Source organism: Microvirga puerhi, assembly GCF_020089865.1.
GTDB lineage: Bacteria > Pseudomonadota > Alphaproteobacteria > Rhizobiales > Beijerinckiaceae > Microvirga > Microvirga puerhi.
The window spans coordinates 56987-281808 of sequence record NZ_JAIRBM010000004.1 but is presented as its reverse complement, the minus strand read 5'-3'; the positions used below and the strand labels follow the sequence as shown (position 1 = coordinate 281808).

At 62.2% G+C, this 224822-nt stretch carries 217 protein-coding genes and 1 riboswitch (2 of these 218 running past the window's edge); of the genes, 111 read left to right on the top strand and 106 right to left on the bottom strand.

What is annotated here, in order from left to right:
- The 7 genes from K9B37_RS07570 to K9B37_RS07540 form a co-directional block, all read left to right on the top strand.
- Positions 1-767: the 3' portion of a hypothetical protein gene (locus tag K9B37_RS07570; RefSeq protein WP_224312457.1), read on the top strand. 742 nt of this gene lie to the left of the window's left edge; the window shows 767 of its 1509 coding nt (coding positions 743-1509); its start codon lies off the left edge, out of view; its stop codon occupies positions 765-767.
- Positions 768-1137: 370 nt separating this feature from the next.
- Entirely contained in the window at positions 1138-1581 is a 444-nt protein-coding gene (locus tag K9B37_RS07565) for a CBS domain-containing protein (protein ID WP_224312456.1), read from the top strand.
- Between the two features lie 447 nt (positions 1582-2028).
- Positions 2029-2760, top strand: a complete 732-nt coding sequence (aqpZ, locus tag K9B37_RS07560; RefSeq protein ID WP_224312455.1) for an aquaporin Z — start codon at positions 2029-2031, stop codon at positions 2758-2760.
- Positions 2761-2956: 196 nt separating this feature from the next.
- Positions 2957-3535 carry an NUDIX hydrolase gene (locus K9B37_RS07555; protein WP_224312454.1) on the top strand — a complete coding sequence of 193 codons (579 nt, stop codon included), beginning with the start codon at positions 2957-2959 and terminating at the stop codon, positions 3533-3535.
- A 173-nt stretch (positions 3536-3708) separates the two neighbouring features.
- Entirely contained in the window at positions 3709-5703 is a 1995-nt protein-coding gene (locus K9B37_RS07550; protein ID WP_224312453.1) for a methyl-accepting chemotaxis protein, read from the top strand.
- Between the two features lie 141 nt (positions 5704-5844).
- Complete coding sequence (locus K9B37_RS07545; RefSeq protein WP_224312452.1) at positions 5845-6585, top strand: DUF2076 domain-containing protein; 741 nt, start codon at positions 5845-5847, stop codon at positions 6583-6585.
- 123 nt (positions 6586-6708) lie between these two features.
- Positions 6709-7299: a YdeI/OmpD-associated family protein gene (locus K9B37_RS07540; protein WP_224312451.1), complete on the top strand. Its 591-nt coding sequence runs from the start codon at positions 6709-6711 to the stop codon at positions 7297-7299.
- Between the two features lie 23 nt (positions 7300-7322).
- On the opposite strand, the gene K9B37_RS07535 is transcribed toward K9B37_RS07540, so the two are convergent.
- Both K9B37_RS07535 and K9B37_RS07530 read right to left on the bottom strand, forming a co-directional pair.
- Entirely contained in the window at positions 7323-7652 is a 330-nt protein-coding gene (locus tag K9B37_RS07535) for a DMT family transporter (protein ID WP_224312450.1), read from the bottom strand.
- A 493-nt stretch (positions 7653-8145) separates the two neighbouring features.
- Entirely contained in the window at positions 8146-8922 is a 777-nt protein-coding gene (locus K9B37_RS07530; protein ID WP_224312449.1) for a L,D-transpeptidase, read from the bottom strand.
- Positions 8923-9136: 214 nt separating this feature from the next.
- Here K9B37_RS07530 and K9B37_RS07525 point away from each other — a divergent pair, with 214 nt between their 5' ends.
- The 5 genes from K9B37_RS07525 (at position 9137) to K9B37_RS24770 (ending at position 13126) form a co-directional block, all read left to right on the top strand.
- Positions 9137-9982 carry a DMT family transporter gene (locus K9B37_RS07525; RefSeq protein ID WP_224312448.1) on the top strand — a complete coding sequence of 282 codons (846 nt, stop codon included), beginning with the start codon at positions 9137-9139 and terminating at the stop codon, positions 9980-9982.
- A 177-nt stretch (positions 9983-10159) separates the two neighbouring features.
- Positions 10160-10450: a co-chaperone GroES gene (gene groES, locus K9B37_RS07520; RefSeq protein WP_224312447.1), complete on the top strand. Its 291-nt coding sequence runs from the start codon at positions 10160-10162 to the stop codon at positions 10448-10450.
- 50 nt (positions 10451-10500) lie between these two features.
- Positions 10501-12135, top strand: coding sequence for a chaperonin GroEL (gene groL / locus K9B37_RS07515; protein WP_224312446.1), 1635 nt, complete (start codon positions 10501-10503; stop codon positions 12133-12135).
- 212 nt (positions 12136-12347) lie between these two features.
- Positions 12348-12557 (top strand): hypothetical protein, encoded by a 210-nt coding sequence (locus K9B37_RS07510; protein WP_224312445.1) that lies wholly within the window; start codon positions 12348-12350, stop codon positions 12555-12557.
- Between the two features lie 110 nt (positions 12558-12667).
- Positions 12668-13126, top strand: a complete 459-nt coding sequence (locus K9B37_RS24770) for a calcium-binding protein (protein ID WP_305072138.1) — start codon at positions 12668-12670, stop codon at positions 13124-13126.
- A 180-nt stretch (positions 13127-13306) separates the two neighbouring features.
- On the opposite strand, the gene cls is transcribed toward K9B37_RS24770, so the two are convergent.
- Both cls and otsA read right to left on the bottom strand, forming a co-directional pair.
- Complete coding sequence (gene cls, locus K9B37_RS07500) at positions 13307-14737, bottom strand: cardiolipin synthase (protein ID WP_224312444.1); 1431 nt, start codon at positions 14735-14737, stop codon at positions 13307-13309.
- Between the two features lie 200 nt (positions 14738-14937).
- Entirely contained in the window at positions 14938-16353 is a 1416-nt protein-coding gene (gene otsA / locus K9B37_RS07495; RefSeq protein ID WP_224312443.1) for an alpha,alpha-trehalose-phosphate synthase (UDP-forming), read from the bottom strand.
- Positions 16354-16555: 202 nt separating this feature from the next.
- Between otsA and K9B37_RS07490 the strand changes: the two genes are divergently transcribed.
- On the top strand, positions 16556-18256 hold the full coding sequence (locus K9B37_RS07490) for an adenylate/guanylate cyclase domain-containing protein (RefSeq protein ID WP_224312442.1): 1701 nt from the start codon (positions 16556-16558) through the stop codon (positions 18254-18256).
- Between the two features lie 59 nt (positions 18257-18315).
- Complete coding sequence (locus tag K9B37_RS07485; protein WP_439651696.1) at positions 18316-19407, top strand: flavodoxin family protein; 1092 nt, start codon at positions 18316-18318, stop codon at positions 19405-19407.
- A 48-nt stretch (positions 19408-19455) separates the two neighbouring features.
- Here the strand turns inward: K9B37_RS07485 and K9B37_RS07480 are convergent, their stop codons facing one another.
- From K9B37_RS07480 to K9B37_RS07465, 4 genes are all read right to left on the bottom strand, one after another.
- Positions 19456-20484: an ABC transporter substrate-binding protein gene (locus K9B37_RS07480; protein WP_224312440.1), complete on the bottom strand. Its 1029-nt coding sequence runs from the start codon at positions 20482-20484 to the stop codon at positions 19456-19458.
- Between the two features lie 232 nt (positions 20485-20716).
- The gene (locus K9B37_RS07475; RefSeq protein WP_224312439.1) at positions 20717-21505 is read right to left on the bottom strand and encodes a MetQ/NlpA family ABC transporter substrate-binding protein; all 789 of its coding nucleotides are present in this window, start codon (positions 21503-21505) and stop codon (positions 20717-20719) included.
- A gap of 28 nt (positions 21506-21533) precedes the next feature.
- Positions 21534-22199 (bottom strand): methionine ABC transporter permease, encoded by a 666-nt coding sequence (locus K9B37_RS07470; RefSeq protein WP_224312438.1) that lies wholly within the window; start codon positions 22197-22199, stop codon positions 21534-21536.
- Entirely contained in the window at positions 22189-23283 is a 1095-nt protein-coding gene (locus tag K9B37_RS07465) for a methionine ABC transporter ATP-binding protein (protein ID WP_224312437.1), read from the bottom strand. The genes K9B37_RS07470 and K9B37_RS07465 overlap by 11 nt, the downstream gene beginning before the upstream one ends.
- Positions 23284-23556: 273 nt before the next feature.
- Between K9B37_RS07465 and K9B37_RS07460 the strand changes: the two genes are divergently transcribed.
- A complete protein-coding gene (locus K9B37_RS07460; protein WP_224312436.1) occupies positions 23557-25650 on the top strand; it encodes an ABC transporter ATP-binding protein/permease in 2094 nt (697 codons plus the stop codon).
- A gap of 249 nt (positions 25651-25899) precedes the next feature.
- On the opposite strand, the gene K9B37_RS07455 is transcribed toward K9B37_RS07460, so the two are convergent.
- The 6 genes from K9B37_RS07455 to hisS form a co-directional block, all read right to left on the bottom strand.
- Positions 25900-26604 (bottom strand): hypothetical protein, encoded by a 705-nt coding sequence (locus K9B37_RS07455; RefSeq protein WP_224312435.1) that lies wholly within the window; start codon positions 26602-26604, stop codon positions 25900-25902.
- Positions 26605-26826: 222 nt separating this feature from the next.
- On the bottom strand, positions 26827-27318 hold the full coding sequence (locus K9B37_RS07450) for an META domain-containing protein (RefSeq protein WP_224312529.1): 492 nt from the start codon (positions 27316-27318) through the stop codon (positions 26827-26829).
- Positions 27319-27419: 101 nt separating this feature from the next.
- The gene (gene hisG, locus K9B37_RS07445; protein WP_224312434.1) at positions 27420-28394 is read right to left on the bottom strand and encodes an ATP phosphoribosyltransferase; all 975 of its coding nucleotides are present in this window, start codon (positions 28392-28394) and stop codon (positions 27420-27422) included.
- Positions 28394-29488, bottom strand: a complete 1095-nt coding sequence (locus K9B37_RS07440; protein ID WP_224312433.1) for an ATP phosphoribosyltransferase regulatory subunit — start codon at positions 29486-29488, stop codon at positions 28394-28396. The genes hisG and K9B37_RS07440 overlap by 1 nt, the downstream gene beginning before the upstream one ends.
- Before the next feature lie 162 nt (positions 29489-29650).
- Positions 29651-30166 (bottom strand): hypothetical protein, encoded by a 516-nt coding sequence (locus K9B37_RS07435; RefSeq protein ID WP_224312432.1) that lies wholly within the window; start codon positions 30164-30166, stop codon positions 29651-29653.
- 66 nt (positions 30167-30232) lie between these two features.
- On the bottom strand, positions 30233-31717 hold the full coding sequence (gene hisS, locus K9B37_RS07430) for a histidine--tRNA ligase (RefSeq protein ID WP_224312431.1): 1485 nt from the start codon (positions 31715-31717) through the stop codon (positions 30233-30235).
- Between the two features lie 413 nt (positions 31718-32130).
- On the opposite strand from hisS, the gene K9B37_RS07425 reads away from it, so the two are divergent.
- The 6 genes from K9B37_RS07425 (at position 32131) to K9B37_RS07400 (ending at position 37184) form a co-directional block, all read left to right on the top strand.
- Positions 32131-32487, top strand: a complete 357-nt coding sequence (locus tag K9B37_RS07425; protein WP_224312430.1) for an ArsR/SmtB family transcription factor — start codon at positions 32131-32133, stop codon at positions 32485-32487.
- Positions 32480-33313, top strand: a complete 834-nt coding sequence (gene arsC, locus K9B37_RS07420; protein WP_224312429.1) for an arsenate reductase (glutaredoxin) — start codon at positions 32480-32482, stop codon at positions 33311-33313. Before K9B37_RS07425 ends, arsC begins: the two co-directional genes overlap by 8 nt.
- 11 nt (positions 33314-33324) lie before the next feature.
- The gene (gene arsB, locus K9B37_RS07415; RefSeq protein WP_224312428.1) at positions 33325-34392 is read left to right on the top strand and encodes an ACR3 family arsenite efflux transporter; all 1068 of its coding nucleotides are present in this window, start codon (positions 33325-33327) and stop codon (positions 34390-34392) included.
- Positions 34393-34664: 272 nt separating this feature from the next.
- A complete protein-coding gene (locus tag K9B37_RS07410) occupies positions 34665-34967 on the top strand; it encodes a hypothetical protein (protein ID WP_224312427.1) in 303 nt (100 codons plus the stop codon).
- A 242-nt stretch (positions 34968-35209) separates the two neighbouring features.
- Complete coding sequence (locus tag K9B37_RS07405; protein WP_224312426.1) at positions 35210-35497, top strand: GIY-YIG nuclease family protein; 288 nt, start codon at positions 35210-35212, stop codon at positions 35495-35497.
- A gap of 307 nt (positions 35498-35804) precedes the next feature.
- Positions 35805-37184 carry an adenylate/guanylate cyclase domain-containing protein gene (locus tag K9B37_RS07400; RefSeq protein ID WP_224312425.1) on the top strand — a complete coding sequence of 460 codons (1380 nt, stop codon included), beginning with the start codon at positions 35805-35807 and terminating at the stop codon, positions 37182-37184.
- Between the two features lie 2 nt (positions 37185-37186).
- On the opposite strand, the gene K9B37_RS07395 is transcribed toward K9B37_RS07400, so the two are convergent.
- The 3 genes from K9B37_RS07395 to K9B37_RS07385 all read right to left on the bottom strand — a co-directional run bounded on the left by K9B37_RS07395 (position 37187) and on the right by K9B37_RS07385 (position 41192).
- Complete coding sequence (locus tag K9B37_RS07395; protein ID WP_224312424.1) at positions 37187-38218, bottom strand: DUF1254 domain-containing protein; 1032 nt, start codon at positions 38216-38218, stop codon at positions 37187-37189.
- A 15-nt stretch (positions 38219-38233) separates the two neighbouring features.
- Positions 38234-39649, bottom strand: a complete 1416-nt coding sequence (locus K9B37_RS07390; RefSeq protein WP_224312423.1) for a DUF1254 domain-containing protein — start codon at positions 39647-39649, stop codon at positions 38234-38236.
- Between the two features lie 109 nt (positions 39650-39758).
- Positions 39759-41192, bottom strand: a complete 1434-nt coding sequence (locus tag K9B37_RS07385; RefSeq protein WP_224312422.1) for an aminotransferase-like domain-containing protein — start codon at positions 41190-41192, stop codon at positions 39759-39761.
- Between the two features lie 122 nt (positions 41193-41314).
- Between K9B37_RS07385 and K9B37_RS07380 the strand changes: the two genes are divergently transcribed.
- Positions 41315-42175 carry a DMT family transporter gene (locus K9B37_RS07380; RefSeq protein ID WP_224312421.1) on the top strand — a complete coding sequence of 287 codons (861 nt, stop codon included), beginning with the start codon at positions 41315-41317 and terminating at the stop codon, positions 42173-42175.
- Positions 42176-42337: 162 nt separating this feature from the next.
- Positions 42338-42748 (top strand): hypothetical protein, encoded by a 411-nt coding sequence (locus K9B37_RS07375; protein WP_224312420.1) that lies wholly within the window; start codon positions 42338-42340, stop codon positions 42746-42748.
- 286 nt (positions 42749-43034) lie between these two features.
- On the opposite strand, the gene aptA is transcribed toward K9B37_RS07375, so the two are convergent.
- Positions 43035-44384 carry an omega-aminotransferase AptA gene (gene aptA, locus K9B37_RS07370; RefSeq protein ID WP_224312419.1) on the bottom strand — a complete coding sequence of 450 codons (1350 nt, stop codon included), beginning with the start codon at positions 44382-44384 and terminating at the stop codon, positions 43035-43037.
- Between the two features lie 97 nt (positions 44385-44481).
- Positions 44482-44703, bottom strand: a complete 222-nt coding sequence (locus K9B37_RS07365; protein ID WP_224312418.1) for a heavy-metal-associated domain-containing protein — start codon at positions 44701-44703, stop codon at positions 44482-44484.
- A 164-nt stretch (positions 44704-44867) separates the two neighbouring features.
- Here K9B37_RS07365 and K9B37_RS07360 point away from each other — a divergent pair, with 164 nt between their 5' ends.
- The 3 genes from K9B37_RS07360 to K9B37_RS07350 all read left to right on the top strand — a co-directional run bounded on the left by K9B37_RS07360 (position 44868) and on the right by K9B37_RS07350 (position 48458).
- The gene (locus K9B37_RS07360; RefSeq protein WP_224312417.1) at positions 44868-46232 is read left to right on the top strand and encodes an EAL domain-containing protein; all 1365 of its coding nucleotides are present in this window, start codon (positions 44868-44870) and stop codon (positions 46230-46232) included.
- 133 nt (positions 46233-46365) lie between these two features.
- Positions 46366-47247 (top strand): TIGR01459 family HAD-type hydrolase, encoded by an 882-nt coding sequence (locus tag K9B37_RS07355; protein ID WP_224312416.1) that lies wholly within the window; start codon positions 46366-46368, stop codon positions 47245-47247.
- 248 nt (positions 47248-47495) lie between these two features.
- Positions 47496-48458, top strand: a complete 963-nt coding sequence (locus tag K9B37_RS07350) for a bifunctional riboflavin kinase/FAD synthetase (RefSeq protein ID WP_224312415.1) — start codon at positions 47496-47498, stop codon at positions 48456-48458.
- Positions 48459-48645: 187 nt separating this feature from the next.
- Here K9B37_RS07350 and K9B37_RS07345 read toward each other — a convergent pair whose 3' ends face one another.
- Positions 48646-49818, bottom strand: a complete 1173-nt coding sequence (locus tag K9B37_RS07345; RefSeq protein ID WP_224312414.1) for a DUF3095 domain-containing protein — start codon at positions 49816-49818, stop codon at positions 48646-48648.
- 72 nt (positions 49819-49890) lie between these two features.
- Positions 49891-50397 (bottom strand): peptide-methionine (R)-S-oxide reductase MsrB, encoded by a 507-nt coding sequence (gene msrB / locus K9B37_RS07340; protein ID WP_224312413.1) that lies wholly within the window; start codon positions 50395-50397, stop codon positions 49891-49893.
- 301 nt (positions 50398-50698) lie between these two features.
- On the opposite strand from msrB, the gene ileS reads away from it, so the two are divergent.
- From ileS to K9B37_RS07300, 8 genes are all read left to right on the top strand, one after another.
- Positions 50699-53656 carry an isoleucine--tRNA ligase gene (gene ileS, locus K9B37_RS07335; RefSeq protein WP_224312412.1) on the top strand — a complete coding sequence of 986 codons (2958 nt, stop codon included), beginning with the start codon at positions 50699-50701 and terminating at the stop codon, positions 53654-53656.
- Positions 53657-53796: 140 nt separating this feature from the next.
- Positions 53797-54279 (top strand): signal peptidase II, encoded by a 483-nt coding sequence (gene lspA / locus K9B37_RS07330; protein WP_255616489.1) that lies wholly within the window; start codon positions 53797-53799, stop codon positions 54277-54279.
- Positions 54280-54372: 93 nt separating this feature from the next.
- Entirely contained in the window at positions 54373-55017 is a 645-nt protein-coding gene (locus K9B37_RS07325; RefSeq protein ID WP_224312411.1) for a hypothetical protein, read from the top strand.
- A gap of 199 nt (positions 55018-55216) precedes the next feature.
- On the top strand, positions 55217-56548 hold the full coding sequence (locus K9B37_RS07320) for a M16 family metallopeptidase (RefSeq protein WP_224312410.1): 1332 nt from the start codon (positions 55217-55219) through the stop codon (positions 56546-56548).
- A 57-nt stretch (positions 56549-56605) separates the two neighbouring features.
- A complete protein-coding gene (locus tag K9B37_RS07315; protein ID WP_224312409.1) occupies positions 56606-57886 on the top strand; it encodes a M16 family metallopeptidase in 1281 nt (426 codons plus the stop codon).
- A gap of 188 nt (positions 57887-58074) precedes the next feature.
- A complete protein-coding gene (locus tag K9B37_RS07310) occupies positions 58075-59394 on the top strand; it encodes a phosphoglucose isomerase-related protein (protein ID WP_224312408.1) in 1320 nt (439 codons plus the stop codon).
- Positions 59395-59537: 143 nt separating this feature from the next.
- Positions 59538-61376 (top strand): DNA mismatch repair endonuclease MutL, encoded by a 1839-nt coding sequence (gene mutL, locus K9B37_RS07305; protein ID WP_224312407.1) that lies wholly within the window; start codon positions 59538-59540, stop codon positions 61374-61376.
- Positions 61377-61431: 55 nt separating this feature from the next.
- Positions 61432-61890: an OsmC family protein gene (locus tag K9B37_RS07300; RefSeq protein ID WP_224312406.1), complete on the top strand. Its 459-nt coding sequence runs from the start codon at positions 61432-61434 to the stop codon at positions 61888-61890.
- A gap of 90 nt (positions 61891-61980) precedes the next feature.
- On the opposite strand, the gene K9B37_RS07295 is transcribed toward K9B37_RS07300, so the two are convergent.
- The 5 genes from K9B37_RS07295 to K9B37_RS07275 all read right to left on the bottom strand — a co-directional run bounded on the left by K9B37_RS07295 (position 61981) and on the right by K9B37_RS07275 (position 67974).
- A complete protein-coding gene (locus tag K9B37_RS07295; RefSeq protein ID WP_224312405.1) occupies positions 61981-62730 on the bottom strand; it encodes a hypothetical protein in 750 nt (249 codons plus the stop codon).
- 200 nt (positions 62731-62930) lie between these two features.
- A complete protein-coding gene (gene mgrA, locus K9B37_RS07290) occupies positions 62931-63974 on the bottom strand; it encodes an L-glyceraldehyde 3-phosphate reductase (RefSeq protein WP_224312527.1) in 1044 nt (347 codons plus the stop codon).
- Between the two features lie 134 nt (positions 63975-64108).
- Positions 64109-65149 carry a zinc-dependent alcohol dehydrogenase family protein gene (locus tag K9B37_RS07285; protein ID WP_224312404.1) on the bottom strand — a complete coding sequence of 347 codons (1041 nt, stop codon included), beginning with the start codon at positions 65147-65149 and terminating at the stop codon, positions 64109-64111.
- Between the two features lie 259 nt (positions 65150-65408).
- Positions 65409-65966 carry a 16S rRNA (guanine(966)-N(2))-methyltransferase RsmD gene (gene rsmD / locus K9B37_RS07280; protein ID WP_224312403.1) on the bottom strand — a complete coding sequence of 186 codons (558 nt, stop codon included), beginning with the start codon at positions 65964-65966 and terminating at the stop codon, positions 65409-65411.
- 10 nt (positions 65967-65976) lie between these two features.
- On the bottom strand, positions 65977-67974 hold the full coding sequence (locus tag K9B37_RS07275; RefSeq protein WP_224312402.1) for a pseudouridine synthase: 1998 nt from the start codon (positions 67972-67974) through the stop codon (positions 65977-65979).
- Positions 67975-68014: 40 nt separating this feature from the next.
- Here K9B37_RS07275 and K9B37_RS07270 point away from each other — a divergent pair, with 40 nt between their 5' ends.
- Positions 68015-68497, top strand: coding sequence for a nucleoside deaminase (locus K9B37_RS07270; RefSeq protein ID WP_439651694.1), 483 nt, complete (start codon positions 68015-68017; stop codon positions 68495-68497).
- 30 nt (positions 68498-68527) lie between these two features.
- On the opposite strand, the gene K9B37_RS07265 is transcribed toward K9B37_RS07270, so the two are convergent.
- The 3 genes from K9B37_RS07265 to K9B37_RS07255 all read right to left on the bottom strand — a co-directional run bounded on the left by K9B37_RS07265 (position 68528) and on the right by K9B37_RS07255 (position 73143).
- A complete protein-coding gene (locus K9B37_RS07265) occupies positions 68528-69439 on the bottom strand; it encodes an alpha/beta fold hydrolase (protein ID WP_224312401.1) in 912 nt (303 codons plus the stop codon).
- A 158-nt stretch (positions 69440-69597) separates the two neighbouring features.
- On the bottom strand, positions 69598-70875 hold the full coding sequence (gene purD, locus K9B37_RS07260; protein ID WP_224312400.1) for a phosphoribosylamine--glycine ligase: 1278 nt from the start codon (positions 70873-70875) through the stop codon (positions 69598-69600).
- Between the two features lie 84 nt (positions 70876-70959).
- Positions 70960-73143 (bottom strand): calcium-binding protein, encoded by a 2184-nt coding sequence (locus tag K9B37_RS07255; protein ID WP_224312399.1) that lies wholly within the window; start codon positions 73141-73143, stop codon positions 70960-70962.
- Positions 73144-73336: 193 nt separating this feature from the next.
- On the opposite strand from K9B37_RS07255, the gene xseA reads away from it, so the two are divergent.
- On the top strand, positions 73337-74911 hold the full coding sequence (gene xseA, locus K9B37_RS07250) for an exodeoxyribonuclease VII large subunit (RefSeq protein ID WP_224312398.1): 1575 nt from the start codon (positions 73337-73339) through the stop codon (positions 74909-74911).
- 73 nt (positions 74912-74984) lie between these two features.
- Positions 74985-75200: a DUF2093 domain-containing protein gene (locus tag K9B37_RS07245; RefSeq protein WP_224312397.1), complete on the top strand. Its 216-nt coding sequence runs from the start codon at positions 74985-74987 to the stop codon at positions 75198-75200.
- Here the strand turns inward: K9B37_RS07245 and lpxK are convergent.
- The 8 genes from lpxK to K9B37_RS07205 all read right to left on the bottom strand — a co-directional run bounded on the left by lpxK (position 75192) and on the right by K9B37_RS07205 (position 82069).
- Entirely contained in the window at positions 75192-76199 is a 1008-nt protein-coding gene (gene lpxK, locus K9B37_RS07240; RefSeq protein ID WP_224312396.1) for a tetraacyldisaccharide 4'-kinase, read from the bottom strand. The two genes, K9B37_RS07245 and lpxK, sit on opposite strands and share 9 nt — an antisense overlap.
- A complete protein-coding gene (locus K9B37_RS07235) occupies positions 76199-77488 on the bottom strand; it encodes a 3-deoxy-D-manno-octulosonic acid transferase (RefSeq protein ID WP_224312395.1) in 1290 nt (429 codons plus the stop codon). Before K9B37_RS07235 ends, lpxK begins: the two co-directional genes overlap by 1 nt.
- Positions 77485-78234 (bottom strand): lysophospholipid acyltransferase family protein, encoded by a 750-nt coding sequence (locus K9B37_RS07230; RefSeq protein WP_224312394.1) that lies wholly within the window; start codon positions 78232-78234, stop codon positions 77485-77487. Before K9B37_RS07230 ends, K9B37_RS07235 begins: the two co-directional genes overlap by 4 nt.
- Before the next feature lie 9 nt (positions 78235-78243).
- The gene (locus K9B37_RS07225) at positions 78244-78477 is read right to left on the bottom strand and encodes a DUF4170 domain-containing protein (RefSeq protein WP_224312393.1); all 234 of its coding nucleotides are present in this window, start codon (positions 78475-78477) and stop codon (positions 78244-78246) included.
- A 60-nt stretch (positions 78478-78537) separates the two neighbouring features.
- Complete coding sequence (locus K9B37_RS07220; RefSeq protein ID WP_224312392.1) at positions 78538-79338, bottom strand: inositol monophosphatase family protein; 801 nt, start codon at positions 79336-79338, stop codon at positions 78538-78540.
- Positions 79339-79426: 88 nt separating this feature from the next.
- Entirely contained in the window at positions 79427-79882 is a 456-nt protein-coding gene (locus K9B37_RS07215; RefSeq protein ID WP_224312525.1) for an NUDIX hydrolase, read from the bottom strand.
- Between the two features lie 123 nt (positions 79883-80005).
- Positions 80006-81400 (bottom strand): hypothetical protein, encoded by a 1395-nt coding sequence (locus tag K9B37_RS07210; protein ID WP_224312391.1) that lies wholly within the window; start codon positions 81398-81400, stop codon positions 80006-80008.
- A 222-nt stretch (positions 81401-81622) separates the two neighbouring features.
- Entirely contained in the window at positions 81623-82069 is a 447-nt protein-coding gene (locus K9B37_RS07205) for a YybH family protein (RefSeq protein ID WP_224312390.1), read from the bottom strand.
- 356 nt (positions 82070-82425) lie between these two features.
- On the opposite strand from K9B37_RS07205, the gene K9B37_RS07200 reads away from it, so the two are divergent.
- Together K9B37_RS07200 and K9B37_RS07195 are read left to right on the top strand one after the other, a co-directional pair.
- Complete coding sequence (locus K9B37_RS07200; protein ID WP_224312389.1) at positions 82426-82950, top strand: SRPBCC family protein; 525 nt, start codon at positions 82426-82428, stop codon at positions 82948-82950.
- A gap of 50 nt (positions 82951-83000) precedes the next feature.
- Positions 83001-84212: a multidrug effflux MFS transporter gene (locus K9B37_RS07195; RefSeq protein WP_224312388.1), complete on the top strand. Its 1212-nt coding sequence runs from the start codon at positions 83001-83003 to the stop codon at positions 84210-84212.
- Here the strand turns inward: K9B37_RS07195 and ubiA are convergent.
- Together ubiA and K9B37_RS07185 are read right to left on the bottom strand one after the other, a co-directional pair.
- The gene (gene ubiA / locus K9B37_RS07190; protein ID WP_224312387.1) at positions 84209-85150 is read right to left on the bottom strand and encodes a 4-hydroxybenzoate octaprenyltransferase; all 942 of its coding nucleotides are present in this window, start codon (positions 85148-85150) and stop codon (positions 84209-84211) included. The genes K9B37_RS07195 and ubiA overlap by 4 nt on opposite strands.
- 10 nt (positions 85151-85160) lie before the next feature.
- A complete protein-coding gene (locus K9B37_RS07185) occupies positions 85161-85625 on the bottom strand; it encodes a hypothetical protein (RefSeq protein WP_224312386.1) in 465 nt (154 codons plus the stop codon).
- Between the two features lie 206 nt (positions 85626-85831).
- On the opposite strand from K9B37_RS07185, the gene K9B37_RS07180 reads away from it, so the two are divergent.
- The 4 genes from K9B37_RS07180 (at position 85832) to K9B37_RS07165 (ending at position 90318) form a co-directional block, all read left to right on the top strand.
- The gene (locus K9B37_RS07180; RefSeq protein ID WP_224312385.1) at positions 85832-86590 is read left to right on the top strand and encodes a 16S rRNA (uracil(1498)-N(3))-methyltransferase; all 759 of its coding nucleotides are present in this window, start codon (positions 85832-85834) and stop codon (positions 86588-86590) included.
- Between the two features lie 169 nt (positions 86591-86759).
- Entirely contained in the window at positions 86760-87899 is a 1140-nt protein-coding gene (locus tag K9B37_RS07175) for a carboxylate-amine ligase (protein ID WP_224312384.1), read from the top strand.
- 108 nt (positions 87900-88007) lie between these two features.
- Complete coding sequence (locus K9B37_RS07170) at positions 88008-88709, top strand: hypothetical protein (protein WP_224312383.1); 702 nt, start codon at positions 88008-88010, stop codon at positions 88707-88709.
- A gap of 238 nt (positions 88710-88947) precedes the next feature.
- Positions 88948-90318, top strand: a complete 1371-nt coding sequence (locus K9B37_RS07165) for a glutamate--cysteine ligase (protein ID WP_224312382.1) — start codon at positions 88948-88950, stop codon at positions 90316-90318.
- A 26-nt stretch (positions 90319-90344) separates the two neighbouring features.
- Here the strand turns inward: K9B37_RS07165 and K9B37_RS07160 are convergent, their stop codons facing one another.
- From K9B37_RS07160 to K9B37_RS07150, 3 genes are all read right to left on the bottom strand, one after another.
- Positions 90345-91508, bottom strand: a complete 1164-nt coding sequence (locus K9B37_RS07160) for a YihY/virulence factor BrkB family protein (RefSeq protein ID WP_224312381.1) — start codon at positions 91506-91508, stop codon at positions 90345-90347.
- Between the two features lie 72 nt (positions 91509-91580).
- A complete protein-coding gene (sugE, locus tag K9B37_RS07155) occupies positions 91581-91895 on the bottom strand; it encodes a quaternary ammonium compound efflux SMR transporter SugE (protein ID WP_224312380.1) in 315 nt (104 codons plus the stop codon).
- 120 nt (positions 91896-92015) lie between these two features.
- Positions 92016-92357, bottom strand: a complete 342-nt coding sequence (locus K9B37_RS07150) for a hypothetical protein (protein WP_224312379.1) — start codon at positions 92355-92357, stop codon at positions 92016-92018.
- Between the two features lie 276 nt (positions 92358-92633).
- Here K9B37_RS07150 and K9B37_RS07145 point away from each other — a divergent pair, with 276 nt between their 5' ends.
- A complete protein-coding gene (locus K9B37_RS07145; protein ID WP_224312378.1) occupies positions 92634-94034 on the top strand; it encodes an NfeD family protein in 1401 nt (466 codons plus the stop codon).
- 10 nt (positions 94035-94044) lie between these two features.
- Positions 94045-94857, top strand: a complete 813-nt coding sequence (locus K9B37_RS07140; protein ID WP_224312377.1) for a slipin family protein — start codon at positions 94045-94047, stop codon at positions 94855-94857.
- Positions 94858-94976: 119 nt separating this feature from the next.
- Here K9B37_RS07140 and K9B37_RS07135 read toward each other — a convergent pair whose 3' ends face one another.
- On the bottom strand, positions 94977-96995 hold the full coding sequence (locus K9B37_RS07135) for a glycoside hydrolase family 113 (protein ID WP_224312376.1): 2019 nt from the start codon (positions 96993-96995) through the stop codon (positions 94977-94979).
- Between the two features lie 232 nt (positions 96996-97227).
- Here K9B37_RS07135 and K9B37_RS07130 point away from each other — a divergent pair, with 232 nt between their 5' ends.
- From K9B37_RS07130 to K9B37_RS07110, 5 genes are all read left to right on the top strand, one after another.
- Positions 97228-97557 (top strand): hypothetical protein, encoded by a 330-nt coding sequence (locus K9B37_RS07130; RefSeq protein WP_224312375.1) that lies wholly within the window; start codon positions 97228-97230, stop codon positions 97555-97557.
- A 73-nt stretch (positions 97558-97630) separates the two neighbouring features.
- Positions 97631-99439 (top strand): DEAD/DEAH box helicase, encoded by a 1809-nt coding sequence (locus K9B37_RS07125; RefSeq protein WP_224312524.1) that lies wholly within the window; start codon positions 97631-97633, stop codon positions 99437-99439.
- Between the two features lie 66 nt (positions 99440-99505).
- Entirely contained in the window at positions 99506-99751 is a 246-nt protein-coding gene (locus K9B37_RS07120) for a hypothetical protein (RefSeq protein ID WP_224312374.1), read from the top strand.
- Between the two features lie 116 nt (positions 99752-99867).
- A complete protein-coding gene (locus tag K9B37_RS07115) occupies positions 99868-100935 on the top strand; it encodes an alpha/beta fold hydrolase (protein WP_224312373.1) in 1068 nt (355 codons plus the stop codon).
- 128 nt (positions 100936-101063) lie between these two features.
- Complete coding sequence (locus K9B37_RS07110; protein WP_224312372.1) at positions 101064-102242, top strand: BaiN/RdsA family NAD(P)/FAD-dependent oxidoreductase; 1179 nt, start codon at positions 101064-101066, stop codon at positions 102240-102242.
- A gap of 18 nt (positions 102243-102260) precedes the next feature.
- Here K9B37_RS07110 and K9B37_RS07105 read toward each other — a convergent pair whose 3' ends face one another.
- The 3 genes from K9B37_RS07105 to K9B37_RS07095 form a co-directional block, all read right to left on the bottom strand.
- Entirely contained in the window at positions 102261-102701 is a 441-nt protein-coding gene (locus K9B37_RS07105; protein WP_224312371.1) for a group III truncated hemoglobin, read from the bottom strand.
- A gap of 109 nt (positions 102702-102810) precedes the next feature.
- Positions 102811-103149 carry a hypothetical protein gene (locus K9B37_RS07100; RefSeq protein ID WP_224312370.1) on the bottom strand — a complete coding sequence of 113 codons (339 nt, stop codon included), beginning with the start codon at positions 103147-103149 and terminating at the stop codon, positions 102811-102813.
- Between the two features lie 203 nt (positions 103150-103352).
- A complete protein-coding gene (locus tag K9B37_RS07095) occupies positions 103353-104177 on the bottom strand; it encodes an alpha/beta fold hydrolase (protein ID WP_224312369.1) in 825 nt (274 codons plus the stop codon).
- Positions 104178-104674: 497 nt separating this feature from the next.
- On the opposite strand from K9B37_RS07095, the gene K9B37_RS07090 reads away from it, so the two are divergent.
- The 3 genes from K9B37_RS07090 to K9B37_RS07080 all read left to right on the top strand — a co-directional run bounded on the left by K9B37_RS07090 (position 104675) and on the right by K9B37_RS07080 (position 106750).
- Complete coding sequence (locus K9B37_RS07090) at positions 104675-105010, top strand: hypothetical protein (RefSeq protein WP_224312368.1); 336 nt, start codon at positions 104675-104677, stop codon at positions 105008-105010.
- An 85-nt stretch (positions 105011-105095) separates the two neighbouring features.
- The gene (locus K9B37_RS07085) at positions 105096-106013 is read left to right on the top strand and encodes a class I SAM-dependent methyltransferase (RefSeq protein ID WP_224312367.1); all 918 of its coding nucleotides are present in this window, start codon (positions 105096-105098) and stop codon (positions 106011-106013) included.
- On the top strand, positions 106010-106750 hold the full coding sequence (locus tag K9B37_RS07080; protein ID WP_224312366.1) for a pseudouridine synthase: 741 nt from the start codon (positions 106010-106012) through the stop codon (positions 106748-106750). The genes K9B37_RS07085 and K9B37_RS07080 overlap by 4 nt, the downstream gene beginning before the upstream one ends.
- Positions 106751-106758: 8 nt before the next feature.
- Here K9B37_RS07080 and K9B37_RS07075 read toward each other — a convergent pair whose 3' ends face one another.
- Positions 106759-107460 carry an HAD family hydrolase gene (locus K9B37_RS07075; RefSeq protein WP_224312365.1) on the bottom strand — a complete coding sequence of 234 codons (702 nt, stop codon included), beginning with the start codon at positions 107458-107460 and terminating at the stop codon, positions 106759-106761.
- A 145-nt stretch (positions 107461-107605) separates the two neighbouring features.
- On the opposite strand from K9B37_RS07075, the gene K9B37_RS07070 reads away from it, so the two are divergent.
- The gene (locus K9B37_RS07070) at positions 107606-108019 is read left to right on the top strand and encodes a VOC family protein (protein ID WP_224312364.1); all 414 of its coding nucleotides are present in this window, start codon (positions 107606-107608) and stop codon (positions 108017-108019) included.
- Between the two features lie 12 nt (positions 108020-108031).
- Here K9B37_RS07070 and K9B37_RS07065 read toward each other — a convergent pair whose 3' ends face one another.
- The 3 genes from K9B37_RS07065 to K9B37_RS07055 form a co-directional block, all read right to left on the bottom strand.
- Positions 108032-109096, bottom strand: coding sequence for an HlyD family secretion protein (locus K9B37_RS07065; protein WP_224312363.1), 1065 nt, complete (start codon positions 109094-109096; stop codon positions 108032-108034).
- A 17-nt stretch (positions 109097-109113) separates the two neighbouring features.
- Positions 109114-110652: an MFS transporter gene (locus K9B37_RS07060; RefSeq protein ID WP_224312523.1), complete on the bottom strand. Its 1539-nt coding sequence runs from the start codon at positions 110650-110652 to the stop codon at positions 109114-109116.
- A 170-nt stretch (positions 110653-110822) separates the two neighbouring features.
- Entirely contained in the window at positions 110823-111266 is a 444-nt protein-coding gene (locus K9B37_RS07055; RefSeq protein ID WP_224312362.1) for a MarR family winged helix-turn-helix transcriptional regulator, read from the bottom strand.
- A 156-nt stretch (positions 111267-111422) separates the two neighbouring features.
- On the opposite strand from K9B37_RS07055, the gene K9B37_RS07050 reads away from it, so the two are divergent.
- The 3 genes from K9B37_RS07050 to K9B37_RS07040 all read left to right on the top strand — a co-directional run bounded on the left by K9B37_RS07050 (position 111423) and on the right by K9B37_RS07040 (position 113653).
- Positions 111423-111662 carry a DUF3297 family protein gene (locus tag K9B37_RS07050; RefSeq protein ID WP_224312361.1) on the top strand — a complete coding sequence of 80 codons (240 nt, stop codon included), beginning with the start codon at positions 111423-111425 and terminating at the stop codon, positions 111660-111662.
- A 95-nt stretch (positions 111663-111757) separates the two neighbouring features.
- Entirely contained in the window at positions 111758-113059 is a 1302-nt protein-coding gene (locus K9B37_RS07045) for a flavin monoamine oxidase family protein (RefSeq protein ID WP_224312360.1), read from the top strand.
- 90 nt (positions 113060-113149) lie between these two features.
- The gene (locus K9B37_RS07040) at positions 113150-113653 is read left to right on the top strand and encodes a peptide deformylase (protein ID WP_224312359.1); all 504 of its coding nucleotides are present in this window, start codon (positions 113150-113152) and stop codon (positions 113651-113653) included.
- Between the two features lie 13 nt (positions 113654-113666).
- On the opposite strand, the gene K9B37_RS07035 is transcribed toward K9B37_RS07040, so the two are convergent.
- From K9B37_RS07035 to K9B37_RS24880, 3 genes are all read right to left on the bottom strand, one after another.
- A complete protein-coding gene (locus K9B37_RS07035; RefSeq protein ID WP_224312358.1) occupies positions 113667-113978 on the bottom strand; it encodes a hypothetical protein in 312 nt (103 codons plus the stop codon).
- 164 nt (positions 113979-114142) lie between these two features.
- Positions 114143-114958 carry an isocitrate lyase/PEP mutase family protein gene (locus K9B37_RS07030; protein ID WP_224312357.1) on the bottom strand — a complete coding sequence of 272 codons (816 nt, stop codon included), beginning with the start codon at positions 114956-114958 and terminating at the stop codon, positions 114143-114145.
- Positions 114959-115051: 93 nt separating this feature from the next.
- Positions 115052-116533, bottom strand: coding sequence for a DNA-3-methyladenine glycosylase 2 family protein (locus K9B37_RS24880; RefSeq protein WP_369414243.1), 1482 nt, complete (start codon positions 116531-116533; stop codon positions 115052-115054).
- Positions 116534-116832: 299 nt separating this feature from the next.
- Between K9B37_RS24880 and K9B37_RS24765 the strand changes: the two genes are divergently transcribed.
- The 8 genes from K9B37_RS24765 to K9B37_RS06980 all read left to right on the top strand — a co-directional run bounded on the left by K9B37_RS24765 (position 116833) and on the right by K9B37_RS06980 (position 125235).
- Positions 116833-118242: a M10 family metallopeptidase gene (locus K9B37_RS24765; protein ID WP_305072137.1), complete on the top strand. Its 1410-nt coding sequence runs from the start codon at positions 116833-116835 to the stop codon at positions 118240-118242.
- 142 nt (positions 118243-118384) lie between these two features.
- Positions 118385-118804, top strand: coding sequence for a DUF2267 domain-containing protein (locus tag K9B37_RS07010; RefSeq protein ID WP_224312356.1), 420 nt, complete (start codon positions 118385-118387; stop codon positions 118802-118804).
- Between the two features lie 79 nt (positions 118805-118883).
- Entirely contained in the window at positions 118884-119198 is a 315-nt protein-coding gene (locus K9B37_RS07005; protein ID WP_224312355.1) for an ArsR/SmtB family transcription factor, read from the top strand.
- On the top strand, positions 119195-119680 hold the full coding sequence (locus K9B37_RS07000; protein WP_224312354.1) for an SRPBCC family protein: 486 nt from the start codon (positions 119195-119197) through the stop codon (positions 119678-119680). Before K9B37_RS07005 ends, K9B37_RS07000 begins: the two co-directional genes overlap by 4 nt.
- Before the next feature lie 83 nt (positions 119681-119763).
- Positions 119764-120399: an ATP-dependent Clp protease proteolytic subunit gene (locus K9B37_RS06995; protein WP_224312353.1), complete on the top strand. Its 636-nt coding sequence runs from the start codon at positions 119764-119766 to the stop codon at positions 120397-120399.
- A gap of 647 nt (positions 120400-121046) precedes the next feature.
- Positions 121047-122108, top strand: coding sequence for an HlyD family secretion protein (locus tag K9B37_RS24875; RefSeq protein WP_224312352.1), 1062 nt, complete (start codon positions 121047-121049; stop codon positions 122106-122108).
- A 1-nt stretch (position 122109) separates the two neighbouring features.
- Complete coding sequence (locus K9B37_RS06985; protein WP_224312351.1) at positions 122110-124080, top strand: glycosyltransferase family 2 protein; 1971 nt, start codon at positions 122110-122112, stop codon at positions 124078-124080.
- An 18-nt stretch (positions 124081-124098) separates the two neighbouring features.
- The gene (locus K9B37_RS06980) at positions 124099-125235 is read left to right on the top strand and encodes a cache domain-containing protein (protein WP_224312350.1); all 1137 of its coding nucleotides are present in this window, start codon (positions 124099-124101) and stop codon (positions 125233-125235) included.
- On the opposite strand, the gene K9B37_RS06975 is transcribed toward K9B37_RS06980, so the two are convergent.
- The 3 genes from K9B37_RS06975 to rocF form a co-directional block, all read right to left on the bottom strand.
- Positions 125203-125664 carry a GNAT family N-acetyltransferase gene (locus K9B37_RS06975; protein ID WP_224312349.1) on the bottom strand — a complete coding sequence of 154 codons (462 nt, stop codon included), beginning with the start codon at positions 125662-125664 and terminating at the stop codon, positions 125203-125205. The two genes, K9B37_RS06980 and K9B37_RS06975, sit on opposite strands and share 33 nt — an antisense overlap.
- Before the next feature lie 84 nt (positions 125665-125748).
- Positions 125749-126807 carry an ornithine cyclodeaminase gene (ocd, locus tag K9B37_RS06970; RefSeq protein ID WP_224312348.1) on the bottom strand — a complete coding sequence of 353 codons (1059 nt, stop codon included), beginning with the start codon at positions 126805-126807 and terminating at the stop codon, positions 125749-125751.
- A 3-nt stretch (positions 126808-126810) separates the two neighbouring features.
- Positions 126811-127740: an arginase gene (rocF, locus tag K9B37_RS06965; RefSeq protein ID WP_224312347.1), complete on the bottom strand. Its 930-nt coding sequence runs from the start codon at positions 127738-127740 to the stop codon at positions 126811-126813.
- Positions 127741-127864: 124 nt separating this feature from the next.
- Between rocF and K9B37_RS06960 the strand changes: the two genes are divergently transcribed.
- From K9B37_RS06960 to K9B37_RS06940, 5 genes are all read left to right on the top strand, one after another.
- Complete coding sequence (locus tag K9B37_RS06960) at positions 127865-128302, top strand: Lrp/AsnC family transcriptional regulator (RefSeq protein WP_224312346.1); 438 nt, start codon at positions 127865-127867, stop codon at positions 128300-128302.
- A 176-nt stretch (positions 128303-128478) separates the two neighbouring features.
- Positions 128479-129594, top strand: coding sequence for a succinylglutamate desuccinylase/aspartoacylase family protein (locus K9B37_RS06955; RefSeq protein WP_224312345.1), 1116 nt, complete (start codon positions 128479-128481; stop codon positions 129592-129594).
- Positions 129595-129700: 106 nt separating this feature from the next.
- A complete protein-coding gene (locus K9B37_RS06950; protein WP_224312344.1) occupies positions 129701-129913 on the top strand; it encodes a hypothetical protein in 213 nt (70 codons plus the stop codon).
- A gap of 117 nt (positions 129914-130030) precedes the next feature.
- Positions 130031-131011 carry an ABC transporter substrate-binding protein gene (locus tag K9B37_RS06945; protein WP_224312343.1) on the top strand — a complete coding sequence of 327 codons (981 nt, stop codon included), beginning with the start codon at positions 130031-130033 and terminating at the stop codon, positions 131009-131011.
- Positions 131008-132723, top strand: coding sequence for an ABC transporter permease (locus tag K9B37_RS06940; protein WP_224312342.1), 1716 nt, complete (start codon positions 131008-131010; stop codon positions 132721-132723). The genes K9B37_RS06945 and K9B37_RS06940 overlap by 4 nt, the downstream gene beginning before the upstream one ends.
- A 4-nt stretch (positions 132724-132727) precedes the next feature.
- On the opposite strand, the gene K9B37_RS06935 is transcribed toward K9B37_RS06940, so the two are convergent.
- The gene (locus K9B37_RS06935; protein WP_224312341.1) at positions 132728-133258 is read right to left on the bottom strand and encodes a hypothetical protein; all 531 of its coding nucleotides are present in this window, start codon (positions 133256-133258) and stop codon (positions 132728-132730) included.
- A 457-nt stretch (positions 133259-133715) separates the two neighbouring features.
- Between K9B37_RS06935 and K9B37_RS06930 the strand changes: the two genes are divergently transcribed.
- Complete coding sequence (locus tag K9B37_RS06930; protein ID WP_224312340.1) at positions 133716-134624, top strand: DMT family transporter; 909 nt, start codon at positions 133716-133718, stop codon at positions 134622-134624.
- A gap of 21 nt (positions 134625-134645) precedes the next feature.
- Here the strand turns inward: K9B37_RS06930 and K9B37_RS06925 are convergent, their stop codons facing one another.
- On the bottom strand, positions 134646-135536 hold the full coding sequence (locus K9B37_RS06925; protein ID WP_224312521.1) for a LysR substrate-binding domain-containing protein: 891 nt from the start codon (positions 135534-135536) through the stop codon (positions 134646-134648).
- A gap of 242 nt (positions 135537-135778) precedes the next feature.
- On the opposite strand from K9B37_RS06925, the gene K9B37_RS06920 reads away from it, so the two are divergent.
- Positions 135779-136099 (top strand): DUF1127 domain-containing protein, encoded by a 321-nt coding sequence (locus tag K9B37_RS06920; protein ID WP_224312339.1) that lies wholly within the window; start codon positions 135779-135781, stop codon positions 136097-136099.
- Between the two features lie 142 nt (positions 136100-136241).
- Here K9B37_RS06920 and K9B37_RS06915 read toward each other — a convergent pair whose 3' ends face one another.
- The 3 genes from K9B37_RS06915 to K9B37_RS06905 are packed head-to-tail and all read right to left on the bottom strand — an operon-like array spanning position 136242 to position 140228.
- Positions 136242-136955 carry a DUF937 domain-containing protein gene (locus K9B37_RS06915; protein WP_224312338.1) on the bottom strand — a complete coding sequence of 238 codons (714 nt, stop codon included), beginning with the start codon at positions 136953-136955 and terminating at the stop codon, positions 136242-136244.
- Positions 136956-136995: 40 nt separating this feature from the next.
- Positions 136996-138375, bottom strand: a complete 1380-nt coding sequence (locus K9B37_RS06910; RefSeq protein WP_224312337.1) for an MATE family efflux transporter — start codon at positions 138373-138375, stop codon at positions 136996-136998.
- The gene (locus K9B37_RS06905; RefSeq protein WP_224312336.1) at positions 138375-140228 is read right to left on the bottom strand and encodes a monovalent cation:proton antiporter-2 (CPA2) family protein; all 1854 of its coding nucleotides are present in this window, start codon (positions 140226-140228) and stop codon (positions 138375-138377) included. Before K9B37_RS06905 ends, K9B37_RS06910 begins: the two co-directional genes overlap by 1 nt.
- 143 nt (positions 140229-140371) lie before the next feature.
- Between K9B37_RS06905 and ispH the strand changes: the two genes are divergently transcribed.
- The 3 genes from ispH to rnhA are packed head-to-tail and all read left to right on the top strand — an operon-like array spanning position 140372 to position 142776.
- Complete coding sequence (gene ispH, locus K9B37_RS06900) at positions 140372-141331, top strand: 4-hydroxy-3-methylbut-2-enyl diphosphate reductase (protein WP_224312335.1); 960 nt, start codon at positions 140372-140374, stop codon at positions 141329-141331.
- 3 nt (positions 141332-141334) lie between these two features.
- Positions 141335-142300, top strand: coding sequence for a homoserine kinase (locus tag K9B37_RS06895; protein ID WP_224312334.1), 966 nt, complete (start codon positions 141335-141337; stop codon positions 142298-142300).
- Positions 142297-142776: a ribonuclease HI gene (gene rnhA, locus K9B37_RS06890; RefSeq protein WP_224312333.1), complete on the top strand. Its 480-nt coding sequence runs from the start codon at positions 142297-142299 to the stop codon at positions 142774-142776. Before K9B37_RS06895 ends, rnhA begins: the two co-directional genes overlap by 4 nt.
- Positions 142777-142796: 20 nt before the next feature.
- Here rnhA and K9B37_RS06885 read toward each other — a convergent pair whose 3' ends face one another.
- Together K9B37_RS06885 and K9B37_RS06880 are read right to left on the bottom strand one after the other, a co-directional pair.
- The gene (locus tag K9B37_RS06885; RefSeq protein WP_224312332.1) at positions 142797-143279 is read right to left on the bottom strand and encodes a peroxiredoxin; all 483 of its coding nucleotides are present in this window, start codon (positions 143277-143279) and stop codon (positions 142797-142799) included.
- A gap of 41 nt (positions 143280-143320) precedes the next feature.
- Positions 143321-144025 (bottom strand): protein-disulfide reductase DsbD domain-containing protein, encoded by a 705-nt coding sequence (locus K9B37_RS06880; RefSeq protein WP_224312331.1) that lies wholly within the window; start codon positions 144023-144025, stop codon positions 143321-143323.
- A gap of 226 nt (positions 144026-144251) precedes the next feature.
- Here K9B37_RS06880 and K9B37_RS06875 point away from each other — a divergent pair, with 226 nt between their 5' ends.
- Positions 144252-144863, top strand: a complete 612-nt coding sequence (locus K9B37_RS06875) for a YqgE/AlgH family protein (RefSeq protein ID WP_224312330.1) — start codon at positions 144252-144254, stop codon at positions 144861-144863.
- Between the two features lie 3 nt (positions 144864-144866).
- Here the strand turns inward: K9B37_RS06875 and K9B37_RS06870 are convergent, their stop codons facing one another.
- From K9B37_RS06870 to K9B37_RS06855, 4 genes are all read right to left on the bottom strand, one after another.
- Positions 144867-147617 (bottom strand): EAL domain-containing protein, encoded by a 2751-nt coding sequence (locus K9B37_RS06870; protein WP_224312520.1) that lies wholly within the window; start codon positions 147615-147617, stop codon positions 144867-144869.
- Between the two features lie 331 nt (positions 147618-147948).
- Positions 147949-149232 (bottom strand): M16 family metallopeptidase, encoded by a 1284-nt coding sequence (locus K9B37_RS06865; protein ID WP_224312329.1) that lies wholly within the window; start codon positions 149230-149232, stop codon positions 147949-147951.
- Positions 149229-150644 carry a threonine synthase gene (gene thrC, locus K9B37_RS06860; protein ID WP_224312328.1) on the bottom strand — a complete coding sequence of 472 codons (1416 nt, stop codon included), beginning with the start codon at positions 150642-150644 and terminating at the stop codon, positions 149229-149231. Before thrC ends, K9B37_RS06865 begins: the two co-directional genes overlap by 4 nt.
- 153 nt (positions 150645-150797) lie before the next feature.
- Positions 150798-151343: a GNAT family N-acetyltransferase gene (locus K9B37_RS06855; RefSeq protein WP_224312327.1), complete on the bottom strand. Its 546-nt coding sequence runs from the start codon at positions 151341-151343 to the stop codon at positions 150798-150800.
- A gap of 214 nt (positions 151344-151557) precedes the next feature.
- Between K9B37_RS06855 and K9B37_RS06850 the strand changes: the two genes are divergently transcribed.
- The gene (locus K9B37_RS06850) at positions 151558-151914 is read left to right on the top strand and encodes a hypothetical protein (protein WP_224312326.1); all 357 of its coding nucleotides are present in this window, start codon (positions 151558-151560) and stop codon (positions 151912-151914) included.
- On the opposite strand, the gene K9B37_RS06845 is transcribed toward K9B37_RS06850, so the two are convergent.
- The 8 genes from K9B37_RS06845 to coxB form a co-directional block, all read right to left on the bottom strand.
- Positions 151876-152664 carry an SURF1 family protein gene (locus K9B37_RS06845; RefSeq protein WP_224312325.1) on the bottom strand — a complete coding sequence of 263 codons (789 nt, stop codon included), beginning with the start codon at positions 152662-152664 and terminating at the stop codon, positions 151876-151878. The genes K9B37_RS06850 and K9B37_RS06845 overlap by 39 nt on opposite strands.
- Complete coding sequence (locus tag K9B37_RS06840; RefSeq protein WP_224312519.1) at positions 152661-152999, bottom strand: DUF983 domain-containing protein; 339 nt, start codon at positions 152997-152999, stop codon at positions 152661-152663. Before K9B37_RS06840 ends, K9B37_RS06845 begins: the two co-directional genes overlap by 4 nt.
- Before the next feature lie 152 nt (positions 153000-153151).
- Positions 153152-154012: a cytochrome c oxidase subunit 3 gene (locus tag K9B37_RS06835; protein ID WP_224312324.1), complete on the bottom strand. Its 861-nt coding sequence runs from the start codon at positions 154010-154012 to the stop codon at positions 153152-153154.
- Between the two features lie 66 nt (positions 154013-154078).
- Complete coding sequence (locus tag K9B37_RS06830) at positions 154079-154672, bottom strand: cytochrome c oxidase assembly protein (RefSeq protein WP_224312323.1); 594 nt, start codon at positions 154670-154672, stop codon at positions 154079-154081.
- Between the two features lie 15 nt (positions 154673-154687).
- On the bottom strand, positions 154688-154843 hold the full coding sequence (locus K9B37_RS06825) for a cytochrome c oxidase system small membrane protein (protein WP_224312322.1): 156 nt from the start codon (positions 154841-154843) through the stop codon (positions 154688-154690).
- A gap of 4 nt (positions 154844-154847) precedes the next feature.
- The gene (locus tag K9B37_RS06820) at positions 154848-155804 is read right to left on the bottom strand and encodes a heme o synthase (RefSeq protein ID WP_224312321.1); all 957 of its coding nucleotides are present in this window, start codon (positions 155802-155804) and stop codon (positions 154848-154850) included.
- A gap of 127 nt (positions 155805-155931) precedes the next feature.
- A complete protein-coding gene (gene ctaD / locus K9B37_RS06815; RefSeq protein ID WP_224312320.1) occupies positions 155932-157548 on the bottom strand; it encodes a cytochrome c oxidase subunit I in 1617 nt (538 codons plus the stop codon).
- 31 nt (positions 157549-157579) lie between these two features.
- Positions 157580-158437, bottom strand: coding sequence for a cytochrome c oxidase subunit II (coxB, locus tag K9B37_RS06810; protein WP_255616475.1), 858 nt, complete (start codon positions 158435-158437; stop codon positions 157580-157582).
- A gap of 326 nt (positions 158438-158763) precedes the next feature.
- On the opposite strand from coxB, the gene K9B37_RS06805 reads away from it, so the two are divergent.
- From K9B37_RS06805 to K9B37_RS06790, 4 genes are all read left to right on the top strand, one after another.
- Positions 158764-159270 carry an invasion associated locus B family protein gene (locus tag K9B37_RS06805; RefSeq protein ID WP_224312517.1) on the top strand — a complete coding sequence of 169 codons (507 nt, stop codon included), beginning with the start codon at positions 158764-158766 and terminating at the stop codon, positions 159268-159270.
- 35 nt (positions 159271-159305) lie between these two features.
- Entirely contained in the window at positions 159306-159896 is a 591-nt protein-coding gene (locus K9B37_RS06800; protein ID WP_224312319.1) for a hypothetical protein, read from the top strand.
- A gap of 105 nt (positions 159897-160001) precedes the next feature.
- Positions 160002-160184, top strand: a complete 183-nt coding sequence (locus tag K9B37_RS06795; protein ID WP_224312318.1) for a hypothetical protein — start codon at positions 160002-160004, stop codon at positions 160182-160184.
- Positions 160185-160365: 181 nt separating this feature from the next.
- Positions 160366-160803, top strand: coding sequence for a helix-turn-helix domain-containing protein (locus K9B37_RS06790; RefSeq protein ID WP_224312317.1), 438 nt, complete (start codon positions 160366-160368; stop codon positions 160801-160803).
- 186 nt (positions 160804-160989) lie between these two features.
- On the opposite strand, the gene K9B37_RS06785 is transcribed toward K9B37_RS06790, so the two are convergent.
- Both K9B37_RS06785 and K9B37_RS06780 read right to left on the bottom strand, forming a co-directional pair.
- Positions 160990-161622: an acyl-homoserine-lactone synthase gene (locus K9B37_RS06785; protein ID WP_224312316.1), complete on the bottom strand. Its 633-nt coding sequence runs from the start codon at positions 161620-161622 to the stop codon at positions 160990-160992.
- A 75-nt stretch (positions 161623-161697) separates the two neighbouring features.
- The gene (locus K9B37_RS06780; RefSeq protein WP_224312315.1) at positions 161698-162429 is read right to left on the bottom strand and encodes a helix-turn-helix transcriptional regulator; all 732 of its coding nucleotides are present in this window, start codon (positions 162427-162429) and stop codon (positions 161698-161700) included.
- 152 nt (positions 162430-162581) lie between these two features.
- Here K9B37_RS06780 and K9B37_RS06775 point away from each other — a divergent pair, with 152 nt between their 5' ends.
- Positions 162582-163031, top strand: a complete 450-nt coding sequence (locus K9B37_RS06775; RefSeq protein WP_224312314.1) for a GNAT family N-acetyltransferase — start codon at positions 162582-162584, stop codon at positions 163029-163031.
- Between the two features lie 63 nt (positions 163032-163094).
- Here K9B37_RS06775 and K9B37_RS06770 read toward each other — a convergent pair whose 3' ends face one another.
- Positions 163095-164402 carry a hemolysin family protein gene (locus K9B37_RS06770; protein WP_224312313.1) on the bottom strand — a complete coding sequence of 436 codons (1308 nt, stop codon included), beginning with the start codon at positions 164400-164402 and terminating at the stop codon, positions 163095-163097.
- A 169-nt stretch (positions 164403-164571) separates the two neighbouring features.
- A riboswitch (glycine riboswitch) is annotated at positions 164572-164662 on the top strand.
- A gap of 156 nt (positions 164663-164818) precedes the next feature.
- Here K9B37_RS06770 and gcvT point away from each other — a divergent pair.
- The 6 genes from gcvT (at position 164819) to K9B37_RS06740 (ending at position 170751) form a co-directional block, all read left to right on the top strand.
- Positions 164819-165961: a glycine cleavage system aminomethyltransferase GcvT gene (gcvT, locus tag K9B37_RS06765; RefSeq protein WP_224312312.1), complete on the top strand. Its 1143-nt coding sequence runs from the start codon at positions 164819-164821 to the stop codon at positions 165959-165961.
- 19 nt (positions 165962-165980) lie between these two features.
- Positions 165981-166355 (top strand): glycine cleavage system protein GcvH, encoded by a 375-nt coding sequence (gene gcvH, locus K9B37_RS06760; RefSeq protein WP_224312311.1) that lies wholly within the window; start codon positions 165981-165983, stop codon positions 166353-166355.
- 17 nt (positions 166356-166372) lie between these two features.
- A complete protein-coding gene (locus tag K9B37_RS06755; protein WP_224312310.1) occupies positions 166373-166846 on the top strand; it encodes an OsmC family protein in 474 nt (157 codons plus the stop codon).
- 17 nt (positions 166847-166863) lie between these two features.
- The gene (gcvPA, locus tag K9B37_RS06750; protein WP_224312309.1) at positions 166864-168204 is read left to right on the top strand and encodes an aminomethyl-transferring glycine dehydrogenase subunit GcvPA; all 1341 of its coding nucleotides are present in this window, start codon (positions 166864-166866) and stop codon (positions 168202-168204) included.
- Positions 168204-169772: an aminomethyl-transferring glycine dehydrogenase subunit GcvPB gene (gcvPB, locus tag K9B37_RS06745; protein ID WP_224312308.1), complete on the top strand. Its 1569-nt coding sequence runs from the start codon at positions 168204-168206 to the stop codon at positions 169770-169772. Before gcvPA ends, gcvPB begins: the two co-directional genes overlap by 1 nt.
- Before the next feature lie 82 nt (positions 169773-169854).
- Positions 169855-170751: a HEPN domain-containing protein gene (locus K9B37_RS06740; protein WP_224312307.1), complete on the top strand. Its 897-nt coding sequence runs from the start codon at positions 169855-169857 to the stop codon at positions 170749-170751.
- Between the two features lie 213 nt (positions 170752-170964).
- On the opposite strand, the gene K9B37_RS06735 is transcribed toward K9B37_RS06740, so the two are convergent.
- The 9 genes from K9B37_RS06735 to K9B37_RS06695 all read right to left on the bottom strand — a co-directional run bounded on the left by K9B37_RS06735 (position 170965) and on the right by K9B37_RS06695 (position 179248).
- Positions 170965-171627, bottom strand: a complete 663-nt coding sequence (locus K9B37_RS06735) for an HAD family hydrolase (RefSeq protein ID WP_224312306.1) — start codon at positions 171625-171627, stop codon at positions 170965-170967.
- Positions 171628-171693: 66 nt separating this feature from the next.
- On the bottom strand, positions 171694-172176 hold the full coding sequence (locus tag K9B37_RS06730) for a F0F1 ATP synthase subunit B family protein (protein ID WP_224312516.1): 483 nt from the start codon (positions 172174-172176) through the stop codon (positions 171694-171696).
- 16 nt (positions 172177-172192) lie between these two features.
- Positions 172193-172741, bottom strand: a complete 549-nt coding sequence (locus K9B37_RS06725; protein ID WP_224312305.1) for a F0F1 ATP synthase subunit B family protein — start codon at positions 172739-172741, stop codon at positions 172193-172195.
- A 121-nt stretch (positions 172742-172862) separates the two neighbouring features.
- Entirely contained in the window at positions 172863-173087 is a 225-nt protein-coding gene (locus K9B37_RS06720; protein WP_009764739.1) for a F0F1 ATP synthase subunit C, read from the bottom strand.
- A gap of 60 nt (positions 173088-173147) precedes the next feature.
- Positions 173148-173876 (bottom strand): F0F1 ATP synthase subunit A, encoded by a 729-nt coding sequence (locus K9B37_RS06715; RefSeq protein ID WP_224312304.1) that lies wholly within the window; start codon positions 173874-173876, stop codon positions 173148-173150.
- Between the two features lie 57 nt (positions 173877-173933).
- Positions 173934-174308: an AtpZ/AtpI family protein gene (locus K9B37_RS06710; RefSeq protein WP_224312303.1), complete on the bottom strand. Its 375-nt coding sequence runs from the start codon at positions 174306-174308 to the stop codon at positions 173934-173936.
- Positions 174309-174517: 209 nt separating this feature from the next.
- Positions 174518-177976, bottom strand: coding sequence for a chromosome segregation SMC family protein (locus tag K9B37_RS06705; protein ID WP_224312302.1), 3459 nt, complete (start codon positions 177974-177976; stop codon positions 174518-174520).
- Between the two features lie 45 nt (positions 177977-178021).
- Positions 178022-178660: a DsbA family protein gene (locus tag K9B37_RS06700; protein WP_224312301.1), complete on the bottom strand. Its 639-nt coding sequence runs from the start codon at positions 178658-178660 to the stop codon at positions 178022-178024.
- Between the two features lie 72 nt (positions 178661-178732).
- Positions 178733-179248: a DUF721 domain-containing protein gene (locus K9B37_RS06695; protein WP_224312300.1), complete on the bottom strand. Its 516-nt coding sequence runs from the start codon at positions 179246-179248 to the stop codon at positions 178733-178735.
- Positions 179249-179308: 60 nt separating this feature from the next.
- Between K9B37_RS06695 and mutY the strand changes: the two genes are divergently transcribed.
- Entirely contained in the window at positions 179309-180445 is a 1137-nt protein-coding gene (gene mutY, locus K9B37_RS06690; RefSeq protein WP_224312299.1) for an A/G-specific adenine glycosylase, read from the top strand.
- Positions 180446-180499: 54 nt separating this feature from the next.
- Positions 180500-181144 carry a short chain dehydrogenase gene (locus K9B37_RS06685; RefSeq protein ID WP_369414238.1) on the top strand — a complete coding sequence of 215 codons (645 nt, stop codon included), beginning with the start codon at positions 180500-180502 and terminating at the stop codon, positions 181142-181144.
- Positions 181145-181155: 11 nt separating this feature from the next.
- On the opposite strand, the gene K9B37_RS06680 is transcribed toward K9B37_RS06685, so the two are convergent.
- The 5 genes from K9B37_RS06680 to K9B37_RS06660 all read right to left on the bottom strand — a co-directional run bounded on the left by K9B37_RS06680 (position 181156) and on the right by K9B37_RS06660 (position 186295).
- On the bottom strand, positions 181156-182064 hold the full coding sequence (locus K9B37_RS06680; protein ID WP_224312297.1) for a LysR family transcriptional regulator: 909 nt from the start codon (positions 182062-182064) through the stop codon (positions 181156-181158).
- Positions 182065-182220: 156 nt separating this feature from the next.
- Entirely contained in the window at positions 182221-182970 is a 750-nt protein-coding gene (locus K9B37_RS06675) for a metallophosphoesterase family protein (RefSeq protein ID WP_224312296.1), read from the bottom strand.
- 78 nt (positions 182971-183048) lie between these two features.
- Entirely contained in the window at positions 183049-184242 is a 1194-nt protein-coding gene (locus tag K9B37_RS06670; RefSeq protein WP_305072134.1) for a site-specific DNA-methyltransferase, read from the bottom strand.
- Positions 184243-184401: 159 nt separating this feature from the next.
- Positions 184402-185043 carry a ribonuclease HII gene (rnhB, locus tag K9B37_RS06665; protein ID WP_224312295.1) on the bottom strand — a complete coding sequence of 214 codons (642 nt, stop codon included), beginning with the start codon at positions 185041-185043 and terminating at the stop codon, positions 184402-184404.
- Positions 185044-185113: 70 nt separating this feature from the next.
- Positions 185114-186295, bottom strand: a complete 1182-nt coding sequence (locus K9B37_RS06660) for a PA0069 family radical SAM protein (RefSeq protein WP_439651693.1) — start codon at positions 186293-186295, stop codon at positions 185114-185116.
- A gap of 127 nt (positions 186296-186422) precedes the next feature.
- Here K9B37_RS06660 and K9B37_RS06655 point away from each other — a divergent pair, with 127 nt between their 5' ends.
- Complete coding sequence (locus K9B37_RS06655) at positions 186423-186977, top strand: glycosyltransferase family 2 protein (protein WP_369414237.1); 555 nt, start codon at positions 186423-186425, stop codon at positions 186975-186977.
- Positions 186978-186984: 7 nt separating this feature from the next.
- Here the strand turns inward: K9B37_RS06655 and moaB are convergent, their stop codons facing one another.
- Positions 186985-187539: a molybdenum cofactor biosynthesis protein B gene (moaB, locus tag K9B37_RS06650; RefSeq protein WP_224312294.1), complete on the bottom strand. Its 555-nt coding sequence runs from the start codon at positions 187537-187539 to the stop codon at positions 186985-186987.
- 69 nt (positions 187540-187608) lie between these two features.
- Here moaB and K9B37_RS06645 point away from each other — a divergent pair, with 69 nt between their 5' ends.
- Positions 187609-188001, top strand: a complete 393-nt coding sequence (locus K9B37_RS06645) for a hypothetical protein (RefSeq protein ID WP_224312293.1) — start codon at positions 187609-187611, stop codon at positions 187999-188001.
- 4 nt (positions 188002-188005) lie between these two features.
- Here K9B37_RS06645 and ypfJ read toward each other — a convergent pair whose 3' ends face one another.
- From ypfJ to K9B37_RS06620, 5 genes are all read right to left on the bottom strand, one after another.
- Positions 188006-188866 (bottom strand): KPN_02809 family neutral zinc metallopeptidase, encoded by an 861-nt coding sequence (gene ypfJ / locus K9B37_RS06640; protein ID WP_224312292.1) that lies wholly within the window; start codon positions 188864-188866, stop codon positions 188006-188008.
- An 88-nt stretch (positions 188867-188954) separates the two neighbouring features.
- Positions 188955-189794, bottom strand: a complete 840-nt coding sequence (locus tag K9B37_RS06635) for a uracil-DNA glycosylase (protein WP_224312291.1) — start codon at positions 189792-189794, stop codon at positions 188955-188957.
- A 49-nt stretch (positions 189795-189843) separates the two neighbouring features.
- Complete coding sequence (locus tag K9B37_RS06630; RefSeq protein WP_224312290.1) at positions 189844-190392, bottom strand: methylated-DNA--[protein]-cysteine S-methyltransferase; 549 nt, start codon at positions 190390-190392, stop codon at positions 189844-189846.
- 76 nt (positions 190393-190468) lie between these two features.
- Positions 190469-191602 (bottom strand): transglycosylase domain-containing protein, encoded by a 1134-nt coding sequence (locus K9B37_RS06625; RefSeq protein WP_224312289.1) that lies wholly within the window; start codon positions 191600-191602, stop codon positions 190469-190471.
- Positions 191544-191882: a hypothetical protein gene (locus K9B37_RS06620; protein WP_224312288.1), complete on the bottom strand. Its 339-nt coding sequence runs from the start codon at positions 191880-191882 to the stop codon at positions 191544-191546. The genes K9B37_RS06625 and K9B37_RS06620 overlap by 59 nt, the downstream gene beginning before the upstream one ends.
- Before the next feature lie 186 nt (positions 191883-192068).
- Between K9B37_RS06620 and K9B37_RS06615 the strand changes: the two genes are divergently transcribed.
- From K9B37_RS06615 to K9B37_RS06605, 3 genes are all read left to right on the top strand, one after another.
- Positions 192069-193733 (top strand): electron transfer flavoprotein-ubiquinone oxidoreductase, encoded by a 1665-nt coding sequence (locus K9B37_RS06615; protein ID WP_224312287.1) that lies wholly within the window; start codon positions 192069-192071, stop codon positions 193731-193733.
- 195 nt (positions 193734-193928) lie between these two features.
- Entirely contained in the window at positions 193929-195737 is a 1809-nt protein-coding gene (locus K9B37_RS06610) for a tetratricopeptide repeat protein (RefSeq protein ID WP_439651692.1), read from the top strand.
- Between the two features lie 121 nt (positions 195738-195858).
- A complete protein-coding gene (locus K9B37_RS06605) occupies positions 195859-196731 on the top strand; it encodes a 4-(cytidine 5'-diphospho)-2-C-methyl-D-erythritol kinase (protein WP_224312286.1) in 873 nt (290 codons plus the stop codon).
- 90 nt (positions 196732-196821) lie between these two features.
- Here K9B37_RS06605 and K9B37_RS06600 read toward each other — a convergent pair whose 3' ends face one another.
- Together K9B37_RS06600 and K9B37_RS06595 are read right to left on the bottom strand one after the other, a co-directional pair.
- The gene (locus K9B37_RS06600; protein WP_224312284.1) at positions 196822-197631 is read right to left on the bottom strand and encodes a MetQ/NlpA family ABC transporter substrate-binding protein; all 810 of its coding nucleotides are present in this window, start codon (positions 197629-197631) and stop codon (positions 196822-196824) included.
- 340 nt (positions 197632-197971) lie between these two features.
- Positions 197972-198985, bottom strand: coding sequence for a polyprenyl synthetase family protein (locus tag K9B37_RS06595; protein WP_224312282.1), 1014 nt, complete (start codon positions 198983-198985; stop codon positions 197972-197974).
- A gap of 110 nt (positions 198986-199095) precedes the next feature.
- Between K9B37_RS06595 and K9B37_RS06590 the strand changes: the two genes are divergently transcribed.
- Both K9B37_RS06590 and K9B37_RS06585 read left to right on the top strand, forming a co-directional pair.
- The gene (locus K9B37_RS06590) at positions 199096-199320 is read left to right on the top strand and encodes a putative signal transducing protein (RefSeq protein WP_224312280.1); all 225 of its coding nucleotides are present in this window, start codon (positions 199096-199098) and stop codon (positions 199318-199320) included.
- Entirely contained in the window at positions 199313-200053 is a 741-nt protein-coding gene (locus K9B37_RS06585) for a tRNA1(Val) (adenine(37)-N6)-methyltransferase (RefSeq protein ID WP_224312277.1), read from the top strand. Before K9B37_RS06590 ends, K9B37_RS06585 begins: the two co-directional genes overlap by 8 nt.
- Positions 200054-200115: 62 nt before the next feature.
- Here the strand turns inward: K9B37_RS06585 and K9B37_RS06580 are convergent, their stop codons facing one another.
- Positions 200116-200409, bottom strand: coding sequence for a hypothetical protein (locus K9B37_RS06580; protein WP_224312275.1), 294 nt, complete (start codon positions 200407-200409; stop codon positions 200116-200118).
- A 196-nt stretch (positions 200410-200605) separates the two neighbouring features.
- On the opposite strand from K9B37_RS06580, the gene K9B37_RS06575 reads away from it, so the two are divergent.
- From K9B37_RS06575 to K9B37_RS06560, 4 genes are all read left to right on the top strand, one after another.
- On the top strand, positions 200606-201487 hold the full coding sequence (locus K9B37_RS06575) for a S49 family peptidase (protein WP_224312511.1): 882 nt from the start codon (positions 200606-200608) through the stop codon (positions 201485-201487).
- 169 nt (positions 201488-201656) lie between these two features.
- Complete coding sequence (locus K9B37_RS06570) at positions 201657-202598, top strand: glycine--tRNA ligase subunit alpha (RefSeq protein WP_224312273.1); 942 nt, start codon at positions 201657-201659, stop codon at positions 202596-202598.
- A gap of 44 nt (positions 202599-202642) precedes the next feature.
- Entirely contained in the window at positions 202643-204757 is a 2115-nt protein-coding gene (glyS, locus tag K9B37_RS06565; RefSeq protein WP_224312271.1) for a glycine--tRNA ligase subunit beta, read from the top strand.
- Positions 204758-204856: 99 nt separating this feature from the next.
- On the top strand, positions 204857-205507 hold the full coding sequence (locus K9B37_RS06560) for a L,D-transpeptidase (protein WP_224312270.1): 651 nt from the start codon (positions 204857-204859) through the stop codon (positions 205505-205507).
- Positions 205508-205636: 129 nt separating this feature from the next.
- Here K9B37_RS06560 and K9B37_RS06555 read toward each other — a convergent pair whose 3' ends face one another.
- On the bottom strand, positions 205637-206977 hold the full coding sequence (locus K9B37_RS06555) for a calcium-binding protein (RefSeq protein ID WP_224312268.1): 1341 nt from the start codon (positions 206975-206977) through the stop codon (positions 205637-205639).
- A gap of 11 nt (positions 206978-206988) precedes the next feature.
- Positions 206989-207648 carry a hypothetical protein gene (locus K9B37_RS06550; protein ID WP_224312266.1) on the bottom strand — a complete coding sequence of 220 codons (660 nt, stop codon included), beginning with the start codon at positions 207646-207648 and terminating at the stop codon, positions 206989-206991.
- Between the two features lie 206 nt (positions 207649-207854).
- Here K9B37_RS06550 and ppdK point away from each other — a divergent pair, with 206 nt between their 5' ends.
- The 3 genes from ppdK to K9B37_RS06535 all read left to right on the top strand — a co-directional run bounded on the left by ppdK (position 207855) and on the right by K9B37_RS06535 (position 213815).
- Positions 207855-210533 (top strand): pyruvate, phosphate dikinase, encoded by a 2679-nt coding sequence (ppdK, locus tag K9B37_RS06545; protein ID WP_224312510.1) that lies wholly within the window; start codon positions 207855-207857, stop codon positions 210531-210533.
- An 8-nt stretch (positions 210534-210541) separates the two neighbouring features.
- The gene (locus tag K9B37_RS06540; protein ID WP_224312264.1) at positions 210542-210892 is read left to right on the top strand and encodes a GFA family protein; all 351 of its coding nucleotides are present in this window, start codon (positions 210542-210544) and stop codon (positions 210890-210892) included.
- A 160-nt stretch (positions 210893-211052) separates the two neighbouring features.
- Positions 211053-213815, top strand: a complete 2763-nt coding sequence (locus K9B37_RS06535) for a hybrid sensor histidine kinase/response regulator (RefSeq protein ID WP_224312262.1) — start codon at positions 211053-211055, stop codon at positions 213813-213815.
- Between the two features lie 34 nt (positions 213816-213849).
- Here the strand turns inward: K9B37_RS06535 and K9B37_RS06530 are convergent, their stop codons facing one another.
- The gene (locus K9B37_RS06530) at positions 213850-214254 is read right to left on the bottom strand and encodes a hypothetical protein (RefSeq protein WP_224312260.1); all 405 of its coding nucleotides are present in this window, start codon (positions 214252-214254) and stop codon (positions 213850-213852) included.
- A 154-nt stretch (positions 214255-214408) separates the two neighbouring features.
- On the opposite strand from K9B37_RS06530, the gene K9B37_RS06525 reads away from it, so the two are divergent.
- From K9B37_RS06525 to acuI, 6 genes are all read left to right on the top strand, one after another.
- A complete protein-coding gene (locus K9B37_RS06525; RefSeq protein WP_224312259.1) occupies positions 214409-215215 on the top strand; it encodes a helix-turn-helix domain-containing protein in 807 nt (268 codons plus the stop codon).
- Positions 215216-215334: 119 nt separating this feature from the next.
- Entirely contained in the window at positions 215335-216525 is a 1191-nt protein-coding gene (locus K9B37_RS06520; RefSeq protein WP_224312257.1) for a cell wall hydrolase, read from the top strand.
- 84 nt (positions 216526-216609) lie between these two features.
- Positions 216610-218010 (top strand): M10 family metallopeptidase, encoded by a 1401-nt coding sequence (locus tag K9B37_RS24870; protein WP_369414235.1) that lies wholly within the window; start codon positions 216610-216612, stop codon positions 218008-218010.
- A 117-nt stretch (positions 218011-218127) separates the two neighbouring features.
- Positions 218128-219369: an MFS transporter gene (locus K9B37_RS06510; protein WP_224312255.1), complete on the top strand. Its 1242-nt coding sequence runs from the start codon at positions 218128-218130 to the stop codon at positions 219367-219369.
- A 128-nt stretch (positions 219370-219497) separates the two neighbouring features.
- A complete protein-coding gene (locus tag K9B37_RS24585) occupies positions 219498-221732 on the top strand; it encodes a hypothetical protein (RefSeq protein WP_305072132.1) in 2235 nt (744 codons plus the stop codon).
- A 216-nt stretch (positions 221733-221948) separates the two neighbouring features.
- Positions 221949-222935, top strand: a complete 987-nt coding sequence (acuI, locus tag K9B37_RS06500; protein WP_224312253.1) for an acrylyl-CoA reductase (NADPH) — start codon at positions 221949-221951, stop codon at positions 222933-222935.
- Positions 222936-222946: 11 nt separating this feature from the next.
- Here the strand turns inward: acuI and K9B37_RS06495 are convergent, their stop codons facing one another.
- Entirely contained in the window at positions 222947-223867 is a 921-nt protein-coding gene (locus tag K9B37_RS06495) for a LysR family transcriptional regulator (RefSeq protein WP_224312250.1), read from the bottom strand.
- A gap of 172 nt (positions 223868-224039) precedes the next feature.
- On the opposite strand from K9B37_RS06495, the gene wrbA reads away from it, so the two are divergent.
- Positions 224040-224639 (top strand): NAD(P)H:quinone oxidoreductase, encoded by a 600-nt coding sequence (wrbA, locus tag K9B37_RS06490; protein ID WP_224312248.1) that lies wholly within the window; start codon positions 224040-224042, stop codon positions 224637-224639.
- A gap of 21 nt (positions 224640-224660) precedes the next feature.
- Here wrbA and K9B37_RS06485 read toward each other — a convergent pair whose 3' ends face one another.
- Positions 224661-224822, bottom strand: the 3' portion of a protein-coding gene (locus K9B37_RS06485; RefSeq protein WP_224312508.1) for an L-threonylcarbamoyladenylate synthase. It continues 807 nt past the right edge of the window; only the last 162 of its 969 coding nucleotides appear in the window; its start codon lies off the right edge, out of view; the stop codon is at positions 224661-224663.

Sequence of the window (224822 nt, the reverse complement as noted above, 5' to 3'; positions counted from 1 at the left end):
TGACCAATCGTTACGGCGAGCTGGAAACGCAGCTGGAGGCGACGCGTCAGCGGGCTTCCGAGCTTGAGACCAAGCTCATGAGCGAGCAAGTCCTGCGCCAGCGGCTGGAGACTCAGCTCGATTCCGAGCGCTCTGCTCACCAGACCGATCTCTCCGCCCTGGACATGAAGATCGAGGGCCTCAATTCGCGCCTTGCCGCCACGGACAAGATCCTGGCGCATACCCGCGACCAGCTGCGCGACAAGAACGAGGCCCTGCGCGGCGTCGAGCGCAACCTGAAAGAAACCACCATCGAGAAGAACACGGTGGAACGGCGCCTGGAGGCCACGCAACAAGAGGTCGAGCGGCAGGTCGCCATGGTCAACGAGCTCCAGCGGTCTCGTATCGAGCTGCAGGAGCGCGTTGAAATGCTCAATAAGGCGATTGCCGCCAAGGACTTCCAGATCGAGAGCGCCGACAACAAGGTCGCAAGTCTGAGCGAACGCATCGATCAGCTCACTAAGCGCTTCGAGCAGGACCGCAGCACACTCGAATCTGCCAATCGTCGCCTGATGGAGGAGCTGCAGAACGAGAAAGCCGAGCGCTCCCTCATTCAAGGCGCCCTGGAGATCGCCCGCGAGAGCCGGATCAAGATCCAGAAGAAGTACGTTTCGCTGCGCAAGAAGACCCGCCTCGACACGCAGGAAGAAGACCCGATGCTCTTCGACGAGGACGAGTTGGAAGTGGAAACCAACGTCCGTCCACTCAAGTCATCGGACGCGGAATAGATCTGCGGGGCGGCATGCTGTTGGCCAACACAGATTAACCCCATTCGCGGCGGACAATTTCAGTCGTTCGCAATGAGTTTTGTGTTGTTCTGGCCTGAGGTGTCGTCCTGTCATCCCGGCCGGTGTTCCTTGCGATGGCGATGCAGAATGACCCGTTTCGCCGGTGCTTCCCGCAGCGCCCGTATTTGCCTAGGCATCGAACGCAAACGTGGGAACCAGTTTGCGTAAAAAGATGCTAAAAATCAAAAGCTTAAAGCATCGGATCGGACGACAGGTCGGCACGGTCCACGACGTGTGATAGCGCGTCAGGCAAAGCCCGGAAAACCACAAAGGGGCGGATATGACGGGGGCGCAGCATGAGGAGGAGCTCATGAAAGTCAGCCAAGTCATGAAGCACGATGTGCGTCTGATCGAACCTACGCAGACCATTCGGGACGCGGCCCGCATGATGGCTGAACTCGATGCGGGCATTATCCCAGTGCGCGAGGGCGATCGCCTGGTCGGTATGATCACGGATCGCGACATCGCTGTGCGCGCCGTCGCCCAGGGCAGGGGAGCGGATACCTCCGTCCGGGACGTCATGACGGACGAGGTGAAGTACTGCTACGAGGACGACGATACGCGCGAGGTCGCGCGTAATATGGCGGAGATCCGCGTGCGGCGTCTGCCTGTGTTGAACCGCGACAAGCGCCTCGTCGGCATCGTCTCGCTCGGTGACATGGCAAAGTCCAATGGGGGCCGCGAGGTCGGCGCCGCTGTTGCCGGCATTTCACAGCCGGGTGGCCAGCACTGCCAGACAGGTCAGCACGCCTGAGCAGCTGCGCCTCAATAGAGGGGCCACCGACGGTGGCCCCAAACCACCGCCGTGAAGGGAGAGGCATTCCAACGCGACCTGAGAAGTTGGATACTATCCTTGCATCGAGGTTCGCTCGTCGGTTGAAAGGGCAGCAAGAAGTCCTCCACTGAGGTGTTTAGACTTGCGTGAAATAGCACCACGGCCACGCTCTACATTGCAGGGCTTGTCAAAATTCAGTTTTCTTCCTTACTATGCTCGGGAGCTTATGAATTCGCGTTGTCGTTTGTGAATTTTCCCGCGCGACAGGCAGCGTTCGGGAAAGTGTTCCCGAGAGCTCGGAGAGAGCTTTACTGCCGAAATGCTGAGTGCCGTGTGACTGTCGCGCCGTGAAACGGGAGCGGTCAGAGGCCTTCCCGCTCATTGGGCGCTGTGCTGTCCATGGATGCATCGTGGAGGGAGGATCGCATGGACTTTCGTAAGTATTGTGCCGAGGCCGTTGGTACATTTTGGCTGACCTTTGCCGGATGTGGTAGCGCCGTCATCGCGGCAGCATTTCCGCAGGTCGGCATCGGGCTATTGGGCGTGGCGCTCGCTTTCGGCCTGACCGTTCTAACCATGGCCTATTCCATAGGGCACATCTCGGGCTGCCACCTGAACCCCGCCGTTACACTCGGGCTTGCCGCCGGCGGGCGCTTCCCGGCGAAAGATATTCTCCCTTACATCGTCGCCCAGGTGATCGGAGCGATCGTCGCGTCGGCAGTCCTCTACCTGATCGCCAGTGGGTCTGCGGAGTTCAGCCTGGCAAAGGGCTTCGCCGCCAATGGATACGGTGAGCACTCCCCTGGAGGATACTCCTTGATGTCCTGCCTATTGGCGGAAGTGGTGCTGACGATGATGTTCCTGTTCATCATCATGGGTGCCACGCACGGCAAGGCGCCGGTTGGATTTGCACCGATTGCCATCGGGCTCGGGCTGACGCTGATCCATCTCGTCGGAATTCCGATCACCAACACCTCGGTCAACCCGGCACGCAGCACGGGTCCCGCGCTCTTCGTCGGCGGCTGGGCGCTGGGGCAGCTTTGGCTGTTCTGGGTCGCACCGTTGCTCGGTGGCGTGCTGGGCGGGCTCTTCTACCGCTGGATCAGCGAGGAGCCCGCCGCCATGGTGACAGGCATGCCCAAGGCGCCCGCACACTGAAACGCGCTGCCGCAGAGGCTAGGCTCTTTCAGATCGCTCGGTCAGGTTCGCCCTGACCGACGAGGCACGCGCCGACCTGTGAATATCTACAGGTCCGGATGGGTGATGCCGGTTGCCATGTCGCGAGCCCACTGTAAAAACGGCCGAACGGGAAAAGGCGACATCCATCGCCTCCGAAGGGCGAGGGGTATCCGCGATGTTCGATCCTGCGGCGTTCCGGCGGATGGTCCTCAGCCTCCTTGATGCACACGCCGTTCGTTTCGGCCGGCCCACATCGGATCATGCGCTGTTGCGGAAGCAGATCGTGGCGGGGGACGACATCCATTCCCGCCATACCTTTCCAGGGCATATCACGACCTCGGCCCTGATCATCGACAGCGATGGGAAAAGCACGCTTCTGATCCACCATCGCTCTCTCGGTCGCTGGCTGCAGCCCGGCGGCCATTATGAAGCCCCCGATAACCTTGAGGACTCGGCGCTTCGAGAAGCTGCGGAGGAGACGGGCCTAGCGGACCTGGCCCTCGATCCATGGCACCGGGAGACTGGCAGTCCCATCGATATCGACAGCCATCCGATTCCGGCGCGCCCCTCGCGCAATGAGCCCGAGCACTGGCACCACGATATCCGCTATGTGGTACGGGCCCGTCGGAATTCAGTACTTTGTCCGGACCTCGCCGAGGTCGATCAGGCAGCTTGGCATCCCTTGTCGGCTCTGCGGGACATCACGCCCACGGCCCTAGCGAACATGATGGCGACGGGGCTGTTGAAGCCGTGACAGCAAGACCGGGATGCCGTCGGATAATCGTTCTTGAAGTCCTTTGCGGTAAATGACCTGTCTTCGCCGGTATTACTTCGTGGATCGCAAATATAACCTTCGTATTACGCTAAGTCATCGTTAACGAATTTGGCGACATTGTGTCCGCCGTAATCCCAGGCGGAGGTTCGGCAATGGCATTTCTGGCTCGGTTGCGATGGCCATCGGTGCGGGTGCGCGTGGCGGTTTTGAGCGTCGTGATGATCTTAGGGTTCGGCACGGTCGCAGTGATGTTCCAAGGCGGGCGCGCCGGTGTTGATCGTGCACTCGAAGCCCAGCAGACCTATTCGGCGCTGGCCGACAAGGCCTATCAATTCCGGGTCCGAGCCGATGCCCTCAAGGTCACCGCGCGGGAATGGACGGCATCTCGCCTGGGCCATCTGAGCCAAGCCTTCAGCGACCAGCATAGCGCTTTGGTCGAGCAGCTCGTTGCCATGAACGCTGCGCGCGGCGCTGTCCTCGTCGGACCGGAAGTGGCTGAACTCGTCCAGAGAGCCACGGGGCTCATCCAGCAGGCCAAGATCCTCGACAGCCTCTATCTGCAGATCGGCTATCAGGCCGACCAGGGCGCCCGAGGCGACCTTCTCAAGGCGCAGGCCGATCTCGAGAAACTTGTGCGACCGCTTGCCAGCAGCGGCGAGATGGACGGACAACGCCTGTGGGCTGCAGCCCTCGGCATGTTCCTGCAAGAGGCCCGTGCGCGCGACTCTCTGGAGGATACGACGATTCTCGGCAACTTCGATGTCGAGCAGGGCCGCTTCTCACGGGCGCTCGGGCGCTTGAACGGCGAGGCAGCCGAGGCCAAGCCAGAGCTCGAGGAAGCCGGCGAGACCTACCAGAAGGCTTTCGCAGCCTGGGCGGACCTGGAGCAGAAGGTCTCTGGAGAGAGCGAACATCTGATGGGTCAGTTCGAGCTCCTCGTACCGACTCTCGAGCAGCTTCTTGCAAAGGTTCGGGCGGAATCCGGCAAGGCCGATGCTGAGCTCATCGCGTCGCAGCAGCAAACCTTCGCTCAGATTCTCTGGGTCATGGGTGGCGCCCTCGCGCTGGGCCTTGTGCTGACGATCCTTGTAGGCCGGTCGATTTCGCTGCCGCTAACACGCCTTCAGCAAGCCATGCAGCGGCTCGCGGACGGCGACGCCATGGCCGAGATCCCCTCGACGAAGGCCTCCGACGAGATCGGCGCGATGGCCCGTACGGTGCTGGTCTTCCGCGACAATGCCCGTGAACGCGAGCGCCTGACAGGCGAGCGCGAGCGGATGGCATCCTTTGAGTCCGAACGAGCGGGCGCGATTGCTCATGCGATCAGCGCCTTCGATGCATCCGTCGACCAGATCCTGGCCGAGGTGCGTCAAGCCTCCAGCGAATTGGCCGGTGCCGCGGGCGAACTTCAGGGGTCGGCACATCGCGTCACGGAGCAGGCTCAAATGGCGGGTGATGCCACGGGCCGCGCTTCCATGAACGTGTCTGCCGTGGCGAGCGCCGCTGAAGAGCTCGATGCGTCGCTCGCGGAGGTGGCGGCCCAGACGAACGCATCGACGCGGGCGTCGGAGAAGGCTGTTGTGGAGGCGCGCGGTGCGTCGAGCAGCATGGCGGCTCTGTCCACGGCGACGTCGCAGATCGACGAGGTTGCCGGCCTCATTCGCTCCATCGCGGCACAGACCAATCTGCTCGCCCTCAATGCCACCATCGAGGCTGCCCGTGCAGGCGAGGCGGGCAGGGGCTTTGCGGTCGTAGCTCAGGAAGTGAAAACCCTCGCCGCGCAAACGACGCGGGCGACTGAGGATATCGCCCGTCAGATCGAGGCAGTGCAGGAGGCTTCGCGCAATACGCTGGTGGCTCTTGGCAGCGTTCAGGGCAGCGTCGAGGATCTGGCTTCGGTGGTCTCGACTGTGGCTGTTTCTGTCGGCCAGCAGACGGCTGCCGTGTCGGAGATCGCGCGTTCCGTCTCTCAGGCATCGAGCGAGGCGCAGGCGGGGGCCATCGCAATCCAGGCCACCGAGGCGGTGGCGGTACGGTCTCTCGAGGCAGCGCAGTCCGTCGCAGATCTGTCTGTTGCCCTGGAGCAGCAGGCGCAGCGGCTTGGTACGGAGATCGGGCAGTTCCTCGACAACGTTAGGGCTGCCTAACGTCGTGCACCGACTCTCTTTGGAGCGCCCGGATTCGTTCCGGGCGTTTGCCGCTCAAGTTGACGAGAGCACCCCTCTAAAAAACTCTGGCGTCGTGCATACATCTCGTCCAACGCGCGAGGCGTGTGAAGGAGACGTGTCATGAACGACCAGGAACGCCAGGTCATTGCCGATATTTTCCGTCGTCTGGAGCAGGTGGCCAACCAGCCGCGCGATCCAGAGGCGGAGGCCTTCATCGCTGAGAATATCCGCCGGCAACCCTACGCACCCTACGCGATGGCGCAGGCAATCTTCGTTCAAGAGCAGGCGCTTGCAAAGCTTCATGCCGAAAACGAGGCTCTACGATTCGAACTCGAAAACGAGCGGCGCCAGCCACCGCAGGGCGGTTTCCTATCTGGGATCTTCGGGGGCGGGCCGTCTGCACCCGAGCCGGCCTATCGCGAGCCGCCGCGGCAGGCTTCGCCCTGGGGGCAGCCTCAGCCTCAGCCTCAACCGCAACCTCAACCGCAACCTTATCCTCAGCAGCCCTTCGGTGGACCGCAGGGTGGCATGATGGGAGGGACTGGGCCCTGGGGCGGGGCGCAGCGTGGCGGCGGCTTCCTGTCCGGCGCGCTCACAACAGCGGCTGGCGTGGCCGGCGGCATGGTGATCGCCAATGCTCTCTCCCATGCCTTCGGAGGTGCGGGAGCAGGGGCCCAAAGCGCCTTCGGCGACAGATCAGCTCTCGCTGGGCTCGACAATGCGCCGGGGAGCGACAGCAGCGGCAATGCAGGCAATGCCGGAATTACGGACGCGCTCTACCCCAATCAGCAGGATGACGAGCCTCCTCCGGATGATTGGGATGCGGACGGCGATGGCGGCGACGAGGGCGATTGGGTCTAGTCGGCCACCAAGGCGAGAAACGAAACGGGTCAGGTCGAAATGTTCGGACTCTGACACTGCCGTATTTGGTCTACTCTCCGGTGGGCGGTTTCGCTCGACCGAGCCGTCCAATCGGAGCGCACCATGAGTATACATAAGGGGCTGCCCGTCCTCTCCTTCGCGTCACAGACGGAATGGGACGATTGGCTCGTCGCACATGGTGTCGGTTCCTCCGGAATCTGGATTAAGTTCGCGAAGAAATCCTCCGGTGTTGCCAGCGTGGGCAAACCAGAGGCCATTGCGACAGCGATTGCCCATGGTTGGATCGACGGGCAACTCGACCGGTTCGACGAGCGGTTCTGGCTCATCCGCTTCACGCCGCGCGGGCCGAAGAGCAAGTGGTCGCAGAACAACGTCGACACGGCCGAGAAACTGATCGCTGCAGGACGCATGAAGCCGGCAGGCCTCGCACGGATCGAAGCCGCTAAAGCAGATGGCCGTTGGAATGCTGCCTACGCATCCCAGAGCCGGATCGAAGTGCCGGCTGATCTCGCAGCGGCGCTCGATGCGCAGCCCGCCGCAAAGGCCTTCTTCGCGACACTCAAGGGCGCAAACCGATATGCCGTCCTCTACCGCATCCACGATGCGAAGACGGAAAAGACACGGACTGCGCGCATCGAGAAGTTCGTGTCGATGCTCGCGGAGGGCAGGACAGTTTATCCACCCAAGAACTGAGCTCGCCTTCCGGTCCTATCGTCTTAATGCCCTGCGGTTCGGGAGAAGAGATTGATGACGAGAACCCCGGCCAGGATAAGGCAGATGCCGAGGATTGCCGGCAGGTCCAGTACCTGTCGATAGAGGACCCAGCCGGCAAGCGCGATGAGTACGATCCCGATGCCGGACCAGAGCGCATAGGCGATGCCGACGGGAATCGTCCGCAAGGTTAGGGATAGACAGAAGAACGCCATCGCGTAGCCGATGACGACAATGATCGAGGGCCAGAGGCGCGTGAAGCTCTCGGATGCCTTCAGGGCGGATGTTGCGACGACCTCGCTGAGGATCGCAATCAGCAGATAAGCGTAGGTCATGAAGCCTCGGGGGAGGAAAAGAGATATCCCCTGATAACGCAGGTCCGACCTTTGTCGGAAGACCTTGGATGGCCATCATGATCGTGACGCGGTGGCCTCAACTTTAAGTCGATCATCGAGAGCAGATTGATATTCTCTGAAATTCTACCCCTTTCGGGATGTCTCTTACGTTATCCGAAATTGCCAATTGGCAATGTTTGCTGGTCTTGCTCTATAAATAGAGAGGGTAATTTATGAAGAAGGTCGGGAAATTTTACGTAAATTGCCCTATCTATTTATATAGTATATTTGCTCTTACAGTATAATTCATCGTTTTTGTTGTCATGATATTTATCTTTTGTTCCAGATTTGATCCAATTAAACATGTAACATTATTCAGAAGAGGTAGATTCTCGGGTCGAATTTGGAACAAAATAGCAACATGACAGATGGCGCAGACAGAAGAAAGGCCGGACTGCTTGTCCGGCCTCACGTCGCCAGATTAGGGCAAGGATCAGATGACGACGACCGGCGCGCCGACTGGCACCCGATTGTAGAGATCGATCACGTCCTGGTTGAGCATGCGAATGCAGCCGGACGAGACCGCGTGGCCGATCGTATGAGGCTCGTTGGTGCCATGGATGCGGTAAAGGGATGAGCCGAGATAGAGCGCGCGGGCGCCGAGTGGATTGTCGAGGCCGCCCTCCATATGTCTCGGGAGATCTGGCCGGCGTCTCAGCATGTCGCTCGGCGGGCGCCAGTCGGGCCATTCCCGCTTCATGCTGACCGTCTTGCGGCCGGCCCATTCGAATCCGGGGCGCCCGACGCCGATGCCGTAGCGGATCGCGCGTCCGCCGGCCTGGATGAGGTAGAGGTAGCGATTCGGCGTGTCGATGATGATCGTCCCGGGCCTCTCGCCTCCTTGATAGGCGACGATCTGGCGCTGAAACTGTGGCTTGATGGCGTAGTCGAAGCCGCCCTCGGTGCCGAAATCGGCCTCCGGGAGCGAGGCGGAGGCGCGGCCATAGGCAGCCCCCGTCATCGGATCAACTTGTCGATAGACCTCGACGCGTGTGGCTGGCCGGGTCACGCTCGGATAGGTTTCCCGATACCCGTCCTGCGGATAGCCCGGCGGATAACTGTAGCCTGGAACATAGCCGGGATTAGACGGCACTACGAGCAGATTGCCGTAGGCGTCGCGCGGAACGCCATAATAGCCGGCCGGCTGCGCTGAGGCCGCGGCGGGCAGGAGGAAGAGAAGGGCGGCGGTGCAAGGAAGCAGAGAGCGCATCGGAGCATCCTGTCGTCTAAGCTTTGGCATTTCCTGACATAACGGAAAGCACGCCGATTGTTTCCGCGAAAATCGGCGGAATGGGAAGAGAAATCGGCTTTCATTCCTGTCAACAGGCGAAAACCGCTGGTGATTACACCGTGCGATTGCGCTATGAGCCGCTGTAACTCATGAAGGCGTGCTTCCGACGCCTTTCCTTTATCGTCGAGATATCATGCAATTCGGTCCCGCCTTGCGCGCGACCGCGGGAATCGCGGTCCTGTCCGTCATGGATGCGGTCATCAAGGGGATGGCCGCCCATTATCCGATCTTCCAGGTCGCCTTTCTGCGCTTTGCCTGCGGAACCTTGATCGCGACGGGCGTGGTTGCTGTCCTGCGTCCGGGCTGGCCATCCCGGGAAACCGTGACGGCGAACCTGATGCGCTCGGTGGCCGCTGTCGTTACGGCAGTCAGCTTCTTCTATGCCCTGGGTCAGCTGCCTCTTGCCGAAACGCTGGTTCTATCCTTCCTGTCGCCGATGTTCATCGCCCTGTTCGGTCTGCTCCTGTTGCGGGAGAAGGTCGATAGCCGAATCCTCCTGGCGATCGCCGTCGGCTTCGGAGGCACCCTCGTCGTCGTCCTCGGGCAATCCGAAGGAGCTCAGGCCGCGCGCTCCTGGTCCGGCGTAGGGGCGGCCTTGCTCTCCGCCGTCACCTACGCGTTCAGCCTCGTCCTCCTGCGCCAGCGAGCCCAGCGGGACAAGTTCATGCATATCGTGTTCTTCCAGAATGTCGGTCCTGGGATCCTGGTGCTGCCCTTCGCCCTTTTGGTCTGGCAGCCCCTGAACTGGCCCCATCTCGCCTGGTTCATGTCGATGGGCGTGCTTGGCGTCATCGGCCACGTCCTGATGGCGACCGCCTATGCCAAGGCCGAGGCAGCGCGCCTCGCGCCACTGGAATATACGGCCCTCATCTGGGCCGCCCTGATCGGCTACGGGGTCTTCAGCGAGATCCCGACCTGGGCGACGATGGGCGGCGGCACCCTCATCGTCCTGGCGGCCCTCCTGACCTCCCGCCGCTGAGGCTGCTGGTCTTCCATAGGAGCAGGATGTTTACGCTATCCTTTTTGGGAGTCTTGACTCCCCGAACGGCTGTCCTTATCTCGCGATCAGCGTTAGCACTCGATCTCCGACAGTGCTAACAGCCAAGACCAGGACGTGGCCATTGGGGGCTACGCTAACAGTCGAAGAGGAAGTTCCATGAAGTTCCGTCCGTTGCACGACCGCGTCGTCGTCCGCCGCCTTGAGAGCGAAGAGAAGACGAAGGGCGGCATCATCATCCCGGACACCGCCAAGGAAAAGCCGCAAGAGGGCGAAGTCGTCGCCGTTGGACCCGGCGCCCGTGACGAGAGCGGCAAGATCGTTGCCCTCGACGTGAAGGCCGGCGACCGTGTGCTGTTCGGCAAGTGGTCCGGCACCGAGGTGCGTATCGACGGTCAGGATCTCCTGATCATGAAGGAATCCGACATCATGGGCGTCGTCGCGAAGTAAGCGGCCGTCCTTCTCCCCATTCGTTTTCCAAGTAACTGGAGGCAAAGCCCATGGCTGCCAAAGACGTTAAGTTCTCCTCCGATGCCCGCGAGAAGATGCTGCGCGGTGTCGACATCCTTGCTGACGCGGTGAAGGTCACCCTCGGCCCGAAGGGCCGCAACGTTGTGATCGAGAAGAGCTTCGGCGCTCCCCGCATCACCAAGGACGGCGTGACCGTCGCCAAGGAAATCGAGCTCGCCGACAAGTTCGAGAACATGGGCGCCCAGATGGTGCGCGAGGTCGCCTCGAAGACCAACGACATCGCCGGCGACGGCACGACGACCGCAACGGTTCTCGCTCAGGCGATCGTGCGTGAGGGCGCTAAGGCAGTGGCCGCTGGCATGAACCCGATGGACCTCAAGCGCGGCATCGATCTTGCTGCAGCCGAGGCCGTGAAGGACATCCAGGCCCGCGCCAAGAAGGTGAAGTCCTCCGACGAGGTCGCCCAGGTCGGCACGATTTCGGCCAACGGCGACAGCGACATCGGTGAGATGATCGCTAATGCCATGCAGAAGGTCGGCAACGAGGGTGTCATCACCGTCGAGGAAGCCAAGACCGCCGAGACCGAGCTCGACGTGGTCGAGGGCATGCAGTTCGACCGCGGCTATCTCTCGCCGTACTTCATCACCAACGCCGAGAAGATGGTGGCCGAGCTCGAGGATCCCTACATCCTCATCCACGAGAAGAAGCTGTCCTCGCTCCAGGCGATGCTGCCGATCCTCGAGGCCGTTGTGCAGACCGGCAAGCCGCTGCTCATCATCGCCGAGGACGTGGAAGGCGAGGCTCTCGCCACCCTCGTGGTCAACAAGCTGCGCGGTGGCCTGAAGATCGCGGCCGTGAAGGCTCCGGGCTTCGGTGATCGCCGTAAGGCGATGCTCGAGGATATCGCTGTCCTCACCGCTGGCCAGACGATCTCCGAAGACCTCGGCATTAAGCTCGAGAACGTGACGCTCCCCATGCTCGGCCGCGCCAAGCGCGTGCGTATCGAGAAGGAGAACACCACGATCATCGACGGCGCCGGCAAGAAGAAGGACATTGAGTCCCGCGTCGGTCAGATCAAGGCGCAGATCGAGGAGACCACCTCGGACTACGACCGTGAGAAGCTCCAGGAGCGTTTGGCGAAGCTCGCAGGCGGCGTCGCGGTGATCCGCGTCGGCGGCGCGACGGAAGTCGAGGTGAAGGAGAAGAAGGATCGCGTTGACGATGCTCTGAACGCCACCCGCGCAGCGGTTGAAGAAGGCATCGTTCCCGGCGGCGGCACGGCTCTGCTCCGCGCCAAGGCTGCGGTCTCCAAGCTCTCCAGCGACAACGCTGACGTGAAGGCCGGTATCAACATCGTCCTGCGCGCTCTCGAGGCTCCGATCCGTCAGATCGTCGAGAACGCCGGTGTCGAAGGCTCCATCGTGGTCGGCAAGATCAACGAGAACAAGTCCGACACCTTCGGCTTCAACGCGCAGACGGAAGAGTACGTTGACATGCTGAAGGCCGGCATCGTCGATCCGGCGAAGGTCGTGCGCACGGCTCTGCAGGACGCCGCCTCGGTGGCTGGCCTGCTCGTGACGACCGAAGCCATGGTCGCCGAGCTGCCGCGGAAGGAAGCTGCCCCGGCAATGCCGGGCGGCGGCATGGGCGGCATGGACTTCTAAGTCCATAAAAGCCGCCCATCACTCAAGAAGCTCAAGTCCGGTAAGCCGGACTTGAGGGGCGGCATGGACTTCTAAATTAGTCCCGCAAACTACCGACCTAACGGAAAGTCCCGGAGGAAACTCCGGGGCTTTTTGCTTAGGCCAGCAATAGATCGAAGTTGTATTATTAAATTACGTATCATAAGTTAAAGTTCCTGATCTATGAGGCGGCCATGACCGTCCGCGTGATTGATCCCGTCAATCCTCTGCCGCCTGTCTACGGTGAAGGCGAAAGCGAACTTGTCATTGGGAGCGGTTTCGTCGACCGCACCATCACAGTGTGCGCGAGCGATCCGCAGGGAGCCTCCATCGACCGCACCTTCATCATCGAGGTGGATCCGGACGTGATCTCGATCCCCCACTCCCGCCGACTGGGGACGTGATCTCGTTTCCCATAGAAGAGTTTCCGGGGATGCTCGAGGACCCTGTAATCCGTCTTCCCCCGATAGACTTTTCGGAGGTGATCTCGCTTCCCATAGGAGAGGCCCCGGAGATGGTTGAAGAACCTGCAACCGCTCCCACGACCGTCGCCCCTCTTACCCGAGCCGGCGGTAAGAAGGCGGATGTGCTGAAGGGTGGGGCAGGAGACGATTGGCTCAACGGCGGGCCCGGCATTGATACGCTAACGGGCGGCGGAGGGCATGACACCTTCGCCTTCAGCACCAAGCTTGGTGCCAAGAACATGGATCGGATTGTGGATTTTTCTCACGCCGACGATACGATCAGGCTGTCGAAAGCGATCTTCAGCAAGATCCACAAGGGTGTCCTGTCGAAGGATGCATTCTGGACCGGAGCCGAGGCTCACAAGAAGAGCGAACGCATCATCTTCAACGATAAGACCGGAACTCTGTACTACGATGCGGATGGCTCAGGCACGAAATATGCGGCGGTGAAGTTTGCTCAGGTGAAAGCCGGGATCCATCTCTCTGCGGATGATTTCCTAATCGTCTGAACTTTCACTCAATCGTAGAAATTGCTGTTCCAGAGGAGTGTTCGGAGCAGTACTCCTCGGCTGTGGATGGTTTCTGTCGGACGTTCCCGACAATGTCCGGCGCTGCACGGGACGCGACGATAACGTCTTCGTTGCTCGTCACGATGCGACGGGCAGTGCCTACGGAGAGCGAGCGATGCGCTACAGCAGCGGGCTCACAAGCCTTGCGATGTTCTCGATGATCTTCCGAGTAAGCGGCCGCGCGCGCCAGGTGTCGAGGGAGAGCTCTTCACTGGCGGCGAAGTAGCGCTCCTGCTCCGCGCGCAATTCGGTGTTCGCCTCCCGATCGAAGAGGATCAAGCTTACTTCGGAATTCAGAACGAACGAGCGCATGTCCACGTTGCTCGACCCGATGAGCGACACACGGCGGTCGACGCTGATGTGCTTGGCGTGCAGAAGTTTGTCCCGATAGAGATGGATCCTGATCCCGGCTGCGAGAAGCTCTGCGTAGTAGGAGCGCTGTGCGAGGCTGACGAGGATCTGGTCGGCCGGCTTCGACAAGACGAGATGAACTTCTACGCCGCGCAGCACGGCGGTTCCGAGGGCGTGGAGCAACCCTTCGTTGGGAATGAAGTACGGAGTGGTGATGACGACGCGACGCCGCGCGCCGTGGACCAGCGCCTCGATCAGCTGTCCGATGCCAGCCTCCGGATAGTCCGGCCCGCTCGGCAGGACTTGCGCCACCACGTGGCCCGTCCGAACAGGGGAGGGGAACAGATCGGGCGTCTCCAGGACCTCCTGCGTTTCGAGGAACCAGTCGGCGACGAAGACCGCCTGCAGCTCGAGTACCACCGGGCCGGTGACGCGGACCACCATCTCCTGATTGACGATGCCGGGCTTGAAGTCCGCATCGACAATGTTCTGCGATCCCACATAGCCGATGCGTCCGTCGATTACCGCGATCTTGCGGTGATTGCGCAGGTCCGCACGGGCCGTTTTCCATCTAAGGAGGCCGAAGGGCAGAACGAGATGAACTGCGACACCCCTTTGCCTGAGAGCGTCGAGCACGCGCGGCGCCCATGTCCGCGACCCCAGGGCGTCGATCAGAACCCGGCATGCCACGCCGCGCTCGACAGCCCGCGCCAACGCGTCGATCACGCTCCAGCCAGTCCGATCGTCCGCGAAGATATAGAAAAGCAGATGGACATGTCCCGTCGCGTTTTCGATGTCCGCGACCAGGCGAGCGATCGATCCGTCATAGGACGACAGGAGCTCGACGCTGTTGCCGTCGACATTGGGAAAGCGCCCGAGATTCTGGATCAGCGTTGCCGCCTGCTTCAGGTTTTCGGGTAACTCTGGCTCCTGGTAAGCCGTCAGGGTCTTGATGCGCTCCGTAACGCCCTCGAACGCCTTGGGAAGCTTCGCAAAGCGCTCGCGCCGCCAGCGTGGATAATTTGGCCGACCGATGATATGATAGAGCACCAGCGCCGGCCACGGGAGAAAGAAGACGAACAGCAGCCATCCTTTCGCCGCCTCCGGAGAGCGCCGGAAGGGAACCACGATCAGCATGACGAGGCGGATGATCCACTCGGAGACGACGTAGATGGTGCCCAGGTGACCGAGAATGTTCATGTAGGCCATCGCGCGTGGATCAGGACAAGATGCTGCCGCCCGATCGGATCGCGCGCCTGAAGAGGCCAATCAAGAGGTTCGTACAGAGCCATCTCGGATCTTGATCAGGCTGAGGCCCGCCTGTCCAGCTTCTCCGACGCACGATCGAGACGATGATCGGCCCCTGGCGGCACGCCGAGGCGTGGCAGTGCGCCCCGTTCCTATTGTCCGACGGGGATACGGCTGCGCACCTTGCTCATTCCCCTGTAGTCGCTCAGGTCCTTTAGGAACGAGGCTGCCCACCAGGACACGTCGTAATCCTGGATTGCCTTCATCATGCGCCGCCAGCGCTCCTTGCGCTCGTCCCGATCCATGTGGATGGCATCCCGGATTGCCTCGGCCACTTCGAACTTGTCGTTCGGATTGACGATGAGAGCGTCCGTCAGCTGCTGGGCGGCCCCGGCGAACTTGGATAGGACCAGGACGCCCGGATCCTCCGGATCCTGTGCTGCGACATATTCCTTGGCAACGAGATTCATCCCGTCACGCATTGGCGTCACGAGGCCGACGCGGGCGATCCTGTAGAGGTTCGCAAGCACGGACCGTGGATAGGCCGTCGTGACATAGTGGATTGGGACCCAGCCTGGCTCTCCGAGAGAGCCGTTGATGCGCCCCAAAGTCTCGCTCGTTGCACGGCTCAAGGAGACATATTCAGGGACCTCGCTGCGGCTCGTTGGCGCAATTTGCAGGAACGTCACATGGCCGCGCTGGTCTGGATTGGCAACGAGGAAGCGCTCGAAGGCTTCCATCCGCTCCGGAATGCCCTTTGAATAGTCGAGGCGGTCGACACCGATGATCAGGTTGCGCGAAACGAGGCTGGCGAGTGTCTGTTTCACGATGCGATGCGTCGGGGGACGACGCGCCAATTGCTGAAAACCTTTGACGTCGATGCCGATCGGGAAGCCCTTCACCCGGGTCTGGTGACCGTTGGCGGTGGTGAGTTCCACCCCTTGCTGGGTTGCGCCGACCTCCTGAACGATGGCGCGACGGAGATTGTCGGCGTCAAGATCGGTCTGCACGCCCACGAGATCGTAATCGGCGATGGCGCGCAACAGCTCCCGGCTGCCCGGCAAGGTTCCGAAGACCTCCGGCGCGGGCCAGGGAATGTGATGGAAATATCCGATCCGGTTCGTGACCCCCAGTGCCCGAAGCTCCGCCGCCAGCGGGATCAGATGGTAGTCGTGCACCCAGATCAGATCGTCGGGGCGGATCATCTGCCCAAGGGCATTGGCGAAGCTGCGATTGACGCGCAGATATCCGGCATAGTCCGCTCGGGAGAATTCCGACAGGCCGAGGCGATAATGCATGTTGGGCCACAAGGCCCGATTGGCGAATCCGTTATAATATTCCTGGCGATCAATGGGCGCGAGGTCCATCAGAGCGTAATGAACATTGCCCTTGTCGACCATCTTCGGCTCTGGGGAGGGATGACTGGACACTCGTCCGCTCCAGCCGAACCAGAGGCCCTGATAGGCCTGAAAAGCTTCCTTCAGGGCAACGGCGAGACCACCGGCCGAGCCTTTGCCGGTCGGGTCGGGAATGGCGACGCGATTAGAAACAACAACAAGGCGAGGCAACACAACTCTCCACGGCTTCATGGCGCACCGCGCCTGAAAGGAACGCTTGCGAACCAAATAGGGCGATAAGCCGGGATGACAGCCTTAAGCGTGGCAATTCCTTGTTCATATGTGGATATGGAACTGAGGCGCAGCATCAAGAGGCCGTGATACACGCGGTGCCCGTCTGGAATATTATATAGGTTTGAGAGATCAGTGTGCGATGGATACGCAACACCGGACCCTCGCTTCTTCTCCAGCCGGATCCCGCAGAATTGGTCTGCGCGAAATCCGTCTTGCGGCGGGCCTCGTGCTTCTGGCGTTTCTCGTGACGCATTTCACCAACCATGCTTTCGGCCTTGTTTCCATCCCGGCGATGGAACAGGGACGCCGCATCTTCAATCTCGTATGGCGCAACCCACTCGGCACGCTCCTGCTCTATGGGGCGGTATTCGTGCATTACGGTCTCGCTCTGGTGGCCCTTTATCGCCACGAGACGCTGCGCATGCCGTTTCGAGAAGCGGCGCAGCTCGCTCTCGGTCTGTCCCTGCCGTTCCTCCTGGTTCCGCATGTCGTCGGCACGCGCGTAGAGTGGGCAGTTACAGGACTCGAAGCGGGCTATCCGGACGTGCTGCACGGTTTGTGGATCACGGCGCCCGTCAACGGCGTCCGGCAGGCGGTTGCGCTGGTGGTTGCCTGGTTCCACGGCTGCCTGGGTGTGTGGTTCTGGCTCCGCTCCAAGACGTGGTTCTCACGCTATGGATTGCTTCTCTACTCGGCCGCGCTCCTCATCCCCGTTCTCGCGCTCCTTGGTTACGTAGAGGCCGGCCGGGATATCATCGACGCCCCTGGGCGTTTCCCGCTGACGCAGCCGCCAGCGCAAGAGGCCGCTCTGCTCGTCGATATCCGACAAGGCCTTTTCCTCGGCTTTGCCGCATCGATCGGCGCCACGTTTGTCGCGCGTGCTCTGCGCTCCTATCGCAATCGGACGATCCGGATAAGGATCACTTATCCTGGAATCGATGTGGTATCGGTACCGCAGGGGTTCAGCATCCTTGAGGCGAGCCGGGTCGCCGGCATTCCTCATCAATCCGCCTGCGGCGGCCGGGGGCGTTGCTCCACCTGCCGCGTTCGCATCGTCCGCGGTCTCGAGGCGCAACCCGAGCCGACCGCGCAGGAAGCCGCAACTCTGCGTCGGATCAAGGCAGCACCAGACGTTCGTTTGGCCTGCCAACTGCATCCGACGCACGATCTGTCCGTCATTCCGGTCTTGTCTCCAAGCCATGTCCTGCGCGTCGAAACTCCGAATTCCGACACCACAGGACATGGACAGGAGCGGGAAATTGCGGTGCTGTTCTGCGATCTGCGCGACTTCACCCGCCTGAGCGAGACACGTCTTCCGTTCGATACGGTGTTTCTGCTCAACCGCTATTTCGAGACGGTGGGTCACGCGATTGAAAGCGCCGGTGGGCATCTCGACAAGTTCATCGGCGACGGGGCATTGGCGCTCTTCGGGCTCAGCGGATCGGCGAAGAACGCAGCCCGGCAGGCTTTCTCCGCGGCCTTACGGATCTTCGAGGGCGTCGATCAGCTCAACAGGCTCTACGCGAGCGAGCTTGATCGCCCCCTCCGAGTCGTCGTGAGCCTTCACGCCGGCTCCGCCATCATCGGTGAAATGGGCTATGGCCAAGCCATGGCGCTGACCGCAGTGGGCGACACCATCAACGCGGCGAGCCGCCTCGAAGGCTTGGCCAAGGAGCTCGATGCGGCGCTCGTCATTTCTGCGGATCTGGCGGATCTGGCAGGCCTCGCTTTAGAGGGCCACGAACGACAGACGGCGTCCGTGCGCGGGCGAGCGGCCCCCATCGACGCCTGGATTATTCGCGATGTCGGTTCGGTCGCGTCTGACCCGCTGCGTGTCTGAGAGTCGCCGGAACAAACGGAACAAGGACCACGTTCCACCGCGTGCTTCTGATTCAAAGCATGGAGGATATCGTGCCCGCACCTGAGCCGCGAAAAGGCACGCCGGATCCCACTTTGACCGAGGAGGAGTTTCGCAGACGCTTCCTGAGTCAGTTTCAAGACCCCGCCTTCGATGCGCTATCCGATGAACTCGCACGCGTTGCCGCCGCTGCCTGGGATGGATATTCCCACTCCCGCAAGAGCCCGCGGACACGCAAGGCCGGACCTGGCTTCGCAGATCCCGAATACGATCTCGCCATTGATTGGATTATCACACGGGAGGCGATTCACGCTGCACAGCAGCGATATGAGGACAAAAGCGGCCCCACACGCATCTTGCTGGTCAGCTCGTCGGCCCGTAGCGAGCATACTTGTCCAGGCGAGATGTCAAAAACATATCGCCTCGTCAATTTAGCGCGCGAGATTTTCGACGCTGATCCGAACATGAGCGTAGAGGTCTTGGAGTTAAGTCGACTTGCAGCGGAATACGGGCGTCACATCCATCCGTGCAAATCGTGCTTCTCGACGGCGGCGGCTCTCTGCCACTGGCCTTGTTCCTGCTATCCCAACTACTCCCTGGGGCAGACGCAGGACTGGATGAGCGACATCTATCCGAAATGGGTTCAGGCGCACGGAATCATGATCGTCACGCCCGTGAATTGGTATCAAGCCACGTCACCTCTGAAGCTGATGATGGACCGGCTCGTCTGCGCCGATGGCGGCAATCCGGATCCGACACGAACGCACGGCAAGGATGCCAAGCGTGCCAAGGAGATCGAACTGGAAGGCTGGGACTACCCCAAACATCTGGCGGGCCGACTTTTCTCCGTTGTCGTGCACGGCGATGCGGCTGGCGTCGAGAACGTCCGGCGCAGCATCGCAGACTGGCTTGCCGACATGGATCTCATCCCGGCAGGTCCGACGGCGGAGCTCGACCGCTACATTGGCTATTGGCAACCCTATGCCACGAGCCACGACGACCTTGATCGTGATCTCGCCGTTCAGGAAGAGGTCCGCAATGCGGCGCGTACTCTTCTCGAGGCCGTCCACGACAAGCGGAAGGGAGCCTTTTTGGCCGCAGGTCGCGATCTGCAACCGCCGCGGCAGAAATGAAAAGGCGCCGCTTGTGCGCGGCGCCAGGACGATTCGATCTCTGAAGGACTATTTGGGTGCCGATTTCACGTCCGCATCCCACTTCTTCAGCAGGCGCGTACGCTCAGCGACGGACCCGTACTTCGCCGTGTCGTAGTTGATCAGCTTCATTTCCGAGAGCTTGGGCGCGTCCGGTGAGACCGGAGCGTTCTTGTTCGAGGGAATAGAGTAGATCTTCAGATCTGCGCCGACGAGCTTCTGCGCGTCGGCGGACAAGGCCCAATCCACGAACTTCTGGGCCATTTCCGTATTCTTGCCACCCTTGACGATGGAGACGGAGCCGGTCTCATATCCCGTGCCCTCGCAGGGCGCCACCGTCTTTACGGGAGCACCATCGGCAATCATCGTCACCATATCGTGCATGAAGGCGATGCCGATAGCGGTCTCGCCGAGAGCCACGGCCTTCACGGGCGCGGCGCCAGATTTCGTATACTGATTGATGTTCTTGTGCAGGCTCTTCATGTAGTCGAAAGCCTTGTCCTCGCCCATGAGTTGAATGAGCGTCGCAAGGAAGACGTAGGCCGTTCCGGATGAGTTCGGATCCGACACCTGAACCTCGTCGCGATATTTGGGATCGAGCAGGTCCACCCAGCATTTCGGTTCGGGCAAATTCCGGCTCGCGAGGACCTTCGTGTTGTAGCCGATGCCGAGGGCGCCGAGATAGGTTCCGGTTGAGCGATAGCCCGACTGCTCGGCGAAACGGGCCGCCCAGTCGTAAAGCTGAGGCAGCGCGGAAGACTTGTATTCAGCCGTCAATCCTTCCTCTGCCGCCTGGATATGCGAGTCGCCAGGCCCGCCCCACCACACGTCGGCACGTGGATTGGAAGCCTCGGCGCGAATCTGCGCCAGCGTCTCGCCCGTGCTCTTGCGCACCATCGTAACCTTGGCACCTGACGCCTTTTCGAACGCGGCAACGCCGGCACGGCACTGCTCTTCCAAGATCGAGCAATAGATCGTCAGCGGTGCCTGCGCCTGCGCCGCAAGGGGCGTGAGGCAAGTGACGGCGAGCAGAGACAGGCCAAGAAACGACGAACGCATAGGTTTCCTCCCGAACCGCCGGAATTATAAGCCGGCTCATAATGCTGACGATGAAGGAGACAAGACGGGGCATTGTCAAGCATCATGCAGGAAAACAATCGTGCGAAGCGGCCGTCCTACGCCGTCGTTGATTGGATAAGATAATCGCGCGCACCGCTATGCTGCGTGTGGTAACAAAAAAAAGCCGGGCGCAAAGCCCGGCTAAGTCTAGGGAGGAACGAGAGGGTGTGGTTCACCAGCTGGTGAGCACCGCGCCCTTGAACGTCTCTTCGACGAACTTCTTCACTTCCGGCGTGTGGTAGGATTCGACCAGGGCCTTCACCCACGGCTTGTCCTTGTCCTCCGTGCGCACGGCGATGATGTTCACGTAAGGGCCCTTCGGGTTCTCACGGGTGAGAGCGTCCTTTACCGGATCGAGGCCCGCCTGCGTGGCATAGTTGGTGTTGATGACGGCGGCGTCCACATCGTCGAGCACGCGGGGCGCTTGGGCTGCGTCGATCTCGACGAACTTCAGCTTCTTCGCGTTCTCGGTAATATCGAGAATGGTCGGCTTGAAGCCGACATTGTCCTTCAATTTCAGCAAACCCTTGTCCTGCAGCAGCAGGAGCGCGCGTCCGCCGTTCGTCGGATCGTTGGGAATGGCGATTGTGGCGCCGCTCGGCAGTACATCGAAAGCCTTATGTTTCTTGGAGTAGATGCCGATCGGGAAGTTCACGGTCTGTGCGACGGTCTCGATCTTGTAGCCCCGATCCGCCTTCTGGTTGTCGAGATAGGGCTGATGCTGGAACGAGTTCGCTTCGAGTTCGCCGGAGGCGAGAGCCGCGTTCGGCACCACGTAATCGGAGAATTCGATGATCTTGATGTCGAGACCCTTCTTCGCCGCGATCGGCTTCACGGCCTCGAGGATCTGCGCGTGCGGACCGGGCGTCACGCCGATGCGAATGGTCTGCGTCTGCTGCGCCAGGGCGGGCAAGCTCGCGAGGGAGAGGAGGGCAGCGAGGCCCAGTTGCTTCAGGGACATGTCGGTCTTTCCTGTTCGACGAGAGAAATCAGGCGTGGCGGATACGTTTGTTGAGATGGCGAGCGAGGATGTCGCCGAGGCTCTGCAGGGCCTGCACGAGGACGATCAGCACCACCACGACGGCGAGCATCATTTCGGGCATGAAGCGCTGGTAGCCGTAACGAATGCCGAGATCGCCGAGGCCGCCGCCACCGACCGCGCCGACCATCGCCGAAAAGCCGATAAGCGACACGACTGCGAGCGTCAGGCCGAGCACGATGCCGGGAAGCGCCTCGGGGATCAGTACTTTGAGTACTATCTGCAGCGGGCTTGCGCCGAAGGCTCGCGCGGCTTCGATCAGCCCCTGATCGACCTCGCGAATGGCGCCTTCGATGAGACGCGCGATGAACGGCGTGGATGCAACCGTCAGAGGCACGATGGCCGCGTTGGTGCCGATCGATGTCCCCGCGATCAGGCGCGTGAACGGAATGATCGCCACGACCAGGATGATGAACGGTGTGGAGCGCGTGGCATTGACGACGACGCCGAGCACGCGGTTAGCCCAGGGAGCGGCGAACAGCTCGCCCTTGCCGCTGGTGGCGAGAAAGACGCCGAGCGGGAGACCGAAGAGCGTCCCGAGGCCGGCGGAGATTGCGACCATCAGAAGTGTTTCGCCCGTTGCGCCGGCGAGAAGGCGGATCATCTCAGGCGACATGGCCGAGCACCTCCGTGTCCAATCCGTAGTGCTTGAGGAAGGTGAGAGTCTTTTCGAGGGATGCTTCCGGCACGCCGATGACGAGGGTGCCGCAGGGGCGGCCTGCAATCTCATCGACCGATCCGGCGAGGATATTGGTCTCGATGTTCAGGTCCCGCGCCAGACGGGCCAGCACCGGGTCCGTGGCATGCGGACCGCGGAAGCCGATCCGTACCACCGCCTGGGTGCCCGGCGCGGCCTCGGGGCGCAGGCGATCGGCAACGTAAGGGGGAAGTGCGCGGCCGGTCTCGTCCGCCAGGAAGGATCGCGTAACTGGATGCTGCGGCCGTGTGAACACGTCGAAGACGTCGCCCTTCTCGACGATGCGACCGGCATCGATCACCGCTACCTCCTTCGCGATGGAACGGATCACCGCCATCTCGTGGGTGATGAGCAGGACCGTGAGGCCGAGTTCGGCATTGATCCGGGAAAGAAGGTCGAGGATCGAGCGGGTCGTCTCCGGGTCGAGCGCGGATGTCGCCTCGTCGGAGAGGAGAACCTTCGGCTTGGTGGCGAGCGCGCGGGCGATGCCGACACGCTGCTTCTGCCCACCCGAGAGTTCCGACGGATAACGGTTGCGCTTGTCGGCCAGGCCGACGAGGGACAGCAATTCGTCCACCCGTGCGGTGATCGCCGCCTTGTCGTAGCCGGCCACTTCCAGTGGCAGCGCAACGTTTTCGGCAGCCGTCCGGGAGGAGAGCAGGTTAAAGTGCTGGAAGATCATGCCAATGGAGCGCCGCGCATGCCGGAGCGCTCTTTCCGGCAAGGCCGAGATGTCCGCGCCGTCGACGATCACACGCCCAGAGGTTGGCTTCTCAAGACCGTTCACGAGCCGGATGAGGGTCGACTTGCCCGCGCCCGAGCGGCCGATGACCCCAAGCACCGAGCCTTGCGGTACGGCGAGGTCGATGCCGTCGAGGGCCGAGACCGGGGCGCCGTGCCGGCCTGGATAAACCTTCGAGACGGACTCGAGCCGGACGATGGCCTCCGCGGGAACCAGTCGCTGGAGCGCAGTGTCGTTGAGATATCCGAGAGGTGCATTCATGAGAGCATCGCTTTCTGCGGTGCAGCAATGCCGCAGCTCGTTCTCTATGTCAACCATTTCGTTCTATAAATAGGAAAATCTGAAGATCCGAACCCCGTGCTCGGTCCCGGCCAAGCTGGCTCGGTGGAAGGCCTGTCGGATAAGGCTTTCTCGTCATTACGAAAAATTCAGTCGCAACAAAGTAGAATTGTGTCCATATCTTTGCCACGGGTTCGTTGGATCGGCTCCTCCAGCCGGCGTCCACGCGCCGGATAGTACAAGGAAGAAGATGTGATGGTGAAGGCCAGCCTTGCGGCGGGACTCTTGGGTCTTGCCCTGTTCGCAATCCAGATGGGCGGCGCGCCCTTGTCCATTCTGCTGCCTCTTTCGCTGATCGGCCTTGCCGGTGCCCTGTTCCTGTCTCGCAGCATGCCGAAGTTCCTCAAGGTCTTCGTGTCCGTGCTCGCCGTCGTCGAGGTGATCCTGGCAGCCCTGCTTCTGGCCGATGCCTTCGGCCTGATCACAGGCGATCTCGATGCCTACGTACCGCCTGCTTCCATGCCGGTCGGCGCCACCATCTTCGCCTTTGTTATCTACGGCGTGTCCCGGATCCCGGTCATCGGGAAGATCATGGGCATTGCCGACCGCTATTTCGACTCGACCGCACCAAGCGTGATCAACGTCCCGCTCCTGGGGCCCGTCCGGGCCTCCGAGGGCACCATCGGCACGGCTTTCCTGGCGTTTCTCATCCTGATCAACCTCGGCCAGGTCGCGCTCAGCGTGAGGTTCAACTTCTTCAGCCGCGATATGTTCAATGCCCTCCAGGGCAAGGACGGCCCAGCCTTCTGGTATCAGCTGCTCTGGATCTTCGTGCCGCTGGCGGGCATCTACATCTCCGTCGCGCTGGTCGAGATCGTATCGCAATACGTCCTACGCATCCGCTGGCGTACGTTCCTCAACGGTCTCTATGTCCGTGAGTGGCTGGGCGACGGCACCCATTACCGCATGCAGCTGGTAGGGGGTGGAGCGGACAACCCCGATCAGCGTATCGCCGACGACCTGCGTAGCTATGTCGATCAGACCTATACGCTGTCCATCGGCCTCATGAACCAGTCGGCGACGCTCGTCTCCTTCATCGCCATCCTGTGGGCCCTGTCGCGGGACTTCACGCTTCCCGGGACAGACATTCCCGTGCCCGGCCTGCTGGTATGGGTCGCGATCCTCTACGCGTTGGTCGGCACATGGCTCACCCACGTGATCGGCCGCCCGCTGATCGGTCTCTATTTCCAGCAGGAGCGGGTGGAGGCCGACTATCGCTTCTCCTTGGCGCGCCTTCGTGAATATACGGAGCAGGTCGCTCTGCTCGACGGCGAGGAGGCGGAGAAGCAGGCTCTGAGCCGCCGCTTCGGCATGATCGTCAACAACTTCATGCGCATCGTCGGCCGGGTCATGAACCTGACGATCTTCCAGGCCGCCTATTTCCAGGCCAACGTGGTCGTCCCCTACATCCTGACCGCCCCTTACTACTTCATCGACAAGATCACGCTTGGCCAGATGCAGCAGACGGTCGGCGCCTTTTCGAGCGTCCAGGGCGCCCTCGACTTCTTCATCACCTCCTATTCGACGATCGCGAGCTACAAGGCTGTGGTCGATCGTCTTCTGACCTTCGAGGCGTCGATCGAGAACGTGCGCCGTCGTGACGCGGGCGAGCATGTGGAGCTGGTCCCATCCACCGATTCCGACCTGAAGGTGAACGATCTCACGGTCGCGCTTCCGGAAGGGCGGGCGCTCATGCGAGCGGACGACGTGGCGTTCCGGCAGGGCGAGACGACGCTCCTCACCGGTCCTTCCGGCTCCGGCAAGTCGACCCTCTTCCGTGCGATTTCAGGGATCTGGCCGTTCGGCGAGGGGCAGATCCAGATCCCGAAAGGGCAGAGCATGATGCTTCTGCCGCAGCGGCCCTACATCCCCATGGGCTCACTGCGCGCAGCCGTCACCTATCCAGGCATGCACGGCGTCTACGACGATGCCGCCATCAAGGACGCCTTGCGCGCAGCGAAGCTTCCGGCGCTCGTGGACAAGCTCGACGAGGAGCGCGCCTGGGCACAGACGCTGTCGCTGGGCGAGCAGCAGCGCCTGGCCATCGCGCGGACCTTGCTGGCGCGGCCAGACTGGCTCTTCCTCGATGAGGCGACGGCTGCTCTCGACGAGCCGACCGAGGCCGAAATCTACGAGATGCTCAAGGCGAAGCTGCCGGACACGACCATTGTGTCCATCGGCCATCGCTCGACCCTGGCGGCCTTCCACGACCGGCGCGTCGATATGCAGAAGCAGGAGGATGGCCTCTTCGCTCCCGTCGACACGCGTCAGGCCGAGGCAGCGGCTTAGGTACGATAAGACTTTCGCTGCGTCTCAAGTTGATTCTTATGCTCAGAGGGGGATACGCTTCTCTGAGTCATGTGCATTATAACAAGGTTAAGACGACCGACGTGACCAGCCGCTAGTTGGTCCAAAATTGCATAAAGGCCAGCGGGGAAAGTGGCTCAAATCAATATGTAGCGGTGATATTAAAGCCGGCGGCTACTGGGCTCATGAAGCAATAGCCTTGAGCAACAAAGAGATGGTGCGTCTAGTTGGCTATAATGCGGAAAAGTAAATCCTCATTAGGGATTGCTTGGCGCTAATGGGACCTAATAACTTTCCATGAAAGTATGTAAGGTCGTCTTCTCTCTCGAGTTTATGGGTATCTATTTGAATTGTTTGCTCTGAATTTTCTTGAAGTATATTTTCGCTTAATGTTTTTCCTCTTATGTTGATATCCCAATTGGCCGGATCGAAGGAAACTTCCAGCCACTCTTCTTGTTCGTCATCTAAAAAACGATGGAGTTCTAGAGCTCTGGCAGCTCTAGAGGCAATCAAGTCTGTTGATTTTAAGAAGTACCATGTAAATTCAGATAACTCTGCGACTTCCGAGATGTTTTGTGTAGGATAAGTAACCGAATGCATCACATTATTACGTATTTTATCGAGCTTTGACTTCAACAAAGGTTTTATTATTCCTAGGTATGACATTCTCTCGTGGTGTTTATTGCCGTAAATACCTGGAATTCTCTTAAAATTGTATAATTTATTCAATAGTCTTTCACGAAAGTCTATGGATCTATTTAGTTGAAATATGGCGCACGCTAAATCATGGCTATTGGGATTGTTTTCTAGAATGGATTCTGCGTGACCGTGTATATCGTATTGCTGTTGCCAATCTTCCAAAGGCGTAAGATCAGACGTTATCACGTAATAACTGTGCTTTGTGAGGTCCGTAGCTAGCCAGATCGGTTGGCCCATATGTATCTCAAGAGAATGTGAACCGCAGATATTACATTAGCTTGGGCGAAATTGCCTTATCAAGCATGGTCTGGTGAAGCGTTATGGGAGCTCTAACTTCACAAGCCATAAGAAAGCTCATCAGCGAGACCATAAAACTGGAGAAAAGTCCGCGGAGCCCGTTCCGCGTAACAGAAGAGGCCTGCGTTGCGCTGGCCTCTTCGCTAGGCACAAACGACTGACTTAGAGCGCCCGCTCGAATTTCAGCTCGCCGCTCTGAGTGTGGATAGTGAGGAACGGGCCAGTGATGTCCCACTGGTTGGACGTGCGAAGCGCGATGAGGAAGGCATTTTCGCTGGCCATGGTGGCCTTGTCGCAGGTCTTCTTCGTGAGAGCGAAAGGACCGACCGCGAGTTTCTGCTCACGCAGCGGATAGGTCGTCGCCGAATAGTTGTTGCAGCCACCGAAACCGCGGGCGCGCAGCTGATCGTCGAGGGAGAAGCTGGGACGATCGCCCGTGAAGGGCTTGCCGTTGAGGCTCACCGCAGTCCAGATCGAGCGGAGCGGAAAGATTTTGTCCTGCTGGCTCGGCTGCGGGACCTTCGTATCGACCGTACGCGTCGGGCCGGCCGGCCGGCCGAGAGTGGTCGATGTCTGGGCATGGGCGGCCGGTACAGCGGCCAGAGCGGCCAGGAGCGCCGCAAGTCGAAGCGCGTTCATGAGAACCTCATTCATCGAAACGGCGGGACCATAAGGGGCCTTTGCCGTAGAGGCAACGGCCTCGTTCTGTTGTCCCATTGCTTTGTGATCGAACGCACACGGAGTCTGGGCTCCGATCACCCGAGACGCCGGAGGAGGCGCTCGGTCAGGGCGTTGGTCGGGCGGAACAGGTAATCGAAGGCGCGGACGGTGACATTCTCGGCGCCCAGGTTCTGCAGCCCGGCCACGATGTCGAAGACGGTGGACGTCTTGCAGTGGATCACGGTTTCCCACCCCTTGGACTCTCCGAAGGGTAGCGTGGCGCCGTAATCGTGCAGGATTCCGGAAAGCCCGGAGGCCCGGGCAGGATCGAGCGCAGCGCGGATCTCCCGGCTCGTGCGGGCCTCCTCCTCGGCGGCGATCCGGGTCAGCACCGTGGTGGCCGCCTCCCGCGCCGCCGCGCTCCAGGGAGCTTTGGCGGACGCCACGAGATTGGCCTCCGAGCGCAGCATCACCCCGTCGTCCAGAACCTTCAGGGCATTGGCGGTGAGGGTTGCACCAGTGGTGGTGATGTCGACGATCAGCTCTGCTGAGCCCGCGCCCGGCGCACCTTCGGTGGCGCCCAGGCTCTCGACGATCCGGTAATCCGCGATGCCTTTCTCGGCGAAGAAGCGGCGGGTCAGGTTCACGTATTTGGTCGCGACCCTCATCTTGTAGCCGTGGCGGGTGCGGATATCCGCTGCCACCTCGTCGAGGTCGGCCATGGTGCGTACGTCGATCCAGGCCTGCGGTACGGCCACTACCACATTGGCATTGCCGAAGCCGAGGGGCGTAAGGATTTCGACCGTCGCATCCGCGTCGGCGATCTGCTCGCGGATCAGATCCTCTCCGGTGATGCCGAGATGAGCCGTGCCGGTGGCGAGCTGGTTGACGATCTCCGAGGCCGATAGGAAGGCGACCTCCACGTTGGGCACGCCGGCAAGGGTGCCGCGATAGTCGCGGGCGCCCCGCGACTGGGTGAAGACCAGTCCGGCCCGGGCGAAGAACGCGGCCGCGTTCTCCTGCAGCCGGCCCTTCGATGGTACGGCGATGATGAGAGGGGAGTCGGTCATCAGGCGCTCCCTGCGATGCGATCGAGCCAGAACGAGCAGCCGACGGCCGGAATGGGCTGGCGGGCGCCGAGATGTTCCAGCAACCGGTCGTACCGACCGCCGCCGACCATCGGCTTGCCGTCGGCCCTGCGGGGATCCTGAACCTCGAAAATGAAGCCGGTATAGTAGTCGAGATTGCGCGCGAAGGTCGCGGCGAACGAGAAGGTACTGACATCGAGGCCGCGCGCGGCCATGAAGCCTGTGCGCTCCTCGAAGAGGTCCAGCGCCTGCGAGAGATCGAGGTCTGCGTCCTTGGCCAGAAGCCGCACCGCATCCGCGGCCTGATCGGGATCGCCCGAGATGGAGAGATAGCGCTCGATCACGGCTCTGGCCTCGTCGCCGAGACCGCCGCGGTTGGCGGCACGGGCGAGGAAGCGCTCGGCAATCTCGCCGGCGCTACGCCCGCCGACCCGGGCGATGCCGGCAATCGACAGGATATCCTCCACGAAAGCCTTAGCCGCCTGGGGAGCCTGCCCCTCGATGGCGGCGAGAAGCCCGGCATGCTCCGGCTGTGCCTGCGCATCAGGCTCACTCAGGGCCGCGAGTCCCTGGCCCGACACGATGGCCCGGATTACCCGTCGCTTGGCGGCAGGCAGGACGCCGAGAGCATCCACGAGGGCATTGAGCAGGCCCATGTCGCCGAGCCGGACCTGGCCGTCTGGAAGGCCGATCCGCTCGAGCCCTTCGAGGGCAAGCCCGAGGATTTCTGCATCGGTGGCGGAGATGTCGCGCCGGCCGATGGATTCGAGACCGGCCTGGAGAAATTCACCGGTCTCCCCCGGCCGCATGCGGAAGACGGGGCCACCATAGCTGTAGCCAGCGGGCTCAGCGCCGTGCTCTTCGAGATGCTGGAGGCAGACCGGAATGGTGTATTCGGGACGCAGGCACAGCTCCGTCCCGGAGGCATCCTGGGTGACGAACATGCGCCGCCGGATGTCCTCGCCCGAAAGATCGACGAACACGTCCGCCGGCTGCAGCACAGGCGGCTCGACACGCGCGTAGCCTTCGCGCTCGAACAGCGCGATCAGCGCAAAAATAGCATCCGTCTCGGTCACAGGCGTCGCTCAAACCCTTATAGCCGGATGCTCTCTAGCAATGCTTGGCCGGGAACGCGACCGTTTTCGACGGTCAGGGTGAACGGCGACCCGAGGATCAAGGGAAGGAAACGTCCCGAGGCGCGCAGGGCGCCTCGCGGGACGGATTGGATCTGAGTGGGATCAGGCGGATTTCCCGGCCTTGTCGCTCTTGTCCGAAGCGCTGCCCTTCTCGGACTTCGTCACCTTGCGGGAGGTCTTGCGCTTGCTGTGGTCGCTTGCCCGATGGGCATAACGCGGCTTGCGCTCGCTCTCGGAGCTCGAGCGGTGGGAGGTCCGCGCGGTGCTTGGCTCCTCGGCGAGGAGAGCAGCGGGCAGGAAGTGACGGGCGGTCTCGGTCACCACGCCGGCCACAGCGCCTGCCGCTGTCTGGACTGCATCCCGCGTGGCGCCCGCGGCCAGGGTCCCTGCTTCCGCTGTCGCGCTGCCGGCCTTCTTGACGGTGCGGCTCTTCGTCAGGGCGGCGGCGGCCGCGCCTGCGGCGGCGATCAAGGCATCCGCCAGGAGCTCGCGCCCGAGATCGGAATTCATCATGTCCTTAAGGGGCGTGAACTTGCTCAGGGCCTTCGAGAGCTTGACGCTGGAATCCTTCTTGGTCTTCTTGTCGGTCGAACTCTTCTTCGCTTTGGCTTTCGGCATGCGCGCCTCCTGATTGTCAAGCTTCACGGAACAACCCGGGAGGCCACCGGGTAGTTCCGTTGAAAATCAGCCGACATGCCGGCTAAGGACGTCGCGCACGGCGTCGACCAGCTTGGCTTCCGGAACCGAGAACTGCGCCGGGCGCGCGGCCTTCCATTCGGCGTTGGAGGCGATGGCCTCCGCAGCCTTGGCGCCTTCGATCAGATCCTTGATCTCCACTTCGCCGCGCTCGCGCTCGTTGGAGCCTTGGATGATGGCGCAGGGGCTCTGGCGCTTGTCGGCGTATTTCATCTGCGCCTTCATGCCCGACGAGCCGAGATAGAGCTCGGCGCGGATGCCATTGCTCCGTAGCGTCGAGACCATGCGCTGGTAGGCGGCGACCTGGTCCTTGTCCATCACGAGCACGACCACCGGGCCGGGCATCTGAGCGCCGGACACGATGGGGCTGTTCACCATCCTGAGCGCGGAAAAGAGGCGTGACACGCCAATCGAGAAGCCGGTGGCCGGCACCGGCTCGGAGCGGAAACGGCCCACGAGGCCATCATAGCGCCCGCCGCCGCCTACCGAGCCGAACCGCACAGGCCGTCCATCCTCGTCCGCGACCTGGAAGGTCAGCTCCGCCTCGTAGACCGGCCCCGTGTAATATTCGAGGCCGCGCACGACGGAAGGGTCGATGATGGTGCGGTCCTCGTAGCCGGACGCGGCAACAAGCGTTGCGATTTCGGCAAGCTCGTTCGCACCTTCGAGACCACGGGCTGAGGAGCCGACGACCTGACGCAGGTTCTCCACAGTCGATGCATTGTCCGCGCCCTTTGCGGCGGTGAAGGCGAGCACGCGCTCGATGGCCTCAGGCGCAAGCTGCGCGCCTTTGGTGAAATCGCCGCTCTCGTCCTTGCGCCCGGCGCCGAGGAGCTGGCGAACGCCTTCTGGCCCTAAGCGGTCGAGCTTGTCGATGGCGCGCAGCACGGTGAGGCGCTGGCCCGCCTTGTCGTCGCCGCCGAGGCCGATGGCTTCGAGCACGCCGTCGAGCACTTTGCGGTTGTTGACTTTGATGAGAAAGTCGCCGCGCTTGATGCCGACTTTTTCGAGCGTATCGGCGGCCATCATGCAGATTTCCGCATCCGCCGCGACGGAGGCGGCGCCCACCGTGTCGGCGTCAAACTGCATGAACTGGCGGAAGCGGCCGGGGCCGGGCTTCTCGTTGCGAAACACCCAGCCGGCCCGGTAGCTGCGATAGGGCTTGGGCAGGGCATCGAAATTCTCGGCCACGTAGCGGGCCAGCGGCGCCGTCAGGTCGTAGCGCAGCGAGAGCCATTGCTCGTCGTCGTCCTGGAACGAGAACACGCCCTCGTTCGGCCGGTCCTGATCCGGCAGGAACTTGCCCAAGGCATCTGTATATTCCACGAACGGCGTCTCGACGCCCTCGAAGCCGTAGAGTTCGTAAACCTCACGGATCGCCGCGAGCATGCGCTCGGTCGCCGCGAGTTCGGCGGGGCCGCGGTCGGCAAAGCCGCGCGGCGCGCGCGCCTTGAGTTTGTCGGGCTTGGACATGGGTCAGGACAGCCGGTCTTGAGAGAGAACTTGAATGAAATATGAGGCGGTCCTACCCCGCGAAGGCGGGAGGGGCAAGGGTTGTCACGTTCGCGGCTGCCGCATGCCGCGTTTCTCCCTCCACCGTCATCCCCGGCCTCGTGCCGGGGATCCACGCCTTTGCAGCGCTTTGTTTACTCAAGACGTGGATGGCCGGGACAGGCCCGGCCATGACGAGAATGGGGGACGATAGCGCGGTCTTCCTCCTATCCGTGATCCAGCAACGCCTCGCGGGCGCGCCTAGGAACATCCGGGGGAACAACGATCTCGCTTTTCGATGCAGCGCCGTTGAGAGGCGAGGAAGGAACACGCTTCAAGCGTGGATTTTGTAGAACCGGTTGACGAAATGCCTATATTTCTATATATCTGGACATATGGAAAACGAGCGCACGATCCTAACCCTTTCCGCATTGGCTCAGTCGACGCGGCTCGACGTCTTTCGCCTGCTGGTTCGGCATGAACCGAAAGGCCTGCAGGCCGGCGACATCGCGCGGCAACTTGCCGTTCCCCACAATACGATGTCGGCGCATCTCGGGATCCTGTCTCGGGCCGGATTGGTCGTGTCCAAGCGAGAGGGACGCTCCATCATCTATCGTGCAGATCTTGATTGCCTACGAGAGACGATAACCTTCCTGCTCAAGGATTGCTGTGCCGGGCATCCGGATCTGTGCCGACCTCTTATCGACGCGTTGACGCCATGCTGCTCCGTTCAGGAGAGCTGCCATGTCTGACAGCGACATCACGATCTACCATAATCCCACATGCGGCACGTCCCGCAACACGCTGGCCATGCTTCGCAAGAGCGGCATTGAACCACGGATCGTCGAGTATTTGAAAACGCCGCCGACACGGGAGGTCCTGCGTCAACTTATCGAGCAAATGGGCGTGCCGGTTCGGGCGATCATCCGACAGAAGGGGACACCCTATTTTGAACTCGGTCTGGACGATCCGTCGCTCACAAACGACCAGTTGCTCGATGCGATGGTTGCCCATCCGATTCTCATCAATCGTCCCATCGTGATCACACCCAAGGGGGCAAAGCTCTGTCGTCCCTCCGATGTGGTCCTGGATCTTCTGGCGACATCGCCCCACGAGGACTTCGACAAGGAAGAGGGATCGCCATTCCTCATAGATAAGCCGATTGGCGCATCTGCGGAATTCATTGAAGCGCTTCAGGCAGAGGGACTGCCCACGGACGATCTGGATGAACCGGCCAAGTCGTTCTTCCGTTACACGACTCTAAGCGGATCACCTGTCGGATTTGGCGGGTTCGAACGATATGGCCCTGATGCTCTGTTGCGATCCATCGTGGTGGCTCCGGAAGCACGAGGACGAGGCATCGGTCGCAATCTCGTCCTCCTGCTGTCAAGGCGCGCGCATGAAAGCGGTGCCGAAACGGCCTATGTTCTAACGACGGATGCAACCTCCTTCTTCGAGGCACAAGGATTCAAGCCTATCAGTCGGAGCGACGCACCGGCATCGATTCTGGCGACGCGGCAGTTGGTCAGTCTGTGCCCGGCGAGCGCCACGTTGCTTGCCCGTCAGCTCACGTTCTGAAGTCTCGCGTCATGTCACGGTTCGAACGCTATCTTACCTTGTGGGTAGCCCTCTGCATCGTCGCGGGCATTGCTCTCGGTCATATGTTGCCCGGTGTCTTCCACGTCATCGGATTGGCCGAGATTGCCAAGGTCAACCTGCCGATTGCCGCGCTGATCTGGCTGATGATCATTCCCATGCTTCTCAAGATCGACTTTGCAGCTCTCCGCAAAGTCGGCACATATTGGCGCGGAATAGGCATAACTTTATTTGTCAATTGGGTCGTCAAGCCGTTTTCGATGGCCGCGCTCGGTTGGCTGTTCATCGGCTACTTGTTCAAGCCCTATCTGCCTTCTGATCAAATCAGTGCTTACATCGCCGGTTTAATCATTCTTGCAGCTGCGCCATGCACGGCCATGGTGTTTGTTTGGAGCCAGCTGACCAGGGGTGAGCCTCATTTCACCTTAAGCCAGGTCGCACTCAACGACGCTGTCATGGTGATTGCCTTCGCGCCGATCGTCGGTCTGCTGCTCGGCCTCTCGGCCATCATCGTGCCATGGGGCACTCTGACCCTCTCGGTCGCGCTCTATATCGTCATTCCAGTCGTCGCGGCACAGGTTGTCCGCCGGCGCATTCTCATGTCTGGCGGCGAGGCCGCGCTCACCCGTCTCGTGAACGTGATACAGCCCGTTTCCTTGGTCGCGCTTCTCACGACTTTGGTGCTGCTCTTCGGTTTCCAAGGCGAGCAGATCCTCAAACAGCCTGCGGTTATCGCGCTGTTGGCCGTCCCAATCATCATTCAGGTCTATTTCAACTCTGGCCTCGCCTATATCCTGAACCGTCTTGCCAGCGAGCAGCATTGCATCGCTGGACCTTCTGCACTGATAGGCGCATCGAATTTCTTCGAGCTTGCCGTTGCGGCAGCCATCAGCCTGTTCGGGTTCAACTCGGGCGCGACTCTCGCGACCGTGGTCGGGGTCTTGATCGAGGTCCCTGTCATGCTGTCGGTCGTCTGGATCGTCAACCGGAGCCAGGGATGGTACGAGCGGGGCAGCATGCCCTTATCAGGTTCCAACAAAAAAGCAGCGCTCGCCGAGTAGGGCATTCCACACGTTTGCCCTGAGAACCTTGTCCGTGATACTTCATCCCCAGAACCGGGCGCACCCGGTTTCGGGGTCTCGTAAACCTCACCGAGAGCGGCGCAAGCATCCGCCGCTAATGATGCCTTCCCTACCGTTATGGTCGGGGAGGTATTGGCGCATGTCCAAGGCGAAAGCCCAAAGGCCAATGCGGCCGTCTCTCGGCGGTCTTACGACTCCCCGACCACCAGGAAACTCCCTGGTGGTCGCTCACATGCATGAGGGGAGCGGCCATGGACGGGTCTTACAGCGTCATTGCCGATGTCTTGAACAAGTTTCACACGTCGTCGGATGCGATCCAGGCGCTGTGGCTGATCGCTATGGCGGTTACGGTGCTGGGGATCGCATCCCTCGTCACGCAGGTGCTGCGCGAGGCGTTGCGGTCGCGCAGACCGGCTGAGCAGCGCAGGGCTTTCGAGGGAGAATTGCTTTACGGCCTCTATCGGGATCCGCAGGGGCAGGTTCTGCTCTACCGGCATGGTGAGCGTGACGGCGTCTCGCTCAGTGAGTTGCCACTGCCCGATAAAGTGCATTGAAGGCTTTCGTCGTGCCGTTTGCATTTCGAGACACCGTCATTCCGGGGCGCCGCAGGCGAGCCCGGAACCCATAAACACCGGGGCTTCAGAATAAGGAGCTATGGCAACCGCTGCATTCCTTCGCTCCATCGTCGGCGGTTATGGGTTCCGGGCTCCGCTGCGCGGCCCCGGAATGACAGTGCGTGAGCTTGCCAGATGTTTCGGATAAAGTAACATGCAGAGAACACATCCATCGGCGCTGCATGCCCTATTGGGTCTATCTCCTAGCCAGCCGCCGCTACGGAACGCTCTATCTCGGCGTCACCAATGATCTGCCCCGCAGGGTCCACCAACACAAAACCAAAGCTATTCCGGGTTTTTCCGCGACATACGATGTTCAGCGGCTCGTCTGGTACGAAACCTACGAGCGCATCGACGAAGGGATTGCGCGCGAAAAGAGCCTCAAGAAATGGCGACGGGATTGGAAGATCAGATTGATCGAAGAGATGAATCCCGATTGGTCGGATCTTTATTTCATCCTGAACCAGTAAAACTGTCATTCCGGGGCGAGCGTTAGCGAGAGCCCGGAACCCATAACCGCTGAGGATGCAGAATGGGAAGCAGCGATCTCCGTCGCTCCTTATTCTGAGACGCCAGTGTTTATGGGTTCCGGGCCCTGCGCTCCGCGCTGTCCCGGAATGACGGCGCTTTGTCATTTTCCCGAGGTTCGCGCCTTGAAGCGTCTATCACGCCTATCCTTCAGCTAGACCTCTCCCATCCGCCCTAGCGGCAGGGGCGGGGCCATGGTCTAATTGGCGGACGGCCCATCTCGCGGGCCGGTGAGCCAGGAGGCCAGCGATGCGGCCGGACCCGCGCGCGGATGATCCTCTCCGGGAAGCGGAGCCTTTTGGCACCATTCCCGGCCAGCATCTGGAGGGGGACCTCGTCGCCTCCCTGATGCGTCGTCATGAGGTCGCCGCGGAGAGGCTGATCGGCTGGCTGCGTGTGGCGATCGGCGTCTGCGTCTTCATCACGGTGATCGCCGCCGATCATGTGTTGATCCAATTGACCGGCGAGACGCTCGCGCTGTTCCAGCGCAATGCCTGGATCGCCTCGTTCGGCTTTCTCGTTGTCGGCGCAGCCAGCATCCTGCTCGCCGTGCCGCAACGCTGGCGCCACGCCTACGCCTACCTGTTCATGGTGCTGGACGTGGGCCTCGTGCTCGTCATCGCGTACTTCGCCATCGGCGAGCGCGAATTGCCGGGCAACGCTTTGCCCTCCGCGCCGATCGTCTGGGCGGCGCCGCTCGTTCTGGCCGTCGGCGCGTTGCGCTACGACGTGAAGATTCAGCTCTGTGCCATGGCTCTCTTGGCGCTCGGCCTCATCGGCATCGCCGTCGCGCTCGATCATCGCCTGGTCATGGACATCACCGCGGAGGAGGTTCCGGCCTGGCCGCGGCTGTTTTCGATGCCGGTCAACGTGATGCGTTTCACGCTGCTTCTCCTGGCAGGTGCGGCCACGGCCTTCGGCATCGTCCGCTCGCAGCGGCTCCTATCCTCCGCCGTCAAGGACGCCGTCGGCCGGGCCAGCCTCTCCCGCTTCCTTCCGGCCGAGATCGCGCCTCGGGTGGCGGCGGGCGACGCGGACCTGCGCCGCGGTCGCCATCAGAGAGCGGTCATCGTCTTCGTCGATATCCGCGACTCCACCGGCATGGCCGAAGGCATGGATCCGGAGCGCCTGTCGCAGTTCTTCACCGCGTTCAGGACACGCATCCTCGCGAGCGTGCGCAAGCATCACGGCTTCGTCGACAAGTTCATCGGCGATGGAGCGCTCATCCTGTTCGGGGTGCCGGACGAGGGCGCGGACGACGCGGCGCGGGCGCTCGCCTTCGCGCATGATCTCGTCCGCGTCGTCGACGCCTGGAATGCGACGCACGAAACGCCTCGCGACGTGCGGATCGGGATCGGCATCCATGTGGGAGAGGTGTTCTGCGGCCTCGTCGGCGACGAGGAGCGCATGGAGTTCACGGTGCTGGGCGACGCAGTGAACGTCGCCTCGCGTATCGAGCAGGCAACGAAGCGCTACGGCGAAATGATCCTGGCCTCCGGCGCCGCCGTTGAGGGCTCATCCGATCGCGCCGCATGGCGCGAGATCGGTCAGGAACCGTTCGCCGGACGCCACGAGCCCGTGGCGATCTTTGCGCCCGTGGTGTCTGCGACGGCCAGCAGCGCGGGGTGAACTCAGTTCACGGCCTGCGGCTCGGGAAATGTCCACGTGCCGTTCAGAATTTCCGCTCGCGGACGATAGAGCCGCACGGTGTAATTCCAGCCATCGACGATCGGCAGGCAGTTCGGAATCTTGCCGTCGCAACCTCCGAACTGGACGGTGACCGAGCCGTCGGCACCTTTCTTCGCCGTGATGTTATTGAGCGAATAGGCATTCAGATCATTCTTCTGAAAATAGCCCTCCGCATTGTAGACGCTGATGGACCAGAATGCCTCGACGGGCACGTCCTTGACCGTGAGCTTATAGACCGTCTTCCCGTCGTTCTTGGGCGGCACGAAGCTGAGATAAGTGGCGTCCTTGTCGGGATTGCCGCCCCAGCCTGCCGCCGTGCCGATCAGGTGCCGCACGGGATCGACCTCGTCCTTTGTGCCGAAAGCATGCCGGAACCCGTCGGTGAACCGGGCGAGCACCAGGAGTGCGTCGCGGATTTTCGTCTGGCTCGCCGCGTCCCAGTTCGGCAGTTCCAGCTTGCCGCGATCCTTCTGGTCGACCTTGATAGCGTCCTGCAACGCATGGACCTGCTGCAGATCCCTCGGATTACTGGGATCGACCAATGTGCGGATCGCGATCACCATATAGCGCGTGCCGACGTTCTCGCGCGTGAAAGTGTGGGGGCCGGAGTCATAGACGACCGCCGGCACGTAATGATCCTGGTTGACGACCTGTAGCGACATGAAGCGTCCGCCGGCATCGGGCAGCGTGACCGTGACCGGGCTTGCGTCGAGATCGAACACGCCGAAGCTGTAAAGCGTATCGCGATTGAGACGGATGACCGTCTGATTGTCGATGTCCGCCGGCTCCCTCTTATGCGCGAAGGTTCCGAAGGCCCCCTTGGCATTGTTGCGGATATACATGTCGGATTCCGCGCGCGTGAAATTATCGACGGTGACCGGCACAGGCGTGTCCGCCGGCTGCTGTGCGTGCACGGCTGTGGAGGCAGCCGCCAGTGCAAGGCTGGCGGCGATGAAAACGGAATGTCTCGTCATGGCTTTGCTTCTCTCTCACTGTGCCGCGACGCGCTCGACATCGGGCAATTTCCACACCTGGTCAAAGAAGTCCTTCTTTGGGCCGTAGAGGCGGAACATAAGTTCGAAGCCGCGCTGCGGATCGGTCGGGACCCAGTTCGTTTCCTTTCCGGCCGGAGCCTTCGGTCCGAACCAGATATCGACGGAGCCATCGGCATTCTTCTGCACCTCTGCGGCGTTCGACGCGCGGCTTGCCCTGTCGACATTCTTAATCAGCGCGTGAGTCTCGCGATCGTAAGCGGTCACCGACCAGTATTGTTCGACTGGCACGCTCGGCGGCACGGTGAGGCGATAGGTCTTGGCTCCGTCATAGTTTTCGCCGTTCTTGTCCTTGATGTTGATGAGATAGAACTGGCCTGCGCCCAACCGTTTGATGCCGATATACCCATAGGTATAGGTGAGGCCACGCGCGTCGACCGGATAGTGGTTCGGATCGTCGAAGTTGTCGGTCGCGGCCTGGACGAGTTCAGGAAGCGTCGGGAAGGTCCAGTGCGTGCCCTCGAAGAACGGCGGCAGGCCGGCATCGTACCGTGCCGCGAGCACTGCATGCGCCTCGCGGATTCCCGCATCGAGCGCCTGCTTCGTCGTGTCGCTCGGCGCGAAGGATTTGCCTTTCTCGATGCCGAGCGTCTTCAGCTGATCGATCATTACCCGGTCGCGCCCGAGCCACGGCTCGCTCTGCACGATCCGGTTCAGGCCGTCAAAGAAGCTCGCGTCGTAACGAATGGTCGAATCGAAGAGGACGTCCTTCACGTCGGTGAAGACGGTCGCGGGCGGATTGGACGCCTGAGAGAGCGGATAGACCTTGATCTGCTTTCCGTACGCGATGGATTTCGCGACGTCGGCATCGTTGTGGCTGGCGAGGTTCGAGCGGAACAGTGCGTAACTGCCATGGGTGTTCGGCCGCAGCGCGACATAACCGTCTGGCACCTTGTCCGAATAGCCCGGCGGCAGCATCACCAGCTTGATGCCTTGGCCCTTGTCGATCCCGAGCAGTCCGGCATCTTCGAGTGGCTGCTGCCAGATATTGACGATATTGGCATTGAGCGAACCATCCGCCCCGGCTGGCGGAACATCGATGACGATTGGGCCGGCATCCGTCGTGTTCAGGAACGCCATGAAGTAGAGCGTGTCCGGATTGGGCGTGAGCGTCTGGTTGTGCCAGTCAAGCGGACGGCCCCAGTAGATCACCTGGTTCACCTTGCCGGGTGTCTTTGCCAGCATTTGCTGAAGCATCAGGTCGTAATTGACGACCGGCATGCCCCAGATGACGGTTTCGACCGCCCGTCGTTCGACAGCGCGGCGCGCGAGACCGTCGCTGGACGGTGCTTGTGCAGGAACCGATGTCGCTAGGGCAATGAGGGCGAGTGCTGCAAGGATCATCCTGATCATGGCTCTGGCCTCCCAATCATGCCCGCAGGCGCTGTCGCATCCAGTCTAATGGGATGACGGGAGCCGGGTTATCAGGTGAAACCCTGAGAGTCGGGCAGGGCGAACCCGGTCAGGCAGTGGTTGAGGCAGATGACGATCCCGCAGTCTTCGCAACCTTCATGGCGCGTCCTAGCGCCTCGATGACGTGCGGGTCGATTGCTTGCGCCACGTTGATGCGCAGGAAGGACGATGCTGTCTGCGAGACGCTGAAGACGTTGCCCGGAGCAAGGACGAGGTTCTCGTCGAGGGCGGCGCGCGCGAGGGCGGCGGAGTCGCATCCATCCGGCAGGCGGCACCAGAGATAGAAGCCGCCGCGCGGCATCAGCCAGGGCCGGATGCCGAGCAGTTCGAGCCGGGCCGCGACGTCGCGCCGCGCCCGGGTGAGACGGCCGCGCAGCTCTTCCATGTGCTTGCGGTAGCCGCCGCCCGCTAGCACGCCCGTGACGGTCTCGGCGGCGATCGGACTTGGCCCGCCGAACCCTGTCGCCACCTGGAGATCGACGAGGCCGTCGATCCAGTCGCCTCGCGCGGCGATGTAGCCGCAGCGCAGCGATGCGGAGAGAGTTTTCGAGAAGCTGCCGATGCGGATGACACGGTCGAGGCCGTCGAGCAGGGCGAGGCGTGGTGAGGGGTCGGGCTCGAAATCGACGAAGATGTCATCCTCGACGATGGTCAGACCATGCTGCGCGGCTGCACTCAACACCCGATAGGCTTTCTGGGGTGAGAGAGTCGCGCCGGTCGGGTTGTGCAGGGCGGAATTAGTGATGTAGAGGCGCGGCCGCTCCGTCGTGAGAACCGTCTCGAAGGCTGCGATATCCGGTCCTGAGGGTGTGTAGGGGACGCCGATGATCCTGACCCGGTGCGCGCGCAGCAAAGCCTGAAAATTGAAATAGCAGGGATCGTCGATCAGCACCGCATCGCCTGGCGTCAGCAGGAAGCGGCAGATCAGGTCGATGGCCTGCGTTCCGGAGGCGGTCAGCAGCAGCTGCTCGGGCGGGATTTCCAGGCCCTCCTCGGCGAAGCGCCGCATCAGCAGGCGGCGCAGGTTCGGCGATCCGCGCGTGCTGCCATAATCGGCCAGCATTGCATCCTCGGCCCGCGCATGGGCTCGGAGGGCGCGACGCAGCGCCGCCATGGGCATCCAGTCGGCCGGCAGCCATCCGCAGCCGGGCTTCATCGTCTTCGGATCCGCATCGAGGGACTGGCGCGAGACCCAGAACGGATCGACCGCCCGGTCGCGCTGCGGACCCGCCTCCGCCAGGGCCATCGGCGGCGAGCCTGATCCGGCCACATAGAAGCCGGAGCCGCGCCGGGCCCGGATCAGGCCTTCTGCCGCAAGGCGGTCATAGGCCTCGACGACGGTGGAGGGCGAGACGCCCATGGTCGTCGCCAGACGACGAATCGACGGCAGCCGGTCGCCTGGCGTTAAAGCCCGGTTCGCCAGCTTGGCGCGGATGGCCGCCATCACGGTCCCTGTCCGCGTTGCCAATGCGTCCGTGTCCATCCTTCGAGGCCTTTCACCGTATTTGCAATCATACCCATACAGTTCGGCAGAAGTGTATGGGACTGTTTCTGGCGCCGCCAGATGCGCCGCTTTAAATCGCACTGATTGAAAGGCACATCGATATGGACCGGACGACGGATGGCTGGGCCAGCGGGCTCTTGGGCGTCATCATCTTCAGCGGCTCGCTGCCAGCGACACGGGTCGCTGTTGCGGATTTTTCGCCCCTGTTCCTGACCTCTGCCCGCGCCGTGATCGCAGGCCTGCTGGGGGCAGGCCTGCTGCTCCTGCTCCGGCAGGCGCGGCCGGCGCGGCGGGATCTCGGCGCGCTCGCCGTGGTGGCACTTGGGGTGGTGGTCGGGTTTCCTCTGCTGACCGCGCTGGCGCTGCAGCACATCACCGCCGCCCATTCCATCGTCTTCATCGGACTCCTGCCGCTCGCGACCGCGATCTTCGGCGTCCTGAGGGCCGGCGAACGACCGAAGCCGGTCTTCTGGCTGTTCTCCGGACTCGGCGCTGCGACCGTCGCAGGCTTCGCCCTGGCGGGAAGCGGCGGTGGCACGCTCACCGGTGATCTTCTCATGGTGGCCGCGGTCCTTCTCTGTGGCCTTGGTTACGCAGAGGGGGCCGCCCTCTCACGGCGGCTCGGCGGCTGGCAGGTGATCTCATGGGCGCTGCTTCTGTCGTTGCCGGTCATGGCAATGATTGCGCTTCTCTCCCTACCGGATGCCTGGGCCGGAATTGGCCAGGGGGCCTGGCTCGGCCTCGGCTATGTCTCCGTCTTCAGCATGCTGATCGGCTTCGTGTTCTGGTATCGCGGCCTCGCCCTCGGCGGCATCGCGGGCGTCGGTCAGCTGCAGCTGCTCCAGCCCTTCTTCGGCCTCGCCCTCGCAGGGCTCCTGCTGCACGAGCCCGTTGCCTGGACGATGATCGCGGCGACCGGCCTTGTCGTGCTCTGCGTCGCCGGAGCGCGGCGCTTCGCTTGAAGCACCGTTTCAGGACTCTGACGAAAGAAGCGCACAGGTTTCCGACCCGGGACCTGTATGGCACCGATAATTATGTCGATCCCTCTCTGTTTGGAGGGGGATGGCAAAGCCGGTGCGATGCTAATGACGCAGGTAACCCTACGTCATAACAGGTCCGAGCCGATGCCATCTCCCGCCATTAAGGCCGCTGTTGCGGCAATCCTCCTCACGGTTCTCGCCGGATGCCAGAGCGCCGGTTCGACGGCCACAGGAGCGCCTTCTCCGAGCGGAGGGATCGACGAGCCGGGCTCGGCCTCGGCGCGAGTCAACGCCGAATTGGATGCGGAAGCCCGCGCGTTCGGCACGGCCCAGGGCGTTGCATCGATCGCAGCATCCATGGACAAGACGGGCCTGTCGTCCATCCCGCTGATGGTCGGCGGCAATGCCGCTCATAAAGCGTGGCTCGCCAGTGCTAATGCGCGGGCAGACGCTGCCGCGGAAGAGGATTTGCAGGCGACCTACAGGAAATACGGCATGAATCCCGACGGAACGCCTTCCGGCAAACCCGGGCGGGGATCTGCGCCGGCAAACTGACGGGCCTGGTGAGCACGAAGGAAGGGCTTTGGTTTAACAACCGCTGCACTGTCATTCCGGGGCGAGCGACAGCGAGAGCCCGGAACCCATAAACACCAGGGTTCCAGGATGAAAACCGAAGACAGCCTCTGCTCTCTACTCTGAAACGTTAGTGGCTATGGGTTCCGGGCCCAGCGCTTCGCGCTGTCCCGGAATGACAGAGCTTCATGGTCTCTTCCCACTCCCCGAATGTCGAGCGTCCAAGTCCGTGACGAATTTCGCACACCGGGGAGAGGGAGGGTAGCGATCACGCCACCTTCTTGATGATCCGTGCGACCTTGTCGGCGATCTCGCCGATCTGCTCCTCGGTAACGATGAGGGGCGGGGAGAGGGCGATGGTGTCGCCGGTGATGCGCATCATCAGGCCTTCCTCCGTAAAGCCCCGGTCCATGGCTTCGTAGGCGCGGGCGCCGACCGCGTCGGGACGCGAGGCGAGGTCGATGGCGCCGACGAGGCCGATGGTGCGGATGTCGAGAACGTTCGGCAGGCCCTTGAGCCCATGGATCGCGTCCGCCCAGACCGGCTCGAGAGCCTTGGCCCGCTCGAAGAGCTTCTCGTCGCGATAGATGTCCTGCGCCGCCAGAGCCGCCGCGCAGGCGAGCGGGTGGCCCGAATAGGTATAGCCGTGGAACAGCTCGATGACGTGGTCAGGACCCTTCATGAAGGCATCGTGGATGCCTTTGCGGACCATTACGCCGCCCATGGGGACGGTGCCCGAATTGACGCCCTTGGCGAAGGTGATCATGTCCGGCACGACGCCGTAGCGCTCGGCGGCAAAAGCGGTGCCGAGACGGCCGAAGCCGGTGATGACCTCGTCGAAGATCAACAGGATGCCGTACTTGTCGCAGATCTGGCGCAGGCGCTGCAGGTAGCCCTTGGGCGGGGCGAGGACGCCGGTGGAGCCCGCCATGGGCTCGACGATCACTGCCGCGATCGTGGAAGCGTCGTGCAGCGCGACGATGCGCTCCAGCTCGTCCGCGAGATGCGCCCCCCATTCGGGCTCGCCCCGGGAAAAGGCCTGCTCGGCCCGGTTGTAGGTATGCGGCAGGTGGTCGACGCCGGCGAGAAGTGAGCCGAAGAACTGACGGTTCTTGACGATGCCGCCGACCGAGATGCCGCCGAAGCCGACGCCGTGATAGCCGCGCTCGCGGCCGATCAGGCGGGTCTTGCTGCCCTGGCCGCTGACGTTCCAATAGGCCAGCGCGATCTTGAGCGCGGTATCGACCGCCTCGGAGCCGGAATTGCAGAAGAAGGCATGATCGAGATCACCCGGGGCGAGCTGGGCAAGACGCGAGGCGAGGGCGAAGCCGCCGGAATGGCCGAACTGGAAGGCCGGGGAATAGTCGAGCTCGGCCGCCTGAGCCTGGATCGCTGCCGTGATCTCGTCGCGGTTGTGGCCCGCATTGCAGCACCACAGGCCCGCGGCGCCGTCAATCACCTCGCGGCCCTCCGGCGTGTAGTAGTACATGCCCTTGGCCCGTGCGACCATCCGCGGCCGCTGCTTGAAGGCGCGGTTCGCCGTGAAGGGAAGCCACCAGGCTTCGAGATCGTTGGGAGTGGAAAGGTCGTTGGCGACCCTGGACGGATGAGCGGTCATGGCATTTCCCGAGAATGGATTCGCGGGAGCCTAGCAGCCGCGCTGGCCGCTCGCAAAACGAGTTTGCATCATATCGGCCGTGAGAGTGACGGCTGCGTCATCCGGTCATGGCTTCGGCCTCGTAGCCTGCCGCGTCCAGGGCCTGCGCTACCTCGATGGCCTGGGACCGGGTCTGGATATGGACACGCCCATGGGCGAGATCGACTTCGACTCGAGCTTCCGGGTCGAGGCGACGAATAGCCTTGGTGACTGCGTCGACGCAGCCCTGGCAGGTCATGCCCTCCACCTTCATCAGAAGATCCTTGCGAGGTTCGTCCATCGTCTCCGTCCTATCCTCCAAGCCCGCTATCCGATGGGATTAAGCTCTGGTATCGGCTTGGGAAACCGCATCGCTTCTATATTGTCACGCTTGCGGTCCGACCCCGGGTCGGACAACATCGTTGCAATATTGATTCGTTTTTTACCACGGGAGCGGGGGCACCCATGGTCAGAATGGCCGTTAGGCCTGACCTCTTTAAAGGCCGAGGCGCGAAATGGTTCGCCTTCGGTCTCGCTATCGCAGCAGCCGGCATTGGTATCCTGGGCGCCATCGCGGCCGAGAGCCTTTTGCCGCTCGTGATCCTGTTGAACGTCGGCGCCTTGATCTTCTCGGCAGTAACCAGTCTGAAGGCCGATGAATCATTGCGGGATGCGCGGCAGGCCTCCTCCGACGTGGCAACCCTGGCAGGACGCATCGCGCGGCTTGAGCGCAAGGCACCCGATGCGGCGCAGAGCCCCGTTTTGCGCTCGACCATGGCCGAGGTGACCGGAACCGTCGGCCTGCTCGGAGGGGTGGTGCGCGAACTCGCCCGGAACGTAGCAGCCCAGAAACGCGACGTGGCCGATCTCAAGAGCAGCCTCCTACCGGAAGCGTCTGGACAGCCGCAAGCCCTCCGGGTCGGTCCGGACCGTTCGAGGCCCGAGATGGGAGCTCAGGAGAACACGGCGGCCGAGCCGGAGCCGTCGCTTCTGCCATTGCCGCGGCAGGATATCCCCGGCGAGCTGAGCCATGCGCAACGGGTGCTCCAGGCTTTCGAGGCGGACGGCCTTGAACTCCATCTCCAACCGGTGGTGTCCTTGCCGCAGCGAAAGGTTCGGTCCTACGAAGCGCTCGCCCGGCTGCAGCTGGAGGACGGCACGCTCATCGGACCTGCGGAATTCCTGCCCGTCCTGGAGCGGTTCGGTCGGGCACCGGACTTCGATCGGCGGATGCTCTTGCGGGCCGTTGCGGTCGCACGTCACCTTGTCGCCCGTGGAAGCGAGGCTGTGGTTTCGGTGAACCTTTCCCCGCGCGCGCTGGCCGAAGCGGACTTCCTGCGCTCCATCCTTCAGCTGATGCAAGCCGCCCCGGACGTCACGGGCAAGATCGTCATCGAGATTCCGCAACCCTGCTGGCGGGATTTCGACGCGGAGCAGCGCGAAGTCGTGTTTGCTCTGTGCGGACGGGGAATCCCCCTGTCCCTCGACGGGGCGACGGATCTGCACCTCGATATCCGCGCCCTGGCTGAACAGGGCGTGCGTTTCGTGAAGCTTTCCGCCGATCTCATCCTGGCCTCCGCTGGCCGGAATCGGGATGTAGACATCCGTGATGTGGTATCGCTTCTGCGCCGCTCCGGGATCCGGCTCGTGGCCGAGCGGGTGGAGCGGGAGGATATGGTACCTCTCCTGGCCGATCTCGGGGTGCCGCTGGCCCAAGGCTTCGTTTTCTCGCCGCCCAGGGCCGTCCGTGCGGAAGTGCTGGGGGCAGCCGCGCGCGCGAATGCTTCTGCCGCAAGGGTCTCGCCGCTCTCCCACCGTGCCGCCGGTTGACTTCACGCCTCCGAGAGCCTACCGCCCGGTCAGGTGCGTGATCGGCTGGCAGCTGTCGGCAACGGAATCGCGCTGCAACCCGGTGCCGAGGAGCGCGGTTTTGATGAACCGGTTCCGCAAGCTGTGAGATTCGATGACCGCTTCAAACCGCCCGGCCCTCGTCGAGGGACTTGAGACCCTCGCCGGCCGCTATGACCTCATCCTCTGCGACGTTTGGGGCGTCCTCCACAATGGGGTTAACGCCTTCGTCCCGGCCGCCGAGGCCCTGATCCGCTTCCGGGACGGCGGTGGACGGGTGGTGTTGGTGTCCAACGCACCGCGGCCTGGTGCCTCGGTCGGTCATCAGCTCGACGGGTTCAAGGTTCCGCGCCAGGCCTATGATGCCATCGTCACCTCTGGCGATCTCACACGGCTCGCCATCGAGGAGCGGATCGACAAGGTCGTGCACCATATCGGACCGCCCCGCGACATGCCCATGTACGAAGGACTTCCGGTCCGCTTCGGGACCATCGCCGAGGCGGATTACGTGGTTTGCTCCGGTTTCGACGATGACGAGCGGGAGACAGTGGCAAATTACCAGGAGAAGCTCGAGGCGATGCTCGCCCGCGATCTCCTGATGGTCTGCGCCAATCCCGATCTCGTGGTGGAGCGCGGCAACGTGATCGTTCCCTGCGCGGGAACCATCGCACTCGCCTATGAGGAGATGGGCGGACGCGTCTTCTACGCCGGCAAGCCGCATGCGCCGATCTATGACCGCGCCATCGCGGTCGGCGCGCGCTTGAAGGGGCAGGAGATTCCCAAGGACCGGGTGCTCGCCATCGGCGATGCCATCCGCACAGACATCGCGGGTGCTGCAGGCTACGGGATCGATTCTCTCCTCGTGGCCCGAGGAATCCACGCAGAGGAACTGCGCGCGCATCAGGGGCCTCTGCTGTCGCAGCATGTCCAGGATTGGGTCGATCTGCAGCCGGTCAAGCCGCAGGCGATCACCGACGCGTTGTCCTGGGCGGCGTGAGGTAGCATTTCACCGGCATTCCGGATTGCCGGTGGGCAAGTCCGGAATCCATATCCGCTGAGGATACAGAACCGGATGCGGTGAGTTGCGGTGCGTTCTATCCTGTCCCGAGGGTGTCTATGGATTCCGGGCTCTCGCTACGCTCACCCCGGAATGACAGGCGCGCCTCATTCGCGATCGCTCCGATACCTTGACCCTCACGCCAGTTTTCGACAGGGTCGCCGCCATTGCAGCCCGCCCCAGGTCCCATGCGTTCCGATAAGTCTCCATCCCGTCCCTTCACGGTGTGCCGAAGCGGTGATCCGGTGCCTGAAAACCTTTTCGGCGCCATCGCGGCGATCGGCAACTTCGACGGAATCCATCGCGGGCACCAGCACCTGATCCGGCTTGTCGAGGAGACCGGACGTCCGGCGACGGTGGTGACGTTCGAGCCTCATCCGCGCACCTTCTTCCAGCCGGACCGCCCGGTGTTCCGCATCACGCCGGAGCCTGTGAAACTGGCGATCCTGGCACGTCTCGGTCTCGACGGTGCGTTCGTATGGCCATTCGACAGCCATCTTGCCGGCCTGAGTGCGGAAGAGTTCGTCGCTCTCCTGGCACAGGATCTGCGCCTGTCCGGCGTCGTCATCGGTCATGACTTCCATTTCGGCCGCGGACGTGAGGGCAATCCGGCGCGGATGACGGAACTCTGCGCCGCACACGGGCTTTCGTGCCGGATTGCGGATGCCATTCTGGACGGATCGGAGCTGGTGTCTTCCAGCGCTATTCGGACCGCGCTCGAAGGTGGTGCCGTCGCAGCTGCCAATCGCCTGCTCGGCTATCGGTGGTTCGTTCGCGCCGAGGTGCGCCACGGCGACAAGCGGGGAAGGCTACTCAACTATCCAACCGCGAACATGCGTCTGCCGGACGATTGCCGTCTTCGCTACGGGATCTATGCGGTGCGTGCCGCTGTCGACGGGCGGCCGGTCGACGGTGTTGCGAGCTTTGGCCGGCGGCCGACCTTCGATAACGGGGCTCCGCTCCTCGAAACACATCTGTTCGACTTTGCGGGCGATCTCTACGGCAAGGTTCTGGATGTTGAGTTCGTCGATTGGATCAGAGGCGAGGAGCGTTTCGATGGGATCGAGGCCCTGATCGCCCAGATGGATCGGGATTCGGATGAAGCCCGCCGGACGCTGGCGACTGATCGGACCGTGTCGATGATCGGGTGAGTGCGGCGCTTTTCACCTATCCATGAGGGGCACTGTCATTCCGGGGCGAGCGATAGCGAGAGCCCGGAACCTATAACCGCTGAGTTTTACGAGAAAGGCGCAGCGGCAGCCGTCGTTCTTTTGCCGGATCGCCAGCGTTTATGGGTTCCGGGCCCAGCGCTTTGCGCTGTCCCGGATTGACGTTGCGTCATGACCCCTTCAACGCCTGCGCCGCCATGGCATAGCCGCCCATGGCGCCATCGACGAAATGGATGTGATCGCTCCGGGTGGCCGACGGTACGAAGCAGGTCATCAGGGCCGAATCCTGTCGGTGAAGACCGTACCGGGCAATGCCTTGCGCCTGAGCGTCCCGCAGCATGGCTTCCATTCGGTCCGCGAGGGCAGGGGTGCAGTCCAGGGTCATGCGCAACCCGTCGTCGAACTTGCGGAAATCCGTGTTCTCCACGAGCTGGCGCGTGTAGCGGTTCGGGTCGAAGCCTCCGATCCGGATGCCGAGACGGAAGATGGCGAAGGAGATCAGTCGCCGGATTCCGAGCGTGAGAGTGGTCGCGAGGCTGGGCTTGCGGGTGCCACTGAGAGCTTTCGCTTCCATGGCAAAACCCTTGAACGGTGTGCTTAAAGTGGGGCCTCCCGCCGGAATGGGCCGCTGGGCTCCCTTGCGGTCCTCGGCGAGGCTGAGAATATTCCCGATCAGGCGGCTGAAATCGGCGGGCCGGACGTCTTCCGTCGGCACAACGATCAGGGACAGGATAACTCCATGGATCGCGGGGATCTCGTCGAAGCGGCATGACAGGCCCGTGAGGTCCGGATGCGCGCCCTGTTCGCCCGGCTGTAGGGCGAAGTGACCGGCCTTCATCTCCCGCTCCGCATAAGCCATGCCGCCGCCGACGAACATCGCATAGCTCACGTCCGGAGAGGCGGCGAAGCGGGCGACGCGCACGTCGTATCCGGCCGCGCGGATCTCGGAGACCGGAACGAGGGCAATGCGCAGATGGAGATCGAAATCGTCGCGGACCCAAGCCGCGACGGTCGTCAGCGCCTTACGCGCGAGGTCGATCTTCTCAGGGGGAAGGGCGAAATTGGCCCCGTCACCGCCGAAGACGAAGGGGAAATCGTGGCCATGCAGGGCATTGGCGACCGCCGCGATCACCGCGGCGGCAGCCGTATTCACCTCCTTGTAGCGTCCGGCGGCGATGGCATCCGTCGAGCGGACGATATCGGCGAGGCCGAGCACCCAGTCCGAAGGCAACGCGATATAGAGGGAGGGATCGGTCAGGCGGGAGAAGCGGTCGAAGACCGGCAACCCGTCATAGAAGCCGGGCGTCCCGGCTGCATGCGTCTCCAGGGCGTCCGTGCTCATGAGTGTGCCCGTTCGGCCGAAGGTTAGAAACGGCGACTCTCGGCCGAAACGGCAAGTCAGGCAAGAGGCCCGTCAGGCAAGAGGCTCGCCTTCCGGTGCGCCCCGGCCGAGGAGGTCGGGCAGGGGATCGCCTTCCGCGACGAAGCGCAGGGAGACGGAGTTCATGCAGAAGCGCTCGCCGGTCGGGGGCGGTCCGTCGTTGAAGACGTGGCCGAGATGACCCTCGCAGCGGGCGCAGCGGATCTCCGTGCGGACCATGCCGTAGCTCGTGTCGCGTACGAAGGCGACATGCTCACGATCGATGGGATCGAAGAAGCTCGGCCAGCCGGTGCCGGATTCGAACTTGGCTCCGGACCTGAAGAGCGGCAGGCCACAGAGGCGGCAGCCATAGGTGCCCTTTTCCTTTGCCTCGTTGAAGATGCCGCAGAACGGACGCTCGGTCCCATGTTCGAGAATGACGTGGCGCTCCTCGTCGTTCAGGTCGGCGACGAGATGGTCGAATTCCTGCTTGGTCGGGGGTGTGAGGTCGAAGGCCGCCTTCGAGCGCTGCCCGGTGGTGGTGGCGGTTGTCTGGTCCATCGTCGGGTCCTTCTCGCTGGGATTTCAGGCGTCAGGTGATATGGGGATCGGCCCGGAGAATAAGAAGCTTTGCCCCTCGCTGCCACGCTTTATTCTCGGCGTCCACGCTGCTAAAAGGCTCGGCATGTCCCTGCTTTTCCAGGCTTCGACCAGGGCTTTTGCCCGCGCTCCGCGAATTACCGGCCCGGCCTTCGCCTGACTGCGAGGGTCCGGGATTGATGCCTTTCGCCCCGATACGACCCGATTTCGGATGCCTGATCGTTCCGCACCCCAGCGGACAGACTAAAGATTATTGACCGCCATGTCAGACAAGACCGCCAAGCCCGACGCGACCGCGCGCGACTACTCCGAGACCCTGTTCCTGCCGCAGACGGAATTCCCCATGCGCGCGGGACTGCCGCAGCGCGAGCCGCACATTCTCCAGCGCTGGAATGAGAACAAGCTCTACGAGCGCCTGCGCGACGTACAGAAGGGGCGCACGCGCTTCGTGCTCCATGACGGGCCTCCCTATGCCAACGGTCACATCCATATCGGACACGCTCTCAACAAGATCCTGAAGGATCTGGTCGTCCGCTCCCAGGGTATGCTCGGCTTCGATTCCAACTACGTGCCGGGCTGGGACTGCCACGGTCTGCCGATCGAATGGAAGATCGAGGAAGAGTACCGCGCGAAGGGCAAGAACAAGGACGAGGTGCCGATCATCGAATTCCGGCGCGAGTGCCGGGCCTTCGCCGAGAAGTGGATCGATGTGCAGCGCGAGGAGTTCAAGCGGCTCGGTGTCGAGGGCGACTGGTCGCATCCCTATCAGACCATGTCTTACGACGCGGAGGCGCAGATCGCCCGCGAAATCATGAAGTTCGCGGTCTCCGATCAGCTCTATCGCGGCTCGAAGCCGGTCATGTGGTCGTCGGTGGAAAAGACGGCCCTCGCCGAGGCCGAGGTCGAGTATCATGAGAAGACCTCGACGACGATCTGGGTGAAGTTTCCGATCGTCCGCACCCTCGATGGCGATCTCGACGGTGCCTCGGTGGTGATCTGGACGACCACGCCCTGGACGATCCCCGCCAACCGCGCCATCGCATTCGGCTCCGACATCGCTTACGGCCTCTACAGAGTGACCGAGGCGGCGGCGGACAACTGGGCCAAGATCGGCGATCGCCTGGTGATCGCCGACAAGCTTGCTGCGGACGTGTTCTCGGCAGCGCGCGTCTCGGGCTACGAGCGCATCAAGGACGTGCTGCCGGTGATGATCGAGCGCTGCGCCCATCCGTTCCGCGGGCTTGACGGCGCGAACGGCTATTGGGATTTCGATGTGCCCGTGCTGCCGGCTGATTACGTCACCGACGATGCCGGAACCGGCTTCGTGCATACGGCGCCCGGCCACGGTGCGGACGACTACAACACGTTCGTGAAGCACAAGGCGGTGTTCGAGGCCTGCGGCACGAAGCAGGTACCACATACGGTTTCTCCGGATTCGTCATACTTTCCCGATGTCCCATTCTTCGCGGGAGAGCGGATCTACGACGACAAGGGCAAGGATGCCGGCGCCAACGAAGCCGTCATCAAGAAGCTCGTCGAGGTCGGCGCGCTGATCGCGCGTGGCCGTCTCAAGCACCAGTATCCTCACTCCTGGCGCTCGAAGGGGCCGCTGATCTTCCGCAACACGCCGCAATGGTTCATCGCCATGGACAAACCGCTCGACGGCGAGGGCGATACCCTGCGCCAGCGCGCGCTTCATGCGATCAGGACGGTGGAATGGGTGCCGGAGACCGGCGAGAACCGCATCACCGGCATGATCGAGAACCGCCCCGACTGGGTCGTGTCGCGGCAGCGCGCCTGGGGCGTGCCGATCGCCGTCTTCGTGAAGAAGGGCACCAACGAGATCCTCAAGGACGAGCGCGTGAATGCGGCGATTGCCGACGCTTTCGAGAAGGAGGGCGCCGACGCGTGGTATGCGGATGACGGCGCGCGCTTCCTGAAGGCCGGCGGCTACGACATCGCCGATTTCGAGAAGGTCGATGACATTCTCGACGTGTGGTTCGATTCCGGCTGCACCCATGCTTTCGCGCTGGAGAAGCGGGACGATCTCAAGGTGCGCCGCAAGGTCGACGGCGGCCCCGATCAGGTCATGTATCTCGAAGGTTCAGACCAGCATCGCGGCTGGTTCCACTCGTCGCTGCTCGAAAGCTGCGGCACGCGCGGGCGCGCGCCTTACGATATCGTCGTGACGCACGGCTTCACGCTCGACGAGCAGGGCCGCAAGATGTCGAAATCTCTCGGCAACACCGTCGCCCCGCAGACCGTCATTAAGGAATATGGCGCGGACATCCTACGCCTCTGGACGGCATCGGTGGATTATTGGGACGATCAGCGCATCGGTCCCGAGATCATCAAGACCACGGCCGAGACCTATCGCAAGCTGCGCAACACGATCCGCTGGATGCTGGGCTCGCTCGGGCATTTCCACGAGGCGGACAAGGTCGAGCCGCGGACAATGCCCGAGCTGGAGCGCTTCGTGCTGCATCGTCTCGTGGAGCTCGACGGCGAGATGCGGGAGGCCTATGCGACCTACGACTACAAGCGCGTGGTCGCACTGCTCAACTCGTTCCTGACCTCGGATCTGTCGGCATTCTATTTCGACATCCGCAAGGACGCCCTCTATTGCGATCCGACGTCGAGCCGTGTGCGCAAGAGCGCGCTCACGGTGATCGACCAGACCTTCCGGGCGGTCGCGACCTGGATCGCGCCGATCCTCGCCTTCACGGCCGAGGAGGCGTGGCTGGCGCGCTATCCGCAGGCCGAGTCGGTACATCTGGAGACCTTCCCGGCGATCCCGTCGGAATGGCGCAACGAGGCGCTGGCCGAACGCTGGGCGAAGATCCGCCGCGTCCGCCGCGTCATCACGGGAGCGCTGGAGATCGAGCGTGCCCAGAAGCGCATTGGAGCGAGCTTAGAAGCGGCGCCCGTGGTCTACATCGCGGACGAGGCGCTCTTCGGTGCCGTGCAGGGACTCGATCTCGCGGAGATCGCCATCACCTCGGGAGTTCGTGTGGAGCGGGGCGAGGGTCCTCCTGATGCCTTCCGGCTCGAAGAGGTCAAGGGCGTCGCCGTGGTGCCGGCGCTCGCCGAGGGACGGAAATGCGCCCGGTCCTGGAAGGTTTCGCCCGCGGTAGGGACTGATCCCGATTATCCGGACGTCACGCCTCGCGACGCCGCCGCTCTGCGGGAATGGGATGCGCTGAGGACGGCTGCGGAATGAGCACCGGCAGCGAACCCGACATGCCTCTTCCCCCGGCTGCGCCGGGGGATGCCGCGCCTCCGCGCCCGGCTTCTCCACGCCGCACGTCCTCCGCGAAAGGCGGCAAGGGAAGGGGGAAGCGCAAGTCAGCCAAAGGCGGTCTGTCGACAGCGGCAATCATCGGCTTTTCCCTTGCGCTCCTGACCCTGATCTTCGACCAGGCGACGAAGATCTACTACCTGTTCGTCTATGATCTTCCCGTCCGCGAGCCGGTGGTGCTCAACCCCTTCTTGAGCTTGATCGTGGTCTGGAACCGGGGGATTTCCTACGGGCTGTTCCAGCAGCACACCGACCTCGGCCGCTGGATCCTGATCGTCGTGTCGATCGCGGCCGCCGTCGGCCTGTCCTTCTGGATCCGCCGGACAACGGCCAAGCTCCTGGCCGCCTCCCTGGGGCTGATCGTCGGCGGCGCCATTGGAAACGTCATCGATCGTCTGGCCTATGGTGCAGTCTTCGACTTCATCCAGTTCCAGATCGGAGGCTGGTCCTGGTATGTGTTCAATGTAGCTGATGCAGCCATCGTTGCGGGTGTGATCGGTTTGCTTTATGACTCCTTCGTGCTGGAAAAGCGCCGAAAGGCGTGACCGGGGGCAAGAGAGAACGCCCGGCCGCCTTATGTTCGCCAGAATGAGCAATCAGGCGTTCCGCAAGAATGGAACAACCAAGCGGTGGGTACCATGAAGGGATTGAAGGTCTTTGGTTGCGCGAGCGCTCTCGTGCTTCTCGTTGCCGCCACGGGGGCTTCGGCGGAAGAAGGTGAAGCCGTCAAGAGCCTGCTGGGCACCATCGGCATCATCCCGAAGGAAAAGCCCCCGATTCAGTACAATGAGCGCCCGCCGCTCGTCCTGCCGCCCAAGATGGAGCTGCGCGCACCGACGCCCGGCGGCGGAGCCGAGGCGCGGAACGCCAACTGGCCCAAGGATCCGGACGTGATCGCCGCCCGCAAGGCTGCGGCTGAGGCGCGGACGCCCTATACCAGCACCGAGTTGTACAAGAACAGCGAAGGCAAGCGCCTGTCCGTCGAAGAGATGCGCGCTGGCCGGGACCCGAGCAATTACGTTTCCGGCAATGCCTTGCCTCCGCCGACCGGTCGGCAGGCCGACAAGAGCCTGCTCAGCCCCGAAGAGATGCGCTCGTTCAGCACCAAGGACAGCGACGTCAAGCTTTCAGGCGACGGGCTGGAGCGTCGCTACCTCAGCGATCCGCCCGGCGGGCTGCTGAAGGCCGCTGGCGGAGCGCCGCTCAAGGCCTCCGCCGATCCGGTCCCGATGGGCGATCCGGACAGCCCGCTGGCCTTCATCAGGCAACAGCAGCAGCGATAATCGGCCTCCATGGCAACGGTTTCAGGCGAACGGACCCCCGTTTCGCCTGAAATTGTTTTGGGACCAAGCGTAGCCGCGATGCCTGCGGCAGCAGTTCCCGCAAAAGGTGTGCTGCTCCGCTTGCATGGCCTCCAGATTGCATTATTCCCCTGAGTCGGATCCCACGAACCGACTTGATTCCGCTAAGATTGGAAACATTATGGATACAGCCCTAAAGCCTCTGCCACGTGCCGGAACGCCCTCCGATGGGCGTACGGATGGCAGCGGGCCGGATGTCTCCTCCTTCACCCTCGACAATGGGCTCGACGTGGTGGTGATCCCGGATCATCGGGTGCCGGTTGTGACCCACATGGTCTGGTACCGCAACGGTTCGGCGGACGACCCGATCGGCCAGTCGGGCATCGCCCATTTCCTTGAGCATCTGATGTTCAAGGGCACAGAGAAGCACCCGGTCGGCGAGTTCTCGAAGGTGGTGTCCGGCCTCGGCGGCCAGGAAAACGCCTTCACGTCCTTCGACTATACGGCCTACTTCCAGCGCGTCGCGCGCGAGCACCTCGAGACCATGATGTCCTTCGAGGCCGATCGGATGACCAACCTCCTGCTAGAGGAGAGCGTCATCGCTCCGGAGCGGGACGTGGTGCTGGAGGAGCGGCGTATGCGAGTCGAGACCGACCCCTCGGCACAGCTTTCCGAAGCCATGGCCGCGGCGCTCTTCGTGCACCATCCTTATGGCATCCCGATCATCGGCTGGATGCACGAGATCGAAACCCTCAACCGGGAGCATGCCCTCGACTATTACCGTCGCTTCTACACGCCGGAGAATGCCATCCTCGTGGTGGCCGGTGATGTCACGGCGGACGAAGTTCGGCGCCTGAGCAGCGACACCTATGGACGTATCGCCCCTCGCGGCAAGCGGCCGGTGCGTTTCCGCCCGCGGGACCCGGAGCCGGTCGCTGCGCGCCATATCACGGTCGCCGATCCGAAGGTCGAGCAGCCGACTCTTCAGCGTCTCTATCTCGTGCCGTCCTGTCTCACGGCCAAGGATCGGGACTGCTACGCGCTTGAGCTCCTAGCGGAGGTGATCGGCGGTGGGCCGACCTCCTATCTCTACCGCAAGCTCGTTCTGGAGCAGGGCGTCGCCGTAAACGCGGGTGCCTGGTACATGTCCTCCGCCATGGAGGAGACGCGCTTCTGCGTCTATGCGGTTCCGGCCGAAGGCGTATCGCTCTCCGCGCTCGAAGAGGCCATGGACTCGGCCCTGCGGAAGATTTCCGCAGACGCTCTCGATTCCGAGGCCATCGAGCGGGCCAAGACCCGTCTCGTCGCCGAGACGATCTATTCCACCGACAGCCAATCTTCGCTCGCCCGCATCTACGGGTCGGCGCTCGCTATCGGCGAGACACTCGAAGACGTCCGCCGCTGGCCGCAGGAAATCGAAGCGGTGCTTAAGGACGACTTGGCATCCGCAGCCGAGCGCTACCTCATTCCGCGCCGTTCGGTGACGGGCTACCTGCAGAAGGCGGCTCCTTGAGGACGGCTGCTTCTTCACGCTCCGCCCGAAGCCCGTCCGATCCAATATGAGAAGATCATGAACGCTATCACCGATATCCGCCCCGCTACATCGCCGACAACCGCGAAGGCTCTCACGTCTCCCGGTGGCGTCGAGGCGTGGCATGTGGAATCCGATGTGGTGCCGCTGATCGCGGTCGCCTTCACCTTCGAGGGCGGATCGACTCAGGATCCGGCGGACAAGCCCGGCGTTGCGCAGATGTTGGCGCGCCTCCTCGACGAAGGTGCGGGCGAGTACAATTCCGACGCCTTCCAGGAACGCCTTGCGGCCCGGGCCATCGAACTCTCCTTCAATGCCGGTAACGACGCTATCGGCGGATCGCTGAAGACTCTCGTCAAGCATGCGGACGAGGCCTTCGAGCTGTTGCGCCTGGCCTTGGCCGAGCCTCGCTTCGATCAGGATGCGATCGAGCGGGTGCGGGCCCAGACCATCGCAGGACTTCGCTACCAGCAGAACGACCCCGGCGTCATGGCGACGCGGTGCTTCTTCGAGGAAGGTTTTGCGGGGCACGCCTATGCACGCCCGACATCCGGCACGATCGAGAGCGTTGCTACGATCACCCGCGACGATCTGGTGGCGATGCACCGGGCCCTCATCGCGCGGGGTCGCGTCAAGATCGCCGTCGTCGGCGCCATCGATGCGGAGCGGCTTTCCGTTCTTCTCGACAAGGCCTTCGGAATCTTGCCGGAAGCTGGATCATTGAAGCCCGTCGAACCGGTGCTGCTGCAGAATCTCGGCACGCGTCATGTGGTCGATCTCGACGTGCCGCAATCGGTCATCCGTTTCGGCATGCCCGGCATTTCATGGCGTGACCCGGGATTCATTCCGGCCTACGTCCTCAACCACATTCTCGGCGGTGGCGCATTCACGTCACGGCTCTTCCAGGAAGTGCGCGAGAAGCGCGGCCTTGCCTACAGCGTCGGCACATCTCTCGTGAGCTATCGCGCGGCCGCCGTGACCTGGGGTTATACCGCCACCAAAAATGAGCGCGTGGTGGAGGCGCTCGACGTGATTGCCGGCGAGATGATGCGCCTTAAGGTGGAAGGACCGTCTGCGGATGAGCTGCAGAAGGCGAAGGATTACCTGATCGGTTCCTATGCTCTCGGCTTCGACACCTCGACCAAGATCGCCCACACCCTCGTCCAGATCGCGTTCGAGGGCCTCGGCATCGACTATATCGCCCGCCGCAACGACCTCGTCGCAGCGGTGACGCTCGACGATATCGGCTACGCCGCAGAGCGCATCTTCGCCGACGGCAAGATGCTCACGGTCATCGCAGGACGGCCAACGGGGCTTTGAGGTCAACGGGATTTTTCCTGAAAAGGTGCCCTGCCATTCCGGGGCGCACCTCCAGGTGCGCGCCCGGAATCCATATCCGTTGACATCGCAGATCGATTGAGAATCCAGCAGGCTAGACGCCCGCCCTAGCCGTGGCCGTCTCTCTGCCCTAGTGTTCCGCTCCCCCTGTAATGAGTCGGAGAACCCGGATGGCCCTGCATCAATCGATCGACCTTGCGCTTGCATCCCATATCGGCGAGGGAGGCCTGCCGCAGACAGCGCTGGACGCGGCCCTGTCGGTGATCGGGCGGGCCATGAAGCGGCTGGCGGACGATGATGCATCGGGGCGGCTGCCGCTGCTGCACATGCCTCGCACGACCGAGGATTTCGACAGCATTCGCGAAGCGGCATCCTGGCTGCGCCGGGATGCCACCGATGTGGTGTTCCTCGGCACCGGCGGGTCGAGCCTTGGGGGACAGACCCTGGCGCAGCTCAAGGACTATGCGGTTCCGGGAGCAGGCCGTTTCGCGGATGGGCCCAGGGTGCATTTCCTCGACAATCTCGATCCCATCACCTTCGACCGGGTCCTGCACAAGCTGCCGCTGTCGTCGACGCATTTCGTGGCGATCTCCAAGTCCGGCGGCACGGGCGAGACCCTGATGCAGGCCATGGCTGTACTGTCCGCCCTCGACAAGGCTGGCCTCAAGGCGCGTCCGGCCGACGCGTTCCTCGGTCTCTCCGAGCCCAGGAAACCGGGCGGCAAGAACGCTTTGCGCGATCTGCTCGAACCGGAGGGCGTGCGATTCCTGGAGCATCATACCGGCATCGGCGGGCGTTACTCGGTGCTGACGAATGTGGGCCTTCTTCCCGCCGCGGTGCTCGGTCTCGACATCGTCGCCATCCGCCAGGGCGCGGCCGATGCGTACGAGCCGTTCAGGAGCGGGCGGCCGGCTCTGGAGGCCCCCGCAGCGGTCGGTGCCGCCGTCAATGTGGCGGTGGCGTTGGAGGGCAAGAATATTGCCGTCACCATGCCCTATGCAGACCGGCTCGAGCGTTATACTCGGTGGTGGGTACAGCTTTGGGCCGAGAGCATCGGCAAGGACGGCAAGGGCTCTCAGCCCGTCGCGGCCATCGGGCCGGTCGATCAGCACAGTCAGCTCCAGCTCTATCTCGCCGGTCCGAACGATAAGCTCTTCACGGTGATTACCACCGGTGTCGAAGGCAAAGGACCGGCCATGGATTCGAAGCTCGCCGAACGGGCAGGAGTGCCGGAATTCGCGGGCAAGAGCATCGGCGATCTCGTGGCCGCGCAGGGCCGCGCGACGGCAGATACGCTGGCCCGCAATCATCGCCCGACCCGCCGCATGCATATCGAGAAGCTCGACGAGCGCGCCATGGGCGAATTGCTGATGCACGGCATGCTGGAGACGATCCTTACCGGATACGCGCTCGGCGTCGATCCCTTCGATCAGCCCGCCGTGGAGGAGGGCAAGATCCTCGCCAAGCAATATCTCGCTCAGGCGAAGTAAACGGAGGCATCGTCGTCCTGGGCGCGTGCCAACCGCGCCCCGGAATGGCGGTGGGCAACACGGGAGAGAATGTCGCGGCTTCTGGAATCCTAGGGTGCTGCGCCTTATTCTCTTCCGCTCATCCCGCGAATCTGAAGGGTTTCATGGCCGTTCGCCGACTCGATCCCATTCTCGTCGACCGCATTGCCGCTGGCGAGGTGGTGGAGCGGCCTGCGGCTGCCGTGAAGGAGCTGGTCGAGAACGCCATCGACGCGGGAGCGCATTCGATCGAGATCACCGTCGAGGCCGGAGGCCGCCGGCTGATCCGCATCGTCGACGATGGGTCCGGCATGTCGCCAGAAGACCTGGAACTGGCGGTCGAGCGCCATGCCACCTCGAAGATCCCAGATGGCGACCTGTTCGCGATCAATACGCTCGGATTCCGCGGCGAGGCATTGCCGTCGATCGGCGCCGTCGCCCGCCTTGCCATCACGACGCGCACGGCGGAGGCCGAGACGGGATCTACCATTGTAGTCGAGGCAGGCGTCAGAAGCCCGGTCCGGCCGGTGGCTGCGCCGAAGGGCACTAAGATCGAAGTCACGGACCTTTTCGCCGCCACGCCTGCACGGCTGAAATTCCTCAAGAGCGACCGGTCCGAGGCACAGGCCGTGGCCGAGATCGTGAAGCGGCTGGCCATTGCTCACCCGACGGTCCGTTTCACGCTGAGCGGCGAGCACATCACATCCTTCACCTATCCGCCAGAGCCGGAAGGGGAGCACGGTTTCCTGCGCCGCCTGTCCCGCGTCTTGGGTTCGGAATTCGATGACAACGCCATGCCGGTCGCCGTGGAGCGCGAGGGGGTGCGCCTGTCCGGCTTTGCGGGCCTGCCGACCTTTCACCGCGGGACCTCGACGCAGATCCATTTCGTCGTCAACGGGCGGCCCGTGCGCGACAAGCTTCTGCTCGGTGCCGTACGTGGCGCCTATGCCGATGTGATGGCATCCGACCGGCATCCCGTTCTCGCGCTATTGGTCGATTGCGATCCTCGGCTGGTCGATGTGAACGTCCATCCGGCGAAGACGGAGGTGCGTTTCCGCGATCCGGCCTTCGTGCGCGGCTTTGTGGTGGCGGCCCTGAAGGAGGCGATCACACGCTTCGGCTTCCGCTCCGCCTCTACGGGGGGAGCACGCACATTGGAGAGCCTGCGTCCGCAGGTGGCACCGCCGGTGCGTCCGGTTTCCGTCGCGCATCGCGCGCCGTCCTTCCGTCACATGCCGGCCTTCGCAGGATGGCAGGCGCCGCACGAGACCTCGAGTCCGCCAGGATTGGCTGAAAGCCAGACCTTCCTGCCTGACCTCGCGACCCCCTCCGCAGACAGCCGCGCCGCACTGGCCGAGCTCGAACCCGACGCGGACCGCTCGCCGCTAGGAGCGGCCCGGGCGCAGATTCACGGCACCTATATCGTCGCACAGACCCCGGACGGGATCGTCATCGTCGATCAGCATGCGGCCCATGAGCGGCTGGTCTACGAGCGCCTGAAGCGCGAACGCACCGTGTCCGGCATCGCGCGCCAGCTTCTGCTGATCCCGGAGGTCGTCGATCTCGATCCAGTCGATGCGGATCGGGTGATGGCCGAGGCTGAGACGCTCGAGGGTCTCGGACTCGTCCTCGAGCCTTTCGGTCCCGGAGCGATCCTCGTGCGCGAGGTGCCTTCCGCTCTCGCGGGGGGGCGCATCAAGGCGCTGGTCCAGGACGTGGCGGATGCGCTTGCCGAATGGGGGCAGGGAGCGTCGAGCCCGCTGGAAGAGCGTCTCGACGCGGTTCTGTCCCGAATGTCCTGCCACGGCTCCGTCCGTGCCGGCCGGCGCATGAAGCCCGAGGAAATGAATGCGCTGCTACGCGAGATGGAGGCCACCCCTCTGTCGGGGCAATGCAATCATGGGCGGCCCACTTATGTGGAGCTGAAGCTCGCCGATATCGAGCGTCTGTTCGGACGCCGGTGACGCCACCTTCATCCGGCCCTATCTTCCTGCGGTGATCTGCATCGGGAGGCGCTGGATGACGACGATGACCGTGAAATTGCGCGGTATTCCTGGAACCGAAGCATCGGTCGGATGGGCCGGAGCCCATACCCTCGTGGTCGACCGGCCGGAGGGAAAGGCCGGAGGACAGGGGCTGGGGTTCAACGGCGGCCAGCTGCTCGGTCTCGCCGTCGGCGGGTGTCTCTGTAACGATCTCTACTATGTGGCCCACAACATGGATATTGCGCTTGCGTCCGTCGCCATCGACGTCGACGTGAGCTTCGACGGCAGCCCACTTCTCGCAACATCCATCGCGGTCCAGGTCGCCATCGAGGCGGTGGAAGAGGATGTGGATCTGGAAGATCTTCTCCGGCGCGCGAAGGCCATGTCGACCGTGAGCAACTCCATCGCGCGAGGCGTTCCGGTCAGCATTTCGCCTTATGAGGAATCCCAAGACACCGGGAGGGGCTCAGGCGTTCGCGCCACCGGCGGCTAAATCATCGAATGTGAATTCATACTCGATGATTTAGCCCTTTGATCCTGAGCATCGAACGCAAAACCGGTTCCCACTTTTGCGTTCGATGCTCTAGAAGCTCAGCGGCGTTCCGGACGTCACTTCAAGCGCATCACCACGGCGATCATAGACGACCTTGAACGGCGGCAGCGTTCGCCCGTTGCGCCGGCCGCGATAGCTGACCGTTACCCGCCCGGCCGGCTCCATCTTCCAGGTTCCCGAGATATCCGTGCAGGGCTTGCCGTGCGGAACCGCATCGCAATCGCTCTGCGAGAGGATGATGCCGTTTTCCGGACTGATCGCTCTTGCCTGCCCATCGCGGAAAATGAAGATCTGAAGCGAGCTGTACGTCTCTCCCTGGAAGGTTCCGCCGCCTTCCACTCCAATTCCGTCATCCGATCCGGCCCGGACGGGTGTGATGGCGGTGAGATCGCCCCAGGATCCGCTTTCCCCGAATTCACGGTGACGTGCGATGGGAACGAGGCGATCCTTGTCGCGCCTGAGGAAATCGGCGCTGATCTTTGCGCCGCAGCCGTGACAATCCTCGCCCGGCTTCTGGCTCAGCGTGAACAGCACGACCGTATTGCCGAAGGTATTGGCCTGATACGGATAAACACAGGCCTCAGGATCGGATTCGTCAGGATCGTCTCTGCGCTCGGGGAGATTGGGATAGGCGGCCTTCAGCGCGTTCTGGAGCAATGTCTCGCCGGCCATAGAGGCTGCGGAACCGGGGCAAAGCTGCTGGGGAACGTCCTCCGCCCAGGCGCCTTGCGCACCGAGCAGAAGACAGGCGACAGCGAGAACAACGAGACGCCCGATCATGGCCAGCACCGACTCTCAAGGCCCTCATAGGCCCGTGGTCTGCATAGCGAAATCTTATTGTGCCGCAACGGAAAGATCGCCGTGCTGCGGCACACACGACAAGGTGTGTCTTCTTCGCATCGAAGCCAAGAGCGGGAGCAATTTTTGGGGCCATCCGATGCCCACCTTTTCAGCGGCGCAGGCATGCGCCGGCGGAAAGGTCAGCGAGAAGGGCCGGCGCGCTCGGAGGAGGCTGCCCAGATGTTCACACCGCCCTCCACGGCATAGCTGTCGATCTCGGCCAGTTCCTCCGCCGAGAAGGCCAAGGTCTTGAGTGCGGTGACGCACTCGACGATCTGCTCGGGCCGGCTTGCTCCGATCAGGGCGGTGGTGATCCGCGGGTCGCGCAGCACCCAGGCGAGAGCCATCTGAGCGAGGGTCTGCCCGCGCCGCTCCGCGAGGCGGTTCAGTCCCTGGATTCGCGCGAGATTGTCGTCGCTCAGGAAGCTCTGGCGCAGGGATTTTCCAGCCGCGGCCCGGCTGTCCTGCGGGATGCCGCCGAGATACCTGCCCGTCAGCATGCCTTGGGCGAGGGGTGAGAATACGATCGTGCCCAGGCCGGTCTCCTCCAGCACATCAAGCAAGCCGTCCTCCTCGATCCAGCGGTTGATCATCGAATAGCTCGGCTGATGGATGATGACCGGCGTCTTGAGCTCGCGGAGGATCGCCACCGCCTCGCGAGTGCGGCGGGCGTTGTAGGACGAGAGGCCGACATAAAGCGCCTTGCCCTGCCGCACGGCGGAGTCGAGGGCCATCATGGTTTCCTCGAGCGGCGTATCCGGGTCGAAGCGGTGGGAATAGAAGATATCGACGTAGTCGAGCCCCATCCGCTTCAGGCTCTGGTCGAGGCTGGAGAGCAGGTACTTGCGGCTGCCCCATTCGCCATAAGGACCCGGCCACATGCGGTAGCCGGCCTTGGTGGAGATGACGAGCTCGTCGCGCAGACCTTGGAAATCGGTGCGCAGCACCTCACCGAAGAAGGTCTCCGCCGAGCCGGGCGGTGGGCCGTAGTTGTTGGCGAGATCGAAATGCGTGATGCCGAGATCGAAGGCCGTGCGGCACATCTCGCGAGCGTTGGCGACGGGCCTGTCCTCGCCGAAATTATGCCAGAGGCCGAGGGAGATCGCCGGCAGCTTCAGCCCGCTCTGGCCGCACCGGTTGTAGAGCATGGAATCGTAACGGTTCTCGGCGGGCAGATAGGTCATCATCGTCTCCCAGCAATCATGGTCCGGACATTGCGAGCGAGACAGGACGCTCGCATATCGGTCGTTTCTTGTCTAACCGTGCGCCGCGTGAAAGCGGCACATGGCTCGGCATCGAAGCCATCTTGCGCAGCATTCTAGAAGTGCGTGATCACCGTGATGCCGGTGCCCTCGAAACGGTCCATCGTCATCAGAGCGTCCGATGCCTCGTCGAGACCGATATGCTTGCCGATGAGCTTCTGCGGCGTGAGCTTGCCGGTCTCGATCATCGCCATCATGGCGTCATAGCGGAACGCCTGCATGCCATGGCTTCCATAGATCTCGAGCTCGTGCGCGATCACCTTGTCCATGGGAATGGCGGGCCGCGCATGATCGTCCAGCATCAGGCCGATCTGCACGTGACGTCCGCGGCGGCGCAGGTTCGCAATGGAGTTGAAACAGGTGACGGGATGGCCGAGGGCGTCGATGGATACATGCGCGCCGCCATCGGTGATCTCGCGCACGGCCGCAACCACATCGATGCCGGCGGAAGCCTCGACAGTCGCGACTGCGCCCAGTGCGCGCGCCAGATCGAGCTTTTCCTTCGTGAGGTCGATGGCGATCACATTCGCCCCCATGGCCGTGGCGATCATGATCGCCGAGAGGCCGACGCCGCCGCAGCCGTGGACGGCGACCCACTCGCCGGGCTTCACTCGGCCCTGATCGACGATGGCGCGGAACGAGGTGACAAAGCGGCAGCCGAGACTGGCTGCGGTCGCGAAATCGAGACTCTCCGGGAGCGCGACCAGATTGAGATCCGCGTGATCGAGCGCGACATATTCCGCGAACGAGCCCCAGGCGGTGAAGCCCGGCTGGAACTGGTGCTCGCAGACCTGCTGGTTGCCCGAGTGACATTCGCGGCAATGTCCGCAACCGGCCACGAACGGCACGGTGACCCGGTCGCCGGCCTGCCAGCGCGTCACCTGCCGCCCGGTGGCGACGATGGTTCCGGCAAGCTCGTGTCCCGGGACATGCGGCAGGACGATGTCGGGGTCGTGCCCCTTCCAGCCGTGCCAGTCGCTCCGGCACAACCCCGTCGCCTCCACCTTCACCACCACGCCTTCCGCCGAGGGGCTCGGATCCGGGACGTTCTGAATACGCGGAGGTGCGGAGAATTGTTCGTAGACGACGGCTTTCATGGGGGCTCTTCCTCATCACGCGACGGGTTGGTTTAGCCCGAGGGTGACGGAGGGGCAAATGCTCCACCGTCGTTCCGGGGCCGCGAAAGCGGAGCCCGGAACCCATAAACTCTAAGTTCGGGAAATAGAGCACGACGATAGCCATCGCGTTCTATTTCGTAACGTTAGCGGCTATGGGTTCCGGGTTCGCCTGCGGCGCCCCGGAATGACAGTGCAGGGTTGTTCTTTCTCGCCCTGAGAGGTGAAAGGCCGGAGGGGATCAGGCGCGGTATCGCCCGAACACCACCTTCGTCTCTCCGTAATCCCGCCGCTCGACCTCTTCGAAACCATCGGGCAGGGTGACGTCGACGTCCTGAGCTTCCTCCACCACCACGAGCGCGCCGGGCGTGAGCCATCCGCCGGCGGCGCAAGAGGCGAGGGCCTTCGGGGCAAGGTCCTTGCCGTAGGGCGGGTCGCAGAAGACCAGCGAGAAGGGGGCATTCGGCGCGGCCGCGCCCATCCGCGTGGCGTCGCGGCGGAACAGGCGCGTGGCGCCACCGGCACCGAGGGTTTCGACATTCTCGCGGATCAGACCCCGCGCCTGTGCACCGTCATCGACGAAGAGGGCGAAGGCGGCACCGCGGGAGAGGGCCTCAAGCCCCAACGCGCCGGTGCCGGCGAAAAGATCGAGCACGCGCGCGCCCTCAACGGGGTCATCGTAGGAGTGCTGGAGAATGTTGAAGACGGTCTCGCGCAGACGGTCGGAGGTCGGACGGATCCCGTCCGACTTTGGTCCGACCAGCGAGCGGCCGCGCCAGCGCCCGCCAACAATCCTCACGATTCACTCCTCACGGACGCCGGCCGCGCGGGCCACCCTTGGGCCCGCCACCTTTCGAGCCGCCCTTGAAGCCACCGCCAGGCCGTCCTTTCGAAGGGCCACGTGAGGGTGGGCCACGCCGTGGACGATCGTCGCCTCCGCGTTCACGGAAAGGCCTGTCTCCAACGTCTCGCTTCGGCTTGAACGAACGCTCACCGCCTTCGCTACGAGAGCGGAAAGGCCGGTCGCCATCCTCCCGCCGTGGCTTGAATGGGCGGTCGCCGCTCTCACCTCGCGAGCGGAAGGAGCGATCCCCTTCGGGGCGGGGACGGCGCGGGCGTTCCTCGTCGTCGCGCCGAGGGCGGGAGAAGCCGCCTTCGCGCGTGCGGCGCGGGGCCTCGTCCCGATCCGGGCGCCGCCGCGGGCGATCCTCCCTGCCGGGAGCCGTACGGTCGTCCGCATGCCTGTCACGACGCATTGGGGCCTCGTCCCGAGCTTCGGCGATCAGACGTTCCACCACGACCTTGCGGCCCTCGCTGGACGAAACGGCACCGACGCGTTGGCGCGGGCGTTCCGCGCTCGCGGCACGCGCGGCCCTCGGATCCGCGCCACGGCGCGGCGCCTTGCGATGGGCTCCTTCTTCCGGCGCATCGGCGCGCCAGACGCTCTTCTTCGGCTCGAGGCGGGACGGGCGCCTGCTCGTTTCCTCCTCGCGCTCGCCACGCGGACCTTCGCCGCGGGAGCGGAAGGGGCGCTCTTCGCGATCTCTACCGTGGCGAGGACGCTCCTCGTCATCGAAACGCCTACGCGCAGGACGTTCGTCACGGTCCTCGCCACGCTCGGCGCGATCCTTCTTCGGCGACCCGAAGGGAGCGATCGGCTCGCGCACAGGGCCTTCGAAATCGGCGCCGGCCTCAGTAGCGAGCGTCGCGCCAAGTTGATCCTTCAGCACCTTGGTCCGGACCTCTTCGACGAGATCGGATTCGAGATCACCGAGCTGGAACGGCCCGAAGGACAGGCGGATGAGCCGGTTCACCTGCAGGCCGAGATGTTCGAGAATGCGCTTGACCTCGCGGTTCTTGCCCTCGCGAAGACCCAGCGTCAGCCACACGTTGTCGCCCTGCACACGGTCGAGGCGGGCCTCCACGGGGCCGTATTCCATCTCGTCGACCGTGACGCCGTCGCGGAGGCGGTCGAGATCCGCCTGCGTCACGTCCCCATGCGCGCGCACCTTATAACGGCGCAACCAGCCGGTATCCGGGTGGGCGATCACCTTCGCGAGACCGCCGTCATTGGTGAGGAGTAGGAGGCCTTCGGTATTGATGTCGAGGCGGCCGACCGCGACGACACGCGGCAGATCCTCAGGCAGATTCTCGAATACGGTCGGCCGGCCCTCAGGATCGCGCGCCGTGGTCACGAGACCACGCGGCTTGTGATAGAGCCAGAGACGCGTCCGTTCCTTCACCGGAAGTGGCTCGCCATCCACGGTGATCCTGTCGGACGCCGTGACGTTGATGGCCGGGGATTCCAGCACCGTTCCGTTGAGCGTGACGCGGCCCTCGGCGATCATCGCCTCGGCATCCCGGCGGGAGGCGACGCCGGCGCGGGCGATCACCTTGGCAATACGCTCCTCCACGGGCTCCTTCGCCTCGACCTGAGTTTCGGGGCGCTCCTCGCTCTTGCGGCGCGGCCGCTCTTCCGCCGAGCGGTCGAAGCGCCGGGGCCGCTCGGCGCCGCCACGGCCACGGAAGGGACGGTCCCCCTCGTCGCGCCGGGGACGGAACGGCTTATCGCCATCCTCGCGCGGGCGGCGGGGCCGGTCGTCCTTGTCGCGGGCACGGAAAGGCTTTCCCGGACCCTTGCCGGATTTCCATGGGCTCTCGTCGCCGCGGTCGCGGAACGGGCGGTCGCCTTCCTGGCGTGGTTTGCCATCGTGGCGGGATTTGAAGGGCCGGTCACCGGAAGTGCGGCCTCGATCGGGGCGCCCGGGCGGGCGGCCCTTTCGACGATCATCATTGCTGTCGGTCATGGGAGCCTGATAGCAGAGGAGAAGGAGAGAAGCGAGGACAATGGATAAATCCGGCGCCGACAAAAGAGATCCCACTGCGCAGGCCGTCGACCCCATGGGTGTGGCCTTCGACGAGGCCCGCGCCGCCGCCGCGCGGGGCGAGGTGCCCGTCGGGGCCGCCATCGTCAAGGACGGCCGGATCGTCGCCGCCGCCGGCAATGCGCCCCGTGCCTTGCGCGATCCATCGGCCCACGCGGAAATGCTTGCCATCCGCCAGGCCTGCCAGGCGCTTGACGACGAGCGTCTCATGGGCTGCGATCTCTATGTGACCCTCGAACCCTGCACCATGTGCGCCGCCGTGATCTCCTTCGCCCGTCTCCGCAGGGTCTATTTCGCCGCCTCCGATCCCAAAGGCGGGGCGGTGGAGAACGGCGTGCGGTTCTTTCATCAGCCCACCTGTCACCATGTGCCGGAGGTCTATGGCGGAATCCGCGAAGCGGAGGCTGCTTCGCTGTTGCGGGAGTTTTTCGAGACCAAGCGCTAATCTCGTAAGGTGTTCCGGACAGAACACCGGCTATGGCGTTCCAAGAAATTCCTGCAGCGCCGTGAGCGTCGCGCCCGGCTCTTCCTCCGCCATGAAATGGCCTGATGATATCCCGACGCCCCTGATGCCCGGTGCGAAGGTGGAGCGCCAGATATCCAGGGGATGCTGCTCTTCGCCGCTCGTGCCGCTCACCAGATAGAAATCGCTCCAGATCAGCTGCACGGGACATTGGATGGTGCGGCCGGCGGCACGGTCGGCATCGTCCGCCTCGATGTCCCGGGTTGCGCCCGCCCGATAGTCTTCGCAGAAGGCGTGGATGCGGGACGGTTCGTTGAAGCCTTGCCGATAGGCCTGCATGGCCCGCGGATCGAAGGGCGAAAGGTCCCCGGGGGCCGCCCATTTCGTCATCAGCCCTTCGAAATACGCAATGGGGTTTCGGCCGATATCATCCTCGGGCCAGGGATAGGGGCGGGACAGGAAGCCCCAATGCGCTTCCGGCACGTGGCCAGCCTTCATCTGTGCCCAGACATAGGAGGTAGGGAGGATGTCGAGGAGCGACAAGCGCTCGATCCGGCCCGGATGGTCGAGGGCGAGGCGATATCCGACCCGTGCGCCGCGATCATGCCCGGCAAGAGCGAAGCGTGTCGCGCCGAGCGCCTCCATGACGGCGATGACGTCTTGCCCCATGGCCCGCTTTGAGTAGGTCTCGTGCTCATCATCGCTGCGTGGCACCGAGGACCAACCGTAGCCGCGCAGGTCCATGCAGACGACCCGATAAGTCTCCGCCAGCACCGGGGCGAGGCGATGCCACATCACGTGGGTCTGCGGAAAACCATGCAGGAGCATGAGGGGAGGGCCGTCACCCTTCGAGCGTGCGAAGATGCGTCCCGCCTCCGTGTCGATCCAGTGGGATTGAAAGCCGGGAAAGAGATCGTCGCTCATGGGGCCTCATCGGAAAACGGTGGTGATGGACCCAATACCTATGGCGTCGATCCTGAAAGTGGATGCCACTTCCAGAATCGATCGGATGCTTCTGTCTTGAAGGAGAGCATCGCGGAGCCGCTCCGGTGCACCGTGCTCCGGGAACGGCCCGTGTTTCGTCAGCTCCGCTCGCGCTCCACTTCGCGCCAGCCGATATCGTGGCGGCAGAAGCCTTCTGGCCAATCGATCCGGGATACAGCCTCGTAGGCGCGCTTCTGGGCGGCGGTAATCGTCGGGCCGAGAGCCGTCACGTTCAGGACGCGACCGCCATTGCTGACGATGCGGTCTCCCTCGCGCTTCGTGCCGGCATGGAAGACGATGACATCGTCCAACGCCTCGGCGGCTTCGATGCCACGGATCTCCGATCCCTTCTCGACAGGGCCCGGATAGCCCTTCGCCGCCATCACGACCGTCAGTGCCGTATCACTGCGCCATTGCAGGGACATGTTGTCGAGAACGCCGTCGCAGGCCGCCACCAGAGCGGTCAGGAGGTCCGATTTCAGGCGCGGGAGCAGCACCTGCGTTTCGGGGTCGCCGAACCGGGCATTGTATTCGATAAGCTGAGGGCCGGATTCCGTGAGCATCAGGCCGGCATAGAGAATGCCCGTATAGGGCGTTCCCCGGGCGCGCATTCCAGCAAGCGTCGGCTCGATGATCTCGCGCATGACGCGGGCCTGGATGTCCGCCGTCAGCACGGTCGCGGGAGAATAGGCGCCCATGCCGCCGGTATTGGGGCCTTGGTCTCCGTCATGGACACGCTTGTGGTCCTGCGCCGTGCCGAGGGGGATGGCCGTCTTGCCGTCGCACAGGGCAAAGAAGCTCGCTTCCTCGCCTTCGAGGAAGGCCTCCACCACCACCTCGGCCCCGGCCTCGCCGAAACCACCGCCCAGCATCATGTCGACCGCGGCCGCGGCCTCTTCGAAGGAGGTCGCGACGACCACCCCTTTGCCGGCGGCAAGACCGTCAGCCTTGATGACGATCGGAACGCCGAAGTTGCGGATATAGGTCTTGGCGGTCTCGGCATCGGTGAACCGCCGATAGGCTGCGGTCGGGATCTCGAATTCGGCGCAGAAATCCTTCGTGAAGGCCTTCGAGCCTTCGAGCCGTGCGGCCGCCCTGGTCGGCCCGAAGGCCTTGATGCCAGCCGCGGTGAGGTCATCCACCAGCCCGGCCACGAGAGGGGCTTCGGGGCCGACCATCACGAAATTGATGCTCTTCGCGCGGCAGAAATCGATCACGGCCGCATGATCGGCCACGTCGAGGGCGACATTCTCTCCATGCTGCGCCGTACCCGGATTGCCGGGTGCGATGTACAGCCTGTCGCAGAGCGGGCTCGCCGAGATGCTCCAGGCCAATGCGTGCTCGCGTCCGCCCGATCCGATGAGAAGGATGTTCATACCTGCCGCCTTGTTGTGACAGGCTGCTCTTAACGGTAGGCGGGACGCGCTTCAACCTGGGCGTCTGGCGCTACTCTCGCTTCCTCAGATGATGAAGAGGTCGTGATAGGTGAGCTTGAGGTTCTTGCTCAAGGTCGCGATGGCAATCGCCGCCTTCTCGCCCGATCCGTCCGGATCGTACGACAACACCCCGGTCTTCTTGTTGTAGATCAGGTAATCGTTGCCGTCCTTGGCCGTGTCCGCCACCTTGAAGAACGCGCTCTTGAGCGCCAAAGGCTTGGCTTCCGTGCCCTTCTTGATCGCCGCATAAAAACTCTTGTTGGCCTTGAACAGGGCATTGTCGAGAAAGATCGTATCGTCCTTGACATTGAAGTCGGCGATCTTGTCGAGGTTGGTTTTCTTGTTCAGGGCCGTGTTGAAGACGAAGGTATCCTGGCCAGCCCCACCGTAAAGCACGTCCTTGCCGGCCAAGCCCCAGAGTTGATCGTTGCCGCTTCCACCCGTCAACCGGTCAGCGTGTGACGTTCCGCGCAGCAACAATCCGCCTGAGGGCAGCCAGACGGGAGCCGATCCGAATTCCGATTCCAAATGTGTGGTGTCGACGGTCTGGTCATCAAATTGAAATTTCTGAACATTTTTGACGAGATCTGTGCCGTCCTGGCCCGTGATCGTGATGCTGCCGTCCGCATTCAGTCCAAAGCTGTACTGCGCTTTTGTTCCTGTGAAGATCGCTACGTTCTGACCCGAGCCGCCATCGATCGTATCGTCGCCGACGCCGCCCCTGAGAACATCGTTGTTCTCTTTGCCGACGAGACTATCGTTTCCAGTCCCTCCGTCGAGCGTGTCATTGCCGGCTTCTCCATCGAGGTGATCAGCTTCGGATCCGCCTGTGAGACTGTCGGCACCTGTACCGCCATAAAGGTCGTCTTGCCCTGCACCGCCATCGAGGACATCGTCGCCCGCATCGCCGCCGAGGACGTCGTGCCCCGCGCCACCTTGTACAGTATCGTTGCCGCCCTGGGCTGAGATCCAGTTCCAAGGACCATCATCGCCAATCAGCTTATCATTGTAATTCGAGCCGATGATCTCTTCGATGCTGGTCAATGTATCGCCAGCGGCGTACCCGCCGGAGGCCGTCCCGTTTGATAGGTTCACAGATACGGCGCGGTCGGAATCTGCGTAGGTGACGCGATCGATACCGGAGCCCCCATCGATGCTATCTGCGCCCCGTCCTCCATCGATCGAGTCGTCCTGCGAGCCACCATAAAGGGAATCGTTGCCGTCGCCGCCGACGAGAGTGTCCTGCCCGTCAAGGCCGGAGATCGAATCGTCCCCGTTGAAGCCGCGAAGGTCGTTGGCGCCTGTGCTACCAGTTAGAGTATCGTTGTACGTAGATCCCCATAAACCGACGATATTGATGAAGTGATCGCCTGCAGCATCGCCGGTGTTGAGGTTTTCGTGAGACAGATCGACAACCAGACCCGTGGTTGAATCGTCATAGGTTGCGAAGCTGATGCCGTCGCTTCCATCCAGCGTATCGGAGCCCGCTCCACCGTGAAGCAGATTGGAACCTCCGCCGCCGCTCAGAAGGTCATTGCCGGCGCCGCCGTCAAACGTATCGTTCGCAGCTCCGCCAAGGGCTGTATCGTTCCCTTCTCCGAGATCCACGATCTTCGTCGCACTGCCGCCCTGCGAACTGTCGTAGAGATCCTTACCGTCCCCAAGAAGAACCGCCTTTTGTCCGTTGCTTCTCAAGATCCCGTTATTGATGACGACGTCGTCAGACTTGCCGCTCCAGATTGCGCAGATATCACCGAACATGTCGCCCGTGTTCGTGACCTTGAGGAGTCCCGAACGAGGGTCAAAATAGACCCCGTAATTTCCCCCAGTCACCATACCGTCGTTGATGACGGTAAGGTCTGCACCTCCGTCGATGGCTTTGTTCGTGGCGTTGATGGTGCCGTGATTGGTGAGTGTGACGGGGTTGGCGCATAAAAAGCCGTCATGTCCTTCCAAGAGACCGCTTTCTCCAATCGTTGCAGTTCCTGACATGATCATAAGCCCTATACCGGCCGGACTTGAGATGTGCCCGTTGACGGTCACATTGCAGTTATCGGCCGGATAGAAGATTATGACCCCATCCCCGGATGGGGTGATGACGCTGCCCGACTGAGTCACCTCGACAGACACATTCGCATCCGCAGATGGCGTGAAATCCTGCGTGGCGGTCCGCTGATCGTCGATGGTATAGGTCAGATTGATAGCCATGAGTGGTCCCCTTGTGAGCTGGAATTAATTACGCAACGATATTTCGTAAGAAATGTTCCATTGAGACGTGCGAAGCGCGCGGGCGTACTGTCCGTTACGTGCGAAAGCGCACCCGAGGCTGCGACCGGATGGCTGTGTGCAGCCTTCGGGCGACCCTTGGCAGATCGGTCCCCCGGGGATTAGGGTCGCGCTCATGATGCCCGATAAAGTCCCCTCGAACGCACCCGAATGGTCGGTCTCCGACCTCGCCGGGGCCCTGAAGCGCACTCTCGAAGAGGCGTTCGGCTATGTCCGCCTGCGGGGTGAGATCTCGGGATTCCGGGGGCAGCATTCCTCCGGGCATGCCTATTTCTGCCTAAAGGATCAGAATGCCCGCATCGACGCGGTGATCTGGAAGGGAACCTTCTCGCGGCTGAAGATCAGGCCGGAGGAGGGGCTGGAGGTCATCGCCACGGGGCGCATCACGACCTTTCCCGGTAAGTCGACCTACCAGATCGTGGTCGAGTCGCTGGAGCCTGCCGGGGTCGGGGCGCTCATGGCGCTGCTGGAAGAGCGCCGCCGCAAACTCGCGGCCGAAGGGTTGTTCGCCGAAGAGCGCAAGCGCCGGCTGCCTTATCTGCCGCAGGTGGTGGGTGTGATCACCTCGCCGACTGGCGCAGTGATCCGGGATATCCTTCATAGGCTGGAGGATCGCTTTCCCCGCCACGTTCTCGTCTGGCCCGTGCGGGTTCAGGGCGACACCAGCGCCGCTGAGGTTGCAACAGCCATCCGCGGCTTCAATGCGCTCGATCCCAAAGGGAAGATCCCACGTCCCGATGTGCTTATCGTTGCCCGTGGCGGCGGGTCCATCGAGGACCTGTGGGGTTTCAACGAGGAGATCGTGGTCCGGGCGGCCGCGGAAAGCGACATCCCGCTGGTCTCCGCCGTCGGCCACGAGACCGACTGGACCCTGATCGATCACGCCGCAGACCGGCGCGCGCCGACCCCGACCGGCGCTGCCGAGATGGTCGTGCCGGTGCGGGTCGAGCTGATGGCGGGCGTCAACGATCTTGCCCGCCGGCATATGGAATCGGTCTTCCGGATCCTTGATCGACGCCGCTCCGACCTGCGCAGTGCCACCCGGGCGCTCCCGGCTCCCGATGCGCTCTTCGCGCCCAAGCGCCAGCGGCTCGATCTGGCCCTGGCGAAGCTTCTTCCGGCCCTGTCGCGCAACAACCGTAATCATGAAGCCCGACTTCTCGACCTGTCGCGTCGCCTGTCACGCGTCTCGCCCGTCGCGCGGGTTGCGGCCATGCGGGCCCGGCTCGATGCGGTGGGACAGCGTCCGCATCTCGCGGCTAGCCGCTCGGTGCTTCAGCGCAGCGAAGCGCTGAAGCAGGCTGCGCAGCGTCTCGTCGTCGCCCGGGAGACGCTTCTGCGCACGGAGCGAACGCGCCTTGCCCAGTCTTCCGACCTGGTCCGACGCGTCTCTGAGCGCCTCGGACCCGCCCTCGGTAGTCAGATCCTTCGCAAGGCAAACCGCCTCGACGCCCTGAGCCAACTTTTCGACAGCCTGAACTACAAGTCCGTGCTGGCACGGGGTTTCGCTCTGGTGCGCGATGCCGATGGACAGCCGCTCCGCTTCGCCGAGGAGGTGATAGAGGGGCAGGCCCTGGTCTTGGAATTTGCCGACGGTACCGCTCAGGCCACTGGCGGGCGTGGGCTCAAGCCCAAAGTACACAAGCCAAAGTCAGCCGTTGCTCCGGAAGAACAGGGCGCCCTGTTCTGATCCGCCATTGAAAACCCGGTGCCGGCGATCTTATGTGAACCCGGTTGACCAAGACGACATGATGTCAGACTCCATGAACAGATTCGAGCCGACGGGCGGCGAGGCCATCGTGCAATATCTCGACAGCGATCTGCGGGTGCTCAAGCCCGGATCCTTCGTGCGTTGCGCGGTCACCGGGAAGCAGATCCCTCTCGACGAGCTGAAATACTGGAGTGTTGCCCGGCAGGAAGCCTATTCGTCTCCGGAGGCTGTGATGGCACGGGTGACCGGCAATACTCCCTCAGCGTAATCGCTTTGCGTTGATCCGCTCCAGGGCGAGGCGACGCAGGCCTGCCATATCGTCAAGACGGAGCCGAACCGGTAGAGCCATCAATGCTGGCCAGGGCGGCAGGTCGGTCGCGCCAGCGATGCGGGCAAGGTCCTTTTCCGTCGTGACTGGCTGAAGCCCACGACGTTCCGCCTCGCTTCTGAGCTCCTTCACGTCACGGGTGTTGAAGGCATGGTGATCCGGATAAGGGATTGCATGCGCGACCTGCAGTCCATGGGCTTCGAGGGTGGCGAAGAATTTTTCCGGTCGACCGATCCCTGCGAAGGCCAGGAGAGGTTTTCCGCGCAGGCTTTCGACGATCTCCGGACTCGGTTCCAATCTTCCCAGGAAGACGGGTTTTCCCTGCCGTTGTGCCGCCGCTGCGACGTCCTCGCCGGCCTCGCCCTCTCCGATCACCAGAACCGCGTCCACATACGGCAATTGCGTATCGAGGGAGGCGCGCAGAGGTCCTGCCGGCAGGGCAAGCGCATTGCCGATGCCTGAGGCGCCATCGACCACGGCAATTGCGAAATCCTTTTTAAGCGACGGATTCTGCAACCCGTCATCCATGATGACCAGGTTGGCGCCGGTCTCGACCGCGAGCTTTGCCCCGGCTGGCCGATCCCGAGACACGATGGTCGGAGCCATGCCGGCGAGGAGGAGAGGTTCGTCGCCCACGTCGGATGCCGCATGATCGATCTCGACCCGGACAGGTCCCGCCAGACGCCCGCCATAGCCTCGCGACAGAAAGGCCGGGCGCTCGCCGGCATCGATGAGCATCTCAGCGAGCGCGATGGCGGTCGGCGTCTTGCCGGCGCCTCCAGCGGTGAAGTTTCCGACGCATAGAATCGGGACGTCCGCCGACACACCCTCGCGGCGCATGCGCCGGGCCGTGGCGGCACTATAGAGAGCCCCTAAGGGGCGCAGCAGGCGTGCGAGCGGGGAAGGAGGCGTTCGGGTCCAGAAGCCCGGGGCGCGCATCAGCGCCGGGCTCCGAGCTTCGCCTGGACGATAAAAGGCTCAACCGACTGGATCGTGCGGTCCACGGCCCCACCGAGGGCTTGGACAGCATCGGCGGCGGCACGCGCCATCCTGCGGGTCAGGGCGGCATTGCTTAGAAGTTCGCTGACTGCGCGGGCCAGAGCGGCGTTGTCCTTGACCAGCAGAGCGCCGCGGGCCTTGTCGATTGCCGCGTAGATTTCCTCAGCATTGTGGATGTGCGGCCCGTGCAGGATTGCGGAACCGAGCTTGGCCGGTTCGATGGGGTTGTGTCCCCCGATGGGGGTAAGGGTCCCCCCCATCAGAACGACGGGCGACAGGCGGTAGAACAGGCCCATCTCGCCGATCGTATCGACGATGTAAACATCCGTCGCGCGGTCGGGAACCATGCCTTGAGAGCGGCGGCTCGCCCTCAGCCCGGCCTGCGTCGCCAGGGTCGCGATCTCCGGGCCTCGTTGGGGATGGCGTGGGACGACGATCGTCAGCAGGTTCGGGTGCCGCTGGGCGAGGGCCCGGTGCACGGCAAGCGCGATGCTCTCCTCGCCAGGATGGGTGCTTGCGGCAAGCCAGACCGGACGCCCGGCGACGAGGCCGGAAAGATGCGCCACGGCCCGGGGATCGGCGGGCGGCGGCGGCGCGTCGAACTTGAGGTTTCCTGTGACGAAGACCCGCGGTGCCCCGAGGCGGGCCAAGCGTTCGGCATCTTCGGTGGTCTGGGCGAGGCAGAGGGCAAAGCGTTCGAGCAGCGCCTTAATGTTGCGGGGCAGTTTCTGCCAGCGCTGGTACGAGCGGTCAGACATGCGCCCGTTGACCATGACGAGCGGAATCCGGCGCTGATCCAGGGCGACGACAGTGTTCGGCCAGATTTCGGATTCTGCGACTAGGGCGAGATCCGGCTGCCAGTGCTTGAGGAAGCGGCGGATATAGCGCGGCACATCCAGGGGAACGTATTGGTGTACGGCGCCAGGCGGCAGGCGCCGGGCGATGAGGGCGGCGGAGGTCTTCGTGCCGGACGTGACCAGAACCGATAGGCCGCGCTGCGTTAGGCGTTCCACCACCGGCATGAGGGACAGGGTCTCGCCGTTGCTGGCACCATGAACCCAGACCAGGTGGCCCTTGGGACGCTGGCGGCTCGGATAACCCCGCCGCTCGCCGAGGCGGGTCTTGTCCTCCCGGCCCTTGCGCTGCCGCCAGTAGAGCAGGCCGATGACCGCCGGCTCCAGCACGGTCGTCATCGCATGATAGGTCCGGATCAGGATCGGCAGTCTCATGCGCGAGACCCTCCTGCGAGAATTGGCGCATCCTGTCTTCGCTTGGCGCCGGGATCCTTGGATCCGATAAGCGCATAGGCCCGCGCATGAACCGCATCGAGGTCGCGCTCCACGGCTTGGCGCGCTTCTTCAAGCGCTTCCGGGCTCGCCTCGCGGTCGACGAAAACAGGCTCACCCAGCACGATGGCGCCGCGGCCGAAGGGCAGGCCGAGACTGGCCCGATCCCAGCTGTTGAAATCGATCCGGCGGCTCGTTACGACGGCGACGGGCACGATCGGACGGCCGGACAGCTGCGCCAGGGTGACGATCCCCTCGCCGCAGATCCGCGAGATCTTTGGGATGTCTGCGGTCATCACCACCATCTCGCCGTCGTCGAGGGCACGCAGCATGCCGCGCATGGCCGAAATACCGCCCTTCTTGCGCACATCCCGGCCGCGGGCTCCCGAGCCCCGGATCGCACGGATGCCGAGATGCCTGAGCGCGATGGCGTTGAACTCCCCGTCACCGGACCGGGAGACAAGGCTGGCGGCTCGGTCTTGGGGGCGCTTGGCGAAATGGATCATGAAATGCTGCCCATGCCACATGGCGGCAATCACGGGCATCATCGGGCCGATCCGGTCATAGGCATCCGCCGGTTCCATGACGAACCGGTTCGTGCGCTGGACGAGCCCGAGATAGCTCGCCACCAGGAAGCCGAGGGCCTCCTGGACTGCGCGGGAACGCGTGATGCGCTTGACCAGACTCATGGCTGAGGATCAGCCTTGCTCGGGTTCGAGCAAACGATGCAGGTGGACGATGAAATAGCGCATATGCGCGTTGTCGACGCTGGATTGCGCCTTGGCCTTCCAGGCTGCATGGGCCGTTGCGTAGTTCGGATAGATTCCCACAATGTCGAGCTTGGACAAGTCCTTGAAGGTGATGGAGTCGAGGCTGTCGAGCTCGCCCCCGAACACGAGATGAAGGAGTTGCTTGCCGGGCGTGTCGGTCATGGTGGTGTGGTCTCTTTCCAGGAGGTGGAGAGGGCTTGTTGCTATGGGAAAAGCTGATTCTCAAGTCCTCATGGCCCCAATGGCTTGCGGATGCAACCATGACGCTGCGGCAATCATCTCACCGTGGCAAGGATCGGCGCGGTTATAGGGGGGCGGATTGCCGCGGAAATCGGTGAGCAAGCCGCCGGCTTCGTGCAGGATCAGGTCGGCGGCCGCAATGTCCCAGTCGGCGGCGTTCGCGGACACTAGGCCAACGTCGATGCTGCCTTCGGCGACGCGGACCAGTCGAAGCGCGAGGGATGGGACCTTGGGAAGCCGCTCGACGGAGCCGAGACCCCGTTCAGCGCGGTCGATCAAAGGCTTGGGCCCTGCGACACGAAGGCGCTCCTTGGGCTGTTCCGGCAGGCTCAGCCGTGCCCCGTTGCAGAATGCACCCTGCGACAGAGTTGCCTCGTAGAACCGCTCATGAACCGGGGCATGGACGATGCCGAAGACGGGACGTCCGTCTCTGACCAATGCGACCGAAATCGACCAGTCGGGGTGGCCACTCGCGAAGGCGCGGGTGCCATCGATGGGGTCGACGATCCAGACAAGGGGTCGATCGAGCCTGGCCGGGTCGTCCGCGGTCTCCTCCGAGAGCCATCCGGCCTCGGGCAGGAGTCGCATCAGACTCTCCTTCAGGAAGGTATCGAGGGCAATGTCCGCTTCCGTGACCGGCGAGCTGCGCTCCTTGTACCAAAGTTTCGCAGCTGTCTGCGCGCCCGAGCGGAAATAGGGGAAGGCCAGGGCGCCTGCCTCCCGCACCGTGTCGCGGACGGCGGAGGCCAGGGAAATATCAAGCGGGGTAGGGGGAGCATGCATCGAGCTACAAATGGGAGATGTGGGAGCCAAATGCCACACACTGAGGCCGTATGTGGCAGTTTGGGGGGATAAGAGGCGTCGTACGACTTCAAAGACTAGCAGGGACGCCCCAGCCATACTCCGAATAGGCCAACCCTTCCTCGATATTCAAAAGGCTTTGTCGCACATACGGAATCATGTCGTCAGGCAGGGAAGCGATGGGTGCCCATATCAGGGCACTGTGCTTATGAGGTTCACAGATCCGAGGCTCTCCGACCCATTCTATGGCTACGAAGAAATGTCCGAGCCAATCTTTCCCTTCGGTCAAGCTGTGAAGGGTATGGGCGTAATCTAGGGTCCGGGGTGTAAGCGTGATACCAATCTCTTCCCTGGCTTCACGAATGGCGGCATCCCGAATTGTCTCATGAGCGTCTAGGCCACCTGCCGGCAGGCTCAGATAGCCGTCCATCCAGCCCGTTGTGGCGCGACGGAGAAGGCATATAGTATCTCGGCGTCTGAGTACGACAAAGACGGAAGCGCTGAGTTGGTGGCGTTGGCGTGTCATCAAAGTTACGCTCTTGCAGCCAAGCGTGAGGAAGAAGAATCGCTTGTGTTGCGCAAGGCTGTTACGGTCTTGCTCCACCGTCAACGTTTGTGATCAAGCCAGCGCATTTCCATTGAGCATAAGTCACAGCCGAAAACCCCGGCGCAGGGAATAGGCGCGGGCGAGCATGGCGACACCGCCGCCGCTGAACAGGCCGTTCGTGAACCATTGCGGATAATCCAGCATATAGCGGAGAAGTTTCTCGCCGATGCGATGTTCCCGGTCGACGAAGAAGAGGCTTGCGGCGATCATCGGCACATAGCTGCGATATTCCGCCGTCTCATTCTCGAGAGGCTTGGTGAAATCGATCATGCGCGCCTTGTCGCTGCGTCGCGTCATCGCATTGATTCCACCGGGCTCCGCCATGACCACATCCGCGTAGGTCCGGGCGATGCCGATCATCTCCTCTTCCTTCACAATCAGCCCATGACGGGCGAGCGCCAGCGGAAGCTCCGCGGAAACGGTCATCTTCCAGAACCATTCCGACTTCGGATGCTTCTTGAAATCCGGGTCCTGCTCGTAGGGCGTTGAAATCGCGCCGTCCCGGTCCACCACCATGGAGCCACGGTAGAAGTTGAAGAGCTTGCGCGCCCGTTCGAGATGCCGCGGATCCTGCGTGAAGGCGTAAAGCTCGATCAGTCCCGCACCGAAGGCGTTGATATGGTTGGTGGGGTCGATCGCCTGCGGAATGAAGGCGTAACGATAGCAGCCGGCGTCGAATTTCGGCAGATCGACGTAGAACATCTCATATTCGTCGAAGGACGGAACGAGCTCCTGTGCGAGGCCCGCTATTTCCTCATCCAGTTCGTTCCGTGCCGCCAGGCGATTGGCGAGCTGAAGGATCGGGAGGGCGATCAGTCCCGTCGCCGTGACATCGGTGCCGCGCATGGAAGGGCCGCCGAATGAAATCACCGAGCCCCAGGATTTCACGACCCGCTTTTGGTTCTCATCGACGATCCCATGCCTGTCGTCGCGAGCCGCCATCACATTGCGTGCGGCGCCGATGAGAAGTTTGAGAAAACGGTTTTCGCCGGTGGCTTCGTAAAGCTCCAAGGCTGCACGTCCCCAGAAGGACCATTGCCAGGAATAGAGCTGTCCGCGGTTGTAGAGGGGAGGCAGACTCGGATCGGGATTGTCGAGGGCGGTGAGCCAGCGCAGACTGAAGTTGAGGCAATCGTAGAAGACGTCGCGATGCGGCGTGCAGCTCGTGAAGATTCCGAACGCCTTCGCCGTCGGAAACGCTTCGCGCCGTTCGCGGAAGCTCTCCGGATGCTCAAGCAGACTTAATGCTTCCTTTTCGTCGACGCTTTGGCCGGCGAGGTAGCGGGCCCACACGTTCAAGTAGCGTTGATAGGTGCTGCCGCTCTGGTCGAAGCCCGATAAGGTGAGGCCAGGCGGCTTCGCCCATCCAGTGAGTATGGTCGGCGCGAAAACCGGTACGCATAGCGATCCGAGGATCTGGCGACGCGTCGGTTTCATAAAGCCCCCGTGAACACTACTCGTGACGGCCGCGCAGTCACTCTATGTTCGAAGGGTGCGCGACATTGGATGAACATGAGACAATGTAGCCGCTTAAGGCATCATCGCGGCACGGTCAAACGGGCTTTTTCGTCGCGGGGTGTCGGATGTGAATGCGGCGAGGCTTTCACCTCGCCGCATGCGTGCAGTTGTGCTGATCGCGAGTTTGTTCGCTGACCGGTACTATGGTTCGAGATCGAACAGAGCTTTGAAATTCTCCATGTCGAAGGGAGCAGAGAAATGCTCGTGAACGACCATCCAGCGCCCGCCGATCTTGCGATAACCGATGGTGGCGCGCATCCAGGATGTCTGCTCCTTGCCGTTTTCGTCGATCCCACCGCAACGATTGAGAAAATGGGCGAAGGCGACGTCGTCGCCGGCCGCAATGCCGATGTCACGCAATTCGAACACGTGTGGACCCCCGCACAGGTCGAAGCAATGCCGCCAATGCTGCATATAAGCTTCCCGTCCCTTGAACTGCAGCTGTGAGACAGCGTCGAAGGCCAGGATATCCGGCGCGTAATGGGCGGCAATTCCATCGATATCACCGGCGCGAACGGCTCCGAGCCACCCTTCGATCGCCCGACGGACTTCATTCTCGGGCTTAAGCCCATGAACGGTTGTATCCATTGTCTTTCCTCTTCGGTTCCGATGCGCATGGTCCTTGTGGCCGAACCTTCATTTCCGCAGAGGGCGGAGGCGCATGCATGAAAATCGCCCGGCAAATGCAGCCTTGACGAAAGAGTTGATATCAACATAATGCATGCATGTCAAACCGTGGCGCTCTTCGCTTTGTGATCGCGCCGGAGATCTGCGATGTCTGCCCTTTCCTTCATATCGAGCGTGCTGCGTGCGCTTTGCTATGCTCAACAATCGATCCGTTCGGACGTTGCTGGATGATGATCGCGCCGCTGTCGCAGCTAGCCTGAGTCCTTCGCCGACACGACACAAAAAGTCTTCATATTGAACATTCCCTGGGAGATTTCATGATCAAAACCGCCGCCATCGTTCTGGCCGTGCTGCTCGTCGCCATTCTCGCCTTCGCAGCGATGCGTCCCGATACTTTCCGCGTCCAGCGCTCCGCCAGCATCAATGCGCCCTCGGAGAAGATCTACGCCTTCATCGATGACTTCCGTCAGTGGCAGGCGTGGTCGCCCTATGAGAAGCTCGATCCCGGCATGACGCGTTCTTTGAGTGGCGCGCAGAGCGGCAAAGGCGCCGTATATCAGTGGGACGGAAGCAAAGCCGGTTCCGGGCGCATGGAGATCGTGGATGGTTCGCCGGGATCCAAGGTCGTCATCAAGCTCGACTTCATCAAGCCCTTCGAGGGGCACAATATCGCGGAGTTTATTCTTGAGCCGAGCGGTGGTAAAACAACCGTGACATGGGCCATGTATGGACCAAGTCCCTTCATTGCGAAGCTCATGGGACTTTTCATCAACATGGATACCATGATCGGTAAGGATTTCGAGGCAGGCCTTTCAAACCTGAAGGCCGTTGCCGAAGGATAGGCGGGATGCCCGTCCGCCGTTTCTAAGTCTCTGAACTGAAAGTTTTTACGATGACCTCGCGTTATGCTAGAACGGCGCTCGTGCTCGGCCTGCTTTCGGCCATCGGGCCTTTTGCGATCGACATGTATATTCCCGCGCTTCCGACGATCGCGTCCGATCTCCACGCATCGACGGCTGCGACGCAGATGACCCTGATGGCGTTTTTCATCGCTTTCGGCGTCTGTCAGATCCTCTACGGGCCGATCTCCGACATGATCGGCCGCAAGCGCCCGCTTTATGCAGGTCTTGCCTTCTTCACTCTCGGATCGGTTGGCTGCATTTTTGCACGCAATATCGAGATGCTGATCCTCTTTCGGTTCGTGCAGGGCATCGGCGCGGCATCCGTCATGGTCATTCCGCGCGCCATCATCCGTGACCTTCACACAGGCATCGAGGCGACGCGGCTCATGTCGCTGGTGATGCTGGTGATCAGCGTGTCGCCCATTCTCGCGCCGCTTGCCGGCAGCGCCCTCATCGTGCCGTTCGGCTGGCGGGCGGTGTTCGTGGCCGTGACGGGAGCGGCTTTGGTGAGTCTGATCCTGCTCATGTTCTCTCTGCCGGAGACCCGGCCGCCGGAAGATCGCATCAAGGTCAGCGCCGGCGAAGTGTTGTCCGGTTTCGGACAGCTGTTCCGTGACCGGCACTTCCTCGGTCTCACCTTCATCGGTGGGCTCGGCATGTCGAGTTTCTTCGCGTTCCTCGCCAGTTCGTCCTTCATTTATATCGATCATTTCGGCCTGACGCCCACCGAGTACAGCATCACCTTCTCGCTGAACGCCGTGGGTTTCATCGGCGCCTCGCAGCTGACCGCGAGCCTCGGTTCACGCTATGGAATGGCGCGGGTCGTGACCGCTGCCGTCAGCCTCTATGCGTTCTTCGCTCTGCTGCTCCTCGGCGTCACGCTGGCCGGCGTCGACAGCCTCGTGGCTTTGATCGCGCTGCTGTTCTGCTCTTTCGCGTTCCTGGGGCTCGTGATTCCTTCCACGATGGTGCTCGCGCTCGAAGATCACGGCCCGATTGCCGGCATTGCGTCTGCGCTCGGCGGAACGCTGCAGATGGTGACGGGCGGAGTGATGATCGTCATCGTCAGCCTGCTGTATGACGGCACCACGCTGCCCATGGTCGGAGCGATCGCTGCCTGCTCCGTAGGAGCGCTGACGCTGAGCCTGCTGACCTTGAGACGTCGTCAGCCCATTTCTGAGCCGCTGGAACAGGCCTGCTAAAAGGCTCGCAGGACGGTATCCAGGGTCATTGCAGCAAACAGGATCAGACCCGCATCCCGATTGGAACGGAAGAGCCGGAGCGCTCCGGCTCCGTCGTTCCGGTCGATCCGAATGACCTGCCAGGCAAGGTGGAGGGCGAAGAGGCCGAGTCCGGCAAAAGCGACCGTCCCGGCTCCGGCCCAGGCGAAAGCCGGAACCATGAAGGCGAGGGTGAGGACGTAGCAGATACCGACCCCGAGCCGCACCTGGTCGCCGAAGAAGCGGGCGGAGGACTTGATGCCGGCGATCTCGTCGTCCTCGATATCCTGAAGGGCGTAGATGGTATCGTAGCCTACGACCCAGGCGATGCTGCCGGCGTAGAGGAGCAAGGCCGGAAGGCTCAAGGATCCAAAGGCGGCCGCCCAGCCCATCAGGGCTCCCCAGGCAAAGGCGAGGCCCAGCACGATCTGGGGCATCCAGAAGAACCGCTTCATGAACGGGTAGAGCGCCACGATGCCGAGGGAGGCAAATCCCGTGGCAATGGCAAAGCCGTTGAACTGAAGCAGGACGACAAGCCCGACGAGCCCCTGAAGAGCCAGAAATGCCAAGGCGCCCTTCAGGCTGACCTGGCCAGAGGGGAGGGGGCGGCCCCGGGTCCGCTCCACGCGGGTATCGAGGTCCCGGTCGACGATATCGTTGTAGCTGCAGCCTGCGCCCCGCATGGCAACGGCGCCGATCAGGAAGAGCAGGCAGTGGAGTGGATTCGGCCAGGGAACTCCTCCGGCGATGGCCGCAAGTGCCGCAGACCACCAGCAGGGCAGGAGCAGGAGCCACCAGCCGATAGGGCGCTCGATCCGGGCGAGGCGCAGATAGGGCCGGAGCGCTGCAGGCGCCAACCGGTCGGCCCAATGGTCGCGCACGGCATCGGGAAGCGCGGAGGCGGCAGGACGCTCCAGCATGGCGAGACCGTTACAAGGCGCCCTTCGGCATGGTGTAGGAACCGGTCAGGCCGCCGCCGCCGAGCAGGCCGCCGCCGTTCTGCCGCTCCTTCTTCGCCTGCTTCTCCATCTCGGCAACCTTGGCGGCCGCCTCGCAAGCCTTGCCCTTCATCTCCACAGCGCGCTTGTGGTCTTCCTCGAAACCCTTGGCGAACTCGTCAGGAACCTGGCACCAGGTCTTGTTCGTTTCGAGCCACTTGATGCCGACATTGCCGTTGGACACCAGCTTGGTGAAGACCCCGCAGGCGGTGCGGGGATCGATGGTCTTCTTCTTGCCGTTGCCGCCGAGCTTGTTGATCTGCTGAATCAGGCTCTGGCGCTCATTGAGGAATTTCTGCGCGTCACCACAGCCGCTCGACTGCGCAAAGGCAGGGGCAGCCATGAAGACGCCTGCAGCGGCAAGGGCGGCAGCAAGGTGCGAACGGATAGGCAGCATCGAAACATTCCCTGAATCTGGACATTCACGACGGATCGCGGACCGCTGTTCCGTTAACACGTTCAATCTCCCGGGGCCAAGGGGCGAATGGTCTCGTTGGGGTAGGATGTGCCCGAGCACACCTAAATTCCAGGTGAACAGCCGCACGCTCGGCCTCCCGTCCTTCGTTACGGCTTGCTAATTCTGGTCTCGTTTTCGGAGTTTTCATGGCCAGTTACGATTTCAATGCACCGCGTCTTTTCATCGGCTCTCCCCTGGCTCAGGGGGCGAGGGTCTCCCTCGACAGGGCCCAGGCCAACTATCTCCTCAACGTTCTGCGCCTGAAGGCGGAGGACGCCGTCCTGGTTTTCAATGGAAAGGACGGAGAATGGAAGGCCACCCTGGCAGTAGAGGGGCGGAAGGCGGCCGACCTTGTCTGTGTCGAGCGCACCCGCGCGCAGTCAGCTCCCCTCGATCTCATCTATGCCTTTGCTCCGCTCAAGCATGCCCGGCTCGACTACATGGTCCAGAAAGCCGTGGAGATGGGGGCCGGATCCCTACAGCCCATTTTGACTCGCCGCACGCAGAGCACGCGGGTCAATCTCGAGCGCATGCGGAGTAATGCCATCGAAGCGGCGGAGCAATGTGGCATCCTTTGTCTTCCTGAAGTTCGGGAAGAGATCGGATTTGATAAATTTATCAAGGGGTTGGAAGGCGACCGAATTGTCGTGTTCTGCGACGAGGATGCCCCCGTCGCCAACCCGGTGGAGGCGCTGAAAAAAGCCGGGGTCGAGGGCTGGAACCACGCGGCCAAGTTCGCCGTTGTAGTGGGTCCCGAGGGGGGATTCGTCGATCAGGAGAGAGCGCTTGCTGCCGCCCACGAAAGATGTATCCGCGTCTCGCTAGGGCCGCGAATCTTGCGCGCTGACACCGCCGCCGTTGCCGCCCTTACCGTTGTCCAGTCCGTTCTGGGGGACTGGATCTGAGGTCGATCATGCGGCCACCGAAACGGATCTCTCGCAAGTCGCAACAGCTTAGCAGTTTCCTGTCGATTCGCCCCAATCTCGCCCCAATAAAGAGGAGGTTGGGGCCGCCGAAGCAGGGCGAGCGTCATAACGAGTAGATTCTAGAATTAGAATAAAGAGGAATGCGAGTATGGGTGGGGAATTCAAGTTCGGTATCGAGGAAGAGTACTTCGTCAACGATGCTGCTAAACGAGATGTTGCCCGCGCAAGAATTAAAGACTTCTTTGCATCGTGCCATGAAAAACTTGACGATGGTGTCCAGCACGAGATGCTGGAACCTCAGGTCGAAATCGCCATAGATCCCAGCGTCGATTTTGCAGAGGCGCGAGCTCAGCTCGCGGGCCTGCGCTCTGCGGTTGGTGAAATCGCTCGCGATTACGGCCTTTCGGTCATGGCCGCTGGTACGCATCCGCTGGCTCTCTGGTCGCGCGTGCGCCCCAACGCCCAGCCGCGTTACGGCAAGGTAATGCATGATCTTCAAATGGTCGGCAGCCGCACGGTGGTATGCGGCATGCATGTTCATGTGGAGATCAAAGATCTTGCGACCCGCATCGACATCATGAACCGGATTCAGCCGTTTCTGCCGCTGCTTCTGGCTCTCTCCACCTCCTCGCCCTTCTGGCAGTCTCAGCGCACGGGTCTTCTTGGCTACCGGCTCGCCGCCTATCGGGAGCTACCGCGCACGGGCCTCCCGGATCTGTTCGAGGACGAGAAGGACTATCAGCGTTATATCGACACGCTGGTAGCGGCGCGGGCCATTGAGAATTCGAGCTATGTGTGGTGGTTGATTCGGCCGTCCCGGAAGCATCCCACTCTGGAGCTGCGGGTCGCGGACAGCTGTACGCGCCTCGACGATACGCTGGCCATCGCGGCCCTCTATCGCTGTCTCGTCCGCCATTTGAGCCTCGACAAGAAGCTCAATGCCGGCCAGACCGGAGCCTCCCGTGCCATCAACGACGAGAACAGTTGGCGCGCTCAGCGCTATGGCATCCATGGCAGCTTCGTTGACGAGGTCTCCCGCAGCGCCAAGCCGGTTCGTCAGATGCTCGACGAGACGCTCGCCCTGGTGGCAGATGACGCAGAAGCCCTTGGCTGTCGGCGCGAACTCGATCTCTGCCGCTGGATCATCGCCCGGGGAACCAGCGCGGACCGGCAGCTCACTCTCTTTACCGAGGCCGTTGGGCGCGGGCTCTCGAACCGGGACGCTCTGGTGGGGGTCGTGGATTGGCTCTCTTCAGAGACGGTGGGGGAGAATACGGTCCGACACTGATTCTGCCGTAAAAGGCCTTGGTGAAAGCCGAAGGGATTCGGCTCTTGCTCACTATATAAAACGATGTATCGTTTCATATAGTATTCATGCCATGATGCAGGATTGAGAATGCATTTTGCTCTCCCTCGACTCTCGCTCATACTGCTGGCCGTTGCTGTCTTGATTGCCTCTGATCCTGCAAATGCAGCTCAAAGGGGACATGCCAGACACGCTCCTGCCAGTAAGCACTCCGCACTGCATGATAAGTCTGTTGTTGCGGTCAGAATCTGGAAGGACGGTCGTGAATGCCCGGGTGGAACTGCACGCCTGCGCCCGCTCCAGGACGGCAAGCTCGATTCTAGCCGTTATGTAGATCTCCGTCGCGCTAACAATCTTGACGGTCCAGAGAACATAGGCCGGACGTTGGGAAACATGGTGACCCTCAACATTTCTGCGCTGTGGGATGACATGAAAATGAAGCCCCTCAGGGACTCCCTTTCGGTGATCCCTCCTGGCGCCTATGTGCTCACTTGGATTAGCTGCGGCCAAGGCCGAGGGCGGGAGTGGATCGGCGTCGACCGTCCGATTTTCCTGTTTCAGGAAACTGGGAACATGAGCCCTGTGAAAGGAGCAAATTACATCGAGATCGGGCCGGGCGAGGTCGTCGATGCCGGAGTGCTCGAGATCCGAAGTGATGAAGTAGGCTTTTTTGAGCGGCAGACTGGACGCGTCATAGCTCAATCTGCGCCGCCGCATGAAAGAGACGCTTTACTTGGTGTCGCCAGCAAAGTTCGGTTTACGACCTTTGCGGAAAAATTCGGAATGCCTTAAGACGCGATGCATCCAACACAAATCGCGGACTATATGTGAAGAGGGCATGTTCGGAACCGATTGCCTCAAAGCAAGCAACGCTTTCTCGCGGCCGCTAAGCCTATTTCTAAGCTATCGACAACTTTGTGACGGTCGGGCATTCTTGCCCGATCGCGCATTGCAGCTTGTCCATAACCCGCCTATCTAGACCCGACCTGAGTCGGCGCGCCTTGAACGCGCTTTTTTGATGAGGTGATTCATGGCGCGGGACGTATCCGATACGACCCCTCTTGGCGCGCGCGCGGAACTGATCGACTGGATCGCATCCGGTGAGAAGCCGCGCGAGACCTGGCGGCTCGGTACCGAGCACGAGAAGATTCCTTTCTACACGGCTGATGCATCTCCGGTTCCCTATGAGGGTGAGCGCGGGATACGCGCTCTTCTGGAAGGACTCCAGGAGCTCACCGGATGGGAGCCGATCCTGGAGGAGGGGCTGCCGATTGGCCTCTTCGACGAGGTGCAGGGCGGTGCCATTTCCCTTGAGCCTGGAGGGCAGTTCGAGCTGTCGGGCGCGCCCGTGAGGACGCTCCATGAGACCGCAGCCGAGACGGCGCGTCATATCGAACAGGCAAAAGCCGTGGGCGCACGACTTGGCCTCAGTTTCCTGACGCTCGGCATGAGCCCGCTCTGGACGCGGGCCGAGACTCCGGTCATGCCGAAGGCGCGCTATCGCATCATGACGGCCTATATGCCGAAGGTCGGCACTCTCGGGCTGGACATGATGTACCGCACGTCCACCGTGCAGGTGAACATGGATTATGCGTCGGAAAGCGACATGGTCAAAAAGCTGCGCGTATCGCTGGCGCTGCAGCCGATCGCAACGGCCATCTTCGCCAACTCACCCTTTACGGACGGCAAGCCGAATGGCTTCCTGTCCCGTCGCTCCGCCATCTGGCTCGATACGGATCGCGATCGTACCGGGATGATGGATTTCGCTTTCGAGGAAGGCTTCGGCTACGAGCGCTACGTGGATTGGGCGCTCGACGTGCCGATGTATTTCGTCAAGCGGGGCTCGACCTATCATGATGTGGCCGGCGCCTCGTTCCGGGACCTGTTCGCGGGTAAGCTCGCGCAGCTGCCGGGCGAACATGCGACGCGCTCCGATTGGGCGAACCATGTCTCGACCTTGTTCCCGGAAGTGCGCCTCAAGCGCTATCTGGAAATGCGCGGCGCGGATGTCGGTCCGCCTGAGCAGATTAATGCTCTGTCGGCATTTTGGACGGGCCTGCTCTATGACGATGTTTCCCTCGATGCTGCCTGGGAACTCGTGAAGGCTTGGACTTCCGCCGACCGCAACAATCTACGCACGGATGTGCCGAAGCAGGCTCTCAAAGCCGTGATCGCCGGTCGCAGCGCGCGCGACGTAGCACGCGACGCGCTTGCGCTTTCGAAGGCAGGTTTGAAGCGTCGAGCCTTCAAGGACGAGATGGGACAGGACGAGTCCCGTCATCTGGCCTATGTGGAGGAGATTGTCGAAACCGGCCGGACTCCGGCGGAACGTCTCCTCGAACTCTATCATGGTCCCTGGGCCGGTTCGGTGAAGCCCGCCTTCCGGGAATGCGTGTTCTAAGTGGTTAAAGACGGGCGGAGGCCGCGTCAGGCCTTCGCTTCGCCGACCGTGTCGGCCATGGTTGCGCCACGCGTGCCGAGCGGCTGACTGGGACCTTCCGTGCTGTCCTTTACGGTCTGGTGCTCCATCTCCGCGTTGATCTCGGTCCCTACGAGGATGATGATGGTCGAGATCCAGATCCAGGTCATGAAACCGATGACGGCGCCAAGCGATCCGTAGGTCTCGTTATAGCTGCCGAAATTCGACACGTACCATGAGAACAGCATGGAGACGGCAAGCCACAGCACCGACGCCAGGAGGCTGCCCGGCGTGATCCAGCGCCATTTCGGGTTGTCGCGGCTCGGCCCGTAACGGTAGATCAGCGCAAGGCCGAACATGATGCCGATCAGAAGAGCAGGCCAACGCAGGAAAGAAACCAGCGTCTCTGCCGAGGACCCCAGTCCCACATAGCCTAGCACGATCGGCAGAACGACGACGGCACTCATGGCGGTCAGAAGGAAGATGATGGCGCCCAGCGTGAAGGTGAGAGACACGACGTTCAGCATGATGAAAGAGCGCTTCTCCACCTCCTCGTAGACAATATTGAGCGCATCGAAGATCGATTTCATGCCCGCATTGGCACTCCACAGAGCGACCGCGAGGCTGATGAGGAAGCTCACACTCAGAGTCCCGGCTCCCTTGCTGGCGATGCGCTTCACTTGATCACCAATGACCTCGAGGGCGCCGCTTGGCAGGAATCCGGCGAGCGTGCTCAGGTGATCCTGAATCGTAACCGGATCGGTGAAGAGGCCGTAGATGGAAACGAGAGCCGTGATGGCGGGAAAGATGGCCAGCAGCGCATAGAACGTGACGCCGGCGGCAACCAGCAGGATGCGGTCGTGCTGAATGCGCTCGTAGACACGCCAGAGAATGTCCTTCCAGCCCTTGGCTGGAATTTCGGTCGGGCTGTCGGCATGGCGTCCGCGGCCATCGTCGCGAACCTGGTCGATCGGTGCCTCCGTTCGCGCGCCGAATCCGCTTGCCTGCTTAGCTCCTCGGTCGTCGGGCGTCGCTTGGCGCGCGCGAATGCCGGCTGGTTGCGGCCGACCACCCAGTGTGACGAGCCTCACCACTGTCCAACCAAGCAGAACGAGCCATGCGGTTGAGGTCAATGACGCTGATGATGGCCGATCCGTGCTCTGAAGTGACATGTCGTGGTCCCGTTGGAAGGTCGTGTCACCAACATTCCAACGGGATGCGCAGTTCCAATGATGGGAATCGCCTTACGTCGCCATCTTGAGGCCGAGGATCCCCGCAACGATCAGCCCGATGCAGGCGAGACGCGCCACGGTCGCCGGTTCGCCGAGCAGATAGATGCCGAGCAGAGCCGTGCCGACGGTCCCGATGCCGGTCCAGACCGCATAGCCCGTGCCCACCGGCAGGGTCTTCAGGGCCAAGCCCAGGAGCACGACGCTCACGAACATGCTCAAAACCGTAAAGAGAGAGGGAAACAGCCGGGTGAAGCCCTCGGTATATTTCAGGCCGATAGCCCAGCCGATTTCGAACAGGCCGGCGAGCACGAGATAGATCCATGCCATGACAGGACCTCCGTCCATGGCAGGGTCGTCCCCACCGGGTTGTAAGGAAAAAGCGGGGCCGTCCCCACCGATCCCGATATACGTAGTCCCGGCGCTCGTTCAAGACGAATGTGGGCGGCTTCAGTCTTCCAAAGGAGCAGAGCGGAGCGACTGGAGCGGGTTGAAGGGCGCGTAGGTCTGGTGCTTCCAGCCGTCTCCGCAGCTCACGCAGATCGAGCGGACGGAATAATCCGCCTGTTCCATCCGCTTCAGCAGGCGCTCCTGCCGAGCCTGCGCCTCCGCATCGGCATCATAGCCGGACGGCCTGACAGTGAGGACGAGGGGATTGGATGACGACGTATTCGGCGCACTCTGGGCAAAAGCCGGGACGGTCCCACACAGGGCGATGAGGGCGGTCAGAAAGGCGAAACGGATTCCCGGCATCGAAAAGTCCTTCACTGGATCAAATGAGTTGGATTTCATGAAACGCTGCTTCGTCAAGAACGGTTGGTCGAAACGGCTGGGATAAAAAGGTCGCGGCACTCAGCAAGAGGCATAGTCCCTTTGGAATATTAGCGCCCCCTTCGCGTGAGGAGGTCGTTTGGCCCAGGAAGAAAAATGCGCTCAGAGGCGATGAGGGTAGAGTAAGGCAGCTCTATGTCGGCCCGTCTTCCGCGTCTTGTCGCATCCGCGCGTAACGATGGAACCATTGGGCACGACAAAGCTTACCCTGGGAGCTCAACCATACGAAGGTGGAGCATGTTCCGGGCGATCACGACGGCACTGACGTTGCTGCTCTGTGCGGTCGCCTGTGCCGTGATGGGCCTTCCCAGGACGGGATCGGCCCAGATCCGCGATGAGGCTGGCATAGCCATCCTGCTCGATGTCCGCGGTGCCATCGGACCTGCGACGACGGAATATATCGCACGAGGCTTGCAGGAGGCGGAGGGACGCCATGCGAGGCTGGTGATCATGCGGATCGACACTCCCGGTGGTCTCGAATCCGCCATGCGGGACATCAACCGCGATATCCTCGCCTCACCGATTCCCGTCATCGCCTATGTGGCGCCGAGCGGCGCGCGGGCCGCAAGCGCCGGAACCTACATGGTCTATGCGAGTCATCTGGCCGCCATGGCGCCCGGCACAAATATCGGCGCGGCGACGCCGGTCGAGATCGGCGGCGGCATGCTGCCGTCGGGGCGCGACAAGGACGGCAAGGACCAGGGCCAGCAAAGCGGCGAAGACAATGCCAGCACGATGGCACGCAAAGCCACCAACGATGCGGTTGCCTCGATCCGCGCCCTCGCCGAGATCCATGGGCGCAATGCGGAATGGGCGGAAAAGGCCGTCCGTGAAGCAGCGAGCCTTTCCGCTTCTGCTGCGAAGGATGCGGACGTGGTCGAAATCGTCGCTTCGGATCTCCCGGATCTTCTCGCTCAGGCGAATGGACGGACGGTCCGCGTTCAGGGCAATCCGCTGCGCCTCGACACGAAGGGTTTGGTGATCGTTCCTATCGCACCGACCTGGCGCACACAGATTCTGACCATCATCACCGACCCGAACGTGGCCTATATCCTGCTTCTGGTCGGGATGTACGGGGTCATCTTCGAATTCTTCAATCCCGGCTCGTTCTTTCCGGGCGTCGCCGGAACGATCTCCCTGCTGATTGGGCTCTTCGCGCTCAACTTGTTGCCGACCAACTATGCCGGGCTGGGGCTGATCGCGCTCGGAGCGGCTTTGATCGTTGCCGAGACCTTCACCTCCTCCTTCGTCCTTGGCATTGGTGGCGTCATCGCGCTCGCGGTGGGTTCATTGCTGTTGTTCGACACTGGAGTGCCGGGCTTCACCCTGTCCCCCCTGGTCATCCTCACGGCGACGGCGGCGACGGCGCTTCTGCTGTTGGCCGCGGGAACGGTTGCGATGCGCGCCTACCGACGCCGCGTGGTCACGGGGGAGGGGGTGCTGACCGAGAACCAGGCGGAGGTCGTGGAGTGGTCGGGCGCTGAAGGGTGGGTGATGGTCAACGGCGAACGCTGGCGCGCGCGAGCGGCGTCTTCTCTCTTGCCCGAGCAGCAGGTTCGCGTGGTCGCGCGAAAAGGATTGACGCTCGTGGTCGAGCCTGCGCCGGAACTGCCGATCGAGCCGTCGCGGTCGGGCTGAGGAGGCATCCATGCCGTATCTCGATGTGAATACATTTGCCTACGCCCTCATCATCATCGTTCTGCTCGGCATCATCACGACGGCGTTACGCATCCTGCGCGAGTATGAACGTGCCGTGGTCTTTACCCTCGGACGATTTTCCGGCGTGAAGGGGCCGGGGCTCGTTATCATCATTCCCTTTGTGCAGCAGATCGTCCGCGTCGACCTGCGCACGATCGTGCACGATGTTCCGAGCCAGGATGTGATCTCCCGCGACAACGTCTCGGTGCGCGTCAACGCGGTTCTCTATTTCCGTGTCGTCGATCCTGACAAGGCCATTATTCAGGTCGAGAACTTCCTGGCAGCGACGAGCCAGCTTGCGCAGACGACGCTGCGTTCCGTTCTCGGCAAGCATGAACTCGACGAGATGCTGGCGGAGCGCGACAAACTCAATGCGGACATCCAGGCAATCCTGGATGCGCAGACCGATGCCTGGGGGATCAAGGTCGCGAATGTGGAAATCAAGCATGTGGACATCAACGAGAGTATGATCCGCGCCATCGCGCGGCAAGCCGAAGCCGAGCGCAATCGCCGTGCCCGCGTCATCAGCGCGGAAGCGGAGCAGCAGGCGGCCGAGAAGCTGGTCGAGGCGGCCCGCGCGTTGTCTGAACTGCCGGAGGCCATGCAGCTGCGCTATCTATCTGCTTTGCACGACATTGCCGGGGAGCGCAGCTCCACCATCGTATTCCCAATTCCCCTCGATCTTCTGGGCCAATTGTCAAGGACGTTTCTTTCCGGGCAACACACGCCGCCGAGTGAAGCGCCAGGCCCCGCTGCTCCGTGAAAGTTTGCGTTAAGGCGCGACTGAGGGGCGTGGTTTATCAGGACAAGTCTTCACGTCAGGTCCCGCTCTCTCCGTATCGAGGGAGAGCGGGACGCTGCGATAGCAACAGCAGGCTTCCCTCAGATGATGAAGAGGTCGTGATAGGTGAGCTTGAGGTTCTTGCTCAGGGTGGCGATGGCAATCGCCGCCTTCTCCCCCGACCCGTCCGGATCATAGGACAACACCCCGGTCTTCTTGTTGTAGATCAGGTAGTCGTTGCCGTCCTTGGCCGCATCCGCCACCTTGAAGAAGGCACTCTTGAGCGCCAAAGGCTTGGCTTCCGTGCCCTTCTTGATCGCCGCATAAAAGCTCTTGTTGGCCTTGAACAGGGCATTGTCGAGAAAGAGCGTATCGTCTTTGACCGAGAAGTCGGCGATCTTGTCGAGGTTGGTCTTCTTGTTGAGGCTGGTGTTGAAGACGAAGGTGTCCTGGCCGGCACCACCGTAGAGCACGTCCTTGCCGGCGCCGCCATAGAGCCGGTCGTTGCCGCCATTGCCGCGCAACACATCATTCCCGGCAAGGCCGTAGATGAGTTCGTCCACATCCTGACCGACGAGCTTATCCGCGCGGGGTGTGCCACGAAGAATGGCCGGGCCTGAAGCGCCCCCGGACGTTCCCCCTCCCGTCCCGCCGCCCGTGCCGTCGGTCGGCGGAGACGTTGTGCTGCCGAGCGTGTTCAGATCGACGGTCTGGTCGCTGAATTTGGCGAACCGGATGTTCTTGAGGAGATCGGTGCCGTCCTGCCCGGCGCGGGTGTCCGCGATCGTGACGCTGCCATCGCTACCTTTGCTGAGCGTGTAGGAGGCCTTGGCGCCTGAGAACACCGCCGTATCGGTTCCGGTGACACCGTCCAGCGTGTCGTTGCCTGCGCCACCGTTCAGCAGATCGTCGCCCGCGCCGCCCCAGAGCGAGTCATTGCCGCCGGCGCCAATCAGCGTGTCGTTGTGATAACCGGCATCGATCTTGTCGGACGAGGCCGTGCCGGTCCAGGTCAGGCCCGTGACATGGGCCGGGCCGGAATAATGCTCGGTCACCACGGCATTGGCGGGCTTGTGCTGCGTGGTGTAGTCCGTCCATGGGACGCCACGCCCCCCTTCGTCCACCGGCGTCATGGGGTTTTCGAAGGAGTAGTAGCTCCACAGGAAGGCGCCGCCGAGCCATTGGCCGCCGTAATTCTCCATGACCTTGTAAAGCGCCGTATAAGCGTCGACCTGCTCCTGGGGATCGTATGTTCCGCTGCCGCCGAAAACCCCCGGATCCTTGTTCGCCCCGTCCATGCTCTTGTAGCCGACCTCGGTGAAGATCACCTGCTTGCCGTATTGCTCCGAGAGCGCTTTGTAGTAGTCGACGACCGATTTGCCGCCATGCAAAGTATCCCGGATCCATGGGTCGAAGTGCGGCTTCACCCAGGCATCGACGATCTGGTCGACCGTCGGATCGTTGACCAACGAGGACGGGATGTAGGCGTCGACGCCAATGAAGTCGACCTTGTCCCAGAACCCGACCTTCTGCACCGTGTCATAGGTGGCCGCGTAGGTGACCTTGCCGGAATAGACGGCCCGCACGGCATTGATGATCTCAGCCCATTTCTGGGTGTAGGTCTGGCCGTCGCTGCAGACCTTGGTCGGATCGATCATGCTGTTCATCTCGGTGCCGACGCAGATCATCTCCGCGCCTGCTGCCTGCGCCACCTTGGCGTATTCGACCATCGTGGCCTTGTAGCTGTCGAACCATGCCTTGGGATCGCTAGGATCAAGTAGGGCACGCCAAACGCGATTCTGGGTTTCAAGGTGCGGTTTGAGCACAACCTTGAGGCCCTGCGCCTTGGCCTGAAGGATCGATTGCTGGACCACATCGAAGGTATCGCTCTCGTTGGCCCAGGCTTTGGTCGGATCGACGATCTTCAATCCCGACGAGTTGCTGAATTCATCCGTCTGGAAGAAATTGGGGACGATCGTGACGGTATTGGCACCCGTAGCAACGATCTGGGACATGGCCGCCTGGCCATCGGGAGCAATGATCTGGCCACCCCAGTAAGACGGCTGCGTGATGCCTTCCCATTCGAAGATCTGGTCGTTCAGCAATTGTGCAGTGGACATGGGCCCGCCTTTCGCTCCGGTTTCGGTCAAAGCTGATTTTTATTCTATTTGATATAATGTATCATTAAACTTCCATGTTGTCGCGGCCGAAATCGCGGCTCCCGCCCTGTTCAGAGCGGTCTGCGCCCTATAAAGAACCGTCGAGCTGCCGACGGCCTGCGACGATTGACCGGAACGGCCGGTATCGGCGTTGATGCCTTGAATCTGTTTCCCAGCTCGAGAAGGACCACGCATGTTTACTCTTGAAATCGCCGGCAAGGCGGTCGCCATCACCAATGCTGATGAGGATCAGGCCCGGGAGCTCTTCACGAGCGAGGAGTTCCGGGAAGACGTCAAGTCCTTCACGAGTGAAGGCAAGCCCCTGTGGGACGGCTCGGCTGCTTTCAACGTCCGTCGTGCCTCTGACGAGGAAATCGAGGCTTTCGACGATGCGATGGCCGAAGACGAGGAAGACTGGGACGACGAAGAGGACGGCGATGACGAGGAAACCGGCATCGACGTGATGTTTCTTGTCGCGATCGATGAGATGGACGACGCCGACGAAGCTCAGGACGAGCCTTAAGCCGGATCGTCTTGCCTCTTAGCCGTCTTTAAATCCCTTATTTCTTGAAGGAGCGGCGTTGCGCCGCGTGTCCATGCCCTTTCCGAAAACCAATCCCAGCCTCGAGCGTGCTCTCGCCGATAAGGGCTACAGCGATCCGACCCCCGTTCAGGCGGCCGTTCTTCAGCCGGAGGCGGAGGGGCGGGACCTCCTGGTTTCCGCCCAGACCGGATCGGGCAAGACCGTGGCCTATGGCCTGGCCCTGGCGGGGACGTTGCTGGGAGAGGCGGAGCGGTTTGGCCCGCCCGCCGAACCGCTCGCCCTCATCATCGCTCCCACCCGTGAGCTGGCGCTGCAGGTCCATCGGGAATTGATCTGGCTCTATGGCCCGGCGAGGGCGCGGGTCGCCTCCTGCGTCGGCGGCATGGATGTGCGACGGGAGCAGCGGGCATTGGCAGACGGATGCCATATCGTCGTCGGGACGCCGGGACGCTTGCGCGACCACCTGGAGCGCGGGCGCCTCGACATGTCGCGGATGCGGGCCGTGGTTCTCGACGAAGCGGACGAGATGCTCGATCTCGGCTTCCGCGAGGATCTGGAATTCATCCTCGATGCGATGCCGCAGGACCGGCGGACGCTTCTGTTTTCCGCGACGATCCCGCGCAATATCGCGACTCTCGCCCGCCGCTATCAGCGTGACGCTCAGCGCATCGATACGCTCGTCGAGAACCAGCCGCATGGCGACATCGAGTACCGTGCCCTGCGCGTGGCGCCGAACGAAACGGAACTTGCAGTCGTGAACGTGCTGCGTTTCTTCGAAGCGCGCGGTGCCATGGTGTTTTGCCACACCCGGGAAACGGTGAGACATCTTCATGCGAGCCTCGTGGAGCGTGGCTTCTCCGCTGTCGCCCTGTCCGGTGAGCTGACGCAGAACGAGCGCAGCCATGCGCTTCAAGCCTTGCGCGACGGACGTGCCCGTGTCTGTGTCGCAACCGATGTCGCGGCGCGCGGCATCGACCTGCCCGATCTCGGCCTCGTCATTCATGCCGATCTGCCGAACGATCCGGAGACCCTGCTCCATCGCAGCGGCAGGACGGGCCGTGCAGGGCGAAAGGGCACCTGCGTAATCCTCGTGCCTTATACGCGCCGGCGCAAGGCAGAGCGTCTTCTCGACGACGCCGGCATTGACGTGACCTGGGGCGGGCCTCCTTCGGCGGACGAGATCCGTCTGAAGGATCGTGAGCGCATCCTTCAGGATCCATCATTGACGGAAGAGGCGGTCGAGGAGGATCTGGCGATGGCGCGTGCGCTCCTCGCCGGGCGCTCGGCCGAAGAGATCGCCGCTGCCTTCGCGCGCGTGCTCCGCGCGCGGCTGCCGGCGCCGGAGGAGGTTTTCGATTCCGGTTCGGAGCGTGGGCCTCGCGAGCGGCCCGACAAGCGCGCGCGCGACAAGGAGCGCGACGATCGCAAGACGCGCGAAGGACGCGCGGATTACGGCGGCGGCGCCGACATGGTGTGGTTCCGCATGAGTGTCGGCCGCCGCAACAACGCCGATCCCCGCTGGCTCCTGCCGATCATCTGCCGCCTGGGTCATGTCACCAAGAAGGAGATCGGCACGATCCGCATCTTCGACCAGGAGACCAAGTTCGAAATCGCTCAATCCATAGCGCCGAAATTCGCGGCCGCCGTGCGCAAGGCGAATGACGAGGATATTCGGATCGAGCCGGCAGATGCGCCCGGAGGGTGGCGCAAGGGTCCTGATGGCGAGAAAGGGAAGAAACCGCCGAACAAGGGCGGCTTCAAGGCCCGAGGTCCGAAGCCGCATTCCGGCGAGCGCCCAGGCCCGTCCCGATCCGGCGACAAACCCAAACGCTCTCCTTCAAAAAAGCGGAAGCGCGACTGAGAGGCGGAACGCGGTCTCGTGTCCTCCCGTTAAGCACGCAGCTCATGTTTAATGGGAGGATCTGCCATGGTGACCAAGGACGAACTCGATGCACGGGCCTCGGTCGCTTTCGAGCGAGCCGGCGCCCATCTTCAGGGCGGGCAAATCGACTGGAACCACGCGGAGAAGTTCGATTCTCTGCGGGAGGCTTTGCACTGGGCCATGACCGCCGAGCCTCCTCCCGGAAAAGATGCCTATGTGCTCACCTCCGCGGGAAAAGTGCTCGATCCCGACATGCTGGAGCAGATCTGGGCCAGCGTGCAGGGGCCATGATCCGAAGCTTGGCCTCGCGCGATTCTGCTGTCTGATGGGCTACTGCCCGGGATGTTGCGCCGCAGCAACCAGACCTGAGGTCAGGCGTTCGTTCCTTGTGACCAGGGAGATATCTCATGCCTGAGACCGGAGATCGGCGTGCCTTGTACCGCCCCCAGGGGAGGGCGGTCTCGTCTCATTTGCCGTCATCCTCATGGCTGGTTCCGGCGGTCGTCGGCGGTGTAGCGGCTGTCGCTGCAGCGGCCGCCCTCTACGTACGCAGGCAGACGGCGGAGGCGGAGCAGGAAAATCCGCCAATCGGCCGCTTCATGAATGTGGACGGCGTGCGTCTCCATTATATCGAGCGGGGAAGTGGGGAGCCGCTCGTGCTTCTCCACGGCAACGGTTCCATGATCCAGGATTTCCTGCTCAGCGGGATCGTCGACCGTTTGGCTCGGAACTATCGCGTCATCGTGTTCGATCGGCCAGGCTTCGGCTACAGCTCTCGTCCGCGCCGGTTGTGGACGCCTCGTGCCTATGCGCGGCTCTTCGCAGAGGCGCTGAACATGCTCGGCGTCAGGAATGCCTTGGTCCTCGGGCATTCCTGGGGGACGCTGATTGCTCTGGCCATGGCGCTCGAAGCACCTGCGCTCGTGCGCGGCCTCGTGCTTCTCTCCGGCTATTATTATCCGACGGCCCGTGCCGACGTCGTTCTTTTTTCCTCGCCGGCGATCCCCGTCATCGGCGATTTCATGCGCCACACGATATCGCCTCTCGTGACGCAAATGATCCTGCCCAAACTCATCAGGAAGATCTTCGCACCGGCTCCCGTGCCGCAGCGTTTCGACGAGCACTTTCCCAAGGCGTTGGTCATGCGTCCATTGCATCTGCGCGCAGCGTCCGAGGATACCGCTCTTCTGATCGCCGCTACGATGGATCTGCAGGGGCATTATCCGGAGGTGACGGTGCCGACGGTGATCGTGGCCGGTGAGGATGACGAGATCGTCGATACGCACCGCCAATCGGAGCGGCTGCAGGACGATCTCCCGAACAGTGTCTTCATGGCCTTGCCAGGGCTCGGTCATATGATCCAGCATCTCGATGCCGAAGCCGTCGTCCAGGCTGTCGACGCAGCGGCTCTCAAGGCGAAGGCACGTCCGCGGATGGGAGCGCCAGCCCTGGTCGAGCAGCCTGGCGCAGCCTAGACCCCTCGCAATGTCGCGACCTGACGTCTCTGCCGCTTGCAGAGTATGCCGCCGATCGTCTAGCAAAACGGCATTGAAACAGGCGCTTGACGATGTGCGGTGCGCCGTCTGCAAGGGAATGACGAGACGTGGAGCAGGTCGATGTGGCGGTGATCGGCGCCGGGGCGGCAGGGATGATGTGTGCCATCGAGGCTGCCAAGCGCGGACGCTCCGTCGTCGTGCTGGACCATGCCTCGGCGCCCGGCGAGAAAATCCGCATTTCCGGAGGCGGGCGCTGCAACTTCACTAACCTGAATGCTGCGCCGCGCAATTATATCTCCCAAAATCCCAGCTTTTGCATATCCGCGCTGCGGCGCTACACGCAGCATGACTTCGTCGCTCTCGTGGAGCGTTACGGCATCGCCTATCACGAGAAGACATTGGGCCAGCTGTTCTGCGATGGCTCGTCGCGGCAGGTCGTCGACCTGCTCGTGAACGAGATGAAGCTTTATGGCGCAGCACTTCGCCTCAACACGGTGGTGGAAGAAACCGTGCGGGATGCGGAGGGCTTTCGCCTCCGCTTGTCACAAGGCTCTCTGCACTGCCGCTCGCTCGTTGTCGCGTCGGGCGGAAAGTCCATTCCGAAGATGGGAGCAACGGGCTTCGGCTACGATCTCGCTCGACAGTTCGGGATCGGCATCACGGAGACGCGTCCGGCCCTCGTGCCGTTCACCCTCGAGCTTCATCTCCTCGAACGTTTGAAACCTCTCGCAGGCGTTTCGGTGGATTCGATTGCAGCATGCGGGAAGATGCAGTTCTCCGAGGCCATGCTGTTCACCCACCGCGGCCTGAGCGGTCCTGCAATCCTTCAGATCTCGTCCTATTGGCGTGAAGAAGAGGAGATCAGCATCGCCATGCTGCCAGGCGTCGACCTTTTCGAGGAGTTGCGCAGGGCACGGGCGCAAAATGGGCGCCAAGCGCTACAGACGGTGTTGGCGAATTTTCTGCCCAAGCGTTTGGCGCAACTGATCGTCGAGACGGAGAAGATTGCAGGCAACCTCGCCGATCTTTCCGACAAAGTTCTTCGAAACATTGCAGACGCGGTCAATCGCTGGCGCTTCAAGCCGGCCGGTTCGGAAGGCTATCGCACGGCGGAAGTGACGCTGGGCGGTGTCGATACGAAGGATCTGGACTCGAGAACGATGGAGGCGAAATCCGTCCCCGGTCTTTATTTCATCGGAGAAGTCGTCGACGTGACTGGATGGCTCGGCGGCTATAATTTCCAATGGGCATGGTCTTCGGGCTGGTGTGCGGGACAGGCGGTCTAGAACGCTTGCCGAGCGCTGCTATGCAGAGGACGGTCCCGATCCGGCCTTTTTGGGAAGGCGAAGGGCTTTCGGACCGATGTCGAGGCCGATCTGAAGGCTGTCCGCGATGCGATGGGCGCGATCGATAAAGAGTTCGGCCGCGTCGGGCGGACATACATCACGCGCCGTTGTTTCGAACAGGTTCAGCCATAGATCGAAATGCGCGAGATCGAGACCCAGATCCTGATGCGCGAGATGAGGCTTACCAGAATAACGCCCGGTGCTACGGACGATTGAGGACCAGAAATCGACCATCGTCGCAAGGTGTTCGTCCCAGCGGTTTCCAATGACTTCGCGGAAAATCGGGCCGAGAGTCTCATCTTCGAGGACCCGCCCATAGAATGTCCGGACGAGAGTCTCGATCAAACTCTCTGAGATATTGGCCTTCGGCTCAACGAGAGGAATGCGCCGCGACGTCATAGTGGGTCCTCAACAATGCCCTGTCGCTATACACCGCTACCCTCGTCCAGGCGATATCTCGTCGTGCCCGAACAAAGCTATCAGGTCAGGACACGACGAGCGACTCCGCTTACCGCCGATGCTGGTAGGCAGTAGCCCGGTAGGTGTCGGGATTGGTCACCTGCGATCCGCTTGCGTTCGGAACTGGGGTCCGCGGCGTCCAGCCATGTCTCACACTTCCGGTCGTCGTCACCGGATGATGCCTGCGTGCGGCATGATGTTGAGGGGTCGCCTTTCGCTTCTGTGGATGCATCTGCTGGCCTGCCTGAGGCTGATTGGCAGTCGCACCATAGGTTTGAGGATTGGTCGTTTGCGAGCCGCTCGCATTCGGAACCGGGGTCTGTGCCATTGCGCTGCCGCCAAGGGCGAACGCGGCTGCGGCAATTGTCGTGATTAAGAGACTACGCATGTCGTCACTCCTCGGATTGAGCCATCGTCATCGGAGCAGTTCATCCGCTCTACGAGGAGCCAACGCAAAGCGAGGCGTAGAGTTGCAATATCACACGGCAGTGTTGGCATGCAGAACAGCCGAGCTCATGCCGGCTTCGCTTGAGAGGCTGGGTCTTGAGAATGGGGAGGCCATATGGCCTCCCCAATATAATGGGCGACACGTCACGATCCCTTGATAAAGGCGAGGAGATCGGGATTGATGACGTCAGCATGCGTCGTGCACATGCCATGGGGAAAGCCTGGATAAACCTTGAGCGTACTGTTCTTCAGGATCTTGGCCGACAGGAGGCCGGAATCGGCGATAGGCACGATCTGATCGTCGTCACCGTGCATGACGAGCGTCGGTACGTCGATCGCTTTCAGATCATCGTTGAAATCGGTTTCCGAAAAGGCCTTGATACATTCGTAGTGAGCGTTGATGGCACCCATCATGCCTTGACGCCACCAGTTCTGGCGGATCGGCTCGGAAATCTGCACACCTTCCCGATTGAAGCCATAGAAGGGAATCGGTACGTCCCAATAGAACCGGGCGCGGTTGGCCGCGAGCTGCGTGCGAAAATCGTCGAACACCTCCATAGGCAGACCGCCCGGATTCTTATCGGACTTGACCATGATCGGCGGTACGGCGCCGATCAGGACAGCTTTCGCCACGCGACCCTTGCCATGGCGGGCTACGTAGCGGGCCACTTCTCCGCCGCCTGTAGAGTGGCCGACATGGATGGCGTTCCTCAAATCGAGAGCGTCTGCCAAGGCCGCTACGTCCGCTGCGTAGGTATCCATCTCGTGACCGCCGTCCGTCTGGGTCGAGCGCCCATGGCCGCGGCGGTCATGGGCGATTACCCGATAGCCGTTGCGGAGAAAGAACATCATCTGCGCGTCCCAGTCATCTGCGCTCAGCGGCCAGCCGTGGTGGAACACGATTGGCTGCCCTTTGCCCCAGTCCTTGTAGAAGATCTGAGCACCGTCGTGAGTCGTGATCGTCGGCATGCCATGGTTCCCTTGTCTGGCCGGCTTTGGGCCGGTGCGTGGTGATGCCGTCAGTGCGGGCTACGCATGACGACACGATGAAGCTTGGCCCGGACGGGCAAAGCCTTCGCCGCTCGTTGTCCTCGGAAGGTGCTCCATGCGGAGGCACAATCGAATCCCGGCTGCCTTAGGCATATAGGGTGAGGCGACAGGCGGACCGGGCTACTTCTGAGGAAAGGATTCGCAACTGACGCAAAAAAGTTAGGCGGCCTTCCGGCATTCTGTGAGAACGGCCTCGGGTCGTCTATGTCGGCATGGGTTGAGCGGTCGCGCGCAAGACCCCGCCGATCATCTCGGCCAATACAGATTTCTCACTTTACACGCGGTGCAGAGCTGCAAAAGAAGGACTTTGGGCTTAAGCCAAGGGAGATCCAAGACGACGCCTGATTGACGTCTTGGACCGTCTGGGGAAACATGGTTCCAAGCGAGGAAATTCGTCGCCGAGGGAGGCCGTCGCAATGACACGCTCCAGACGTATTCTTTTGGCTGCCGTCGGCCTCATGACGCTCTTTGGTCTGCAGCCCGCCTTTGCCGATGCGATCGACGGGAACTGGTGCAGCGACGACGGGCGCCACCTCTCCATCGCAGGCCCGACAATCGTGACGCCGGGCGGGACGCGCATGCAGGGAGCCTATACCCGCCATTCCTTCCTCTATACAGCTCCGGCGAACGAGCCGGATGGAGGTCAGGAAGTCGCCATGCGGCTCATAAGCGAGATTGCTGTTCAGATCCGCTTCGGCGGAGCAGACCGGCCATCCCAGACATGGCATCGCTGCACCGAGACAACGAGCTGAGCCTTTAGAAGGTGTCATTGAGGGGTCGCCCTTCGAAGCGCGCACCGCTATAGGAGCACCTGCAAATCAGCAGGGACTTGGCAGTTTGGACGAGACGAAATCCGATGGCGTTTACGGCATCCCGCCGGCGGAGCTGGCCGCTGTGCCGACAGATGCTACCCAATACTCTCCACTGATCCCCGGCGCGCAGTCGCTGGAAACCTGTGCGGAGGGGGCCTTTGCGAGCCTCACCGTGCTGGCGCCACCTGGCACGCTGGAGCGCCGCTATACCTTGGTACTGGGTCTGAAGGCATTGGCGCCCGAGGGGCGTATGATCGTCCTCGCCCCGAAAGACAAGGGCGGCTCCCGGCTACGCAAGGAGCTCGAAGCCTTCGGCTGCTCGGTCACCGAAGGCGCCCGACGACATTACCGGATCTGTCATGCCGGACGAGCTGAAGCGATCACGGGCCTTGATGAGGCGATCGCGGCTGGGGCGATGCGGTATGTAGAAGACCTCGGCCTCTGGTCGCAGCCGGGCATTTTCAGCTGGGATCGGCTCGACCCCGGTACCGCACTGCTCCTGGAATATCTTCCCGCTTTTTCCGGTCGCGGTGCCGATCTCGGCTGCGGCCTCGGCACGCTCGCTCGTGCCATTCTCGCCTCATCCGGAGTAACGCAGTTGACGCTTCTCGACATCGATCGGCGGGCTGTGGAAGCCGCGCGCCGGAACGTCACTGATGCCAGAGCACACGTGCTCTGGGCAGATGTTCGCGTCAGCGGCGTGGGGGAGGGCGGGCTCGATTTTATCGTCATGAACCCACCATTCCATGACGGGGGCACGGAGGACCGCGCACTGGGCCAGAACTTTATTCGGCGCGCAGCCGAAGCGTTGCGCCCGGGTGGCGTCTGCTGGCTCGTCGCCAATCGCCACCTCCCTTACGAAGCTGTGATGAAGCCGCTCTTCCGGCGCGTTACGTCGCGTGCTGAGGGAAGCGGCTACAAGATCTACGAGGCGCTCAAATGAGCAAGACGCCGACCCTTCGGCTTGACAGGTTGCTTGCCAATCTCGGCTATGGCTCCCGCCGCGAAGTGCAGTATCTCGTGGATTCCGGCGCCGTAACCCTGGACGGCAAGGCACTGGAGGACGCCGATCAACGGATCGCCGTGACGCGCGATCTCACGGCGCGCATGCATATCGACGGCGAACCGCTCGATCCGCTGCCCGGGGTCGTCCTGATGGTGAACAAGCCGCTCGGCGTCACTTGCTCCCACAAGGAGGCGGGGCCTCTAATCTATGGGCTTTTGCCGCCACGATGGCGCCGCCGGGAGCCGGCGATCTCCACCATCGGCCGGCTCGACAAGGAGACTTCGGGTCTCCTGCTGATGACCGATGACGGCGGTTTCCTTCATCGCGTCATCTCTCCCCGCAGCCAGGTGACCAAGCGCTATCATGCGACGCTCGACCGGCCCCTGCGCGGAGACGAAACGGAGATCTTCGCGTCCGGATCCTTGATGCTTGAGAGCGAAGACAAGCCGCTTCTACCGGTTGCAATGGAGGTTCTCTCATCCACCAGCGCCTACGTGACGCTTACCGAAGGACGGTACCACCAAGTCAGGCGCATGTTCGCTGCAGTGGGCAACCACGTCACTGCCCTGCATCGCGATCGAATGGGGGGTCTGTCTCTGCCGGACGATCTGGCGCCGGGAGATTATCGGATCCTGGCCGAGGCCGAGATTGCCCTGATCTTGAACCAACGCTGATCGCAAGATCAGCGGATCACGTCGATCAGATTGATCAGCTCGCCCAAATGCTCCAGACGCTTGAAGCGTGGTTCCGCAGAAGGCTCTTCCGCATGTTCCATGGCCCAGGTCAGCTTGTGGGGCACATAGACCCCCCAGCTCCCGGCTTCGATGGCGGGCACGATGTCGGATTTTAATGAGTTTCCGACCATCATGCTGTGCGCGGGTCCGTCTCCGTGCCGGGTGAAGACACGCTCATAGGTCGACGCGGATTTCTCGCTGACGATCTCCACCGCATCGAACAGCTCGCCGAGTCCCGATTGTGCGAGCTTGCGTTCCTGGTCGAACAGATCGCCCTTGGTAATCAGTAGGATGCGATAGTGCCCGGTCAGCCGTTCCAATGTTTCCCGCACATGCGGAAGAGTCTCGACCGGATGGCTCAACATTTCGCGACCGGCGGCGAGGATCCGTTCGATCACCGTTGCCGGGACGCGTCCCTCGGTCACTTCGATGGCCGTCTCGATCATCGAGAGGGTGAAGCCCTTGATGCCATAGCCGTAGAGCTTGAGATTGCGCCGCTCGGCTTCGAGGAGCCGGCTCGACAGAACGTCCTTCTCCCCGTGTTCGGCCAACAGGGAAATAAAGTGCTCCTCGGTCAGGCGGAAAAAATGCTCGTTCTGCCAGAGCGTATCGTCAGCGTCGAACCCGATGGTGGAAAGAGTGGTCGGCATGGAACATCTTAGATGCGGTCGATTCTCAGGCCGCTGAAACTAGAGCCAAAGTCGGGCGAGGGGAACACGGCCCGGATATTGGTCCTGATTGCGACAGCGCCCTGGACATGACCTGGGATTATCATGCCCGACGGTGGAGGTGAGAATGCCACAACTGAATGGGGTGCTCGAAACGGCTCTCTATGTGGAGGATGTTCCGCGGGCGCGACGCTTCTACGAGACGGTTCTGGAGCTCAAACCTCTCTTCTCCGATCAGCGGCTCTGCGCCTTTGATGTGGCGGGTAAAGGCATCCTGCTGCTGTTCCAGCGCGGTTCGACAACCGAAACCATTATTCTGCCCGGGGGGACTATCCCACCTCACGATGCCGCTGGTCAGCAGCACATTGCGTTTGCGGTGACCGCGGACGAGCTTGAAGCCTGGGGGAGGAGACTTGCAAAGCTCGGCGTCGCAATCGAAGGGCGGACTGTCTGGACCCGTGGCGGCCAGAGCATCTACTTTCGTGATCCCGATGGCCACCTGCTGGAGCTTGCAACCCCGGGACTCTGGCAGACCTATTGAAACGATCCCATCTCAGCCACCCGCAGCCCGTGTTTTGGTGGGCGCTGCGGTATCAATGCTGACCACGACCGACATCCCCGGCGCGAGGTGTCCTGAGAGCTCCTGGCCGGGATCGATGGTGACACGGACGGGGACGCGTTGAGCCACCTTGGTGAAGTTTCCCGTCGCATTATCAGGCTTGAGAACGCTGAATTCTGAGCCGGCCGCCGGCGAGAACCGCTCAAGGTGACCGTGAAGGCTGGCATGCTCCAGCGCGTCGACCGTGAACGTCACCGGCTGGCCGACCCTCATGTCCGCCAGCTGCGTTTCCTTGAAATTGGCGATGACCCAGACCGTGTCCGGCACGATAGCCATAAGTTGGCTCCCGGCTGCCACGTACTGCCCGAGACGCGCGCCGACCTCGCTCAGGCGCCCATCCTGCGGCGCAGTGATAGCGGTATTTTGCAGGTCTATTTCGGCAAGATGCACCGCCGCTTCCGCGCTTTGCACAGCCGCTTCGAGAGACTGACGATTGACCAGCGTCGTCGCCAGATCCTGTCGCGACACCTCAAGGCCGGACTGGGCTTGGCTCAAGGAGGCGCGGGCCTGTTCGAGTGCAGACCGGGCCTGGTCCGCCTGGCTTTGCGTGGTCACGCCCCGTTGAAGAAGTGGCTCGACGCGGCTCCAATTGGCTTCGGCCGTTGCAAGGGCCGCCTTTGCACCGTTGACCTGTGCTTCTCCGGCTGCGATCCGCGCCTCGTCGGATCGGCGTTTCTGCTCGGAATTGGCGAGGGCAGCCTTCTGTACCGCGAGACTGGCCTGAGCCTGCTTCAGCTTTTGCTCATAGATGCGGCTGTCGAGCCGGGCGAGGACCTGTCCTGCTTTGACCTTCTGAAAGTCCTGAACCGAAACTTCGGAAATGTAGCCCGCCAATTGCGGGCTGATCAGGGTCACCTGACCCCGGACATAGGCATTGTCCGTGGTCTCGATGGTGCTGGTGAAGGGCGGAAGACGCCAAGCATAAAGCACCAAAGCCGCGCCGGCGATGCCGAGACAGAGAGCGATGAGAGTTGCGGTCGAGCGGAACAGACGTGTCATGGCGAATGGAAGTTCGATCAGGTCGTTGCAGGTTGGAGATTGGTGGCGCGTCGTCCCAGCGCGGCAATCCCCATATGCAGGAGAAGGGCGATAAGAGCGAAGGCGGAAAGGGCGGAGATGAGCAGAAAGGCGTCGTTATAGGCAAGAACGTTTGCCTCGCGGGTCGCCTGCTGTGCAAGCAGCGCAACGCCTTCGGCATTGCGCAGCGCGGGATCGGTCAAGACGCGTGCATAGACCCCGCCGAGCTGCGTCGTGCGCTGCGCCACGAGCGGGTCGATGAGCGTGACATGCTGCACGAGCGCATGAGAATGAAATTTCTCGCGCCAGGTGACGAAAGTGCCGAAGAAGGCGGAGCCAAGAAGCCCTCCGAGGTTCTGTGTCAGCAGAAACACGACGAAGAAGCTCAAAATGTAGTTCGGCCCCTTCTTCAAGGCCGACATCATCCCGGTGGCAAGTGCGGGTGGAAGAAAGAGCGCGCTCGCGAACGCAATCATCGCCTGACTGACATACATTTCAGCGGGTCGGGTCAGATTGGTCGCTTGGCTATCCACATAGGCTCCGATCGCGATCAGGCAAAGGGATACGACATGGATGACGGGCTCTCGCCCAGTCTTCATCACGGCGGCGCAAGCAAGTCCGCCGCTGATGCTGGCCGCGAGGATGATCCATGTCAGGGTCGTGATCTGATCATTCAGGAGGCCGAGCATCTGGAAGAAGCTGAAGGCGCCGCTCGACTGCTCGGCGAGAACGATACGGAACAGGAACAAAGCTCCGGTGAAATGCAGGATTTCCCGGCTTGTGAGCCATCGCACGTCGATCTGCGGCGTCTTGCGGCTGAGCTCGATCATGGCCATTCCTGCCAGCGAAGCGATCGCGACGGCCAGGAGAATGCCGATCCAGGGCGCCTCGAACCACCAATAGAGGCGCCCAAGAGAGAGGACGATCGCCAAGGCTCCGAAGCCTATCGCCAGGAGCGCATAACTGACGACGTCGAGAAGGCTGATCACTTTCGCCCGCGGTTGCGGCGTCAGTGGAAGAAGGTAGACGGCGGCGACGCTCAGGAGCGCAAGAGCCATCTCCATCAAGTAAAGCCCGTGCCATTGCCCGATATCGAGCAGCGCAGGTGAGATGAGGCGCGCAACCGGCATGGCGATGGCCGTGTTCGTGAGCGCAAGGCAAAGACCGATGTTCATCTTCCGCGCCGGCGGAAACAGCTCCAGCATGTAGAGGAAGGCGAGCGACGACATGGGTGAGGCTGCAATTCCGCTGAAGAAGCGCACAACGAGCGCAGATTGCAGGTCGTCCACGACGAGATGCATCCCCGACACGAGGACGAAGCCGAGAATCGACAGTTCCGCGAAGCGCCGGAGGCCGAACTGCATGCGGATCTTGAACAGGAGCAGCGACAGGCTGACGTTCGGTGCCATATAGGCGGCCATCAACCAGGTTGCCTCGTTTGTGGTCGCACCGAGAGAACCCTGAATTTGCGGAAGGTTCGCAGACACGAGGTTCATTCCGAGACCCTGGGTCAGGGCAAGCAGGACCGAGGCCAGCATATAGGCGGCTGCGAGAGGCAGTGGCTTCGGAACGAAGGCTGGAGGAGCCGGGGCCGCAGGAGGCTGTGATGGAGGTGTCTCGGAGGACGTAACGACTGGCTTCGGAGCGGAGGTGGTTTCCGATGCCTCGTCTGGAGAAGCTTCCGGCAGTCTGAGCGCACGAAAGGCAGTCATGCGATATCCTCGATGTTCCGGGACATGGCGTGAAAGACCCTGATCGCGGCCTGGAGATCATCTTCCGTAACGTCAGTAAGCACGGTTTCCCGCACATCGTCGGCGAGCCCGCTGACCAGACCAGCCTGGATGCGCCCGCCGTCCGTCAGGGCAATCTGCTTCGCCCTTCGGTCGCCTTCGACGGGCTGGCGTTCGATAAGGCCCTGCGTCTCGAGGTTGTCGAGGAGGCGAACCAAGGTCGGGCCCTCGATCTCCAGTTCGATGGCAAGTTCCGTCTGCGTCACGCCTTCCTTCCGAAGAAGGCGCAGCAGCGTTCGTGCCCGAGCCATGGTGAGGCCATTGGCCTTTACTCTGGCGTCGAAAGCGGTCCGCAGCTTGCGGCTGACTTTGGTGAGCTCGTCGATAAACGCGACGCGTGTATCGGCACGGGTCGATTTCATAGGGAGGACATTGATAGCATGCTAATGATATGGACGCTATATAGACGACGAGTCCGGTTCGCACAAGCCGGGCGGCATTCTCCAATGGTACGATAGTTGGAAATTTTCGTTGGAGCGGCTATGGCCAAGAGCACGTTTTGAACCAAAGGCCAGCTCATGACCGATACCCCTCCGGATCGCCTCTCTACCGACCCGAAGAGCCCCTATTACGATGCAGCCATCCTGGAGCGGGGCGTTGGCATACGGTTCAAGGGGACTGAGAAGACCAATGTCGAGGAGTACTGCGTCAGCGAAGGCTGGGTCCGCCTCTCCGTTGGGAACACCAAAGATCGCGCGGGAAATCCGCTTACGATCAAGCTTAAGGGGCCCGTAGAGCCCTATTTTCGCGACGCGTAACGCCCTAAATTCGCGCCAATCCAGTCTAGAGTGGATCAATGCATTCACCGAAGAATGTAGATCGTCCTCATAGCCTGTAGCAAAGGCGCGACTTCATGCGGCTCACCCGACGCGGCGTTCTGGCTGGCGCTGTCTCATTCCCCTTCGTTCGCCGCGCTCTTGCCGCAGGGACGGACGTCCTCGTCATTGGAGCGGGTGCCGCGGGACTGACGGCGGCCAAGCTCCTACGCGAGGCCGGTGCCACGGTCACGGTTCTCGAAGCACGGGCGCGGATCGGGGGCAGGGCCTTTACGGATCAGAGTCTCGGTGCCTATTTCGATGCCGGAGCCCATTATATTCACTGGGCGGAGCGCAATCCCTGGCGGCAGATCGCTCAGAATCTGAATGTCCCCCTCAACGAGGAAGGGAACGGCGGCTTCAGGGTGTATCGGGACGGCGTGCCAGTGCCGGAGACGGAGCGACGGCGGCGGCGGGCGGCCTATCGTGACCTGGAAAACCTGATCGAGGCCACGGGGTCCCTGGATGGCTCGTTTGCCGACGCAGTTCAAGGCAAGGCGCCAGAGCTTAGCGCGGCCGCTGGCGGCATCACGCTGTTTGCACTCGGAGAGGAGCCGGAACGGGTCTCCGTGCAGGATTACGACCAGCTCTGGAGCGGCGACGATTTCATCCCTCTCGGCGGATACGGCACACTCGTCGCCCGATATGGAGCGAACGTTCCGGTCAGTCTCAATACCCCTGTGACACATCTGCGCTGGGGAGAAGGCCGTGTCGAAGCCGAGACGCCAAACGGCATTGTGACGGCGCGCACCGCCATCGTGACGGTGCCGATCGGTGTCCTCCAGGCAGAAAGCCTGCGCTTCACGCCAGCCCTTCCCAATGAGACGCTGAAAGCGCTCAACGGCTTGCACATGGGAGCCCTGACCAAGATTGCTCTCCGGGTTGATCGGTCACGGTTCGGAACCGTCGAGGCGACCGACCTGAGTGACATCGATTCGCGCGGTGAGGCGACAAGCTTCGAGTTCTGGCCCGATGGGCAGGAGCTCGTGCTCGCTTATCTCGGAGGCGATCATGCCCGCGAAGTCTGCCGTGCGGGTGAAAGAGCAGCGATCGATTTCGCGACCGAGCGCCTTGCTACGATGGTCGGAGGGCGTATCCATGAGGCCGTAAAGAGTGGGCGCTTGGCCGGATGGTGGAGCGATCCGTACTCCCATGGCTCCTATTCCATCGTATCGCCGGGGCACTTGGCCGCGCGGCAGGCTCTGCGTGTGCCTTTGGGTGACAGGGTTTGGCTGGCGGGGGAGGCGAGCGCAGGCGGCGGTGCCATGACAGTCGGCGGAGCCTCGCTAGAGGGGCAGCGGGCTGCCAGCGAGGTGCTGCTACGTTTGCAGCGATCATAGATCAGATCGTCATTCCTTTCAGGACTCTGCTTACCTTGGCAGGGCAATGCAATCGAAATAAGAGAGCTTGCCCTGCCATGGAGACGACGCTTGCCTGTTCGGCCCCTCGTGTATTTTCCCGATCCGCGCCTGCGCCAACCGGCTCATCCCGTCACCATATTTGACGATGCCCTCAAGGATCTCGCGCAGGATTTGCTCGACACTATGCATGCCGCGCCAGGCATTGGAATTACGGCGCCGCATGTCGGTGTTCTAGCACGGTTGACGGTCATTGAGCTCGATCCGAAAAGCGGTCCGAGAACTTATGTCAATCCGCTCATCACATGGCATTCCGACGATACCGCTCGCCATGTGGAAGGCAGCGTCTCCATGCCCGGCATGACCGATGAAATCGAGCGCTCGAAACGGATCGGGGTGGCGTTTCAGGATCTCGATGGCAAGGAATGCGAAGAGGAGGCAGACGGTTTACTAGCAGTCTGCCTCCAACATGAGATCGATCAGCTCGGTGGAATCTTTTGGCTCGATCGCTTGTCACGATTGAAGCGTGATCGATTGATCAAGCGTTTCAACAAGATCACTCGTCAAGATACTTGATCCGTGTGATGCGCTACCAACCATATCCGCGCTGTCGTGCCGGTCTCAACGGGAAGCAGCCGCGATAATTGCAGGTGGATTCCCACAACTCTCCGGTCGCGACATTGATGCAGCGGCTGGCATTGCAATCCCATGGGCCGCGCCGAACAGGCCGCGGCGGCGGATACTCGTCCATGTCGCGATAGCGCGGCGGCGCATAGCGAGGGCCGGGACCGTAGTAGTAGCCGCCATCGTCGGGATACCCATAGGGCTGCGCGCCTGCAGGACCTGCGGCAATCAGAGCGCCCGCAAATGTCAGAGAGACCAAAGCAACGCGATTCAACATGGAATTCTCCACATGGTCGGCCCGCTCATCCGGGCTGTTGTGGCTCCGAGAATCGTCGGTTGCCACTGAACCAATTCTGAATGCGTTCGTAGGCTCTCGGTTCCCTCCGGCTTAACGATGATGTGCGTGCGACCCGTGAGAATGCCGTGGTCTGGCCGTGTTACTCAGCGTGGCGACATCAAAGTATTGATCTCGCCATAGGACTTGGCCGCAATGCAGATTGCGTTCGAATTTCCCGTCTCAAGGAAGGAGCGCGCCAATGTTGCGAGCTGACTGAGCAGCGCTTCGGAGAGCGCGGAACCGGCGCTGAGCCGCCGTGCGCCGAACCTCAGCAGCTCGCTGGCATCGGGAAGGTTGGGGCGCGCCATCAGGTTGAGCGGCAGATCGGTGCCGGCGGCAACCTGCCGGATATCCTCCGAAGCCGTTGCACCTGGAACGAAAATGCCGCTTGCACCTGCATCGCGATAGCGTCTGGCGCGCGACAGTGTTTCCTCCACGCGCTTCTCCTGCGGCGCGAGAGAGCGCAGGTAGACGTCGGTGCGAGCATTGATGAACAGATTGATGCCGCGCGCCTCTGCAGCGCTCCGTGCTTTCTCGATCTTGGCGCAGAGCAAGTCGGGCGGAGCCGCTCCATCCTCGATGTTGATCCCAACTACCCCGGCATCGACGATCCGGGAAACGAGCTTGCCGACCTCTGTCGGATCATCGGAATAGCCGCCTTCGATATCCGTGCTGACCGGAACGCTGACGACCCGCGTGATCGACTCAATGGTTGCGACGAGGCGATCAACGGGGAGCGTGTCGCCATCCGCATAGCCGTTGGCCCATGCGACGCCGGCGCTCGTCGTTGCGATCGCCTTGCTGCCGAGGCTTTCCATCAGGCGCGCCGTTCCGGCGTCCCATGCATTGGCGAGGATCAGGAGCTCAGGCCCCTGATGAAGACGGTGGAAGAGAGTGGCGGCGTCGGGACGTGCGTTCATGCGAGGCTCCGGTGCAAGACAAGTCGAAGAAGTCAAAGCGCGACGATGAAGAAAGTGGATCGGTGAGGATATGAATGTTCGCGTAAGCTATCTCTATGCGCTCTTGCTGTCAGCAGCCCAGAGATGCTGAGCAGCATAGGCGCGCCATGGGCGCCAGGCCTCTGCGCGCTTCTGCAGCTCCAGAGGGGAGGGTCTGACCCCATCCTCGCCTGCGGCGCCGCGCAATAGCCCGATATCGCTGGCAGGAAAGGCGTCGGGTTCGCGCACGGCCCGCAGGGCAATGTAATGCGCAGTCCATTCGCCAATTCCGCGGATTGCACTCAGCCGGGCGACTGTCTCTTCCACGGTGGCAAGGGGCTGGAAGAGGTATGGATCGGCGACGGCGGCCTCGGCAACAGCCTTCAAGGCGGACTTACGGGCCAATGGCATCCCAAGCGAACTCAGATCCGCGTCCGTCACTTGAGCTGCTGTCGGAAAGGTGAGGGCAAGTCCTTCTCCGTGAGGTGTTACAAGCGTCGTTCCGCAGATGCGCGCGAGCTTGCTGCCAAGTTGTCGACCCGCTTTAACCGAGACCTGCTGCCCGAGAATGGCGCGCATGGCCACCTCGAAACCGTCCCAGCCTCCAGGAACACGAAGTCCCGGTCGTGCCTCGATCAACCGTGCGAGATGCGGATCCCGCGCCAGATGGTTCGAGACGGTCATGATATCGGCACCCAGATCGAACACACGCCGGATCCGCGCTACGATAGCAGGCAACGCACGGACCTCGGGAAAACGAATGACGGCTTCGAGGCTCTCCTTTTCCGGGAGGTGCAAGATTGCAATCGTCCCAGCCTGGCCATCCAGGAGGACGGTCCGTCGATAGATTCCGCCTTCGACGCACTCCACACCATCGATGGCGCGAGCCTTCAGAAACGACAGCATGGCATCCCAATCGTACGGAGCGCGGTAGCGAAGCCGGACCGTCACGCCTGTCGTCGCGGCAGAGCCTTCGGGAAGTGCACTGATGCTCCGCTTGCGGATCGCGCTCGGAGGACGCCGGTATAGGTTCTGGAACGTCTCATTGAAGCGGCGGACGCTTCCGAAGCCAGCGGCCAGGGCAACCTCGGACATGGGAAGCCGCGTGTCGTGGATCAGCTGTTTGGCGAAGAGAATGCGCCGGGTTTGCGCTACGGCAATGGGCGAAACGCCAAGGTGCTCCTGAAAGAGGCGCCGCAATTGGCGTTCGCCAAGACCCAGCCGTTCGGCAAGAACTTCCACGCTCGCCCCTTCGCCATCGAGCGCGCCCTCGGCGATCAGGACCAAGCCACGGGACACGGTGTTGGATGTTCCTCGCCAGGAGCCTAGGTCGGGCGCGGTCTCGGGTCGACAACGCAGGCAGGGACGGAAGCCCGCCTCCTGTGCTGCGGCTGCAGAGAGGTAGAAACGGCAATTCTCGAACTTCGCCGTAGATGCCGGGCAGATCGGACGGCAGTAGATACCCGTGGACGTGACGCCGACGAAAAGCCGCCCGTCGAAGCGGCGGTCCCGGGATTGCAGGGCTCGGTAGCAGACTTGGGGGTCGAGTTGGGTCATGCGACTATCTTGCCATTGTCGGCGCCCGGACGCTCGCGGTTTTCGGACATGAACGGTGGAGATCTCCTCGTCCCCTGCTGGTTGTGCCGAATCACCCTGCTTCCAGGGGAGCCGCCTCGAAAAAGGATTTGCTGCCTGCACCTGTGCCTATGGTCCGGCAGTGACCCGTTTCAAACTCGGGATGGGTCGGAATTCTCAATATCCTGCAGTGATTTAGCGCAGTTTATACCCCGTAAGAGTTATGTTTCTTCGCGCGAACTTTCGTAGCCTTTCCCGTCCAGGACTGCAAAGGAGCCACAATGACGGGAACGATTCCAGTCGAGCGTACCGGCAATCAGGACATCGATGCTCTCTTCTCAGGGCTGATGTGGGATACGCAGAACCTCACGTATAGCTTTCCAACCAACGCATCCTTCTATGGTCAGGCTTATGGCCTGGGTGAGCCGCAGAACGGCTTTAAAGCCCTCAACGCCCAGCAAATCGCCGCTGCAACGGTCGTGCTGGCTTCCGTCTCCGACGTGGCGAACGTCACGTTTACACCCCTAACGGAAACAGCCACGAGCCATGCGACCCTGCGCATGGCCATGTCGGCTTCTCCGTCCTCCGCCTGGACCTACACGCCATCCGATTATGCCGAGGCTGGAGACACCTGGCTCGGCACGGCGAATGGCTGGTACGATTCGCCTCAGCTCGGCAACTATGGCTATTACACCCTGCTTCATGAACTGGGGCACGCCCTGGGTCTGAAACACGGCAACGAGACAAATGTCTATGGTGCCCTGCCATATGCGCATGACTCGATGGAATACTCCGTCATGACGTATCGGTCATATGTTGGCGCCGCGGGACAGTATGTGGAAAACGAGACGTGGGGTTATGCTCAGTCTCTGATGATGGACGATATCGCTGCGCTGCAGCATCTATATGGCGCAAACTTCTCTACTCATGATGAGAACACCGTCTATCGGTTCGACCCTGTGACGGGACAGACCTTCATCAATGGGAAAGGGCAGGGAATACCGGGCGCAGACCGCATCTTCGAGACGATCTGGGATGGCGGCGGAGTCGATACCTACGACCTGTCGAACTACACCACGAATCTCTCCGTTGATCTTCGTCCCGGCGCTTGGTCGACCTTGTCACAGATGCAGTTGGCGCAGCTCGGCAGCGGTCACAAAGCGCAGGGCAACATCGCAAACGCGCTTCTTTACGACGGCGATCCGCGCTCGCTCATCGAGAATGCGACGGGCGGAACGGGGAATGATACCATCACAGGCAATGCGGCCGCCAATGTCTTGAGAGGTGGTAGTGGCAATGATCGCTTATACGGCCTTGACAACAATGACACGCTGATCGGCGGCGACGGCAACGATACCCTCACAGGCGGCCTCGGCGACGATGCCTTCGTGTTCAATACGAAGCCGAATGGCACGACGAACGTCGACCGCATTACCGACTTCAACGTGGCCGACGACACGATCATGCTCGACGATGCCGTCTTCACGGCGCTCGGGAACCCCGGTTTTCTCGATCCGGCGGAGTTCTGGACAGGCACGAAGGCGCATGATGCTTCGGATCGCGTCATCTACAATGCATCGACGGGCTTGATCTCCTACGATCCGGATGGAACTGGTCGTGCGGCACCGATTCAATTTGCGCAGGTCAACAAGGGCCTGAAGATGACAGCGAATGACTTTCTGATCATCTAAGGGTGTTGCGCTCAACGGCGCGGTCGCCCGCTGACCGCGCCGTGGCATTCCTCACGAACGCGTCGTTTAAGTTGCCTATCCGTCAACTTCGCCTCAGCGCCTCTCTTGATTTGCTGGCACTCTTCCGCGAGCGTGGGCGATTATGACGATACCCATGGAATACCAACACGCTTCGGAAGACTTCGAGCGCTTCCTTGCAGATGCACGCAGCGAGGCGGGTCTTGCAACGCGCAACCAAACCTACACGATGGTTCAGGCCGTTCTTCTTGTCTTTCGCCGCCGCCTCGATGTCGAAGAGAACATTCGCTTCGCAGGCGTGCTTCCGCCAATCCTTCGCGCGATCTTCGTCGCGGAATGGGATCCTCGGGAACCGAAGCGGCCCTTCGACGATCGTCCAAGTTTGACCCGCGAAGTTCAATTCGTTCGGCAGCACCACAACTTCGCTCCCGATAGCGCCATTCTGGATGTTGCCGCGGCCCTTTGGCGACATGTCGACCGGGACGCATTTTCGCTGATTCTGTCGACTTTTCCGGAGAGCGCCGCGGAGTTTTGGCGGGCTTAATGGGCTGCACCTGGAGCGACCGTCCTGCGATCGCAGAATGAGATTGTCTATCGTATAAGTATGTGCTTATATGTTTGGCATGATCGAAGCTGAGGTCTTTCGCATTTTGTCCGATCCGACCCGCCGTGCCGTTTTCGAGCGGCTGGTCGGGCAGGAGTTGAGCGTATCCGAGCTGAAGGACAGCTTCGCGGTATCTCAACCTGCGATTTCGCAGCATTTGGCGGCATTGCGGAATGCCGGCCTCGTCGAGGAGCGACGAGAGGGCCGCTTCGCGTATTACAAGGCCAACCCGAACGGACTTGCGCCGCTGGTCAACTGGGTCGACCGCTACCGCAGCTTCTGGCCGGAGAAGGTCGAAAAGCTCAAGGATGTGCTCAAAAGGATGGATCGATGATCGATGAAGACATGAGCCTGAGAACACGATCCATCACAGTCGAATGCGACCTGGACGAGCCGCCGGAGAAAGTATGGCGTGCGCTCTGCACAAAAGAGATCGTCGCCGAATGGCTCGGTCCCAACACTTTGGAGCCCCGTGCCGGCACGGCCTTCGAAGTTCAGGCTCCCGAGGCCGGCGGGACCGTTGAGTGCAAGGTTCTGGATGCGTCTCCCGGCCAGCGCCTGTCGTATTCCTGGCGTATCCACTCGCCCGATCAGGATGTGTCTCCTGTCGACTCGGTGGTGACGTTCGAGATTGCCGAGACACACACCGGTGGCACCCATTTGCGAGTGATCCATAGCGGGTTACCGGTCATTCAGAGTGCGAAATCCTTCACGCTGTCGGCGCATGGTAATCGGCGGCGTTCGTTGCTGCGAGCCGCGAGATCGATGACGCGGGTTTTGCAGACCACAGGGATTGTTTTGCGCTGCGCCGCCTAACGTCCTGTCTGGCCTATCCTTTCAAGTGTGCTCCGCGACGCTGGAGATGGCGAAGCGTTGCCTGGTTACATGGAGAATGATCGATGAGAGATCCTGTTGCGCTCTATAGCAGTATGCTGGTCCCGATGGTGGTCGAGCAGTCGAACAGGGGCGAGCGCTCTTTCGACATTTACTCCCGGCTGTTGCGCGAGCGTATCGTCTTTCTGACTGGCCCGGTCGATGATACCTCAGCGTCCCTGATCGTGGCGCAGCTCCTCTTTCTCGAGGCCGAAAATCCGAAGAAGGAGATCTCGTTCTACATCAATTCTCCGGGCGGCGTCGTGACTTCGGGATTTTCCGTATACGACACGATGCAGTTCATCCGTTGTCCGGTGACGACGCTATGCGTCGGGCAGGCCGGCTCCATGGGTTCGGTCCTGCTGACGGCAGGAGAGGCCGGCCACCGCTTCGCGCTGGCCAACAGCCGCATTCTGGTTCACCAGCCGTCCGGCGGCTATCAGGGGCAGGTAACGGATATCATGATCCATGCACGGGAGAGCGAGGCGCTGAAGCGGCGGATCATCGAGATCTATATGAAGCATACCGGTCAGGATTACGACGCTGTGGAACGCGCACTCGATCGCGACAACTATATGTCGGCCGACCAAGCCAAGGCCTTTGGTCTGATCGATGCCGTGCTCGACCAACGCCCGAACCTACCGCCCAAGGAAGATCTCTGAGACGCTGCAATCCAATGAACTAAATTTCTGCCAATCTGGCTCGGTTCCGATGCAGAGCAACATTGCGCTGCAACGCAAACCGGCGGACGAAAAGCCGAAAGGTGAGGCGGCGGACTGCGATATCTTGATCAAGAGCTGGTTGGCTTCGCCGTCTAAGCGCGCCTGAGTCTCTAACTTTCGCAAGATCCGCCAAGTCATGACGCCAGAGTAATATAGTTTCTTCGGCAACTATAAGAATCGAAGACTGAAATCCAAAGATTTAGCGATTTTTCTTCTTTTTGTTCCCATCGTTAGGAACCAATCTTCCATGAGCGCACTTATTGGTTAGGTTGTATTATGTCCGCCATAAAGTGTAGGCGGAGAAATACGGTCGCTGCTTTGCTCCAAGCTGGCTCTAATATTGCAAGGTGTATTGACAATCCGTGGATTTCCCGGAACGAAAAGGCTAGGCTTGGATTGATCAAGCGCCGCTCAGCGCGGTTACACTGTGGCTCTATTAGACGATGAAGCGCTTACGTATTTTTCTTGGAGCGGTCCTCCTCATTGGAGGTCTTTATATTGTTGTTGGCGAGCACTTGGCCGGCACGAGTGCAGATGCCACTGTCAATGCGCGCATAGCTGTTCTGCGAGCCCCCGTGGAGGGCGTCGTGAATTTCGCGGTGCGCAACATTGGTGCGCATGTCTCGCCTGAGGAATCCGTCGCTCATATCACGGATGACCGCTTTGACACCGCTCGCCTGATTGACCTTGAGCGTGCCCAGTCCGCACTGGAGATCGACCGGCAACGGATTGCGGCTCAGATTTCTGCCGTGACCGAGGCGCGCAAGATCATGCAGGCGCAGGCAAACGACTATAAGGAAGGTCGCGTCCGACAGATCGAAGCGCGGATCGGCGAGGCCCAGGCTGCACAGGAAAGCGCTGCAGCCAAGCTACGCGAGGCCGACAGTGCCTTGAAGCGGACGATCTCCCTCAATGACCGCGGCTTGCAGACGAACATCACCCTCGACAAGGCCAAGGCAGATTACGATGTCGCTCAACAGGACATCCAGGGCACGCAGCAGCGCTACAATTTTCTGTCGACTGAGCTTGCCGCGGCGAAGAATGGCGTCTTCATCGGTGATTCCTACAACGATGCACCCTCGTCGACGCAGCGGATCCGCGAGTTCGACCTGCGTTTGGCGGAGTTGGCGGCGGAGTCGCGGCAAGTCGAGATGCGCCTCAGGCAAGGGAGCGAGCAGGTATCTGCCGAGCGGGTGCGCGTCAACAAACTCACATCCGCTGAATTGAACACCGACCAGCCAAGCATCGTCTGGAACTTTCTGGTCAGCGGCGGAGAATATGTGAATCGTGGTCAGGATCTGATGCGCCTTGTGGATTGCTCTACGACCATGGTGACTGCCAGCGTGAGTGAGACCGTTTATTCCCGCCTCAAAGTCGGCATGCCGGCGCAGTTCCGTCTCAATGCGGACCAGAGAGTCTTCGACGCCACCATAACACGCCTTGGGGGCTCTGGTGCCTCAGGCCTTTATGCGACCCTCGCCATCGGTCCGAGTGCGGAGCATCTGAGCCGGTTCGACGTCGCCCTCGATGTGCCGAACCTGACAAGTGATCCGGATCTCTCATGCGCAATCGGTCGCACAGGGCGGGTCATCTTTGCCAGCGGTCCTCTCTCAAGTTTCCGCGAGGTGCTGGCCCGGTTCGGTTTGTAGGATGCTGATCCTCGATACATATTTATCGAGCTTCGCTCTCGTCGCCGTGGTGGCGGGGCTTGTCCTGCTCGTCGGCCCGCTCGCACGCAAATCCAACGATTGGATCCGCGTCTTCTTGTTGGCGCTCACGGCGATCCTGGCATGGCGCTACATGGTCTGGCGCATCACCGCTACAGTACCTCCGCTCAGCTTCGACATCGATGCGATCGCGAGTTGGATCTTCCTCACTGTCGAGGGTTTGGCTTTGGTTTCCTCGACTTCAGCCTACTTTATTCTGACACGGCGCCGAGAGCGGCATGCGGAAGCCGACGCGCATCTCCGCTGGTGGGGCGACGACCCACCTCAGGTCGATCTTTACATTGCTACATACAACGAGGAGCGGGCCGTCTTGGAGCGCACCTTGTCCGGTGCGCGAGCTATCGACTATCCGAAGTTGCGCGTTTTCGTCCTTGACGACGGTCGGCGCGATTGGCTGACTGAGCTATGTCAGGAATACGGCGCTGAACATCGAACCCGCCCCGACAACAATCATGCAAAGGCCGGCAATATCAATTACACCCTACGCCAGCGGCTGCAGGATCCGGATCCACCCGCCTTTGCCGCTGTGCTCGACGCCGACTTCGTGCCGCATCCGAACTTCATTCGCCGCGTATTGGCTCTGTTTCACGATCCGGGAGTCGGACTCGTGCAGACACCGCAGCATTTTTTCAACCCCGACCCGATCCAGCACAATCTCGGTATCGCCCAGGCCTATCCCGACGAGCAGCGGTTCTTCTTCGATCACCTCGAACCGGCGCGCGATGGCTGGGGCATTGCGGTGTGCTGCGGTACCTCCTCCATGGTGCGCATCGAAGGAGTGAAGGCGATCGGCGGCTTTCCGACTGAAAGCGTGACGGAGGATTTCCTTCTCACAATTCGTCTCGACGAGCATGGATATCAGACGGTCTATCTCAACGAGCCGCTCACCGAAGGTCTCGCGCCGGAGGGGCTGCAGGAATACATCGTCCAGCGCGGACGCTGGTGTCTTGGAATGATGGAGATCATCCGCAACGTCTATAATCCGTTCGGGACCAATCGTCTGCGCCTGATGCAGCGCATCAGCCTACTCGATTCGCTGATGTTTTGGACGACCACCTTTCCCTTTCGCCTCGTCAGCCTGCTATGTCCGCTGCTCTATTGGTACTTCGGCATCATTGTCGTCAATGCCTCGGTAAGTGACATCATCACCTATTACATGCCTTATTACATCGCGGTCCTGTTTACCTTGAACTGGATCTCGGGCGGGCTGATCATGCCGCTTCTCAACGATGTATCGCAGCTTCTCGCGGCCTGGCCGATCACCCGCGCTGTCTGGATGGGATTGTTTACGCCGGGGCCACACAAGTTTCGCGTCACAGCAAAAGGTGGTGATCGCACCAAGGCTGTCGTCCAGTGGCCGATTATGAGACCCTTCGCCATCATTTTTGTGCTGACGCTTCTCGGCCTGCTTCTGCCGCTCACTGGGGACATCCTCTTTAGCCATGTCAGCAGAGCAGGCGATGGTATCCGCATCATCATCTTCTGGACGCTCTACAACCTTGCCGTGCTCGCAGTCACGATGGCTGCTTGTATTGAACGCCCCCGCGTCAATCGTCCGCAGCGGATCGCGACTGAGCAGGTGATCCTGTCTGTCGACATCAATCGATTCTACGGTTGGCTCACAGATCTCGGCGTTGACGGTGCACGCATTCGTGGCCCTGCCGGGCTGAGCATCGGTGAGAGAGGAACTATTGAACTTGAAGGTGTCGGCGAAGTCGCAGTGCGGATCGCCGAGACAGCGCCGGATGGCTATATTCTCGATGTGCTCACCACACCGCAGCAATATTCCCTTCTGCTGCGAAAGCTCTATACGGCCGATGCTGCTCCTGGAACGACACGCGGCGATCTCGCCGTCATGATGAAGGGTTGGGCGCGTCTGTTCGCGTCACGATGATGAATGAGGCAGCAGCCTATGCGATTGAATCTAAAAGTGGTCATTTTCCTCGGTGGCTCGATCCTTGTGCTGGCGCCAGCCCTGATATCGGGCATGTTTTTCGCCAGTTCCCTGCAGCAGCGCGTCGAGACAGTGAACATCAATCGCCTTCGCGCTTTGGGTGAACTTGCGTCCGATCAGATGGCCCGGCGGATGCACACCCTTTGGCGCGACGTTGATGGCATGGCTCGCACGGCAGATCTTTCCTCTCCGGATGAGCTAAGAGGTCGGTTCTCTTTCCTTGCTCAGCTCGATCCGCGCTATTCCTGGATCGGTGCCGCGGCCGTCGACGGCAAAGTGGTGGCCGCGGTCAATGGATTGCTTGAGGGACAGAGCGTGGCGGAGCGTCCCTGGTTTCGACGCGGCCTGAACGGGCCATCCGCCAGTGACGTGCATGATGCCAAACTTCTGGAGAAGCTGTTGCCAGCCACGCCAGAACCTCGGCGCTTCGTCGATTTCTCCGCTCCCATCAAGAACACGCACGGGGACGTGACTGGTGTGATTGGAGCCCATTTCGACTGGAACTGGGTTCGGGAAAACATTGGAAGTCTCGCGACGCCAGGTGTTGATATCCTTCTGCTCTCGCGCGACCGCACGGTTCTCTACGGTCCGAGCGACCTGCAAGGAAAAGTCCTGTCGGTCGGATCGGCCATAGCGGCTGGTCAAGCAACCTCTATTGCTCTCGACGAGCATTGGCCCGACGGCCATCAGTATGTCAGCGCAGTGGTGCCGAGTGTGCAGTTTCAAGATATGCCGAGTTTCGGCTGGAGCTTGATCGTCCGCGCGCGCGCCGATGAGGTATTCGGTCCTGTGCGTGCGCTCCTTCGCTCGTTCTGGACGATCCTGGGCATCGGCGCCTTATGTACGCTCACTCTTCTTTATCTCTTCGCGCAATGGATCGCTGTGCCGCTGAATCGACTGGTAGGTTCGGCCGATGCATTCGCAAACGGTCGTGCCAGCGTCCCCGTGTACGAGGAAACGCGTTACGAGGAGGCGCGGGATCTCGCCGCTGCCCTCGTTCGCCTTCAAACGCAATCCATGCGCCCCTATCAAAAGCGAACGGCAAAGGTAGCTTCAGCGGATTCAAAGAAGCTTTCGATAAAGGAGGAATCCTGAACGCTCGGCAACCTGATCGTAGAGTCGCATCGCAGTGGCGTTCGTCTCGTGGGTCTGCCAATAGACGCGGGGAGCACCGGCCCGCGCGGCTTCGCCATAGACACCCTGGATCAGGGCGCGACCGACACCTTTTCCTCGTGCCTCTTCGCTCGTAAACAGATCCTGCAGATAGCAACTGGGTGCAATCGCCGTCGTGCTCCGGTGGAAAAGGTAATGCGCGAGGCCCAGTACTCGATTGTCGCATTCCGCCACCAGGGCATGGACCGGCTCATATGCGTCGAAAAAGCGCTCCCACGTCGTCTGGGTGATCTCCGGCGCCAGCGCCGTCGGCCCCGATCGACCATAGAACGCATTGTATCCGTCCCAGAGAGGTTCCCATTGCGGTCTGTCGTCCCGGACAATCGGTCGAACGACGATGGCTGCTTGCATTTCCGGGCTCCGTCGCAAGGAATGTAAGATGCTGGCAACGTGCCGGGAAAATCCTTGTCATTACGTTAAGTCGTTGCGTCGGTCTCAGGCGGCGGAGGGAGCTGCTGCCTGGGCACGTAGAAGCATTCCGAAGAGATCGCGCGGTTCATCGGGATCGGCCAGAAGGTCGAGTTCTTCGTAAAGACCCGTTCGCTCGACCTCTCGCTTCACGTAGCGAAGCGCCGAGAAATCCTCGATAGCGAAGCCGACGGAATCGAAAAGCGTGATCTGCCGAGCGTCTGTACGCCCCGGTGCGTTGCCGGCAATCACCTGCCACAACTCGGCGACCGGGTGGTCGGGGGAAAGCTGCTGGATTTCTCCTTCGATCCGTGTCTGCGGCGGATACTCCACGAAGATATCGGAGCGCTTCAAGATGTCCGGATGCAATTCGGTCTTGCCGGGACAATCACCGCCGATGGCGTTGATGTGGATGCCCGATCCGACCATATTGTCCGTGAGGATCGTCGCATTCTGCTTGTCGGCAGTGACCGTCGTGACGATCTGTGCGCCTTCCATCGCCTCTTCGATTGAATTGCAAATAGCGATGTCGAGACCCATTCCGGCAAGATTACGGACGCATTTCACGCTTGCTGTCCTGTCGATGTCGTAAAGGCGGAGTGTGTCGATGCCCAGCAATGCCTTGAAAGCGAGAGCTTGGAACTCCGCCTGGGCACCGTTGCCGATCATCGCCATCGTGCGCGCATCTCTCGGAGCGAGGTACTTGGCAGCGAGCGCCGAAGTCGCGGCGGTGCGCAAGGCCGTAAGAATCGTCATTTCCGTAAGCAGCACCGGATAGCCGGTGCCGACATCGGCCAAGACGCCGAACGCTGTCACAGTCTGACGTCCCTCTCGGGTATTCTTGGGATGGCCGTTCACGTACTTGAAGCCATAGACCTCGCCATCGCTCGTAGGCATGAGCTCGATCACGCCCTCCTTGCTGTGCGAGGCAACACGAGGTGTCTTGTCAAAGGACTCCCAGCGGCGGAAATCTGCTTCGATCTCGTTTGCGAGCTCGACGAGGAAGCGCTCCACGCCGATGGCAATAACGAGCTTCATCATGTGATCGACGCTGACGAACGGAACGACGTTGAGTTTTTCGATCATGATTCAGAAACTCCGCGTCGGACGGTCGAGGACCCGGCGACCCATCAGGCTCGCCACGAGATCCACCATGAGCAGGGCCGTACGGCCGCGCTCGTCCAGGAAAGGGTTGAGCTCGACGAGATCGAGGCTGGTGACGAGGCCGCTGTCATGGAGAATCTCCATGATCAGGTGAGCCTCTCGGAATGTGGCTCCGCCGGGAACTGTTGTGCCGACGCCAGGCGCGATGTTCGGATCGATGAAGTCGACATCGAGGCTCACGTGCAGGCGGCCATTGGCTGCGGCCACCCGCTTCAGAAAGGCCTTGAGCAGCGTGACGACACCGTTCTCGTCGATAGCGCGCATGTCGTGAATGGTGACGCCGGCCGTCGCAAGGGCAGCGCGCTCGGCATTGTCGACGCTGCGAATTCCCATCATGCACACGTTCTCGGGACGTATCGGCACGGGATTAGCCGGGAAGTAGCCATCGAAACCGCCGCGACCGGTCGCATAGGCCATGGGTACACCGTGCAGGTTGCCGCTTTGCGTCGTGTCGAGCGTATGGAAATCCGGATGGGAATCGAGCCAGAGGACGAAAAGCGGGTGATCGTCCTCCGCAGCCCGGCGGCTTAAGCCCGTCATCGAGCCGGCGGAAAGGCTGTGATCACCCCCGAGGAAGATCGGGATACCCTCGCCGCTTGCCTCGTAAGCGGCCTGCGCGATGGTTTTGGTCCAGGCAACGATCTCCGGAAGGAACTTGATCGCTCCGTTGGTGTGCGTGAGGTCACGGGTGGGGCCTGGCGCGAGATTGCCCCGATCCTCGACCATATAGCCGAGATCGCGCAGTGCTCCTGCGAGACCCGCCGTGCGGAATGCGCTAGGGCCCATGTCACAGCCGAGGCGTCCTGTACCTTCCTGCACTGGGACACCTAAAAGGATACAGGGCTTGCGCGTCATTCACCTCTCCATGGAACGGTCATCAAGTTACCGAAGGGGATTGGCGAAATGAACAATAAAGATTGACAGTTTTGTGCAAATGGCTTCTCAAAATGATAATCTCGGCTTTTCAAAATGGTGAGTTATGGACGAGCTCGATCAGCGTCTCATCACGCTGCTGCGCCACAACGGGCGCCGCAGCGTGTCGGATCTGGCTCTGGAGCTCGGCGTATCCCGTGCGACCGTCCGATCCCGCATCGAGCGGCTGGAGCGATCAGGGGATATTGTCGGATACACAGTCATTCTGCGCGCCGATGCCGTGTCGCTGCCTGTGCGCGGGATCATGCTGATCGAGGTCGAGGGGCGGGCTGCCGATCGTGTCGTCGATGCGCTGGGAGGCTTTCCGGAGATCAGTGCCATTCACACGACGAACGGAAAATGGGATCTGGTGGTCGAGCTGGGGACTACGAGCCTGACCGATTTTGACGCAGTGCTCCGACGTGTCAGGCTCATACCGGGCGTAATCGCCTCGGAGACCAATCTGCTCCTGGCCACCCCGCGCAGTACACGGGCGCGCCTCTGATGATGGGCACTCGAAAGAGGCACGCTCGCGTTCCTAACGGCAGATGTGATAACGAGCTTCGATCAAATCCGTCGGGGGCACCGTCCCTCATTCTCCTCTGCCGTTCGCTGGCCCATGACGGCCGCGGGCATTTCTATCGCCGGCACTCGTGGCCGGTCTCTCCCGGAGCAGCGTTCATGCGTCGCGAAACACTTTCTATCCCTGGCAGCACGTCCGGATTGTCCATCGACCTCACCGTCCTGCGCTTCGGTACGCCCGGTGCAAATCCCAAGATCTACATTCAGGCTGGACTGCATGCCGACGAGACGCCGGGGCATCTGACCGCTCATCACCTGCGCCAACGGCTCACGGCCCTTGAGGATGCGGGCAGGATCAAGGGCGAGGTCGTGCTCATTCCGGTTGCCAATCCGATCGGTCTGGCGCAGCAAGTCAATGGCGTCTTCCATGGCCGCTTCGACCTGTCGGACGGGGGTAACTTCAACCGTTATTTTCCCGAATTGACGGACGAGGTCGCGGAGGTGCTCGCCTCACAGCTCGGATCGGATTCGCAGAAGAACGTAGCGCTCATTCGCTCGGCGCTGAAGACTGCGCTTGCCGCGCGCAAGCCCGTCACGCCGACGGACCATCTCAAGCACCTGCTCCTGAACGAGGCGATCGATGCCGACATCGTGCTCGACATCCACTGCGATTCCGAGGCGGCGGTGCACCTCTACACGCTGACGCCGCAGGCGGAAGATTTTGCGCCGCTCGGCGCCTATCTCGGCGCAAAGGCGGTGCTGCTCGCGACCGAATCCGGCGATAATCCCTTCGACGAGGCGGTGAGCCGTCCCTGGCTTCAACTGCAGGAGCGCTTTCCCGCTGCGGCCATTCCGCTCGCGGGCCTTGCGACGACGCTCGAGCTGCGCGGCAGGGCGGATGTATCGGATGCACTCGCCTCGACGGATTCCGAAGCGATCCTGAATTACCTCACGCTGCGCGGAGCCATCGCCGGAACACCTCCGACAGTCCCGACCCCAGCAGCACCACCCACACCGCTTGCCGGAACCGAAGCACTCACGGCGCCTCGTCCCGGCATCGTCGTATTCGAGAAGGAGGTGGGTGCCTCCATCAAAGCTGGGGACGTTATTGCGCGCCTCATTGACCCAGTCTCCGGCGAAGAGACCCTCGTGCACGCCACCACCGATGGCGTTCTTTTCGCGCGCTCGACGGGCCGCTTCGTCCATGCCGGTAAGAGACTTGGGAAGATCGCCGGCGCCAAGGAAATCCGTTCCGGCAAGCTCCTCAGTCCGTAACGCACCCGCTCTTCGCGAATCCTTCCGCCCGGGCCGGGCGGGCTTCTGCCACGACCATGTCACATGAAACGCTTAACAGCACATGGACGATGCAGAGGAGCAGGCCATGTCAGACCGTCGCGAGCCGAGCCTGAACGAGTTGCTGGCGGATCCGATCATCCGCCAGCTCATGGCGCGGGACGGCGCGACGGAGCAGCAGGTCCGTTCGATCGCCCTGTCGGCCCGGCGGCGGATTGCGGAGCAGCGTCGGCAGATCGTGGCGACTGAAGTCATGTCCGGTGCGTCGCGTTTCCGGCCCCTTCAGCCCTGCTGCGACTGATCCCCAGGACCTTGGAGTGCGGCCCGGCCTCGGCTGGCATCAGGGATGAGGGCGTCGTATAGCTGTCACCAAACCCCTCTAGGCCAGCCCTCTCCATCCATTCTGAGGTTCTATGCCATGAAGCGCTTGGCTCTCGCTTTTCTTGCGGCTGCCTTTTTGCCGGCCGCCGCCTTCGCGCAGGACGTCGCGGGCAAGCTCGTTCTCTATACGAGCCAGCCGAACACCGATGCCCAGCAAACCATCGATGCCTTCAAGGTAAAATATCCTAAGGTCGATGTCTCGTTCGTTCGCGATGGCACGCCGCGAATCCTCGCCAAGCTCGCTGCGGAGTTCGAGGCGGGGCAGCCGCAGGCGGACGTGCTCCTCATCGCCGATAGCGTCACGATGGAAGGCCTGAAGAAGGATGGGCGGCTGATGGCCCATGACAGCCCGGCGCTGTCCGCCTATCCGGCCGGGATCCACGATCCGCAGAAGCAATGGTTCGCCACCAAGCTGATCACCACGGGCATCGTCTACAACACCAAGGCGTCCTTCAAGCCTACGTCCTGGGCGGATCTGACGAAGCCTGAGGTGAAGGGGCAGGTGGTGATGCCGAGCCCGCTCAACTCCGGTGCTGCCCTGATCCACGCAGCCACCCTGACGGGTAATCTGGACGGTGGTTGGAAATACTACGAGGCACTGAAGGACAACGGCGCCATGGCGGGCGGCGGCAACGGCGATGTGCTCAAGAGCGTGTCCGGCGGCGACAAGCTTTTCGGTGTCATCGTTGATTTCATGCCGATCCGCGAAAAGGCCAAAGGCGCGCCGGTGGAATTCGTGTTCCCGAAGGAGGGCGTGTCCGCCGTGTCGGAACCGGTTGCGATCCTCAAAGGGACTAAGAATCCGGAGGCGGCCAAGGCCTTCATCGATTTTCTCCTTTCCAAGGACGGCCAGGAGGTCGCGTTGAAGCAGGGCTACATCCCCGCCCGTGCCGATGTTCCGCTTCCCGCAGGCTATCCCTCCCGCGATCAGATCAAGATCATGGCGTTCGATGCGGCTAAAGCGCTTGCCGATGAGAGCAAGAACAAGATGACCTTCGCCGACATCTTCGGCCAGTGAGAACGGCGCTCACCGACGGGCGCCCCCTTCTCGAACGGGGAGGGGGCGCCCTTGCCATTCTGACATTCTGTGCCGTCCTCGTCTTCGCCATTCTGCCGATGGCGCGGCTGCTGGTCGCTGCGATGGTTCCAGGCGGCACTTTCGGTGCGAACGCGCTGCTGGCGCCGTTTTTGAGTCGCGCCGGCCAGGGTGCGGTCATCGCCACACTGGAGACCGCGACAGGATCGACCCTTCTTGCGCTCTGCCTCGGTTCCGCGCTCGCTCTGGTCCTCACGACCGCAGACGTCCGAGGACGACAGGCCCTGACCTTTCTGTTCGTGCTCTCGATGCTGATTTCGCCCCAGGTGGCGGCTGTCGCATTTCTGAGCCTTGCGGGCCCCTCGTCGCCGCTTCTGACGACATTAGGGCTCGCTCCCGAACCTGGAAGTGTGAATCCTCTGCTTGGGCGCGGGGGCGTGATCCTCGTGATGGGACTTCATCATGCGCCTCTCGTCTTCATCGTGCTGGCTACCGGGTTGAAGCGCGTGCCGCGCGCCTTGATCGAGGCGGCGCGCATCGACGGTGCTCGCCCGACGCGGATCATGACAACGATCCTGCTACCGATCCTGCGGCCGCATCTCGTCGGTGCGGCTCTTCTCGCCTTCGTGGCGGGCGTCGGCAATTTCGGTATTCCGGCCGTGCTCGGACTGCCGGTCAACTATGTCACCTTGCCGACGCTGATATATCGGCGGCTTTCGAGTTTCGGACCGACCATCATCACAGATGTGGCTGCGCTCGGTATTCTCGTTGGAGCGCTGGCAGGGATCGGCGTCATTGCGGGTCGCTTCGCGCTTCGTGCGCCCGCCATTCTGCTGGAGGACGATGCGAGACTTGCGCCCTTCTGGCGTCTGGAACACAGAAGGCCGGTCGTTGAGGCAGTTCTCTGGCTCGTCATCGCAATCGTGTTGATCCTGCCGGGCCTCGGCTTGCTGACGACCGCGCTCGTGCCCTCGCACGGCATGCCGCTCACCGCGGCAACGATCACTTTCGAACATTTCGTCGAGATTTTGCTGCGCCAGCAGGTGACCATGAGGGCCTTCGCGAACTCATTCGTCTTCGCCGGCGCAAGCGCTCTTTTCCTGGCGCTTTTGTCGATTCCGCTCGCCTATGCCCTTGCGCGCCGCATGCCTCGTCTGGCTGGGCTCATCTCTGGGCTCATTGAGATGCCCTACGCGCTGCCGGGGGTCGTGCTTGCCATCGCGTGCATTCTTCTCTTTCTCAAGCCGTTGCCGCTCATCGGCCATTCGCTGTACGCGACGCCGTGGATCATTCTTTTCGGCTATGCGTCGCGCTTCCTGGCAGTCGTGCTGAAGCCGGTGGCTGCCGCCATGGGGCAGATCGACCCGCTCCAGGAGGAGGCGGCTGCGCTTGACGGCGCGGGATTCTGGCGTCGCCTTAAGGATATCGTCGCGCCCTCGCTGCTGCCGGCAGCCGCTGCCGGAGCACTTCTGGCCTTCCTCTTTGCCTTTGGCGAGCTCACCGTCTCGGCGCTTCTCTGGTCCGCCGGAACGGAAACGATCGGTGTCGCCCTCTACAGCTTCGAGGAGGCAGGTCTGGCGAGCCAGGCTGCCGCAATCGGCGTGGTCACCGTCGCGATCGTTGCCGCGACGATGATCGTTCTCGATTTGCTGCGTTCCCTGCTCCCCGAGGGAATTCTGCCGTGGCGGGTGTAGCGCCTTACTTCACGCTTGAATGATCGGAAATCATGAGTGGCGACGCGCCGACGCGCCAGCGCTCGGGCGCCACGAAGACGCGGCGGCGCTTCTGCGCCTCGAAGGCGAGCGGCGGCTTGGCGTTGTTGATGAAACGTCCGATCTGCTCGTGAAAATCGTTACCGCTGCGCCAGAAGCCGACATTCACAAACGTGGTCCAACGTTTATCCAGATCCCAGACCATCCATGGAAATTGCTCCCGGTCTTCGACCCGGCTGAGAAATTCGCCGATCAGGCCCGAGCGATCCGCGATGGTGGCCTGCTTCGACCAATATTCCAGGAATTCCTGCTCGCGACCTTTCTTGATGCGCCATTCCACCAGGACGATACGGGCATCGGTCGTTTCTGCCGCTGCCGTCTCGCTCTGTGCTTGTCCGGTTGGACGGGCCTCCTGAGCGGAGGCGGCCATCGGCGCGAACATGAGGCTGAGGCCGACGAGAGCCAGAGCCCAGCCGGAAGCTCGGATACCATGTGCCGATTGCAAACCAGTCTTCATCGCATTCTCCCTTTCGATGACGTAGGATTATTGTTTGGTCTTCTCGAAAATGTGAACCGCAATTCACAGCTTTACGACATGCGCCATCGCCAATCCCGAATTCATCGGAGGCAGAGGCGCCGCCGTCCTTCGGCTGCACGGCAATTGAGGCGACAATTGCGTACTTCGAATGCAATAGCGCTCAGAGTGACAAGTTCTTCCTTTGCGTAATAGGCGGACGCTTCATGCGTCTGTCGCTTCTCAGGGGCCTTGTACGAATCGAGCTCACGAGAGGGCCTCCGTCGTAACAGGGCATTATCGGGCCAGAAGCCTCGCCGCTCCGAATGGCTCTCTTCCATCAGCGTTCGAAGAGAAACTGATCATATTTCATCATTTGTGCTGATGAATGTAACAGCGTAATTCGGGGCAAACGCAGGGAACGATCATGTCGCAAGCAGCCATGCCAAGCAGGGGAGCCATGTCGGACGCACCGGCACGCCTCGAGGGAAGCACGCTCGGGCTCTATGTGGCCACCGTTATTCTGTGGGGCGTGAGCTGGATCGGCATTCATGCCCAGCTCGGCGTGGTGGCTCCGGAGATGTCGGTGCTCTGGCGCTTCGCGCTTGCGGCCCTGTGTACATGGGCATGGGTCTGGGCGGCCGGAATGCGTGTGCGCTTCTCACTCTCCGACCATTTGCGTTTTGCCGCGGTGGGGCTCTGCCTCTTCTCGTTCAACTTCATCTGCTTCTACTACGGCGGACTTTCGGTGCCGTCAGGCCTTCTCTCGGTCGTCTTCTCGCTGGCCTCGATCTTCAACCTTGTCCTCGGCTTCGTGATCTTCCGTCAGAAGGTGGAGCTGAGGGTGGCTTGCGGCGGATTCATCGGTGCGCTCGGCATTGTGCTGCTGTTCTGGCCGGAGATCACGGGCGCCGGCTTCAACGCGGCAGCCTTGCGTGGCTTGGGTCTCTGTGTCCTCGGCACGCTGTTCTTCTGTTCCGGCAACATGATCTCGACGGTCGTGCAGCGCCGGGGGGCCCCGCTGATTTCCGCTAATGCCTGGGCCATGACCTATGGCGTGATCGTGCTCCTCATTCTGAATTTGGTTCGCGGCAATGCGTTCATCATCGAGCCGACTGTCACGTATATCGGGGCGCTGATCTATCTCGCTATCGGAGCATCCGTCATCGCGTTCGCATCCTATCTCACGCTGCTGCGGCGTCTCGGCGCTGCGCGTGCGGGCTATGCGACAGTGCTGTTTCCGATCATTGCGCTTGCCGTTTCGACGCTGGTCGAAGGCTATGTCTGGACGCCGCTTGCCGTCATCGGAGTCGTCCTGGCGCTTGCAGGCAATGTGCTGGTCTTGCGTCGGCCCGCGGCCAAGGCCTGAATCGGCGTCGAGAAGGGCGGTCTATTCGGCTGCCGGTGCCAGGAGCGGGCGGGTCGAACCCAGGTTGTCCAAGGACTGCTTGATATGGAAGCCCAGCGCATCGGCCAGCGGATTGTCGCCGCCGCGGGCGCGGATCAAGCCGATCTTGCACGACGGCAAGGCTGGGAAACCGTCTGACGGGCCGAGGATTCGCATGCCCGGACGCACGGCGCTCTCCGGCAGCACGGAGACCGCGAGACCCGCGAGCACGGCCGCGCCGACTGCGGTGGAATGCCAGCTCACATAGGCGATCCGGAACGGACGATCCGCGCTTTCGAGCGCTTCCGTCGCGGAGTGTCGCCAGTCGCAATTCGGGCGTCCGAGCGCCAGCGGGATCGGCGTTTCCTCATGCACCGCATGCCGGCCCGACGTGACCCACAGCAATTGCTCGATGCGGACAATTTCAGACGGGCCGCGACGGTCCACATGGGTGATGATCGCGAGATCGAGGTCCCCATGCTGAACCCGTTCGATGAGATTGTGCGTGGGTTCGCACATCACCGTCACTTCCGCTTTCGGATTGGAACGGGAGAAGCGCGCAAGGATCTCGGGCAGATACCGATCCGCGTAATCGTCCGGCAGCCCGAGGCGCACCCGACCGACCAGCTCGTTGTCGTTGAAGGAAGCCATGCACTCCGCATTGAGGCGCACGATGCGGCGCGCATAATCCAGGAGCCGCTCACCTTCCTCGGTCAACTTCGAGAGACGGCCATCGCGCTCGAAAACGGCGCGTCCGATCCTGTCTTCGAGACGCTTCATCTGCATGGATACGGCGCTCTGCGTCTTGTGCACCACATCCGCGGCACGCGTGAAGGAGCCCGTATCCGCAATCGCAACGAAGGTCCGCAGCTGATCGATATCCAGCAGGTGCATCAGGGTCTCCAGATCATCATAATTAATGATGATACACATCTCAAACAATCGTTTCAAGTTATGAATTAGGCATGATACTGATACCGTGCAATCCAGAAAGAGTCTTTGTTTTTCAATGGCTTGATAGAGGGTTGCGCCTTGGAGAGGGTCAACGAGCGTCGTTGATCCGAACTGGGCTCACGCCTGGACGATACCCCCATCCAGGCCGTCCGATCGATGTTCGAGAAAGCAAGGATACCGCCATGACCCGGTCCGCCACCTACGTCACGAGCCTTCCCGGAGCGACGTTCCTGGGATCGATCGTCCGCGCTATCGCCGACATCGCCAAGGCTCTCCAACACCGTCGTGAAATCGTTCACCTCGCGGAGTTCGACGATCGCATGCTCAAGGATATCGGCCTTATCCGCAGCGACGTAGAGGGCGCGCTTGCCGAGTCGCTCCTCCATAACCCGTCGCGGGTTTTGGTTCGATGTGCCGAACGGCATACGCGAAGTGAAAGGATGGCCGCACCGGTCCGTTCCGCCCGACCGGTTGTTCCTCTGGTGAAGTCAGTCGCTGCCTAAGCCCAGAGCATCGAACGCAAAAGTGGGAACCGATTGCGTGCAAAGATGCTCAAAATCAAAAGCTTAAGGCATCGGACGTGAATCCGGATTCACGTCCGATGCTTTAGAGCATCTTTCGCGGCAACGTGCTGAAGCCTGGCGGTCAATGCTTGCGAGGCTTCCAGGCGTCCTCCAAAACCGACTGAAGGGATGTGAGATATTGCATCTGCATCTCCTGTCCCTTCTGCATCATGTCCTGCCAGGGCACCATTTCTTCATCCGTATCGGACGAGCGCGATACGGATGGGCTCGGTTTGCGCGGCTTGCTCGCTTCAATTTCGGCGTTCTCCCGGCTGCCCGCTTGAAAGGCCTGTAGCCAACCGGTCCAAGCCGCCGTCCAGGGATCCGTCGATGCCTGGACCTTCTCCCGTTCTTTCGTCCGACCGGACTCGGCCTCAGTGAACTGGTTCCGGCTCGCCATCATCTGGTGCAGGGTCCCGGCGAAGATCCCTGCCATGACCGGCAGCATCTGCTGCATGATGTCGACGCTCAGTCCGGTGAAGTCGGCCGCCATATGGGCGATGCGCCGGCTTGCCTCATCCGAGCCGAAGAGGCCGTCGATCACGCGCTTTCCGTTCTGTCGGGCCTGCGAAGAAAAGTCCGCTCCGGTGGTCAGCCAGGGATTCGCCGACAAGCTCTGAAAGAGCGGGTTCGACGGAGCGGTGAGCATGAGGCGTTGCATGCCCATCGCGAAGGCCGGCAGGAGGGCCAGGAGCGCCTTCTGCGCCTGGTCGTCGGAAAGCTTGAATTGCTGGGTCAGCAGGTCGAAGCCCGTACTCGACTGGGCCTGCCTCATTAGATCGAACCAGTTAAGCATTGCAGGCTCCCTTTCCGCAAAAGGCCGCCCGTCGCGTCGACTACAGGGGCACGGTAGCTTGACGCTCCAACCGGCGTATTGTCCAGAACGCAGTCGCGACCGCCGCGATCCCAAACGCGACGGAACCGGCGCCAATCCCCAGAAGAGCACCCTGCGGGCCACCCATTTCCGCGCCCACATAGGCGAAGGGGATCATGCCCAAGGTCGCCCGTCCCCAGTTGAAGAACGTGGACAGGAGCGGGAAACCGAGATTGTTGAAGGATGCGTTCGAGACGAAAACGAGACCGACGAAGAACCAGATCAGCCCGCTGTACTGGCAGAAAAACTGAACGATATCGGCCGTGAGCGGAGGAGCATTGAACAGGAGCGTTAGGGGCACACGCAGCAGGTACAGGATGAGCCATACGCTTCCCACATAGACGACATTGAACGTCAGGGCGTCCTTCAGGATCTGCCGCATCCGCGTGTACTGCCGCGCTCCCCAGTTCTGCCCCATGATAGGGCCGATCGCGCCCGCGAGGGCGAAAAGGCCGCCGAAGGCGACCGGCGTCACCCGGTCGATGATGGCGGAGGCGGCAATGGCCTGATCCCCGAACCGGGCCATGATGCTCGTAAAGAAGGCGTTCGCGACAGGTGCCGCGATGTTCGTAAGAATCGCCGGCACCGCGATGGCGAAGAAGGGGCGGGCATCCGCGATCGCATAGTCAAGCCGCGGCCGGGACAGCAGATTGTGGTGCCGCATCACGTACCGGAAACTGACATAGGCATAGGCCACGCGGGCGAGATTGATGGTCAGCGCGGCGCCGTTCGCCTTCAGGCCCAGACCGAAAATAAGCAGGGGGTCGAGAACGACCGTAACGGCAGCGACCGAGAGGGTCGCATACATGCTGCGCTTGGCATCGCCCGCTGCGCGCAGCACGTTAGAAAGAGCCATGGCAAACGCCATCAGCCCGTTCGTCGGCAGAGCGATCCAAAGGAAATCGTGCGCGATCTGATAGGTCCGCTCCGACGCTCCCATCGCGCCGAGAATCCACGGGAGCAGGGCGAGAAATACGATGCTGACAAGGCTTGCCACGATGACCATCAGGACGCAGCCCGATGTCGCCAGCCGCCGCGCGCGCTCCGGTTCGCGCGCGCCGAGCGCACGGGAGACCAATGCTCCGATCGGGATCATCAGGCCGACATTGATCGAGATCGTGAAGAACATCACGACCGTCGCAAGTCCGACCCCCGCGGTGAGGCTCGGATCCTTCAGCCAGGAGATGTAGAGGAGCGATGCGAGATCCACGATGAAGATCGCGATCAGGCCGGCGGCACCGGTTCCCGTCATCACCAGGACGTGGTGCATCGTCGAGCCGACCACGAAGCGTGGCGGCGTCACGTCCCCGGACGCTCTCGCCTCGACACGGGGTGTGTCCATCAAAAAATACCTTCGTTCAGGATATCCCGCGTCTCTGCACTGAGCCCGCGTGCTTTACCGGCAGGCTTCAGGAGAGGCTCCGGTGTGATCTTTGCACCGACCACGAGTTCGGCGCCGCCCATATCGCCGCCGGCCTTCTGCAGAACCATGCGGGCAATGTCGCGCTTGCGGATCTCATCGGCGCTCGTCTCTGCCGTCTGCGCATCGAAGCCGAGTTCTTCGAGGGTTGCGCGGCCGAAGGAGATTGCCGACTCGAAGGATTCCCGGATCTGGTAGTCCACGTCCATTCCCATGAGCTCGATCGCGTGAATGCGGTCATAGGCGCGAACGAAGCTGCGGGCGTTCTGAAAATCCTGATGGATGATCTCGACGATCTTGAGAGTGACATCGGGATGATCGGTGCAGATGCAGATGACCTCTGCCCGCTCCGCTCCCGCAGCGCGCAGGACGTCAAGGCGCGTACCGTCGCCGTAATAGACCTTCAGACCGAACCGGGCGGCATCCCGAATGCGCTCGACATCCTTGTCGATGACGGTCGCCTCGATGCCCTGGGCCAGCAAAACCTGGTTGACGATCTGCCCGAAGCGACCGAAGCCGATCACCAGAACCCGGCTCGACAACTCTCCTTCCTGCCCGGGGAGGGGGGCCTGTTCTGGAGAGGTGTCATCCGGCTCCCGGAAACGCAGGGATCGCTCGATCACCGTCGCCAGAATCGGCCCGAGCAGCATCGTGATGGCTGCCAGCGCGGTGACGAGCTGTGCGTCGGGTCCCGACATGAGGCCGAGGCCGCGAGCAAACGGAATCAGCACGAACGCGAATTCGCCGGCGGGACTCAGAAGAACGCCGGATCGTATGGCATCCTGCCAGGTGGCTCCAAAAGCTCTGGAGAGCAGAGAGAGGATCAGCGTCTTGCCGAAGACGATCGCTGGAGCGGCGATCGCGAGAATGATCCAGCGCTCGCGCACGAGACCCAGGTCGATCGACATGCCGACGCTCATGAAGAACAGCCCGAGCAGGATGCCGCGAAACGGTTCGATATCCGCTTCGAGCTGATGCCGGAAATTGGATTCCGCGAGCATGAGGCCCGCGAGGAAGGCCCCCATGGCCATGGAGAGGCCGACTTCCTGCATGAGAAGCGCCGATCCGAGCACGACCAGGAGGGCCGAGGCCGTCATGACTTCTCGCGCGCCGCTTCGCGCCAGAATTCGGAAGAACGGGTTGAGCCCGTAGCGACCGATGACCACGACCACCGCGATGGCCGACAGCGTCGTCGCGACCGTTATCAGTCGATCCGGAAGCGAATCATGCTCGATGGCATGCAGACCGGTGGCCAGAAGCGGCAGAACGGCCAAGAGAGGCACGACGGACAGATCCTGGAAAAGGAGGATCGCGAACGAGCGTTGACCATACGGGGTCTGAAGATCGTTCCGCTCGCCCAGCATCTGCAGGGCTATGGCGGTGGCGGAGAGGGCCAGCGCGACGCCGGTCACGAAGGCGCCGTTCGATGGAAACCCGATGGCGGCCGCCGCTCCCCCGAGGCAGAGAGTCGTGACGACAAGCTGGGCCAGTCCCAGCCCGAAAATGTCACGCTTCATTTCCCAGAGATGGCTCAGCTTAAGCTCGAGACCGATGATGAAGAGCAGGAGCACGACGCCAAGCTCGGCCACTGTCGCGATGGTCTCCGGCTCGCCGACGAGACTCAAGCCCGAGGGGCCGATCACGACTCCTGCGGCCAGATAGCCCAGTACCGCGCTGAGCCCCATGAGCCGGAACAGCGGCACGGCCACGACCGCTGCCCCGCAGAAGGTCAGGATCGGAGGGAGAAAGCTGACGTGGGAAGCTGTATCCGCCATGAGTGTCGCGTTAGGTGAGGTGATGCCCCTCTTTCTAGGGGGTCTTTTCCGGAAGTGCGAGCCCTTCTTCGGAGAGCCGCCTGTATGAATCAGCACCGCTCCGGCTTGACATCGAGGGTCCGGTCTCGCCACATCGCCCCATCATGACGAACCCGCCCCTCGACATCCTGCTTTGCGCGCCTCGCGGCTTCTGCGCCGGGGTTGTTCGCGCCATCGATGCCGTCGAAAAGGCGCTGACCATCCATGGCGCTCCGGTCTACGTGCGCCACGAGATTGTCCATAACAAGTACGTGGTCGAAAGCCTGCGGCGGAAGGGGGCGGTTTTCGTCAAGGAGCTGGATGAGATCCCCGATGGCGACGCTCCGGTGATCTTTTCGGCGCACGGGGTGCCAAAATCCGTCCCGGACGCGGCGGCTGCCCGCAATCTCTTTGCTATCGACGCGACCTGTCCGCTGGTGACCAAGGTCCACCGGGAGGCTCAGGTCCATCACAAGCGTGGCCGCCATATCATCCTCATCGGCCATCGCGGTCACCCTGAGGTCGTCGGCACCATGGGGCAATTGCCGGAAGGGGCCGCGACACTGGTCGAGACCGTGGACGACATTGCGCGGCTTGCCCCGTCCGATGGGGCAGACCTTGCCTTCGTGACCCAGACGACCCTCTCCGTGGACGACACCCAGGAAATGGTCGACGCCTTGAGGGTACGATTCCCGGCCATCGTCGGCCCGCACAAGGAAGACATCTGCTATGCGACGACGAATCGTCAGGGCGCCGTCAAGCGCGTAGCACCCCAGGTCGATGCCATGATCGTGGTGGGATCGCCCAACTCGTCCAATTCGCAGCGCCTGCGCGAGGTCGCGGAACGGGAAGGATGTCCTTTGGTGCGGTTGATTCTCCGGGCCGAGGATATCGACTGGAGCCTGTTCGGCATCATCAGGCGTCTCGGCATAACGGCCGGGGCATCCGCGCCGGAGATCCTGGTCGAGGAAATCATCGACGCCTTCGCCGAGCGCTATCAGGTCTCGGTGGAAAGCGTCTCGACGGCAGACGAGAGCGTTTTCTTTCCGCTGCCCCGTGAACTTCGCGAGCAGGCGGCGGAATAATCCATGGCAGTCTATACGGAAGTCCAGGACGAGGACCTCTCGGCTTTCCTCGCCACCTACGATATCGGCACGGTTCTGTCCTATAAGGGGATCGCCGAGGGGGTGGAAAATACGAACTATTTCCTGCACACCACGGTCGCGTCGTACATTCTCACGCTCTACGAGAAGCGGGTGAAGGAGACGGATCTGCCCTTCTTCATCGACCTGATGCAGCATCTGGCTAAGAAGGGCCTGAATTGTCCGCTGCCGGTGAACAACCGGAAGGGCGAAGCCCTCGGGCGGCTCTCCGGCCGTCCGGCCGCGATCTGCACCTTCCTCGAAGGGATCGCCATCCGGCGCCCGACGGCGCAGCATTGCGGAGCCCTCGGCGCGGCCCTGGCGAAGCTCCACCTCGCGGGCAGCGATTTCGAGAGAGTTCGACCGAACGCCCTTTCCATCGATGCCTGGGCACTTCTCTTCGCCCAAGCTGAAGCACAGGCCGACAATGTGTCGGCCGGATTGTCCAGGCGCACCCTCCAGGAATTGAAGGCCCTCGAAGCGGAATGGCCTGCCGGGCTGCCGTCCGGCATCATCCATGCCGATCTCTTCACCGATAATGTCTTCTTTATCGGCGGTGAGGTGTCGGGTCTCATCGATTTCTACTTCGCCTGCACTGACGCTTTCGCGTACGACGTCGCGATCTGCCTCAATGCCTGGTGCTTCGAGGTCGATGGATCGTTCAATCTGACGAAAGGGCAGGCGCTTCTCGCGGGCTATCAGTCGGTGCGCCGGCTCGAACCGGGAGAGGTCGAAGCGCTGCCGGTGCTCTGCCGTGGCTCCGCCATGCGCTTCATGCTGACGCGTCTGGTCGATTGGCTCAACGTGCCTCCGGGCGCGCTGGTGAGGCCCAAGGATCCGCTCGAATACGACCGCAAGCTCAACTTCCACCGCCATGTGAAGCACGCCCGCGAGCTGGGACTGGCCGCATGAGCGAGGGCGAGCGCGTGACGATCTATACGGACGGTGCCTGCTCGGGCAATCCGGGTCCGGGCGGTTGGGGAGCGATCCTGATCTTCAAGGGTGTCGAGAAGGAAATCTCAGGCGGCGAGCCCGATACCACGAACAATCGCATGGAATTGCGGGCTGCCATCGAAGGCCTAAGTGCCCTGAAGCGGTCTTGCACGGTCGACCTGTTCACGGACTCGCAATACGTGCGTCAGGGCATCACGGCCTGGATGCACAACTGGAAGCGGCGGGGCTGGCGGACCGCCGACAACAAGCCGGTGAAGAACGAGGATCTCTGGCGCGCACTCGACGAGGCGGCCGGGCGCCATCAGGTCGCTTGGCACTGGGTGAAAGGCCATGCGGACGATCCGACGAATGTGCGGGTCGACCAGCTCGCCGTCGCGGCCTTGCAGCCCTTCAAGAAGAACGGGATGAAAAAGCCTTCGCTCTCAACGGGTTGAGCGAAGGCTGTCGCGTGATATCAAAGGCTCTTCAGCAGGTTTTCGGCGCCGGAGACCTGGGCCTTCGAGGGTGTGTCCTCGACGTTGAGAACCTTCACCACACCGTCCTCGACAAGCATCGCATAGCGCTGTGACCGCAGGCCCAAGCCGAAGCCGGAGCCGTCCATCGAGAGGCCGAGGGCTTTGGCGAAATCGCCATTGCCGTCGGAGAGGAACTCGATCTTCTCGGCGCCTGCGGACTTCGCCCAGGCATCGAGCACGAACACGTCGTTGGTCGAGGTCACCAGAACGGCATCGACACCCTTTGCCTTGATCTCATCCAGCTTCTGCACGTAGCCGGGCAGGTGGTTGCGGTGGCAGGTCGGCGTGAATGCACCGGGAACGGCCACGAGTGCGACTTGGCGCCCCTTGAAAAGATCATCGGTGGTCTTCGCGACGGGGCCGTCGGCGGTCATGACGCGGAACGTCGCCTGCGGCAGGCGATCTCCAACCTGAATGGTCATAGGCATTTCTCCAAAGGTGAGGCTGATGCTTCATCCTTTCACTAGCGCGGCGTCCCATTCCCGTCGAGCTTCACGTCGGTTTCCACCGCCTGCTCGCCGGTTGAAAGGGTGAGGCGCAGGGGGACAACATCCGCCGCCTCCTTCGGCTTCTCCTCGATGGACACGATGAAGGCGCCTTCCGCGTCGATCGTCGACGTCGAGAAGTACCAATTGTTCGGCCCTTCCGCGAAAAGGTCCGGAGCGGAGCCCGCAGGGGCTCGCACCCGCACCTTGAGACTGGGTTTGTCGGCTGCCACCGGCTCAACGGACAGTATCGAAATCTCGCCGGGTGCATCGAGAGGTTGAGGGCGGGGCTGATGATCGATTGCCTTTTGCAAGGCCGCCCGCTGGACAGAATCCTGATCTAAAGAACGGACCAGATCGGCATGCGCCGGAATGCAGATATCCTTGCAGACGCCGTAATCGATCGAAAGCTCCAGCGTGACGGGCTTCGTCCTGTCGACGGGCGTCACGACCACCGGGAGGATGACGGCATCGTGATAGATGTACGACACGCCGGTAGCGTCGTCATGGCGCGAGGGCGCCGGCCACTTCACCTCGACCGTCGCCACATTGGTCGAGCCGGACCAGTCGAAGCGGGGAGGAAGGCCGGAATCACCGGGCGTCCGCCAGTAAGTCTTGAAGCCGGAATCCAGGATAATTTCGACGCCTGCGAGCCAGACTTGCTCCTGAGGACCGCCGGACATCAGGCGTACGCGGGAATGGAGACCCTGTACCCAGGAAGAGGAGGGAGCCTGGGCCTGCCCAAGACTCGGGAAAAGGATTAAAATGCAACAGATGATCGGTGGAAGAGAACTTAATCGAAGTATCATGGAACTGACGCCTCCCTGAGGCGCTTCCCTTATGCGGTTTCTTCTGGACTGCGCCATCCACGATCCCGTGAGGGCGCCGTCCGCAACGCAGATGTGAGAAATGAGCCTATTGTCGAGCCCTACCGAAATGAAGCCCGGTTTCCTGGATGGCCAGCTCCTGGTGGCGATGCCTGGAATGATGGACGAACGTTTCGCACGGGCTGTGATCTACATCTGCGCCCATTCGGGCGAAGGTGCCATGGGGATCATCCTCAATCGGCCTGCCGCCAATGTAAACCTGCCGGACCTCCTCGTTCAGCTCGAGATCATTCCGGAGCTGGAGCGCATCCTGCTTCCGCAAAAGGTCGGCCGCATGCAAGTCCTCATGGGCGGTCCGGTCGAAACGAGCCGCGGCTTCGTCCTGCATTCCTCCGATTTTCACATCGCGCAGTCGACTCTCCTTATCGATGAGAGCATCTGCCTGACGGCGACTGTCGACATCCTGCGCGCCATCGCACGCGGCGAGGGCCCGAAGGATGCGATCCTTGCCCTGGGATATGCGGGCTGGGAGGCCGGACAGCTGGAGACCGAGATCCAGGCCAATGGCTGGCTCAACTGCCCGGCGGATGCTGAGCTGATCTTCAATGCCTCGGCGGAACTTCGTTACGAAATGGCCCTGCGCCGCATTGGGGTCGATCCGGCCATGCTGTCCATCCAGGCGGGTCACGCCTGAGCCTCACGCGGCCTCAGGGGCTGCTCCTATGAGCTGGCGGGCCTGGAGCGTCGACATCGGTTCACCGAAGACCGGTCCCTGCGCGTATTCGCAGCCGAGCTGGTAGAGTTCGATCGCTTCCGATTCCGTCTCCGCACCCTCTGCAACGATCGCCATGCCGAGTTCGTGGGCCATCTTGATGATGGACCGCAGAATGATGGGCTTGCCCGCTGCCATCTGGCGCACGAAGGATTCGTCCACCTTGATCGTGTCGAACGGGAAGCGGAGGAGATACGAAAGGGCGGAATAGCCGGTTCCGAAATCGTCGAGGGAGAGTCCTGCTCCGAGATCGCGCAGGCGCGTGAGCATCTGAGCCGAATATTCCGGGTTCTCCATGACGAGGCTCTCAGTCATCTCGATCTTGAGAGACCCTGGCAGAACGCCTGTGCGGGCGATCACCGCTTTCACGTCCTGGAGAAGATCGTGCCGCAGCAGGTGGTGGCTCGACATGTTGACGCTGGCGAAGATCGGCGGCTCCACTTCGAGCGCATCCTGCCAGGCAGCGAGTTCCCGCGCCGTCTGTTCGAGAAGATAGAAGCTCAAGGAGACGATGAGACCCGTCTCCTCCGCCAGGGACATGAAGTCCTCCGGGCTGATGCGGCCGAGGCGCGGGTGATCCCACCGCAGCATCGATTCGAAGCCGGCGATGGTCCTGTCCTCAAGGCGGACGATGGGCTTGAAGAGAACCTTGATCTCGTTGCGGTCGAGCGCCCGGCGCAAGTCTGCTTCCATGGTGAAGCGATCGCTGCGGTCTGACCGCATGGTCGGGCGGAAGACCTCGATGCGGTCGCCGCCCTCGCGCTTGGCATGGGCCATCGCGATTTCGGCGTTGCGAAGCACTTCCTCACGCCGGGCGGCAATCTGGGGATCGTGCAGAGCGAGGCCGATGGAGGCGGTCAGGAAGATCTCACGCTCCGCGTAAGTGACAGGCGTCGTAAGGGCCCGCCTGACCATATCGGCGAAGGCGATGATGCGATCAGGCTCGCGTTCCGAGAGAAGGATGATCGCGAATTCGTCGCCCGAAATCCGCGCGAGGGTGTCTTGCGGGCGGAGCAGGCGGCCGAGCCGGCGCGACAGGGTGAGAAGAATCGAATCGCCTGCTGCGTGGCCCACGGAGTCGTTGGTCGTCTTGAACTTATCGAGGTCGAGGACGAGGACTGTAGGACGCAGCGAATCGTCCTGTCTGGCGAAGGTGAGGGCGGCCTCGAGGCGATCATAGAAGAGCTGCCGATTGGGCAGGCTCGTAAGATTGTCGTGCACGGCGTCGTGAAGCAGCCGCTCCTCGGCGATCTTCGCATCGGTTACGTCGGACAGCGTCCCGACGACCCGGATCACTTCGCCGTCGGTCCCGATCACCGGACGTGCCTTGAGGCGGAACCAATGGTGGCCGCTGGAGGCGGCGCGCAGACGGAAATCCTGGGTCAGGCGCCCGCGTCGCTGTTCGATGATGGCGTCGAGCGCCGCCTTGTAGCGATCCTTGTCGAAAGGATGGACGAGATTGAGCCAGGCCGAAGCGGGTCCTTCGAGCGCGCCGCGCTTGAGCCCGAGCTGATGCTCGACCTCCGGGCTGACGAAGATGTTGTCGGAGACGACGTCCCAGTCGAACACGATGTCGCCGGCGCCGGCGAGGGCCAAGGCGCGCCGCTCGGTGTCGTTTACGAACCCTTGTGCAAACGCGCCGCCGGCGAAGGCATGCTGCATGACCGTGAAGCCGATCAGCATGACGATGAGCACGAGGCCGCCGATCAGGGCCGGCGGAACGAGATCCGATATGAGATGGCCCATGACCGTGAAGGTCGCGGCCGTCACCCAGGCAATCAGAAGGAGCCAGGTCGGCACGAGCATCACGGCGCGGTCATAGCCGTGCGTGGCCAGGTGCAGCACCAGGACAAAGCCGATACCGGCGACGGCCGCGATCGAAATGCGGGCGACGCCTGAGGCTACGGGCGGATCGATGACCGCGAGGCCGATCAGGGCTCCGAGGAAGACCAGCCAGAACGCCGTCACGTGGCTGTAGCGCACGTGCCAGCGGTTCAGGTTGAGATAGGCGAACAGGAACACCAGGAGCGTCGCGGCAAGCACGGCTTCCGCGCCGGCTCGGTAGATCTGCTCGGCCTTCTCGGTGATGGGGAAGATGCGCTGGAAGAAGCCGAAATCGATGCAGGCATAGGCCAGAACCGCCCAGGCCAGGGCCGCGGCGGCCGGGAAGATCAGCGCTCCCTTCACCACGAAGACGATGGTCAGGAACAGGGCGAGGAGGCCCGCGATGCCGATGATGATGCCCTTGTAGAGTGTGAGACCGTTGACCCGCTCCTTATAGGCATCCGCGTCCCAAAGATGGAGCTGGGGTAGGTTGTTCGAGCGTAGTTCCGCGACGAAGGTCACGGTCGTACCCGGATCGAGGGTGACGAGGAAGATATCCGCGTCGGCACTATCATCGCGCTCGGGGCGAATGCCCTGACTCGCCGTGATCGCGGCGATGCGCGAGGAGCCGAGATCCGGCCAGATCACGCCCGAGGATGTCAGGCGGAAATGCGGAGCGACCAGCAGGCGATCAACCTGCTCGTCGCTGTCATTAGTGAGCGCGAAGACGATCCAGTCCGGCCGGGTGCCGGATTCGCGCGCTTTCACGGCGATACGGCGGACGATGCCGTCCCGCCCTGGCGCTGTCGAAATACGGATCTCGTCGCCGTCTGAGCGGTAGCGCTCGACCATGGGCGTGAGATCGATGGCCGGAATCTTGGGATCGACCCGGACGGATTCGACGGCCTGGCTCGCGCTCGGCCATGCAAGACAGATGAAGGCCGTCAGGATGACGGTTATGGCGAAAGAAACGATCCGCAACGCTTCGGTCTTCCGTCCGGCTACAGGGTTGAACGGGATTGGTATCGGTCGGGGGACGCGAGGGCAAGGCGAAGTCGGGAAATGGTCCGACTTGTCCGCAGGACTCACGGCCTGGAGGAGTTAAGCCTTGGCCATGGGGCGACTTTGCGGCGGGATTGAGGAGAGGAAGCTCAGAATTGCAACAAAGTTCGGATAATTCCGATTATCGTTGCAATGCCTGCGCAACATCTCCGACCTTCGGTAAGCCCTTGAGCGGGCCGATGGCGGACAGGGTCGGGGCGCCTTGAAGCAGATGTCTGCCCGCGGCGCGGACCTGGTCGACCGTCAGAGCATCGACCTTGTTGACGATCTCGTCGCTCGGAATGATGCGGCCCCAGGAGAGGAGCTGTCGCGCAATCCGCTCCAGGCGGCCTCCCGGTGTTTCCAGAGCGGTCAGCAGCGCGACCTTCATCTGGGCCTTGGCGCGTGTCATCTCGGTCTCGCCGATGTCCTGCGTGGCCTGGCGCATGCAGGCGAGGGTCACGTCCATCAGCTCGGTGACATCCTTGCCGGCCGTTCCGGCACCGACGCCGAAGAGACCGCAATCGGAAAACGGCCAGTGGAAAGCCTCGATGGAATAGGCAAGGCCCCGCGTTTCACGGACTTCGTGCCACAGCCGGGATGTGAGGCCGCCGCCCAGAATATGGGCGAAGAGGTGGGCGGCGTAGTAGCCCGGATCCTTGAAGGAGAGGCCCGGGAGGCCGAGGACGATGTTGGCCTGTTCGAGCTTGCGCTGGATGCGCCGTTCTCCGCCGCGATAGACGCCCGAATCCGGCTCGCGGAGCGGCACGGCCGGCATGGTGCCGAAGCTCCTCTGAGCCAAGGCGGCAATCTGGCCATGATCCACATCGCCTGCGGCGGCGAGCACCATCTTTCCCGGCGCATATTCCCGTTTCAGGAAGGTGCGGATCACGGCTTCATCGAAAGCGTCGATGGTCTCCGGCGTGCCGAGAATCGGACGGCCGATGGGCTGCCCCGGAAACGCGGTTTCCATGAAAGCGTCGTAGACAAGATCGTCCGGCGTGTCTTCGACGGCTGCGTATTCCTGAAGAATCACACCCTTTTCGCGGGCAAGTTCGCCCGGATCGAAGGCGGAAGCGGTCAGGATGTCGCCGAGCACATCCATGGCGACATCCACGTTCTCGCCGAGCACGCGGGCCGTATAGCTCGTATATTCGACACTCGTCGCCGCGTTGATGTCGCCGCCCACATTCTCGATATCCTCGGCGATCTGGCGGGCCGAGCGGCGCTCCGTTCCCTTGAAGGCCATATGCTCGATCAGATGTGAGAGACCGTGCTCATGGGGCATTTCGTGACGTGAGCCCGTCCCGATCCATACGCCGAGCGTCGCGGTCGCGACTTCCGGGATCTGCTCCGTCGCGACGACCAGGCCGTTGTCGAGACGTGTGATGTCGATCTTCTTTTCACGCACGAAGTGATGGTTCATGCCGCGACGCCCCTGACCGCACGGGCGCGCTCGCGAATGAAGGTCTCTACCGCCTTCTGGTCGTTGGGGAGCACGGTAAAGCGTTCCGAGCGAGCCATGAGATCGGCCATATGCGGCGGGAGTTCCGGGTGAATGCCGGTGGCCCGCCTCACGGCGTCCGGGAATTTCGCCGGATGGGCCGTGGAAAGGGCGACCACCGGGATTTCGGGCTGCTCCTTCAACAGGGCGCGTCCGGCGCGTGTGCCGACAGCCGTATGCGGATCGATCACATAACCGGTCGTACGGTATGTCTCGGTCATCTCGGAGGCCATGTCCGGCTCGCTGACGGCGGTCGCGGCAAATTCCCGGCGGATCCGGGCGAGAGCCTCTTCATCCAAGGTGAACGAACGGGACTGCACAAGGCTTGCCATCAGGCGGCGGACGGCGGCCGGGTCGCGCCCATAGGCCTCGAACAGCAACCGCTCGAAATTGGACGAGATCTGGATGTCCATGGACGGGGCATCGGTCGGCTGGACACCACGAATCTCATAGCTTCCCGTTTGGAGCGTGCGAGCGAGAATATCGTTGGCATTCGTGCCGATCATCAGCCGCTCGATGGGAAGCCCCATCTGTTTTGCGACCCAGCCGGCCAGGATGTCGCCGAAATTGCCGGTCGGCACCGAGAAGGAAACTGGGCGATGCGGCGAGCCGAGCGCGACGGCGGCGGTAAAGTAATAAACCGCTTGAGCCGCCACGCGAGCCCAGTTGATGGAGTTGACGCCGGAGAGCTGGAGCTCGTCGCGGAAGCGGGCATGATTAAACATGCCTTTCACCATGGTCTGGCAGTCGTCGAACGTGCCCTCGACGGCGAGCGCATGGACGTTCGGCGAATCGACGGTCGTCATCTGACGGCGCTGCACATCCGAGACGCGACCATGGGGATAGAGGATGAAGATATCGACCTGATCGAGCCCCTTAAAGGCATCGACCGCGGCGCTGCCGGTGTCGCCCGACGTGGCGCCGACGATGGTGGCGCGGACCCCCCGTTCCTTCAGGACATGGTCCATCAGGCGGCCGAGAAGCTGCATCGCCACGTCCTTGAAGGCGAGAGTGGGTCCGTGGAACAGCTCAAGCACGAAGAGATTGTCGCCAATCTGGGTCAGCGGGCACACAGCCGCATGCCGGAAGGTGGCATAGGCACCGTCGATCATGGCGCCGAGGGCCGAATCGGGTATCTCACCGTCGACCAGAGGACCGAGTACCGCTTTGGCGACTGACGTGTAGGGTTTCCCGGCGAAGCCCTGGATCGTCTCGCGCGTGAGGCTCGGCCAGCTTTTCGGGACGTAAAGGCCGCCATCGCGGGCCAGTCCGGCAAGCAGGGCATCGGCAAAGCCAAGCACAGGGGCTTCGCCCCGGGTCGAGACATGAAGCACAGGTCAATCTCCTGAAAGGTGGCCGGACATTAGCGCATTGCGCAAAAAAGTGGACCTTGTTTTCCGTATCGGCTGATGGGCCGCGTTAAGGCAGGGCACTGATGGCATCAGGTGTCGCAGCCGGTCCGGACAAGCCGCCACCGGCTGCCCATCTCAGACAAGCCGCGCCATGGCATAAGCGTCGACATAGCGGCCCTGCCGGAAGGCATACGCTTTATGCGTGCCCTCGTGTTCGAAGCCTGCACGCTCGTAGAGAGAGATGGCGGGGCTGTTATCCGTATAGACGGTCAGCTCGACCCGCTTCAGGCCCAACCAATCGTCGGCCATGGCGAGGATTTCCCGCAGCATCCGCGAGCCGATGCCGCGCCCCTGATAATCGTCGTGGACGCCGAGCCCGAGGGTGCCCGCATGGGCGCGGCGGCCCAGAAATCGAGTGATGCTCCCGTTCGCCGCGATCCGGCCCTCGACCTCGGCGACCAGGACGAGATCGCCGGGCGAGCGGCTCTCCAGCCATTTGCGCGTGGTCTCGGGCGTCTGGTGCGGCATGCGCAGGGTTCCCCAGCGATAGCCGGGCAGGTTGGCCATGGTGTTGATCGCATCGGCATCATCGATGCGGGCGGCACGAATGACGATCTGCCCCGGATCAACGGGCGGACGCGAGGGGGGATGAGGGTCGGGCTGACTAGGTTCGGGTTTCACGGCGCTCTCCTTGAAAACAGCAGAGGCGAACCGAACCATGAAGCCCTGCTCGTCTCCGCAGGGCTTGGGATGCTCACGCTCTCATGAACGCAAAACCGCTCCCGCGCGCCCTGCAAGGCGCGTCGTAAGGCAGGTCATGGTCATGGCGAGAGTGAACATAAAGGAATAATATCGCTTCGCCGAAGGCAAGCCAAGCCTGAAGAAAGGCCCTGCCATGCGTATGACCCCGATGGATTGGATCCTGCTGCCATTTGTGATGGCAATCCTCTTAGGGATCGTCTTGGGTGCCTATCTGGTTGCCGGATTTCTTGGGCTTGGTGTGCTTGGGCTGCTGATCGGTTTCGTGGCGCAGCGTATCGAGATCGAAAAGGATGGCGCGGTGAGCAACGAGATGACCACGTCGCTCTATGCCGAGCAGTTCAAGGCCCGGGAATGCATGACCCGCGCGGAGCGGGCGGAACATCGCAGCGAAACCAAGCTGCTTCTGCAGGCCCTGCATGTGGCGAAGGTGGTCAGCGCCGGCTTTGTGATCCTAGGGTTTGGTTTCTTCGTTCTGTTCCAGCTCCCCTGAGACCGGATAGATCCGGCGCCAGGCGAATGCGCTGAAGACGCCGACGAGCGTGAGAGCGATCCCGTACCATGTGAAGGCGTATTGCAGGTGGTTGTTGGGCAGGTCGAGATGTGTCTGCCCGCCCTTCGGCCAGCCGCCGGGGCTGGGTGTGGCGTCGGCCTCCACATAGAACGGGGCGACGCGCGTAAGGCTGTGAGCGTTCGCGATGGCTGCGGGGTCACGGGCGAACCAGCTGTTCTTGCCCGGATTGTCGGCGGGCGTGAACATGTTGCGCTCCTCAGGGGCGCGCACGAGGCCCGTAATGGTGACCTCGCCGGTGGGCTCGCTCTGCGGGCGCGTGGCGGGGTCCTTGAGCTCCATCGGCACGAAGCCGCGATTGACCATCACGACCGCTCCGTCGGCCAGACGCAAAGGTGTCATCAGATAGTAGCCCTGCGCGGAGGAGCCCCCAGGTGCGGCGGGCGCGAGGCCATAAACCGGCGTCTCGAACTGGTTGAGGAGGGTACCTGTCACCCGCACCCGACGGAACTCGTCCGACGCCGCCCGCCATCGGCTCCAATCGGTTTCCGGCACGATCGCTCCGGGCTCGCCATAGGCGCGGGATTGAATCTGGGCAATCAGCCCTTCCTTCCAGGTCTTGCGCTGAAGTTGCCAGGTTCCGAGGCCGATCAGGATCCCGAGGGCGATGAGAGTCGCGAGGCCCGGAAGCAGAAGGGAGCGGATGGAGTGTGGGGCGGTCGTCGCGGTCACTTCTCGATGCGCCCTTCCTCGGCCTTGTGGTGATATTGGAGCGCCACCATCAAGCCCTTCAGAGGCCGTACGAGGGCGACGCTCAGGATCACGGACAGGCTGAACCACATCACGATGTGCAGCCAGATCGGCGGCTCGAAGGCGAACTCGACCCAGAGGGCGAGCGCGACCACGACGATGCCGACGATCGACATGACGAAGAAAGCCGGGCCGTCGCCCGTATCGGCGAAGGAATAATCCAGGCCGCAAACCTCGCAGGAGGGGCGTAAGGTCAGGTATCCGGTGAACAGATGTCCCTTGCCGCAGCGCGGGCAGCGGCCTGCGAGACCCGCCATGATCGGATTCGGAGGGGCAACGTCCTGAGCCACAATGCTGATCCCGGTATCTTCCTGGAGAAAAGAAGCAAGACACGACAGATAAATGCCGGGCCTCAAAAGCGAAGGGCGGCTTGTCGCCGCCCCTGCTGGAACTGATTGGCTCTGTCGGCTTAGTGGCCGGCAGCGTGTCCGCCAAAGCCCCACACGTAGATCGAGGCGAAGAGGAACAGCCACACCACGTCGACGAAGTGCCAGTACCAGGCGGCGAACTCGAAGCCGAGATGCTGCTTGGGCGTGAAGTCGCCGCGATAGGTGCGCAGCAGGCAGACGGCCAGGAAGATCGTGCCGATGATGACGTGCGCGCCGTGGAAGCCCGTCGCCATGAAGAAGGTGGCGCCGTAGATATTGCCTTTGAAGCCGAAGGCGGCGTGGCTGTACTCGTAGGCCTGGACGCAGCTGAAGATGAAACCGAGGAGGATCGTCAGCCAAAGGCCGGCCTTGAGACCCTTGCGGTCGTTCTCCAGGAGCGCATGGTGCGCCCAGGTCACCGTGGTGCCCGAGGTCAGGAGAATCAGGGTGTTCAGGAGCGGCAGGTGCCAGGGATCGAAGGTCTCGATGCCCTTTGGCGGCCAGACACCGCCGAGCGCTTCCGTACGGGCATATTGGATCGCCTCGTTCGGGAAGAGCGCGACGTCGAAATAGGCCCAGAACCAGGCGACGAAGAACATCACTTCGGAGGCGATGAACATCATCATGCCGTAGCGGTGATGGAGCTGAACGACGCGGGTGTGGGAATGGCCGTCATTCGCTTCGCGGATGACGTCGGACCACCAGCTGATCATGGTGTAGAGAACACCGATGATGCCGGCGCCGAAGATATAGGCGCCGATATGCATTCCGGCGACCGGAACGTCCTTCCACCAGGTCACGAAGCCGGACGCCATCACGAAGGCGCTGATCGCGCCGACGAGCGGCCACGGGCTCGGGTCGACAAGGTGATAATCGTGATGTTTGGCGTGGGCCTCGGCCATTCGTATCGTCTCCGTGCCTCGAAGGTGTCTCGCTTTAAGACGTTTCCGTCTAGCTTGTCACGTCTCTTATTGAACGATGGGTTTCTTGGGTGAGTTGGCGACCTCCGCCACCGGCTTGCCCCCCTTGGAGGGGAAGTAGGTGTAGGAGAGGGTGATGGAGCTGAGGTCCTTCACGTCGGAATCCTGCACGAGGCGCGGATCCACGTAGAAAACCACAGCGGATTCAATGGTTTCTCCAGGCTTCAAGGTCTGCTCCGTGAAGCAGAAGCACTCGAGCTTAGAGAAATAGGAGCCCGCAAGATCCGGCTGGACGTTGTAGGTCGCAATTCCGGTCGTGGGTTTGTCGCCGGTATTGGTGACCTTGTAGAGAACCGTGGTGGTCTCTCCGAGCTTCACCTTGATTTCGGGTGTTTCCGGCGAGAAGCGCCAGTTGAGGCCCGGCGCCACGTTGGCATCGAACCGGATGGAAATATCCCGGTCGAGAACCTCCGAATCGTTGGCGGTGCGGATGCTCGGAGTGCCGTCGAAGCCTGTTGCCTTGCAGAAAAGGTCGTAGAGCGGCACCGAGGCGTAGGCGAGACCGACCATGCCGACTGCAGCCGCGGCGCAGCCGAGAACGGTGCGGCGAATGTTGCGTTGGACGTGGGGGGCTTCGCTCATATCGGATCTTCGCCTTTACAGGGGGCGCTGCAGGACGGCGACGCCCATCTTCGCGATGGTGACCACATAGAAGAACAGCACGAGCGCACCGAGCGTCAGGGCCAGGGCGACCGAGCGCTTGCGGCGGCGCTTCTGTTCTTCAGGGCTCAAAGGCTTTGGAAGTTGTGCCATGGCGTCACCCGAAAACCGGCCGGAAGAAGCCGAGGCCATGCTCCGCCAGGAGTGTTGCGAAGAGGAGGAACAGATAGAGGATCGAGAAGCCGAAAAGCTGCTGCGCCACGCGCATGGCGGGCTCGCCCTCACGCAGGCGATAGACCTGATACGCCAGAGCCAGCATGGCGAGGCCGCCCACCGTGCCGATGATGGCATAGGCGAGGCCGCCGAACCCGAAGGCGACCGGGGCGAGGCCCAGGGGCGCTAAGAGAACCGTGTAGACGAGGATCTGGCGACGGGTCGAATCGGGACCTGCAACGTTCGGCATCATCGGGATGCCTGCACGTTCGTAGTCGCCGGATTTCACCAGGGCGAGCGCCCAGAAATGCGGCGGAGTCCACATGAAGATGATGGCGAAGAGGATGATGCTCTCCCAGCCCACATGGCCGGCAACCGCCGCCTGTGCGACGACCGGGGGAAGGGCACCGGCAGCGCCGCCGATCACGATGTTCTGCGGCGTCGAGCGCTTCAGCCACATGGAATAGATCACGGCGTAGAAGAAGATCGTGAACGCCAGGAGCCCGGCGGCGAGCCAATTCGTGACGAGGCCGAGCACGATCACGGAACCGAACGACAGCGTCATGCCGAAGGCGAGCGCTTCGCCCGGCTGAATCTTGCCGGCCGGGATCGGGCGCTTGCGGGTCCGCGTCATCACTGCGTCGATATCCGCATCCCACCACATGTTGAGGCAGCCTGAGGCGCCGCCGCCGATGGCGATCATGAGAAGGGCCGCAAAGGCGACGACGGGATGGATGTCCGGATGCACCACGACCATGCCGACGAGGGCCGTGAAGACGACCAGGAACATGACGCGGGGCTTCAGAAGCGCGAAGAAATCAGACACGTCACCCTGCGAGACGCCCGTCGTGGCAAGGCGCTCAGTAGAGGTGTCGGTCAGGCTGTTCGATACCATGCTCATTGTGACGATCTCTCGAAGGTCGGGGCCGAGCCCAGGGACCTTCGATATCAACTCCTCGCCGGAAGGCTTGGGTTCAAGCCCTCGGGGGAGGAGCGGGCGGTCCGTGGACCGCCCAGCCCAGTATTTCCTAGTGACCCGTATCCGCAATGCGCGGCAGAGTCTCGAACTGGTGGAACGGCGGCGGCGAGGGCAGCGTCCATTCCAATGTCGTCGCACCTTCACCCCAAGGATTCCCCGCTGCCCGCTCCTTGCGGACGAAAGCGTAGATGACGCCGAAGATGAAGATGAAAAGACCGGCGAAGAAGATATAGGCGCCGATCGACGATACGAGATTCCAGCCCGCGAAGGCGTCCGGATAGTCCGCATAGCGACGCGGCATGCCGGAGAGACCGAGGAAGTGCATCGGGAAGAACAGCACGTTCGAGCCGATGAAGGCGACCCAGAAGTGCAGCTTGCCGATCCATTCCGGCATCACATAGCCGGTGATCTTCGGGAACCAGTAGTACATGCCGGCGAAGATCACGAACACGGCGCCGAGCGACAGCACGTAGTGGAAGTGCGCCACGACGTAATAGGTGTCGTGCATGTAGCGATCGACCGGAGCGTTCGCCAGCACGACGCCGGTGACGCCGCCCACGGTGAACAGGAACACGAAGCCGACGGCCCAGTGCATGGCGGCCGTGAAGCGGATCGAGCCGCCCCACATGGTCGCGATCCAGGAGAAGATCTTCACGCCCGTCGGCACCGCGATCACCATGGTGGCGAACACGAAATAGGCCTGCGTCTGGAGCGAGAGGCCGACCGTGAACATGTGGTGCGCCCACACGACGAAGCCGACGACGCCGATCGCCACCATGGCGTAGGCCATGCCGAGATAGCCGAAGATCGGCTTCTTGGAGAAGGTGGAGATGATGTGGCTGACGATGCCGAAGGCCGGCAGGATCATGATGTACACTTCGGGGTGACCGAAGAACCAGAACAGGTGCTGGTAGAGGATCGGATCGCCGCCGCCGGCCGGATCGAAGAAGGTCGTGCCGAAGTTACGGTCCGTCAGCAGCATCGTGATCGCGCCGGCGAGGACCGGGAGCGACAGGAGAAGCAGGAAGGCAGTGACCAGCATGGCCCAGGCGAAGAGCGGCATCTTGTGCAGCGTCATGCCCGGAGCGCGCATGTTCAGGATGGTCGTGATGAAGTTGATCGCGCCGAGGATCGAGGCCGCACCGGCGAGGTGCAGGGCCAGGATGCCGAAATCGAGCGCCGGACCAGGATGGCCGGAGACCGAAAGCGGCGGATAGACCGTCCAGCCGCCGCCGAAGCCGTTGGAGCCCGGCGCGCCTTCCACGAAGAGCGAGCAAAGCAGGAGGCAGAAGGCCGAGACGGTGAGCCAGTACGAGATGTTGTTCATCCGCGGGAAGGCCATGTCCGGCGCGCCGATCATCAGCGGCACGAACCAGTTGCCGAAGCCGCCGATGAGGGTCGGCATCACCATGAAGAACACCATGATGAGGCCGTGGCCCGTCACGAGGACGTTGAAGGTCTGCGGATTGGAGAAGAACTGCAGGCCCGGCTGCTGCAGCTCGAGGCGCATCAGGATGGAGAGAATTCCGCCCACGATGCCGGCCGTGAAGCCGAAGATGAAATAGAGGGTTCCGATGTCCTTGTGGTTCGTCGAGTAGAACCACCGGCGCCAGAAGGTCGGGTGATCGTGGTGATCCGCGTGAGCGGCATCAGCTGCATTTGCCATGATGAGACCTCTGTGGTCCTTCGTTTTTGAATTACTGAGCAGTCGCAAGTCTGACCGGGATCGGCCCGTCGACGGCAGCATACTTCTGTTTCGCCTCGGCAAGCCAAGCGGCATATTGCTGCTCGCTCACCACGCGGATCGTGATGGGCATGTAGGGGTGACCGTTGCCGCAGAGCTCCGAGCACTGACCGTGATAGGTGCCCTCGGCCTCCGCCTTGAACCAGGTCTCGTTGAGGCGGCCCGGAACGGCGTCAACCTTGATGCCGAAGGATGGCATGGCGAAGGAATGGAGAACGTCGGCGGCGGTGACCTGGACCTTTACGATCTTGTTCACCGGAACGACCATCTCATTGTCGACGGTGAGGAGTCGCGGCTGGCCGGGCTTCAGGTCCTTGGCGTCGACCATGTTCGAATCGAACTTGAAACCGCCGCCCTGGTCGGCCGGGTATTCATAGCCCCAGTACCAGGCATAGCCGGTGACCTTCACCACCATGTCCGCCGGGGGCACCACGAGCTGCTGACGCAGAAGGCGGAAGGACGGAATAGCGATCGCGACGAGGATCAGCACCGGTACGATGGTCCAGGCGACCTCCAGGAGCGTGTGGTGGGTCGTCCGCGACGGGACCGGATTCGTCCGTTCGTTGAAACGGAGGATGACGATGACGATGAGTGCTGCCACGAAAAGGCAGATGATGGCGATGAGCCAGACCAGGTAGGTATGGAAGTTGGACAGATCGCGTCCGACTTCCGTCACCATGCCCTGCATGGTCGCTTCCCATGGGGAAGGTGCGCCGGTCCCTGCCGCTGCCTCACTTATGCCCAACACAAGTGCGACCGCCGCCGTGGAAAGCGCAGTCACCGATCGAAGTCTTAAGGTCTCGATCCGCATCGGTCTTCCAAAGCTCCTAAGATGTAATGGCCAGGAGGCCACGAAGTGCATCGGGGAGGGCGTGGGCGTGCAAAATGCGGTGCCCGGCCTGCGCCATCACCTTTGATCCAGCGTCTATGACCACAGGATGGGCAGGAGCGCAACGGCTCAAGCGTCGCAATTTGTGCGTCATAACCGCCAAAACCTAAATTCCGTGACTCAATATCGCCTCGTGAGGGATCCTCTCGCTTGACATCCACGCCCTCGGCATGGTCCCAACGGCCTTCCGAATGGCGCGGCTTGGCCGCCCCTGCATGATGGATTCGAGAACGGAGGTGCCCGTGAGCATGTCTCGTTGGATTGGTCGCGCAACGGCCGCTGTCCTTGCCTTGCTCGGCGCGGCCTATGCGGATGGCGCTCAGGCCCAGGGCATGGTCAAGAATACCTTCGGCGACTGGCAGATGCGGTGCGAAACGCCGGCCGGTGCCAGCAGCGAGCAATGCGCTCTGGTGCAGAATGTGGCGGCCGAAGATCGTCCCAACGTGACGCTCGTGATAATTGTGTTGAAAACCGCCGATGCGAAGAGCCGGCTGCTTCGCGTGGTCGCCCCGCTCGGTATTCTGTTGCCGTCCGGGCTCGGCCTCAAGATCGACCAGACCGATATCGGCCGAGCAGGCTTCGTGCGCTGCCTGTCGACGGGATGCGTCGCCGAGGTGGTCATGGAGGACAATCTCGTGAACCAGATGAAGACCGGGCAGACAGCCACCTTCATCGTGTTCCAGACGCCCGAGGAGGGCATCGGCATTCCCGTGTCGCTGAACGGATTTGCGGCCGGGTTCGACGCGCTGCCGTAAGAGCAGCCAAACGAGGGACGGTGGGGGATATCATCATGAGCGGATCGAACGCGAAGGCGGGCTTGGCCCTTGCAGTGCTGGGCTTTTCGGCTCTGACCGGCTGCGGTGCACCAGGCGAGGGCGGATCGTCTCTCGGCAACATGGTGCTTTTCGCCGGCACGACGGTGCCTCCCGCCCAGAAGAAAGTGCTCGAGGATGTCTATTGCCCGCCTGTCGATATCATGGAGGGCGGCTCCGCGATTCAGGCTTTTGCCGGCGGCCGCGTCGGTGAGAGCAGTGGCCTGCGCAGCCAGATCTCCATCGGCAACCTGGCCCGTGAATGCGCCGGTCAGCCGGATGGATCGACAGTGGTGAAGGTGGGCGTCGAAGGCCGGGCTCTTCTCGGCGCGAGCGGAGCGCCGGGGCGGTACGATGTGCCGGTGCAGATTATCGTGAAACGGGGCGATACCGTCATTGCCAATCGCTCCAAGCGGATGAGTGTGGCGATTCCGGCTGGCGATACGCAAGGAACCTTCGCCGTGATCGAGGAAGGAATCGTCGTCCCGGCTGCGGATGCGAACGCGTTCGAAATCGAAGTCGGCCTCGGCGGCAATGGCGCTGCCACCCCTCGCCGCAAGCGAGGCTGACGCAGCGGGACTCAAGCGGACCCTAGCGGAAAATCGCATGGATTTCGACCGGAACTCGCCATCCTCGAAGCGCGTTTCCTTCATGGTCCATGGAGGGAGGATGCCATGTGCTATTCCCGCTACTCATCCGAATCCGACGCCAAGATGAAGGCCGAGGCTGAGCGCCAAAAGGAGCGCGAGGCCAAACGGACCGAAGTCGTCGACAAACTCCGTCAGGAAGCCGACGAGGTCGCCCGGAAGGCTACCCCCAGTCCGACGCCCGTGAAGGAGACCGTTCCGGCGAAGTAGAGCGCCCCGACGGTTTCAACAGATCATAATCCATTCTGATGCCCCGCTTCGGCGGGGCATTTTATTGTGGAGAGACCTTGTCCGGTGAAGCGAATTTCGCCCGGAACAGGAGTGGCAGCGCACTTCTCGGCAATGAATCATTGAGAACTATGTTGCCTTTTTCACGTGACCGTCTAGATCAATGCAACGTTGTACCGTGCCGGAGGAAAGGCTCGTGTCGAAGAAATCTGCCGGTCCCGTCGACAGGGCGGTTGGAATGCGAATACGCGATCGGCGAATCGCGATCGGCATGAGCCAGGAGCGCCTTGGCGAACTCCTCGGGATCACGTTTCAGCAAATCCAGAAGTATGAAAAGGGCGCCAACCGAGTCGGTGCCAGCCGCCTGCAGCAGATCGCGATAGCCCTGGGGGTCCCGGTCGCCGCATTCTTCGCGACCACAGGTGTCGTGACCGAAGACGCGGCTTCGCAGGACGTTCACGAATTCCTCTTCAGCCGGGAAGGCGTCGAGCTGGCCCAGGCGTTCCGCAGAATCGACAGCCCGGCCATGCGCCGGGCCATCGTTGATCTTGCTAAAGCCGCTGCTCAGGATTCCGCCGCTGCCCACCCCTCTTCACCGTGAGGGGTTTGTCGCCCCATCCGATGGCTGAGGGCAGGGGCGAGATTGCTTCGATAGCTTTCGTGAGACCGGGAATCGCCCGTATTCTCTCAGCTCCCAGCTTCGCCTCGAGGTCTTTGCCATAGGCCCAGAAAAGGAGGACCATGAACTCCTCCTCGAATGTCAGGTTCAAAACAGCTTTGGTCATGATTACCCCGCAAGGCGCCGGACGGTCGGCTCCGGCTCTGCCAGCACGCGCAGATTGTTCCCGCGCATTTCCTGAAGCCGAAGAAGGGTGCGCCGATCAAAAGAGGCGGTGACCGCCAGAACATCCTCATCGCCGACCTTCTGCGGCAGGCCGAGAGGCGTCGTTCGGAAGTACAGTTGGACGAGACGGAGCAACCATAGGGGATTCATCTCGATGATGATGGTGGAAATACCGCTGGCGAGGCCCCACTCCACGATTCCCGATAGAAGCGCGTTGGCGACGGGGCTAAGCGCTCTCCCGCGTTCCCGATGACCGGGAGCGACGCAGTATCGGGTCCATTCCCAGATATGAGGCCCCACCGGTCTTTCGCCTTCGCATAGTTGAGGCAGCACGTCCGAAAGGAGATGGGGACGGGTGGACGGCAGCATGCGCTGATAGCCCAGGACCTGCCCATCGGCGATGTAGAGCATGTGCACGGCATGCGCGTTGTCGAACTGATCGATCTCGCGCCCGTCCTCCCTCGCCAGGTCGGTCCACTTCATTTCGTCGACGAAAACACGGTGCCTCAGACGATAGGCTTGCTCCATCTCGTCTCGAAACAGATGCTGATTCTCAGGCGTCACGATGTGAATCATGTTCCCTCCTGTGGGTTTGAGGACTGACATTCTGCCGATCCGCACAGGAGGGATAAGTACGCGCTCGCGTACTCTCTAGTTGATGAGGCCCATACGGATAGCCTCGGCAACGGCGTGGGTACGACTGGTGGTTCCGAGCTTGAGGCGTGCCGCGCGCATGTGCTTGTCGACGCCATGCTCGCTGATGCCCATCAGCTCTCCGATCTCCCACTCGGACTTGCCCTCGGCGGCCCATTGGAGAGCCTCGCGCTCCCGGGGCGAGAGAACGGCGCTCGGTTGCGCGGCGCTCTCCTGGATCAGGATCGCGCGTCCGAGAGCATAGGTCGCGACGAGAGTCAGCATGCCGCGCTCGTCGGGCGAGATGTCCAGATACTCACCAGCGATGGAAAAGCCGGCGACATCTCCCTCAAGGGTCGCAAGTGGTATCGTGAAACCCGACTTGAGCTTGAAATCCGACGCTTCCTGCATGACCCGGCGCGCTTCCGGGCGATCACGATAGAGGGGCTCGAGCTCGTTCCAGAAAAAGGGGGTCGGCAGCGTTGAGACGCTCCGGATGGCCGGATCGCTGGCGATGTAGCCATGGCTGAAGTAGCGGTGAGTCCATTCCTTCGGCCAATAGTCGAGGATGACGTTGGAAAGTTGCTGCTGGCGGCTGCTGCCAGGGTTGGGGATGAGCCCGGCAAAGACATGATCCGCGCCGAACCGCCCCAGGATGGGCAGCAGGAGGCCGCATATCTCTACCGGGCTTCTCGCCCGATCAAGACGGCGGATGAGTTCAATGGTCTGATCGAGGGATTTGCGTGACATTGTTCCGTTCTCTTTGAAACAATGTTTTACAAGGGCTTCCGCCCGTCAATCTAACCACTAGGAGACCAGCTGCTGTGCTATGGCTATGACCCGAGAGGTCGGCGCCGGTCCCTTCCGTACCGTAGCATGCCAATCAGCTAGGGTGAGGAAGCATGTCCGATTGTGAATCCGTTGCCATTGCCGTCGAAGATGACCCCGCCGGAACGATCGCGGAAGAGGTTGAGGCGAAGCTTCTGGAGGCACTTCGGAAGAACGTTCCCCCGAGCGACGGGAGGCCGCTTACACTCTTGGCGCGGAATGCGGGAGGAACGATGATCGGTGGGCTGGTCGGCTCGACGTCCTATGGCTGGCTTCTGGTGAAGATGCTCTGGGTGTCCGAGGAATGGCGCGGCCAAGGAATTGGCGCGCGCTTGATGGCGGAAGCGGAGTCCATCGCCCGTTCCCGCGATTGCCATGGAGCATGGCTCGACACGTCCAGCGCACGGGCAGAGCGGTTCTATGCTCGGCTCGGATATGAGCCCTTTGGAGTTTTGGCGAACAAGCCGGGGGAGAGCGCTCAGGGACACCGCCGTGCCTTCCTGGCCAAGCGTTTCACTGAATGACCCTTAAGAGCGCGGAACTGTTCTCAGCAGTGCGATGCGAACTCCCACCCTCATCTGGCTTCACTAAGGAAGCGGTGCCGTAACTCCCGCGCGCTGGCTCAGAGGAATAGCAAGCACCTTGTCGATGCGGCGGCCGTCGAGGTCCACGACCTCGAAACGCCAGCCGAAGGCGTCCACATGTTCCCCCGTATTCGGCAGGTGCTGGATCTCGCTGATCACCAGGCCGCCGACCGTATGATAGCTACGGTTCTCGGGGAGGGGGATGGAGAGGACGTCCGCCATCTCGTCGACCGGCATGGAGCCGGACAGGAGCCAGGAGCCGTCGTCCCGGCGCACGGCGTTGGGCTCAGGGGCTTCCGCGTCCGAACGGAAGGCGCCGACGATTGCCTCAAGGGCATCCGCGGGGGTCACGACACCTTCGAAATGGCCGTATTCGTCATGGACCAGGGCCATCGGCACCGGCGAATCCCGGAGCACTGTCAGAGCGTCCAGGGCGTCGAGCGTGTCCGGAATGACGGGCGTCGTCTTCACATGCTTGCGGATGTCGAGCTCTTCGCCGGCCAGGATCGCCGCGAGCAGTTCCCGCGATTCGACGACGCCGATCATGTTGTCGGAGTTGCCCTCGCTCACCGGCAGGCGGGAATGCGGGGTCGTCATGAGCGTCTCGCGGATGGCCTCCGGTTCGTCATCCAGATCGATCCAGTCCACGTCGGTGCGGGGCGTCATCAGGGCACGGGCCATCCGGTCGCCCAGGCGCAGAACGCCGCCGATCATGCGCCGCTCTTCCTCTTCGATGACGCCGGCGCTCTCGGCCTCGCCGACGAGCATCTTGATTTCTTCTTCGGTGACGGTGTTCTCGCCTTCCGCGCTCGATCCGAGGAGGCGGAAGATCAGGCGTGTCGAGGCATTGAGCAGCCAGACCGCCGGGGCCGCGATCTTTGAAACGAGCATCATCAGCGGAGCGACGAGGCAGGCGATGCTCTCCGGATTCCGTAGGGCGAACTGCTTGGGCACTAACTCGCCGACGACGATCGAGAAATAGGTGATGAGGCCGATGACGATGCCGTAGCCAAGGGGCTCTGCCGCGCCCGGCGGCACGCCGTTGGCGCCAAGGATCTCGGTCAACCGGCTTCCAAGCGCCGCGCCGGAGAAGGCGCCGGCCAGGATGCCCACGAGGGTGATGCCGATCTGGACCGTGGACAGGAAGTGGCCCGAATCCTCCATGAGTGCCAGGGCCGTGGTGGCACCTGAGCGGCCCTGGTCGGCAAGGGTTTTAAGCCGAGCCCGGCGGGCGGAGACGAGGGCGAGTTCTGAAAGCGCAAAAACGCCGTTAAGGACGATGAGAACGAAAGCGATGACCAGTTCGAGCAACGACGTCAGAAGCCGCCGACCAGCTCTGGCCGCGCGTCTCCCCTTCTGTGAAAGATACCCTAAGCATGGGGCGTCGCGGGGGCGGCGTCAATTGAGGCGGGAAGCTTTCGGTTGCGGCAGCCTGCTTTATTGACAGGATCGCAAATCCTCTTCAGAGGTGAGGAAGCCGCTGATCCCCGCGGAAGAGACCGGACTTCGCGTCCGGCGCCGAAGGCGCAACCGCCCCGGAAACGCTCAGGCCAAAGGACCGCGCGGGAGCTGGCACTCTGGAAAGAGGCGATGTCGCGAGACGTCGCCCACCGACGGGCGTAACCTTGCGCGAAGGCGATAAGGGAAATCTCTCAGGTCTCGGGACAGAGGGGGCGCTGAACGGGCCGGCAAGGCCCGATGAATCGCGCGCCTTTTGAGGGAATTTCATGGCCGAGTCAGTCCGCGCCGACGAGCCGATCCTAAAAACCCCGCTCCATGCCGAGCACGTAGGCTTAGGCGCCCGCATGGTGCCTTTCGCCGGCTACGACATGCCGGTCCAGTATCCCACGGGCATCCTGACGGAGCACAACTGGACCCGTGAGCATGCGGGCCTGTTCGACGTCTCGCACATGGGCCAGGCCACGCTGGTGGGCCCGGACCATGGGACCACCGCCCGGGCTCTCGAGGCTCTGGTTCCGGCCGATATCCTGAACCTGAAGCCGGGACAGCAGCGCTATTCGCAGCTCCTGAGCGACGAGGGCGGCATTCTGGACGACCTAATGGTCACGCGCCCGACCGATCCTGCCGACGACGGCAAGCTCATGCTCGTGGTCAATGCCTCGATGAAGGAGGCGGATTATGCGCATATGCAGGCGCGGCTTCCGGCCGACGTGAAGCTTATCCGCGCCGACGATCGGGCGCTCCTCGCCATCCAGGGACCGAAGGCGGCCGAAATCGTGGCGCGCCTTGCCCCCGACACGGCCGACATGGCCTTCATGGCGACCAAGGCGACCAAGCTCGCAGGCCTCGACGTGCATCTCTCCCGCTCGGGGTATACGGGCGAGGACGGCTACGAGATTTCCGTGAAGGCCGAGGACGCGGTCAAGCTGTGGCGTGCACTTCTTGCCGATCCGGAGGTCAAGCCGATAGGCCTCGGCGCCCGTGATTCGCTCCGCCTCGAAGCGGGCCTATGCCTCTACGGCCACGACATCGACACCACGACCTCGCCTATCGAGGCCGGCCTGATCTGGTCGATCCAGAAGCGCCGTCGCGAGGAGGGAGGCTTCCCTGGCGCCGCGCGGATCCAGCGCGAGATCAAGGATGGCGCGGCCCGGGTCCGCGTCGGCCTGAAACCCGAAGGCCGGGCGCCCGCCCGCGAGGGCACGCCGATCACCACGCCCGACGGCCGCGAGGTCGGCATTGTGACGTCCGGCGGCTTCGGCCCGACCGTCAACGGCCCCGTCGCCATGGGCTACGTTTCACGGGACGTTTCCACAGTGGGAACGGACCTCCATCTCATGGTGCGCGGCAAGCCGCTTCCGGCCAAGGTCGCCGCCATGCCGTTCGCACCGCATCGCTACAAGCGCTGACAATCCAAGGGGGATCACAATGACCACGCGCTATACCAAGGACCACGAATACATCCGCGTCGAGGGCGATGCCGGCACCGTCGGCATTTCCGATTATGCGCAGTCGCAGCTCGGCGACGTCGTGTTCGTGGAGCTGCCGAGCATCGGCAAAAGCCTCTCCAAGGGCGACGAAGCGGCTGTCGTCGAAAGCGTGAAGGCGGCGAGCGAAGTTTACGCTCCGGCTTCCGGCGAGGTGCTCGAGGTCAACTCTTCCCTCGAAGAGACACCCGGCACGGTCAATGAGGACGCAATGGGCCGAGGCTGGTTCATGAAGATCCGCCTCACGAATCCAGCCGAGCTCGACGGTCTGATGACTGAAGAGCAATACCAGGAATTCGTGAAGTCGATTTCCTAACGACGGAGGCTGCGGCCATGGCGCATGAATATACCGCGAAGATCTCCTGGACCCGCGACGGGGCCGTCTTCAGCGACAATCGCTACAGCCGCGGCCACCGCTGGTCCTTCGACGGCGGAATTACCGTACAGGCTTCGTCGGCACCCTCGTCGGTGCCGCTGCCTTACTCGCTGGAAAATGCAGTCGATCCCGAAGAGGCGCTGGTGGCATCGATTTCGAGCTGCCATATGCTCACCTTCCTCTATCTCGCCGCCAAGAAGCGTTTCGTTGTCGATTCCTACGAAGACGACGCACATGGCGTCATGACCAAGAACGACAAGGGCAAACTCTACGTCTCCAAGGTGACCCTCGATCCGAAGATCACCTTTTCGGGAGACAAGGTGCCGACGCCCGCGCAGATCGCCGAACTTCACCATCTTGCTCACCAGGAATGCTTCATCGCCAATTCCGTCCTCGCGGAAGTGGTCGTTGCGGGCATTCCCTCGCATTAACGCGTAAGGTTTTTCTGATGCGCTATCTTCCCCTCTCCGACACCGATCGCGGCGAGATGCTCGCGCGGATCGGGGCCAAGTCGGTCGACGATCTCTTCGCCGACATCCCGAAGGACAAGCTCCTCAAGGCGCCCATCGATCTTCCTCGCCGCAAGGGCGAGATGGAAGTGGAGCGCATCCTTTCCCGCATGTCTGCGAAGAACATGTCGGCCTCGAGCGTTCCGTTCTTCGTCGGCGCCGGTGCCTATAAGCACCACGTGCCCGCGACGGTGGATCACCTGATCCAGCGCTCCGAGTTCCTCACGAGCTACACGCCGTATCAGCCGGAAATCGCACAAGGCACGCTGCAATACCTGTTCGAGTTCCAGACGCAGGTCGCGGCGCTCACGGGCATGGAAGTGGCGAACGCATCCATGTACGATGGCTCCACCGGCACGGGCGAGGCGGTGCTTATGGCGCATCGCGTCACCAAGCGCCGCAAGGCTGTCCTCTCCGGCGGCCTGCACCCGCACTACGTCGACGTGGTCAAGACGCTCTCCGACATGGCGAGCGACGAGGTCGTAACGCTGGTGCCCGACGTGTCCGGCACCGAAGACATCCTGTCCCAGATCGACGACAGCATTTCCTGCGTCGTCGTGCAGACGCCGGACATGTTCGGCAATGTGCGCGACCTGAAGGCCATCGCCGAGAAGGCCCATCAGCACGGTGCGCTCCTGATCGCCGTATTCACGGAGGCCGTGTCTCTCGGGCTTCTGCAATCTCCCGGCAGCCAGGGTGCCGATATCGTCGTCGGCGAAGGCCAGTCCATCGGCAACGCGCTGAACTTCGGCGGGCCTTATGTGGGCCTCTTTGCAGCGAAGTCGAAATATATCCGCCAGATGCCGGGCCGCCTGTGCGGCGAGACCGTGGATGCGGACGGCAATCGCGGTTTCGTGCTGACGCTCTCGACCCGCGAGCAGCATATCCGCCGCGACAAGGCGACTTCGAACATCTGCACCAATTCGGGCCTGTGCACACTCGCCTTCACCATCCACATGTCGCTGCTCGGCGAAGCGGGTCTGACGCGGTTGGCGCGCATCAATCACGCCAATGCGGTGAAGCTCGCCGACCAGCTTTCGGGCGTGAAGGGTGTCGAGGTTCTCAACAAAACCTTCTTCAACGAATTCACCATGAGGCTCGCGAAGCCTGCGGCGGAGATCGTTGAGCGCCTTGCCGAGAAAGGCGTGCTCGGCGGTGTGCCGGTGTCGCGTCTTCTGCCGGGCGCTGGGCTCGACAATCTGCTTCTGGTGGCCTCTACCGAAGTGAACACTGACGATGATCGCGCGGCCTTCGTTGCCGCCTTGAAGGAGGTTCTGTGATGTTGAACCGCCAGGGACGTCCCTCCACCGCCGGCGAGGCCGGCACCACCGAGCATCCGACCTTCACCGGCAACAAGGCGCTGGCGCAGATCGAACCGTTGATCTTCGAGTTCGGCCGCACCGACACGACCGGCGTCGATCTCGACGAGCCGGAAGCTTTCACGCCGCGTCTGGGTGGAATGGAGCGCAAGGATGCCATCGGCCTTCCGGGTCTTTCCGAGCCGGAGACGATGCGCCACTACGTGCGCCTCAGCCAGATGAACTACGGCATCGATACGGGCCTCTTCCCGCTCGGCTCGTGCACGATGAAGCACAATGCGCGCCTCAATGAGCGCATGGCTCGTCTGCCGGGTTTCTCGGACGTGCATCCGCTCCAGCCGGTCTCCACGGTGAAGGGTGCGCTCGAACTCATGAACGAGCTTGCCCGCTATCTCGTGACGCTCACCAACATGACGACCGTCGCGCTCTCGCCGAAGGCTGGTGCCCATGGCGAGCTCTGCGGCATGATGGCGATCAAGGCCGCCATTGAGGCGCGCGGCGAGGGCAAGACGCGCAACGTCGTGCTGGTTCCCGATTCTGCGCATGGAACGAATCCCGCGACCGCTGCGCTGATCGGCTTCGTCGTGAAGCCAGTGCCGGCGCGCGATGATGGCTGGGTGCATGTGGACGACGTGAAGAAGCTGCTCGGGCCGGATGTGGCCGCGATCATGCTGACGAACCCGAACACCTGCGGTCTGTTCGAGAACCAGGTGTCGGAAATCGCCAAGGCGATCCACGATGCGGGCGCCTATTTCTACTGCGACGGCGCCAACTTCAACGCCATCGTCGGCAAGGCGAAGCCGGGCGATCTCGGCGTCGACGCCATGCACATCAACCTGCACAAGACCTTCTCGACGCCGCATGGCGGCGGCGGCCCGGGCTCGGGCCCGGTGGTGCTCTCGGCGCGGCTGGCTCCTTATGCTCCGGTGCCGTTCGTGACGGTGAAGGACGGTGAGCTGACCCTCGTCGAGCATGAGGAAGATGCAGCCGAGACTCCCTTCGGCCGTATGACCGCCTTCCACGGCCAGATGGGCATGTATGTGCGCGCGTTGTCCTACATGCTCTCGCACGGCTCCGACGGCATGAAGCAGGCTTCCGAAGACGCGGTGCTGAACGCCAACTACATCCGCGCTTCGCTCTCGGACCTGTTCTCGCAGCCCTTCGGCGACAAGCCGTGCATGCATGAGGTGCTGTTCGACGATACGTGGCTGAAGGATACCGGCGTCACGACCCTCGATTTCGCCAAGGCGATGATCGACGAAGGCTATCACCCCATGACCATGTATTTCCCGCTGGTCGTGCACGGGGCGATGCTGATCGAGCCGACGGAATCCGAATCGAAGGTGTCGCTGGATCTCTTCATCGCGACGCTGCGCGATCTCGCCTTCGCGGCGAAGAACGGCGATACGGCCCGCTTCACCGGGGCGCCCTATCACGCTCCGTGCCGCCGCCTCGACGAGACCCGCGCCGCGCGCAACCCCGTGCTCAAGTGGACCCCGCCGGCCCCGATCGCCGAAGCGGCTGAGTAAGTCTAGAGGCCCTCTCCCGCGAGGGAGAGGGCTTCCCAAAGGCCGCCGAAAATGATCGAGTGCCTTGGGGAACGAATGTCAGATGCACTCCGATCTTGATCAGTTGCCGGAGAAAAAGCGCCACGATTTGCAACGGGCGCTGGAGGTCCTCTTTTCGCAATTCGAGGAGGCACTCAAGGGCAAGCTGTCGCCTGAGCGCAAGCAAGGCCGCATCCTCAAAGTGATCCTCTACGGCTCGCAGGCACGCGGCAAAGCCGTGCGCGATCCGGCGGGAGGCTACATTTCCGATTACGACCTGCTCGTTGTGGTCAATGGTGAGGAATTCACGGATCCCGATTATTGGGAGGGCGCCGAGGACCGGTTCCTGCGCGAGAGCCTGATCAATCCCATGCGTCACCCGATCCAGTTCATCGTGCACAGCCTATCGGACGTGAACGATCAATTGTCGCGCGGTCGCTACTTCTTCATGGACATCGTGCGCGAGGGCATCGTGCTCTACGAAGCGGAGGGGCATCCCTTCGCCGAGCCGAAGCCGCTCTCGCCGGAGGCGGCACATGAGGAAGCACAGGGGTATTTCGATTATTGGTTTCCGAGTGCCGTTCACTTCCTGGAGCTTGCACATGTCAGCATCAAAAGCGACCAATTGAGAGAGGCCGCGTTCCTTATGCATCAGGCTACGGAGCGACTGTACCATTGCATGCTACTGGTACTGACGCTCTATACGCCGAAGCTCCATAACATCGAAAAACTCCGTAAGGAATGCGAGCGGCTTGACACACGCCTCATTGCGGTGTGGCCGCGCGACACTCGGCAGGCGCGGCGCTTCTTCGAGAAGCTTAGGCGCGCCTATGTGGAGGCGCGCTATTCGAAGCACTATGAGATTACTGCCGAGGAGCTGGCATGGCTCGGCAAGCGCGTCGCTGTGTTGCAGAATATCGTGCGGAGTGTTTGCGAAGAGCGATTGATGGTGTCTCGCTGATCCAATCGTCGAAGCGGCCGGGAGAAATCCTGGCCGCTCCTTTTATGATTTCCGTTGTCATTCCGGGATGCACCGGACGTGCAGGCCCGGAACCCATAGCCACAGAGATTGACAGGAAGGGCGTAGCTTTTGCCGCAGCACACATTCTGAATCGTCGGCGGTTATAGGTTCCGGGCTCCGCTCCGCGGCCCCGGAATGACAGTGAGAGTGCTGTCAGACTGTTTGAGATGAGAACCGGCGCACCATCTCCGGCAGGTCCGCCATCCGCTCCAGAATCACCGGGGCGCCGGCATCCCGTAGCTTGTCCGCATGGGCAGGTCCGCAATGGCCTCCGCCGACGAATCCGATCACCCGCATCCCGGCAGCACAAGCGGCACGCACTCCGGCGGGCGAATCCTCGATCACGAGGCACTGGTCCGGCGCGTAACCTACGCGAGCGGCGGCGTGCAGGAAGAGGTCGGGCGCCGGCTTGCCACGGGCGACTTCAGACGCGCTGAAGACATTCGCGAAGAGATCCGCAAGCCCCGTCACGCGCAGCGACAGGGCGATGCGGTCGTGGGTCGAGGAGGACGCGACGCAGCGCGGATGGGGGAGGGCGAGAATGGCCTCCCGGATGTCTGCAATCGGCTGCAGCTCTGTCTCGAACCGCGTGAACAGCGTCCGGTTGAGGCGCTCGCCGAAATCGTCCGGCAGGCGGCGACCGTGGGCGGCCTCGATGCGAGCCATCATGTCCTTTAAGGAGACGCCGACGAACTGCGTGGTGATCTCCTGGGCCGTATAGGGAAAGCCGAGTTCGGTCAGGAATTCGGCATCGATCCGGCAGGCCAGGGGTTCCGAATCGACGAGAACGCCATCGCAATCGAAGACCAGCAGCATGATATCTCCTCAAATGAAAAAGGCCGCCTTGCGGGCGGCCTTTGATGATGCGGTTCCGGCAAGAGCTTACTGAAGCTTCACGCGGACGTCGTTGAGGCTCTTCTCCACGAGGGAGGCGCCTACCGGGCCGGAAAGCTGATCGCGCAGCACGCGCTCGGACGCCTTCACTGCGGCGTCGACGGCGGCGGCACGCACCTCGGCGGAGGCCTGAGCCTCGGCCTGGGCGATCTTTGCCTCGGCAGAGGCGGTACGGCGCTTCACGAACTCGGCCATCTTCTCCTGAGCTTCCCGAGCGATGCGCTCGGCCTCATCCTTGGCGGTGGAGACGATGTCGGCGGCCTCGCGCTCGGCAGCTTCGCGCTTGGCCTGAAACTCCTTGAGGAGCTTCTCGGCATCCTGCCGCAGGCGCTTGGCCTCGGTGAGCTCGTCCGCGATGCGCTTACCGCGGCTGTCGAGGGAACTCATCACTTTGCCGGGCACGCCGTAATAGAACAGGATGCCCCAGAAAATCACGAAGGCGACGGCAACCCAGAATTCACCACTGGACAGCATGGGGATCTCCTGATCAGGCCTTGGGTTGGTCGAGAGCGGCTTCGATCGCCTGCGGAGCCGGAGCCTTGCCGGTCAGCCGCTCGACGATGGCGGTCGCTGTATCCACGGCGATGCCGCGGACGTTAGTCATGGCCTCCGCCTTTTTCTGGGCGATGACCGCATCCGATTCGGCCAGACGCTTGCCGAGATCGGCTTCGAGAGCCTTGCGCTTGGCTTCCGTCTCGGCGGAGACCTTGGAGCGGGCCTCCTGAGCGAGAGCCTGTGCACGGGCCTTGGCCTCGGACAGCGCCTTCTCGTAGGCGACACCGGCTTCCTCGGCGCGGGATTTCATGGCGGCGGCTTCGTCGAGATCGCCTGCGATGGTCTGGCGACGATGCTCGATGATGCCCGAGAGACGCGGCAGAACCAGTTTGGAAACCAAAACGTAGAGCACCACGAAGGTGATCGTCAGCCAGAGGACCTGGCCTGGGAAATTTTCCGTCTGGAAGGGCGGAAAGCCGACATCTTCGTGAGCGCCACCGGGCGCTTCCGTTGCAGCATGGGTCGTCTGAGCCTGAGCCATGGAGCTGATCCTGACAGGATTGTGTAATCCTAGAAACAATGAATGACGGCGGTGGACCCGCCGTCACCGTTGTCGAAGCGAAGCGCCTGAGCGCTTCGCCCTCCCGATCACCGTTGGAATGTTAGGTGAACAGAAGGACGAGGGCGACGACGAGGCAGAAGATGCCGAGACCTTCTGCGAGCGCGGCGCCGATGAAGGCGCGAGCGAACTGGCCGTCAGCGGCCGACGGGTTGCGCAGGGCACCCGAGAGGAAGTTACCGAAGATGTTGCCGACGCCCATAGCGGCGAGGCCCATGCCGATGCAGGCGAGGCCCGCGCCGAGGAACTTGAAAGCAACCGGATCCATCGTGATCTCCTTGAAAGATTGGTGTTTGACCGGGAGGGAGGGGATTAACTCAGCGCAGACCTAGTGGCCCGGGTGCAGCGCGTCGTTGAGGTAGATGCAGGTCAACACCGTGAAGACGTAGGCCTGCAGAGCGGCGACGAGGAACTCGAGCGCCATGAGAGCGACCGCCATGAAGAGCGGAAGCGGAGCGAGGATCGCCAAGGCCCCGCCCGCACCCAGAAGGGCAGCGACAAAGCCGCCGAAAACCTTCAGCGCGATGTGCCCTGCGAGCATGTTCGCGAAGAGACGCAAGGAGAGCGAAACCGGACGCGAGATGAAGGAAATCAGCTCGATCACGACGATGAACGGCAGGAGCCAGACCGGCACGCCGGAAGGCACGAAGAGGCCGAAGAAATGCGTGCCATGCTTGAGCAGTCCGTAAATGACGACGGTGCCCATCACGAGGATCGCAAGCGAGAAAGTGACGATGACCTGGCTCGTGACCGTGAAGAAGCCCGGGATCATGCCGAGCATGTTGGCCGTGAACACGAACATGAAGAGCGAGAAGACGAGGGGGAAAAACTTCATCCCCTCCTCGCCGGCGGCATCCCTCAGGGTGCCGGCTACGAAATCATGCAGAGTCTCGGCGACCGATTGAGCGCGGCCCGGAACGATGGCGCGCTTGCGGGTTGCGAGCATCAGCCCGCCAACGATAACCGCCACGGCGCCGACCATGAACAGGGAGGAATTGGTGAAGTTGATGACAGGAATGATCGGCTTGATCTGGAATTGCTCAATCGGGCTTGCCATGATCCGCTCTTAAATCGCTCTTACCTGTCGCCATAACTTGGCTGGGATGGGGATGAATCACCGCTTCTCATCATACCGGGCCCCTTTTACAAGGCCCGCCGCTCTCAGGAGATTGAGCATCCCGGCGCAGAAGCCGAGAATGATGCACACGATGAGCCCCCAGGGTGAGATTCCGAACAGATGATCGACGAGCCATCCGACGATCCCGCCGGCCACGACCCCTGAGACGAACTCTGCCGAAAGCCTGAAGGCCTGGCCGAGCGCTTTGGAATCGGACTTCGAACGGGACGGCGCTTCTGTAATCTTGGTTCGCTGTGCGGTCGCTTGATCGAGCCGCGCATCGAGAGATTTCAGCCTCGCTGTCAGGTTAGCATCGTCGGAACTGGTCGGCTCCCGACCGTCTTCACCATTCCGCTTCGTAGGGTCCGCCATGGCGTTCTCCTGTGATAAGCGGTGCGGGAAAGGTCTTGGAATCCCGGCCCCGAAAGCCGCGCGAAACATATGGGGGAGGGTCCCCCCTGTCAAGGACTGTCAAGAAACGGTTAAGTCATTGAATTGTATATTAAAATTGCGACTTAGCAACAGGCTTGCGTGAAAACGGTCACGATTCTGAGGCTGAATGATGGCTGAGCTTGAAACCCTTACGCCGTCTCAAGGATGCGCTCGGCGCTCTGAAGATCGACAGAAACCAGTTGTGAGACGCCTCTTTCCGCCATCGTGACGCCGAAGAGGCGATCCATGCGGGCCATGGTGATCGGGTTGTGGGTGATCACCACGAAACGGGTCTCGGTGCTGCGGGCCATCTCTTCCAGGAGGTCGCAGTAGCGCTCCACATTGGCGTCGTCGAGCGGTGCATCGACCTCGTCGAGAACGCAGATCGGCGAGGGATTCGTGAGGAAGACGGCAAAGATCAGAGCCGTCGCCGTCAGAGCCTGTTCACCACCGGAGAGAAGGGTCATGCTCTGCGGTTTCTTGCCGGGTGGGCGGGCGAGAATCTCCAGGCCGGCTTCGAGCGGATCGTCCGAATCGACCAGCGTCAGCTCCGCCGTGCCGCCGCCGAACAACGTGGTGAAGAGCCGCTGGAAGTGGCCGTTCACAACGTCGAACGCCGCAAGCAGCCGTTCACGACCCTCGCGATTGAGGCTGCCGATGGCGCCGCGAAGCCGTTTGATGGCCTCGACCAGGTCATCCCGCTCGCCGGCGATGCTGCCGTGTTTGGTTTCGAGCTCCACGAGTTCCTCTTCGGCGCGCAGATTGACCGCGCCGAGACGCTCTCGGTCGTTCTTGAGGGAGTGAAGCTTCGATTCGATCTCGTTCTGGCTCGGGAGCTCGATGCCGTCCTTCAGTCCTGCAAGCTCGATGAGTCCCGCCGGCGTGGTATCGAGATTCTCTGCGATGGCGCGGGTAATTTCGGCGAGGCGCTGAATCGCAGCTTCGTGCCGTGCCTGCGAGCCTGCGCGGGCCTCGCGCGCTGCGGACAGGGCTTCGAGGGCCGCACGGGCGGCTCGGTCGGATTCCGCAAGATGAGTTTCGGCATCGGCAAGCCGGTCGGCTGCTTCCTTGCGCTTGCCCTCGGCTTCCTCGACTTCGGCGATGAGCGCGCGCCGGCGCAGGAGATAGGTATCGGGAGCCTCAAGCAGCCGTTGGTGCTCGTCCTGGGCGCGTTCCAGGCGCTCTCCCAGATCCTCAAGAGCCTTGGCGGCCCGAGCCGCCCGTTCGGTCCACAAGCGAATGTCGGAGGCGATCGCCTCCTGCCGGCGGCGGCGGAGCTCAGCCTCGTGGACGAATGATTGCAGGGCAGCGCGCGCCTCGGAGGCCGCCGCGCGGCGCTCGGCAACCCGAGTCCGCTCCTCGAGCAGCCGGTTTTCGAGATCGGGGGCGGGGGCCAGATCCTCGAACGCGGCTTCGGCTTCGCCGGCACGCTCGCGAGCTTCACTCTCGCTTGCCGAAATGCGGCTCAGGCCTTCCTGAAGCGCCGAACGGCGCTGGCCCAGTTCGGCTTCACGCCGCTCCGCATGGGCGAGGCGCGTGCGTGCGGCATCCAGCGCCTGCCGAGTCTGGCGGGCCGATTCGATGGCCTGCATTTCATGGGAGGCTGCCGCGCGGACGGCGTTGAGAGACTCCTCCGCCTCGTGCCGCAGGCGCTCCACGTCCTCTCGGGCCGCGGCCGCCTCGCGCTCGAGGTCGCCGAGGCGGTTCTTCTCGGCAAGCCGCCGGGCGGCCGGGGAGGGGGCTTCCGCCGCTGTGGTAAAGCCGTCCCAGCGCCACAGGTCGCCTTCCTGGGAGACAAGGCGCTGACCGGGCTTCAGGAGTCCGCGCAGACGAAGCCCGTCGGCTTTCGAGACGACACCGATCTGGCGCAGGCGCCGATGCAGGGGCGCGGGAGCCTGAGCGAGATCGGCTAGGGAAAGGATGCCTTCCGGCAGAGCCGGATCATCCGTGCCGGGGCCCGTTTCCGCCCAGTGTGCTGGGGCGGTGGGATTGATGGAGGCGTCGAGATCGTCCCCGAGCGCGGCGCCGAGCGCCGTCTCGTAGCCCTTCTGCACGGTGATCTGGTCGAGAGCCGGAGGCCAAAGGTCGCCAGTCGCGGAGGTGACGAGCTTCGCGAGGGTGCGAGCCTCGGTCTCGAGCCGCTGCGCCTTGCGCTCCGCTTCATTGAGGGGCTGGCGCAGGCGATGCTCCGCTTCGCGAGCGGCGGCAAGGGCTTCGCGGGCGCCGATCACCGCCTCTTCCGCATTCTGCGCGGTTTCTTCGGCAAAAGCGGTGTCTTCGCGGAGAGTATCGATATCCGGACCGTCGTCTACAGGGGCCGCGAGGGCCGCGATGTCCTGCTCGATCCGTTCCCGCTCGGCCGCGAAGCGGGCCGCCCGCTCCATTTCCTCGCGGATCGTCCGCTCGAGAGCTGCCCGACGTGCGTTGAGATCGGAGGTCTGAGCCTGGAGAGCTCCGAGGGAGGCCTCGGCTTCCGCAAGCTCGGCCTCGGCGTTCTGGAGGCGCTCTTCGCTCTCGGCACGGGCGTCGTCCGCGCCGTCCGTGGTCAGGGCAAGCTCGGCTTCCTCGCCCTTGAGGCGCTCGATCGTCGCCTCGGCATCGGTGCGCTGGACGGCCTCGCGGGCAAGGTCCCGGTTCAGGTCGCCGATATGCCGTTCGAGTTCCGTCACGCGCTCCTTGGAGCGACGCTCCTCGGATTCGAGCTCGTTTCGGGCATGAGTCAGTCGCTGCAGAGCGGCGGCGGCCTTGGCCTCGGCTTCGCGGAGGGGCGGGAGAGCATGGGCGGCGATGGCCTGGGCCGTCGCGGACTTGGTCTGCTCCTCGGTCCGGTCTGCGACCGCCTTCAGATCATCGGCCGCCTGCTGCTCCGAGGCAGCCGCCTGCTCGCGGGCTTCGGCAAAGCCGATGGCGTAGAGCAGGGCTTCGAGACGGCGGATTTCAGACGAGAGGTTCTTGTAGCGCGAGGCCTGCCGGCCCTGCCGCTTGAGGCTGTCGACCTGGGTTTCCAGCTCGCGGATCACGTCCTCGACGCGCAGGAGGTTGTCCTCGGCGGCCTTCAGGCGTAGCTCCGCCTCGTGGCGGCGGGCGTGCAGGCCGGCAATGCCGGCGGCATCTTCGAGGATGCGGCGGCGGGCCTGCGGCTTGGCGGAGATGATCTCGCTGATCTGACCTTGCCGCACCAGCGCGGGAGAGCGGGCACCCGTGGCAGCATCGGCGAACAGGATCTGCACGTCGCGGGCGCGCACTTCCTTGCCGTTGATCCGGTAGGTCGAGCCTTCCTCACGCTCGATCTTGCGGGAAATTTCCAAAAGATCCGCATCGTTGAAGGCGGCTGGGGCCGTGCGCTCGACATTGTCGATGGTGAGCATCACCTCGGCCGTGTTCCGGGCCGGACGGCCTCCAGAACCGGAGAAAATGACGTCGTCCATGCCCGAGGCGCGCATGTTCTTGTGGGAATTTTCTCCCATGACCCAGCGCAGGGCCTCGACGAGGTTCGACTTGCCGCAACCGTTCGGCCCGACCACGCCGGTCAGACCCGGCTCGATCAGGAAGTCCATCGGCTCGACAAAGGTCTTGAAGCCGGCAATGCGAAGGCGCGTCAGCTTCATCGACGCGCCTTTCCAGCCCGCCCCGCGGGAGCGGGGTGAGAGAAGTTAGGCTCCCAGCAAGGGCTTGATAATCTGCTCAAGCTCATCGATCGACATGCTTCCAGGATGACGCTGACCATTGATGAAGAAAGTCGGGGTCGAGTCCACCTTGAACTGCTCAATAGCCCGGTTCTTCACCGCATTCACCGCGTCATAAAGTTTCTGGTCCCGCAAGCAAGCGTCAAATTTCTCCTGTGAAAAACCGGCCTGCTTCATAATCTGTCGCAAGGCGTCGAGGGGCTTGTCGACGAAAGCCCAGTTTTTCTGCTGTTCGAAGAGGAGATCGGTGATCGGATAATATTTGTCGTTCCCATCGCAGCGGGAAAGCATGAAGCCCGCGGTCGCCAGGGGATCGAGGGGGAATTCCCGCAGGATGAAGCGGACCTTGCCCGTATCGATATAGCGCTTCTTCAGCTCGGGCCAGGTTTCGCTGTGGAAATGTCCGCAATGGGAGCAGGTGAGCGAGGCATACTCGATGATCGTGACCTTGGCATCTGCCGGGCCGAGGGCGACGTCGCCGAGGGGCCCCTGAACCGCCAGGTCCTGGACCGAGACGTTCTGCGCAAAGGCCGGCAGGCTCGTGGCCATGAAGGCTACCGCTGCGGCAGTGCCGAGAAGCTGAAGCGTTTGGCGCCGGGTGATCATCTGCGAAAAGCTCCGTGAGAGATTACATTCTGCGGTAGAGTGAGACGCGTCGCCTGGCAAGCGTCTCAGCCGTCACGCTTTCGTGCGTGTGCCGCTGCCCGAACCAACGATAGCCTCGCCCAATCGATCCAGGGCGGCTCGCAAAGGCTCTTCCTCGATCGGTCGCGTCGCTGTGGAAAGGCGCTCCCGATCGGCTTCGGTCAGCGGGCGGGGAACTGGCCGGGGCTTCTCGATTCGGCGCACCGGTCCCTGCTTGAGCACCAGTTTCCCGATGCAACGCCAGCCGTAATAGGTGTTCACGCGGTCCATCACGACCGGTGCAAGATGCTGCATTTCCAACGCGAAGGCGCTCTCCACGCGTACCACGAGGGTCGCGGGATCGGGGCGAGCGTCGGGGTCCGCATGGGCGGCCTTCCGCTTCCACTCGATCTTGAGAGGCTGTGTAAATTCAGCTAACCGATCGCCCACGATATCCGGCCATGCGACGATCACATCGGACGAGGCAAAGCCTTGCGCCGCAAGGCTCGGGCCGAGGCATACGTCGAGAAATTCGGCAAGGGGGCGGGGCCTGAGCCTCGGCTGTCGCATGTTGATTTCGATCCAAAAGCCGCGTTGGAATATTCCATCAGGATCGTTATTCCACGACACATGTTAACGCCCGCCTCGCGCGCCACCAAGCCCGACCCCGCAGATCTTCTCACCTGGTACGATCGTCACCGGCGCGATCTGCCCTGGCGCGCGAAGCCGGGCGAGCCGGTCGATCCCTATCGGGTATGGCTGTCGGAGATCATGCTGCAGCAGACCACCGTAGCGGCGGTCCAGCCGTTCTACCGCCGCTTCCTCGAACGCTTCCCTACGGTCTCTGCCCTTGCAGAAGCTCCGGTTGAGGCCGTGATGCAGGCCTGGGCAGGGCTCGGCTATTATTCGCGGGCCCGCAATCTCCATGCCTGCGCCAAGGCTATCGTGGAGAAACATGGCGGCCACTTTCCCGCTACCGAGGCCGAGCTTCTCACATTGAAGGGGATCGGGGCCTATACGGCCGCGGCGGTGGCGGCGATCGCGTTCGACCAGCCAGCCGCGGCCGTAGATGGCAACGTGGAGCGGGTCTTGTCCCGCCTCTTCATGATCGAAGAGCCGCTCCCGAAGGCAAAGCCGTTGATCCGGGAACTCACCCAGGATCTCGTCCCGGTGGAGCGTCCCGGGGACTTCGCCCAGGCTCTCATGGATCTCGGCGCGACCATCTGCACTCCGAAGCGGCCGGCCTGCGCCCTGTGTCCCTGGATGAAGCCGTGCCGCGCGCGGGCCGAGGGCCTGCAGGAGACCTTTCCTCGGAAGATCAGGAAGGAGAGCGGCCAGCTTCGGCGCGGGGCCGCTTTCGTGGTCCTACGCGCCGACGACAGCATTCTTCTGCGGACACGCCCGCCACAGGGGCTTCTCGGCGGTATGGCGGAGGCGCCGACGAGCGCCTGGGAGCCGGATTACGAACCGTCCCGGGCCGTGCTCGATGCCCCCATCGAGGCGCGCTGGCAGCGTCTGCCCGGCGTGGTCCGTCACGTCTTCACGCATTTCCCGCTGGAACTGACGGTGCTTCTCGCCAAGGTCTCGCGAAGCACGCCTGCGCCGGACGACATGCGCTGGACATCCCGCCGCGAACTTCACGAAGAAGCTCTGCCGGGCGTCATGAAGAAGGTCATCGCGCATGCGCTGGGAGACCTGCCCACGCCTCCGACAAAACCGGCACCGACCCGCAGGAAGCGCTCAGCTGCCGAAGGCGAAACTTCCTGAAACTCGCGACCCGTCGTCGATAGGGCGGGGTCCCCGATAGCTACGGCGCCCTATATGTCGCCGCGTGGTCACGACGGTAGCATGGAGGAGGCGGGGATGCGGGTGATCGTTGTCGGAGCGACAGGCACCATCGGTACGGCGGTCGTCGCTGCGCTTGCCGGTCGACATGAGGTGATTTCGGTCTCGCATTCGAAAGGCGAGCGGCGGGTGGACATGGCGTCGCCGACCTCCATCGAACGGTTGTTCAACACGATCGGACCGTTCGATGCGGTTATCAGCACCGCGGGCAGGGCCGCTTTCAAGCCCTTGATGGACCTTACCAATGAGGATTTTCAGCTGAGCCTGTCGAACAAGCTCATGGGACAGGTGAACCTCGTGCGGATCGGCGCGCGATTCATCAACGAGGGCGGTTCGTTTACGCTCACCAGCGGCGTGCTGGCGAGCGAACCGATGCCGGGAAGCGCTGCTGTCAGCCTTGTCAATGCAGGCATCGAAGGATTCGGACGCGCAGCGGCGCTCGAAAAGCCGCGCAACATTCGCGTCAATGTGGTGAGCCCACCATGGGTCAGCGAGACGCTGGCTGCCATGGGACGCGATCCCGCGGGCGGCATGCCGGCGGCGCAGGTTGCGAGGGCCTACGTACACGGCCTCGAAGGTAGCGGTACCGGCGAGGTGATCGATGCGCGAAAATTCGCCTGAGCCGTCCTTCATCACTTCCCGGGAAGATCGCCGATGAGCGCGCGGCGTTCGCGCTTGAACAGGTCGACAAGTGCCGATGACACCTGAGCGATGTTCGCGCGGTTGCGGCCGCGCGGATGGGTGACGAGGTAGATATCCTCGATCATGTCCTCAGGAGGATCCATGACCCGGACGAGTGCAGGATCTGCATCGCCCATCCAGCACGGCAGAACGGCGGCGCCGAGGCCGGCTTTCGTCGCCTGATAGCGGATCGGCACATCGCCGATCCGTGCTGCGATGGGCCGTCCATCGGCGAAACGTGCGATCAGTGCCGCCTGCGTGGAGAGATGCGGATCCTCCGGCGGCACGATGACGGCGGCGACATCGGGCGAACTGGCATAGACCGCGAAAGCGATCCGCCCGATCTTGCGGACCACGAGATCGTCACCCTCGGGCATGCGCCGCATGCGCAGCGCGATATCGGCTTCGCCCGCCGCCAGATCGGCCTTGCGGCGCATGGGGATGTAGGCGATCTCGATCGGCGCGGTTGCCTGAGCGAGGCTTCCCGCATGATGCGACAGGAAGAGAGTCACCGACATGGTGGCGGTGAGCCGCACGGGAGCCGCAGGATCGGGCCTGTAGGCCGCCGCGAGTTTCGGAACGGAGCCTGCTGCTTCGGCCATCGGCGAGGCGGCTTCCAGCACGGCGCGTCCGGCTTCCGTCAGGACGAGGCTGTTCGGGCCGCGCTGAAACAGGTCGACGCCCAGGCATTCCTCGAGGGTGCGCATGCGCCGCGCAATTGTGGGCTGACTCTGGCCGAGCGCCCGGCCGGCGCCATTCATCGATCCATGAGCCACCACGGCCAGAAAGATCTTGAGGTCGTCCCAGGACGGCTCGGCCTCTGCGGCGTTCCGGGTATGGTCGAGAGAAGAAGAATCCATGAAATGAGGTTAAAACCGATCAGGCGGTCGCGCATAGGGGGCACAGGTCCGGTTGAGCTTTCACGCGGCAACCATCATGTGAATCTTCCGGAAACACAGCCCGCCGGTTCCAGGGGAGCGCTATTCATCCATGGGGTGCTAAAGCGCTGGCCTGTCCTAGCTGCGCCGCGGCAGGTGGCCCGTTCTCAGGCCATGAGCCCAATCGGGACGTCCATTGGCCTCGGCACGGGCGGCTGCTTCCTCGAAAGCGTAGGAGATCGTGATCAGATCGACGTCGAAGGTGCCGTCGGCTCCGACGTGAAGCAGCGCATAGCGCGCGTGAGGCGTGCCGGCTTCCGACACGACGGGCGGATCGGCCGAGACATCGACGGCGGGACAGCCGACGCTGCCCGGATTGAGCACGAGCGTGCCGTTCGGCAGCCGCACCAGATCCGTACGATGGCTATGTCCGCACAGCACCGCCTGAGCAGAGATGTCGCCGAGATTCTTCTCGATGGAAGGTGTCGGCCCGCGGACGAGACGGCCGTTCTCGATCGCATCGATCAGGAAAGTGTTGTCGTCGTGCGGCGTGCCGTGGCTTGCGAGAACGCCCGGCACGACCCAGGCCGTTTCCGGCAGATCGCCCAGCCATTTGATCTGCGCCGCATCGAGATCGTCATGGGCGAAACGGTCCGATGGACCCATGTCGTCTGGCCCAAGAGTCGCGAGTTGGCGCTCATGATTGCCGCGGATCGTGATGGCCTCGATGCGATGAAGCCGGTCCATGGTTTCCTTCGGCCAAAGAGGGCCAGAGACGCAGTCGCCGAGATTGACGATGCGGTCGGGTTTGCGTCGATCGAGATCGGCGAGCACGGCGTCGAGCGCCAGGACATTGCCGTGAATATCGGACAGGACGGCGATCTTCATCGCTCAACTCCTCGAATCAAAAATCCCTCGGACGTCGTGTCGTACCGAGGGATCATGACTTGTGCAAAGAGATGCCGGTCAGGCTGCCAGTTCGGCGCGCACCTTGGAGCGGAAATCGTCGATGGAGACGAGCTTGCCGTTGCGCTCCACGTTCCAGAACGTCCAGCCATTGCAGGCAGGAAGGCCCTGAACGAGTGAGCCGATCTTATGGATCGAGCCGACGATGGCGCCGAGCGCCAGTGTGCCATCGGCGCGGACAACCGCCTTGTAACGCCGCCGCTCGTCGACGAGGGTCTCGCCCGCCTTCACATGGCCGCCCTCGATGAGCGACAGGAAAGGCACGCGTACTTCCGCACGCTTTTCCGGCGGAGCTGCAACTGCGACGTCGGAGAGCGTCTCCACCGCGTCGATGCGGGTCCGCGCCGCCTTGGCGTAGACCGGATCGCGTTCGAGGCCGATGAAGTGGCGACCGAGCCTCTTCGCCACCGCGCCCGTCGTGCCGGTGCCGAAGAACGGATCGAGCACCACGTCGCCAGGATTGGAAGAGGAAAGCAGCACGCGGGCGAGAAGCGCTTCGGGCTTCTGAGTCGGGTGAACCTTCCGTCCGTCCTCACCCTTCAGGCGTTCCTCGCCGGTGCAGAGCGGAATGAACCAGTCCGAGCGCATCTGGACGTCTTCGTTGCCGGCCTTCAGCGCATCGTAATGGAAGGTGTAGTTCTTCGCCTCGGCGCTCTTCGAGGCCCAGATCATGGTCTCGTGCGCGTTGGTGAAGCGGCGTCCCTTGAAGTTCGGCATCGGATTGGCCTTGCGCCACACGATGTCGTTGAGGAGCCAGAAATTCAGGTCCTGGAGGGCGACGCCGACCCGGAAGATGTTGTGATACGAACCGATGACCCAGAGCGTCGCGTTCTTTTTCATGACGCGGCGCACGCCGGCGAGCCAGGCGCGAGTGAAGGCATCGTATTCGGAAAAGCTCGAGAACTTGTCCCAGTCATCGTCGACGGCGTCGACGAGGCTCTGGTCCGGGCGCGTCAGCGCCTGTTCGAGCTGCAGGTTGTAGGGCGGATCCGCGAAGACAACGTCCACGCTCTCCGGCGGGAGCTTCTCCAGATTGGCGATGCAATCGCCGAGGAGGATCTCATTGAGGGGAAGAGACGGCAGGACGGATAGGGAGGCTTTACGCCCCATCCGAGGCGCCGGCGCGGCCCGCCCGGTACGCGAGACATCAATCCGGGCGGCGGCGCCGGCGGCCCCGGTACGCGAGGTACCCATGGGTGATCACCGTTTACGCAACTGACAGTCCGGATCATGCGGCGTTAGGGTAAAGACGAAGTTTCCAAATCCGAAAAAAGTCGTCCTATTTTGGGTCGGCAAAATCTGCCTACCCATTGGAAACATTGGGTTTTTAGGTTAATTGTCGTTAACGACCGATCACAGGTCGAACTCATCCCGGCGAAGCGGTGAAAAGCTCATGCGATGGAACGGGCAGGGCCCCTCGCTCGCCAGCACGGAAAGATGCCCTTTGGTGCTGTAGCCCGCATTCGTGGCGAATCCGTAGGCCGGGTAATGGATTCCGAGTTGCGCCATCAGGCGATCCCGCACCACTTTCGCGACGATCGAGGCGGCGGCGATCGAAGCGATCAGCGAATCGCCCTTGATCACGGCTTCCACCGGACAGGGCAGATTCGGCGGATCGTTGCCGTCGACCAGGGCCATGTCGGGCATGCAGGGGAGGGCGGCGAGCGCCCGGCACATGGCGAGGAGCGACGCCTGACGGATGTTGATGCTGTCGATTTCTGCGTGCGAAATCGTCGCGATGCCGACGCGAGCGCGCGCCATGATCTCCGGAAACAGGGCTTCGCGCCTCTGGGCCGTAAGAGCCTTTGAGTCGGCGAGCCCCTCCGGCACGTTCTTGAGATCGAGCACGACTGCAGCCGCGACCACGGGCCCTGCGAGCGGTCCACGCCCGACCTCGTCGAGGCCCGCAATGCAGCGGAAGCCCGTCCGGCGCAGAGCACGCTCGCGCTTGAGGCCGATATCCTTTTTCTGGGGCAAGCGAATCGCTGCGGTCATGATCCGCATCAAAGCGGGAAACGTCGCCTGCCTCCAGATGCGAAAAGCACGCACCGTCCCCGGAGCGCCGCTAGAACAGCGACAGCTGCCCTGTCTCCTTCGCGGGAGGCGCGAACAGGTCCGTGCGCAGCTTCCAGGAGCGCTTGTTGAGGCCGAGGCGCTCGGCTGCGGTCTCGAAGCGGCGGCCGATCATCCAGGCATAGGGGCCGACGCCGGTCTGGCGCACGCCCCATTGCGCATCGTAATCCTTGCCGCCCCGCGCTTCCTGCAGCAGCGAGAAGACGTGGTTCAGCTTGTCGGGATAATGCTCCACGAGCCAGTCGCGCATCAGGTCCTTCAGGTCGTGCGGCAGCCGCAGGAGCACATAGCCCGCATCCTGGGCGCCGGCCGCGTGAGCCGCCTTCAGGATATCCTCGATCTCGTGATCATTGATGGCGGGGATGATCGGCGCGACCAGTACCGTTACGGGAATTCCGGCCTCCGCGAGCTTGCGCACCGTCTCCAGGCGCTTGGCGGGCGAGGCGGCGCGAGGCTCCATGCGGCGCGCGAGCTTCGGATCGAGGGTGGTGATGGAAATCGCCACCTTGGCGAGCTGACGGTCGGCCATGCGGCTCAAGATATCGATGTCGCGGGTGACGAGCGCAGATTTCGTCACGATGCCGACCGGGTGATTCGCCCGGTCCAGCACCTCCAGGATCCCGCGGGTGATGCGGAACCGCCGCTCCACCGGCTGATAAGGATCCGTGTTCGAGCCAAGCGCGATCACCTTCGGCTCGTAGTTCGAAGCGCGCAGCTCCTTTTCCAAAAGATCGGCCGCATTGGGCTTGGCGAAGATCTTGGTTTCGAAATCGAGACCTGAGGACAGGCCCTGAAAGGCATGGGTCGGACGCGCGAAACAATAGGAACAGCCGTGCTCGCAGCCGCGATAAGGATTGATCGAGCGGTCGTAGCCGATATCGGGCGAATCGTTACGGGTGATGATCGTGCGCGGCTTCTCGATGATCACCTCGGTCGGGAGCGGCGGAAGCTCATCCTCGATGTCCCAGCCGTCGTCGAAGCTCTCGCGCATCGCCGGCTCGTAGCGCCCGGTCGGATTCGCGGACGAGCCACGGCCGCGCCGCCTATCGGTATCCACTCGATACGCTGGATCATCCATCCGGCGGCGCGCCGCTTCCGCCGCTTCGATGGGCGAGCGGGTCGTGGGGCGGGACAGGACAGGATCTCGGGGCATTTCCCGGAAGCGGATGGACATGCGGGCCTCTGACGAATCCGGCGAGGAGAACACTCCATGAACAGAGAACAAAAATGGAACGAAATCAAGTCTTCTTCGGGGTAATAGACGTGGTCTTGCTGAGGCATTTCCTTGATTCGGCACCAAGATGCCCTGTCATCAAGCAGGCGACGTTGCCCTCGGAAAACGTTATGCTGTCGCCATGATTACCGTTCTGATCCGCGTCCAGCGTGGGCCCGAGGCCCTTGCCGTCACCTTAAGCGCCCTCGTTCCGGCCGTCGCCGCTGGGCTGGTGGGCGATGCCGTCATCCTCGCCGCAATACAGGATGAAGCCATCGATCGGGTGGCTGATGCCTCAGGTGCAACTCTGGTGGTGAGCGAAGGACGTCCCTGGATTGAGGGCGCGCGGGCCGCCCGGCACGAGTGGCTCCTCTGCCTCGACGATGGCGATGTCCCGCAGGAAGGATGGATCCGGGTGCTCGAACGCTTCGTCGGCCTCGGCGGTCCTGCCGGCGGGCTCGGCCGCCTGCGGCGGCAGGCGGGATGGCGTCACACTGTCTTTGATGGTCTACGCGCTCTGCTCCGTCCTCGCGAGGTGACGGCGGGCGATCTGATACACCGGCGCGTTCTTCTGGAGGGCGCACGCATTCGTGCGCCAATCCGGCTCCCGGCCGCCATCGGGCGCGATCCGGTCTTCGGATAGAGCGGGTTCAGGTCTGGAGCTTGCCGCGTTTCAGGTGCTCGTCGAGGCGAGGCATGATCTCGACGAAGTTGCAGGGCCGATAGCGATAATCGAGCTGCGTCGAGAGGATGCCGTCCCAGGCATCCTTGCACGCGCCCGGTGAACCCGGCAGCACGAACACGAAAGTCGTGCCGATCAGCCCGGCGGTGGCGCGCGACTGGATCGTCGACGTACCGATCTTGTCGAAGCTGATGCGATGAAAGAGCGCCGAGAAGCCGTCCATGCGCTTGTCGAAGAGCGGTTCGATGGTCTCCGGCGTCACGTCGCGGCCGGTGAAGCCGGTGCCGCCGGTCGTGATGATCACATCGATGGCGGGATCATCGCACCAGCTCTTCACCTTTGTCCGGATCGCCTCCGCATCGTCCGGCAGCAGATCGCGGTCACCGAGCCGATGTCCCGCTTTCGTCAGCCGCTCCGCAAGCGTGTCCCCCGACGTGTCGTCCGCCAGCGAACGTGTGTCAGAGACGGTCAGCACCGCGATGGTGAGAGGCACGAAGGGAAGAGTGTCGTCGATGCCGGGCATGGGCAGACCCTTCAAATGATCGATTGAAATAACGTTTCGATTCGAATTTCTTCGCTATGATACTGAGCCATGGTGATTCTGAAGATCCTTACTCGGCTGGTAGTCGTAATAGTCCTGCTATTGGGTGCGGCGCTCTCTTTCTTGATTGGCATCGATCTATTTTACAGATTCCACGGTTCTTTGCCGCCGCTTGCATCTGGCCTTCCCAATACACTTAAAGAGGCTCGCCGCGAATTTGACCGAAGGCTCGATGATGAGTTTCCGACGGGATCGAGTGAGGCAGCTCTCGTTGCGCGGCTTTCCCAAGAAGGATGGGGGAAGACTTTTCAAAAAGGGATAGAGAAGCGCGTCACTTTCAGACGGAAGCAGTCCTTGCTCTTCGCGCAGAAGGTTTCAATCTTCTGGCAAGCGGACACACAGGGCCGAATAGTTGCAATTCGTGGCAGCTATAGTGTGAAATGATAATCTACAACCGGCTCGCCCGGAACGTATCGCACGCTTGGATCTGGCCGGTCTTGAGGCCCGTCGTCAGCCAGCGGACCCGCTGTTCAGAAGAGCCGTGGGTGAAGGAATCCGGCACGACGCGGCCCTGGCTCTGCTGCTGCAGGCGGTCGTCGCCGATAGCCTGCGCCGCATTGATGGCCTTCTCGATGTCGCCTTGCTCCAGCGAATTCCAACGCTCGTTGGAATGGTGCGCCCAGACGCCGGCGAGACAGTCCGCCATCAATTCCACGCGCACCGAGAGCTGGTTGCGTTCCGTTGCGCCGACCTCCTGCTGTCGCGCCTGGACGCGTGGCAGGATATCGAGCTGGTTCTCCACATGGTGGCCGACTTCGTGGGCGATCACGTAGGCATAGGCGAAATCACCGCCGGCACGGAATCGCTGCTGCATTTCCTGGAAGAATGATAGGTCGAGATAGACCGTCTGATCGAGCGGGCAGTAGAACGGCCCCATGGCTGATTGCGCCGCGCCGCAGCCCGAGCGCGTCGCGCCCGAGAATAGCACCAGTTTCGGAGGTTTGTATTGCCGGTTCGCCTGCTGCGGCAGAACCGCCGTCCACACGTCTTCCGTATTGCCGAGAATGGCAGAGGCGAAGCGCCCCATTTCGTCCTGCGGGGTGCCCTGGCGCCCCTGCTGCTGCTGATAACCCGAGTCGCCGCCGGACATCATCTCGGCGCCGCTGATCAGGATCCGCGGATCGATGCCGAGGGCCCAGCCGATCAGGCCGAGCACCACGATGGTGCCGAGACCGAGGCCACCCGCACCGCCCGGAATGCCGCGACGGTCTTCCACATTCGATGAGGTTCGAAAATCTTCCCAGCGCATGGTCCACCTCAGGAGGCTCTGAGCGCCTCGTTCGAGCGTTAAAGCTGGAGCGTAGTGACAGGTTCCCGCAATCGCGGGAAGACCCGTCCTATTCCTTTCCGTCGAGGGCCCGCCGCAGGGCCTGGAAATCCCGCCAGCCGAGCCGCTTCTGTAGCGGCTGACGCAGGAGATAGGCCGGATGCAGCGTCGGCAACGTCCGGATCTCTCGGCCGTCCCCGGTCTTGTAGGTGAACCAGCGTCCGCGGGTCCGCAGGATTCCGTCCTTGATGTCGAGGAGGTTCTGGGCGGCGGGCCCGCCGAGGCAGATCAGGAATTCGGGGCTGGCCAGTTCGATCTGCCGGGCGATGAACGGTTTGCAGATCGCTACTTCCTGCGGCGTCGGCGTGCGGTTGCCCGGCGGCCGCCACGGCACGATGTTCGCGACATAGACCTGGGTGCGATCAAGGCCGACGGCGGCGAGCATGCGATCGAGCAGCTGGCCGGAGCGGCCCATGAACGGCTTGCCGATCCGGTCCTCGTCCGCGCCCGGAGCCTCTCCGACGAGCATCACGCGCCCTTCCGGATTGCCATCCGAGAACGCGAGGTTCTTGGCGCTGAACTTGAGCGCGCAGCCTTCGAAGCGCGCAAGCAGCCCTTCCAATTCCTCCAGCGACTTGGCGCCATGTGCCAGTTCGCGGGCGAGATGCGCCGCATCCTCCGGTGTGCCTGCAGCGGCCATGGGCAAGGCTCGCGCAGGCGTTGCCGGAACCGGGGCTTGGCGAGGAGATTCCGCCCGGGGCTCCAATGCCGGCCGCTCAGACGGTCTTTGCGGAGCCGGCTCTGCGAAACGGTCGTGCGGGGCCTCGTCGAGGGCAAGATCCACCCCCGCTTCGACATGGAAGTCGAGGAGCGCCTGCAGGGCCTCGCGATCGGGGGGCGTGTCGGACATGCACTCTATTTAGTCGTCCCGACAGCTGTGGACAACTCGGCGACGCGTGTTACGAGGCCCAATCGAACAGCGTTGGCGTGTCGTCGCGCCGGGCGCCTTCGATCTCAAGGATACGGCGCTTCGTCATTGTGCCGCCGCCCGCCGAAAAACCCCCGAGCTTGCCGTCAGCCCCGACGACCCGGTGGCAGGGCACGATGATCGCGAAAGGATTGCGCCCGAGCGCCTGGCCGATCTGCCGCGGATCGTCGATTCCGAGCCGGGACGCGATCTCCCCATAGGTCAGGACCCGGCCGGGCGGAATCGTGCGGGCGACCTCGTAGACACGGCGATGCTGTTCGGGCACGCCCTCCATGTCGAGAACGGCGGCGGTGAGATCGCGGCGCTCGCCCTGAAGAAGGGCGACGATGTCCGCGATGACCGTCCGGATCATCTCCGGTGGCTCGATTTCCTTCGCGTTCGGGAAACGACTGGCGAGGCGGCTTCGAGTCCGGGACGGTTCCACTTCCGGCAATTGTAGGCTGACGATCCCGCGCTCTCTCCAGGCAAGCCCGCAAGTGCCGATCGGCGTGTCAAAGAGCGTGAAGGCATATGCCGTCATGATCGTTGCTCCTGTCCGGCGGCTGTTCGATCCATCATGGACCAGACAATATCGCGATCAATCCGTTTTCTGCCCCTCAATTCGTAGCGACCAGCGGCTCTTCTGCCGCCAGATACGCCGCCGAGGTTGTGATCAGTCCGTCATCCGCCATGCGGGCGAGCACCCAGTCGCGCCGGTCCTTCGCCCGTTCACGGTTTTCCGCCAAATCGAGCCGATAGGTATTGGGAGCCTTTGGAAGCGCCGCCAGATAGGCCGCTTCCGCGAGAGTCAGATCCGCGACCGGCTTGCCGAAGTAGGACTTGGCTGCCGCCGCGATGCCATAGGCGTTCCCGCCGAAATAGATCTGATTGAGATAGATCTCGGATATCTGACCCTTCGTCAGGCTCCGCTCGATCCGCCGGGCCAGGATGATTTCCTTCACCTTGCGCTCCAGGGACCGAGGCTGTCCGGGCAGGAGCACGTTCTTCGCAACCTGCTGGCTGATGGTGCTGCCTCCTGCGGGATCGGCGCCGAAGGTAATGAGGTTATGCAAAGCCGCCCGCAGGACCGCGCGGGTGCTGACGCCGCCATGATCGTAGAAATCCTGATCCTCGGCCGCCAGGAAGGCCTTGACCACGTGAGGCGGGATGGCCTCGAGCGGCACGAAGTTTCGGCGGATGATCGGCTGCCCGGAGATGTCGCGTCGCACCGTCTCCGGCGGACGATAACCCGCGAGCGCTGCGGCATCGGGAAGATCCCGCCCATAGGACCAGAAAAGAGCGCCGATCCCGAGCCCTCCTGCAAAGATGAACGCGACAGCGGTGGTGGTACCCGTCACGAGGAGACGCCGCAATCGTCCGGTCGCGGCCTCATAGGGAACTGCCAGAAGGTTCGCAGGTATTGCGAAGGCCCGCGAAAGCTTCTCGATCATATCGGCAGACAGCCGACGCTTTCGACTCAGAACCTCCGAGGCGCGCGACCGCGAACCCAGAGCGTCCGCCACATCCTTCTGGCTCTTGTTCTGCGCCCGCATGGCAAGATGGAGGAGGTCGATAGGATCCGCAGGCACCGCGTTGCCCTGCCGGGCTTCGAAGGCGGCGACCAGGGCGGCCAGGACCTCGAGCCGTTCCTCGTCCTGCGACCCTGGGGCAGCTTTCATGAGCGTCCCGATCTCATGCAGGGCTTGCTCGTAATCCGCCTGGGTTCTGATTGGTCGTACGCTGACGCTCATCGGCGGTCGCTCCTTGCGGGGAAATGGATTGCACGGCCAGGATCTGGATGAGGCCAAGCGCGAAATTCGCCTGAAACAGAACCTCGCAGCCTTCCGGGTCCAGGGCGATGCTGAATCCCTCCCGGTTCCGGCGCATGATGCCGGACCATTGCCGCAGCATCGCGTCCGAGTCGGCACAGTCGGCAGTCGACAGGAGAGCCTGGAGCGCCCGCAACGTCGCCTCCGCGTCGGGATGGTAGCTCCAGTACGATTCCAGTTTCGAAAGTCCGATCACCAGCATGGTCCATTCATATCTGTTCCCAAATTTGGGAGCAAGTATTTTCAACATGTAAATGGATTTCGATGAGGTCTTTCGGCATCGACGCAAGAAGGGTAGGAAGCCAGTAGCAGGTGACGGCTTGAGAAAGCCTGCATACTGTTCATATCTAAACTATATCGGTGCAAAACCGAGCCCAGGAGGATGTCGATGGCCGATCTGCCCGCCCGTGAGTCGATGGATTTTGACGTCGTGATCGTGGGCGCGGGCCCAGCGGGTCTGGCGGCGGCCATCCGGCTCAAGCAGGAGGCCGCCGAGAAGGGTACGGACGTCTCGGTCGTTGTGGTCGAAAAGGGCTCGGAGGTCGGCGCCCACATCCTCTCCGGCGCGGTGATCGATCCGATCGGCCTCGATGCATTGCTCCCCGAATGGCGCACCGATCCGGACCGTCCGCTCAAGACGGAAGTCACTGCCGACGAATTCCTGTATCTGGGACATGCCGGCGGCGTGCGGCTGCCCAACATGTTCATGCCCAAGCTCATGAACAATCACGGCAATTTCGTCGGCTCGCTGGGCAACGTCGCCCGCTATCTCGGCCGCAAGGCGGAGGAGCTCGGCGTCGAGATCTATCCCGGCTTTCCGGCGGCCGAAGTCCTGATCGAGGACGGCAAGGCGGTTGGTGTCGCCACTGGTGATATGGGCATCGACCGCAACGGCGAACCCAACGCCAACTTCACCCGCGGCATGGAGCTGCGCGCCAAGTACACGATCTTCGCCGAAGGAGCGCGTGGTTCGCTCACCAAGCAGATGGTCGACCGCTACGGTCTCAACCGGGGCCGCGACCATCAGAAGTACGGTATCGGCATCAAGGAGCTTTGGCAGGTCAAGCCTGAGAAATTCCAGTCGGGCCTCGTGCGCCATTCCATGGGCTGGCCGTTGCCCAATAATGCGGGCGGCGGCTCCTGGCTTTATCATTTCGACGACAATCTCGTGTCGGTCGGCTTCGTGGTGCACCTCAACTACAAGAACCCGACCCTGTCGCCATTCGACGAGTTCCAGCGCTTCAAGACCCACCCCATGGTCCGGGAGGTCTTCGAAGGCGCAAAGCGCATTGGCTATGGCGCCCGGGCGATCATGGAGGGCGGCTGGCAGTCGGTGCCGCGCCTGTCCTTCCCCGGCGGCTGCCTGGTCGGCGATTCCGCTGGCTTCGTGAACGTGCCGCGCATCAAGGGCAGCCACAACGCCATCCTGTCCGGCATGCTCTGCGCTGATCATGTCCTCTCAGCTCTACAGGCGGGGCGGGCCCATGACGAAGTCGCATCCTACGAGGAGGCATGGCGGGCCTCGCCGATCGGCCGCGATCTCAAGCGGGTGCGCAACGTGAAGCCTCTCTGGTCGCGCTACGGCACCCTGGCCGGCGTGACGCTCGGCGGCCTCGATATGTGGATCATGGAGATCTTCGGCCGCTCGCCCTTCGGCACCATGAAACACGGCAAGCCCGATTACGAGAGTCTGCTGCCGCTCAACCAGGTCAAGCCGATCACCTACGACAAGCCGGACGGGGTGCTGACCTTCGACAAATTGTCCTCGGTGTTCCTGTCGAACACCAACCACGCGGAGGATCAGCCGGTCCATCTCCAGGTGAAGGACATGGGGCTGCAGAAGGGCTCGGAGCACGATGTCTATGGCGGGCCCTCGCAACGCTATTGCCCCGCCGGCGTCTATGAATGGGTCGAAGGCGAGGGCGGGGTCCGCTACCAGATCAATGCGCAGAACTGCGTCCACTGCAAAACCTGCGACATCAAGGACCCGAACCAGAACATCAACTGGGTCACCCCGGAAGGCGGTGGCGGCCCCAATTATGTCAATATGTGAGACGTGAAGTGCTTCTTCCCAGCTCCCCATCGGGGAAGGGTGAAGGCTTCAGCCTCATTTTTAATCTTCACGAGGCCTTGACCAGCGGCAATGTTCCCCTTGCCGCTGGCGCTGGGAGACGCCATTCTCCGGCCTGATTTGGCGCACATCTGTCCGAGGATTTCCCCGGACGCGCGATGATTGGAGCAGCACTGAGTGCCAACCTTTAATATGTTCCCGGCCCGCAAAGGCCTGCCTGCACTTGTGTTTGCGGCTGCCACTCTGCTGACGGCGCCCGCCTTTGCGGTCAATACGGATCCGAACGAGACCCTGAAACCGGCACAAAGTCTCGAGGGCAACTTTCTGGCCGCCTACGTCGCCGGATCGGCCCATGATACCGCTGCCGCGACGACGTTCTTTCGCGAGGCCATCCAGGAGGATCCGCGCAATCAGGAGCTCGTCGAGCGCGCCTTCGTGGCCTTTCTAGCGAACGGTTCCATGGGCGAGGCCTATCGCACGGCCGAGCAGCTGACGTCCCGGGACCAGTCGAACAATCTCGCGCGCTTCGCGCTCGCCGTTCAGTCGCTCAAAGCCAAGAAATATGGCGATGCCCGTGCCAAGCTCAACGTCAAGGGCCGTCCGGCGGACCTGACGGGCACGCTCCTCACCGCCTGGGCCTATGCTGGCGCCAAGGATGGCAAGCAGGCCCTGGCGACCGTAGACAAGCTCAAGAGCGAGCGGGCGTTCAATCAGTTTCGCGAATACCACGCCGCCCTGATCGCCGATGTGACCGGCAATTCGGCCGAAGCGGAGAAGCGCTTCAAGGCCGCCTATGAGGGCGAGCGCAACACGCTTCAGGTCGTCGATGCCTATGCCCGCTTCCTCGCCAAGCGCGGCCGTCGTGACGAGGCGCTGGCCCTCTACAAGAGCTTTGACGACGTCGTTCCACGCCATCCGGCAGTGCGCGCCGCCATGGCCACGCTGAAGGACGGCAAGCCGCTGGGCCCGACCGTCACCACGGCGCAGGAAGGCGCGGCTGAGCTCCTCTATGGCCTCGGCGTCGTCGGCAACAGCCAAGGCGACGAGCTGACCGCCATCATCTATCTGCGTCTCGGTCTCGATCTCGATCCGAAGCACGCCCTCGCGCTCGTCACCCTAGGCGATGTCTACGAGCGCCTGAAGCAATACGATCAGGCCAACGAGATCTTCACGCGCGTTCCGAAGGATGCCCCCGTCCGCACCGGGGCCGATATCGCAATCGGTCAGAATTATGAGCTTCTCGGCCGCAGCGCCGAGGCGGAGAGCTATCTCAAAGCTCTCATGGAGAAGCATCCGGACGACGTCGAGGTGGTGATGGCCCTCGGCAACGTGCAGCGCTCGCGCAAGCAGTTCGCCGAAGCTGCAGATGCCTACGACAAGGCGATCAAGCTCATCGGGGCGCCCGAGCGCAGCCACTGGATCCTGTTCTTCTACCGTGGCACTTCCTACGAGCGCGCCAAGCAGTGGGACAAGGCAGAGGCCGACCTGAAGAAGTCCCTGGACCTCGTCCCGGAAACTCTGCCGGCAGGCAAAGCGCAGGTTCTCAACTACCTGGCCTATTCCTGGGTCGATCGGAACGAGAATATCGATGAGGCCTTCAAGATGCTGACCCGGGCGGTGGAGCTTGCTCCCCGCGACGGCATGATCATCGACAGCCTCGGCTGGGCCTATTACCGCATGGGCCGCTACGACGACGCCGTGCGCGAGCTGGAGAAGGCCGTCGAGCTCAAGGCGGGCGATCCGGTCATCAACGACCATTTGGGAGATGCCTACTGGAAGACGGGCCGCAAGCTCGAGGCCAAGTTCCAGTGGAATCATGCCAAGGATTCGAACCCCGAGCAGGAGGATCTCGTGAAGATCCTCAAGAAGATCGACAATGGGCTCGATGAGGCGGACGCCACCCCGTCGCCGGCTGCCACGACGCCTGCCGCTCCCGCTGCCGAGACCACTCCGCAGGCAGCGCCGCCGACCGCAGGAGGCGGCTAGGTCTTCCCACACGAGAGATGATGGCCGGGCATGTCCCGGCCATTTTATTGTCCGCGCCACGATGCCGGAGCGGGCGAAGTCGCCTCTTTCCAACGGGCGCTCGCTCGGGCATGGAACTGCCATGCCTCAGCGCCTCGCGACCCATGCTCCTGCCAAGATCAATCTCACGCTCCACGTTCTGGGGCGTCGCGCTGACGGCTATCATGCGCTCGAAAGCCTCGTCGCCTTTGCAGAAACGGGCGACGACCTGAGTCTCGAACCGGGCGATCGCCTCGGCTTTGAGATCAGTGGGCCCACCGCTGCACTTTCCGGTGATGTTGCCGACAATCTCGTCCTGAAGGCGGCCCGCCTCCTGGCCGAACGCGTCGCGGGTCTGCGCCTTGGGACCTTTCGGCTGACGAAGCGGCTTCCCGTCGCCGCGGGCATCGGCGGAGGCTCCTCCGACGCAGCCGCCGCCTTGCGTCTTCTCGCACAGCTCAACGATCTGCCCTTGTCGCATCCGGCCATCCGGGAGGTTGCTCGTCTGACCGGTGCCGATGTGTCCGTCTGTCTTGAACCGCAGGCGCGAATGATGTCCGGAGCGGGCGAGGAGCTTGGGCCGCCTTTGCACCTGCCGCAGCTTTTCGCCGTGCTGATCAATCCACGTGTCCCAGTGGAGACTCCGGCCGTGTTCCAGGCGCTCGGGCTGCAGCTCGGACAGACTTTGGAAGGTCCACCACATCCGAATGTGAGTCCTGTTTCCAGCGAGGCGCTGTTTGAACAGCTGCGCGCGGCCCGGAACGATCTGGAGCGGCCCGCCCGCAGCCTTCAGCCGCTGATCGGGGAGGCTTTGAGCCTGCTCGCCGCGACGACGGGTTGCCGCCTCGCCCGGATGTCCGGCTCGGGTGCGACCGTCTTCGCGCTCTACGACGATCCTCCAGCCGCGGAGCGAGCCGCAGCCCACATCAGGCTGGAACGGCCGGATTGGTGGGTCGAGGCAACGCGCCTGACCTGAGCCTCGGGAGGTCCGGTCAAGAAGGGGGCAACCCGCAGCAGAACGGCCGGGACGAGCCCGGCCGCATGTCGATCTGCGTGAGATGGCCGCTTACCACGCGGGGATGATCGCGCCCTTGAAGCGGGTGTCGAGGAAGGCGGCGACGTCCGGCGACTGGTAGGAGGCCACGAAGGTCTTGATTTCGGCGCGATTCTCCTCGCCCTGCCGGGCCGCGACGAAGTTCGCGTAAGGATTGCCTTCCCGCACTTCCACGGCGATCGTGTCCTTGCGGATGTCGAGGCCGCCGTTCAAGGCGTGATCGGTATTGATCACCGCGGCATCGAGGTCGGGCAGGGCGCGGGGCAGCTGCGCCGCATCGAGCTCGGAAATGACGATGCCCTTCGGGTTTTCGGCGATGTCGAGGAGCGATGGCGACAGGCCCTTGCCGTCCTTCAGCTTGATCAGGCCTTGCGCGGCCAGAAGGTTGAGTGCACGACCGCCGTTGCTGGGGTCGTTCGGGATGCCGATCTTTGCCCCTTTCTGGAGATCAGCCACGGATTTCACTTTCTTCGAATAGAGTCCTATCGGCTGTACGAAGGTGAAGCCCACAGGCACGATCTTGTAGCCGCGTGCGGCGATCTGCGCGTCGAGATAGGGCTTGTGCTGGAAGGCGTTGGCGTCGAGATCGCCGCGGGCCAGCGCCTCGTTGACGAGGGCATAGTCCGAGAACGGCACGAGCTGGACGTTCAGTCCCTTGGTAGCAGCGACCTTCTTGACGACCTGGGCCACTTCCTCCTCAGCGCCGGACATGACGCCGACCTTGATGGTCTGGTCCGCGGCAACAGCAGGCAGCGCCAGGGAGAGGGCGGCGCCAAGCGCGAGGGTGGCGGAGAGAAGGGTGCGGCGGGTGAATACGGACATGGGGATACCTTTCGGGCAGAATGCAACCGGGCTTCAGCACGAAGCCGGACATGTGGTTCGGGTTTGAGAAGATCAGGTGGTGAAGCGACAACACCGCTCAGCCTGTGGAGGCTGCTGATTCGGCATGAGTGTCATGGTGGTGATACGCCGCGTCATAGCCCGATCTCGTGAACCACGAGGCGGAGGCCGCTCGTGGCGCTTTAGCCTTTGGTCACGCGGGGCAAGCTGCTCGTCTCAAATCACCGCGGCTTCCGCTGGGCCGAAGCCCTGCGGAAGCGGGATCAATATCCGGCCAAATGGACGGTTTGTCAATCATTCTGTTCTGTAAAAAGAACGGCGCTTAGTGCGCACGTGCTATGCAGAAATCGACGGTCTCAAGCAGCGCCTGTCTCATCGGCCCATTGGGGAAAAGTTCGAGGGCATCGCGCGCCATGGCGCCATAATGGCGTGCACGCTCGATGGTGTCCTCAAGGGCCCGATGGCGGCGCATGATGGCGATGGCCTGTTCGAGATCCTCGGTCTCGCCCCGCTCCAATGCACGCCGCCAGAAGGCGCGCTCTTCATCCGTGCCGCGCCGGAAGGACAGGACGACGGGGAGGGTAATCTTCCCCTCCCGAAAATCGTCGCCGATGTTCTTGCCGAGGGTCGCGGCTTTGCCCCCGTAATCGAGTGCGTCGTCCACGAGTTGGAAGGCGATGCCGAGATTCATTCCATAGGAGCGGCAGGCGGCCTGCTCCGCCTTGGAGCGGTTGGCAATCACCGGGCCGACCTCGCAGGCTGCCGCAAAGAGTTCGGCGGTCTTGCCGCGAATCACGGCCAGGTACTCGTCTTCCGTCGTCTCGGTGTTCTTGGCGGCTGCGAGTTGCATCACCTCGCCCTCCGCGATCACCGTCGCCGCGGCGGACAGGATATCGAGGGCGCGCAGCGATCCGACTTCCACCATCATGCGGAAAGCCTGGCCGAGCAGGAAATCGCCTACGAGGACGCTGGCCTCGTTGCCCCATTTGATGCGCGCCGCGATTTTGCCCCGACGCATATCGCTCTCGTCCACCACATCGTCGTGGAGAAGGGTGGCCGTGTGCATGAACTCGACGCTGGCCGCGAGTTTGACGTGGCCGTCGCCCTCGTAACCTGCGAGACCGGCGGTCGCGAGCGTCAGCATGGGGCGCAGGCGCTTGCCGCCCGAAGAGATGAGGTGGGTGGCCACCTCCGGGATCATGGTGACTTCCGAGCCGGTGCGCGACAGGATCATCGCATTGACCCGCTCCATGTCCGAGGACACAAGAGAGACGAGCTTCTCGATGCTCGCATTCCTCTCAGGATGCTTGTCTTCGAAGGGTACGACGACGCCCACGCTCCAAACCCGGGTTGCCGGCCTGATCAGCCGGTAGGAATATCAAGACACCGTGGCATGGTGGATCTCATGCTGCAATGCAACGTTTGCCGCAGGAGGGCCCGGCGCCGATGGTCGAAATCGTCAGAACCAGCGATCTCGTTCTGGTCGGCTTCCTACAATCGTTGTTGGAAAACGCCAATATCCCGGTTCTGGTCGCAGATGCCCATATGAGCGCCCTGGAGGGCATGACAGGCGCATTTCCCAGGAGAATCCTGGTTCCTGAGGATCACGAGGCGCAGGCGCGCCGGCTTATCCGGGAAGCCGGTCTCGATGCCGAGTTGCGTCATGGATGACGTTACGACCGATTCGCTTCTCGACGGGCGAGTATCCTTGTTGCAGCCACGAAAGGGGCATCGGGCCGGTTCCGATGCCGTGCTGCTTGCAGCGTCCGCCCCGGTTCGGCCCCGAGATGTCGTGATCGACGTGGGAGCTTCGACCGGTGCCGTCGGCCTCATGGCGGCGGCCCGTGCGAAGGAGGCGCGGTTCGTTTTCGTCGAGCGCGATCGCGATCTGGCGGAGCTCTGCCGCCTCAATTGCCGCGCCAATGGGATCTCCGGCGAGGTAGTCGTCACGGACGTTCTCGACCCCGCAGCCCGTCTCGCTGCCGGGCTGCAGCCTGAGTCTGCCGATCTCGTGCTCACCAATCCTCCCTTTCTGGAGGAGGGGCGGGCGAGGCTATCTCCTGACCGGGGAAGGGCGGCCGCCCACGCACTGCCCTCCGGGGGCCTCGAGGCGTGGGTCCGGGCCTGCGTCAGCCTGCTCAAGCCGAAAGGGAGACTGGTCCTGATCCATAGGGCCGACCGATTGGCGGATTGTCTGGGCGCTGCTGGCGGAAGGCTCGGTGGCCTCTCGCTTCGTTTCATCCATCCTGCCGAGGGCGAACCGGCGATCAGGCTTCTCCTGTCGGGCACGAAGGGCAGCCGGGCGCCCCTGACGATCCTACCTCCGCTCATCCTCCACGGCCCGGATGGGCGTTTCACGCCGCGGGCTGCCGCCATCCATCGCGGTGAAGCGTGGCTCTCGTGACTTCACACTTCCAAAGAAAAAGGGCGCCGCAAGGCGCCCTGCTTGATTGATGGTTGCCGAACTTAGCGGCAGATGCGAACCGGACGCGAGACCCAGCGATAGCCGTTCCAGACTCGCTCCGGCCGGACCCAGCAGCGCGCCGCAGGACGATACGGGCGGCCATAATAGCCGTAGCGGGGCGGCGGACGATGCCAGCGACGATAGTAGCCGGGAGGCGGCCCATAATACTGTACGGTCTCGACGGCAGGCCCGCCATGGTAGCCCGGATGGAAGGGCTGAGCGGAGGCTGGCTGGGCGGCGAATGCACCGAATCCCAGGGCTGCCACGCCGAAAAGGCCGTAAAGAAACTGACGCATCTGAATCTCCTTGCTCGGGCGCTTTGTCCGTCCGTTACAGGGTATCGAACGGGGCTGTTCTAAGACCTAATGCTTAAGGGTCCCTAACTGAACGAAGGCCGACAGGTTCCCTAAAGGAACGTTCATCTTGGCCATTCTGCTGTTGTCCTCGATCCGCCCGCTGGCGCAACGTTGTCGCCTGCACTACATGCACGTCATGACCCAAGCTTCGTTGATCTCGCGTCTTCCCGAGCGTCTACAATTCCTTGTTCCGGCCCGGTTCCGGGTCCGCCATCCGTTGGTGCCGGTGGTGCGCCTGTCGGGTGCGATCGGTGCGATGATGCCCCTCCGACCGGGCCTGTCGATTGCAGGATTGGCGCCCGTGCTGGAGCGCGCGTTTTCGGTGTCGGGCGCCAAGGCGGTGGCGATCGTCGTGAATTCTCCCGGCGGCTCGCCGGCGCAGTCGCACCTGATCTTCCGGCGTATCCGCGCCCTCGCCGAGGAAAAGAAACTGCCGGTCTTCGCTTTCGTGGAGGATGCGGCAGCGTCCGGCGGCTACATGATCGCCTGCGCGGCGGACGAGATCTATGCCGATCCGTCCTCGGTTCTCGGGTCCATCGGAGTGGTTTCCGCCGGCTTCGGTTTCGACCGGCTGATCGAGCGCTTCGGGATCGAGCGGCGCGTCTATACCGCCGGCGAGAAGAAGGCGATGCTCGACCCCTTCCAGCCTGAGGACCCGCGGGACGTGGAGCGCCTCAAGGAGCTTCAGAAAGAGATTCACGAGGTCTTCGTGGGTCTCGTCCGCTCCCGTCGCGGCGCCAAGCTGGACGAGACGAACAGCGACCTGTTCTCGGGGGCCTTCTGGGTCGGGCAGCATGCCGTTCGCCTCGGCCTCGCGGACGGCGTCGGCGACATCCGCACGGTGATGCGCGAGCGCTTCGGCGAGAAAGTGCAACTGCGCATGATCGAGCCGCCGCGTCAGCCTCTTCTCAGCCGTCTTCTCGGCCGCCGGGCGCTTGGAGAGACAGGCCTCGTGGATCCCGACGCGGTGCTGGGAGCCCTCGAAGAGCGTGCTTCTTGGGCGCGATTGGGGCTATAGGGTCTCATCGCGCCGCTCACGCTAGGGCACATTTCCCCTCGAACCATCATCTGTGCCCGCGGCGCGACTCTCCCTCGGGAAGGGGAGAGGTGAGGTACCCCAAACCCTTGACTTGAGCCGCCCTGCATCCCAAGGGTTCGGCACACCATCCATAAGACCGGACGCCGACATGACCAGCGATGATGCGCTTTTGAATCCTGCGCGGTCCTTCCAGGGGCTGATCCTGACGCTCCAGCGCTACTGGGCGAGCCAGGGTTGCGTCATCCTCCAGCCTTACGACATGGAGATGGGCGCCGGCACGTTCCATCCGGCGACGACCCTGCGGGCGCTCGGTCCGAGACCCTGGCGCGCGGCCTATGTGCAGCCCTCGCGCCGTCCCAAGGACGGGCGCTACGGCGAGAACCCCAACCGTCTCCAGCACTATTATCAGTTCCAAGTGATCCTGAAGCCGAACCCGCCGGATATTCAGGATCTCTACGTGAAGTCGCTGCAGGCCATCGGCATCGATACCGCTGTTCACGACATCCGCTTCGTCGAGGACGACTGGGAGAGCCCGACCCTCGGGGCCTGGGGCCTCGGCTGGGAATGCTGGTGCGACGGCATGGAAGTGTCGCAGTTCACTTACTTTCAGCAGGTAGCCGGTTTCGAGGTCGCTCCGGTCGCCGGTGAGCTCACTTACGGACTCGAACGCCTCGCCATGTATCTCCAGGGCGTCGAGTCGATTTACGACCTGAACTTCAACGGCCTCGAAGGCGACCAGAAGGTTACCTATGGGGATATCTTCAAGCAGGCTGAGCAGGAATATTCCCGGCACAATTTCGAATATGCCGATACGGAGATGCTCTTCCGCCATTTCCGCGATGCGGAGGCCGCTTGCCGCAAGTACTTGACCGAGGGTGAACCGAAGCCGGGGGCCAATGATCAGCGCCACCTCATGGCCCAGCCCGCCTACGATCAGGCGATCAAAGCCAGCCACATCTTCAACCTGCTCGATGCACGCGGCGTCATCTCCGTCACGGAGCGCCAGAGCTACATCCTACGCGTGCGCGAACTCGCAAAAGCCTGCGGCGCCGCATGGCTGAAGACCGAGGGCGGAGGCGTGGAGGCCTGACGCCGCCACCCTTACCCTTCTCCCTTTGATGGACGCCCCCGACAATGCCTGATCTTCTCCTCGAACTCTTCTCCGAAGAAATTCCCGCCCGGATGCAGCGGCGTGCCGCTGAGGATCTGAAGAAGCTCATGACCGACGCGTTCGTGGAGCGCGGCTTCCTCTATGAGGGCGCGAAGGCCTTCGCGACGCCGCGGCGTCTTGCGCTCAACATCGTCGGCTTGCCGGTCAAGGGGCAGGACGTGCGCGAGGAGCGTAAAGGCCCACGTGTCGGCGCGCCCGAGGCTGCCGTCCAGGGCTTTCTGAAAAGCGCGGGGCTGACCTCCCTCGATCAGGCGAAGATCGAGAAAGATCCGAAGAAGGGCGAATTCTACGTGGCGCTGATCGAGCGGCCGGGACGCCCGACCGAGGAGGTTTTGGCGGAGATCATTCCGCAGATCATCAAGACCTTCCCCTGGCCGAAATCCATGCGCTCAGGCGCCGCCTCCCGGGAGCCTGGTTCGTTGCGCTGGGTTCGGCCGCTGCAATCCATCGTCTGCACCTTCGGCCCGGAAACCGAAGATCCGGTCATCGTGCCGGTTCAGGTGGATGGCATCGCGGCCAGCGATGTGACTTATGGTCATCGCTTCATGGCGCCAGGTCCGATCAAGGTGCGCCGGTTCGACGATTATGCGCCGGCGCTCGAACGAGCCAAGGTCGTGCTCGATGCGGACCGCCGCAAGGACATCATCCTGCACGATGCACGCGATCTGGCCTTCGCCCAAGGCCTCGAACTCGTCGAGGACGAGGGACTGCTGGAAGAGGTCGCCGGCCTCGTGGAATGGCCGGTGGTGCTGATGGGTTCCTTCGAGGAAAGCTTCCTGTCCATACCGCAGGAAGTGATCCGCGCCACGATCCGCGCCAACCAGAAATGCTTCGTGCTGCGCGACCCGAAGACCGGTGGGCTCGCCAACAAATTTCTTCTCACGTCCAACCTCGTGGCGAAGGATGGTGGCAAGACGATCGTCGGCGGCAATGAGCGCGTGGTGCGCGCACGCTTGTCGGACGCGAAGTTCTTCTGGGAAACCGACCAGAAGGTGAAGCTCGAAGACCGGCTCGAGAAGCTCAAGACCATCGTGTTCCACGAGAAGCTCGGCACGCAGTACGAGCGCGTGGAGCGGATCGAAGCTCTTGTCGACGATCTCAAAGCCATTGACGCCACCGGGCAGGCTAAGCGCGCAGCGCGTCTCGCGAAGGCCGATCTCGTAACGGAAATGGTCGGCGAGTTTCCCGAGCTACAGGGGCTGATGGGTCGCTACTATGCGATCATCCAGGGCGAGACGGAGAGTGTTGCGGGGGCGATCGAGGGCCACTACAAGCCGCTCGGTCCTTCCGACCGCGTCCCGACCGATCCGGTTTCCGTCGCGGTGGCGCTCGCAGACAAGGTCGACACGCTGGTCGGCTTCTGGGCCATCGACGAAAAGCCGACGGGATCAAAGGATCCTTACGCGCTGCGCCGTGCTGCGCTCGGCATCATCCGCTTGATCGTTGAGAACGAGCTACAGTTGAATTTATTGGATCTGTTCAACGGTGGGCTGCAGCTTTATCGCAATCAGAGAGGGCAGGACTTCGGTGCTACCTTTGATGCGAACGATCTGCTTTCCTTCTTCGCCGATCGCCTGAAGGTCTATCTGCGTGATCAAGGTGCGCGTCACGATCTCATCGATGCTGTGTTTGCTCTCGAAGGACAGGACGATCTGCTCATGATCGTTCGTCGCGTCGAAGCGCTTGGGCGCTTCCTCGACACGGAAGACGGCGCCAATCTTCTCGCGGGCTTCCGGCGTGCGGCGAACATTCTCCGCATCGAGGAAAAGAAGGATGGTCGCAATTACGACGCGACTCCGAATCACGCGCTTATCGAGCGGCGCGGACAGCCGGAGGAAAAGGTTCTTCTGCACGTCCTGGAGGACGCATCGTCGCAGGCTCGCGAATATGTGAAGCGTGAGGATTTCGAAGGCGCAATGCGCGCTCTTGCAGCACTTCGCCCAGCTGTCGACGCCTTTTTCGACAAAGTGACAGTGAATGCGGAGGATGTGGAGCTTCGCGAGAACCGTTTGCTCCTCCTGAATGCCATTCGCCAGGCGACGCGCACGGTTGCAAATTTCTCATACATAGAGGGGTGAGAACGCATTCTGAAGTCGTTGTTGCAGCGGGGACACAGTATTGCAGGCCGCTTCGCGTTACGCAGTCGGCAACTCCGTTTCTCTGCTCATGAAAAACCGATGATGTTTCGTCGACTTCTGCTTGGCGCTCTGATGAGTGCATCTCTCGCCGCGTGCCAAAGCGTTCAGACACCTCCGCAGGTTGCTGCCGAGGTGGATCCCTATGCGGGCTGGTATGTGGGCGTTGCGCCCGATAAGCCATTCGATGTTCCTCTCGTCGATCGCACCAAGATGGATGCGAAGTACGCCCGCCAGACGGTAGAGTACAAAGGATCCGAGAGGCCCGGCAGCATCGTGGTCGATATCGACGACCGCATGCTTTATCTCGTACAGCCCGACAACAAGGCGATCCGTTACGGCGTCGGCGTCGGCAAGCAGGGCTTCTCCTGGAAGGGGGTAGCTTCGGTCGGGCGCAAAGGCGTGTGGCCTGCCTGGTCGCCGACCAAGACCATGGTCAGCATCAAGCCGGATCTGCCGCGTTTCCGCGAAGCCGGTCTCGACAATCCGCTCGGCGCCCGCGCGCTCTATCTCTATCAGGACGGCCGCGACATCCTGTTCCGCATCCATGGCACGAACGAGCCCTGGAGCATCGGCGAGCAGCTCTCGTCCGGCTGCGTGCGCATGCTCAACGAGGACATCGTCGACCTCTACGAGCGCGTTCCTGTCGGCTCCACGGTTTATGTCAAGCGCAACGGCCGCTATCGCGTCTGATGCTTCACACGATGTGAATTAAAAACGCCGGAGTCACTCGCTCCGGCGTTTTCTTTTTGCTGACTTGATAGCGGTTGTCCCTCTCCCGGGTGGGACGATCGCTTCGAAGGTTTCAGGATGGGTGCGCGCTCAGATGACCATGAAGTCGAGATAGGTCATCTTGAGGCCCTTCTTGAGGATGGTGATCTCGACGGCCGTGCCCTTGCCCGAGCCATCGGCGTCGTATGACAGAACGCCCTTCTTGGTGTCGTAGATCAGGTAATCGTTCTTGTCCTTGGCGTGATCGCCAATGGTGAAGAACGCCTTGTTGAGCTTGCCGGGCTTGGCTTCGCTGCCCTTGCCGAGCTTCTTGAACACGGCGTTGTCGAGCCAGAGCGTGTCGTCCTTGACATTGAAGTCGACGATCTTGTCCAGGTTGGTCTTTTTGTTCAGGGCCGTGTCGAACACGAACACGTCCTTGCCGGCACCACCGGTGAGAATGTCCTTGCCCGCTTTGCCGTAGAGTCTGTCGTCACCGTCAGAGCCCGTCAGGCGATCGGCGCGGGAGGTTCCGCGCAGAACCATGGATATAGGTTGCTGAGGGGCTGAGGTAACGGGCGAGGTCGTAGGGGACTTGAGACTGGCGAGATCCACCGTCGCATCGTCGAAACGCGCAAATTCGACATTGTGGAGCGTGTCCGTGCCGTTGCCGTTCAGGATCATATCCGTCACGGTGAACGTTCCGTCTGCGTTGGCGACGATGACATAACTGCTCCGCGTCCCCGCAAAGACAGCCGTGTCATTTCCTGTGCCGCCATCCAGGACGTCGTTGCCTGCGCCGCCGTTCAGGCTGTCGTTGCCCGCATTGCCGGACAACAGATCCGCGCCGCCGCCCCCGATCAGGACATTGGCCGCCGCGTTGCCGGTGAGCCTGTCTCCGGCGGCTCCGCCGATCAGGTTCTCGATCCCGCTCAAGGCATCGTTGCCCATTCCCGTGTCCTGCACGGTCTCGAGCCTGAGATCCACCGTCACGACGATGCCGCTGCTATAGTCGGCGGTGTCGATGCCGTCGCCGCCGTCCAGCATGTCATTGCCGTCGCCGCCGATGAGCGTATCGTTTCCGCCCGCGCCGCTCAGGCTGTCGGCTCCGCCAAGGCCTTTCAGGACATTGTCGCCGTCGCTGCCGGTGATCGTATCGTTGCCGACTGCCCCGGTGACGTTCTCGAAGTTCAGAAAGGTGTCGGTGCCCCAGACGCTGGTCTGCTCCGTGGTGATCCGGAGATCCACTTTCACCGGCAGGGTGGTATCCTGGGAGAGCTCGTAGCTTAGCGTGTCGATCCCGTCTCCCGCGTCGATCGTGTCGTTGCCGAACCAGTCCGTGAAGGTCTCGCTGCCGTCGCCGCCGAAGGCCTTGTCGTTCCCGTCGCCGAGTAAGATCGTGCCGGAAACGGTTCCTCCCCGATTGTCGAAGACATCGTCACCGCCGCGCATGTCGACGCTGCTCAGGATCGTACCGTGATTGATGAATTCATTCGCGCTGGCGCTGCCCCTAAACGCAAGGACACTTGCGGTGATTGTCCCCGTATTGGTGGTCGTCGAGAGCCCTGTGGCGTTGTAGAGCCAGATCCCGACTTGTCCGGCATGGATGATGCCTCCATTCGTGATCGTGTTGGCGTTCCCCCCCTCACGACGATGCCATTCGTCGCAGCATCGATCATCCCGCCGTTGTCGATAATCGTGTTGTCGCCAAAGGCCTGAATTCCAACATCTGCAGCGATGGAGCCGTCATTGATCGCGATGCTCTCGCCGGCGCCGAGGCTGATGCCGACCTGATGAGCCGTGATCTCGCCGTAATTGATCACCGTCGCCTGCTTCTGGAGAGCGATGCCGTACCCCATCGTGGCATTGATGGAGCCCTGCTTGTAGATGGTGACGTTGTAGCCTGGGCGCGTAGACGTCGGATCGTAGATTCCGCCGCCAGCGGTCAGGGTGCCGTAAACCGAAATGGTCCCGCCCGCTCCGGCAGTGGCATCGATGGCAAAGCCTGTGCTGGTGTCGGGGCCGGTGATGGTCACCCCCGCGGCGTCGGTGACTGAGCTGTAATCCGCCACCAGGGTGAAGGTCGTCGACTGATCGGCGGTGATGGTGATGGGAGATGGCACGGCGAATCCTCTGGAACCAGTGATTCCCTAATAAGGTTACAAAATTCAGGGAACTCTTGCTTTCGAGGGTGCCGTAACGCGATTGTTGCCATTGGTATCTAGGGTTCGAAGGCCGGAACCTTGGCTGTTCAGGTTGCGTTTGGGTTCGGCATGCTTCAAGCCAGCACCTGCATGACGGCAGGTCATATGAGCCAAAGGGTCGGATGATGGCGAAATGGGTCTATACCTTCGGTGACGGCAAGGCTGAGGGCGAGGCGGGGATGAAGAACCTGCTCGGGGGCAAGGGCGCCAACCTCGCCGAGATGTCCAATCTCGGATTGCCGGTCCCACCCGGTTTCACCATCACCACCGAAGTCTGCACCTATTATTACGACCACGGCAGCTCCTATCCGCCCGAGCTGAAGGGCGAGGTCGAGAAAGCGCTGGCCTATGTGGGTCGGCTCACCGGCCGTACCTTCGGCGATGCCGAGAACCCGCTTCTGGTTTCCGTGCGCTCCGGTGCCCGGGCTTCGATGCCGGGCATGATGGATACGGTGCTCAATCTCGGCCTCAACGATCTGACGGTTCAGGCCTTGGCGAAAGGCGCCGGCGATGAGCGTTTCGCCTACGATTCCTATCGTCGCTTCATCACCATGTATTCGAACGTGGTCCTAGGGGTCGAACATCATCATTTCGAGGAAGCCCTCGACGAGTACAAGGACCGTCGCGGCTATAGCCTCGATACGGATCTGACCGCCGACGACTGGAAGGCATTGATCCCGCGCTACAAGGCCATCATCGAGAAGGAGCTTGGCAAGGCGTTCCCGCAGGAGCCGGAGGAGCAGCTCTGGGGTGCCATCGGGGCGGTCTTCGGATCCTGGATGAACAACCGCGCCATCAAGTATCGCGAGCTGCACGGCATTCCGGCAAGCTGGGGCACAGCTGTCAACGTCCAGGCGATGGTATTCGGCAACATGGGCGAGACCTCCGCCACCGGCGTTGCCTTCACGCGCAATCCCTCGACCGGCGAGAAGGAGCTCTATGGCGAGTTCCTGATCAATGCGCAGGGAGAGGATGTCGTGGCGGGCATCCGCACGCCGCAGGACATCACCGAGAAGGCGCGCGTCGCATCCGGTTCGGACAAGCCCTCCATGGAGCGGGCGATGGCCGATGCCTATCACGAGCTCGTGCGCATCTACGGAATTCTCGAGAAGCACTACCGTGACATGCAGGACATGGAATTCACGGTCGAGACAGGCAAGCTCTGGATGCTCCAGACCCGCAACGGCAAGCGTACCGCGAAGGCGGCTTTGCGCATCGCGGTGGAGCTGGCATCGGAAGGTCTGATCACGCAGGAAGAGGCGATTACCCGCGTCGAGCCGGCAGCGCTCGACCAGCTGCTGCATCCCATGATCGATCCTAAGGCCGATCGCAAAATCCTTGCCACGGGCCTGCCTGCATCGCCCGGCGCTGCCTCGGGCGAAGTCGTCTTCAACTCGGAAGATGCCGAAGCCGCGAAGAAGGCTGGCCGCAAGGTCATTCTCGTACGCATCGAGACTTCGCCGGAAGACATCCACGGCATGCATGCGGCAGAAGGCATCCTCACCACCCGCGGCGGTATGACCTCTCACGCGGCGGTGGTCGCTCGCGGCATGGGCAAGCCCTGCGTCTCCGGTGCCGGCTCAATACGGGTCGATTACAACGGGCAGACCATGTCGGTTGCCGGGCAGACGCTCAAGAAAGGCGATATCCTCACCATCGACGGCGCCAATGGTCAGGTGTTGCTCGGTCAGGTGAAGATGCTGGAGCCGGAGCTCTCGGGCGAGTTCGCGACCCTGATGGGTTGGGCCGACAAGGTGCGGCAGATGAAGGTGCGCGCCAATGCAGAGACGCCTCTCGATGCTAAGACGGCGCGCAATTTTGGCGCGGAAGGCATCGGCCTGTGCCGCACGGAGCATATGTTCTTCGAAGGCGATCGCATCATTGCGGTGCGCGAGATGATCCTCGCCGACGACGAGGCGGGCCGCCGCGCGGCCCTGGCGAAGCTGCTGCCGATGCAGCGAGCCGATTTCGTCCAGCTCTTCACGATCATGAGCGGATTGCCGGTGACGATCCGCCTTCTCGATCCGCCCTTGCATGAGTTCCTGCCGCACACGGAAACGGAAATGCAGGAAGTCGCGACGGCGATGAAGGCATCCGTCGACAAGTTGAAGCGTCGCGCCGCCGAGCTGCACGAGTTCAACCCCATGCTCGGTTTCCGCGGTTGCCGTCTTGCGGTGGCCTATCCGGAAATCGCCGAGATGCAGGCTCGCGCCATCCTGGAGGCGGCGGTTGAAGCAGGGCGGGCCACGGGCAAGCCTATCGTGCCCGAGATCATGGTTCCTCTCGTCATGACAAAGGCGGAACTCGACCTCGTGAAGGCGCGCATCGTCGCGATGGCGGAGGCCGTGGCGAAGGAAACCGGTGTGAAGGTCGAGTACCAGGTCGGCACGATGATCGAGTTGCCGCGGGCGGCACTTCGCGCTAGCGAGATCGCCGAGACGGCAGAGTTCTTCTCCTTCGGCACCAACGACCTGACGCAGACGGCGCTTGGCATCTCCCGTGACGATGCGGCATCGTTCTTAGGGAGCTACACGCAGAAGGGCATCCTGCCCGCCGATCCATTCGTGACGATCGATCAGGAAGGTGTCGGCGAGCTGATCCGCATCGCTGCGGAACGTGGGCGCACGGCACGCAGAGGCATCAAGCTCGGTATCTGCGGCGAGCACGGCGGCGATCCGGCATCGATCCATTTCTGCCAGAGCGTCGGACTCGACTATGTGTCCTGCTCTCCCTATCGTGTTCCGATCGCAAGGCTCGCAGCGGCGCAGGCCGCATTGGGCGGCAAGGCGGCGAGCCAGGCCTGAGGAACAGGATGCTGCACAAGGGATCGTGCCATTGCGGCAAGGTGACGTTCGAGGTCGAGACCGACCTCGAACAGGTCATGGAATGCAATTGTTCTCATTGCAGCCGCAAGGGATACCTGCTCAATTTCGTCCCGCGCACCTCCCTGACGGTGATGCAGGGTGAGGGTGAACTGTCGACCTACACCTTCAACAAGCACGCCATTCAGCACCGGTTCTGCCCGACCTGCGGCTGTGCTCCCTTCGCTTTCGGCCGCAATCCGGGCTCTGGCGAGGAAACGGCGGCCATCAATGTACGCTGCCTGGAGGCTGTCGATCTGAAGGCCCTCAAGCCGATTCCCGTCGACGGGCGCAGTTTCTGACAGAGCCCGGTGCGGCTTCGCACCCTGTCGGCGGACCCTGCAGTTGCATTGTTATAGAATAGCATTTATGTAGATGTTGCCTGTCCATACGTCAGCGATGGACGATCACGAACGTCACGAAGGGGGCCGGGTGGCGGCCAGCTCCTCTTGAAAGAGCAAGATGCCGCAGAGCCTCGGCACGCAGCAGGATATTGCTGTTCCTCGCCCGATCGCATGCCCAGCCGGAACGAACGAGTTCGGTCATTCCGGCTCCGAAGCGTCCGCGCTGGAGATTCTGGCGCTGGCGCCCGGCTTTCTTTGTCTGCTGCGCGGACCAGCTCATAAGATCACGTGGACGAACCAAGCCTTCGGTCAGTTAGCCGGGCATCGGGACATCATCGGCTCCTCCATTGCAAGTCTGACTGTCGCATCCGCTTCGCCGCTCGGCGAAAGTCTGGAGCGCGCCTATGCGACGGGCGAGCCCTTCAGCATCCAAGGATTACGGGTCGACCTTCAGCGCGAACCAGAGGCTCCTGTCGAGGAGCGTTTCATCGATTTCAGCGGTCGTCCCATTCTCGGTTCAGGGGGGCAAGTCGAAGGGGTCGTCCTGCAAGGGCTCGACGTGACCGAGCGCGTCCGTTCGGCATGGGCCCTCAAAGCTGACAGCGAACGTGCCGACCATATTCTCGATCTTCTGGGTGACGGTTTCGTCGCCTTCGACGAGGACTTTCGTGTCGTCAAACTCAATACGGCGGCCCTGAAATACGATGGCCGTCAGGAGCACGAGATCCTCGGCAGGACTCACTGGGAAGCCTGGCCGACCTCCGCCGGTTCGATACTGGAAGAGGCCTATCGCCGCTGCCAAAGGGAGCAGGTGCCGGTCACGATCCTGCGTCGCTATCTTGGCTTCGGCAAGGACCGGTGGCTGGAACTGCGCATCTGCCCGGTTCCCGGCGGAATCGTCAGCTTCTTCAGAGATGTCACTGAACAGAAGCTTGCGGAGGAAGCCGTGCGCGCCAGTGAGGAGCGCTTCCGCGCCCTCGTCGAGGCGGTGCCGCATCAGGTCTGGGAGGCTGGCGAGACTGGCAAGGCCGAATGGTTCAACGGGCGCTTCTACGATTACACCGGCACCACCGTCGATGCGCTTGCAAGCGGTGCCTGGCACGGCGTCATTCATCCCGACGATGTCGCGGCAACCGCAGCGGCCTGGCAAACTGCACTCGACACGGGCACGGTTTTCGAGAGCGAGCTTCGCCTCAAGCGCACGAGCGACCAATCCTATCGTTGGTTCCTGTCGACGGGGGTGCCGATCCGCGACGCAGATGGCAAGGTCATCCGCTGGATCGGAACGAACACCGATATTCACGACCAGAATGTCGCCGCGCAGGAACTCGAGGAAATGAACGCTCAGCTCGAAGAGCGCGTTTTCGAGCGTACGCGTGAGCGCGATCGGATATGGCGGCTTTCCACCGATCTCATGATCGTACTCGACGCGCGCGGCTCCGTCGTAGCGGCAAACCCGGCCTGGAAGGCTCTGCTTGCGTGGGATGAAGGCGACCTCACGTCGATGCCTTTCTCCCGTTTCTTGTCGAGCGATGAAGACGGTCATTGCTTTGCAGTGACAGGCAATCGAGGCGGACCGCTGCGCTGTGAAAATCGCATTCGGCACAAGGACGGGTCTTTCCGGTGGATCTCCTGGACGGTCGTTCCAGACGAAGGCTACGTCCACGCGATCGGACGCGACATCACTGCCGAACGTGAGGCTGCGCAAGCCTTGCTCAAGGCTGAAGAAGCCTTGCGGCAATCCCAGAAGATGGAGGCGGTTGGTCAACTCACCGGCGGCATCGCTCACGATTTCAACAATCTGCTGACGGGGGTCATCGGAAGTCTCGATCTGATCCAGACCAGGATCGCTCGGGGCCAGGGAGACCAGGCTGGCCGCTATATCGAGGCAGCCCTCTCATCAGCCAAGCGTGCCGCCTCCCTGACCCATCGCCTTCTCGCTTTCTCGCGCCGACAGCCGCTCGATCCGAAGCCAGTCGACGCCAATATGCTCATTGCGTCGATGGCGGACCTCTTGCGTCGCTCGACCAGGGAAGCGATACGTGTCGAGGAGCGTTTTGCGAAGAAACTCTGGATGACGCATTGCGACGCGCATCAACTGGAGAATGCCGTCCTCAATCTGGTTATCAATGCACGCGATGCCATGCATGATGGTGGGCAGATCATCATCGCGACAGAAAACCTTGCCGTCGAGGATGGCGAAATGGCAACTCAACTTGGCTTGGGGCAGGGACGGTACGTGTCTCTTTCCGTCGCCGACAATGGGGCTGGTATGTCTCCGGATGTGGTCGAGAAGGCGTTTGAACCCTTCTTCACGACTAAGCCGATGGGGCAGGGGACAGGGCTTGGGTTGTCGATGGTCTATGGCTTCGTGAAGCAGTCGGGAGGGCATGTCCGGATCGAGTCTGCGCCTGGGTGCGGCACGACCGTGACGATCTATCTGCCGCGTTACACGGGTCCGGATTCACCGCAGGCTGAAATTCAGGCCGGAGCGATCGACGGTCGGACGACCACGGGTGCAACGATCCTTGTCGTCGAGGATGAGCCGGTGGTTCGGGCGCTCGTGGTGGAAATGCTGCAGGAGACTGGTTATCGGGTTTTCGATGCGGCAGATGGACCGGAGGGGCTGCATCTTCTGCAGTCGTCTCTGCCAGTCGATCTCCTCCTGACCGACGTCGGACTTCCGGGCTTGAATGGACGTCAGCTTGCGGATGCCGCGCTGGCGATGCGGCCGGATCTGAAGGTCCTCTTCATGACCGGTTATGTGGAAAGCAATCTCCTGAGGAAGGGCTTTCTTGGACCTGGTATGGAGGTGATCGCGAAGCCGCTCGCCTTCAATATGCTGATCGAGAAAATCGAGGCGATGATCCACAGGACCTGACGGATCATCGCAAGATTTGGCGAGGAAACTCGCGTCAGGCAGCGAACGCCATTCTTGAGCGCCGCAGGCCGACATATTGCAGCTCCGCATACATGAGGACCACAAGCCCTTGCGCAATCACGAAGGCATAGCCCGCGCGGGTCGGCTCGACCCAGCCGCTGACAAGAAGCAGCAAGCTGTCGAGAGCCCAGATGGCGTTCCCGATGATCACGGCCCAAACCATTGCGCGTGGCAGGCGTTCGCGAAGCCCGAGAAAGCCCACGAGTGCGGCGTATGGCAAAAGAGCGGTCCCCGACAGCCGCAGCAACAGGTCCCGCAGTCCGAGGAGGGACGAAAGCGGTCCGCCCGCGAGAAGCATCAAGAGCCCGCATGCGGCGCTCGTCGAGGCATCGGCGACCAGGGCCTGACGCAGAAGGGGAGAGGAAACGATGACAGGCATGACAAGCTCCTTCGAGATGATCGGCGGTCTCCGGCGAAGGGCTTTGCGCCACCCCGTCGATCGACCATGCCCATCACGATGATCAGCTCCGCGAGGCACGTCGATTACCTCGCAGGTCATGGAAGCGGGCGGGACCTTCCGCTATCGTGCAGCCATGACCACACCAGCTTCCACTGTCGGCGATCACCTGCGCGATTGGCGCCAGCGTCGGCGCATGAGCCAGATGGACCTCGCGCTCGAGGCAGACATCTCCACCCGCCACCTGAGTTTCATCGAAACCGGACGCTCTCAGCCGAGCCGCGAGATGGTGCTGCATCTCGCCGATCGACTCGAAGTCCCCTTGCGTGAGCGCAACATCCTGCTTGTCGCGGCGGGATATGCTCCGGTCTATTCCCATCGACCCTTTGAGGATCCGGCGCTTCAGGCGGCCCGCCAAGCCATCGATCTCGTCTTGAAGGGACACGAGCCCTATCCTGCGCTGGCCGTGGACCGTCATTGGTCGCTCGTTGCCGCCAATGGCGCTTTGATGCCGCTGGTCGGCGCGGTCGATCCCGGGCTTCTGAAGCCACCGGTGAATGTGTTGCGCCTGAGCCTTCATCCGCAGGGAATGGCATCGCGCATCGTCAATTTTCCGGAGTGGCGCGATCATATTCTTGCGCGCCTGCACCATCAGGTGGAAGTGACCGCCGATGTGACTTTGATGAAGCTGATGGACGAGCTTCGGGCTTACCCGCCCCCCTCCGGAACGTCGCGTCCGCCTCACCCGCGACAGGATTATGCGGGTGTTCTCGTGCCGCTCCGGCTCCGGTCCGAGGACGGCATCCTCACTCTCTTCAGCACGACGACGGTTTTCGGGACGCCCATCGACGTGACCCTTTCCGAACTCGCCATCGAGGCGTTCTTCCCGGCCGATCCGGAGACGGGAGCCCTTCTGCAGAAGGCGGCGGCGCGCCTGCCTTAACCGCGCATCAACCTTAATCGGCGATAAACGATTCAAGCCGGAGCCCTCCTCGTGAGGGCTCTCCGTAACAGTGCTTGTAGGGTTTGGGTCGCGTGCGTTTTCGGAATCGTCGCTCTCGGGTGAGATGGATCTGCGCCACCACGGCGCCCTGGGCGCTGGCGGCCGGACTGCTGGTCTCCTTCACGGCCGCCGCCAGCAACGACGTACATTCCGGCTTCAGTTTCACGCCCCGCAGCCCAGTCGCCCGCTTGGCCGATGCCGGGCTCGTGCCGCCGATCGCCTCGGCTGCGCTCGCCAGCCGGCTCGACCTGGGTCGGGATATTCTGCGCTCGACCCCACGTTATGACCTGACGGACGAGGCGACAGCGCGCGGTGAGCCGTTGCGAGCCGAGATGAAAGCGGGTGCCGGCAGCTATCCGGTCGCGGATCGCAGCACGAAGGGTGGGCGTGCGGTCATGCGTAGCGCCACCCTCTCGGACCGAGCGCAGGAGATCCAAGCAAGTCTGAGCCCTTCGGCAGGCCGCCTTCTGTTCAGCCGAAACGAGAACCTGCTGCCGCCGACGATCCTCATGGAGGGACGGCTTGAGGCACCCGAAATGGAGCAACGCGGCTTCGAGCCCTGGCAAGCCCCGGAGTTGACCACGACCCGGCAGGCAACCTCCATCCAGTCGCCGACCGCCGCTGCGGCGGGTTCGACTGGAGCGGCCGCGAGCCAGACGACTCCGCTGGTGAAGCGCGCCATCGTACTCTCGTCGACGACGCCCACGCCTGCGGATGCGACGCCGATCGAGATTGCGGCCGCACCTGTATCCCGGATCGACAAGAACGGGTTCGGCGTCACGTCTCTGACCCGTTCGGACGAGGATCGGCCGCGCTATGCGGACCTCATCGATCCCGACAATCTCAGCAAGGAGCAGCGCTGCCTTGCCGAAGCGGTCTATTTCGAAGCCCGCAGCGAATCGGAGGACGGGCAGGCCGCCGTCGCTCAGGTGGTTCTGAACCGCGTGAAGAGTGGACTCTATCCTTCGACGATCTGCGGTGTCGTCTATCAGAACCGCCATCGTCATCTGGCCTGCCAGTTCACCTTCGCCTGCGAAGGCAGAGCGCTGCGCGTGACGGAGCCGGAATCGTGGGATCGTGCAAAGCGTATCGCCACAGCGGTTCTGGAGGGCAAGACGTATCTGGCCGATGTCGGTGGGGCGACCCACTACCATGCGGATTATGTGAGACCCTATTGGGCCAAGCGCCTGAAGAAGATGGACGTGATCGGCCGACACATCTTCTATAAGTTGCGCCCCGGCCAGACTTAATTTCCCCTAGGGCGTGTTTTCGAGCACTTTTGCCGCGATCTTAATATTATAGTGTTCCGTCGTTGAGGAATGCGAGGACACATCGTGGCCGCGATAAAAACGAATGTTCCCGGCTCGGGCTATGGAAACGCCTATGTCGATTCCCTCATCTGGGGTGGAACGGCCTGGGATACAGACAAGGGGCCGATCCGATATCTGTTCGGCAATCGGACGAATTTCGCTGCAGCGAGCAAGATGCACGGCCCGAGCAGTTATCTTTGGGAGGCGAAAGATGCCGAAGCCTGGACGGGCGGAGAGATTCGAGCGTTCAAGGCAGCGATATCGATCTATGCCAAAGTCTGCGGACTGACCTTTGCTCCGGCCACTTCCGCTGCGGACGCCGACATCGTGTGGTGGAAGACCGACATCTGGGACGGTTCGGCGGGCGTTCACGAAACGCCGAATGAGGGTCCTGAATGGGGGTATTTCAATCCGACGGAGGATTGGCAGAACCTGAGGCCCGGCGGCGACGGCCGCAATACGATCATGCATGAGCTTGGACATGGCATGGGTCTCGCCCATCCTCACGACGGCGGCTGGAGGAGCGATGCAACGCGCTTTCCCGGAGTTTCGTCGTCGGCTGACACGGGGCGATACGGCCTCAATCAAGGCGTCTGGACCGTGATGTCCTACAATTCGGGATGGGATCACCGGGACCATGATGCGACCTATGGAGCCCAGGGCGGGCTTGGTGCGCTCGACATCGCGGCCCTTCAGGCGCTTTATGGGGTCAACCTCCGAACGGCGACCGGCAAGAATCTCTACTCTTTGCCGACGCAGAACGGTTCCGGTACGGGCTGGTCCTGCATCTGGGATGCCGGAGGCGTCGATACGCTCAGCGCTCTCCACGCGCGCCAAAGCGTCATCATCGATCTGCGCCCCGCGACCGTCCGGGATAACGACCCTCATGCGGGCGGCTATATTTCATCTCAGTCCGGGGTAGCGGGCGGCTTCACGATCGCAAAAGGGGTCGTGATCGAGAACGCTGTCGGCGGCATCGGCAACGACCGGATCAACGGAAATGCCGAGGCCAATCGCCTGCGTGGCATGAAGGGCAACGATACGCTGCACGGATATGACGGAGACGATCGATTGGAGGGCGGAGCCGGGCGCGACGTTCTTGTCGGCGGCAATGGGCACGACACTTTCGTCTTCGACACGAGGCCCGATAAGAGCAATATCGACAGGATCGAGGATTTCCATCCGGGAGAGGATATCATCCGTCTCGAGGATGCGATCTTCACCGCCCTAACTCCCGGAATTCTTGCCGAGAACCTGTTTCGCAACGGAGGAAGAGCGCTCGATCGTACCGACCATGTCCTCTACGATGCGAAGACTGGCGTTCTGGCATACGATCCCGATGGATCAGGGCCGAAAGCGTCCATAAAGATCGCCATTCTCAAGAGCCAGCTCGCCCTGCATTCCAGCGACTTCATCGTGATTTAGACCAACGGCAAAGGCTTCGGTCCATTAGCGTTGCTTATGCACCACGCAATAAACATTCGATATTGTTGATGGTCGGCATGCGCTAGTATCCGCCTCCCTCGATTCGAGAGTCGCGACATGTCCGAGCCCGTCTCCCGCTCCCGCTTTTCCCCTGAACTCGTTGTTCTCGCTGGCTGTTTGATCGCTCTGATCACCTTCGGGCCCCGGGCTTCGGCAGGGCTGTTCCAGATTCCGATGACCGTCGAGTATGGCTGGGGGCGTGACATTTTCGGCCTCGCCATTGCCGTGCAAAATCTCCTCTGGGGGCTCGGCCAGCCCTTTGCCGGCGCAGTCGCCGATCGTTTCGGCGCCTTCCGGGTGTTGTGTTTCGGCGCCGTCCTCTACGCGCTCGGCCTCGTGGTCATGGCTTATGCCTCAACGCCGGCCATGCTTCATCTCGGGGCTGGCGTTCTGATCGGCTTCGGCCTGTCGGGCTGTTCCTTCAATCTGGTGCTCGGCGCCTTTAGCAAGCTGCTGCCGGAAGCCTGGCGTCCCATGGCGTTCGGCGCCGGGACGGCGGCAGGATCATTCGGGCAATTCCTGTTCCCGCCCATCGGCAACCTGCTCATCGATTCGCTCGGCTGGCATCAGGCTCTCCTGATCTTCGCCGCGAGTGTGCTTCTTGTGCTGCCCCTGGCGGTCGCGCTTGCGACGAGGCCCGTCGAAGCGTCCGCGCGGAGCGGTCCTGCGCCGATCCCCGGCCAGTCGATCCGCCAAGCCCTTGCGGAAGCCTTTCGACATCGCTCCTATGTGCTGCTGGTGCTGGGCTTCTTCACTTGCGGCTTCCAGCTTGCCTTCATCACCGTCCACCTGCCGGCCTATCTGCGCGACGCCGGCCTTTCCGCCGCCGTCGGCGGCTGGACCCTTGCCGTCATCGGGTTGGCGAACGCTTTCGGATCCTTGACCTCCGGCTGGCTATCCACCCGCATGTCGAAGCGCTGGCTGCTCGCCTGGATCTATCTCGGACGCGCCGTTGCCATTGCGGTTTTCATCCTTCTGCCGGCGTCTCCCGCGACCTCTATCGCCTTCGGTGTGGCCATCGGCCTCCTGTGGTTGTCGACGGTGCCGCCGACTTCGTCCCTCGTGATGCTAATGTTCGGCACGCGCTATATGGCCATGCTCTACGGCTTCGCCTTCTTCTCGCATCAGGTCGGCGGCTTCCTGGGCGTCTGGCTCGGCGGTGTTCTCTACGAAGCCTATGGCAACTACACCTTGGTCTGGTGGCTTTCGATCGCACTCGGCGTCGCCTCAGCTCTCATCAACCTGCCGATCCAAGAAAAGCCCGTCGAGCGGACGGCCGGTCTGCAGCCGGCCGAGTGATACAGGCTCCCTCAAAGTAGGTGCACTGACGGAGATTATATTTCCGATTTTATGGTGTTGCGGGCAAAGAAAGTCATTGCGTAATTTTTGTAATGTTATTACGTAAAAAGCTTTTAGGGGGCCACACCATGATCTCTATCGAGAATCTCAATCAGGACCATCAGCGAGTTGGCGCACAGCAGACCGCAAGCCTTGATGCATTTTCCAATGCGATTGTTAACGCAACAGGAACTCTGACCCAGCTGTCGGTCAATGCGGGCACATTAAATTGGGCAGCTGCGGATAAGTTAAGTCTCGATACGTCCGGATCGATCACCCTGTCTAACGGCTTGGCGCTTGACAGCAAATTGTCAGTTGCCGGAGTTGAAATTGGGAAGGTGACTTACTCCGAGACCCATGCTTTCGCTTTTGCCTTCAATCAGTCCGCCACTGCGGGTCTCGTACAGCAAGTCATCCACGCCCTTCGATACACGAATGAACGGAGCGATGACTCCTACTTGGATCAAAAATCCTTCGAAATTCTCTTATTTGGCGACACTTCTCAAAATGAGATTGCTGTTGCCAATACCGTTGTGACTGTTGCGCCGCAGAGCGCGAATGTTCTGACACCGGGCACCGATGCCTATGTAGGGACAAATGGAGACGACATCTTTGTTTCAGATGACGTCTCGCTCAACTTAGCCGACAGCCTCGATGGAGGGGGTGGTGTCGATACGCTTCGCCTCTTCGGGCGACCAGACTTCGATCTCGCCTCTCTTTCAGTTCTGAGCCACATCGAGAAGATCCAAGGATCTTCGCAGGGGCTTCAAGGGCAACGTATCATCATCTCCGATGCCAACTTGGCCGATGTCGAAACGATCGCGGGCGGGGCATCCGAATCCGACACGCTTGAGTTGCGCGGTACGACCTTTGACGTTACTGCAAAATCCATCTCGGGCTTCGAGTCTATCGTGCTCGCTAGCGATCAGGCAGAGATCCAGGTCGCCAGTAAAGAACTTGCTCTTATCGTCCGGGGCATCGACGCTCAGAACGATCACCTCACCTGGACAGGGGGAACGTTTTCGTTCTCGGAAAGGCAGCAGCTCCACAAGCAGGGTATCGACAAAATCACTGATGCGAGCGGAACTTATACGGATCTTGCCCCGGTTATTACAGGGCTCGACGGCGATCAAGCGACTGTGACGCTCGCTTCGTGGAAGGTCTTTCTCGATGCGAAGAATGACGTAGCGATTACCGATGACGATAACAACCGGATTTCAACTCTGTCCGTCAAAGTCGTTAATGGAAATCCCTTTGTCGATCTTCTGGGGCTTGAGGTATTGCCTGGAAACGTCGAGCTGGTCGGCGGGTTTTCATTGGGAGCCAGAGTTTTCGTTAATGGTTTTCAAGTAGGCGTTATCTCTCAACTTTCGCAGACCGAAATTATATTTGACTTTAGGGACTATTTTACCTCTGGGCAAAGCGTGAGCAAACTCATTCAAGCCCTTACCTATACGTCCAAAGATGCGACGCCTGTTGCGGGTGCTGAAAAGACCATAGAATTTACGGTTGCGGATGAGGGTGGGCGCTATTCCAAGGCCACCGTTCACGTTGAGTTGGCCAACGAGCGCCCGACCGATATCACACCGTCGCAATTGAGCGTTTCGGAAAATGCCGCTTCCGGCTCCTTGGTCGGACAATTGAGCGCTGTGGATCCCAACAAGGGAGACGGAGCGACATACAAGTTGATCGACGATGCAGGTGGGCGCTTTAAGTTGAGTGGTGGTCAGCTTCTTGTTGCCGATGGTACGAAACTCGACTTCGAGCAAGCCGCGTCTCACGCCGTCAAAGTCTTGGTGACGGACACCCATGGCCTGACTTTAGAGAAGACACTTCAGATCGCCGTCAAGGACGTCAGTGTCGAAACGGTCATAGGAACGGCCGCATCAGATACGATCAAAGGTGGGAATGGTGACGATCGCTTGTCTGGAGAGGGTGGCGACGATCGGATTTACGGTGGCGGTGGCAAGGACGTTCTCACTGGCGGAGCCGGCAAGGACGTGTTCGTGTTCGACACCACGCTGAACAAGAAGACCAACCTCGACAAAATCGTCGACTTTTCCGTCAAGGACGACACGCTCTGGCTCGACAATGCCGTGTTCAAGAAGCTCGGCAAGGGCAGCGAAGCCAAGCCCGGCAAGCTCAACAAGGCGTTCTTCACCATTGGCGATCATGCCAAGGACAAGAACGACTACCTGATCTACGACAACAAGAAGGGCGTGCTGTATTACGACGCCGACGGCGCGGGCAAGGGCAAGGCGGTCGAGATCACGACCCTCAAGAAGGGCCTCAAGATGACCGCCGCTGACTTCTTGATCATTTGAGAGGCAGAAAGAGCTGGACGGTCGATGGCGGCCTGTCCAGCCTTTTCCCGATTTCATATCTCCCGAATCCACATTCCGCCGGTCCGAGGGAGCCAAGGGGCATAAAGGATCGGAAGCCAATTCTTTGATCTTCCCCCTTCGTCGGAATTCCTGCGTTGCATCCTTGCCCTTGTCCACCGTGACGCCACAAATGGAGGGACGAGGCGGAGGAGCGGAATGGGAACGTTCAAAGCGATCGTGATCGATAAGACCGAGACAGGACAGCAGGTTCGGTCGAGGGACTTCGACGAAGCCGATCTGATGGAAGGCGATGTCACCGTTCGGGTGGCCTATTCCACGCTTAATTACAAGGACGGGCTGGCGCTTACGGGCAAGGCTCCGGTCGTGCGACGATTTCCGATGATCCCCGGCGTGGATCTGGCCGGAACCGTCGAGCATTCTTCCCATCCCGACTTCAAGCTCGGCGACTCGGTCATTCTCAATGGCTGGGGGCTTGGGGAGACGCATCTCGGAGCCTATGCCGAAAAGGTCCGCGTTCGTGGCGAATGGCTGCTGCATCTGCCCAAAGGATTGACGCTCCAACAGACCATGGCCATCGGCACTGCAGGTTACACGGCCATGCTGTGCCTCATCGCCATCGAGCGGCATGGGCTGCGCTGCCACAGAGGCCCTGCCATCGTGACGGGGGCGGCAGGTGGTGTCGGTTCCGTCGCGATCTCCCTTCTGGCTCGCGCTGGCTGGCATGTGATCGCCTCCACGGGCCGGCCGCAGGAGGCGGATTATCTGAAACATTTGGGAGCGGCGGAGGTCATCGAGCGTAGCGAACTGACTGGACCTGCTCGTCCGCTGGGCAAGGAGCGCTGGTGTGCGGGAGTCGATACTGTTGGATCGCACGTCCTGGCGAATGTGCTCTCGATGACGAAATACGGTGGGGCAATTGCCGCATGTGGCTTGGCTGGCGGCATGGATCTGCCAGGCTCTGTGGCGCCGTTCATCCTGCGGGGCGTATCGCTTCTGGGGATCGACTCGGTGATGACGCCGCGGAATTTCCGTCTGGAGGCCTGGAGTCGGCTCGCGCATGATCTCGACTTGGTCAAGCTCGAAGCGATGACCACGACCATCACGCTGGATCAGGTCGTGGATGCGGGCCAAGCAATCATGGAGGGCAAAGTGCGCGGACGCATCGTGGTGCAGATCGGATGACCGGCGGCGCCTCAGGGCGCTCTGGCACCGCTTCCTTCGATCCATTTCTTGTGTCGGCCGATCTCTGTTGCCATGAAGTCCATGAATGCCCGAACGCGCGCCGATTGGCGCAGGTCAGGATGGGTCAGGAGCCACAGGCCGGCCGAGAAGTCGGGATTGACGTCCGACAGGCGCACCAGATTCGGCTTGGCATCGGCGATGAAGCAGGGCAGGGGCCCGATGCCGAGACCGACCTCCACCGCCTCCGCAAGGCCTAGAACCGTGTTGACCTTGTAGGCGATCTGCTCGTGCGGGACGCGATCCCGCACATAGCGTGCCGCCTTGAGGGTCGAGAGATTGTCTCCGAGCGCGACCCATGGGCGTTGGAAAACGGTGGGGCTGTCCAGCACGTCTACCGGCTGCGGGAAATCCTGCCTGCGCCCATAGATCGCCCAGGCGATGGTTGCGACACGCCGGCCCACGAGAGTTTCCGGCGGGTTGTCCGTTGCGCGGATCGCTACGTCCGCATCGCGCTTCGAGAGGTTAAGGGCCTGGTTGGCCAGCACCACGTCCAGCCTCATTTCCGGACAGGCTTCGAGAAAGCGATTGAACAGAGGCGTCAGCATGTGGACGAGCAGGGTATCGTTCGTCGTCACCCTGAGCTCTCCCGTCGGTGCCACGGCCTGCCCCGCCAGCTTGCGGGTAAAGGTCGCGACGTTCTCCTCCATATGCTCGGCGAGCGCCGTCATCTCTTCCCCGGCCGGGGTCAGGACATATCCGGTCCGGTGCCGCTCGAAGAGCTTGACGCCGAGGCTATCCTCCATCTGACCGAGACGCCGGAAAACCGTGGAGTGATTGACGCCGAGGCGCTCAGCAGCGCCGGCCAGCCCATTGGCCTCGGCGATGATCTTCACGAGTCTGAAATCGTCCCAGACAAGGTGCTGTTTCGCCACGACTTTGCATCCGTGCAAGGTAGGTCCTGCAAGACTAACACTAGTCTTGCAGTCTGGAAAGATTATCCTGCGTAACCATAGCAATTGCGGTGGATGATTTCGACCGGCACGCCCTCCTGCGTGCCCGGCGCGTTGTCCTGCATCATCTCATCAAGGCATTTCGGAGGATCTGATGGCCAAGGTTCTGGTTCTTTACTATTCGACTTGGGGGCATATCGAGAAGATGGCCTACGCGGTTGCCGAAGGCGTCCGCGAGGCAGGCGCCGAGGTCGTCGTGAAGCGTGTTCCGGAACTCGTACCCGAACAGGTCGCCAAAAACGCACATTACAAGCTCGATCAGCCAGCCCCCATCGCGACGGTCGATGAGCTTCCGCAATACGATGCGATCATCTTCGGCACGCCGACCCGCTACGGCAACATGACAGCCCAGATGAAGAACTTCCTCGACCAGACCGGCGCCCTCTGGGCGAGCGGGGCGCTCGTCGGCAAGGTCGGATCGGTGTTTGCTTCGAGCGCGACCCAGCACGGCGGCCAGGAATCGACGATCCTCACCTTCCACCCCGTGCTCCTGCACCTCGGTTTCATCATCGTCGGGCTGCCCTACGCCTTCGCCGGTCAGATGGGTGTCGAGGAAGTGAAGGGAGGCTCGCCTTATGGTGCGTCGACCATCGCCGGCGCCGATGGGTCGCGTCAGCCGAGCCAGGTCGAACTCGAGGCCGCCCGTTATCAGGGCCGCCACGTGGCGCAGATCACTAACAAAATCGCAGGCTGATCCGGGGAGGTCGAGTTCGTTCTATCGTTCCGCCGCAGCCCGCTGGAGACGGTCGTTGATCGCCTCCCCGAGCCCGATTTCCGGAATGGGGGAGACGGCGATCACGCCCGCACCGGTGACGTCGAGACGTCTCAAGAACGAGAAGAGATGGGCGGCGGCCTCGGCGAGGTCGCCGCTTTCGCT

Excerpts from the sequence above, each read along its gene's own strand:
- K9B37_RS06885 (WP_224312332.1), bottom strand. The coding sequence starts at position 143,279 with ATGACCATTCAGGTTGGAGATCGCCTGCCGCAGGCGACGTTCCGCGTC.
- K9B37_RS07100 (WP_224312370.1), bottom strand. The coding sequence starts at position 103,149 with ATGCGTAGTCTCTTAATCACGACAATTGCCGCAGCCGCGTTCGCCCTT.
- gcvPB (WP_224312308.1), top strand. The coding sequence starts at position 168,204 with ATGTTGAACCGCCAGGGACGTCCCTCCACCGCCGGCGAGGCCGGCACC.
- mutL (WP_224312407.1), top strand. The coding sequence starts at position 59,538 with ATGGCCGTTCGCCGACTCGATCCCATTCTCGTCGACCGCATTGCCGCT.
- K9B37_RS06795 (WP_224312318.1), top strand. The coding sequence starts at position 160,002 with ATGTGCTATTCCCGCTACTCATCCGAATCCGACGCCAAGATGAAGGCC.
- K9B37_RS06535 (WP_224312262.1), top strand. The coding sequence starts at position 211,053 with ATGCCGCAGAGCCTCGGCACGCAGCAGGATATTGCTGTTCCTCGCCCG.
- mgrA (WP_224312527.1), bottom strand. The coding sequence starts at position 63,974 with ATGACCTATCTGCCCGCCGAGAACCGTTACGATTCCATGCTCTACAAC.
- K9B37_RS06985 (WP_224312351.1), top strand. The coding sequence starts at position 122,110 with ATGCTGATCCTCGATACATATTTATCGAGCTTCGCTCTCGTCGCCGTG.
- K9B37_RS06725 (WP_224312305.1), bottom strand. The coding sequence starts at position 172,741 with ATGGCTCAGGCTCAGACGACCCATGCTGCAACGGAAGCGCCCGGTGGC.
- moaB (WP_224312294.1), bottom strand. The coding sequence starts at position 187,539 with ATGCCCGGCATCGACGACACTCTTCCCTTCGTGCCTCTCACCATCGCG.
- K9B37_RS06850 (WP_224312326.1), top strand. The coding sequence starts at position 151,558 with ATGCGTATGACCCCGATGGATTGGATCCTGCTGCCATTTGTGATGGCA.
- cls (WP_224312444.1), bottom strand. The coding sequence starts at position 14,737 with ATGAACATTCTCGGTCACCTGGGCACCATCTACGTCGTCTCCGAGTGG.
- K9B37_RS06875 (WP_224312330.1), top strand. The coding sequence starts at position 144,252 with ATGAGCCTATTGTCGAGCCCTACCGAAATGAAGCCCGGTTTCCTGGAT.
- K9B37_RS07525 (WP_224312448.1), top strand. The coding sequence starts at position 9,137 with ATGCAATTCGGTCCCGCCTTGCGCGCGACCGCGGGAATCGCGGTCCTG.
- K9B37_RS07255 (WP_224312399.1), bottom strand. The coding sequence starts at position 73,143 with ATGGCTATCAATCTGACCTATACCATCGACGATCAGCGGACCGCCACG.
- K9B37_RS07350 (WP_224312415.1), top strand. The coding sequence starts at position 47,496 with ATGCGTTCCGATAAGTCTCCATCCCGTCCCTTCACGGTGTGCCGAAGC.
- K9B37_RS06715 (WP_224312304.1), bottom strand. The coding sequence starts at position 173,876 with ATGGCAAGCCCGATTGAGCAATTCCAGATCAAGCCGATCATTCCTGTC.
- K9B37_RS07140 (WP_224312377.1), top strand. The coding sequence starts at position 94,045 with ATGCCGTATCTCGATGTGAATACATTTGCCTACGCCCTCATCATCATC.
- K9B37_RS07465 (WP_224312437.1), bottom strand. The coding sequence starts at position 23,283 with ATGAATGCACCTCTCGGATATCTCAACGACACTGCGCTCCAGCGACTG.
- K9B37_RS06950 (WP_224312344.1), top strand. The coding sequence starts at position 129,701 with ATGTCAGACCGTCGCGAGCCGAGCCTGAACGAGTTGCTGGCGGATCCG.
- mutY (WP_224312299.1), top strand. The coding sequence starts at position 179,309 with ATGTTAACGCCCGCCTCGCGCGCCACCAAGCCCGACCCCGCAGATCTT.
- K9B37_RS06925 (WP_224312521.1), bottom strand. The coding sequence starts at position 135,536 with ATGCACCTGCTGGATATCGATCAGCTGCGGACCTTCGTTGCGATTGCG.
- K9B37_RS06935 (WP_224312341.1), bottom strand. The coding sequence starts at position 133,258 with ATGAAGACTGGTTTGCAATCGGCACATGGTATCCGAGCTTCCGGCTGG.
- K9B37_RS07030 (WP_224312357.1), bottom strand. The coding sequence starts at position 114,958 with ATGAACGCACGTCCCGACGCCGCCACTCTCTTCCACCGTCTTCATCAG.
- K9B37_RS06700 (WP_224312301.1), bottom strand. The coding sequence starts at position 178,660 with ATGATCACCCGGCGCCAAACGCTTCAGCTTCTCGGCACTGCCGCAGCG.
- K9B37_RS07310 (WP_224312408.1), top strand. The coding sequence starts at position 58,075 with ATGGCCCTGCATCAATCGATCGACCTTGCGCTTGCATCCCATATCGGC.
- K9B37_RS07475 (WP_224312439.1), bottom strand. The coding sequence starts at position 21,505 with ATGTCCCTGAAGCAACTGGGCCTCGCTGCCCTCCTCTCCCTCGCGAGC.
- K9B37_RS07395 (WP_224312424.1), bottom strand. The coding sequence starts at position 38,218 with ATGACGAGACATTCCGTTTTCATCGCCGCCAGCCTTGCACTGGCGGCT.
- K9B37_RS06660 (WP_439651693.1), bottom strand. The coding sequence starts at position 186,295 with ATGTCCATCCGCTTCCGGGAAATGCCCCGAGATCCTGTCCTGTCCCGC.
- K9B37_RS07090 (WP_224312368.1), top strand. The coding sequence starts at position 104,675 with ATGACACGCTCCAGACGTATTCTTTTGGCTGCCGTCGGCCTCATGACG.
- K9B37_RS06780 (WP_224312315.1), bottom strand. The coding sequence starts at position 162,429 with ATGTCACGCAAATCCCTCGATCAGACCATTGAACTCATCCGCCGTCTT.
- K9B37_RS07405 (WP_224312426.1), top strand. The coding sequence starts at position 35,210 with ATGCCCTATTGGGTCTATCTCCTAGCCAGCCGCCGCTACGGAACGCTC.
- K9B37_RS06625 (WP_224312289.1), bottom strand. The coding sequence starts at position 191,602 with ATGAGCGTCAGCGTACGACCAATCAGAACCCAGGCGGATTACGAGCAA.
- K9B37_RS07105 (WP_224312371.1), bottom strand. The coding sequence starts at position 102,701 with ATGACGTCGCGGCGCATTCCTCTCGTTGAGCCGAAGGCCAATATCTCA.
- K9B37_RS07460 (WP_224312436.1), top strand. The coding sequence starts at position 23,557 with ATGGTGAAGGCCAGCCTTGCGGCGGGACTCTTGGGTCTTGCCCTGTTC.
- K9B37_RS06675 (WP_224312296.1), bottom strand. The coding sequence starts at position 182,970 with ATGAAGATCGCCGTCCTGTCCGATATTCACGGCAATGTCCTGGCGCTC.
- K9B37_RS06920 (WP_224312339.1), top strand. The coding sequence starts at position 135,779 with ATGACCCGGTCCGCCACCTACGTCACGAGCCTTCCCGGAGCGACGTTC.
- K9B37_RS07170 (WP_224312383.1), top strand. The coding sequence starts at position 88,008 with ATGCATTTTGCTCTCCCTCGACTCTCGCTCATACTGCTGGCCGTTGCT.
- K9B37_RS07165 (WP_224312382.1), top strand. The coding sequence starts at position 88,948 with ATGGCGCGGGACGTATCCGATACGACCCCTCTTGGCGCGCGCGCGGAA.
- K9B37_RS24880 (WP_369414243.1), bottom strand. The coding sequence starts at position 116,533 with ATGACCCAACTCGACCCCCAAGTCTGCTACCGAGCCCTGCAATCCCGG.
- aptA (WP_224312419.1), bottom strand. The coding sequence starts at position 44,384 with ATGACCGCTCATCCGTCCAGGGTCGCCAACGACCTTTCCACTCCCAAC.
- K9B37_RS06585 (WP_224312277.1), top strand. The coding sequence starts at position 199,313 with ATGGATGACGTTACGACCGATTCGCTTCTCGACGGGCGAGTATCCTTG.
- K9B37_RS24765 (WP_305072137.1), top strand. The coding sequence starts at position 116,833 with ATGACGGGAACGATTCCAGTCGAGCGTACCGGCAATCAGGACATCGAT.
- K9B37_RS06680 (WP_224312297.1), bottom strand. The coding sequence starts at position 182,064 with ATGGATTCTTCTTCTCTCGACCATACCCGGAACGCCGCAGAGGCCGAG.
- msrB (WP_224312413.1), bottom strand. The coding sequence starts at position 50,397 with ATGGACCAGACAACCGCCACCACCACCGGGCAGCGCTCGAAGGCGGCC.
- K9B37_RS07365 (WP_224312418.1), bottom strand. The coding sequence starts at position 44,703 with ATGGACGAACCTCGCAAGGATCTTCTGATGAAGGTGGAGGGCATGACC.
- rnhA (WP_224312333.1), top strand. The coding sequence starts at position 142,297 with ATGAGCGAGGGCGAGCGCGTGACGATCTATACGGACGGTGCCTGCTCG.
- K9B37_RS06705 (WP_224312302.1), bottom strand. The coding sequence starts at position 177,976 with ATGAAGCTGACGCGCCTTCGCATTGCCGGCTTCAAGACCTTTGTCGAG.
- wrbA (WP_224312248.1), top strand. The coding sequence starts at position 224,040 with ATGGCCAAGGTTCTGGTTCTTTACTATTCGACTTGGGGGCATATCGAG.
- K9B37_RS06960 (WP_224312346.1), top strand. The coding sequence starts at position 127,865 with ATGGACGAGCTCGATCAGCGTCTCATCACGCTGCTGCGCCACAACGGG.
- K9B37_RS06740 (WP_224312307.1), top strand. The coding sequence starts at position 169,855 with ATGCACTCCGATCTTGATCAGTTGCCGGAGAAAAAGCGCCACGATTTG.
- K9B37_RS06620 (WP_224312288.1), bottom strand. The coding sequence starts at position 191,882 with ATGCTGGTGATCGGACTTTCGAAACTGGAATCGTACTGGAGCTACCAT.
- K9B37_RS07195 (WP_224312388.1), top strand. The coding sequence starts at position 83,001 with ATGACCTCGCGTTATGCTAGAACGGCGCTCGTGCTCGGCCTGCTTTCG.
- K9B37_RS07035 (WP_224312358.1), bottom strand. The coding sequence starts at position 113,978 with ATGTTGAATCGCGTTGCTTTGGTCTCTCTGACATTTGCGGGCGCTCTG.
- xseA (WP_224312398.1), top strand. The coding sequence starts at position 73,337 with ATGATGCCCGATAAAGTCCCCTCGAACGCACCCGAATGGTCGGTCTCC.
- K9B37_RS06870 (WP_224312520.1), bottom strand. The coding sequence starts at position 147,617 with ATGGTCGAGCGCTACCGCTCAGACGGCGACGAGATCCGTATTTCGACA.
- K9B37_RS07235 (WP_224312395.1), bottom strand. The coding sequence starts at position 77,488 with ATGAGACTGCCGATCCTGATCCGGACCTATCATGCGATGACGACCGTG.
- K9B37_RS06555 (WP_224312268.1), bottom strand. The coding sequence starts at position 206,977 with ATGCGCGGCGGTGACGATGTCTTCGACAATCGGGGAGGAACCGTTTCC.
- K9B37_RS07410 (WP_224312427.1), top strand. The coding sequence starts at position 34,665 with ATGGACGGGTCTTACAGCGTCATTGCCGATGTCTTGAACAAGTTTCAC.
- K9B37_RS07130 (WP_224312375.1), top strand. The coding sequence starts at position 97,228 with ATGTTTACTCTTGAAATCGCCGGCAAGGCGGTCGCCATCACCAATGCT.
- K9B37_RS06735 (WP_224312306.1), bottom strand. The coding sequence starts at position 171,627 with ATGCTGCTGGTCTTCGATTGCGATGGCGTTCTCGTCGATTCGGAACCC.
- hisG (WP_224312434.1), bottom strand. The coding sequence starts at position 28,394 with ATGACCGACTCCCCTCTCATCATCGCCGTACCATCGAAGGGCCGGCTG.
- K9B37_RS07065 (WP_224312363.1), bottom strand. The coding sequence starts at position 109,096 with ATGACACGTCTGTTCCGCTCGACCGCAACTCTCATCGCTCTCTGTCTC.
- arsC (WP_224312429.1), top strand. The coding sequence starts at position 32,480 with ATGTCTGACAGCGACATCACGATCTACCATAATCCCACATGCGGCACG.
- coxB (WP_255616475.1), bottom strand. The coding sequence starts at position 158,437 with ATGCGGATCGAGACCTTAAGACTTCGATCGGTGACTGCGCTTTCCACG.
- ocd (WP_224312348.1), bottom strand. The coding sequence starts at position 126,807 with ATGATCGAAAAACTCAACGTCGTTCCGTTCGTCAGCGTCGATCACATG.
- K9B37_RS07080 (WP_224312366.1), top strand. The coding sequence starts at position 106,010 with ATGAGCAAGACGCCGACCCTTCGGCTTGACAGGTTGCTTGCCAATCTC.
- K9B37_RS07285 (WP_224312404.1), bottom strand. The coding sequence starts at position 65,149 with ATGAAAGCCGTCGTCTACGAACAATTCTCCGCACCTCCGCGTATTCAG.
- K9B37_RS06830 (WP_224312323.1), bottom strand. The coding sequence starts at position 154,672 with ATGAGCGAAGCCCCCCACGTCCAACGCAACATTCGCCGCACCGTTCTC.
- K9B37_RS07385 (WP_224312422.1), bottom strand. The coding sequence starts at position 41,192 with ATGGACACGGACGCATTGGCAACGCGGACAGGGACCGTGATGGCGGCC.
- aqpZ (WP_224312455.1), top strand. The coding sequence starts at position 2,029 with ATGGACTTTCGTAAGTATTGTGCCGAGGCCGTTGGTACATTTTGGCTG.
- K9B37_RS06905 (WP_224312336.1), bottom strand. The coding sequence starts at position 140,228 with ATGGCGGATACAGCTTCCCACGTCAGCTTTCTCCCTCCGATCCTGACC.
- K9B37_RS06600 (WP_224312284.1), bottom strand. The coding sequence starts at position 197,631 with ATGTCCGTATTCACCCGCCGCACCCTTCTCTCCGCCACCCTCGCGCTT.
- K9B37_RS07075 (WP_224312365.1), bottom strand. The coding sequence starts at position 107,460 with ATGCCGACCACTCTTTCCACCATCGGGTTCGACGCTGACGATACGCTC.
- K9B37_RS07145 (WP_224312378.1), top strand. The coding sequence starts at position 92,634 with ATGTTCCGGGCGATCACGACGGCACTGACGTTGCTGCTCTGTGCGGTC.
- K9B37_RS07470 (WP_224312438.1), bottom strand. The coding sequence starts at position 22,199 with ATGTCGCCTGAGATGATCCGCCTTCTCGCCGGCGCAACGGGCGAAACA.
- K9B37_RS07135 (WP_224312376.1), bottom strand. The coding sequence starts at position 96,995 with ATGTCCACTGCACAATTGCTGAACGACCAGATCTTCGAATGGGAAGGC.
- glyS (WP_224312271.1), top strand. The coding sequence starts at position 202,643 with ATGCCTGATCTTCTCCTCGAACTCTTCTCCGAAGAAATTCCCGCCCGG.
- ileS (WP_224312412.1), top strand. The coding sequence starts at position 50,699 with ATGTCAGACAAGACCGCCAAGCCCGACGCGACCGCGCGCGACTACTCC.
- purD (WP_224312400.1), bottom strand. The coding sequence starts at position 70,875 with ATGAACATCCTTCTCATCGGATCGGGCGGACGCGAGCACGCATTGGCC.
- K9B37_RS07230 (WP_224312394.1), bottom strand. The coding sequence starts at position 78,234 with ATGAGTCTGGTCAAGCGCATCACGCGTTCCCGCGCAGTCCAGGAGGCC.
- K9B37_RS07540 (WP_224312451.1), top strand. The coding sequence starts at position 6,709 with ATGAGTATACATAAGGGGCTGCCCGTCCTCTCCTTCGCGTCACAGACG.
- K9B37_RS06800 (WP_224312319.1), top strand. The coding sequence starts at position 159,306 with ATGAGCGGATCGAACGCGAAGGCGGGCTTGGCCCTTGCAGTGCTGGGC.
- K9B37_RS06785 (WP_224312316.1), bottom strand. The coding sequence starts at position 161,622 with ATGATTCACATCGTGACGCCTGAGAATCAGCATCTGTTTCGAGACGAG.
- K9B37_RS06630 (WP_224312290.1), bottom strand. The coding sequence starts at position 190,392 with ATGACGGCATATGCCTTCACGCTCTTTGACACGCCGATCGGCACTTGC.
- K9B37_RS06580 (WP_224312275.1), bottom strand. The coding sequence starts at position 200,409 with ATGCGTCAGTTTCTTTACGGCCTTTTCGGCGTGGCAGCCCTGGGATTC.
- K9B37_RS07010 (WP_224312356.1), top strand. The coding sequence starts at position 118,385 with ATGACGATACCCATGGAATACCAACACGCTTCGGAAGACTTCGAGCGC.
- K9B37_RS07220 (WP_224312392.1), bottom strand. The coding sequence starts at position 79,338 with ATGCATGCTCCCCCTACCCCGCTTGATATTTCCCTGGCCTCCGCCGTC.
- K9B37_RS06720 (WP_009764739.1), bottom strand. The coding sequence starts at position 173,087 with ATGGATCCGGTTGCTTTCAAGTTCCTCGGCGCGGGCCTCGCCTGCATC.
- K9B37_RS06825 (WP_224312322.1), bottom strand. The coding sequence starts at position 154,843 with ATGGCACAACTTCCAAAGCCTTTGAGCCCTGAAGAACAGAAGCGCCGC.
- K9B37_RS07070 (WP_224312364.1), top strand. The coding sequence starts at position 107,606 with ATGCCACAACTGAATGGGGTGCTCGAAACGGCTCTCTATGTGGAGGAT.
- K9B37_RS07565 (WP_224312456.1), top strand. The coding sequence starts at position 1,138 with ATGAAAGTCAGCCAAGTCATGAAGCACGATGTGCGTCTGATCGAACCT.
- K9B37_RS06635 (WP_224312291.1), bottom strand. The coding sequence starts at position 189,794 with ATGTCCGACACGCCCCCCGATCGCGAGGCCCTGCAGGCGCTCCTCGAC.
- K9B37_RS07300 (WP_224312406.1), top strand. The coding sequence starts at position 61,432 with ATGACGACGATGACCGTGAAATTGCGCGGTATTCCTGGAACCGAAGCA.
- K9B37_RS07480 (WP_224312440.1), bottom strand. The coding sequence starts at position 20,484 with ATGCGTTCGTCGTTTCTTGGCCTGTCTCTGCTCGCCGTCACTTGCCTC.
- K9B37_RS06895 (WP_224312334.1), top strand. The coding sequence starts at position 141,335 with ATGGCAGTCTATACGGAAGTCCAGGACGAGGACCTCTCGGCTTTCCTC.
- K9B37_RS06560 (WP_224312270.1), top strand. The coding sequence starts at position 204,857 with ATGATGTTTCGTCGACTTCTGCTTGGCGCTCTGATGAGTGCATCTCTC.
- K9B37_RS07345 (WP_224312414.1), bottom strand. The coding sequence starts at position 49,818 with ATGAGCACGGACGCCCTGGAGACGCATGCAGCCGGGACGCCCGGCTTC.
- K9B37_RS07400 (WP_224312425.1), top strand. The coding sequence starts at position 35,805 with ATGCGGCCGGACCCGCGCGCGGATGATCCTCTCCGGGAAGCGGAGCCT.
- K9B37_RS07225 (WP_224312393.1), bottom strand. The coding sequence starts at position 78,477 with ATGACCGACACGCCCGGCAAGCAACTCCTTCATCTCGTGTTCGGGGGC.
- K9B37_RS06865 (WP_224312329.1), bottom strand. The coding sequence starts at position 149,232 with ATGAACCATCACTTCGTGCGTGAAAAGAAGATCGACATCACACGTCTC.
- K9B37_RS24770 (WP_305072138.1), top strand. The coding sequence starts at position 12,668 with ATGGTTGAAGAACCTGCAACCGCTCCCACGACCGTCGCCCCTCTTACC.
- K9B37_RS07530 (WP_224312449.1), bottom strand. The coding sequence starts at position 8,922 with ATGCGCTCTCTGCTTCCTTGCACCGCCGCCCTTCTCTTCCTCCTGCCC.
- lpxK (WP_224312396.1), bottom strand. The coding sequence starts at position 76,199 with ATGCGCGCCCCGGGCTTCTGGACCCGAACGCCTCCTTCCCCGCTCGCA.
- K9B37_RS07275 (WP_224312402.1), bottom strand. The coding sequence starts at position 67,974 with ATGACCGACAGCAATGATGATCGTCGAAAGGGCCGCCCGCCCGGGCGC.
- K9B37_RS07175 (WP_224312384.1), top strand. The coding sequence starts at position 86,760 with ATGGGTGGGGAATTCAAGTTCGGTATCGAGGAAGAGTACTTCGTCAAC.
- K9B37_RS07050 (WP_224312361.1), top strand. The coding sequence starts at position 111,423 with ATGACCGATACCCCTCCGGATCGCCTCTCTACCGACCCGAAGAGCCCC.
- K9B37_RS07095 (WP_224312369.1), bottom strand. The coding sequence starts at position 104,177 with ATGCCGACGATCACGACTCACGACGGTGCTCAGATCTTCTACAAGGAC.
- K9B37_RS06510 (WP_224312255.1), top strand. The coding sequence starts at position 218,128 with ATGTCCGAGCCCGTCTCCCGCTCCCGCTTTTCCCCTGAACTCGTTGTT.
- K9B37_RS07000 (WP_224312354.1), top strand. The coding sequence starts at position 119,195 with ATGATCGATGAAGACATGAGCCTGAGAACACGATCCATCACAGTCGAA.
- K9B37_RS07005 (WP_224312355.1), top strand. The coding sequence starts at position 118,884 with ATGATCGAAGCTGAGGTCTTTCGCATTTTGTCCGATCCGACCCGCCGT.
- K9B37_RS06930 (WP_224312340.1), top strand. The coding sequence starts at position 133,716 with ATGTCGGACGCACCGGCACGCCTCGAGGGAAGCACGCTCGGGCTCTAT.
- K9B37_RS07045 (WP_224312360.1), top strand. The coding sequence starts at position 111,758 with ATGCGGCTCACCCGACGCGGCGTTCTGGCTGGCGCTGTCTCATTCCCC.
- ctaD (WP_224312320.1), bottom strand. The coding sequence starts at position 157,548 with ATGGCAAATGCAGCTGATGCCGCTCACGCGGATCACCACGATCACCCG.
- hisS (WP_224312431.1), bottom strand. The coding sequence starts at position 31,717 with ATGTCCAAGCCCGACAAACTCAAGGCGCGCGCGCCGCGCGGCTTTGCC.
- K9B37_RS06645 (WP_224312293.1), top strand. The coding sequence starts at position 187,609 with ATGGTGATTCTGAAGATCCTTACTCGGCTGGTAGTCGTAATAGTCCTG.
- gcvPA (WP_224312309.1), top strand. The coding sequence starts at position 166,864 with ATGCGCTATCTTCCCCTCTCCGACACCGATCGCGGCGAGATGCTCGCG.
- ubiA (WP_224312387.1), bottom strand. The coding sequence starts at position 85,150 with ATGCTGGAGCGTCCTGCCGCCTCCGCGCTTCCCGATGCCGTGCGCGAC.
- K9B37_RS06670 (WP_305072134.1), bottom strand. The coding sequence starts at position 184,242 with ATGGGTACCTCGCGTACCGGGGCCGCCGGCGCCGCCGCCCGGATTGAT.
- acuI (WP_224312253.1), top strand. The coding sequence starts at position 221,949 with ATGGGAACGTTCAAAGCGATCGTGATCGATAAGACCGAGACAGGACAG.
- K9B37_RS07360 (WP_224312417.1), top strand. The coding sequence starts at position 44,868 with ATGGTCAGAATGGCCGTTAGGCCTGACCTCTTTAAAGGCCGAGGCGCG.
- K9B37_RS07265 (WP_224312401.1), bottom strand. The coding sequence starts at position 69,439 with ATGAGCGACGATCTCTTTCCCGGCTTTCAATCCCACTGGATCGACACG.
- K9B37_RS06915 (WP_224312338.1), bottom strand. The coding sequence starts at position 136,955 with ATGCTTAACTGGTTCGATCTAATGAGGCAGGCCCAGTCGAGTACGGGC.
- K9B37_RS06980 (WP_224312350.1), top strand. The coding sequence starts at position 124,099 with ATGCGATTGAATCTAAAAGTGGTCATTTTCCTCGGTGGCTCGATCCTT.
- K9B37_RS07125 (WP_224312524.1), top strand. The coding sequence starts at position 97,631 with ATGCCCTTTCCGAAAACCAATCCCAGCCTCGAGCGTGCTCTCGCCGAT.
- K9B37_RS06995 (WP_224312353.1), top strand. The coding sequence starts at position 119,764 with ATGAGAGATCCTGTTGCGCTCTATAGCAGTATGCTGGTCCCGATGGTG.
- K9B37_RS06975 (WP_224312349.1), bottom strand. The coding sequence starts at position 125,664 with ATGCAAGCAGCCATCGTCGTTCGACCGATTGTCCGGGACGACAGACCG.
- K9B37_RS07205 (WP_224312390.1), bottom strand. The coding sequence starts at position 82,069 with ATGGATACAACCGTTCATGGGCTTAAGCCCGAGAATGAAGTCCGTCGG.
- K9B37_RS06805 (WP_224312517.1), top strand. The coding sequence starts at position 158,764 with ATGTCTCGTTGGATTGGTCGCGCAACGGCCGCTGTCCTTGCCTTGCTC.
- K9B37_RS24585 (WP_305072132.1), top strand. The coding sequence starts at position 219,498 with ATGATCTCTATCGAGAATCTCAATCAGGACCATCAGCGAGTTGGCGCA.
- rnhB (WP_224312295.1), bottom strand. The coding sequence starts at position 185,043 with ATGACCGCAGCGATTCGCTTGCCCCAGAAAAAGGATATCGGCCTCAAG.
- K9B37_RS07185 (WP_224312386.1), bottom strand. The coding sequence starts at position 85,625 with ATGCTGCCTATCCGTTCGCACCTTGCTGCCGCCCTTGCCGCTGCAGGC.
- K9B37_RS06655 (WP_369414237.1), top strand. The coding sequence starts at position 186,423 with ATGCCCTGTCATCAAGCAGGCGACGTTGCCCTCGGAAAACGTTATGCT.
- ypfJ (WP_224312292.1), bottom strand. The coding sequence starts at position 188,866 with ATGCGCTGGGAAGATTTTCGAACCTCATCGAATGTGGAAGACCGTCGC.
- K9B37_RS06955 (WP_224312345.1), top strand. The coding sequence starts at position 128,479 with ATGCGTCGCGAAACACTTTCTATCCCTGGCAGCACGTCCGGATTGTCC.
- K9B37_RS07320 (WP_224312410.1), top strand. The coding sequence starts at position 55,217 with ATGGATACAGCCCTAAAGCCTCTGCCACGTGCCGGAACGCCCTCCGAT.
- K9B37_RS07435 (WP_224312432.1), bottom strand. The coding sequence starts at position 30,166 with ATGCCGAAAGCCAAAGCGAAGAAGAGTTCGACCGACAAGAAGACCAAG.
- K9B37_RS07375 (WP_224312420.1), top strand. The coding sequence starts at position 42,338 with ATGCCATCTCCCGCCATTAAGGCCGCTGTTGCGGCAATCCTCCTCACG.
- ispH (WP_224312335.1), top strand. The coding sequence starts at position 140,372 with ATGACGAACCCGCCCCTCGACATCCTGCTTTGCGCGCCTCGCGGCTTC.
- K9B37_RS06775 (WP_224312314.1), top strand. The coding sequence starts at position 162,582 with ATGTCCGATTGTGAATCCGTTGCCATTGCCGTCGAAGATGACCCCGCC.
- K9B37_RS07355 (WP_224312416.1), top strand. The coding sequence starts at position 46,366 with ATGACCGCTTCAAACCGCCCGGCCCTCGTCGAGGGACTTGAGACCCTC.
- K9B37_RS07550 (WP_224312453.1), top strand. The coding sequence starts at position 3,709 with ATGGCATTTCTGGCTCGGTTGCGATGGCCATCGGTGCGGGTGCGCGTG.
- K9B37_RS07295 (WP_224312405.1), bottom strand. The coding sequence starts at position 62,730 with ATGATCGGGCGTCTCGTTGTTCTCGCTGTCGCCTGTCTTCTGCTCGGT.
- K9B37_RS07315 (WP_224312409.1), top strand. The coding sequence starts at position 56,606 with ATGAACGCTATCACCGATATCCGCCCCGCTACATCGCCGACAACCGCG.
- K9B37_RS07390 (WP_224312423.1), bottom strand. The coding sequence starts at position 39,649 with ATGATCAGGATGATCCTTGCAGCACTCGCCCTCATTGCCCTAGCGACA.
- K9B37_RS06710 (WP_224312303.1), bottom strand. The coding sequence starts at position 174,308 with ATGGCGGACCCTACGAAGCGGAATGGTGAAGACGGTCGGGAGCCGACC.
- K9B37_RS07210 (WP_224312391.1), bottom strand. The coding sequence starts at position 81,400 with ATGAAACCGACGCGTCGCCAGATCCTCGGATCGCTATGCGTACCGGTT.
- K9B37_RS06540 (WP_224312264.1), top strand. The coding sequence starts at position 210,542 with ATGCTGCACAAGGGATCGTGCCATTGCGGCAAGGTGACGTTCGAGGTC.
- ppdK (WP_224312510.1), top strand. The coding sequence starts at position 207,855 with ATGGCGAAATGGGTCTATACCTTCGGTGACGGCAAGGCTGAGGGCGAG.
- K9B37_RS06615 (WP_224312287.1), top strand. The coding sequence starts at position 192,069 with ATGGCCGATCTGCCCGCCCGTGAGTCGATGGATTTTGACGTCGTGATC.
- K9B37_RS07245 (WP_224312397.1), top strand. The coding sequence starts at position 74,985 with ATGAACAGATTCGAGCCGACGGGCGGCGAGGCCATCGTGCAATATCTC.
- K9B37_RS07535 (WP_224312450.1), bottom strand. The coding sequence starts at position 7,652 with ATGACCTACGCTTATCTGCTGATTGCGATCCTCAGCGAGGTCGTCGCA.
- K9B37_RS07120 (WP_224312374.1), top strand. The coding sequence starts at position 99,506 with ATGGTGACCAAGGACGAACTCGATGCACGGGCCTCGGTCGCTTTCGAG.
- K9B37_RS07200 (WP_224312389.1), top strand. The coding sequence starts at position 82,426 with ATGATCAAAACCGCCGCCATCGTTCTGGCCGTGCTGCTCGTCGCCATT.
- K9B37_RS06755 (WP_224312310.1), top strand. The coding sequence starts at position 166,373 with ATGGCGCATGAATATACCGCGAAGATCTCCTGGACCCGCGACGGGGCC.
- K9B37_RS07555 (WP_224312454.1), top strand. The coding sequence starts at position 2,957 with ATGTTCGATCCTGCGGCGTTCCGGCGGATGGTCCTCAGCCTCCTTGAT.
- K9B37_RS07325 (WP_224312411.1), top strand. The coding sequence starts at position 54,373 with ATGAAGGGATTGAAGGTCTTTGGTTGCGCGAGCGCTCTCGTGCTTCTC.
- K9B37_RS06695 (WP_224312300.1), bottom strand. The coding sequence starts at position 179,248 with ATGCGACAGCCGAGGCTCAGGCCCCGCCCCCTTGCCGAATTTCTCGAC.
- K9B37_RS06685 (WP_369414238.1), top strand. The coding sequence starts at position 180,500 with ATGTCGCCGCGTGGTCACGACGGTAGCATGGAGGAGGCGGGGATGCGG.
- K9B37_RS07270 (WP_439651694.1), top strand. The coding sequence starts at position 68,015 with ATGGATAAATCCGGCGCCGACAAAAGAGATCCCACTGCGCAGGCCGTC.
- K9B37_RS07510 (WP_224312445.1), top strand. The coding sequence starts at position 12,348 with ATGACCGTCCGCGTGATTGATCCCGTCAATCCTCTGCCGCCTGTCTAC.
- K9B37_RS07450 (WP_224312529.1), bottom strand. The coding sequence starts at position 27,318 with ATGAATGAGGTTCTCATGAACGCGCTTCGACTTGCGGCGCTCCTGGCC.
- K9B37_RS07485 (WP_439651696.1), top strand. The coding sequence starts at position 18,316 with ATGGAGGATATCGTGCCCGCACCTGAGCCGCGAAAAGGCACGCCGGAT.
- sugE (WP_224312380.1), bottom strand. The coding sequence starts at position 91,895 with ATGGCATGGATCTATCTCGTGCTCGCCGGCCTGTTCGAAATCGGCTGG.
- groL (WP_224312446.1), top strand. The coding sequence starts at position 10,501 with ATGGCTGCCAAAGACGTTAAGTTCTCCTCCGATGCCCGCGAGAAGATG.
- K9B37_RS07215 (WP_224312525.1), bottom strand. The coding sequence starts at position 79,882 with ATGACACGCCAACGCCACCAACTCAGCGCTTCCGTCTTTGTCGTACTC.
- groES (WP_224312447.1), top strand. The coding sequence starts at position 10,160 with ATGAAGTTCCGTCCGTTGCACGACCGCGTCGTCGTCCGCCGCCTTGAG.
- K9B37_RS07160 (WP_224312381.1), bottom strand. The coding sequence starts at position 91,508 with ATGTCACTTCAGAGCACGGATCGGCCATCATCAGCGTCATTGACCTCA.
- K9B37_RS07455 (WP_224312435.1), bottom strand. The coding sequence starts at position 26,604 with ATGGGCCAACCGATCTGGCTAGCTACGGACCTCACAAAGCACAGTTAT.
- gcvT (WP_224312312.1), top strand. The coding sequence starts at position 164,819 with ATGGCCGAGTCAGTCCGCGCCGACGAGCCGATCCTAAAAACCCCGCTC.
- K9B37_RS06590 (WP_224312280.1), top strand. The coding sequence starts at position 199,096 with ATGGTCGAAATCGTCAGAACCAGCGATCTCGTTCTGGTCGGCTTCCTA.
- K9B37_RS07180 (WP_224312385.1), top strand. The coding sequence starts at position 85,832 with ATGGCCAGTTACGATTTCAATGCACCGCGTCTTTTCATCGGCTCTCCC.
- K9B37_RS06820 (WP_224312321.1), bottom strand. The coding sequence starts at position 155,804 with ATGAGCATGGTATCGAACAGCCTGACCGACACCTCTACTGAGCGCCTT.
- gcvH (WP_224312311.1), top strand. The coding sequence starts at position 165,981 with ATGACCACGCGCTATACCAAGGACCACGAATACATCCGCGTCGAGGGC.
- K9B37_RS07490 (WP_224312442.1), top strand. The coding sequence starts at position 16,556 with ATGGATACGCAACACCGGACCCTCGCTTCTTCTCCAGCCGGATCCCGC.
- rocF (WP_224312347.1), bottom strand. The coding sequence starts at position 127,740 with ATGACGCGCAAGCCCTGTATCCTTTTAGGTGTCCCAGTGCAGGAAGGT.
- K9B37_RS06605 (WP_224312286.1), top strand. The coding sequence starts at position 195,859 with ATGCCTCAGCGCCTCGCGACCCATGCTCCTGCCAAGATCAATCTCACG.
- K9B37_RS06880 (WP_224312331.1), bottom strand. The coding sequence starts at position 144,025 with ATGTCCGGCGGTCCTCAGGAGCAAGTCTGGCTCGCAGGCGTCGAAATT.
- K9B37_RS06910 (WP_224312337.1), bottom strand. The coding sequence starts at position 138,375 with ATGGACACACCCCGTGTCGAGGCGAGAGCGTCCGGGGACGTGACGCCG.
- K9B37_RS06840 (WP_224312519.1), bottom strand. The coding sequence starts at position 152,999 with ATGGCGGGTCTCGCAGGCCGCTGCCCGCGCTGCGGCAAGGGACATCTG.
- arsB (WP_224312428.1), top strand. The coding sequence starts at position 33,325 with ATGTCACGGTTCGAACGCTATCTTACCTTGTGGGTAGCCCTCTGCATC.
- K9B37_RS07055 (WP_224312362.1), bottom strand. The coding sequence starts at position 111,266 with ATGAAATCGACCCGTGCCGATACACGCGTCGCGTTTATCGACGAGCTC.
- K9B37_RS07115 (WP_224312373.1), top strand. The coding sequence starts at position 99,868 with ATGCCTGAGACCGGAGATCGGCGTGCCTTGTACCGCCCCCAGGGGAGG.
- K9B37_RS06570 (WP_224312273.1), top strand. The coding sequence starts at position 201,657 with ATGACCAGCGATGATGCGCTTTTGAATCCTGCGCGGTCCTTCCAGGGG.
- K9B37_RS06525 (WP_224312259.1), top strand. The coding sequence starts at position 214,409 with ATGACCACACCAGCTTCCACTGTCGGCGATCACCTGCGCGATTGGCGC.
- K9B37_RS07060 (WP_224312523.1), bottom strand. The coding sequence starts at position 110,652 with ATGCTGGCCTCGGTCCTGCTTGCCCTGACCCAGGGTCTCGGAATGAAC.
- K9B37_RS07380 (WP_224312421.1), top strand. The coding sequence starts at position 41,315 with ATGGACCGGACGACGGATGGCTGGGCCAGCGGGCTCTTGGGCGTCATC.
- K9B37_RS06945 (WP_224312343.1), top strand. The coding sequence starts at position 130,031 with ATGAAGCGCTTGGCTCTCGCTTTTCTTGCGGCTGCCTTTTTGCCGGCC.
- K9B37_RS06575 (WP_224312511.1), top strand. The coding sequence starts at position 200,606 with ATGACCCAAGCTTCGTTGATCTCGCGTCTTCCCGAGCGTCTACAATTC.
- K9B37_RS07150 (WP_224312379.1), bottom strand. The coding sequence starts at position 92,357 with ATGAAATCCAACTCATTTGATCCAGTGAAGGACTTTTCGATGCCGGGA.
- K9B37_RS06835 (WP_224312324.1), bottom strand. The coding sequence starts at position 154,012 with ATGGCCGAGGCCCACGCCAAACATCACGATTATCACCTTGTCGACCCG.
- K9B37_RS07545 (WP_224312452.1), top strand. The coding sequence starts at position 5,845 with ATGAACGACCAGGAACGCCAGGTCATTGCCGATATTTTCCGTCGTCTG.
- K9B37_RS07425 (WP_224312430.1), top strand. The coding sequence starts at position 32,131 with ATGGAAAACGAGCGCACGATCCTAACCCTTTCCGCATTGGCTCAGTCG.
- K9B37_RS06790 (WP_224312317.1), top strand. The coding sequence starts at position 160,366 with ATGCAACGTTGTACCGTGCCGGAGGAAAGGCTCGTGTCGAAGAAATCT.
- K9B37_RS06530 (WP_224312260.1), bottom strand. The coding sequence starts at position 214,254 with ATGCCTGTCATCGTTTCCTCTCCCCTTCTGCGTCAGGCCCTGGTCGCC.